206 protein-coding genes, 1 tRNA gene and 5 pseudogenes (2 of these 212 only partly in view) are annotated in these 224,545 nt (G+C 71.7%); 121 read left to right on the forward strand and 91 right to left on the reverse strand.

Annotated elements, in window-relative coordinates; all coding sequences use genetic code 11:
- The 7 genes in view from ACSUPV_RS30255 to hisF are tightly spaced (each overlapping or abutting the next) and all read left to right on the forward strand, a layout consistent with a single transcriptional unit that may run on beyond the window.
- Window positions 1-239, forward strand: partial view of a histidinol-phosphate transaminase gene (locus ACSUPV_RS30255; protein ID WP_436948926.1) — the end only. The gene continues 883 nt to the left of window position 1, outside the view; the window shows 239 of its 1,122 coding nt (coding positions 884-1,122); the start codon falls outside the window, past its left edge; the stop codon is at window positions 237-239.
- Window positions 236-829, forward strand: coding sequence for an imidazoleglycerol-phosphate dehydratase HisB (hisB, locus tag ACSUPV_RS30260; RefSeq protein WP_030932889.1), 594 nt, complete (start codon window positions 236-238; stop codon window positions 827-829). Before ACSUPV_RS30255 ends, hisB begins: the two co-directional genes overlap by 4 nt.
- Window positions 826-990, forward strand: a complete 165-nt coding sequence (locus ACSUPV_RS30265; protein ID WP_031115716.1) for a hypothetical protein — start codon at window positions 826-828, stop codon at window positions 988-990. The genes hisB and ACSUPV_RS30265 overlap by 4 nt, the downstream gene beginning before the upstream one ends.
- Window positions 987-1,631, forward strand: coding sequence for an imidazole glycerol phosphate synthase subunit HisH (hisH, locus tag ACSUPV_RS30270; RefSeq protein ID WP_031115715.1), 645 nt, complete (start codon window positions 987-989; stop codon window positions 1,629-1,631). The genes ACSUPV_RS30265 and hisH overlap by 4 nt, the downstream gene beginning before the upstream one ends.
- A complete protein-coding gene (priA, locus tag ACSUPV_RS30275; protein WP_031115714.1) occupies window positions 1,628-2,353 on the forward strand; it encodes a bifunctional 1-(5-phosphoribosyl)-5-((5-phosphoribosylamino)methylideneamino)imidazole-4-carboxamide isomerase/phosphoribosylanthranilate isomerase PriA in 726 nt (241 codons plus the stop codon). Before hisH ends, priA begins: the two co-directional genes overlap by 4 nt.
- Window positions 2,350-2,751, forward strand: a complete 402-nt coding sequence (locus ACSUPV_RS30280; RefSeq protein WP_359792264.1) for a RidA family protein — start codon at window positions 2,350-2,352, stop codon at window positions 2,749-2,751. Before priA ends, ACSUPV_RS30280 begins: the two co-directional genes overlap by 4 nt.
- Window positions 2,751-3,506, forward strand: coding sequence for an imidazole glycerol phosphate synthase subunit HisF (gene hisF, locus ACSUPV_RS30285; protein WP_031115712.1), 756 nt, complete (start codon window positions 2,751-2,753; stop codon window positions 3,504-3,506). The genes ACSUPV_RS30280 and hisF overlap by 1 nt, the downstream gene beginning before the upstream one ends.
- Window positions 3,507-3,591: 85 nt before the next feature.
- Here hisF and ACSUPV_RS30290 read toward each other — a convergent pair whose 3' ends face one another.
- Window positions 3,592-4,227, reverse strand: a complete 636-nt coding sequence (locus ACSUPV_RS30290) for a TIGR03085 family metal-binding protein (RefSeq protein ID WP_436948927.1) — start codon at window positions 4,225-4,227, stop codon at window positions 3,592-3,594.
- A gap of 120 nt (window positions 4,228-4,347) precedes the next feature.
- Here ACSUPV_RS30290 and hisI point away from each other — a divergent pair, with 120 nt between their 5' ends.
- The 11 genes from hisI (at window position 4,348) to lgt (ending at window position 13,063) form a co-directional block, all read left to right on the forward strand.
- Window positions 4,348-4,746: a phosphoribosyl-AMP cyclohydrolase gene (hisI, locus tag ACSUPV_RS30295; RefSeq protein ID WP_436948928.1), complete on the forward strand. Its 399-nt coding sequence runs from the start codon at window positions 4,348-4,350 to the stop codon at window positions 4,744-4,746.
- 11 nt (window positions 4,747-4,757) lie between these two features.
- Window positions 4,758-6,239 carry an anthranilate synthase component I gene (locus ACSUPV_RS30300; protein ID WP_436948929.1) on the forward strand — a complete coding sequence of 494 codons (1,482 nt, stop codon included), beginning with the start codon at window positions 4,758-4,760 and terminating at the stop codon, window positions 6,237-6,239.
- 41 nt (window positions 6,240-6,280) lie between these two features.
- Complete coding sequence (locus ACSUPV_RS30305; protein ID WP_031115707.1) at window positions 6,281-6,922, forward strand: TIGR02234 family membrane protein; 642 nt, start codon at window positions 6,281-6,283, stop codon at window positions 6,920-6,922.
- 153 nt (window positions 6,923-7,075) lie between these two features.
- A complete protein-coding gene (locus ACSUPV_RS30310; RefSeq protein ID WP_037757173.1) occupies window positions 7,076-7,327 on the forward strand; it encodes an HGxxPAAW family protein in 252 nt (83 codons plus the stop codon).
- 84 nt (window positions 7,328-7,411) lie between these two features.
- The gene (locus ACSUPV_RS30315) at window positions 7,412-7,846 is read left to right on the forward strand and encodes a DUF2752 domain-containing protein (RefSeq protein WP_031115705.1); all 435 of its coding nucleotides are present in this window, start codon (window positions 7,412-7,414) and stop codon (window positions 7,844-7,846) included.
- Window positions 7,847-7,985: 139 nt separating this feature from the next.
- Complete coding sequence (trpC, locus tag ACSUPV_RS30320) at window positions 7,986-8,795, forward strand: indole-3-glycerol phosphate synthase TrpC (protein ID WP_031115704.1); 810 nt, start codon at window positions 7,986-7,988, stop codon at window positions 8,793-8,795.
- 21 nt (window positions 8,796-8,816) lie between these two features.
- Window positions 8,817-9,017 carry a tryptophan biosynthesis modulator TrpM gene (gene trpM, locus ACSUPV_RS30325; RefSeq protein WP_037757172.1) on the forward strand — a complete coding sequence of 67 codons (201 nt, stop codon included), beginning with the start codon at window positions 8,817-8,819 and terminating at the stop codon, window positions 9,015-9,017.
- A 65-nt stretch (window positions 9,018-9,082) separates the two neighbouring features.
- The gene (trpB, locus tag ACSUPV_RS30330) at window positions 9,083-10,369 is read left to right on the forward strand and encodes a tryptophan synthase subunit beta (protein WP_037757170.1); all 1,287 of its coding nucleotides are present in this window, start codon (window positions 9,083-9,085) and stop codon (window positions 10,367-10,369) included.
- Window positions 10,366-11,184, forward strand: coding sequence for a tryptophan synthase subunit alpha (gene trpA, locus ACSUPV_RS30335; RefSeq protein WP_031115701.1), 819 nt, complete (start codon window positions 10,366-10,368; stop codon window positions 11,182-11,184). Before trpB ends, trpA begins: the two co-directional genes overlap by 4 nt.
- Before the next feature lie 85 nt (window positions 11,185-11,269).
- Window positions 11,270-12,046, forward strand: a complete 777-nt coding sequence (locus tag ACSUPV_RS30340) for a DsbA family protein (protein WP_037757167.1) — start codon at window positions 11,270-11,272, stop codon at window positions 12,044-12,046.
- A gap of 84 nt (window positions 12,047-12,130) precedes the next feature.
- Window positions 12,131-13,063: a prolipoprotein diacylglyceryl transferase gene (gene lgt, locus ACSUPV_RS30345; protein WP_436948930.1), complete on the forward strand. Its 933-nt coding sequence runs from the start codon at window positions 12,131-12,133 to the stop codon at window positions 13,061-13,063.
- 72 nt (window positions 13,064-13,135) lie between these two features.
- On the opposite strand, the gene ACSUPV_RS30350 is transcribed toward lgt, so the two are convergent.
- From ACSUPV_RS30350 to ACSUPV_RS30375, 6 genes are read right to left on the reverse strand one after another with little or no spacing between them, the layout of a single operon-like run.
- A complete protein-coding gene (locus ACSUPV_RS30350; protein WP_037757161.1) occupies window positions 13,136-13,948 on the reverse strand; it encodes an HpcH/HpaI aldolase/citrate lyase family protein in 813 nt (270 codons plus the stop codon).
- Window positions 13,945-15,144 (reverse strand): CaiB/BaiF CoA transferase family protein, encoded by a 1,200-nt coding sequence (locus ACSUPV_RS30355; protein ID WP_031115695.1) that lies wholly within the window; start codon window positions 15,142-15,144, stop codon window positions 13,945-13,947. The genes ACSUPV_RS30350 and ACSUPV_RS30355 overlap by 4 nt, the downstream gene beginning before the upstream one ends.
- Window positions 15,141-16,502, reverse strand: a complete 1,362-nt coding sequence (locus tag ACSUPV_RS30360) for an ADP-ribosylglycohydrolase family protein (RefSeq protein WP_037757159.1) — start codon at window positions 16,500-16,502, stop codon at window positions 15,141-15,143. The genes ACSUPV_RS30355 and ACSUPV_RS30360 overlap by 4 nt, the downstream gene beginning before the upstream one ends.
- The gene (locus tag ACSUPV_RS30365) at window positions 16,490-17,659 is read right to left on the reverse strand and encodes an ADP-ribosylglycohydrolase family protein (RefSeq protein WP_037757157.1); all 1,170 of its coding nucleotides are present in this window, start codon (window positions 17,657-17,659) and stop codon (window positions 16,490-16,492) included. The genes ACSUPV_RS30360 and ACSUPV_RS30365 overlap by 13 nt, the downstream gene beginning before the upstream one ends.
- A 7-nt stretch (window positions 17,660-17,666) precedes the next feature.
- The gene (locus tag ACSUPV_RS30370) at window positions 17,667-18,875 is read right to left on the reverse strand and encodes an ADP-ribosylglycohydrolase family protein (RefSeq protein ID WP_382611039.1); all 1,209 of its coding nucleotides are present in this window, start codon (window positions 18,873-18,875) and stop codon (window positions 17,667-17,669) included.
- Window positions 18,872-19,936 carry an ADP-ribosylglycohydrolase family protein gene (locus ACSUPV_RS30375; protein ID WP_031115690.1) on the reverse strand — a complete coding sequence of 355 codons (1,065 nt, stop codon included), beginning with the start codon at window positions 19,934-19,936 and terminating at the stop codon, window positions 18,872-18,874. The genes ACSUPV_RS30370 and ACSUPV_RS30375 overlap by 4 nt, the downstream gene beginning before the upstream one ends.
- A gap of 215 nt (window positions 19,937-20,151) precedes the next feature.
- On the opposite strand from ACSUPV_RS30375, the gene ACSUPV_RS30380 reads away from it, so the two are divergent.
- From ACSUPV_RS30380 to ACSUPV_RS30390, 3 genes are all read left to right on the forward strand, one after another.
- Entirely contained in the window at window positions 20,152-20,883 is a 732-nt protein-coding gene (locus ACSUPV_RS30380) for a VIT1/CCC1 transporter family protein (RefSeq protein WP_031115689.1), read from the forward strand.
- A gap of 382 nt (window positions 20,884-21,265) precedes the next feature.
- Window positions 21,266-25,870 (forward strand): glutamate synthase large subunit, encoded by a 4,605-nt coding sequence (gene gltB / locus ACSUPV_RS30385; RefSeq protein WP_436948931.1) that lies wholly within the window; start codon window positions 21,266-21,268, stop codon window positions 25,868-25,870.
- On the forward strand, window positions 25,863-27,326 hold the full coding sequence (locus ACSUPV_RS30390; RefSeq protein ID WP_031115686.1) for a glutamate synthase subunit beta: 1,464 nt from the start codon (window positions 25,863-25,865) through the stop codon (window positions 27,324-27,326). Before gltB ends, ACSUPV_RS30390 begins: the two co-directional genes overlap by 8 nt.
- A gap of 120 nt (window positions 27,327-27,446) precedes the next feature.
- On the opposite strand, the gene ACSUPV_RS30395 is transcribed toward ACSUPV_RS30390, so the two are convergent.
- The 3 genes from ACSUPV_RS30395 to ACSUPV_RS30405 are packed head-to-tail and all read right to left on the reverse strand — an operon-like array spanning window position 27,447 to window position 34,507.
- Window positions 27,447-28,433, reverse strand: coding sequence for an ABC transporter ATP-binding protein (locus ACSUPV_RS30395; RefSeq protein WP_436948932.1), 987 nt, complete (start codon window positions 28,431-28,433; stop codon window positions 27,447-27,449).
- Complete coding sequence (locus ACSUPV_RS30400) at window positions 28,430-31,162, reverse strand: ABC transporter permease (protein ID WP_436948933.1); 2,733 nt, start codon at window positions 31,160-31,162, stop codon at window positions 28,430-28,432. Before ACSUPV_RS30400 ends, ACSUPV_RS30395 begins: the two co-directional genes overlap by 4 nt.
- A gap of 21 nt (window positions 31,163-31,183) precedes the next feature.
- Window positions 31,184-34,507 (reverse strand): FtsX-like permease family protein, encoded by a 3,324-nt coding sequence (locus tag ACSUPV_RS30405; RefSeq protein WP_436948934.1) that lies wholly within the window; start codon window positions 34,505-34,507, stop codon window positions 31,184-31,186.
- Between the two features lie 138 nt (window positions 34,508-34,645).
- Between ACSUPV_RS30405 and ACSUPV_RS30410 the strand changes: the two genes are divergently transcribed.
- The 3 genes from ACSUPV_RS30410 to qcrB all read left to right on the forward strand — a co-directional run bounded on the left by ACSUPV_RS30410 (window position 34,646) and on the right by qcrB (window position 37,950).
- Window positions 34,646-35,377 (forward strand): ABC transporter ATP-binding protein, encoded by a 732-nt coding sequence (locus ACSUPV_RS30410; RefSeq protein WP_031115679.1) that lies wholly within the window; start codon window positions 34,646-34,648, stop codon window positions 35,375-35,377.
- Between the two features lie 12 nt (window positions 35,378-35,389).
- Window positions 35,390-36,106 carry a vWA domain-containing protein gene (locus ACSUPV_RS30415; protein ID WP_037757150.1) on the forward strand — a complete coding sequence of 239 codons (717 nt, stop codon included), beginning with the start codon at window positions 35,390-35,392 and terminating at the stop codon, window positions 36,104-36,106.
- 188 nt (window positions 36,107-36,294) lie between these two features.
- Window positions 36,295-37,950, forward strand: coding sequence for a cytochrome bc1 complex cytochrome b subunit (gene qcrB, locus ACSUPV_RS30420; protein ID WP_436948935.1), 1,656 nt, complete (start codon window positions 36,295-36,297; stop codon window positions 37,948-37,950).
- On the opposite strand, the pseudogene ACSUPV_RS30425 reads toward qcrB, so the two are convergent.
- The 3 genes and pseudogenes from ACSUPV_RS30425 to ACSUPV_RS30435 form a co-directional block, all read right to left on the reverse strand.
- Window positions 37,925-38,512: pseudogene (locus tag ACSUPV_RS30425) on the reverse strand (acyl-CoA dehydrogenase family protein); the annotation flags it as partial. The gene qcrB and the pseudogene ACSUPV_RS30425 sit on opposite strands and share 26 nt — an antisense overlap.
- A gap of 347 nt (window positions 38,513-38,859) precedes the next feature.
- Window positions 38,860-39,241: pseudogene (locus ACSUPV_RS30430) on the reverse strand (acyl-CoA dehydrogenase family protein); the annotation flags it as partial.
- 101 nt (window positions 39,242-39,342) lie between these two features.
- Entirely contained in the window at window positions 39,343-40,482 is a 1,140-nt protein-coding gene (locus ACSUPV_RS30435) for an acyl-CoA dehydrogenase family protein (RefSeq protein WP_436948936.1), read from the reverse strand.
- A 49-nt stretch (window positions 40,483-40,531) separates the two neighbouring features.
- Here ACSUPV_RS30435 and ACSUPV_RS30440 point away from each other — a divergent pair, with 49 nt between their 5' ends.
- The 3 genes from ACSUPV_RS30440 to ACSUPV_RS30450 are packed head-to-tail and all read left to right on the forward strand — an operon-like array spanning window position 40,532 to window position 43,155.
- On the forward strand, window positions 40,532-41,320 hold the full coding sequence (locus ACSUPV_RS30440; RefSeq protein ID WP_031115673.1) for an SDR family oxidoreductase: 789 nt from the start codon (window positions 40,532-40,534) through the stop codon (window positions 41,318-41,320).
- A gap of 15 nt (window positions 41,321-41,335) precedes the next feature.
- Window positions 41,336-41,974 carry a TetR/AcrR family transcriptional regulator gene (locus ACSUPV_RS30445; protein ID WP_031115672.1) on the forward strand — a complete coding sequence of 213 codons (639 nt, stop codon included), beginning with the start codon at window positions 41,336-41,338 and terminating at the stop codon, window positions 41,972-41,974.
- Between the two features lie 23 nt (window positions 41,975-41,997).
- Entirely contained in the window at window positions 41,998-43,155 is a 1,158-nt protein-coding gene (locus ACSUPV_RS30450) for an acetyl-CoA C-acetyltransferase (protein ID WP_037757144.1), read from the forward strand.
- On the opposite strand, the gene ACSUPV_RS30455 is transcribed toward ACSUPV_RS30450, so the two are convergent.
- Genes ACSUPV_RS30455 through ACSUPV_RS30470 form a run of 4 tightly spaced genes read right to left on the reverse strand, consistent with a single transcriptional unit; the run spans window position 43,139 to window position 46,483 of the window.
- Window positions 43,139-44,191, reverse strand: a complete 1,053-nt coding sequence (locus tag ACSUPV_RS30455; protein ID WP_436948937.1) for an NAD(P)H-dependent flavin oxidoreductase — start codon at window positions 44,189-44,191, stop codon at window positions 43,139-43,141. The genes ACSUPV_RS30450 and ACSUPV_RS30455 overlap by 17 nt on opposite strands.
- Window positions 44,188-44,907: a CoA-transferase subunit beta gene (locus tag ACSUPV_RS30460; protein ID WP_359791043.1), complete on the reverse strand. Its 720-nt coding sequence runs from the start codon at window positions 44,905-44,907 to the stop codon at window positions 44,188-44,190. Before ACSUPV_RS30460 ends, ACSUPV_RS30455 begins: the two co-directional genes overlap by 4 nt.
- A complete protein-coding gene (locus tag ACSUPV_RS30465) occupies window positions 44,904-45,740 on the reverse strand; it encodes a CoA transferase subunit A (RefSeq protein WP_037757140.1) in 837 nt (278 codons plus the stop codon). Before ACSUPV_RS30465 ends, ACSUPV_RS30460 begins: the two co-directional genes overlap by 4 nt.
- Window positions 45,737-46,483, reverse strand: coding sequence for an enoyl-CoA hydratase family protein (locus ACSUPV_RS30470; protein WP_037757139.1), 747 nt, complete (start codon window positions 46,481-46,483; stop codon window positions 45,737-45,739). Before ACSUPV_RS30470 ends, ACSUPV_RS30465 begins: the two co-directional genes overlap by 4 nt.
- 54 nt (window positions 46,484-46,537) lie before the next feature.
- On the opposite strand from ACSUPV_RS30470, the gene ACSUPV_RS30475 reads away from it, so the two are divergent.
- Both ACSUPV_RS30475 and ACSUPV_RS30480 read left to right on the forward strand, forming a co-directional pair.
- Window positions 46,538-47,314, forward strand: coding sequence for an SDR family oxidoreductase (locus ACSUPV_RS30475; RefSeq protein WP_382611013.1), 777 nt, complete (start codon window positions 46,538-46,540; stop codon window positions 47,312-47,314).
- Window positions 47,298-48,203, forward strand: coding sequence for an SDR family oxidoreductase (locus tag ACSUPV_RS30480; protein ID WP_436948938.1), 906 nt, complete (start codon window positions 47,298-47,300; stop codon window positions 48,201-48,203). The genes ACSUPV_RS30475 and ACSUPV_RS30480 overlap by 17 nt, the downstream gene beginning before the upstream one ends.
- Window positions 48,204-48,216: 13 nt before the next feature.
- On the opposite strand, the gene ACSUPV_RS30485 is transcribed toward ACSUPV_RS30480, so the two are convergent.
- Window positions 48,217-49,104 (reverse strand): hypothetical protein, encoded by an 888-nt coding sequence (locus ACSUPV_RS30485; protein ID WP_037757135.1) that lies wholly within the window; start codon window positions 49,102-49,104, stop codon window positions 48,217-48,219.
- Window positions 49,105-49,228: 124 nt separating this feature from the next.
- On the opposite strand from ACSUPV_RS30485, the gene ACSUPV_RS30490 reads away from it, so the two are divergent.
- The 6 genes from ACSUPV_RS30490 (at window position 49,229) to ACSUPV_RS30515 (ending at window position 56,386) form a co-directional block, all read left to right on the forward strand.
- Window positions 49,229-49,681 carry a GNAT family N-acetyltransferase gene (locus tag ACSUPV_RS30490; RefSeq protein WP_436948939.1) on the forward strand — a complete coding sequence of 151 codons (453 nt, stop codon included), beginning with the start codon at window positions 49,229-49,231 and terminating at the stop codon, window positions 49,679-49,681.
- 45 nt (window positions 49,682-49,726) lie between these two features.
- A complete protein-coding gene (locus ACSUPV_RS30495) occupies window positions 49,727-50,077 on the forward strand; it encodes a chorismate mutase (protein WP_031115660.1) in 351 nt (116 codons plus the stop codon).
- A gap of 127 nt (window positions 50,078-50,204) precedes the next feature.
- The gene (locus ACSUPV_RS30500; RefSeq protein WP_031115659.1) at window positions 50,205-50,756 is read left to right on the forward strand and encodes a response regulator; all 552 of its coding nucleotides are present in this window, start codon (window positions 50,205-50,207) and stop codon (window positions 50,754-50,756) included.
- Between the two features lie 67 nt (window positions 50,757-50,823).
- Window positions 50,824-53,337, forward strand: a complete 2,514-nt coding sequence (pepN, locus tag ACSUPV_RS30505) for an aminopeptidase N (protein ID WP_436948940.1) — start codon at window positions 50,824-50,826, stop codon at window positions 53,335-53,337.
- Between the two features lie 209 nt (window positions 53,338-53,546).
- Window positions 53,547-54,947, forward strand: a complete 1,401-nt coding sequence (locus tag ACSUPV_RS30510; RefSeq protein WP_382611007.1) for a pyridoxal phosphate-dependent decarboxylase family protein — start codon at window positions 53,547-53,549, stop codon at window positions 54,945-54,947.
- Entirely contained in the window at window positions 54,944-56,386 is a 1,443-nt protein-coding gene (locus tag ACSUPV_RS30515; RefSeq protein WP_436948941.1) for a lysine N(6)-hydroxylase/L-ornithine N(5)-oxygenase family protein, read from the forward strand. The genes ACSUPV_RS30510 and ACSUPV_RS30515 overlap by 4 nt, the downstream gene beginning before the upstream one ends.
- A 30-nt stretch (window positions 56,387-56,416) precedes the next feature.
- Here ACSUPV_RS30515 and ACSUPV_RS30520 read toward each other — a convergent pair whose 3' ends face one another.
- A complete protein-coding gene (locus tag ACSUPV_RS30520; RefSeq protein WP_031115655.1) occupies window positions 56,417-58,225 on the reverse strand; it encodes a bifunctional metallophosphatase/5'-nucleotidase in 1,809 nt (602 codons plus the stop codon).
- A gap of 164 nt (window positions 58,226-58,389) precedes the next feature.
- Between ACSUPV_RS30520 and ACSUPV_RS30525 the strand changes: the two genes are divergently transcribed.
- Window positions 58,390-59,109, forward strand: a complete 720-nt coding sequence (locus tag ACSUPV_RS30525) for an SIMPL domain-containing protein (protein ID WP_031115654.1) — start codon at window positions 58,390-58,392, stop codon at window positions 59,107-59,109.
- 166 nt (window positions 59,110-59,275) lie between these two features.
- On the forward strand, window positions 59,276-60,712 hold the full coding sequence (gene pyk / locus ACSUPV_RS30530; protein ID WP_382610999.1) for a pyruvate kinase: 1,437 nt from the start codon (window positions 59,276-59,278) through the stop codon (window positions 60,710-60,712).
- Between the two features lie 4 nt (window positions 60,713-60,716).
- Here the strand turns inward: pyk and ACSUPV_RS30535 are convergent, their stop codons facing one another.
- Window positions 60,717-61,475 (reverse strand): transcriptional regulator, encoded by a 759-nt coding sequence (locus tag ACSUPV_RS30535; RefSeq protein ID WP_436948942.1) that lies wholly within the window; start codon window positions 61,473-61,475, stop codon window positions 60,717-60,719.
- Window positions 61,476-61,581: 106 nt separating this feature from the next.
- Window positions 61,582-61,656 (reverse strand) — tRNA-Leu (locus tag ACSUPV_RS30540).
- Window positions 61,657-61,759: 103 nt separating this feature from the next.
- On the opposite strand from ACSUPV_RS30540, the gene ACSUPV_RS30545 reads away from it, so the two are divergent.
- Complete coding sequence (locus tag ACSUPV_RS30545) at window positions 61,760-62,416, forward strand: ANTAR domain-containing response regulator (protein ID WP_031115650.1); 657 nt, start codon at window positions 61,760-61,762, stop codon at window positions 62,414-62,416.
- 71 nt (window positions 62,417-62,487) lie between these two features.
- Here ACSUPV_RS30545 and ACSUPV_RS30550 read toward each other — a convergent pair whose 3' ends face one another.
- The 9 genes from ACSUPV_RS30550 to ACSUPV_RS30590 all read right to left on the reverse strand — a co-directional run bounded on the left by ACSUPV_RS30550 (window position 62,488) and on the right by ACSUPV_RS30590 (window position 72,606).
- The gene (locus ACSUPV_RS30550) at window positions 62,488-63,204 is read right to left on the reverse strand and encodes an ABC transporter ATP-binding protein (RefSeq protein ID WP_037757117.1); all 717 of its coding nucleotides are present in this window, start codon (window positions 63,202-63,204) and stop codon (window positions 62,488-62,490) included.
- Entirely contained in the window at window positions 63,201-64,064 is an 864-nt protein-coding gene (locus ACSUPV_RS30555; protein ID WP_037757116.1) for an ABC transporter ATP-binding protein, read from the reverse strand. Before ACSUPV_RS30555 ends, ACSUPV_RS30550 begins: the two co-directional genes overlap by 4 nt.
- 5 nt (window positions 64,065-64,069) lie before the next feature.
- Window positions 64,070-65,881 (reverse strand): branched-chain amino acid ABC transporter permease, encoded by a 1,812-nt coding sequence (locus ACSUPV_RS30560; RefSeq protein ID WP_037757115.1) that lies wholly within the window; start codon window positions 65,879-65,881, stop codon window positions 64,070-64,072.
- Between the two features lie 4 nt (window positions 65,882-65,885).
- A complete protein-coding gene (locus ACSUPV_RS30565; RefSeq protein WP_031115646.1) occupies window positions 65,886-66,815 on the reverse strand; it encodes a branched-chain amino acid ABC transporter permease in 930 nt (309 codons plus the stop codon).
- Window positions 66,816-66,952: 137 nt separating this feature from the next.
- Window positions 66,953-68,182, reverse strand: a complete 1,230-nt coding sequence (locus tag ACSUPV_RS30570; RefSeq protein ID WP_031115645.1) for a branched-chain amino acid ABC transporter substrate-binding protein — start codon at window positions 68,180-68,182, stop codon at window positions 66,953-66,955.
- Window positions 68,183-68,792: 610 nt separating this feature from the next.
- Window positions 68,793-69,044 carry a hypothetical protein gene (locus tag ACSUPV_RS30575; protein ID WP_436948944.1) on the reverse strand — a complete coding sequence of 84 codons (252 nt, stop codon included), beginning with the start codon at window positions 69,042-69,044 and terminating at the stop codon, window positions 68,793-68,795.
- Window positions 69,041-69,664 carry a trypsin-like serine protease gene (locus ACSUPV_RS30580; RefSeq protein WP_436948945.1) on the reverse strand — a complete coding sequence of 208 codons (624 nt, stop codon included), beginning with the start codon at window positions 69,662-69,664 and terminating at the stop codon, window positions 69,041-69,043. The genes ACSUPV_RS30575 and ACSUPV_RS30580 overlap by 4 nt, the downstream gene beginning before the upstream one ends.
- Window positions 69,665-69,783: 119 nt before the next feature.
- Window positions 69,784-70,272 (reverse strand): PaaI family thioesterase, encoded by a 489-nt coding sequence (locus ACSUPV_RS30585; RefSeq protein ID WP_037757114.1) that lies wholly within the window; start codon window positions 70,270-70,272, stop codon window positions 69,784-69,786.
- Between the two features lie 54 nt (window positions 70,273-70,326).
- Window positions 70,327-72,606, reverse strand: coding sequence for an FdhF/YdeP family oxidoreductase (locus ACSUPV_RS30590; RefSeq protein ID WP_436948946.1), 2,280 nt, complete (start codon window positions 72,604-72,606; stop codon window positions 70,327-70,329).
- 169 nt (window positions 72,607-72,775) lie between these two features.
- On the opposite strand from ACSUPV_RS30590, the gene polA reads away from it, so the two are divergent.
- On the forward strand, window positions 72,776-75,502 hold the full coding sequence (gene polA, locus ACSUPV_RS30595) for a DNA polymerase I (protein WP_436948947.1): 2,727 nt from the start codon (window positions 72,776-72,778) through the stop codon (window positions 75,500-75,502).
- Window positions 75,503-75,671: 169 nt separating this feature from the next.
- Window positions 75,672-76,250: a hypothetical protein gene (locus ACSUPV_RS30600; RefSeq protein WP_359791015.1), complete on the forward strand. Its 579-nt coding sequence runs from the start codon at window positions 75,672-75,674 to the stop codon at window positions 76,248-76,250.
- Here ACSUPV_RS30600 and ACSUPV_RS30605 read toward each other — a convergent pair.
- The gene (locus ACSUPV_RS30605; RefSeq protein ID WP_037757111.1) at window positions 76,168-77,025 is read right to left on the reverse strand and encodes a DUF4184 family protein; all 858 of its coding nucleotides are present in this window, start codon (window positions 77,023-77,025) and stop codon (window positions 76,168-76,170) included. The two genes, ACSUPV_RS30600 and ACSUPV_RS30605, sit on opposite strands and share 83 nt — an antisense overlap.
- A 327-nt stretch (window positions 77,026-77,352) precedes the next feature.
- Here ACSUPV_RS30605 and ACSUPV_RS30610 point away from each other — a divergent pair, with 327 nt between their 5' ends.
- The 3 genes from ACSUPV_RS30610 (at window position 77,353) to ACSUPV_RS30620 (ending at window position 80,383) form a co-directional block, all read left to right on the forward strand.
- Entirely contained in the window at window positions 77,353-79,092 is a 1,740-nt protein-coding gene (locus ACSUPV_RS30610) for a lytic murein transglycosylase (protein WP_436948948.1), read from the forward strand.
- Between the two features lie 138 nt (window positions 79,093-79,230).
- Window positions 79,231-79,365 carry an SPW_0924 family protein gene (locus ACSUPV_RS30615; protein WP_106975450.1) on the forward strand — a complete coding sequence of 45 codons (135 nt, stop codon included), beginning with the start codon at window positions 79,231-79,233 and terminating at the stop codon, window positions 79,363-79,365.
- Window positions 79,366-79,390: 25 nt separating this feature from the next.
- A complete protein-coding gene (locus ACSUPV_RS30620) occupies window positions 79,391-80,383 on the forward strand; it encodes a DUF3068 domain-containing protein (protein WP_037757107.1) in 993 nt (330 codons plus the stop codon).
- On the opposite strand, the gene hrpB is transcribed toward ACSUPV_RS30620, so the two are convergent.
- The gene (hrpB, locus tag ACSUPV_RS30625; RefSeq protein ID WP_436949957.1) at window positions 80,373-82,913 is read right to left on the reverse strand and encodes an ATP-dependent helicase HrpB; all 2,541 of its coding nucleotides are present in this window, start codon (window positions 82,911-82,913) and stop codon (window positions 80,373-80,375) included. The two genes, ACSUPV_RS30620 and hrpB, sit on opposite strands and share 11 nt — an antisense overlap.
- Before the next feature lie 28 nt (window positions 82,914-82,941).
- The gene (locus ACSUPV_RS30630; protein ID WP_051648205.1) at window positions 82,942-83,802 is read right to left on the reverse strand and encodes a class I SAM-dependent methyltransferase; all 861 of its coding nucleotides are present in this window, start codon (window positions 83,800-83,802) and stop codon (window positions 82,942-82,944) included.
- Between the two features lie 314 nt (window positions 83,803-84,116).
- On the opposite strand from ACSUPV_RS30630, the gene rpsA reads away from it, so the two are divergent.
- From rpsA to ACSUPV_RS30650, 4 genes are all read left to right on the forward strand, one after another.
- Window positions 84,117-85,610 carry a 30S ribosomal protein S1 gene (gene rpsA / locus ACSUPV_RS30635; protein ID WP_031115633.1) on the forward strand — a complete coding sequence of 498 codons (1,494 nt, stop codon included), beginning with the start codon at window positions 84,117-84,119 and terminating at the stop codon, window positions 85,608-85,610.
- Between the two features lie 168 nt (window positions 85,611-85,778).
- Window positions 85,779-86,717, forward strand: a complete 939-nt coding sequence (locus ACSUPV_RS30640; RefSeq protein WP_037757105.1) for a PAC2 family protein — start codon at window positions 85,779-85,781, stop codon at window positions 86,715-86,717.
- A 120-nt stretch (window positions 86,718-86,837) separates the two neighbouring features.
- Window positions 86,838-87,458 carry a dephospho-CoA kinase gene (gene coaE, locus ACSUPV_RS30645; RefSeq protein WP_436948949.1) on the forward strand — a complete coding sequence of 207 codons (621 nt, stop codon included), beginning with the start codon at window positions 86,838-86,840 and terminating at the stop codon, window positions 87,456-87,458.
- Window positions 87,459-87,508: 50 nt separating this feature from the next.
- Window positions 87,509-87,889, forward strand: a complete 381-nt coding sequence (locus ACSUPV_RS30650) for a tetratricopeptide repeat protein (RefSeq protein WP_436948950.1) — start codon at window positions 87,509-87,511, stop codon at window positions 87,887-87,889.
- A gap of 16 nt (window positions 87,890-87,905) precedes the next feature.
- Here the strand turns inward: ACSUPV_RS30650 and ACSUPV_RS30655 are convergent, their stop codons facing one another.
- A complete protein-coding gene (locus tag ACSUPV_RS30655) occupies window positions 87,906-88,169 on the reverse strand; it encodes a DUF6343 family protein (RefSeq protein ID WP_436948952.1) in 264 nt (87 codons plus the stop codon).
- A gap of 401 nt (window positions 88,170-88,570) precedes the next feature.
- On the opposite strand from ACSUPV_RS30655, the gene ACSUPV_RS30660 reads away from it, so the two are divergent.
- Window positions 88,571-89,272: a class I SAM-dependent methyltransferase gene (locus ACSUPV_RS30660; RefSeq protein ID WP_037757101.1), complete on the forward strand. Its 702-nt coding sequence runs from the start codon at window positions 88,571-88,573 to the stop codon at window positions 89,270-89,272.
- A 132-nt stretch (window positions 89,273-89,404) separates the two neighbouring features.
- Window positions 89,405-89,887 (forward strand): DoxX family protein, encoded by a 483-nt coding sequence (locus tag ACSUPV_RS30665; protein WP_436948953.1) that lies wholly within the window; start codon window positions 89,405-89,407, stop codon window positions 89,885-89,887.
- Between the two features lie 65 nt (window positions 89,888-89,952).
- On the opposite strand, the gene ACSUPV_RS30670 is transcribed toward ACSUPV_RS30665, so the two are convergent.
- Window positions 89,953-90,645 (reverse strand): RNA-binding S4 domain-containing protein, encoded by a 693-nt coding sequence (locus tag ACSUPV_RS30670; RefSeq protein ID WP_051648203.1) that lies wholly within the window; start codon window positions 90,643-90,645, stop codon window positions 89,953-89,955.
- Window positions 90,646-90,768: 123 nt separating this feature from the next.
- Between ACSUPV_RS30670 and ACSUPV_RS30675 the strand changes: the two genes are divergently transcribed.
- Genes ACSUPV_RS30675 through ACSUPV_RS30685 form a run of 3 tightly spaced genes read left to right on the forward strand, consistent with a single transcriptional unit; the run spans window position 90,769 to window position 93,511 of the window.
- A complete protein-coding gene (locus tag ACSUPV_RS30675; protein WP_436948954.1) occupies window positions 90,769-91,443 on the forward strand; it encodes an ArsR/SmtB family transcription factor in 675 nt (224 codons plus the stop codon).
- 20 nt (window positions 91,444-91,463) lie between these two features.
- Window positions 91,464-92,807, forward strand: coding sequence for an MFS transporter (locus tag ACSUPV_RS30680; protein ID WP_436949958.1), 1,344 nt, complete (start codon window positions 91,464-91,466; stop codon window positions 92,805-92,807).
- A complete protein-coding gene (locus tag ACSUPV_RS30685) occupies window positions 92,807-93,511 on the forward strand; it encodes a uracil-DNA glycosylase (protein ID WP_436948955.1) in 705 nt (234 codons plus the stop codon). Before ACSUPV_RS30680 ends, ACSUPV_RS30685 begins: the two co-directional genes overlap by 1 nt.
- Here ACSUPV_RS30685 and ACSUPV_RS30690 read toward each other — a convergent pair.
- The gene (locus tag ACSUPV_RS30690) at window positions 93,508-94,161 is read right to left on the reverse strand and encodes a GntR family transcriptional regulator (RefSeq protein ID WP_436948956.1); all 654 of its coding nucleotides are present in this window, start codon (window positions 94,159-94,161) and stop codon (window positions 93,508-93,510) included. The two genes, ACSUPV_RS30685 and ACSUPV_RS30690, sit on opposite strands and share 4 nt — an antisense overlap.
- Before the next feature lie 176 nt (window positions 94,162-94,337).
- Between ACSUPV_RS30690 and ACSUPV_RS30695 the strand changes: the two genes are divergently transcribed.
- Both ACSUPV_RS30695 and ACSUPV_RS30700 read left to right on the forward strand, forming a co-directional pair.
- Complete coding sequence (locus ACSUPV_RS30695) at window positions 94,338-95,789, forward strand: NCS1 family nucleobase:cation symporter-1 (protein ID WP_031115619.1); 1,452 nt, start codon at window positions 94,338-94,340, stop codon at window positions 95,787-95,789.
- A 5-nt stretch (window positions 95,790-95,794) separates the two neighbouring features.
- The gene (locus ACSUPV_RS30700) at window positions 95,795-96,523 is read left to right on the forward strand and encodes an aspartate/glutamate racemase family protein (RefSeq protein WP_037757096.1); all 729 of its coding nucleotides are present in this window, start codon (window positions 95,795-95,797) and stop codon (window positions 96,521-96,523) included.
- Here the strand turns inward: ACSUPV_RS30700 and ACSUPV_RS30705 are convergent.
- Both ACSUPV_RS30705 and ACSUPV_RS30710 read right to left on the reverse strand, forming a co-directional pair.
- Window positions 96,518-97,123, reverse strand: coding sequence for a gamma carbonic anhydrase family protein (locus ACSUPV_RS30705; RefSeq protein ID WP_436948957.1), 606 nt, complete (start codon window positions 97,121-97,123; stop codon window positions 96,518-96,520). The genes ACSUPV_RS30700 and ACSUPV_RS30705 overlap by 6 nt on opposite strands.
- A gap of 49 nt (window positions 97,124-97,172) precedes the next feature.
- Window positions 97,173-97,574: a RidA family protein gene (locus tag ACSUPV_RS30710; RefSeq protein ID WP_031115616.1), complete on the reverse strand. Its 402-nt coding sequence runs from the start codon at window positions 97,572-97,574 to the stop codon at window positions 97,173-97,175.
- 138 nt (window positions 97,575-97,712) lie between these two features.
- On the opposite strand from ACSUPV_RS30710, the gene ACSUPV_RS30715 reads away from it, so the two are divergent.
- The gene (locus ACSUPV_RS30715; protein WP_436948958.1) at window positions 97,713-98,489 is read left to right on the forward strand and encodes a nucleotidyltransferase domain-containing protein; all 777 of its coding nucleotides are present in this window, start codon (window positions 97,713-97,715) and stop codon (window positions 98,487-98,489) included.
- Between the two features lie 10 nt (window positions 98,490-98,499).
- On the opposite strand, the gene ACSUPV_RS30720 is transcribed toward ACSUPV_RS30715, so the two are convergent.
- The 4 genes and pseudogenes from ACSUPV_RS30720 to ACSUPV_RS30735 form a co-directional block, all read right to left on the reverse strand.
- A complete protein-coding gene (locus ACSUPV_RS30720; RefSeq protein WP_436948959.1) occupies window positions 98,500-99,468 on the reverse strand; it encodes an expansin EXLX1 family cellulose-binding protein in 969 nt (322 codons plus the stop codon).
- A 111-nt stretch (window positions 99,469-99,579) separates the two neighbouring features.
- Entirely contained in the window at window positions 99,580-99,771 is a 192-nt protein-coding gene (locus ACSUPV_RS30725) for a DUF397 domain-containing protein (RefSeq protein WP_436948960.1), read from the reverse strand.
- Window positions 99,768-100,669 (reverse strand): annotated as a pseudogene (locus tag ACSUPV_RS30730) (helix-turn-helix domain-containing protein). The gene ACSUPV_RS30725 and the pseudogene ACSUPV_RS30730 overlap by 4 nt, the downstream one beginning before the upstream one ends.
- Before the next feature lie 193 nt (window positions 100,670-100,862).
- Complete coding sequence (locus tag ACSUPV_RS30735; RefSeq protein ID WP_436948961.1) at window positions 100,863-101,303, reverse strand: DUF6228 family protein; 441 nt, start codon at window positions 101,301-101,303, stop codon at window positions 100,863-100,865.
- A gap of 169 nt (window positions 101,304-101,472) precedes the next feature.
- On the opposite strand from ACSUPV_RS30735, the gene ACSUPV_RS30740 reads away from it, so the two are divergent.
- A complete protein-coding gene (locus ACSUPV_RS30740; protein ID WP_359790990.1) occupies window positions 101,473-101,841 on the forward strand; it encodes a toxin-antitoxin system YwqK family antitoxin in 369 nt (122 codons plus the stop codon).
- A gap of 82 nt (window positions 101,842-101,923) precedes the next feature.
- On the opposite strand, the gene ACSUPV_RS30745 is transcribed toward ACSUPV_RS30740, so the two are convergent.
- From ACSUPV_RS30745 to ACSUPV_RS30760, 4 genes are read right to left on the reverse strand one after another with little or no spacing between them, the layout of a single operon-like run.
- Complete coding sequence (locus ACSUPV_RS30745; protein ID WP_359790988.1) at window positions 101,924-103,357, reverse strand: DUF6177 family protein; 1,434 nt, start codon at window positions 103,355-103,357, stop codon at window positions 101,924-101,926.
- Window positions 103,358-103,413: 56 nt separating this feature from the next.
- Window positions 103,414-104,427, reverse strand: coding sequence for a hypothetical protein (locus tag ACSUPV_RS30750; RefSeq protein ID WP_051648200.1), 1,014 nt, complete (start codon window positions 104,425-104,427; stop codon window positions 103,414-103,416).
- Window positions 104,424-106,721: a hypothetical protein gene (locus ACSUPV_RS30755; protein ID WP_436948962.1), complete on the reverse strand. Its 2,298-nt coding sequence runs from the start codon at window positions 106,719-106,721 to the stop codon at window positions 104,424-104,426. The genes ACSUPV_RS30750 and ACSUPV_RS30755 overlap by 4 nt, the downstream gene beginning before the upstream one ends.
- Window positions 106,718-107,128 carry a DUF6507 family protein gene (locus tag ACSUPV_RS30760; RefSeq protein WP_037757090.1) on the reverse strand — a complete coding sequence of 137 codons (411 nt, stop codon included), beginning with the start codon at window positions 107,126-107,128 and terminating at the stop codon, window positions 106,718-106,720. Before ACSUPV_RS30760 ends, ACSUPV_RS30755 begins: the two co-directional genes overlap by 4 nt.
- Window positions 107,129-107,427: 299 nt before the next feature.
- Here ACSUPV_RS30760 and ACSUPV_RS30765 point away from each other — a divergent pair, with 299 nt between their 5' ends.
- On the forward strand, window positions 107,428-109,464 hold the full coding sequence (locus ACSUPV_RS30765) for an FUSC family protein (protein ID WP_436948964.1): 2,037 nt from the start codon (window positions 107,428-107,430) through the stop codon (window positions 109,462-109,464).
- Here the strand turns inward: ACSUPV_RS30765 and ACSUPV_RS30770 are convergent.
- Window positions 109,432-109,986 carry a class I SAM-dependent methyltransferase gene (locus ACSUPV_RS30770; protein WP_051648196.1) on the reverse strand — a complete coding sequence of 185 codons (555 nt, stop codon included), beginning with the start codon at window positions 109,984-109,986 and terminating at the stop codon, window positions 109,432-109,434. The genes ACSUPV_RS30765 and ACSUPV_RS30770 overlap by 33 nt on opposite strands.
- On the reverse strand, window positions 109,965-110,942 hold the full coding sequence (locus tag ACSUPV_RS30775; RefSeq protein WP_436948966.1) for an endonuclease/exonuclease/phosphatase family protein: 978 nt from the start codon (window positions 110,940-110,942) through the stop codon (window positions 109,965-109,967). The genes ACSUPV_RS30770 and ACSUPV_RS30775 overlap by 22 nt, the downstream gene beginning before the upstream one ends.
- A gap of 134 nt (window positions 110,943-111,076) precedes the next feature.
- Between ACSUPV_RS30775 and ACSUPV_RS30780 the strand changes: the two genes are divergently transcribed.
- From ACSUPV_RS30780 to ACSUPV_RS30790, 3 genes are all read left to right on the forward strand, one after another.
- The gene (locus ACSUPV_RS30780) at window positions 111,077-112,441 is read left to right on the forward strand and encodes an amidohydrolase (RefSeq protein WP_436948967.1); all 1,365 of its coding nucleotides are present in this window, start codon (window positions 111,077-111,079) and stop codon (window positions 112,439-112,441) included.
- 100 nt (window positions 112,442-112,541) lie between these two features.
- A complete protein-coding gene (locus ACSUPV_RS30785) occupies window positions 112,542-113,231 on the forward strand; it encodes a DUF899 domain-containing protein (protein WP_031115603.1) in 690 nt (229 codons plus the stop codon).
- Between the two features lie 155 nt (window positions 113,232-113,386).
- Window positions 113,387-113,569 carry a hypothetical protein gene (locus tag ACSUPV_RS30790; RefSeq protein ID WP_003989511.1) on the forward strand — a complete coding sequence of 61 codons (183 nt, stop codon included), beginning with the start codon at window positions 113,387-113,389 and terminating at the stop codon, window positions 113,567-113,569.
- Between the two features lie 9 nt (window positions 113,570-113,578).
- Here ACSUPV_RS30790 and ACSUPV_RS30795 read toward each other — a convergent pair whose 3' ends face one another.
- The 3 genes from ACSUPV_RS30795 to ACSUPV_RS30805 form a co-directional block, all read right to left on the reverse strand.
- Window positions 113,579-115,552, reverse strand: a complete 1,974-nt coding sequence (locus ACSUPV_RS30795) for an ABC transporter ATP-binding protein (RefSeq protein ID WP_382615301.1) — start codon at window positions 115,550-115,552, stop codon at window positions 113,579-113,581.
- Window positions 115,553-116,015: 463 nt separating this feature from the next.
- Window positions 116,016-116,450: a hypothetical protein gene (locus tag ACSUPV_RS30800; protein ID WP_382615300.1), complete on the reverse strand. Its 435-nt coding sequence runs from the start codon at window positions 116,448-116,450 to the stop codon at window positions 116,016-116,018.
- Window positions 116,447-117,100 carry an ATP-binding protein gene (locus ACSUPV_RS30805; protein ID WP_436948968.1) on the reverse strand — a complete coding sequence of 218 codons (654 nt, stop codon included), beginning with the start codon at window positions 117,098-117,100 and terminating at the stop codon, window positions 116,447-116,449. The genes ACSUPV_RS30800 and ACSUPV_RS30805 overlap by 4 nt, the downstream gene beginning before the upstream one ends.
- A 244-nt stretch (window positions 117,101-117,344) precedes the next feature.
- Between ACSUPV_RS30805 and ACSUPV_RS30810 the strand changes: the two genes are divergently transcribed.
- The 3 genes from ACSUPV_RS30810 to ACSUPV_RS30820 all read left to right on the forward strand — a co-directional run bounded on the left by ACSUPV_RS30810 (window position 117,345) and on the right by ACSUPV_RS30820 (window position 119,395).
- On the forward strand, window positions 117,345-118,205 hold the full coding sequence (locus tag ACSUPV_RS30810; protein WP_037757080.1) for a helix-turn-helix domain-containing protein: 861 nt from the start codon (window positions 117,345-117,347) through the stop codon (window positions 118,203-118,205).
- Window positions 118,206-118,460, forward strand: coding sequence for a DUF397 domain-containing protein (locus ACSUPV_RS30815; protein WP_030246665.1), 255 nt, complete (start codon window positions 118,206-118,208; stop codon window positions 118,458-118,460).
- 119 nt (window positions 118,461-118,579) lie between these two features.
- On the forward strand, window positions 118,580-119,395 hold the full coding sequence (locus ACSUPV_RS30820; RefSeq protein WP_436948969.1) for an SAM-dependent methyltransferase: 816 nt from the start codon (window positions 118,580-118,582) through the stop codon (window positions 119,393-119,395).
- 51 nt (window positions 119,396-119,446) lie between these two features.
- On the opposite strand, the gene ACSUPV_RS30825 is transcribed toward ACSUPV_RS30820, so the two are convergent.
- Window positions 119,447-120,883 carry a PLP-dependent aminotransferase family protein gene (locus ACSUPV_RS30825; protein ID WP_436948970.1) on the reverse strand — a complete coding sequence of 479 codons (1,437 nt, stop codon included), beginning with the start codon at window positions 120,881-120,883 and terminating at the stop codon, window positions 119,447-119,449.
- A gap of 47 nt (window positions 120,884-120,930) precedes the next feature.
- Between ACSUPV_RS30825 and ACSUPV_RS30830 the strand changes: the two genes are divergently transcribed.
- Window positions 120,931-121,440, forward strand: a complete 510-nt coding sequence (locus ACSUPV_RS30830) for a carboxymuconolactone decarboxylase family protein (protein ID WP_436948971.1) — start codon at window positions 120,931-120,933, stop codon at window positions 121,438-121,440.
- A gap of 48 nt (window positions 121,441-121,488) precedes the next feature.
- On the opposite strand, the gene ACSUPV_RS30835 is transcribed toward ACSUPV_RS30830, so the two are convergent.
- From ACSUPV_RS30835 to ACSUPV_RS30845, 3 genes are all read right to left on the reverse strand, one after another.
- A complete protein-coding gene (locus ACSUPV_RS30835; RefSeq protein ID WP_359790745.1) occupies window positions 121,489-122,979 on the reverse strand; it encodes a glutamate synthase subunit beta in 1,491 nt (496 codons plus the stop codon).
- A 179-nt stretch (window positions 122,980-123,158) separates the two neighbouring features.
- Window positions 123,159-123,638 carry an anthrone oxygenase family protein gene (locus ACSUPV_RS30840; RefSeq protein WP_031115594.1) on the reverse strand — a complete coding sequence of 160 codons (480 nt, stop codon included), beginning with the start codon at window positions 123,636-123,638 and terminating at the stop codon, window positions 123,159-123,161.
- 166 nt (window positions 123,639-123,804) lie between these two features.
- Window positions 123,805-124,503, reverse strand: a complete 699-nt coding sequence (locus tag ACSUPV_RS30845) for a DUF2293 domain-containing protein (protein WP_037757070.1) — start codon at window positions 124,501-124,503, stop codon at window positions 123,805-123,807.
- Window positions 124,504-124,596: 93 nt separating this feature from the next.
- Here ACSUPV_RS30845 and ACSUPV_RS30850 point away from each other — a divergent pair, with 93 nt between their 5' ends.
- Window positions 124,597-125,238: a uridine kinase gene (locus ACSUPV_RS30850; protein WP_359790749.1), complete on the forward strand. Its 642-nt coding sequence runs from the start codon at window positions 124,597-124,599 to the stop codon at window positions 125,236-125,238.
- A gap of 212 nt (window positions 125,239-125,450) precedes the next feature.
- Window positions 125,451-125,876, forward strand: a complete 426-nt coding sequence (locus tag ACSUPV_RS30855) for a CBS domain-containing protein (RefSeq protein WP_037757068.1) — start codon at window positions 125,451-125,453, stop codon at window positions 125,874-125,876.
- A gap of 40 nt (window positions 125,877-125,916) precedes the next feature.
- On the opposite strand, the gene ACSUPV_RS30860 is transcribed toward ACSUPV_RS30855, so the two are convergent.
- A complete protein-coding gene (locus ACSUPV_RS30860) occupies window positions 125,917-127,044 on the reverse strand; it encodes a magnesium and cobalt transport protein CorA (RefSeq protein WP_037757067.1) in 1,128 nt (375 codons plus the stop codon).
- 228 nt (window positions 127,045-127,272) lie between these two features.
- Here ACSUPV_RS30860 and ACSUPV_RS30865 point away from each other — a divergent pair, with 228 nt between their 5' ends.
- The gene (locus ACSUPV_RS30865; protein ID WP_382615290.1) at window positions 127,273-128,076 is read left to right on the forward strand and encodes a methyltransferase; all 804 of its coding nucleotides are present in this window, start codon (window positions 127,273-127,275) and stop codon (window positions 128,074-128,076) included.
- A gap of 76 nt (window positions 128,077-128,152) precedes the next feature.
- Here ACSUPV_RS30865 and ACSUPV_RS30870 read toward each other — a convergent pair whose 3' ends face one another.
- Together ACSUPV_RS30870 and ACSUPV_RS30875 are read right to left on the reverse strand one after the other, a co-directional pair.
- Entirely contained in the window at window positions 128,153-129,148 is a 996-nt protein-coding gene (locus tag ACSUPV_RS30870) for a carbohydrate kinase family protein (RefSeq protein WP_436949959.1), read from the reverse strand.
- Between the two features lie 53 nt (window positions 129,149-129,201).
- The gene (locus ACSUPV_RS30875) at window positions 129,202-130,110 is read right to left on the reverse strand and encodes a pseudouridine-5'-phosphate glycosidase (RefSeq protein ID WP_359790752.1); all 909 of its coding nucleotides are present in this window, start codon (window positions 130,108-130,110) and stop codon (window positions 129,202-129,204) included.
- A gap of 106 nt (window positions 130,111-130,216) precedes the next feature.
- Between ACSUPV_RS30875 and ACSUPV_RS30880 the strand changes: the two genes are divergently transcribed.
- The gene (locus ACSUPV_RS30880) at window positions 130,217-130,645 is read left to right on the forward strand and encodes a VOC family protein (RefSeq protein WP_031115587.1); all 429 of its coding nucleotides are present in this window, start codon (window positions 130,217-130,219) and stop codon (window positions 130,643-130,645) included.
- 28 nt (window positions 130,646-130,673) lie between these two features.
- Here the strand turns inward: ACSUPV_RS30880 and ACSUPV_RS30885 are convergent, their stop codons facing one another.
- Together ACSUPV_RS30885 and ACSUPV_RS30890 are read right to left on the reverse strand one after the other, a co-directional pair.
- Window positions 130,674-131,228: a methylated-DNA--[protein]-cysteine S-methyltransferase gene (locus ACSUPV_RS30885; RefSeq protein ID WP_436948972.1), complete on the reverse strand. Its 555-nt coding sequence runs from the start codon at window positions 131,226-131,228 to the stop codon at window positions 130,674-130,676.
- A gap of 52 nt (window positions 131,229-131,280) precedes the next feature.
- Window positions 131,281-132,153, reverse strand: coding sequence for a glycerophosphodiester phosphodiesterase (locus tag ACSUPV_RS30890; protein WP_436948973.1), 873 nt, complete (start codon window positions 132,151-132,153; stop codon window positions 131,281-131,283).
- A 287-nt stretch (window positions 132,154-132,440) separates the two neighbouring features.
- On the opposite strand from ACSUPV_RS30890, the gene ACSUPV_RS30895 reads away from it, so the two are divergent.
- From ACSUPV_RS30895 to ACSUPV_RS30925, 7 genes and pseudogenes are all read left to right on the forward strand, one after another.
- Window positions 132,441-133,313, forward strand: a complete 873-nt coding sequence (locus tag ACSUPV_RS30895) for an MHYT domain-containing protein (protein ID WP_031115584.1) — start codon at window positions 132,441-132,443, stop codon at window positions 133,311-133,313.
- 40 nt (window positions 133,314-133,353) lie between these two features.
- The gene (gene uvrB / locus ACSUPV_RS30900; RefSeq protein WP_436948974.1) at window positions 133,354-135,504 is read left to right on the forward strand and encodes an excinuclease ABC subunit UvrB; all 2,151 of its coding nucleotides are present in this window, start codon (window positions 133,354-133,356) and stop codon (window positions 135,502-135,504) included.
- 139 nt (window positions 135,505-135,643) lie between these two features.
- Complete coding sequence (locus tag ACSUPV_RS30905; protein ID WP_031115582.1) at window positions 135,644-136,222, forward strand: TerD family protein; 579 nt, start codon at window positions 135,644-135,646, stop codon at window positions 136,220-136,222.
- A 76-nt stretch (window positions 136,223-136,298) separates the two neighbouring features.
- Entirely contained in the window at window positions 136,299-138,323 is a 2,025-nt protein-coding gene (locus tag ACSUPV_RS30910; RefSeq protein WP_436948975.1) for a TerD family protein, read from the forward strand.
- Between the two features lie 231 nt (window positions 138,324-138,554).
- Window positions 138,555-139,556 carry a TerC/Alx family metal homeostasis membrane protein gene (locus ACSUPV_RS30915; RefSeq protein WP_063740735.1) on the forward strand — a complete coding sequence of 334 codons (1,002 nt, stop codon included), beginning with the start codon at window positions 138,555-138,557 and terminating at the stop codon, window positions 139,554-139,556.
- A gap of 129 nt (window positions 139,557-139,685) precedes the next feature.
- Window positions 139,686-139,987 (forward strand): annotated as a pseudogene (locus ACSUPV_RS30920) (hypothetical protein).
- 24 nt (window positions 139,988-140,011) lie between these two features.
- Window positions 140,012-140,989: pseudogene (locus ACSUPV_RS30925) on the forward strand (calcium:proton antiporter); the annotation flags it as partial.
- A gap of 8 nt (window positions 140,990-140,997) precedes the next feature.
- On the opposite strand, the gene ACSUPV_RS30930 reads toward ACSUPV_RS30925, so the two are convergent.
- Both ACSUPV_RS30930 and ACSUPV_RS30935 read right to left on the reverse strand, forming a co-directional pair.
- Window positions 140,998-142,272: an MFS transporter gene (locus ACSUPV_RS30930; RefSeq protein ID WP_037757056.1), complete on the reverse strand. Its 1,275-nt coding sequence runs from the start codon at window positions 142,270-142,272 to the stop codon at window positions 140,998-141,000.
- Window positions 142,273-142,366: 94 nt separating this feature from the next.
- The gene (locus ACSUPV_RS30935; RefSeq protein WP_436948976.1) at window positions 142,367-143,413 is read right to left on the reverse strand and encodes a S66 family peptidase; all 1,047 of its coding nucleotides are present in this window, start codon (window positions 143,411-143,413) and stop codon (window positions 142,367-142,369) included.
- Between the two features lie 103 nt (window positions 143,414-143,516).
- On the opposite strand from ACSUPV_RS30935, the gene aroQ reads away from it, so the two are divergent.
- The gene (aroQ, locus tag ACSUPV_RS30940) at window positions 143,517-143,990 is read left to right on the forward strand and encodes a type II 3-dehydroquinate dehydratase (RefSeq protein ID WP_031121218.1); all 474 of its coding nucleotides are present in this window, start codon (window positions 143,517-143,519) and stop codon (window positions 143,988-143,990) included.
- Between the two features lie 79 nt (window positions 143,991-144,069).
- Here the strand turns inward: aroQ and ACSUPV_RS30945 are convergent, their stop codons facing one another.
- The 5 genes from ACSUPV_RS30945 to ACSUPV_RS30965 form a co-directional block, all read right to left on the reverse strand.
- Window positions 144,070-144,822 carry an amino acid ABC transporter ATP-binding protein gene (locus ACSUPV_RS30945; protein WP_382615280.1) on the reverse strand — a complete coding sequence of 251 codons (753 nt, stop codon included), beginning with the start codon at window positions 144,820-144,822 and terminating at the stop codon, window positions 144,070-144,072.
- The gene (locus ACSUPV_RS30950; protein ID WP_436948977.1) at window positions 144,819-145,712 is read right to left on the reverse strand and encodes an amino acid ABC transporter permease; all 894 of its coding nucleotides are present in this window, start codon (window positions 145,710-145,712) and stop codon (window positions 144,819-144,821) included. Before ACSUPV_RS30950 ends, ACSUPV_RS30945 begins: the two co-directional genes overlap by 4 nt.
- A complete protein-coding gene (locus ACSUPV_RS30955; RefSeq protein ID WP_031121216.1) occupies window positions 145,709-146,584 on the reverse strand; it encodes an ABC transporter substrate-binding protein in 876 nt (291 codons plus the stop codon). The genes ACSUPV_RS30950 and ACSUPV_RS30955 overlap by 4 nt, the downstream gene beginning before the upstream one ends.
- A 322-nt stretch (window positions 146,585-146,906) precedes the next feature.
- Window positions 146,907-147,563, reverse strand: coding sequence for an MBL fold metallo-hydrolase (locus tag ACSUPV_RS30960; RefSeq protein WP_031121215.1), 657 nt, complete (start codon window positions 147,561-147,563; stop codon window positions 146,907-146,909).
- 35 nt (window positions 147,564-147,598) lie between these two features.
- On the reverse strand, window positions 147,599-148,288 hold the full coding sequence (locus tag ACSUPV_RS30965) for a maleylpyruvate isomerase family mycothiol-dependent enzyme (protein WP_436948978.1): 690 nt from the start codon (window positions 148,286-148,288) through the stop codon (window positions 147,599-147,601).
- A 222-nt stretch (window positions 148,289-148,510) separates the two neighbouring features.
- Between ACSUPV_RS30965 and uvrA the strand changes: the two genes are divergently transcribed.
- On the forward strand, window positions 148,511-151,534 hold the full coding sequence (uvrA, locus tag ACSUPV_RS30970) for an excinuclease ABC subunit UvrA (RefSeq protein ID WP_436948979.1): 3,024 nt from the start codon (window positions 148,511-148,513) through the stop codon (window positions 151,532-151,534).
- 67 nt (window positions 151,535-151,601) lie between these two features.
- Here the strand turns inward: uvrA and ACSUPV_RS30975 are convergent, their stop codons facing one another.
- A complete protein-coding gene (locus ACSUPV_RS30975) occupies window positions 151,602-152,159 on the reverse strand; it encodes a YceI family protein (protein WP_031121212.1) in 558 nt (185 codons plus the stop codon).
- Between the two features lie 101 nt (window positions 152,160-152,260).
- Between ACSUPV_RS30975 and ACSUPV_RS30980 the strand changes: the two genes are divergently transcribed.
- A complete protein-coding gene (locus ACSUPV_RS30980; protein ID WP_359790765.1) occupies window positions 152,261-153,124 on the forward strand; it encodes a helix-turn-helix domain-containing protein in 864 nt (287 codons plus the stop codon).
- 64 nt (window positions 153,125-153,188) lie between these two features.
- On the opposite strand, the gene ACSUPV_RS30985 is transcribed toward ACSUPV_RS30980, so the two are convergent.
- The 4 genes from ACSUPV_RS30985 to ACSUPV_RS31000 form a co-directional block, all read right to left on the reverse strand.
- Window positions 153,189-154,097, reverse strand: a complete 909-nt coding sequence (locus tag ACSUPV_RS30985) for a carbohydrate kinase family protein (RefSeq protein ID WP_436948980.1) — start codon at window positions 154,095-154,097, stop codon at window positions 153,189-153,191.
- A complete protein-coding gene (locus ACSUPV_RS30990) occupies window positions 154,094-155,137 on the reverse strand; it encodes a LacI family DNA-binding transcriptional regulator (RefSeq protein ID WP_436948981.1) in 1,044 nt (347 codons plus the stop codon). Before ACSUPV_RS30990 ends, ACSUPV_RS30985 begins: the two co-directional genes overlap by 4 nt.
- Before the next feature lie 144 nt (window positions 155,138-155,281).
- Entirely contained in the window at window positions 155,282-156,232 is a 951-nt protein-coding gene (locus ACSUPV_RS30995; RefSeq protein ID WP_031121208.1) for a hypothetical protein, read from the reverse strand.
- 257 nt (window positions 156,233-156,489) lie between these two features.
- Window positions 156,490-156,639: a hypothetical protein gene (locus ACSUPV_RS31000; RefSeq protein ID WP_359790769.1), complete on the reverse strand. Its 150-nt coding sequence runs from the start codon at window positions 156,637-156,639 to the stop codon at window positions 156,490-156,492.
- 263 nt (window positions 156,640-156,902) lie between these two features.
- Between ACSUPV_RS31000 and uvrC the strand changes: the two genes are divergently transcribed.
- From uvrC to pgi, 12 genes are all read left to right on the forward strand, one after another.
- On the forward strand, window positions 156,903-158,978 hold the full coding sequence (uvrC, locus tag ACSUPV_RS31005; RefSeq protein ID WP_436948982.1) for an excinuclease ABC subunit UvrC: 2,076 nt from the start codon (window positions 156,903-156,905) through the stop codon (window positions 158,976-158,978).
- Window positions 158,975-159,934: an RNase adapter RapZ gene (gene rapZ, locus ACSUPV_RS31010; RefSeq protein ID WP_037757037.1), complete on the forward strand. Its 960-nt coding sequence runs from the start codon at window positions 158,975-158,977 to the stop codon at window positions 159,932-159,934. Before uvrC ends, rapZ begins: the two co-directional genes overlap by 4 nt.
- On the forward strand, window positions 159,931-161,010 hold the full coding sequence (locus ACSUPV_RS31015; protein WP_031121204.1) for a gluconeogenesis factor YvcK family protein: 1,080 nt from the start codon (window positions 159,931-159,933) through the stop codon (window positions 161,008-161,010). The genes rapZ and ACSUPV_RS31015 overlap by 4 nt, the downstream gene beginning before the upstream one ends.
- Entirely contained in the window at window positions 161,001-161,990 is a 990-nt protein-coding gene (gene whiA, locus ACSUPV_RS31020) for a DNA-binding protein WhiA (protein ID WP_031121203.1), read from the forward strand. The genes ACSUPV_RS31015 and whiA overlap by 10 nt, the downstream gene beginning before the upstream one ends.
- 150 nt (window positions 161,991-162,140) lie before the next feature.
- Entirely contained in the window at window positions 162,141-165,095 is a 2,955-nt protein-coding gene (locus ACSUPV_RS31025) for a M14 family zinc carboxypeptidase (protein WP_436948983.1), read from the forward strand.
- A gap of 256 nt (window positions 165,096-165,351) precedes the next feature.
- Window positions 165,352-166,359 (forward strand): type I glyceraldehyde-3-phosphate dehydrogenase, encoded by a 1,008-nt coding sequence (gene gap, locus ACSUPV_RS31030; RefSeq protein ID WP_031121201.1) that lies wholly within the window; start codon window positions 165,352-165,354, stop codon window positions 166,357-166,359.
- 140 nt (window positions 166,360-166,499) lie between these two features.
- The gene (locus tag ACSUPV_RS31035; protein ID WP_031121200.1) at window positions 166,500-167,711 is read left to right on the forward strand and encodes a phosphoglycerate kinase; all 1,212 of its coding nucleotides are present in this window, start codon (window positions 166,500-166,502) and stop codon (window positions 167,709-167,711) included.
- A gap of 41 nt (window positions 167,712-167,752) precedes the next feature.
- On the forward strand, window positions 167,753-168,508 hold the full coding sequence (tpiA, locus tag ACSUPV_RS31040) for a triose-phosphate isomerase (RefSeq protein WP_436949960.1): 756 nt from the start codon (window positions 167,753-167,755) through the stop codon (window positions 168,506-168,508).
- 95 nt (window positions 168,509-168,603) lie between these two features.
- Window positions 168,604-168,840 (forward strand): preprotein translocase subunit SecG, encoded by a 237-nt coding sequence (secG, locus tag ACSUPV_RS31045; RefSeq protein ID WP_031121198.1) that lies wholly within the window; start codon window positions 168,604-168,606, stop codon window positions 168,838-168,840.
- A gap of 208 nt (window positions 168,841-169,048) precedes the next feature.
- On the forward strand, window positions 169,049-169,384 hold the full coding sequence (locus ACSUPV_RS31050; protein WP_078066843.1) for an RNA polymerase-binding protein RbpA: 336 nt from the start codon (window positions 169,049-169,051) through the stop codon (window positions 169,382-169,384).
- A 134-nt stretch (window positions 169,385-169,518) separates the two neighbouring features.
- Window positions 169,519-170,787: an MFS transporter gene (locus ACSUPV_RS31055; RefSeq protein WP_037757033.1), complete on the forward strand. Its 1,269-nt coding sequence runs from the start codon at window positions 169,519-169,521 to the stop codon at window positions 170,785-170,787.
- 76 nt (window positions 170,788-170,863) lie between these two features.
- Window positions 170,864-172,516, forward strand: a complete 1,653-nt coding sequence (gene pgi, locus ACSUPV_RS31060; RefSeq protein ID WP_436948984.1) for a glucose-6-phosphate isomerase — start codon at window positions 170,864-170,866, stop codon at window positions 172,514-172,516.
- A gap of 124 nt (window positions 172,517-172,640) precedes the next feature.
- On the opposite strand, the gene ACSUPV_RS31065 is transcribed toward pgi, so the two are convergent.
- From ACSUPV_RS31065 to ACSUPV_RS31075, 3 genes are read right to left on the reverse strand one after another with little or no spacing between them, the layout of a single operon-like run.
- Window positions 172,641-174,923 (reverse strand): ABC transporter permease, encoded by a 2,283-nt coding sequence (locus ACSUPV_RS31065; RefSeq protein WP_436948985.1) that lies wholly within the window; start codon window positions 174,921-174,923, stop codon window positions 172,641-172,643.
- 39 nt (window positions 174,924-174,962) lie between these two features.
- Window positions 174,963-175,718, reverse strand: coding sequence for an ABC transporter ATP-binding protein (locus ACSUPV_RS31070; protein ID WP_037757027.1), 756 nt, complete (start codon window positions 175,716-175,718; stop codon window positions 174,963-174,965).
- The gene (locus ACSUPV_RS31075; RefSeq protein WP_031117406.1) at window positions 175,715-176,230 is read right to left on the reverse strand and encodes a PadR family transcriptional regulator; all 516 of its coding nucleotides are present in this window, start codon (window positions 176,228-176,230) and stop codon (window positions 175,715-175,717) included. Before ACSUPV_RS31075 ends, ACSUPV_RS31070 begins: the two co-directional genes overlap by 4 nt.
- Window positions 176,231-176,351: 121 nt before the next feature.
- Between ACSUPV_RS31075 and ACSUPV_RS31080 the strand changes: the two genes are divergently transcribed.
- The 5 genes from ACSUPV_RS31080 to ACSUPV_RS31100 all read left to right on the forward strand — a co-directional run bounded on the left by ACSUPV_RS31080 (window position 176,352) and on the right by ACSUPV_RS31100 (window position 182,954).
- Window positions 176,352-177,623, forward strand: a complete 1,272-nt coding sequence (locus ACSUPV_RS31080) for an ABC transporter substrate-binding protein (protein WP_436948986.1) — start codon at window positions 176,352-176,354, stop codon at window positions 177,621-177,623.
- A 135-nt stretch (window positions 177,624-177,758) separates the two neighbouring features.
- Window positions 177,759-179,381 carry a glycoside hydrolase family 13 protein gene (locus tag ACSUPV_RS31085; protein WP_436948987.1) on the forward strand — a complete coding sequence of 541 codons (1,623 nt, stop codon included), beginning with the start codon at window positions 177,759-177,761 and terminating at the stop codon, window positions 179,379-179,381.
- Window positions 179,382-179,418: 37 nt separating this feature from the next.
- Complete coding sequence (locus ACSUPV_RS31090) at window positions 179,419-180,744, forward strand: ABC transporter substrate-binding protein (protein WP_436948988.1); 1,326 nt, start codon at window positions 179,419-179,421, stop codon at window positions 180,742-180,744.
- A gap of 6 nt (window positions 180,745-180,750) precedes the next feature.
- Window positions 180,751-182,118, forward strand: a complete 1,368-nt coding sequence (locus ACSUPV_RS31095; protein ID WP_031117401.1) for a carbohydrate ABC transporter permease — start codon at window positions 180,751-180,753, stop codon at window positions 182,116-182,118.
- On the forward strand, window positions 182,115-182,954 hold the full coding sequence (locus ACSUPV_RS31100; protein WP_031117400.1) for a carbohydrate ABC transporter permease: 840 nt from the start codon (window positions 182,115-182,117) through the stop codon (window positions 182,952-182,954). Before ACSUPV_RS31095 ends, ACSUPV_RS31100 begins: the two co-directional genes overlap by 4 nt.
- A gap of 168 nt (window positions 182,955-183,122) precedes the next feature.
- On the opposite strand, the gene pgl is transcribed toward ACSUPV_RS31100, so the two are convergent.
- Genes pgl through tkt form a run of 5 tightly spaced genes read right to left on the reverse strand, consistent with a single transcriptional unit; the run spans window position 183,123 to window position 189,776 of the window.
- Complete coding sequence (gene pgl / locus ACSUPV_RS31105; protein ID WP_031117399.1) at window positions 183,123-183,908, reverse strand: 6-phosphogluconolactonase; 786 nt, start codon at window positions 183,906-183,908, stop codon at window positions 183,123-183,125.
- Entirely contained in the window at window positions 183,905-185,011 is a 1,107-nt protein-coding gene (gene opcA, locus ACSUPV_RS31110; protein ID WP_037757020.1) for a glucose-6-phosphate dehydrogenase assembly protein OpcA, read from the reverse strand. Before opcA ends, pgl begins: the two co-directional genes overlap by 4 nt.
- Window positions 185,008-186,531 carry a glucose-6-phosphate dehydrogenase gene (gene zwf, locus ACSUPV_RS31115; protein WP_037757018.1) on the reverse strand — a complete coding sequence of 508 codons (1,524 nt, stop codon included), beginning with the start codon at window positions 186,529-186,531 and terminating at the stop codon, window positions 185,008-185,010. The genes opcA and zwf overlap by 4 nt, the downstream gene beginning before the upstream one ends.
- 4 nt (window positions 186,532-186,535) lie before the next feature.
- Window positions 186,536-187,654: a transaldolase gene (gene tal / locus ACSUPV_RS31120; protein ID WP_031117394.1), complete on the reverse strand. Its 1,119-nt coding sequence runs from the start codon at window positions 187,652-187,654 to the stop codon at window positions 186,536-186,538.
- A gap of 34 nt (window positions 187,655-187,688) precedes the next feature.
- Window positions 187,689-189,776 carry a transketolase gene (tkt, locus tag ACSUPV_RS31125; RefSeq protein ID WP_037757017.1) on the reverse strand — a complete coding sequence of 696 codons (2,088 nt, stop codon included), beginning with the start codon at window positions 189,774-189,776 and terminating at the stop codon, window positions 187,689-187,691.
- A gap of 347 nt (window positions 189,777-190,123) precedes the next feature.
- Between tkt and ACSUPV_RS31130 the strand changes: the two genes are divergently transcribed.
- The 3 genes from ACSUPV_RS31130 (at window position 190,124) to ACSUPV_RS31140 (ending at window position 192,779) form a co-directional block, all read left to right on the forward strand.
- Window positions 190,124-191,110, forward strand: a complete 987-nt coding sequence (locus ACSUPV_RS31130) for a heme o synthase (protein ID WP_031117390.1) — start codon at window positions 190,124-190,126, stop codon at window positions 191,108-191,110.
- 58 nt (window positions 191,111-191,168) lie between these two features.
- Window positions 191,169-191,501: a hypothetical protein gene (locus ACSUPV_RS31135; RefSeq protein ID WP_031117389.1), complete on the forward strand. Its 333-nt coding sequence runs from the start codon at window positions 191,169-191,171 to the stop codon at window positions 191,499-191,501.
- Window positions 191,502-191,672: 171 nt separating this feature from the next.
- A complete protein-coding gene (locus ACSUPV_RS31140) occupies window positions 191,673-192,779 on the forward strand; it encodes an amidohydrolase family protein (RefSeq protein WP_031117388.1) in 1,107 nt (368 codons plus the stop codon).
- 9 nt (window positions 192,780-192,788) lie between these two features.
- On the opposite strand, the gene ACSUPV_RS31145 is transcribed toward ACSUPV_RS31140, so the two are convergent.
- Genes ACSUPV_RS31145 through ACSUPV_RS31155 form a run of 3 tightly spaced genes read right to left on the reverse strand, consistent with a single transcriptional unit; the run spans window position 192,789 to window position 195,547 of the window.
- Window positions 192,789-193,796, reverse strand: coding sequence for a COX15/CtaA family protein (locus tag ACSUPV_RS31145; protein ID WP_359790789.1), 1,008 nt, complete (start codon window positions 193,794-193,796; stop codon window positions 192,789-192,791).
- Between the two features lie 54 nt (window positions 193,797-193,850).
- Complete coding sequence (locus ACSUPV_RS31150) at window positions 193,851-194,627, reverse strand: ABC transporter permease (RefSeq protein ID WP_382615244.1); 777 nt, start codon at window positions 194,625-194,627, stop codon at window positions 193,851-193,853.
- Window positions 194,624-195,547 carry an ABC transporter ATP-binding protein gene (locus tag ACSUPV_RS31155; protein ID WP_436948989.1) on the reverse strand — a complete coding sequence of 308 codons (924 nt, stop codon included), beginning with the start codon at window positions 195,545-195,547 and terminating at the stop codon, window positions 194,624-194,626. Before ACSUPV_RS31155 ends, ACSUPV_RS31150 begins: the two co-directional genes overlap by 4 nt.
- Here ACSUPV_RS31155 and ACSUPV_RS31160 point away from each other — a divergent pair.
- Together ACSUPV_RS31160 and ACSUPV_RS31165 are read left to right on the forward strand one after the other, a co-directional pair.
- Window positions 195,546-196,346, forward strand: coding sequence for a GAP family protein (locus ACSUPV_RS31160; protein ID WP_382615240.1), 801 nt, complete (start codon window positions 195,546-195,548; stop codon window positions 196,344-196,346). The two genes, ACSUPV_RS31155 and ACSUPV_RS31160, sit on opposite strands and share 2 nt — an antisense overlap.
- 225 nt (window positions 196,347-196,571) lie before the next feature.
- Window positions 196,572-197,486 carry a glycoside hydrolase family 16 protein gene (locus tag ACSUPV_RS31165; RefSeq protein WP_436948990.1) on the forward strand — a complete coding sequence of 305 codons (915 nt, stop codon included), beginning with the start codon at window positions 196,572-196,574 and terminating at the stop codon, window positions 197,484-197,486.
- 25 nt (window positions 197,487-197,511) lie between these two features.
- Here ACSUPV_RS31165 and ACSUPV_RS31170 read toward each other — a convergent pair whose 3' ends face one another.
- The 5 genes from ACSUPV_RS31170 to ACSUPV_RS31190 are packed head-to-tail and all read right to left on the reverse strand — an operon-like array spanning window position 197,512 to window position 202,982.
- The gene (locus ACSUPV_RS31170; protein ID WP_436948991.1) at window positions 197,512-199,611 is read right to left on the reverse strand and encodes an ATP-binding protein; all 2,100 of its coding nucleotides are present in this window, start codon (window positions 199,609-199,611) and stop codon (window positions 197,512-197,514) included.
- Complete coding sequence (locus tag ACSUPV_RS31175; protein ID WP_436948992.1) at window positions 199,608-201,107, reverse strand: glycosyltransferase family 2 protein; 1,500 nt, start codon at window positions 201,105-201,107, stop codon at window positions 199,608-199,610. The genes ACSUPV_RS31170 and ACSUPV_RS31175 overlap by 4 nt, the downstream gene beginning before the upstream one ends.
- Window positions 201,108-201,127: 20 nt before the next feature.
- Window positions 201,128-202,225, reverse strand: a complete 1,098-nt coding sequence (locus tag ACSUPV_RS31180; protein WP_436948993.1) for a HEAT repeat domain-containing protein — start codon at window positions 202,223-202,225, stop codon at window positions 201,128-201,130.
- Window positions 202,222-202,596, reverse strand: coding sequence for a response regulator transcription factor (locus ACSUPV_RS31185; RefSeq protein WP_031117379.1), 375 nt, complete (start codon window positions 202,594-202,596; stop codon window positions 202,222-202,224). Before ACSUPV_RS31185 ends, ACSUPV_RS31180 begins: the two co-directional genes overlap by 4 nt.
- Window positions 202,596-202,982 (reverse strand): response regulator, encoded by a 387-nt coding sequence (locus tag ACSUPV_RS31190; RefSeq protein WP_051851402.1) that lies wholly within the window; start codon window positions 202,980-202,982, stop codon window positions 202,596-202,598. Before ACSUPV_RS31190 ends, ACSUPV_RS31185 begins: the two co-directional genes overlap by 1 nt.
- Before the next feature lie 217 nt (window positions 202,983-203,199).
- On the opposite strand from ACSUPV_RS31190, the gene ACSUPV_RS31195 reads away from it, so the two are divergent.
- Genes ACSUPV_RS31195 through ACSUPV_RS31230 form a run of 8 tightly spaced genes read left to right on the forward strand, consistent with a single transcriptional unit; the run spans window position 203,200 to window position 209,760 of the window.
- On the forward strand, window positions 203,200-203,943 hold the full coding sequence (locus ACSUPV_RS31195) for a helix-turn-helix transcriptional regulator (protein ID WP_031117377.1): 744 nt from the start codon (window positions 203,200-203,202) through the stop codon (window positions 203,941-203,943).
- Complete coding sequence (gene sufB / locus ACSUPV_RS31200; RefSeq protein ID WP_031117376.1) at window positions 203,940-205,361, forward strand: Fe-S cluster assembly protein SufB; 1,422 nt, start codon at window positions 203,940-203,942, stop codon at window positions 205,359-205,361. Before ACSUPV_RS31195 ends, sufB begins: the two co-directional genes overlap by 4 nt.
- Before the next feature lie 57 nt (window positions 205,362-205,418).
- Window positions 205,419-206,603, forward strand: a complete 1,185-nt coding sequence (gene sufD, locus ACSUPV_RS31205; RefSeq protein WP_436948994.1) for a Fe-S cluster assembly protein SufD — start codon at window positions 205,419-205,421, stop codon at window positions 206,601-206,603.
- Window positions 206,600-206,917 carry a non-heme iron oxygenase ferredoxin subunit gene (locus ACSUPV_RS31210; protein ID WP_031117374.1) on the forward strand — a complete coding sequence of 106 codons (318 nt, stop codon included), beginning with the start codon at window positions 206,600-206,602 and terminating at the stop codon, window positions 206,915-206,917. The genes sufD and ACSUPV_RS31210 overlap by 4 nt, the downstream gene beginning before the upstream one ends.
- A gap of 7 nt (window positions 206,918-206,924) precedes the next feature.
- Window positions 206,925-207,689, forward strand: a complete 765-nt coding sequence (sufC, locus tag ACSUPV_RS31215) for a Fe-S cluster assembly ATPase SufC (RefSeq protein ID WP_031117373.1) — start codon at window positions 206,925-206,927, stop codon at window positions 207,687-207,689.
- Window positions 207,686-208,942, forward strand: coding sequence for a cysteine desulfurase (locus ACSUPV_RS31220; RefSeq protein ID WP_031117372.1), 1,257 nt, complete (start codon window positions 207,686-207,688; stop codon window positions 208,940-208,942). The genes sufC and ACSUPV_RS31220 overlap by 4 nt, the downstream gene beginning before the upstream one ends.
- An 18-nt stretch (window positions 208,943-208,960) precedes the next feature.
- Window positions 208,961-209,431 (forward strand): Fe-S cluster assembly sulfur transfer protein SufU, encoded by a 471-nt coding sequence (gene sufU / locus ACSUPV_RS31225; RefSeq protein WP_031117371.1) that lies wholly within the window; start codon window positions 208,961-208,963, stop codon window positions 209,429-209,431.
- Complete coding sequence (locus ACSUPV_RS31230; RefSeq protein WP_031117370.1) at window positions 209,428-209,760, forward strand: metal-sulfur cluster assembly factor; 333 nt, start codon at window positions 209,428-209,430, stop codon at window positions 209,758-209,760. Before sufU ends, ACSUPV_RS31230 begins: the two co-directional genes overlap by 4 nt.
- Before the next feature lie 55 nt (window positions 209,761-209,815).
- Here ACSUPV_RS31230 and ACSUPV_RS31235 read toward each other — a convergent pair whose 3' ends face one another.
- Window positions 209,816-210,649: an AbfB domain-containing protein gene (locus ACSUPV_RS31235; RefSeq protein WP_037757013.1), complete on the reverse strand. Its 834-nt coding sequence runs from the start codon at window positions 210,647-210,649 to the stop codon at window positions 209,816-209,818.
- Between the two features lie 180 nt (window positions 210,650-210,829).
- Between ACSUPV_RS31235 and ACSUPV_RS31240 the strand changes: the two genes are divergently transcribed.
- From ACSUPV_RS31240 to ACSUPV_RS31265, 6 genes are all read left to right on the forward strand, one after another.
- Window positions 210,830-211,150, forward strand: a complete 321-nt coding sequence (locus tag ACSUPV_RS31240) for a DMT family transporter (protein WP_031117368.1) — start codon at window positions 210,830-210,832, stop codon at window positions 211,148-211,150.
- Window positions 211,150-211,698, forward strand: a complete 549-nt coding sequence (locus ACSUPV_RS31245) for a TetR/AcrR family transcriptional regulator (protein WP_031117367.1) — start codon at window positions 211,150-211,152, stop codon at window positions 211,696-211,698. Before ACSUPV_RS31240 ends, ACSUPV_RS31245 begins: the two co-directional genes overlap by 1 nt.
- Window positions 211,699-211,969: 271 nt before the next feature.
- Window positions 211,970-212,959: a 2,3,4,5-tetrahydropyridine-2,6-dicarboxylate N-succinyltransferase gene (gene dapD, locus ACSUPV_RS31250; protein ID WP_031117366.1), complete on the forward strand. Its 990-nt coding sequence runs from the start codon at window positions 211,970-211,972 to the stop codon at window positions 212,957-212,959.
- Window positions 212,960-213,326: 367 nt separating this feature from the next.
- Window positions 213,327-213,551: a hypothetical protein gene (locus ACSUPV_RS31255; RefSeq protein WP_031117365.1), complete on the forward strand. Its 225-nt coding sequence runs from the start codon at window positions 213,327-213,329 to the stop codon at window positions 213,549-213,551.
- Between the two features lie 169 nt (window positions 213,552-213,720).
- A complete protein-coding gene (locus tag ACSUPV_RS31260; protein ID WP_037757258.1) occupies window positions 213,721-214,278 on the forward strand; it encodes a SigE family RNA polymerase sigma factor in 558 nt (185 codons plus the stop codon).
- Entirely contained in the window at window positions 214,275-215,486 is a 1,212-nt protein-coding gene (locus ACSUPV_RS31265; RefSeq protein ID WP_037757011.1) for a hypothetical protein, read from the forward strand. Before ACSUPV_RS31260 ends, ACSUPV_RS31265 begins: the two co-directional genes overlap by 4 nt.
- A 52-nt stretch (window positions 215,487-215,538) precedes the next feature.
- Here ACSUPV_RS31265 and dapA read toward each other — a convergent pair whose 3' ends face one another.
- A complete protein-coding gene (dapA, locus tag ACSUPV_RS31270) occupies window positions 215,539-216,423 on the reverse strand; it encodes a 4-hydroxy-tetrahydrodipicolinate synthase (protein ID WP_436948995.1) in 885 nt (294 codons plus the stop codon).
- A gap of 154 nt (window positions 216,424-216,577) precedes the next feature.
- Between dapA and ACSUPV_RS31275 the strand changes: the two genes are divergently transcribed.
- From ACSUPV_RS31275 to ACSUPV_RS31295, 5 genes are all read left to right on the forward strand, one after another.
- On the forward strand, window positions 216,578-216,718 hold the full coding sequence (locus tag ACSUPV_RS31275) for a hypothetical protein (protein WP_359795027.1): 141 nt from the start codon (window positions 216,578-216,580) through the stop codon (window positions 216,716-216,718).
- Window positions 216,715-217,440 carry a hypothetical protein gene (locus tag ACSUPV_RS31280; RefSeq protein ID WP_436948996.1) on the forward strand — a complete coding sequence of 242 codons (726 nt, stop codon included), beginning with the start codon at window positions 216,715-216,717 and terminating at the stop codon, window positions 217,438-217,440. The genes ACSUPV_RS31275 and ACSUPV_RS31280 overlap by 4 nt, the downstream gene beginning before the upstream one ends.
- 117 nt (window positions 217,441-217,557) lie before the next feature.
- Window positions 217,558-217,977: a phage holin family protein gene (locus ACSUPV_RS31285; RefSeq protein ID WP_031117360.1), complete on the forward strand. Its 420-nt coding sequence runs from the start codon at window positions 217,558-217,560 to the stop codon at window positions 217,975-217,977.
- On the forward strand, window positions 217,974-218,339 hold the full coding sequence (locus tag ACSUPV_RS31290) for a DUF3618 domain-containing protein (protein WP_031117359.1): 366 nt from the start codon (window positions 217,974-217,976) through the stop codon (window positions 218,337-218,339). The genes ACSUPV_RS31285 and ACSUPV_RS31290 overlap by 4 nt, the downstream gene beginning before the upstream one ends.
- A gap of 450 nt (window positions 218,340-218,789) precedes the next feature.
- Complete coding sequence (locus ACSUPV_RS31295; RefSeq protein WP_031117358.1) at window positions 218,790-219,494, forward strand: antibiotic biosynthesis monooxygenase; 705 nt, start codon at window positions 218,790-218,792, stop codon at window positions 219,492-219,494.
- Between the two features lie 41 nt (window positions 219,495-219,535).
- On the opposite strand, the gene ACSUPV_RS31300 is transcribed toward ACSUPV_RS31295, so the two are convergent.
- Window positions 219,536-221,365, reverse strand: coding sequence for an endonuclease/exonuclease/phosphatase (locus ACSUPV_RS31300; RefSeq protein WP_436948997.1), 1,830 nt, complete (start codon window positions 221,363-221,365; stop codon window positions 219,536-219,538).
- A gap of 306 nt (window positions 221,366-221,671) precedes the next feature.
- Between ACSUPV_RS31300 and ACSUPV_RS31305 the strand changes: the two genes are divergently transcribed.
- Both ACSUPV_RS31305 and ACSUPV_RS31310 read left to right on the forward strand, forming a co-directional pair.
- The gene (locus ACSUPV_RS31305; RefSeq protein WP_359792657.1) at window positions 221,672-223,090 is read left to right on the forward strand and encodes a hypothetical protein; all 1,419 of its coding nucleotides are present in this window, start codon (window positions 221,672-221,674) and stop codon (window positions 223,088-223,090) included.
- A gap of 153 nt (window positions 223,091-223,243) precedes the next feature.
- Window positions 223,244-224,545 carry the 5' portion of an alkaline phosphatase PhoX gene (locus tag ACSUPV_RS31310; protein ID WP_436948998.1) on the forward strand. The gene runs 147 nt beyond the window's last position, so only the first 1,302 of its 1,449 coding nucleotides appear in the window; its start codon is at window positions 223,244-223,246; the stop codon falls past the right edge of the window.

The raw sequence follows: 224,545 nt of genomic DNA on the forward strand, positions 1-224,545 counted from the left end.
TCACCGAACTGCGCGCGACCGGCTACGAGGTCGTCGAGTCCGACGCCAACTTCGTGCAGTTCGGGCGATTCGACGGCGAGGGCGGCGCGCACGCGGCCTGGCAGAAGATCCTCGACCGGGGCGTGCTGGTCCGGGACAACGGCATTCCGGGGTGGCTGCGTGTGTCGGCCGGAACCCCCGAAGAGAACGACGCGTTCCTCGACGCGGTCCGTGAACTGAAGAAGGAGCAGAGCACATGAGCCGCGTGGGACGCGTGGAGCGAGTCACCAAGGAGACGTCGGTGCTCGTCGAGATCGACCTCGACGGGTCCGGCAAGGTCGACGTGTCGACAGGCGTCGGCTTCTACGACCACATGCTCGACCAGCTCGGCCGCCACGGTCTGTTCGACCTCACGGTGAAGACCGAGGGCGACCTGCACATCGACTCGCACCACACCATCGAGGACACCGCCCTCGCGCTGGGCGCCGCCTTCAAGCAGGCCCTCGGCGACAAGGTCGGCATCTACCGCTTCGGCAACTGCACGGTCCCGCTGGACGAGTCCCTCGCCCAGGTCACCGTCGACCTGTCGGGCCGCCCCTACCTCGTGCACACCGAGCCCGAGAACATGGCGCCGATGATCGGCGAGTACGACACCACCATGACCCGGCACATCCTGGAGTCCTTCGTGGCCCAGGCCCAGATCGCGCTGCACGTGCACGTGCCCTACGGGCGCAACGCGCACCACATCGTGGAGTGCCAGTTCAAGGCGCTCGCCCGCGCCCTGCGCTACGCCTCCGAGCGCGACCCGCGCGCGGCCGGCATCCTCCCCTCCACGAAGGGCGCCCTGTGAACGGCATCTCGACCCTGCTGATCGTCGTCGGCCTGTTCCTCGTCGGCGGGATCTACTCCTTCGTCAAGCAGAAGATGCCCAAGGGCCTGATCGTCCTGCTGTCCATCGGCGCCGCGATGTGCCTGGCGGCCGGTGTCCTGAGGCTGGAGGTGTGGAATTGAGCGCCCCCCGCAAGAGCGTCGTCGTCTTCGACTACGGCTTCGGCAACGTCCGCTCCGCCGAGCGTGCCCTCGCCCGCGCGGGAGCCGACGTCGAGATAACCCGTGACTACGACAAGGCCATGAACGCCGACGGGCTGCTCGTGCCCGGCGTCGGCGCCTTCGCCTCCTGCATGACGGGCCTGCGCGAGGCACGCGGCGACTGGATCGTGGACCGCCGGCTCTCCGGCGGCCGCCCGGTCATGGGCATCTGCGTCGGCATGCAGATCCTCTTCGCACGCGGCATCGAGCACGGCGTGGAGAGCGAGGGCCTCGACGAGTGGCCCGGCTCCGTCGAGCCGCTCCAGGCCGAGATCGTGCCCCACATGGGCTGGAACACCGTGGACGCGGCACCCGGCTCACGGCTCTTCGCCGGCCTGGACGCCGACGCGCGCTTCTACTTCGTGCACTCCTACGCCGTCCACGACTGGTCGCTGGAGACCCGCAACCCGGCGATCGAGGCCCCCAAGGTCACCTGGTCCACCCACGGCAAGCCGTTCGTCGCGGCCGTCGAGAACGGCGCCCTGTGGGCCACGCAGTTCCACCCCGAGAAGTCCGGCGACGCCGGAGCCCAGCTCCTCACCAACTGGATCGGAACACTGTGAGCAAGCTCGAACTCCTCCCCGCCGTCGACGTCCGCGACGGCCAGGCCGTCCGCCTGGTGCACGGCGAGTCCGGCACGGAGACCTCCTACGGCTCCCCCCTGGAGGCCGCCCTCGCCTGGCAGCGCTCCGGCGCCGAGTGGCTGCACCTGGTCGACCTGGACGCCGCGTTCGGCACCGGGAACAACCGCGAGCTGATCGCCGAGGTCGCCCAGGCGATGGACATCAAGGTCGAGCTGTCCGGCGGCATCCGCGACGACGACACCCTCGCCGCCGCCCTCGCCACCGGCTGCACCCGCGTCAACCTCGGCACGGCCGCCCTGGAGACCCCCGAGTGGGTCGCCAAGGTCATCGCCGAGCACGGCGACAAGATCGCCGTCGGCCTGGACGTGCGGGGCACCACCCTGCGCGGCCGCGGCTGGACCCGCGACGGCGGCGACCTCTACGAGACGCTGGAGCGCCTGAACAAGGAGGGCTGCGCCCGCTACGTCGTCACCGACATCGCCAAGGACGGCACGCTCCAGGGCCCGAACCTGGAGCTGCTGAAGAACGTCTGCGCGGCCACCGACCGCCCCGTCGTGGCCTCCGGCGGCGTCTCCTCGCTGGACGACCTCCGGGCCCTCGCCGGCCTCGTGCCCCTCGGTGTCGAGGGCGCGATCGTAGGGAAGGCGCTGTACGCGAAGGCGTTCACTCTTGAAGAGGCCCTGGAGGCAGTGTCGTCATGACGTCCGAAGCCGTGCGGCGGGTGCAGAGCGGAAGTCCTTGGGAAGAGTCCTTCGGTTTTGCACGTGCCGTCGCGGCGGGCGACCACGTGCTGGTGGCGGGCACCACGTCCTTCAAGGGCGACGTGCTGTACGGGGAGGGCGACCCGTACGAGCAGGCAAAGGTGGCCTTCACCAGCGCGCTCGACGCGATCGCCGAGTTCGGGCTCGGCGCCGGGTCGGTGATCCGCACGCGCGTGTACCTGGCGCACTCACGGGATCTCGACGAGGTGGGCCGCGCCCACAAGGAGCTGTTCGACACCGTGCGCCCGGTCGCGACCTTCCTGGTCGTGGAGGGGTTCGTCGACCCCCGCGTGCTGGTGTCCGTGGAAATCGAAGCATTCAGAGGAGCCGTGACCTGATGACCCTGGCGGTCCGAGTCATCCCCTGCCTGGACGTGGACAACGGCCGGGTCGTCAAGGGCGTCAACTTCCAGAACCTGCGCGACGCGGGCGACCCCGTCGAGATGGCCAAGGTGTACGACACCGAGGGCGCCGACGAGCTGACGTTCCTGGACATCACCGCCTCGTCGGGCAACCGCGAGACGACGTACGACGTGGTGCGCCGCACGGCCGAGCAGGTGTTCATCCCGCTCACGGTCGGCGGCGGCGTCCGCACCGCCGAGGACGTCGACAAGCTGCTGCGGGCGGGCGCGGACAAGGTCGGCGTCAACACCGCCGCCATCGCCCGCCCCGACCTCATCCGCGAGATCGCGGAACGCTTCGGCCGCCAGGTCCTGGTCCTCTCGGTCGACGCCCGCCGCACCGAGTCGGGCTCCTTCGAGGTCACCACCCACGGCGGCCGCCGCGGCACCGGCATCGACGCCGTCGAGTGGGCGCACCGGGCCGCCGAACTGGGCGCCGGCGAGATCCTGCTCAACTCCATGGACGCCGACGGGACCAAGGACGGCTACGACCTGGAGATGATCCGGGCCGTACGCAAGCACGTCACCGTCCCCGTCATCGCCTCGGGCGGCGCGGGCCGGCTGACGGACTTCCCGCCGGCCATCGAGGCGGGCGCGGACGCGGTGCTGGCCGCGTCGGTGTTCCACTTCGGGGACCTGCGGATCGGCCAGGTGAAGGAGACCCTGCGTCAGGCGGGCCACCCCGTGCGGTGACACCCGCGCGGTGGAGCCCCGGCCGCCCGCCGCGGCCGGGGCTGCTTCATGTCCGCCTCAGATCCGGAGCCGCTGCGTATCCGCCTCAGATCCCGAGCTGCTTCGTCTCGTGCAGCTTCGCGATCGCGTTCTCGTCGCCGTCCAGGTCGACCTTGGCGGCGCTCTGGCGGCCGTAGGAGAACAGGACCAGCTCCGACGGCTCGCCGGTGACCGTGACCACCGGTGTGCCGCGCTGGGCGACCGCCGTCTGGCCGTCGGGGCGGCGCAGCACCAGGCCCGTCGGGACGCCGCGGCCCATCAGACGGGCGCTCCGCTCCAGGCGGGACCACAGGGCGTCCTGGAAGACCGGGTCGAGCTCGCGCGGAGACCAGTCGGGCTGGGCGCGCCGGACGTCCTCCGTGTGGACGTAGAACTCGATGATGTTCGACATCTCGTCGACCGGCTTGAGCGAGAAGGGTGAGAAACGCGGCGGGCCCGTACGGATCAGCTGGATCAGCTCCTCGTACGGCTTGTCCGTGTACTCCGCCATCACCCGGTCCAGGCGCGGCGCGAGCTGCTTGATCAGTATTCCGCCGGCGGCGTCGGGGCGGCGCTCGCGCACCACCACGTGGGCGGCGAGGTCCCGGGTCGTCCAGCCCTCGCACAGGGTGGGCGCGTCCGGGCCCGCGGTCTCCAACAGGTCGGCGAGGAGAAGTCGTTCACGCTTGGCATGGGTCGACATGGAGTCAGCCTACGACCGGCCCCCCGGTCCGCCCAGCGGACCTGCCGTTCCCGGTCCGCGCCGGTCCGCCCAGTGGACACGGCACCTGCGCTGTCCGTGGCGCGCGGCACAATGGTCGGCATGACCAGCACGCCCGCCCGGCCCAGCCGCCTCGACCCGGAGATCGCCGCCCGCCTCAAGCGCAGCGCCGACGGCCTCCTGCCCGCCGTCGCCCAGCAGTACGACACCGGAGAGGTGCTCATGCTCGGCTGGATGGACGACGAGGCCCTGCACCGCACCCTCACCACCGGCCGGTGCACGTACTGGTCGCGCAGCCGCCAGGAGTACTGGGTCAAGGGCGACACCTCCGGCCACTTCCAGTGGGTGAAGTCCGTCGCCCTGGACTGCGACGCCGACACGGTGCTCGTCAAGGTCGACCAGGTCGGCGCCGCCTGCCACACCGGCGCCCGCACCTGCTTCGACGAGGACGTCCTCCTCAAGGACGACGGCGGCTCCGACGTCTCCGCCCCGGATCAGTAAGGTCAGCCGCCATGGACCTCGAGACGTTCCGCAAGCTCGCCACCGACCGGCGGGTCATCCCGGTCACCCGCAAGCTCCTCGCCGACGGCGACACGCCGGTGGCGCTCTACCGCAAGCTCGCCGCCGAGCGCCCCGGCACGTTCCTGCTGGAGTCCGCGGAGAACGGCCGCTCGTGGTCCCGGTACTCGTTCTTGGGAGTCCGCAGCGCGGCCACGCTCACCGCGCGCGACGGGCAGGCCCACTGGCTCGGCACCCCGCCGGTCGGCGTCCCCACCGAGGGCGACCCCCTCGCCGCCCTGCGGGCCACCATCGAGGCGCTGCACACCCCCCACCAGGAGGGCATGCCGCCCTTCACCGGCGGCATGGTCGGCTACCTCGGCTACGACATCGTCCGCCGCCTGGAGAAGATCGGCCCCGGCGAGCGCGACGACCTGAAGCTGCCCGAGCTCACCATGCTCCTCACCAGCGACCTCGCCGTCATGGACCACTGGGAGGGCTCGGTCCTGCTGATCGCCAACGCGATCAACCACAACGACCTGGAGACCGGCGTCGACGAGGCCCACGCCGACGCCGTCGCCCGGCTCGACGCCATGCAGGCCGACCTCTCCCGCCCGGTCGCCCAGCCCCCGGCCGTCCTCCCGCCCTCCGAGCTGCCCGAGTACACGGCGCTGTGGGGCGGCCCCGACTTCCAGGAGGCCGTCGAGGACATCAAGGAGCGCATCCGGGCCGGGGAGGCCTTCCAGGTGGTCCCTTCCCAGCGCTTCGAGACGCCGTGCACGGCGAGCGCGCTGGACGTCTACCGGGTGCTGCGGGCCACCAACCCGTCGCCGTACATGTACCTGTTCCGCTTCGACGGGTTCGACGTCGTCGGCTCCTCCCCGGAGGCGCTCGTCAAGGTCGAGGACGGCAGGGCCATGGTCCACCCCATCGCCGGCACGCGCTGGCGCGGCGCCACCCCGCAGGAGGACCAGGCCCTCGCCGACGAGCTGCTCGCCGACCCCAAGGAACGCGCCGAGCACCTCATGCTCGTCGACCTGGGGCGCAACGACCTGGGGCGGGTCTGCGAACCCGGCTCCGTCGAGGTCGTCGACTTCATGTCCATCGAGCGGTACTCGCACGTGATGCACATCGTCTCGACGGTGACCGGCCGCGTGGCCGCCGGGCGCACGGCCTTCGACGTCCTCACCGCCTGTTTCCCGGCCGGCACCCTCTCCGGCGCCCCCAAGCCCCGCGCCATGCAGATCATCGACGAGCTGGAGCCGTCCCGGCGCGGCCTGTACGGCGGCTGCGTCGGCTACCTCGACTTCGCCGGCGACTCCGACACGGCCATCGCCATCCGCACCGCCCTCCTCCGCGACGGCACCGCGTACGTGCAGGCCGGGGCGGGCATCGTCGCCGACTCCGACCCGGTCGCCGAGGACACCGAGTGCCGCAACAAGGCGGCCGCCGTCCTGCGCGCCGTGCACACGGCGAACCGGCTGGGAAAGGCCTGAGATGACCCCCGGGTGACGGTTCGCCCGGGGTTCAGGCGATAGTGGGGTGCGTGACTGCTGTACCTCACCCCCGTTCCCAAGCCGCCGGATCCGCCCGGGCCGGCCGCCTGAGCCTCGCCGCCGCGCTGCTGTGCGGCGCGCTCGGCGCGGCCGTGGCGCTCCTCGCCACCCGGCAGCAGTGGTCGGAGGGCACCGCGACGGTGGCCGGCGGCGCCTTCCCGCTGACCGCCAACGGCAGCGACGTCACGGGCGTCCCCGCGGCGCTCGCCATAGTGGGCCTCGCCGCGCTCGTCGCCGTCTTCGCCGTCCGCCGCGCCGGCCGGGTCGTCGTGGCCGCGCTGCTGGCGCTCTCCGGCGCGGGCACCGTCGCCGCCGCCCTGCTCGGCGCCTCCGACAGCTCCGCCCTCGACGAGAAGGCCGCCCAGGCGTCCGGCGACACCTCCGCCTCGGTGGCCGCACTCAGCCACACCGCCTGGCCGTACGTCGCGGCCGTCGGCGGCGCGCTGCTCCTGCTGGCCGGGCTGCTCGCCCTGCGCTACGGCCGGCTGTGGCCCGCGATGTCCGGCCGCTACGAGCGCGGCGGCGCGCCCCAGCCCCGCCGCAAGGCCCCCGCCGTCGACCCCGACCGGCCCGAGGATCTGTGGAAGGCACTCGACCGGGGCGAGGACCCGACCGGGGCCTGAGCCACTCGGGGACCGGGGCCTGAGCCACCCGGGCCGGGGCCTGAGCCACCCGGGGGAGCGCCGGACCACCCCCGCTCACCGCCCACGCGCGCGTGCGGGACAATGGGCCCGAGCGTCCTGCTCAGACACGCACACAGCAACGAGGAGCAAGCAATGGCGGGCAGCAGCCACGGTCACACCCCGGCCGCCTGGACCGGTGTCACGATCGCCTTCATCGGTTTCTGCGTCGCGGGCGCGTTCATGGTGATGGACCAGCCGGCGGGCTTCTGGGCCGGCATGGTCGTCGTGCTGCTCGGCGGTGTCGTCGGCGGCATCATGCGGATGATGGGCCTGGGCCAGCCCAAGGACCTGCACGCACCGCACAAGATGACGGGCGACCGCGAGCCGGCCCGCGTCGAGGGCTGATCCCGGCGGAACGACGCGCATCCCGCATGAGGGGCGGCCGACACCAGGGTGCCGGGACCGCCCCTCACGCGTGTGCGGGGCACAATGCCTACCGTGAACGCCGACAGCCGAAGGGTGACGCACGGTCCGGCGCGACGCCTGGCCGTACCCGCGGGGCTCCTGGCGGGAGCCGTCGCCGCCTTCGCCTACGTGGGCGCGGTGGACCCCAACGAACCCGGCCACTACCCCGTCTGCCCGCTGCTGCACTACACGGGCCTGTACTGCCCCGGCTGCGGCGGACTGCGCAGCGCCCACGCCTTCGTCCACGGCGACCTCCCGGCGGCGCTGCACGCCAACGCGCTCGCCGTCCTCGGCTATCTGGCCTTCGCCGTGCTGTGGACCGTATGGGTGGTCCACGCGGTGCGTGGACGCCCGCTGCGGATCGACCCCCGCCCGGGGCTGGTGTGGGGCCTCGGCGCGTTGCTGCTGGTCTTCACGGTTGTCCGGAACCTGCCCTTCGGTGGCTGGCTCCATCCTTGATCATCTTGTGTATGTCCAGGTAGTGGGACCGGCGTCAACCGGATGCGAGTCCTACGCCTCGCTGCGGATACCATCGCAGTGACCATCGGTTTCCGATCGGTCGCTGGAACTGTCAAGAGTCTGGAAGGGGGCCGCTCGCGTGAGTGTGCTCGACGAGATCATCGACGGAGTCCGTGCCGACCTCGCGGAGCGGCAGGCGCGCGTCAGCCTCGACGAGCTCAAGGAGCGCGCGGCGAAGGCTCCCGCGGCCAAGGACGGCGCGGCGGCCCTGCGCGGCGACGGCGTCAAGGTCATCTGCGAGGTCAAGCGCTCCAGCCCCTCCAAGGGCGCGCTGGCCGCGATCGCCGACCCGGCCGGGCTCGCCGCGGACTACGAGGCGGGCGGCGCGGCCGTCATCTCCGTGCTGACGGAACAGCGGCGCTTCGGCGGCTCGCTCGCCGACCTGGAGGCGGTCCGCGCCCGGGTGGACATCCCCGTCCTGCGCAAGGACTTCATCGTCACCTCGTACCAGCTGTGGGAGGCTCGCGCCTACGGCGCCGACCTCGCCCTGCTGATCGTCGCCGCCCTCGACCAGCCCGCCCTGGAGTCCCTCATCGAGCGCGCCGAGTCCATCGGGCTCACGCCGCTGGTCGAGGTCCACGACGAGGACGAGGTCGAGCGCGCGGTCGACGCCGGCGCCCGCGTGATCGGCGTCAACGCCCGCAACCTCAAGACGCTCGAGGTCGACCGCGGCACCTTCGAGCGGGTGGCACCGGAGATCCCCGCCCACCTCATCAAGGTCGCCGAGTCCGGCGTCCGCGGCCCGCACGACCTCATCGCCTACGCCAACGCCGGTGCGGACGCGGTCCTGGTCGGCGAGTCCCTCGTCACCGGCAAGGACCCCAAGACGGCGGTCTCGGACCTGGTGGCGGCGGGCGAGCACCCCGCACTCCGGCACGGCCGGAGCTGATCACCCGCTAGGCTTGCCCCGATGACTCTCACCATGACGACCGTGGACCGGTACGCCCGCCTCGCGCGCGGCTGCCGCCCCCGCGGCTGCCGAGCCCCGGCCCGCCGGGTCCACGGCCGCCGCGTCCGGTACGTCATCGGTGATGAGCCCGGGCAGGTCAACGGCATGCGATGGCCCACCCAGGGGCGCGGGGAACGGCGCGACCAGCCACCCACGGCCTGAGGTCGTCCGACTACCCGGCCCCCACGGCGATCGGTTTTCCACAACACTCACCGTGAGGTTTCCGCATGCCCAGCCAGTTCTTCATCCCCGACCCCGAGGGACAAACGCCCAACCCCGAAGGCTACTTCGGGGCCTTCGGCGGCAAGTTCATCCCCGAGGCCCTCGTCGCCGCCGTCGACGAGGTCGCCGTCGAGTACGACAAGGCCAAGCACGACCCCGAGTTCGCCAAGGAACTCGACGACCTCCTGGTCAACTACACCGGCCGGCCGTCCGCGCTCACGGAGGTGCCCCGGTTCGCCGAGCACGCCGGCGGCGCCCGGATCTTCCTGAAGCGGGAAGACCTCAACCACACCGGCTCCCACAAGATCAACAACGTGCTCGGGCAGGCCCTGCTCACCAAGCGCATGGGCAAGACCCGCGTCATCGCCGAGACCGGCGCCGGCCAGCACGGCGTCGCCACCGCCACCGCCTGCGCCCTCTTCGGCCTCGAGTGCACCATCTACATGGGCGAGATCGACACGCAGCGCCAGGCCCTCAACGTCGCCCGCATGCGCATGCTCGGCGCCGAGGTCATCGCCGTGAAGTCCGGCAGCCGCACGCTGAAGGACGCCATCAACGAGGCGTTCCGCGACTGGGTCGCCAACGTCGACCACACCCACTACCTCTTCGGCACCGTCGCCGGCCCGCACCCCTTCCCGGCCATGGTCCGCGACTTCCACCGGGTCATCGGCGTCGAGGCCCGCCGCCAGCTCCTGGAGCGCGCCGGCCGCCTCCCCGACGCCGCGATCGCCTGCGTCGGCGGCGGCTCCAACGCCATCGGCCTCTTCCACGCCTTCATCCCCGACGAGGGCGTCCGCCTCATCGGCTGCGAGCCGGCCGGCCACGGCGTCGACACCGGCGAGCACGCCGCGACCCTGACCGCCGGCGAGCCCGGCATCCTGCACGGCTCCCGCTCCTACGTCCTCCAGGACGACGAGGGCCAGATCACCGAGCCCTACTCGATCTCGGCCGGCCTGGACTACCCGGGCATCGGCCCCGAGCACTCCTACCTCAAGGACAGCGGCCGCGGCGAGTACCGCGCGGTCACCGACGACGCGGCCATGCAGGCCCTGCGCCTGCTGTCCCGCACCGAGGGCATCATCCCGGCCATCGAGAGCGCCCACGCCCTGGCCGGCGCTTTGGAGGTCGGCGAGGAGCTCGGCAAGGACGGGCTGATCGTGGTCAACCTGTCCGGCCGCGGCGACAAGGACATGGACACCGCCGCCCGCTACTTCGGCCTCTACGACACCGACGCCGAGGTCGCCGCCGACGCGGACACCGACACCGCCGAGATCGAGGGGGACGCCAAGTGAGCGGCAACCTGCAGCTGTTGAGCGACACCCTCGCCGCGGCGAAGTCCGAAGGACGTTCGGCCCTCATCGCCTACCTCCCGGCCGGGTTCCCGACCGTGGACGGCGGCATCGAGGCGATCAAGGCCGTCCTCGACGGCGGTGCCGACGTCGTCGAGGTGGGCCTGCCGCACAGCGACCCCGTCCTCGACGGCCCCGTCATCCAGACCGCCGACGACATCGCCCTGCGCGGCGGCGTCAAGATCGCCGACGTGATGCGCACGGTCCGCGAGGCCCACGAGGCCACCGGCAAGCCCGTCCTCGTCATGACGTACTGGAACCCCATCGACCGCTACGGCGTCGAGCGGTTCACGGCGGAGCTGGCCGAGGCGGGCGGCGCGGGCTGCATCCTGCCCGACCTGCCCGTGCAGGAGTCGGCGCTGTGGCGGGAGCACGCCGAGAAGCACGGTCTCGCGACCGTCTTCGTCGTCGCCCCCAGCAGCAAGGACGAGCGGCTCGCGCAGATCACCGCGGCGGGCAGCGGCTTCGTCTACGCCGCGTCCCTCATGGGCGTCACCGGCACCCGCGCCACCGTCAGCTCGCAGGCCCAGGACCTGGTGGAACGCACCCGGGCCACCGGGACCGACCTGCCGGTCTGCGTCGGGCTCGGCGTCTCGAACGCCACCCAGGCCGCCGAGGTCGCCGGCTTCGCCGACGGCGTGATCGTCGGCTCGGCCTTCGTCAAGGCGATGCTCGACGCCCCGGACGACGCGGCCGGTGTCGAGGCCGTGCGCGCGCTCGCCGGCGACCTCGCCCAGGGCGTGCGCCGACAGGCGTAGAAAGCCGCACGTCATACGGGTCCCTCGTACGGGTGGACCTGAGGCCGGGGAGGCGCGGTGCGCCTCCCCGGTTCGTTTCCGGGGTGTGAGCGAGAAGAACCGTGAGGGAAAGCGCACCGCCCGGGAGAAGCTGGCGGTCGAGCGCGAGAAGCAGAAGTCCGCGGAGAAGCGCCGACGCGCGCTGCTCGTGGGCGGCGCCGTCGTCGCTGTCCTGGGACTCGCGGCGGTGATCGGCGTCGTCGCGGCCAACGCAGGCAAGGACGACGGCGGCGAGGCCTCGGGCCCGGTCGTGGCCCCCTCGGGCGCCCAGGGCAAGGACGGCCTGGCGATCCCGGTCGGCAAGGACAGCGCCAAGTCCACGCTCACGGTGTGGGAGGACTTCCGCTGCCCGGCCTGCAAGTCCTTCGAGACGGGGTACCGGCCGGTGATCCACGAGCTGACGAACGCCGGCCAGCTGAAGGTCGAGTACCACCTGGTCACGCTCATCGACGGCAACATGCGCGGCAGCGGCTCCCGCAACGCGGCCAACGCCGCCGCCTGCGCCCAGGACGCCGGGAAGTTCCCCGCGTACCACGACGTGCTCTTCGACAACCAGCCCCCGGAGATCGACGACGCGTACGCGAGCACCGACAAGCTGATCGAGCTGGCCGGCAAGGTCGACGGCCTGGACACCCCGGCCTTCCGCGCCTGCGTCAAGGACGGTACGCACAACGCCTGGGTCGACAAGTCCCACCAGGCCTTCGACAAGGGAGGCTTCTCGGGCACGCCGACCGTCCTGTTCGACGGCAAGAACATCTACCAGGACCGGACGATGACCCCGGCCAAGCTGAAGCAGATGGTGCAGGAGGCGAACAAGGCGTAAGGCGTTTTCTCACGCCCCTGTTATGGACCCGTAGCCGGGCCCCCTGCCCGGGGCCCGGTCCCGCACGGTAGCGTCGACCTTGCCATGGAACTTGCCTTCATTCCCAGCCCGTCGCGCGGGGTGCTGTACCTCGGCCCCATTCCGCTGCGCGGCTACGCGTTCTGCATCATCATCGGCGTCTTCGTCGCGGTCTGGCTCGGCAACAAGCGCTGGATCGCCCGGGGCGGGCGGGCCGGCACGGTGGCCGACATCGCTGTCTGGGCCGTCCCCTTCGGCCTGGTCGGCGGCCGCCTCTACCACGTGATCACGGACTATGAGCTGTACTTCAGCGAGGGCCGTGACTGGGTGGACGCCTTCAAGATCTGGGAGGGCGGCCTCGGCATCTGGGGCGCGATCGCGCTCGGCGCGCTGGGCGCGTGGATCGGCTGCCGCCGCCGCGGCATCCCGATGCCCGCCTACGCCGACGCCGTCGCGCCGGGCATCGCCCTCGCGCAGGCGATCGGCCGCTGGGGCAACTGGTTCAACCAGGAGCTGTACGGCAAGCCCACCGACCTGCCGTGGGCCCTGGAGATCACCTCCTCGGCGGACGGGCGGGTGCCGGGCACCTACCACCCGACGTTCCTGTACGAGTCGCTGTGGTGCATCGGCGTCGCGGTCCTGGTGATCTGGGCGGACCGCCGCTTCCGGCTCGGGCACGGGCGGGCGTTCGCGCTGTACGTCGCCGCGTACTGCGCCGGGCGCGGGTGGATCGAGTACATGCGCGTCGACGACGCCCACCACATCCTGGGCGTCCGGCTGAACGTGTGGACCGCGATCCTCGTGTTCCTGCTCGCCGTGACGTACCTGGTGGTGTCGGCGAAGAAGCGGCCCGGCCGGGAAGAAGTGGTGGAGCCGGGCGCGGAGGCCACCGGCGGTGAGACCGGCGAGGACGCCGCGACCGAGGACGAGGCGGAGTCCGGCAAGGACGGGGCCAAGAGCGAGGTCGATGACGAGGCCGGGTCGGCGAAGAAGATCTGATGGTCTGCCGTACGTGACCGAGGGCGCCCGGAGCTTGTCGGGCGCCCTCGGCGTTTTTCCGGTGGGGGATGGTCAGCGGCGGCGGGCCAGGGACAGAGTGCGCTGGGCCGCCGTCACCACCGCCGCGTCGACGAAGCGGCCGTCCGGCAGGGCCTGGGCGCCCTGCTGCGTGGCGGCCGCCTTGAGGACCGTCTCGGCCCGCTCGATCTCCTCCTCGGTGGGCAGATAGGCCCGCTCGATCACCGGGAGCTGGCGGGGGTGGATCGCTGCGCGGCCCAGGAAGCCCAGGGCCCGGCCGTGCGCGCAGGAGGCGGCCAGGCCCTCCAGGTCGCGGGTGTCCGGGTGGACCGACTGCGGCGGCGGGGGCAGGCCCGCCGCCCGCGCCGCCACGATCACCCGGGAGCGGGACCAGTCGAGGCCCGTGTCGTCGCGCACGCCCAGGTCGGCCCGGAGATCCGCCTCGCCGAGCGCGATGCCGCGCAGGTTCGGGTGGGCGGTGGCGACGGCGTACGCCTGTTCCACGGCGAGGGCCGTCTCCAGCAGGGCGTACAGCCCGGCCGTGGCCCGGGGCGCGACGCGGGTGATCTCGGCCGGGGAGGTCACCTTGGGCAGGCGCAGTCCGGACAGGCCGGGGGCCTCCGCGAGGGCGGTGATGTCCCGCTCGGCCCAGGGGCCGTCCAGGGAGTTGACGCGGACGTGCACCGGGACCGGCGGCGGGTCGGCGAGCAGGTCGGCGGTGGCGGCGCGGGCGTACTCCTTGCGGTCGGGGGCGACCGCGTCCTCCAGGTCGACGACGACGATGTCGGCGCCGCAGGTGAGGGCCTTCGTCACCAGGTCCGGGCGGTCGCCCGGGGCGTAGAGCCAGGTGAGGGGGAACGCCGTCACAGGGCGCCCTCCGCGCGCAGTGCCGTGAGGTCGTCCGGGGACAGGCCCAGTTCGGTGAGGACCTCGTCGGTGTCGGCGCCGTGCGGGCGGCCGGCCCAGCGGATCGCGCCGGGCGTGGCGGAGAGGCGGAACAGGACGTTCTGCATGCGCAGCGGGCCGAGTTCCGGGTCGTCGACGGTGGTGATGGTGTTCAGGGCCTGGTACTGCGGGTCGGCCATCACGTCCCGGATGTCCTGGACCGGGGCCACGGCCGCCTCCGCCTTCTCGAAGGCCGCGAGGACGTCGGTGCGGGTGCGCGCGGCGATCCAGCCGCCGACCGCCTCGTCCAGGACGTCGGCGTGGCGGGCGCGGTCGGCGCCCGTGGCGAACCACGGCTCGTCGATCAGGTCCGGGCGGCCGACCAGGTGCATCACACGTTCCGCGACCGACTGGGCCGAGGTGGAGACGGCGACCCAGGTGTCGTCGGCGGTGCGGTAGACACCGCGCGGGGCGTTGTTGGGGGAGCGGTTGCCGGTGCGGGGCTGGACGTGGCCGAGCTGGTCGTACCAGAGGGGCTGGGGGCCGAGGACGGCCAGGATCGGCTCGATCAGGGCCATGTCGACGACCTGGCCCTCGCCCGTCCGGTCCCGGGCGGCCAGCGCCGTCATCACCGCGTACGCCGTGGTCAGGCCGGCGATCGCGTCGGCGAGCCCGAAGGGAGGCAGAGTAGGGGGTGCGTCCGGCTCGCCGGTGATCGCGGCGAAGCCGCTCATCGCCTCCGCGAGGGTGCCGAAGCCGGGGCGGTGCGCGGAGGGGCCGAACTGGCCGAAGCCGGTGACGCGGGCCAGCACCAGGCGGGGGTTGGCGGCCGACAGCTCCGGCCAGCCCAGGTCCCACTTCTCCAGGGTGCCGGGGCGGAAGTTCTCGACGATCACGTCGGCGGTGGCGGCGAGGCGCAGGAGGGTGGCGCGGCCCCCGGGCCGGGACAGGTCGAGGGTCATGGTCCGCTTGTTGCGGCCGAGCATCTTCCACCACAGGCCCACGCCGTCCTTCGAGGGGCCGTGGCCGCGGGAGGGATCGGGTTTCGTGGGGTGCTCGACCTTGATGACCTCCGCGCCGAAATCGCCGAGCAGGGTGGCGGCCATCGGGCCGGCGAAGAGGGTGGCGAGATCGAGGACGCGCAGGCCGGTGAGGGGCGCGGGCTGGGGAGCGGTCATGGGCGGTGGGTCTCCCGGTGGGTGAGGTGGGCGAGGGTGTCGAAGCCGACGCCGTTGAAGTCGCCGATGGAGGTGGACAGGCGGTTCTTCAGCGGGGCCGTCCAGCGATCGGGGAGCGCCGCGGGGTCTTCGGCGAGCAGGCCGGCGATGCTGCCGGCCGTGGCGCCGTTGGAGTCGGTGTCCCAACCGCCGCCTACCGCACGGCAGATGGAGCCGGTGAAGTCGCCGTCCGCGTGGGTGAGGGCGGCGGCGATCAGCGCGGTGTTGGGGACGGCGTGCACCCAGTGGTGGGTGGTGGCGTGGGTGGTGTGGAGGGCGTCGACGACCGTGTCGAAGTCGGCGTGCTCGTGGGCCAGTTCGATGGCCTGGCGGACCGCTCGGGCGAGGCGGGAGCGTGGCGGGACGACCGTGAGGCCGGTGCGCAGGCAGGTGTGGACGTCGGCGGTGCCGGTCGCGGCCGTCGCGATGGTGGCCGCCGTGAACATCGCCGCGTAGACGCCGTTGGCGGTGTGGGTGAGGGTGGCGTCGCGGTGGGCCTGTTCGGCCGCGGCGGCCGGGTCGCCGGGGTTGGTCCAGCCGTGGACGTCGGCGCGGATCAGGGCGCCGATCCATTCGCGGAACGGGTTGCGGTGGCGGGCGGTGCGCGGGGGTTCCAGACCGCTGAGGAGGTTGCGGTAGGCCACGCGTTCGGCGGTGAAGGTGCGGCCGGCGGGGAGTTCGTCGAGCCAGGTGCGGGCCACGTCCGTGGTGGTGAAGGTCCTGCCGTGCCGTTGGAGGAGGACCAGGTTGAGGAGGGGGTAGTTGAGGTCGTCGTCCTCGGGCATGCCGTCGATGTTCTCGGCGAGGGAGGTTTGTGCCGAGCGGCGGTTCCAGGGGTACGCGGTGAGGAGTTCGTCCGGGACGCCTCGTGCCGTGAACCAGGTGGACAAGGGCCAGTTGCCGGTGGACTTGGCCAGGCGGCGGATGCCTTCCAGGGGGAGTTTCTCCACTGGTTTGCCCAGGAGGCAGCCGATGGCCCGGCCCAGCCAGGCGGCTTCGAGGGGCTGGTGGGGCGGGGCCGGGGTGGGCGCGGGCGCTGGCCAATCGACGCAAACCGTCCTGATCTTCTCCAGGTCCGTCGGTTCGTCGTCCGCCAACGCGCTGGGCAGGTCCGCCAGTTCGTCCAGGAGGTCTTCCGCCAGTTGGCGGAGGTAGCGGGACGTGGGGGTGGGGGAGGCGCCCGCGGTGGCCGGTGCCTCGGGGCCGCCTGCCGCCCGCCAGCGTGCCGCGATGGCCTTGGGCTCGCGGCCGTCCTGGGTCGCCTGGCGGAGTTCGTGGCCGAGCAGGTCCTCCGGCTGGACCCAGGTCAGTCGGAGCATTCCCGGCCTCCGAGCGACGCGAAGGCCCGTTCGTGGGTGCGGCGGCGGGAGACGTCCCGGGCGAAGATCTCGCGGGTCACCTCCGTGAGGGTGGCCGCCGGTTCCCACAGGTCCAGGCGGCTGGCCTCCGCGACCGTCTTGGCCCAGTCCTCCGGGACCGGTGCGCCCAGGGCTCCCGCCAGGGCGCCCGCCATCGTGGCGATGGAGTCGCAGTCCCGGCCGTAGTTCACGGCGCCCAGCACCGCGTGGCGGTAGTCGCCCCGGGCGACGAGCAGCATGCCCAGGGCGACGGGGAGTTCCTCGATCGCGTGGAGGCGGGACGGGCGGCGGGCGCCCAGGGACGGGGCGCGGTAGTCGGGGCCCACGGTGTCGTAGGGGGCCACCGCCTCGCGCAGGGGGCGCAGCGCCGACTCGAAGTCCGTGTGGCGGGAGGCCTCCTCGCAGACCCGCTCGATCGCCGTGCGCGTACCGTCCTTCGCCAGGGACAGGCACGTCGAGACGACCGAGTCCGGGGTCGCTCCGGGGGTGCAGGCCGCAGCCACCGCCGCGGCCAGGACGCCCGCCGCCTCACGGCCGTACGACGACTGGTGCGCTCCGGCGACGTCCAGGGCCTCGGTGTAGGCGGCTCGCGGGTCGGCCGCGTTGACCAGGCCGACCGGCGCCATGTACATCGCCGCACCGCAGTTGACGATGTTGCCGGTGCCGGCCTCGCGCGGGTCGGCGTGGCCGTAGTGGAGGCGTGTCACGAGCCATTTCTCCGCGAGGAAGATCCGCTGGAGGGGGAGGGTCTCGGTCTCCAGTTCCGGGATCCAGCGGGGCTCGGTCATCAGGTCGGGGACCAGGTGGTCGGCGATCGCGTAGGCGTCGAGGTGGTCGCGGACGCGGGCGTAGACGCGGACCAGGGCGTGCGTCATCAAGGTGTCGTCGGTGACGTGGCCGTCGCCCTTGTGGTACGGGGCGAGAGGGCGGGCGGTGCGCCAGTCGTCGCCGTGCCAGGGGCCGACGACGCCGTGGACCCGGCCGCCGTGGCGTTCGAGGATCTGCTCCGGCGAGTAGCCCTCGACGGGGCCGCCGAGGGCGTCGCCGACGGCCGCTCCGACCAGCGCTCCGGTGATCCTCTCGTCCAGTGGGGCGTTTTGGTGTGGTTTGGGCTGCATGGCCGCATCATCCACCCGGGCGGGCCGGTTGTGCGGCTTCCAGGAGTCCGGCGAGTTCCACGAGGTCCGTGCCGGTGAGGCGGGGCAGGACGCAGCCGGAGAGCGTGCGGCAGGTCTCCCGCCAGGACGCCGGGATCGACACGCCGCCGCCGAGCGCGCCGGTGAGGGCGCCCGCCAGCGCCGGGGCGGAGTCCGCGACGCGGGACAGGCACGCCGCCGCCGGGACCGCCTCGGTGATGCGGCCGCGGGCCGCGGTGGCCAGGGCGAGGGCGACCGGGACGGTTTCGGCGGCGGCGATGCCGTAGCTGTAGACGTGGTCGACGATCTGGTGCTCCAGGGGCGGGACCAGGGCGAAGGCGCTGTCCGCGGCGGCGGCGAGCTTCAGGGCGTGCCGGGCGTTGCGGCCGATCTCCGTCTCCTCGGGGAGTTCGGCGAGGGCGGCGGTGACGCAGGCGTCGACGTGCGCGCCGGCCAGGGCGAGGGAGAGCGCCGCGGCCATCGCGCGGGCGCCGTGGACGCCGTCGCCGTCCTGGGTGTAGCGGGCGTCGAACTCGGCGAGGTCGGCGGCGCGGCGGGGGTCGCCCGGGTGGGCCACGGCCAGGACGCAGGCGCGGACGCAGGCGGCGTCGTCGAAGTAGTGCGGGTTGTCGTGGCCGGTGGCGGGCGGGCGCAGGCCCGTGGCGAGGTTGCCGAGGCCCGCGCGGACGGAGATGCGGGCGCGCAGGGGGAGGACCGCGGACTCGATCTCGGGCGCGCGGTCCGCCGCCGCGGCGACCTCGCCGGCGATGGCGTTCCAGGTGAGGTCGATCGCGGCTCGGGTGCGGCGGTCTCGGCTGAGGTCGTTCAGGACGGTGTCGTCGCCGGCGCGGAGGAGGGCTTCCGCGGCGAAGGCCGCCCATTCGGCGTCGTCGGAGGGGCCGAGACGGAGGGGCTCGGGGGGTTGGTTGAGGGCGATGGGGACGGGGAGGGTGGTCGTCGCGTTGTGTTCGGCGAAGGTGTCGAGTTCGCGGGTGAGGCGGCGGGTCCAGTCGGGCATGCGGGCGGCCCGGTGGCGGGCCGCGGGCCAGCCGGCGGCGTCGCCGGCCGCCAGGCCGAGCAGGAGGCCTTCGGCCCTCTTGTCTCCCACCCGCGCACCGCCCGTGACCGTCACCCGAGGGGTCCTGGTCTCCCGTGGGGCGATCTCGCCGTCGGCGGCCGCGGACTCGTGCGTTCTCATGAAACGGCCTCCGTTCCCTCGCCCGCCGCCAGGACGAAGTCCGTCGGTTCCGGTTCCGTCTCGGGCGGTGCCGGTGTCAGCAGGTCCGCCACGTCCAGGACGTGGTGGCCCGCCATCGCCGGGAGGCAGGAGCCCCGGGCGGGGGTGATGGCCGACGCCCAGGCGGTCGGGATCGCCGACACCGTGCGGGTCGCGCCGGCCAGCGCGCCCGCCACCGCCGCCGTCGTGTCCGCGTCGCGGCCCATGTTCACCGCGGTCAGGACCGACTGCTCGAAGTCGCCGTCGGCCGCCGCGTACGCGCCGAAGGCGAGGGCGACCGCCTCGGGGGCCAGGTCGGTCCAGGGGTAGCCGCCGATGACGACCGCCGAGCGGACCGCGCGTTCGCCGCGGTGGGCCACCGTCACCGCGCGGCGCAGGCTGCGGGCCGTCCAGGAGTCGTCGGGCACGACCGCGAGAGCCGCGGCCACGACCGCGATCGGCGGGGCCCCGGCCATCGCCGCCGCCACCCCGGCCGCCACCGCCTGGCCGCCGTAGATGCCCTCGCCGTCGTGGCTCACCGAACCGTCGATCGCGACCAGCCGGGCCGCCTCCGCGGGGCGCCCCGCCGCGAACACCCCGAAGGGCGCCGCGCGCATGGCCAGGCCGTCGCTCCAGGCGTGTCGGTGCTGGGCGGAGATGGGAGCGGCCAGGCCCCGGCGCAGGTTCTCCAGCGTGCCGCGCTCGCTGAACCCGGCGCCCCGGAAGGGGCCCTCGTCGCGGTCGGCGATCAGCTCGTGCCAGGCCGCCTCCACGTGGGCCGGGGTGAGGGCGGAGCCGTGCCGGGCCAGGAGGAGGCCGGAGAAGATCGCGTACTCGGTGTCGTCCGTGCCGGACGGCTTCTCGGCCACGTAGCCCGTGATGCGGCCCCACCGCGCGCGGATCTCGGACGGCTTCATGTTCTCGGCGGGTGCCCCGAGGGCGTCACCGACGGCCAGGCCCAGCAGTGCGCCCCGGGCCCGTGCGCGGAGTCCGGCGGCGTCCCCGGGCGCCGGGACGGAGGGGATGCAGGCGATCGATGCCATACGGCATGTGTCCCACTGCGACGAACCTGGCGAGCCTCAGGAGCCCCAGCATCACCCGGTCGACATCTGCGCGGGCCCATGATCAAGTGAGCGGAAAGCGGTAAACCCGCAGGTTAGCCCAGCCTTTCCTTGCTGGCGGGAACGGAATTCCGGGCGTAGTTTTGGTGTTGTAAAACTCTGGAACTTGTCCAAAGTAGGGGAGCGGGGTTCTTTCCATGGCCATCATCGAGACCGAGGCGGCGCTGCACGAGGCGCACCGGGACAACCACACCCACCGGGACGTGAACGGCGGCTGGCTGCGTCCCGCGGTGTTCGGTGCGATGGACGGCCTCGTCTCCAACCTCGCCCTGATGACGGGTGTCGCGGGCGGGGCGGTCGGTCAGCACACCGTCGTCCTCAGCGGGCTCGCGGGCCTGGCCGCCGGTGCCTTCTCCATGGCCGCCGGCGAGTACACCTCCGTCGCCTCGCAGCGCGAGCTCGTCGAGGCCGAACTGGATGTGGAGCGGCGCGAGCTGAGGAAGCACCCGAAGTGCGAGGAGGCCGAGCTCGCCGCGCTCTACCGTGCGAGAGGGGTCGAGCCGCAGCTGGCCGACGAGGTCGCCCGGCAGCTGTCGAAGGATCCCGAGCAGGCGCTGGAGATCCACGCCCGGGAGGAGCTGGGCATCGACCCCGCCGATCTGCCCTCGCCCACCGTGGCCGCCGTGTCGAGCTTCGGCTCCTTCGCGCTGGGCGCGCTGATCCCCGTGCTGCCCTATCTGCTGGGGGCGAGCAGCCTGTGGCCGGCCGTGCTGCTGGCGCTGCTGGGGCTCTTCCTGTGCGGTGCGGTGGTGGCCAAGGTGACCGCCCGGACCTGGTGGTACAGCGGGTTGCGCCAGTTGCTCCTGGGGGGTGCCGCGGCCGGTGTGACGTACGCCCTGGGCACGCTGTTCGGAACGGCCGTAGGATAGCGCGGCTCCGACTTATGCGATGGGCCGCATAAGTAGCCGTTACTCGCTGGTTTCGAACCTGCAACCACGGGGCATGAGCCGTAAGCGCTGCGGGCAATGACGCCCGCCGCGCATCCCAGTGGAGTGGGCGAAGACGCCCTTACCACCTGTCGGGCCCGACGGGCATCGATCTCACCCGGTCGTTCCGTGCTGGCCCCCCATAGCTTCCACCGCGGGCGCGGTACCCCCGCCGCGAGCCAGCGGTGTCCGCATGTTGGAACGGGTTATCCCGGTTCCCGAGAACCGCTCCATCATGTAACCTGCACGAAATTTTGCGATCACGCGAGGGCCAACGTCGTCCCTCGGCACTTGCACATGCCACCTGACGACGACGGGAGAGCCGATGCGTACGCCGCGCCAGCCGTCCCAGCATTCCGCGAATGGCCAGAACTGGTCGTTCATGGATGCTCGCCCTGCTGCGCAGGGTATGTACGACCCCCGCAACGAGCACGACGCCTGCGGCGTCGGCTTCGTCGCCACCCTCACCGGCGAGGCGTCCCACACCCTGGTCGAGCAGGCTCTGACCGTCCTGCGCAACCTCGAACACCGCGGTGCCACCGGCTCCGAGCCCGACTCGGGCGACGGCGCCGGCATCCTGTCGCAGGTCCCGGACGCCTTCTTCCGTGAGGTGGCCGGATTCGAACTCCCCGAGGCCGGTGCCTACGCCGTCGGCATCGCCTTCCTGCCGGAGGACTCCGCCGACGAGGCCGTCTCGCAGATCGAGACGATCGCCGCCGACGAGGGCCTGACCGTCCTCGGCTGGCGCGAGGTGCCGGTCGCTCCGCAGCTGCTGGGCGCCACCGCCCGGTCGACCATGCCGGTCTTCCGGCAGATCTTCGTCAGCGACGGCACCGCCGTGCCCGCTACGGGTATCGCCCTCGACCGCAAGGCCTTCGTGCTGCGCAAGCGCGCCGAGCGCGAGGCCGGCGTGTACTTCCCGTCGCTGTCCGCGCGGACCATCGTCTACAAGGGCATGCTGACCACCGGCCAGCTGGAGCCCTTCTTCCCGGACCTGTCCGACCGCCGCTTCGCCTCCGCGATCGCACTCGTGCACTCCCGGTTCTCGACGAACACGTTCCCGTCGTGGCCGCTGGCCCACCCGTACCGCTTCGTCGCGCACAACGGCGAGATCAACACCGTCAAGGGCAACCGCAACTGGATGGTGGCCCGCGAGTCGCAGCTCGTCTCCGACCTCTTCGGCGGCCGCGACGACCTGGAGCGGATCTTCCCGATCTGCACCCCGGACGCCTCCGACTCCGCCTCCTTCGACGAGGTCCTGGAGCTGCTGCACCTGGGCGGCCGTTCGCTGCCGCACTCCGTGCTGATGATGATCCCGGAGGCGTGGGAGAACCACGACTCCATGGACCCGGCCCGGCGCGCCTTCTACCAGTACCACTCCACGATGATGGAGCCCTGGGACGGCCCGGCCTGTGTCACCTTCACCGACGGCACCCAGGTCGGCGCGGTCCTCGACCGCAACGGCCTGCGCCCCGGCCGCTACTGGGTCACCGACGACGGCCTGGTCGTCCTCGGCTCCGAGGTCGGCGTCCTGGACATCGACCCCGCCAAGGTCGTCCGCAAGGGCCGCCTGCAGCCCGGCCGCATGTTCCTCGTCGACACCGCCGAGCACCGCATCATCGAGGACGACGAGATCAAGGCCGAGCTCGCCGCCGAGAACCCGTACGCGGAGTGGCTGGAGGCCGGCGAGATCGAGCTGGGCGACCTGCCCGAGCGCGAGCACATCGTCCACACCCACGCCTCGGTCACCCGCCGCCAGCAGACCTTCGGCTACACCGAGGAGGAGCTGCGCGTCATCCTCGCGCCGATGGCCAAGGCCGGTGCCGAGCCGATCGGCTCGATGGGCACGGACTCGCCGATCGCCGCGCTGTCGGACCGCCCGCGGCTGCTCTTCGACTACTTCACGCAGCTGTTCGCGCAGGTCACCAACCCGCCGCTGGACGCCATCCGCGAGGAGCTGGTCACCTCCCTGCGCTCGTCACTGGGTCCGCAGGGCAACCTGCTGGAGCCGAACGCGGCCTCCTGCCGCAGCGTCGTGCTGCCCTTCCCGGTCATCGACAACGACGAGCTGGCCAAGCTCATCCACATCAACGCCGACGGCGACATGCCCGGCTTCAAGGCCGCGACCCTGTCCGGCCTGTACCGGGTGCACGGCGGCGGTGACGCGCTGGCCGCGCGGATCGAGGAGATCTGCGCCGAGGCCGACGCCGCCATCGACAACGGCGCCCGCCTGATCGTCCTGTCGGACCGCCACTCCGACGCCGAGCACGCGCCGATCCCGTCGCTGCTGCTCACCGCGGCCGTCCACCACCACCTCATCCGCACCAAGCAGCGCACCCAGGTGGGCCTGCTGGTCGAGGCCGGCGACGTCCGCGAGGTCCACCACGTCGCCCTGCTCATCGGCTACGGCGCCGCCGCCGTCAACCCGTACCTGGCGATGGAGTCCGTCGAGGACCTGGTCCGCGCCGGCACGTTCCTGCCCGGCGTCGAGCCCGAGAAGGCCATCCGCAACCTCATCTACGCCCTCGGCAAGGGCGTGCTGAAGGTCATGTCCAAGATGGGCATCTCGACCGTCGCCTCCTACCGCGGCGCCCAGGTCTTCGAGGCCGTCGGTCTCGACGAGGCCTTCGTCGAGAAGTACTTCAACGGCACGGCCACCAAGATCGGCGGCGTCGGCATCGACGTCATCGCCAAGGAGGTCGCCGCCCGGCACGCCAAGGCCTACCCGGCCTCCGGCATCGCCCCGGCGCACCGCGCGCTGGAGATAGGCGGCGAGTACCAGTGGCGCCGCGAGGGCGAGCCGCACCTGTTCGACCCGGAGACGGTCTTCCGCCTCCAGCACTCCACGCGCTCCGGCCGCTACGACATCTTCAAGAAGTACACCGAGCGCGTGAACGAGCAGTCCGAGCGCCTGATGACGCTGCGCGGCCTGTTCGGCTTCAAGTCCGACCGGAAGCCCATCCCGATCGACGAGGTCGAGCCGGTCTCCGAGATCGTCAAGCGCTTCTCCACCGGCGCCATGTCGTACGGCTCCATCTCGCAGGAGGCGCACGAGACGCTCGCCATCGCCATGAACCAGCTGGGCGGCAAGTCCAACACCGGTGAGGGCGGCGAGGACCCGGAGCGCCTGTACGACCCGGCCCGCCGGTCGTCCATCAAGCAGGTCGCCTCCGGCCGCTTCGGCGTGACCTCCGAGTACCTCGTCAACTCCGACGACATCCAGATCAAGATGGCCCAGGGCGCCAAGCCCGGCGAGGGCGGCCAGCTGCCCGGCCACAAGGTCTACCCGTGGGTCGCCAAGACGCGGCACTCGACGCCGGGCGTCGGCCTCATCTCGCCGCCCCCGCACCACGACATCTACTCCATCGAGGACCTGGCCCAGCTGATCCACGACCTGAAGAACGCGAACCCGCAGGCGCGGATTCACGTCAAGCTGGTCTCCGAGGTCGGCGTCGGCACGGTCGCGGCCGGTGTGTCCAAGGCGCACGCGGACGTCGTCCTGATCTCGGGTCACGACGGTGGTACGGGTGCCTCCCCGCTGACGTCCCTGAAGCACGCGGGCGGTCCCTGGGAGCTCGGCCTCGCCGAGACCCAGCAGACGCTGCTGCTCAACGGCCTGCGCGACCGGATCGTCGTGCAGACCGACGGCCAGCTGAAGACCGGCCGCGACGTGGTCATCGCCGCGCTGCTCGGCGCCGAGGAGTTCGGTTTCGCGACCGCGCCGCTCGTCGTCTCCGGCTGCGTCATGATGCGCGTCTGCCACCTGGACACCTGCCCGGTCGGCATCGCCACGCAGAACCCGGTGCTGCGCGAGCGGTACAACGGCAAGGCCGAGTACGTCGTGAACTTCTTCCAGTACATCGCCGAAGAGGTCCGCGAGATCCTCGCCGAGCTGGGCTTCCGCTCCATCGAGGAGGCCGTCGGCCACGCCGAGGCCCTCGACGTCACCCGCGCGGTGAACCACTGGAAGGCGCAGGGCCTGGACCTGGAGCCGCTGTTCCACGTGCCCGAGCTGCCCGAGGGCGCGGTGCGCCACCAGCTGATCGCACAGGACCACGGCCTGGAGAAGGCGCTCGACAACCAGCTGATCAAGCTGGCGGCGGACGCCCTGGCCGCCTCGGACGCCACCGAGGCCCAGCCGGTCCGCGCCCAGGTGCAGATCCGCAACATCAACCGCACGGTCGGCACCATGCTCGGCCACGAGGTGACGAAGAAGTTCGGCGGCGCGGGCCTGCCCGACGACACCATCGACATCACCTTCACCGGCTCGGCCGGCCAGTCCTTCGGCGCGTTCGTGCCGCGCGGCGTCACGCTGCGCCTGGAGGGCGACGCCAACGACTACGTGGGCAAGGGCCTCTCCGGCGGCCGGATCATCGTCCGCCCGGACCGCGCGGCCGACCACCTCGCCGAGTACAGCGTCATCGCCGGCAACACCATCGGCTACGGCGCCACCGGCGGCGAGATGTTCCTGCGCGGCAAGACCGGTGAGCGGTTCTGCGTCCGCAACTCCGGCGCGACGGTCGTCTCCGAGGGCGTGGGCGACCACGGCTGCGAGTACATGACCGGCGGTCACGCGGTGGTGCTCGGCGAGACCGGCCGCAACTTCGCGGCCGGCATGTCCGGCGGCATCGCCTACGTGATCGACCTCGACCGGGACAACGTCAACGCGGGCAACCTCGACGCGATCGAGGCGCTGGACGACACCGACAAGCAGTGGCTGCACGACGTGGTCCGCCGCCACCAGGAGGAGACGGGATCCACCGTCGCCGAGAAGCTCCTGGCCGAGTGGGACACCGCCGTCGAGCGCTTCAGCAAGATCATCCCCAGCACGTACAAGGCAGTGCTCGCCGCCAAGGACGCCGCCGAGCGAGCCGGTCTCTCCGAGACCGAGACCCACGAGAAGATGATGGAGGCGGCGATCAATGGCTGACCCGAAGGGCTTCCTGAACCACGGGCGCGAGGTCGCCAAGTCCCGCCCCGTCGAGGAGCGCGTCAAGGACTGGAACGAGGTCTACGTCCCCGGCTCCCTGCTGCCCATCATCAGCAAGCAGGCCAGCCGCTGCATGGACTGCGGCATCCCGTTCTGCCACAACGGCTGCCCGCTGGGGAACCTCATCCCCGAGTGGAACGACTACGCGTACCGCGAGGACTGGGGCGCGGCGTCGGAGCGGCTGCACGCGACGAACAACTTCCCGGAGTTCACGGGCCGCCTGTGCCCGGCCCCGTGCGAGTCGGCGTGTGTGCTCGGCATCAACCAGCCGCCGGTCACCATCAAGAACGTCGAGGTCTCGATCATCGACAAGGCGTGGGAGACCGGGGACGTCGCCCCGCAGATCCCGGAGCGCCTGTCCGGCAAGACGGTCGCGGTCATCGGCTCGGGCCCGGCCGGCCTCGCCGCCGCCCAGCAGCTGACCCGCGCCGGCCACACCGTCGCCGTCTACGAGCGCGCGGACCGCATCGGAGGCCTCCTCCGGTACGGCATCCCCGAGTTCAAGATGGAGAAGCGGCACATCAACCGCCGCATCGAGCAGATGCGCGCGGAGGGCACCCGCTTCCGCACGGGCATCGAGATCGGCCGCGACCTGAAGGCCACGGACCTGAAGAAGCGCTACGACGCGGTCGTCCTGGCCGTCGGCGCGACCACGGCCCGCGACCTGCCGGTGCCCGGCCGCGAGCTCAAGGGCATCTACCAGGCCATGGAGTACCTGCCCCTGGCCAACAAGGTCCAGGAGGGCGACTTCGTGGCGCCCCCCATCTCGGCCGAGGGCAAGCACGTCGTGGTCATCGGCGGCGGCGACACCGGCGCGGACTGCGTGGGCACCGCCCACCGCCAGGGCGCGGCCTCCGTCACGCAGCTGGAGATCATGCCCCGCCCGAACGACGAGCGGCACCCGATCAACCAGCCCTGGCCGACCTTCCCCATGCTGTACAAGGTCACCTCGGCCCACGAGGAGGGCGGCGAGCGCGTCTACTCCGTCTCGACGACCCACTTCGAGGGCGACGAGGACGGCAACGTCCAGTGGCTGCACCTCACCGAGGTGGAGTTCATCGACGGCAGGCTGACCCCGAAGCCGGGCACCGAGCGCAAGATCCCCGCCCAGCTGGTCACCCTCGCCATGGGCTTCACCGGCACCGACCGGGAGAACGGCCTGGTCGAGCAGTTCGGCCTGGAGCTCGACGAGCGCGGCAACATCGCCCGCGACGCCGACTTCCAGACCAACGTGCCGGGCGTGTTCGTCGCCGGTGACGCCGGCCGCGGCCAGTCGCTCATCGTGTGGGCGATCGCCGAGGGCCGCTCGGCGGCGCGCGGGGTGGACCGCCACCTCACGGGCGCCAGCGAGCTGCCGGCGCCGATCCGTCCGACGGACCGGGCCCTGATGGTCTGACAGGCCCTGATGGTCTGACAGGCCCTCGAAAAGACGTCCCGTACAACGGCGTACGGAACACCAGACGGCGCCTGCCCCTTGTCCCCGACCGGACGAACGGGCAGGCGCCGTCGCATGCCCTCAGCCGGGCCCGTTCCCGCTCCTGTTCCCGGGCCCGTTCCCGTCCGGCCACACCTGGACGTGGTCCTCCTCCAGCTCCAGCAGCACCCGGTCCCGCATGCCCAGGGCCGCCGTGTACTCGGCCGGCAGCTGCAGGCGGCCCGCGCGGTCCAGCATCGCGTACTCGCGTGCCACCAGGGACTCCCGGCCCGCCTCGTCGACCTCCGTGCGGCGCAGCACCTCCGTGGAGGTGCGGCCGTCGCGGATCGCGACCGTGCGCCGGACCTCGCCGGACACCGCCTGGTCGTGCGTGACGATGACGATCGTCGTGCCCAGCTCCTCGTTGGCCCGGCGGAACGCCGCGAAGACCTGCTGCCCGGTCGCCGAGTCCAGCTCGCCGGTCGGCTCGTCGGCGAGCAGGACGGCGGGGGCGTTGGCGAGGGCGACGGCGATCGCGACACGCTGCTGCTGGCCACCGGACATCTGCTGCGGACGCCGGTCCCGGCAGTCGGCGACGCCCAGCAGGGCGAGCAACTCCTCCGCCCGTCCGGCCCGTTCCCTCCGGGAGCGCCCCGCCAGCTGCATGGGCAGCGCCACGTTCTGCGCCGCCGTCAGATACGGCAGCAGATTGCGGGCCGTCTGCTGCCAGACGAAGCCGACCACCTCGCGCCGGTACCGCAGCCGCGCCTTGGCGTCCATCGCCAGCAGATCGTGGCCCGCGACCTTCGCGGCGCCCGCGGTGGGCACGTCCAGGCCCGCGAGGATGCTCATCAGGGTCGACTTGCCGCTGCCGGACGCCCCCACCAGCGCCATCAACTCGCCCTCGCGCACCAGCAGATCGAGCCCCTGGAGCGCCTGCACCTCCACGGCGTCACCGCCGCCGCGCTTGGCGAAGATCCGCACCAGCCGGTCGCAGGCGATCAGGGCGTCGTGCCCGTACGCCGGCCGGTCGCGGTGGTGCGCCGCCCGCCGCTCCAGTTCCGCGAGCGACTCCGTCGTACCGCTCATCGCATGTCTCCTGCCCTGAGGTGAGTGATCGGTGTCCGGCGCCCCGCCCACCAGGCCTGTGCGACGGCCACCGCCGCCGCCAGCAGTACCGTGACCCCGGCCGGGACGGCCAGCGACCACACGTCCGCCCGCAGCACGGCACCGCCCGGCACCTCGCCGCCGGACGCGTCGGCCAGGGCGAGCCGGTCCAGGTCGACGCCGGGGGCGAGCAGCCGTACCGTGGCCCAGCCGACGGCCATGCCCCCGCCGGCCGCGAGGAGCGCCTGGGGCAGCGCCTCCAGGCCGAGCAGCCGGCGCCCCTGGCGGGTCGTCAGACCCAGGGTGCGCAGCCGGGCCAGCAGCGCGGCCCGTTCCGGCGCCGACCGCAGCAGGCCGAGCACCAGGGCGAGCACGGCGTACCCGGCGCCCGCGACGACGGCCCAGACGTAGATCCGTTCGGCGCCCGTCTGCAACGGCGAGTCGGACAGCGCCGCCCGTTCCTCGCCGCGCAGGGTCACGGAGAGGGCGGACCCGGTGCCGCGCACGGCCGCCCGCAGCGCGTGCGCGTCGAGCCCGGCACCGGCGGCCAGCAGGGTCGTGGGACCGCCGGGGCCCTTCAGTCCCGCCGCGTCGACCAGCAGGAACTCGCCCGCGGGGACGGCCGGGGTGCGGGGGCGGACGGCGGTGATCCGTACCGTGACGGGCCCGTCGTCCGTGACGATCCGGCGCGGTGCCCGCCCGAGCCGCTCGGCGACCCCGGGGGAGGCGACGGCGTCCAGGACCCCGCCCCCGGCGCCCAGCCGGCCGGCCGGGAAACCCCCGAGCCCCATCCGCCGGGCCACGTCCGCGTAGGCCCCCGGCTCGACCCCGACCACGGTCAGCGACCGCGTCTCGTCGGAGGGGCGCTCCCCGGCGAACGTGAACCGCACGGCCGTGACCTGCCGCACGCCCGCAACACCCCGTACCGCTCGCGCCAGTTCCGCGGGGAGCGGGCCGCCGTCGGTGGTGTCGATCCGCGCGTCCGCGCCCGTCTCCAGCAGCGCGGCCCGGTCCCGGGCGTCCGCCACGCCGGTCAGCACGGACCCTCCGAACGCAGCCATCGTCAGGGCGGTCAGCAGGGCGAGCAGGGGCAGCACGGCGACCGCCGCCGGGGAGCGGCCCGCACGGGCCAGCGACAGGAACCCGACCAGGCCGCGCAGCCGCCCGGCCGGACCGGCGGCCCACCGCAGCGGCAGCGGGTACAGCCGCACCAGGACCAGCGCGGCGACCACCCCGACGAGCACCGGAGCGGCGCTCACCAGCACATCGCCCGACCCCTCGGTACCGCGGCGGCGCAGCGCCGCCACCGAGCCGACGGCCAGCACCAGCGCGGTCAGTTCGGCGACCGTGCGGCGCGCGCCGGGCCGGGCGTGGGCGAGGTCGTCGCGCTCCCGGTGCGCCCGCGGCCTGCGGTGCGCCACGACCGCGCGCACCGGCAGCGCGGCACAGGCGAGCAGGGCCACGGCGCCCGCCCCGAGCACGGCGGGCAGCGGCGGGCCCTCGTCCACCACCAGCAGGGCGAGCAGCAGGCCGCAGGCCGCCGCGGGCACCGCCGCCACCGCGGTCTCGGCCAGCAGCCGCCCGCCGATGCCGCGCAGGGAGCCGCCCCGGGCCCGCAGCAGGGCGAGTTCGGCGTCGCGGCGGGCGGCGGCGAGGCCACCGGCCATGACCAGGACGACGACGGCGACCGCGGCGATCCCGAAGGCCGCGACGGCGACCACGGGCGTGATCGCCTCCCGGGTCTCGGCGTAGGCGCCGATCACCTGCTCCAGACCGGTGGACAGCTGCGCCGTCGGACCGGCGGCCCCGCGCATCCGCACCAGCCCGGGCCCGTCCTCCAGGGACGCGACCGCCGCGACGAGCGCCGAGGTGTCCGCCCCGGTGAGCCGCCCGGTCGCGGGCGCGATGCGCCAGTACTTCTCCGGCTCGCCCTGGCCGCCGAGCAGCGCCGGCGCGGCCCCGGGCGCCAGCAGGACACCCGCCTCCCAGTAGAACTGCGGCGGCCGGCCGGAGGTGGTGGCCAGGGCCGGGGTGCGCAGGACCGGTTCGGCGGACCAGTAACTCCGCTGCGGGTGGCGGGGTTCGAGGACGCCGGTGATCCGCACGGTCAGCGGCCCGTCCGGGAAGCCGGCCAGGCTGAGCGTGGAGCCGGCCCGCAGCCGCAGCGTGCGGGCGGTCTCGCTGGTCACGGCGCCCTCCACCGACCTGGTGTCCCCGGTCACCGCGCCGGCGGTGGGCAGCCGCCCCTCCCGCACGGTGGCGTGGCCGGCCGCTCCCGACTGCGCGAGCAGAGTGAACCGCGGCGGCAGCCCGTCCGGCCGGGGCAGCGAGGCGTCCAGGGCCTCCAGGCTCTTCCCGGTCCGCACCCCGTACGCCGACTCGGCCGGGTCCGCCCGCAGCGGCCCGGGCAGCAGCGCCTTCGCCTGGGCGTCGACCGCCGCGAGGGCCTCCGGCCGGACCGCGTCCGCCCGGGCCGCCTCCGGCCGTTCGAGACCGGGTGGCGGCGCCTTCAGCTCCAGCACGGTGGACTCGGGGGAGGCCTCGGCGACGGCCTCGCGCAGCCCCTCCGTCTCGTACGCCTCGACGGCCCGGGGCAGGACGGCCGCGAGGAACGCCGTGACCAGCACCAGCACACCGAAGGCGACGGCGGCCCAGGGCGCGGTCCGCAGCCGGGTCCGCACCCACGGCGCGCCCTGCGCGTTCGGCGGCATCTCAGTCCTTCCCCTGATGGCTCAGTCCTCTCCCTGATGGCGGAGCGCGACCGCCGGCTCGGCGCGGCGCAGCGCCGACGCGACGGTGATCAGCAGCAGCGGGGCGGCCACCCCCGCGAGGAGCAGGGCCACCCGCGCCACCGGGAGTTCGACGAGGACGGGCGGGGCCGGCCGCGCGGCCGAGGAACTCAGCACGATCAGCGGCACGACGGCCCGGGTCAGGACGGTGCCCAGACCCAGCCCGGCGAGCAGACCGGCGCCGATGAGCAGGCTCTGCTCCGTCGCGACGAGCCGGGCGAGATCCCGGCGGGGCGTGCCCAGGGCACGCAGCACCGCGAACTCCGCGGCCCGCTCCCTGCGCGCCCCGGCGGCGCTCACCGCGAACCCGCCGGCGGCCAGGGCCACGGCGGCCACCGCCACCGCCGTCAGCGCCGAACGTGGCCCGGCGCCGAGCGGATCCCGCAGCAGCTCGGCCGCGGTCTCGTCCCGCACCAGCACCTGCTGCGGTTCGAGGTCGGGGCGCGCCCGCAGCGCCGCCACGACCTCGGCGGCCTTGCCGGGAGCGGCGCTCACCCACCACTCGGTGGGGACGAGCGGCGCACCGGCCCGCTGCGCCAGCACGGCGTCGACGGCCCGCAGATCGAGCAGCAGCGCCCCGCCGTCCAGGGCCTCCCCGTCCAGGCCCGCGGCGGTGGTCGGCAACTCCGCGACCGACCGCACGATCCGCACCCGCAGCTGCTCCCCGGACAGCGGTACGTCGATGGTGTCGCCCGGCCCGGCCCCCGCCGCCCGCAGGAAGTCCCGGGTGGCGACGGCCGAGAGGTCGCGCGGTGCCCCGGCCCCGGTGGTGGCGACGCGGAGGGTGTAGATCCGCGAGGCTCCCTCGTTCCCGTCGGGGTCGGCGCCGGTGCCGTACGCCACGGTCAGCGGCGCGGTGCCCGACACGGCCGGCTCGGTGGCCGAACGGGTGACGACCTCGCCGTTCTCCGTGACGGACCGGTCGCCCCGCCAGCGGGTCCCGGCGGGCGCCGGGACGGTCCGCGCGGCGCCGTCGCGGCCGGTGGCGAGCAGCCGTTCGACGGTGAACCGGTGGTGTTCGGGACGGACGGTGGGGGAGGTGTCGTCGAGTTGCAGCCCGGTCAGCCGCAGCGGTCCGGCCGGGGCGGCACGGCGGCCCGTCGCCGTCACGTCCAGGTCGAGCGTGGCCCGGTGGACCCGGCCGTCCACCGGGACGCTCCCGGCGCCCAGCCGGTACGCGATGCCGTACCGGTCCTCGACGACCACCGTGATCAGGGGCGCGCGGCCGGAGGGGGAGCGCCCCGTGCGGGAGCGCTCGTCGGCGATCCGCACGTCGAGGGCGATCCGCCGGGTGCCGTCGGGGAGCCGCACCGCCCGGTCGTCGTCCCGCGCGGGCGGCGCCAGTGCCCGCAGCAGCGCGGCCGGGGGCTCGTCGGCGAGATCGCCGCGCATCAGCATGTCGTCCCGGGCGTGGGCCGTGTCCAGGGCGAGGACCGTCGCCTCGCGGTCGCCGGAGAGGGCCAGGGTGGTGCGGTGCGCGGGGGCGGCGTCCCGGGCCCCGGGCAGCGCGGCGTACAGACCTGTCTGGCCGGGGCTGCCCGGCCGGTGGTCGAGGACCCGGACGGCGGCGCCCGTCCGGAAGTCGGCCTGGTCGTCCTGCGACCGGTCCCAGGAGGCGCCGTGCCCGATCGCCAGCATCCCCGTCGCCACGGCGATGACCAGCAGCAGCACCGGGCCCGCCCCGCGCAGCGGGCGCCGGCTGAACTGCCAGCCCGCCAGCGCCGCCGGCAGCCCGCGCCCCCTCGCCGACCGCCGCTCGGCGAGCCGGGCCAGCAGCGGCAGCAGACGCAGCGTCAGCACCGTGCCGGCCAGCAGCGCCAGCGCGGGCGCCGCGACCAGCAGCGGATCGATGCCGAGCTCCCCGGCCCGGTCCCGGCTGAGCACCCCGCCGCCGGTCGCGTCGGTCTGCCGTTCCAGCTGCCAGTACGCCACACCCGCGATCAGCAGCAGCCCGACATCGGCTCCGGCGCGCACGGGCGCGGCCGACGTGGCGGCGCGCACGCGCCGCAGCCGTACCGTCGTACCGGCCGTCGCCGCCAGCGCGGGCGCCACGACCGCCACGGCGCACGCCGCCGCCACCCCGGCCGCGGCCAGCCAGACCCCGCCCGACGGGGCGGTGTCCAGCCGCAGCCCGATCCGGTCGAGCGAGGACCACCGGGCCAGCAGCCGGGCCAGCGGCCCGGACAGCAGCGCGGCACAGACCGCGGCGGGGACCGCCAGCAGCAGCGCCTCCAGCGCGGCGAGACCGGTGATCCGGCCGCGCGACGCGCCCCTGGCCCGCAGCAGCTCGGTCTCGCCCGCCCGTTCACTGCCCAGCAGCCGCGCCACCAGCAGCAGCGCGTACCCGGCGAGCAGCACCAGCTGCACGGAGACGATCAGCAGCGTAGACCGGGACACCAGCAGGGTCCGCCCGGTCCGGTCGAGCACCTCGGGCAGCCCGGTGCGCACATCCGCGTCACCGCCGAGCGCCGGGTCCTCGCGCAGCGCCCCGGCCGCGCGGACGGCCGCCGCGCGGAGCGCGCCCATGCCGTCGGTGGTGAACGTCCGGTAGTCGGCCGTCGCCACCCAGCCCGTACTGTCCTCGGAGGCGAGCACGGACGTGTCGGCCAGCAGCGGCCCGTACGTGGTGAAGGCGACGGTGCGCACCCCCTGGCCGCCGAGCGTGTCCGCCTGCCAGTAGGGATCGGAGCTGTCGGCCGCCCGGTACACGCCGGTCACCCGCACCCGGAGGGGCTCGCCGCCCAGCCGGTCGGTGAGCGTGACCTGCGCCCCGGGCCGCAGCCGCAGCTTCTCGGCGGCCGCCTCGGGCAGCGCGACGGGCACGGCGGCCGTGCGGGCGGCGGGGGCCGGGCCCGGCAGGGCGCCGGAGACCAGCCTGATCCGTGACCGGTCCAGGGCGGCCAGGTGCGTGAGATCGGGTTCCCCGGCGCGGGCGTCGGCGCTCTGCAGCGACCGGGGCAGCGCGTACGGCCCGGACCGCTCCAGCCTCCGCACGGTCACCGGCAGCCCGCCGAACGCCTCCCGCGCCCCGCGCACCACGGCCCGCTGGGCCGCGTCCCGCCGCTCCCGGGGCACGTCCGCCTCGACGACGAGGGAGGCCGAGGCCGCGGCCCGGCCGCTCAGGGTGCCGCGCAGCGCCGCGTCCCCGACGGAGCCGGAGAAGGCCGTCAGAGCGGCGAGCACCGAGGTGGTCAGCAGGACGGCGAGCAGGGCGGCCGTGAGCAGCAGCCGGTGCGCGCGCAGGCGCAGCAGCAGTAAGCCCGTCACTCTTCCCCCACCCGATGGCCGAGCCACTGTTCTCCCAACTCGGCATGCATATCACGTACTTACCGGCACGGCACATGCGTTCGAACCCGGGTTGTTCAGCTCTTGACCGTCCGGACCGGTTCCGTATGGGATGCGATGATGACCGAGAACACCAGTCCGGGGTCCGGTGCCGCCCTCGCCGACGACGCGTCCGACGAGCCGATGCTGCGCGTGGAGGACCTGCACCATTCCTACGGCACGGGAGCCGCGGCCGTGCACGCGCTGCGCGGGGCCACCTTCGCCGTCCGGCGCGGTGAACTGGTCGCCCTCAAGGGCCGCTCGGGCTCCGGCAAGTCGACGCTGCTGCAGCTGATCGGCGGCCTCGACTCCCCGCAGCGCGGCCGGGTCGTCGTGGACGGCACGGACCTGTCGGCGCTGGGCGAGAGCGAACTGCTGGAACTGCGCCGCGACCGGATCGGTTTCGTCTTCCAGTCCTTCGGGCTGATCCCCATCCTCACCGCCGCCGAGAACGTGGGCGTGCCGCTGCGGCTGCGCCGGGCCGAGCCCCGCGAACGCGAGGAGCGGGTGGCGCTGCTGCTGGCCCTGGTGGGCCTCGCCGGCCATGAGGCGCAGCGGCCCGCCGAACTCTCCGGCGGACAGCAGCAGCGCGTCGCCATCGCCCGGGCGCTCGCCAACCGCCCGTCCCTGCTGCTCGCCGACGAGCCGACCGGCCAGCTCGACGCCGCCACCGGTCTGGCGGTGATGGAGCTGCTGCGGGCCGTCGTCCGCAGCGAGGGCGTCACCGCCCTCGTCGCCACCCACGACCCCCAACTCCTCGGCCTGGCCGACCGGGTGCTGGAACTGAGCGACGGAGTGGTCGTCGAAGGGTGAGAGAGTGAGGCCATGGCCGCGATCAGTCTCACCAAGGTCCAGGAGACCGCTCCCGCGCTGGTGAACCTCTACAAGAGCGCCGGGGTGTCCCTCACCAAGCACGGGCTGGACGGGCTGCGCGCCGCGGTCTACCTGGTCGTCGACTACTCCGGCTCCATGAAGCCGTACTACAAGGACGGCAGCGTGCAGGCCCTGGCCGACCGGGTGCTCGGACTGTCGGCGCACCTCGACGACGACGGCACGGTACCGGTCGTGTTCTTCTCCACCGACGTCGACGCCGAGACCGAGATCGCCCTGGCCGATCACCAGGGGCGGATCGACCGGATCGTGGCCGGGCTCGGGCACATGGGGAAGACCAGCTACCACCTGGCGATGGACGCCGTCATCGACCACTACCTCGACAGCGGCACGACCGAGCCCGCCCTGGTCGTGTTCCAGACCGACGGCGGGCCCCTCAACAAGCTCGCCGCCGAACGGTATCTGTGCAAGGCGGCGAAGCTCCCGCTGTTCTGGCAGTTCATCGGCTTCGGCGACCCGAGCGGCAAGCAGTTCGACTTCCTGCGCAAGCTGGACGAGCTGGCCGTGCCGGACAAGCGGGTCGTCGACAACGCCGGGTTCTTCCACGCGGGCGAGGACCCGCGCGAGGTCTCGGACGCCGAGCTGTACGACCGGCTGGTGGGGGAGTTCCCGAAGTGGCTCGTGGCCGCGCGGGCCCGGGGGATCGTGTGAATCAGGCGCTTGAGCCGGCCCTCCGTGAGGGGTACGGGGCCGCGCCCAGTCCGGCTGCCGCGCCCCTACAAGGAACAGGGACTCCTCGACGCCTGCTCGCCCCCTTGGCCTAGCCGCTCCCTCGCCCCGTTGGCGTGGTCCTGGAGCCGTGCCACGCTGGGAAGGATCCGACGGGGAGGCGACGACGTATGGGCGACGACGGCGCACGACGGGTATACGGGACGGCCTCCGCTCGCAGGAAACCTCCCGCGGGCAAGGGCGAGAAGCTCGCCGACTGGGCGGACGGGCGGCTCGGTCTCTACGCGCTGGCCAAGGCCAACATGCGCAAGGTCTTCCCGGACCACTGGTCCTTCATGCTGGGCGAGGTCTCCCTCTACAGCTTCATCGTTCTGATCCTCACCGGCGTCTACCTCACCCTGTTCTTCGAGCCGAGCATGCAGGAGGTCGTCTACCACGGCTCCTACACGGAGCTGAACGGCGTGCTCATGTCCAGGGCGTTCGAGTCCACGCTGGACATCAGCTTCGACGTGCGGGGCGGGCTGCTGATCCGGCAGATCCACCACTGGGCGGCGCTGGTCTTCATCACCGGCATGATGGTGCACATGATGCGGGTGTTCTTCACGGGCGCCTTCCGCAAGCCCCGCGAACTCAACTGGGTCTTCGGCTGGACCCTGCTGATGCTCGGCATCATCACGGGCCTGACCGGCTACTCCCTCCCCGACGACCTGCTGTCCGGCACCGGCCTGCGCTTCGCGCACGGCGCGATCCTGTCGATCCCCATCGTCGGGACGTACGTGGCGTTCTTCCTGTTCGGCGGGGAGTTCCCGGGCGACGACATCATCTCGCGCCTCTTCCCCGTCCATGTGCTGCTGCTGCCCGGGATCATGCTGGGCCTGGTGACGGCCCATCTGATCCTGGTCTTCTACCACAAGCACACCCAGTTCCCGGGGCCCGGACGCAAGGAGCGGTCGGTGGTCGGGATGCCCTTCCTGCCGGTCTACATGGCGAAGGCGGGCGGCTTCTTCTTCCTCGTCTTCGGCGTGCTGACGGTGACGGGCGCGATCGCCCAGATCAACCCCGTGTGGGCCTTCGGCCCCTACCGCCCGGACCTGGTCACCACCGGCGCCCAACCCGACTGGTACCTCGGCTTCTCCGAGGGCCTGATCCGGGTGATGCCGGGATGGGAGATCAACCTCTGGGGCCACACGCTGGTCCTGGGCGTGTTCATCCCCTTCGCGCTCTTCCCGCTGGTCATGCTCGCCCTCGGCGCCTACCCCTTCATCGAGGCGTGGATCACCGGCGACAAGCGCGAGCACCACATCCTGGACCGGCCGCGCAACGTGCCCGTGCGCACCGGCCTCGGCGTGGCCTGGCTGACCCTGTACGTGGTGCTGCTGATCGGCGGCGGCAACGACATCGTCGCCACCCATCTGCACCTGTCCATCAACGTGATCACCTGGTTCGTGCGGATCGGCGTGTTCGTGCTGCCGGTCGTCGCCTTCATCGTCACGAAGAAGATCTGCATGGGGCTCCAGCGCCGCGACCGCGCCAAGGTCCTGCACGGCAGGGAGACCGGCACCATCAAACGGCTGCCGACCGGCGAGTACATCGAGGTGCACGAGCCCCTGGCGCAGGCCGAGCTGTTCACCCTCACCCAGCACGAGCAGAACCCGCCGTACGAGGTCGGGCCCGAGGTCGACGCGGGCGGGGTACGCCGCAAGGTCAAGTGGTCCGAGCGGCTGCGCGCCCGGCTCGCGCACGCCATGTTCGGGCCCGACGCGCGGATCGAGAAGCCGACGGTGGAGGAGTACCGGGAGATCACCAGCGGAGATCACCGGCACTGACGACCAGGGCCCGGCACTCCTCGGGAGTACCCCAGGCGGTGCGCAGGGCCCGGGCCTTGGTCAGCCACAGCGACAGGTCGAACTCCGCGGTGTAGCCGATCGCGCCGTGCAGGCGCAGCGCCGTCAGGGCGGTGGTGTACGCGGCCTCGCACGCGGTGACCTTGGCGGCGGCGACGTCGGCCGGGTCCAGGGTCAGCGCGGCGCCGAAGACCAGGGGGCGCGCGAACTCCAGGGCGATCTTCGCGTCGGCCAGTCGGTGCTTGACGGCCTGGAACGAGCCGACGGGCACGCCGAACTGGTGACGCCGCTTGACGTGATCGGCGGTCCGGTCGAGGAGCGCCAGGCCCACGCCGAGGGCCTGCGCGGCGGTGGCGAGGCGGGCCCAGGAGAGGGCGGCGTGCGAGGGGGCGGCGAGGAGTTCACCACCGGGGGTGAGGGGCGTCAGGCGACGGGCTGGGTCCAGCGAGGCCCGGGCGGGGCCGTGGCCGGGAGAGAGGCGGACACCGTCGGGTTCCCAGGAGAGCCGGAGGGTGGCGGCGTCGCCGTCGAGGGCATAGGAGCCCTGAGGAAGACCCGGGGCGCGCGTGCCGACCGGTGGCTGAGCCGGCACGGCTTCGGTCGGCTCCGGTGGTTGTTCGGGCAGGGTCGTGGCCGGGCCGGGTGGTTGTTCGGGCAGGGTCTCTGCCGGCCCCGGTGGTTGTTCGGGCACGGTCGCCGGGCCGGGTGGCTGTTCCGGCACGGTCTCGGTCGGCCCCGGTGGTTGTTCGGGCAGGGTCCCGGTCGGCCCCGGTGGATGTTCGGGCACGGTCCCTGCCGGGCCAGGTGGTTGTTCCGGCAGGGTCTCTGCCAGGCCGGGTGGTTGTTCCGGCACCGTCCCGGTCGGCCCTGGTGGTTGTTCCGTTACGGATGCGGCCGGACCCGGTGGTGTCACCGTCGCCACCGTCTCCCCGCTCGCCAGCCCCGGCAGCAGCCGCTTCGCGGTGCCCGGGTCGGAGCCCGTCAGCAGCACCGCCGCCGTGACCGTCTCGACCAGGGGCCCGGGTACCGCGTGACGGCCCAGCTCCACGAAGGCGACGGCCAGGTCCACGGGCCGCGGCCCCAGCCCTTCGTACGCCTCCGGCACCGCCAGCGCGAACACGCCCGCCTCCGCGAGCCGGGACCACAGCGCCCGCCCGCTCGCGTGGTCGCCCCGGCTCCACTCCCGCACCACGGCCGGTGTGTCCGCCGCCGTCAGCAGGGCGTCCAGCGACGCGGCGAAGGCGCGCTGCTCGGCATCGAGGAGGAAGCGCATCAGCGGTGCTCCTTCGGTGTGAGCCGGGTCAGCCGCTCGGGGTGAGACCTGCGGCGCCCCAGGCGGCAGCGAGATCCCCGGCCCCCGCAGAGCCCCCGGCATCAGCGGCGCCCTTTCGGCAGGCCGAGCAGCCGTTCGGCGATGATGTCGCGCTGGATCTCGTTCGTCCCCGCGTAAAGGGGACCGGCCAGCGCGAAGACGTACCGCTCCGCCCAGTCCGTGCCGGCCAGTTCGCCCTCCGGGCCGAGGAGGTCGAGGGCCGTCTCGTGCAGCGCCAGGTCCAGTTCGGACCAGAAGACCTTGTTCAGGCTCGACTCCGGGCCGACGGCCTCGCCGTCCAGGAAGCGGGAGGCCGCCGCGTACGTGAACAGCTGGTAGGCGCGGGCACCGATCAACGCGTCGGCCACCCGGTCCCGCGCGGTCACCGGGCCGCCCCGCTCCCGCCACAACCCGGCCAGCCGCCGCGCGGAGGCGAGGAAACGGCCGGGGGAGCGGAGCATCAGCCCGCGTTCGTTCCCCGCTGTCGACATCGCGATCCGCCAGCCCTGGCCCGGTGCGCCGATCACGTCCTCGTCGGGCACGAAGACCTCGTCCAGGAACAGCTCGGCGAACGCCGGCTTGCCGTCGAGCCGGGCGATCGGGCGGACCGTGACACCAGGATCCCGCAGCCCGAACATCAGGTACGTCAGGCCCTGGTGGGGCTTCGGCGCGTCCGGATCGCTGCGGAACAGGCCGAACGCGCGGTCGGCGAACGCGGCCCGCGAGGACCAGGTCTTCTGCCCGCTCAGGCGCCAGCCCCCGTCCACGCGCACGGCCCTCGCCCGCAGCGACGCCAGGTCCGAACCGGCTTCCGGCTCCGACCAGGCCTGCGCCCACACCACCTCACCGCAGGCCATCGGAGGGAGCACCCGGGCCCGCTGTTCCTCGGTGCCGTGCGCGAAGAGGGTCGGGGCGAGCAGATGGATGCCGTTCTGACCGACCCGGCCCGGCGCGCCCGCCGCGTAGTACTCCTCCTCGAAGAGCAGCCAATGCACGAGCCCCGCGTCCCGCCCGCCGTACTCGGACGGCCAGTCGACCACCGACCAGCGGTCCGCGGCCAGCACCGCCTCCCAGGCGCGGTGCGCGGCGAAGCCCTCCTCGGTCTCCAGGGAGGGCAGCGGTTCACGCGGCACGTGCGCGTGCAGCCACACGCGCACCTCGGTGCGGAACGCCTCGTCCGCCGGGGAGAACGCCAGGTCCACGACCGCCCCCTCCTTCCCTAACAAGTGTTTGGTAGGTTAGCGTGAGCCCATGACAGACGTCGAGAGTCCGTCGTACGTGCCCGGTCACGGCCTGCTGGAAGGGCGGACCGCCGTCGTCACCGCGGCGGCCGGCGCGGGCATCGGCGGGGCCACGGCGCGGCGCCTCCTGGAGGAGGGCGCCCGCGTGCTGATCAGCGACGCGCACGTGCGGCGGCTCAAGGAGTACGAGGCGGAGCTGGCCGGTGAGTTCGGCACCGGCCCGGTCTCCGCCGTGCCCTGCGACGTCACCGACGAGACGCAGGTCGGCGCCCTCTTCGACACTGCCGTGCGGGACCACGGACGCCTTGACGTCGTCGTCAACAACGCCGGCCTCGGCGGCACCGCCGAACTGGTCGACATGACCGACGACCAGTGGTCCCGCGTCCTGGACGTGACGCTGAACGGCACGTTCCGGTGCACCCGCGCCGCCCTGCGCCGCATGCGGGACACCGGCGGCGGCGTGATCGTGAACAACGCCTCGGTCGTCGGCTGGCGCGCCCAGGCCGGACAGGCCCACTACGCCGCCGCGAAGGCGGGCGTGATGGCGCTGACCCGGTGCGCGGCGGTCGAGGCCGCCGCCTACGGGGTGCGGGTCAACGCCGTGGCACCCAGCCTCGCCCTGCACCCGCACCTGGTGAAGGTGACGACCCCGGAGCTGCTCACCGAGCTGACCGCCCGCGAGGCCTACGGGCGCCACGCCGAACCCTGGGAGGTGGCGAACGTGATCGTGTTCCTCGCCTCCGGCTACTCCTCCTACATGACCGGAGAAGTGGTCTCCGTCAGCAGCAGGCACCCCTAGGACGACAATGGACGCGTGCCTCCAACGAAGAAGAACCCCCAGGTGACCGCGACCGAGCCCGCCGCGACCGCCACCCCCGGCGATCGCCGCGGCGAACTCCTCTCCACCGCCGCCGAGGTCTTCGCCGAGCAGGGCTACAACGCCACCACCGTCCGCAAGATCGCGGACCACGCGGGGATGCTCGCCGGCAGCCTCTACTACCACTTCGACTCCAAGGAGTCGATGCTGGAGGAGATCCTGCGCACCTTCCTCGATGAGCTGTGGGACGGCTACGACACCGTCCTGGGCGCGGGGCTGGGGCCGCGCGAGACGCTTCAGGCCCTGGTCACCGAGTCGTTCCGGGAGATCGACCGGCATCGGGCGGCCGTCGCGATCTACCAGAAGGAGAGCAGGCAGCTGGTGGCGCAGGAGCGGTTCGCGTTCCTCGCCGAGTCGCAGCGCAGGTTCGAGGAGGCCTGGCTGTCCACGCTGGAGCGCGGCGTCGCCGAGCGGGCCTTCCGCGCCGACCTGGACGTCCGGCTCACCTACCGGTTCGTGCGCGACACGGTGTGGGTCGCCGCCTCCTGGTACCGGCCGGGCGGACAGCACAGCCCGGACGAGATCGCCCGGCAGTACCTGTCGATGGTGCTGGACGGGATCGCCGTACGCGAATAACCCCCAGACAGCAGGGAGTTGCCATGGCCGAGGCCTACATCGTCGAAGCGGTGCGGACGCCCGTCGGGCGGCGCGGGGGAGGGCTGAGCGCGGTCCACCCGGCCGACCTCGGCGCGCACGTCCTCAAGGAGCTGATGAGCCGCACGGGCGCCGATCCGGCCGCCGTGGAGGACGTCATCCTCGGCTGTCTGGACACCGTGGGGCCGCAGGCCGGGGACATCGCGCGGACCTGCTGGCTGGCGGCGGGGCTGCCCGAGGAGGTGCCGGGCGTCACCGTCGACCGGCAGTGCGGCTCCTCGCAACAGGCCGTGCACTTCGCCGCGCAGGCCGTCCTGTCCGGCACGCAGGACCTGGTGGTCGCCGGCGGGGTGCAGAACATGTCGATGATCCCCATCGCCTTCGCCACCCGGCAGGCCGCCGAGCCGCTCGGGCTGACGCAGGGCCCGTTCGCGGGCAGCGTCGGCTGGCGCGCCCGCTACGGGGACAAGCCCGTCAACCAGTTCGTGGGCGCGGAGATGATCGCCGCGAAGTGGGGGATCGGCCGAACGGACCAGGAGGAGTTCGCCCTGCGCTCCCACCGGCGGGCGCTGCGGGCGATCGACGAGGGCCGCTTCGTCCGCGAGACCGTGCCCTACGGCGAGGTCACGGCCGACGAGGGCCCGCGCCGGGACACCTCCCTGGAGAAGATGGCCGCGCTCAAGCCGGTCCTCGACGGCGGCACGATCACCGCCGCCTGCTCCTCGCAGGTCTCCGACGGGGCGGCGGCGATGCTGCTGGCCTCCGAGCGGGCCGTGCGCGACCACGGCCTCACGCCACGCGCGCGCGTCCACCACCTCTCGGTGCGCGGCGAGGACCCGATCCGCATGCTCACCGCCCCGATCCCGGCCACCGCCCACGCCCTGAAGAAGACCGGCCTGACCATCGACGACATCGACCTCGTCGAGATCAACGAGGCGTTCGCCCCGGTCGTCCTGGCCTGGCTGAAGGAGACCGGCGCCGACCCGGAGCGGGTCAACGTCAACGGCGGGGCCATCGCCCTGGGCCACCCCCTCGGCGCCACGGGCGTGAAGCTGATGACCACGCTGTTGCACGAGCTGGAGCGCACCGGCGGCCGGTTCGGCCTGCAGACCATGTGCGAGGGCGGCGGCCAGGCCAATGTGACGATCATCGAACGGCTCTGAGCCGGGCCAGCGTCTCGTCGGCCTCCCGCATGATCCGCTCCACCAGCTCCGCGCACGACGGCAGGTCGTCGATCACCCCGGCGACCTGCCCGGACGCCATCACGCCCAGGTCCGTACGGCCGTCCACCATCGCGGCCTTCAGCAGCATCGGCGTGTTCGCGGCGAGCAGCACCTGAGACCAGGAGAGGTCCTTGCCGTGCTTGAGGGCGAGCCCGTCGCGGACCATCCGCCGCCAGGTCAGCCCCGAGAGCCCGCGGAAACCGGAGGCGTGCCGCAACGCCCGCACCAGCGCCCGTCCCCGCCCGGACCGCTCCAGCGCGTCCACCAGCTCCGTGCGGAGCATGCGGTGCGGCAGCCCGTCCACCGCCCTGGTCACCGTCACGTCCCGCACGCTCGCCGCCAGATACCGCGCCTTCACCGCGTCCGGCACGGTCGAGTCCGACGTCAGCAGGAACCGCGTGCCCATCGCCACGCCCGCCGCCCCGTAGGCCAGAGCCGCGACCAGTCCCCGCCCGTCGCAGAACCCGCCCGCCGCGACGACCGGGATCCGCACCGCGTCCACCACCTGCGGCAGCAGTACGGTCGTGGCCACCTCGCCTGTGTGCCCGCCGCCCTCCGCGCCCTGCACGACCACCGCGTCCGCACCCCACGCCGCGACCTTCTCCGCATGCCGCCGCGCCCCCACCGTCGGCATGACGACCACGCCCGCCTCCTTGAGCTCGCCGATCAGCTCCCGGGACGGGGCCAGGGCGAAAGAAGCGACCCGGACGCCCTCCTCGACGAGGATCCGCACCCGGTCACCCGCGTCGGCGGCGTCGGCGCGCAGGTTCACCCCGAACGGCTGGTCGGTGCGCCCCCGGACCTCCCGTACGGCGGCGCGCAACTGGTCGAGCGTCATCGTCGCGGAGGCCAGGATGCCGAGGGCGCCCGCGTTCGCCGTGGCGGAGACCAGGCGGGGGCCGGCCACCCAGCCCATCCCGGTCTGCACGATCGGATGGCGGACGCCGATGAGCCGGGTCAGCGGCGTCTCCCTCACGCGGCGACCTCCCCGGCCCGGGTGCCGGCCGGGTCCAGGACCTCCCGGATCAGCCGGAGCTCCCGCGCGGTCGGCTCGCGGGTCGGCGGCACCTCCTCCGGGACGGCCAGCTCGAATCCCGTCGCCTCCCTGACCTGCTCCACCGTGACCCCCGGGTGCAGCGACGCCAGCCGCATCGACCGGTCGGACGTGGCGAAGTCGAAGACGCCCAGGTCGGAGACGACCCGCGGGACGCGGTGGTACCGCGCCCCGGCCGCACGGTCGTACCCGACGCCGCAGACCAGGTCGACCCGCTCCACGAAGACCCGCCGGGAGTGCCTCGGGATCCAGTAACTGGTCGGGTTGTTGAGGGTGTTGACGGGGGCGCCGCGCACCCCGAGCAGCTGCCGCCGCGGCCGCTCCCAGGCGCCGATGCACGAGATGTTCTGGTTGCCGAACCGGTCGATCTGGCTCGCGCCCATCATCACGTGCCGCCGCCCGCCGGTGACCAGGGCCAGGTGCTGCCGGTACGGCAGCCAGCCCTCCGGTGTCCCGTCCGGGCGGACGAGCATCGCCTCGCCGTCGGTCAGCAGCAGGTCCGGCGCGAAGGTGAGCCGGGCCAGCCGGGCGCCGAGGGAGGGGATCAGGCCCATGGGGCTGGCCAGCACCTCCCCGTCGCCCCGCCAGGCCTCGGCGCAGGCGATCACGCAGTACTCGGCGCGGGTGGCCCCGGTCATGTCCCCTCCCGGACGGCCGACTGGTACGCCTGCTCGTCCCCGGCGAGGAACCGGGCCGCGAACTCCGGCCAGGGCGTGGTCGCGTACGTCTTCTGGAAGGCCTCGTCCCGGCCGTAGTCGGGCGCGCAGGACGTGAAGTGCGCGCCGTTCGGGGCCTCGACGACACCGGTGACCGTGTGCCGCTTGATCAGCAGGGTCTGCGGCGGGGCCGCCTTCGTCAGCTCGGCCGTGTCGACGATCCGCTCGCAGCTCAGGTACGCCGTGTCGGCCGCCGCGCAGAACAGGTCGTCGAAGTACGGGTCGGGGCCCAGGTACTGCCCGTTGCCCGACCGGTCGGCGCGGTTGACGTGCACCAGGGCGGCGTCGAGCCGCAGGGCGGGCATCGCCACGAACGTCTCCCCGTCCTCGTACGGCGAGGTGACCGTGCGCAGGCCGGGGTTGACCCGCATCACGTCCGAGCCGAGCCCGGCCCGCACCGGCAGGAACGGCAGCCGGTTCGCCGCCGCGTGCAGCCCCCACATGAACATCGCCTCGTCGACCTCCCTCAGCGCGAAGGCGCCCCGCTCGCGGGCCGCGCGGTAGTGCGGCTCCAGGGGGATCGAGTCGAGGGTGACGAAGGCCGTGACCAGTTCCCGGATCCGCCCGGCGGCGGCCAGCAGACCCACGTCCGGACCGCCGTAGGAGACCACCGTGAGATCGGTGAGCCCCGACCGGAGCACCGCTCTCACCAGGGCCATCGGCTTGCGGCGCGAGCCCCAGCCGCCGATGCCGAGGGTCATGCCGCTGCGCAGCCGGGAGACGACCTCGTCGGCGGTCATCGTCTTGTCGCTCATTCACGCCCCTCCTTCCCGAAGCCGGCCCGCACCCGCTCGCCCACTCCGCTCAGGCCCGCCTCGAAGGTGAAGCCCTGCTCGAAGCGGTAGCTGCGGCGCACGTCGACCGGGTCGATGCCGTTGAGCGCGGCCTTCGCCAGACGGAGCAGCCGGCCGTCCTTGGCGGCGATCTCCCGGGCCAGTTCCAGGGCCGCCGCGCGCAGTTCCCCGCGCGGCACCACCCGCCACACCGAGCCGTGCGCGTGCAACTCGGCCGCGCTCGCCGTGCGCGCCGTGTAGTACAGGGCCCGCATCAGGTGCTGCGGGACCAGCCGGGCCAGGTGCGTGGCCGCGCCCAGGGCGCCCCGGTCCAGCTCCGGCAGCCCGAACGCCGCGTCCTCGCTCGCCACGATCGCGTCCGCGTTCCCCACCAGGCCGACGCCGCCGCCCAGACAGAAACCCTGCACCGCCGCCACGACCGGCACCTCGCACTCGTACACCGCCGCGAAGGCCTCCGCGCAGGCCTGGTTGACGCCGATCAGCGCGCTGTTCCCGTCCCTCTGGAGCTCCTTGATGTCCACGCCCGCGTTGAACCCGCGCCCCTGCGCCGCCAGCACCACGCAGCGGACCTCCGGGTCGCGCCCCGCCGCGCGCACCGCGTCGGCCAGGGCGAACCAGCCGGCCACCGGCAGGGCGTTCACCGGCGGGAAGTCGACCGTGACGACGGCGATGCCCTTTTCCCCGCACGAGGTGGAGACACCCATGGCCGCATCAGCTACCTTTCCACCAAACGTTTGTTAGGTGGAAGGTAGCAGCGGATGGAGCTGGACGGGAAGGTCGCCGTCGTCACGGGCGGGACCCGGGGCGTCGGCGCCGGCATCGCGCGTGCCCTCGCCCGGGCCGGCGCCCGCGTCGTCGTCTGCGCCCGCCACCCCCCGGACGTCCCGGACCCCGCAACCGAGTTCATGCCGCTGGACGTCCGGGACACCGAGGCCGTCCGGCGCTTCTTCGCCGCCCTGCCCCGGCTGGACGTCCTCGTCAACAACGCGGGCGGCGCACCCCCACGGCTGCTCACCGAGGCCGGCCCGGACCGGCACGCGCGCGTGGTCGAACTCAACCTCCTCGCCCCGCTCACCGTGTCCCTCGCCGCCTACGAGCATCTCCGGCACACCCAGGGGGCCATCGTCATGATCGGCAGCGTCAGCGGCAGCCGCCCCTCACCCGGTACCGCCGCCTACGGCGCAGCCAAGGCGGGCCTGGAGCACCTCGCCCGCTCCATGGCCGTGGAGTGGGCGCCCCACATCCGGGTCAACACCCTCGTCGTGGGCATGGTCCGCACCGAACTGTCCCACCTCCACTACGGAGACCGGGACGGCATCGCCGCCGTCTCCCGCACGGTCCCGCTGGGCCGTCTCGCCGAGCCGTCCGACGTGGGCGCGGCGGCGGTGTTCCTGGCGTCCGACGCCGCCGCGTACATCAGCGGGGCGAGCCTGCTCGTGCACGGGGGCGGAGAGCGGCCGGCGTTCCTGGACGCGGCGCACCCCGGCCCCGGGCCTGTCGCCGACAAGGAGAGCCGACATGAGCGGAATCTGTGAGGGGCGGGTCGTCGTCGTCACGGGCGCGGGCCGCGGGCTCGGCCGGGCCCACGCCCTGGCGTTCGCGGCCGAGGGGGCGCTGGTGGTCGTCAACGACCTCGGCGTGGGCCTCGACGGCACCCCCGAACCCGACGGCCCCGCCGCCCGGGTCGCCGCGGAGATCCGCGCGCGGGGCGGCGAGGCCGTGCCGCACGGCGGCGACATCGCCACGACCGAGGGCGCCGCCTCGCTCGTCGCCACGGCCCTGGAGACGTACGGCCGGCTCGACACCCTCGTCAACAACGCGGGCTTCCTGCGCGACCGGATGCTCGTCAACCTCGACGAGGACGACTTCGACGCCGTCGTGCGCGTCCACCTCAAGGGCCACTTCCTGCCCCTGAAGCACGCCGCCGCCCACTGGCGGGCCGAGGCCAAGGCGGGCCGCAGGCGCGACGCCCGGATCGTCAACACCAGCAGCGGAGCCGGCCTGCTCGGCTCGGTCGGGCAGGGCAACTACAGCGCCGCCAAGGCCGGGATCGTCGCCCTGACCCTGGTCGCCGCGGCCGAACTGCGCCGCTACGGCGTCCAGGCCAACGCCATCGCCCCCGCCGCCCGGACCCGCATGACGGAACACACCTTCGCCGACACCATGGCGGCCCCCGCCGACGGCTTCGACGCGATGGCCCCCGACAACGTCTCCCCCCTGGTGGTCTGGCTGGGCTCGGCCGCGAGCGCCGGGGTGACGGGCCGGGTCTTCGAAGCGGAGGGGGGCCGGATCACGGTCATGGAGGGGTGGCGGCGGGGGCCGAGCGCCGACAAGGGCGCGCGGTGGTGCCCGGCGGAGGCGGGGGAGCGGACCCGCAGGCTCCTGGCGCAAGCGGAACCGCCGGGGGCCGTCTACGGGGCATGAGAGCGCGCACCGATCACGTGTCGCACTCCAGCACACTCCGGCACAACGCACACCGCGCCCGCACACGCCCCCGCACCGGCACCCTGATCCGCTGATGACACGTGGGACAGGGAAACGACACCCGCAACCGGCCGCCCCCGTCAGGGGAGAACGCGTACCGCACCCCCGGCTGCGGCGGCCCCGCCGACGCGTGCCGCCGGTCCCTGGCGTACCTCCGCCGCCCCGCCCACCCCGCCGCGGTCAACGGCGGCTGCTGCCCGTCACGCCGGGCCAGCTCCCTGCCCTTCACGTACGCCGTGTACGCCTGCGGACTGGTGAACCACACCGACGGGTCCTCCCCGAACACCAGCGCCCGCTTGGCCAGCACGTACCCGAACTCCTCCGGCGTGAGATACCCCAGCTTCTGCGACGACGCCCCGTCCTCCCGGTACGCGTCCAGCAGCAGCCACCCCGCACCCAGGTACGTCGTCGCCGTGTCCGTCAGGATCTCGTTGTCCCGGACACCCGGGAAGGACAGGTCCAGGCGGTGCAGGTACACGTGCATCACCTCGTGCGCGAGGGCCGCCCCGATGTCCCGCCGATGCGTACGGAACCGGTCGTTCAACTCCACGAAGTACTCCGGCCCGGCCGCCAGCTCGACGTTCGCCGCGTGCCGCATCTCCCGGAAGCTCACGATCAGCCGGGCGTCCGGCAACCGGTAGTGCCGCACCAGCTCGCGCGCCACCCGCTGCGCCCCCAGATACAGGTCGTCGGTGTCGGCGAACGCCACGTCGGCGGGGAGCACACTCGTCGCGAACGTCTGGATCGTGTCGTACGACAGCCGCCTGTACAGCGCCGTGATCGCGGCCCGCACCGTCTCCAGATGCGGGTAGCCGTGCTCGACCGGCCCGTCGTTGGCCACGCCTCACCCCCAAGACGCCCCTGGAACCCGGTTCCACTGTACGAGGGCGCGCCGCGCCGCGGACGGGCCCCGCCGCGGCGAAAACCGGTCGTCCGCCCCCGGGACCGCCGGCAGAATCCGGACCGTGACCAGTGAACAGCGCTCCGTGGACACCGCGCTCCAGGTGGGCGGCCAGGACGACGACCTCGAGAAGTGGCTCGACGAGGAACTCACCGCCTTCAACACCGCCGCCACCGACGGCGCCCCCACCGAATCCCTCTCCGTCCGCGCCACCGACACGACCGGCGACCTGGTCGGCGGCCTCACCGCCTGGACCTGGGGCAGCCTGTGCTCGGTGGACATGCTCTGGGTGCGCGAGGACCAGCGGCACGCCGGCTGGGGCAGCCGCCTGATGCGCGCCGCGGAGACCGAGGCCGCCCGGCGCGGCTGCACGGACATGATCGTCTCCACGTACAGCTTCCAGGCCCCCGGCTTCTACCCGCGGCTCGGCTACCGGGAACGGGCCCGCATCGAAGGCGTGCCCGGCGGCCACGAGGACGTCTACTTCCACAAGCGGCTCGGCCCGGCCGATGCGTGAGACACCCCGCGGCCGCCCGGCCTCCGCCCTCTACGCTGAACCCCCATGACCACCAGCAACACCGCCACCGGTGACGTCGACCCCGCCGTCCGCGAGGAACTCGCACGGCTGCGCGACAGCATCGACAACATCGACGCGGCCGTCGTCCACATGCTCGCCGAGCGCTTCAAGTGCACCCAGCAGGTCGGCCACCTCAAGGCACGCCACCAGCTGCCGCCCGCCGACCCCGCGCGCGAGGCCCGCCAGATCGCCCGGCTGCGCGCCCTCGCCGAGAACGCCAAACTGGACCCGGCCTTCGCGGAGAAGTTCCTCAACTTCATCGTCGCCGAGGTGATCCGCCACCACGAACGCATCGCCGACGAGGCACTCAACGGCTCCGCGACCGCCGGTAACTGACCTCGGGGGTGGTGACACGGCGGCCCGGGCGGTGCATGCTGCGCTGTGCACAGCATGTCAGCTGACGAGCACTGCGCGTCAGTGTCCCGGACTACTCTGGTCCTCCACGAGGGAGGGGCGTCGGGCCATGCCGTCGGATACCAGGATCCTCATCGTCGACGACCACGAGGACACGCTTTACGCGCTGGAGAGCGCCCTGGCCCCGCTGGGCTACCAGCTCGGCCGGGCCACCAGCGGCGACGAGGCGCTCAAGCAGGTCCTCCGCGGCCAGGTCGGCCTGCTCCTGCTCGACGTGCGCATGCCGGGCGTCAGCGGCCTCGAGGTCGTGCGCTACATGCGGCGCGTCGAACAGACCCAGCACATCCCCGTCATCCTGCTCACCGGCTTCGGCGCCGACCACGAACTGACCACCGCCGCCTTCGGACTCGGCGTCGCCGACCTCGTCCTCAAACCCGTGGACCCCTGGGCCCTGCGCACCAAGGTCCGCTACCTCTACGACACCCACCGGCGCCACCTCGCCCTGGAGCGCGAGGTGCGCCGGCTGCGCTCCGTCGTCCGGGAGCACACCGAGATCACCGCGCACCCCCCGCGCCCCGCCCTGCCGCACCCGGACGCCCGCGTACCGACCCAGCGACCCATGGGGGCGCACGCCGGGGAGCTCGAAAAAGACCGCACATAGACCGGACATTGGGCACGTACCGATCCGCCTCTGTGCCTTGCCCGTGCCATCAGGCAGCATGTCCTGCATGTCCGTACTGACGCGCGACGAAGCGCAGACCCGAGCAGAGCTCCTCGACGTCCACCGCTACACGATCGAACTCGACCTGACCAGCGGCGACGACACCTTCGGCTCCCGCACCGCGATCAGGTTCAGCGCCCGCTCGGACGGGGACACCTTCGTCGAGGTCAAGCCCGCCGAGCTGCGCTCCGTCACCCTCGACGGACAACCCCTGGACCCGGAAACCCTGGACGGCAACCGGCTGCCCCTGAAGAACCTCACCGCCGGCGAGCACGAACTGCGCGTGCACGCGGACATGCGCTACTCCCGCACCGGCGAGGGCATGCACCGCTTCACCGACCCCACCGACGGCGAGACCTACGTCTACACGCAGCTCTTCCTGGACGACGTCCAGCGCGTCTTCGCCGCCTTCGACCAGCCCGACCTGAAGGCCGTCTTCGAGCTGTCCGTGCAGGCCCCGGAGGACTGGACCGTCCTCGCGAACGGCATCACCCGGCACACCGGGAACGGCCTCTGGCAGGCCGCCCCCACCCCGCTCATCTCCACCTACCTCGTCGCCGTCGCCGCCGGCCCCTGGCACTCCGTGCGCACCGAGCACCGCGGCCTGCCCTTCGGCCTGCACTGCCGCCGCTCCCTCGCCCCCTACCTGGACGCCGACGCCGACGAACTCCTCGACGTCACGCGAGCCTGCTTCGACCGCTACCACGAGAAGTTCGACGAGCCCTACCCCTTCGACTCCTACGACCAGGCGTTCGTCCCCGAGTTCAACGCCGGAGCCATGGAGAACCCCGGACTGGTCACCTTCCGCGACGAGTTCGTCTACCGCTCCGCCGTCACCGACACCGAGCGCCAGACCCGCGCCATGGTCGTCGCCCACGAGATGGCCCACATGTGGTTCGGCGACCTCGTCACCCTCAAGTGGTGGGACGACATCTGGCTCAACGAGTCCTTCGCCGAGTACATGGGCTACCAGACCCTCACCGAGGCGACCCGCTTCACGGACACCTGGACCGACTTCGGCGTCACCCGTAAGTCCTGGGGCTACGACGCCGACCAGCGCCCCTCCACCCACCCCGTCGCCCCCGAAGCCGTCGACGACACCGCCTCAGCGCTGCTCAACTTCGACGGCATCTCCTACGCCAAGGGCGCCAGTGCCCTGCGGCAACTCGTCGCCTGGCTCGGCGAGAAGGACTTCCTCGCCGGCATCAACAACCACTTCGCCCGGCACAAGTTCGCCAACGCCACCCTCGCCGACTTCATCGACAACCTCGCGAGCGCCACCGAACGCGACGTCCACGCCTGGGCCGACGCCTGGCTGCGCACCACCGGCGTCGACACCCTCACCCCGCGCGTCGCCCCCGGAGACAACGGCACCTGCGCCCTCACCGTCGACCGCGCCGGCAGCCGCCCGCACCGCATCGCCGTCGGCCTGTACGACCGGGACCTCGGCGACGACGGCGGCCACCTCGCGCTGCGCGAACGCCTCCACCTGGACCTCCCGCAGGACGGCGCCCACCCCATCGGCAAGCGCCCGGCCCTGCTCCTCCTCAACGACGGCGACCTCAGCTACGCAAAGGTCCGCTTCGACCCCGAGTCCTTCGAGACCGTCCGCAAGGACCTGTCCGGCCTGCCCACCCCGCTCACCCGCGCGGTCGTCTGGAACGCCCTGCGCGACGCCGTCCGCGACGGCGAACTCGCCCCCACCGCCTACCTGGAGACCGCGCGCACCCACCTCCCCCTGGAGACGGACCTCGCCATCGTCCAGGGCGTGCTGGCCTTCGCCGCCACGCACATCGCCGACCGCTACCTCACCCCCGAGGAGCGGCCCGCCGCCCTCGCCACCCTGTCCGAGCTGTGCCGGGACCTCATCCGCCGCACCGAGGACGGCGACAACCCCGGCCTGCGCCTGATCGCCGTACGCCACCGCATCGACGTCGCCGCCCACCCCGACACCATCGCCGCCTGGCTCGCCGACGGCACCGTCCCCGGCGGCCCGGAGCTGGACCCCGAGCTGCGCTGGCGCGTCCTCGCCCGGCTCGCCGTGCTCGGCGCGACCGACGAGGCCGCCATCGCCGCCGAGCTCGAGCGCGACCCGAGCGCCACCGGCCAGGAAGGCGCCGCCCGCTGCCGGGCCGCGCTGCCCGACCCGGAGGCCAAATCCCGCGCCTGGGATGCCATGTTCGCCTCCGACGATCTTTCCAACTACCTCTTCACCGCCACCGCCGCCGGCTTCTGGCAGCCGGAACAGGCCGACCTGGTGCGGGAGTACGTGCCGCGCTACTACGCCGACGCGGTCGCCGTCGCCGACCGCCGCGGCCCCGCCATCGCCGAAGCCGCCGGCCGCTGGGCCTTCCCCGCCCACGCCGTCGACGCGGACACCCTCCGCCTCGGCGAGGAGTGCCTGCGCAACGCGAACCCTGTCCCGGCCCTGCACCGCAAACTCGTCGACCAACTGGACGACCTGGCACGGGCACTGCGGGTCCAGCGAAACCGGAGCGACCAGGAGACGCAGGACGTCTAGGGGGTGAGGGCGCTGGTGGGCGGGCCCTGAGGGATTCGTCCGGGCCCCGGCCGTGTCCGGGCTCCCGGCCCCGCCCCCCGCGACCGGGCCGCGTCCGGGAGCGCCGAGCCGGGCGGCTTCACAGCCTTTTTCCCGTGCGGAAGTACCTCCTCCCGGGTCCCGTCGTTGGGCTATTCGGGCGTGCCGCCCCGCGCCCCGGAGGACAGCCCATGAGCACGCCGCCCCTCGCCTCAGGCCCCGAAGGCCCGTACGCCCTGCGCCCGTTGCTCGACGCCGTGCTCGACGCGCTGGACGCCGGCGCCCGGGCACGGGGCGGGCCGCTGCCGGCGGGCGGGCCTGAGGCCGTCGCCGCGCGTCTTCGGCAGGCGGTGGGCGAGGTCCTGCCCGACCAGGGCGACCCACACGCCCTGCGCACCCTGGTCCACGCGTTCGCCGAGGGCGCCGCCGACCCGGCACACCCCCGGTGCGCCGCCCACCTCCACTGCCCGCCCCTCGCCGTCGCCACCGCCGCCGACCTCGCCGCCTCCGCCCTCAACCCGTCCCTCGACTCCTGGGACCAGGCCCCGGCCGCGTCGGAACTGGAGGCGAGGGTCACCGCGGCACTGGCCACGGAGATCTACGGCCCCGGACAGAGCCGAACCCCCGACTCCGTCATCACCACCGGCGGCACCGAGTCCAACCAACTCGCCCTGCTCCTCGCCCGGGAAGCGTGCGGCGGCACCGTACGGCTCGTGGTCGGCGCGAACGCCCACCACTCGCTCCCACGCGCCGCCTGGCTCCTCGGACTGCCCGAACCCGTCGTCGTACCCGCCCCGACCGGCACACTCGACCCCACCGCGCTCGACGCGGCCCTCACCCGTCTGCCCGGCCCCCTCCTCGTCACCGCCACCGCCGGCACCACCGACGCCGGACACATCGACCCGCTGCCCGAGATCGCCGCCCGCTGCACCACCCACGGCGCCCGCCTGCACATCGACGCCGCCTACGGCGGAGCCCTCCTCTTCAGCGACCGGCACCGGCACCGCCTCACCGGCCTCGACACCGCCGACACCGTCACCCTCGACCTGCACAAACTCGGCTGGCAGCCCGTCGCCGCAGGCCTCCTCGCCGTCAAGGACGCACACGACCTGACCGCGCTGCGGCAGCACGCCGACTACCTGAACGCCACCGACGACACCGAGGCAGGCCTGCCCGACCTCCTCGGCCGCTCCCTGCGTACCACCCGCCGCCCCGACGTCCTCAAGCTCGCCGTCACCCTCAAGACCCTCGGCCGCCGCGGCCTCGGCACACTCGTCGACCAGGTGTGCGCCCGCGCCCGCGAGTTCGCCGCCCTCGTCCAGGCACACCCCGGCTTCGACCTCCACGCCCGGCCCGTCATCAGCACCGTGCTGTTCCGACCCGCCGGCGCCACCGATGCCACCGTGGCCGCCGTACGCCGCGCCCTCCTCACCGACGGCCGCGCCGTCCTCGGCCGGGCCCGCCTCGACGGCCGGCTCTGGCTCAAGGCCACCCTCCTCAACCCCGCCACCGGGCCCGACGACCTGGCCGCCCTGCTGCACCTCGTGGCAGCGCGCCGAGCGACACTCGCGGAAGGACACACCCCCCGATGAACCCCCCACCGACCCCAGACCCCACCCCGACACCCCACCCGCACCACGAGCCCGACGCCCCCCGCGACCTCGTCGGCATCGGCATCGGCCCCGCCAACCTCTCCCTCGCCGCGCTCGCCCACCCGCTCGGGGACCTCGACACCGCCTTCTACGACCAGCGCCCCGCCTTCGCCTGGCACCCCGGCCTGCTCATCGAGGGCGCCACCATCCAGGTTCCCTTCCTCGCCGACCTGGTGACCCTCGCCGACCCCACCAGCCCCTGGACCTTCCTCAACTGGCTCCGGTCCCGCGAGCGGCTCTTCCCCTTCTACTTCGCCGAGCGCTTCCACATCCAGCGCGCCGAGTACGACGCCTACTGCCGCTGGGTCTCGGAGAACCTCCCCGGCCTGCACTTCGGCCACCAGGTCGACGCCGTCCGCTGGAACCCCGAACGCGACCTGTTCGAGGTCGACTTCACGCAGCTCGACACCGACGGCGAAGCGGAGGCCCTCGGCCGGACCTACACCCGCAACGTCGTCCTCGGCATCGGCACCGAGCCCTACGTCCCCGAACCCCTCAAGCCCCTCGTCGAGGCCCCCGGCGTGCCCGTCCTGCACGCCGCCGACTACCTCGACCACCGCGCCGTCCTGCTCGCCGCCGAGCACGTCACCGTCGTCGGCCTCGGACAGTCCGGCGCCGAGATCTTCCTCGACCTGCTCCGCAACCGGCCCGCCGGCCGCGAGAAACTGCACTGGCTGGGCCGCACCGAGGCCTTCGCACCCATGGAGTACTCCAAGCTCGGCCTGGAGCACTTCACCCCCGACCACACCCGCTACTTCCACGCCCTGCCCGAGTCCGCCCGCGACCGGCTCGTCACCGGACAGTGGCAACTCCACAAGGGCATCGACGCCGGCACCATCGCCGCCCTCCACGACGAGCTCTACCGCCGCACACTGCACGGCGGCTGGCCCGACGCCGTCCTCACCCCCGGCGTCCGCGTCCGCACCGCCGGCCGCGTCGCCACGACCAAGGTCGAACTGCACCTGGAACACGCCACACAGGACAGCCGCTCCCGCCTCACCACCGACGCCGTCGTCCTCGCCACCGGCTACCGCGAACGCCCCCTCGACCGCGTCCTGGCCGGCCTCGACCCCTACATGCGCCGCGACAGCCAGGAACGGCCACGCGTCGACGAGGACTACCGGCTCGTCCTCGACCCCTCCGTCACCGGCACCGTGTACGTCCAGAACGCCGAGACCCACACCCACGGCATCGGCGCCCCCGACCTCGGCCTCGCCGCCTGGCGCGGCGCGATCATCCTCAACTCCCTGACCGGCAGAGAGGCCTACCGACTCCCGCGCCGCACCGCCTTCACCACCTTCGGCCTCACCCAGCGGCAGCAGGTTCCGTCGCCCCGCGAGGCACCGGCCCTGACCCCGCTCGTCGACGACCGAAGGTGACGAAGGACGCGGCTCCAGGCGGCACGCGGCTCAGAAGACGGGCGTGCCCTCCCGCGTGAGCCTCCAGTCCACCGCGGCGAACTCGGCCGGGTCGATCGACCCCTTCGCCTTCACCCAGGCGATCATGGTGTTGCGGATCTCGTCCGAGTTCGACCACAGCAGCGGCGCCGCGGCGACATGCGGGAAGTTCCCGCCGCCGTTGGCCCGGTAGTTGTTCACCGCGAACACGAACCGCGCGTCGTCCGCGAGCGGCTGCCCCTCGAACCGCACGTTCGTCACCCGCGACCCGGCCGGCTTCGCGATGTCGATCTCGTACGACAGACCGCTCACCACGTCGTAGTTGTAGTCCGGCGTGCCGTTCGCGTTCGTCAGCTTCGCCGGATCCACCGCGGCGCCCGGCGCCGTCCGCACGAAGTAGTTCGCCGAGAACTCCAGGTACGCCTTCATCTGCGCACCCGTCATCAGCCGCGCCTCCAGCGTGTTCTCGAAGACGTACAGGCCCGCCACGTCCCGGATCGTCACCTCGCCCGCCGGGATCCGGGCACTGCGCGAGAAGCACGCCGCCTGCGACAGCACCGGCAGCGCCGCGTGCTCCGTGCCCGCCAGCGCCTGCCTCACCGTGTCGGCCTGGATGTGGTTGATCAGGTCGATGATCGGCACGTCCTTGTACGGCGCCTCCGCCGACGTCATCTCCGCCGCGTTCGTGCCGATGACCTGGTTGACGTACGCCACGACCTTCTCGTGCTCGTCGAGAAGCAGCCGCACGATCTCCGGGTCCTCCTCCACGGTGTTGGAGTTCAGGACCTGCGCCCCCACCTTCTCGACCTTCCAGCAGCCCTTCTCCCACACCAGCTCGAAGTCGAACAGCGTCAGCCGCTGCCCCCACTTCAGCGGCTCCGACAGCACGACCTGCTTGCCCGTCTCCTTGTTCGTCACGAAGTACTCGGGGATCTCCGTGTGCGCGTGCCCGACCAGGATCGCGTCGATGCCCGGCACCTGCTCGGCCACCAGCCCGGCCGCGTTCTCGATGTACGGCAACTGGTCACCGTAGGACGACGTCCCCGACGAGCCGCTGTGCGCCGAGACGATGACGACGTCCGCGCCCATCGACCGCAGCTTCGGCACCCACTTCGCCGCCTGCTCCTCCAGACCCGGGAACGTCATCTTCCCCTGCACGTTCGCCTTGTCCCAGATCGCGATGCCCGGGTTCGTCAGCCCCAGCACCGCCACCTTCACGTCCCGCCCGAACGGCGTGCGCAGCCGGTGCATGCTGTACGGCGGGAACGCCGGGCGCAGCGTCTTCGCGTCCAGCGCGTTGGCGCCCAGCAGCGGGAAGCGGCACTGCTGCTCGAACTTCCGCAGCACCGGGATGCCGTAGTTGAACTCGTGGTTGCCGAGCGCCGCCGCGTCGTAGTCCATGGCGTTCATCGCCTGCGCCATCGGGTGCACCGGGCCGCCCTCGGCGGTGATCGGGTCGACCTTGGCGTAGTAGTACGACAGCTGCGTGCCCTGGATGGTGTCGCCCGCGTCGATGAGCAGCGTGTTGCGGCGGCCCTTCTCCTCACGGACCTGGTTCACCAGGGTCGAGACCTTCGCGAGGCCGACGTCGTTGTGGGCCTTGTCGTCGAACTCGGCGTCCGTGAAGTAGTCCCAGTTGAAGACGTTGCCGTGCAGGTCCGTCGTCCCCATCACCGTGAACGCGTACCGCTTCGCGCGCCGCCCGGCAGCACCCGATGTCTCGGCCGCCTGCGCAGCCGGCGCCGCGACCGCACCCGTCAGCGCCACCCCCGCCCCGGTCACGGCGGACTTCTCCAGGAACTTCCGGCGGTTCAGCGGCATGGCTGGCACTCCTCGGGGACACGGTGAACAACGCGCGTAGATAACGCGCGTAGATTCTGACCCGTTCATGACCGGCAGCAACAGCCCCGGCAGGTTGCGATTAGATGACTCGGGATCGCCGACTCCAGGCCTCCGGCCAGCCAAGACATGACAGAGTGGGGCGTATGACCACGCCCGCCGGAGATGCCAGCCAGCCCGCCGTCCCCTACGGCACACCCGACGCCCCGCGCATCGCCGTCCGCGGCGAGGCCCGCCTCGAAGTCGACCCCGAGATCGCCCGCATCGGCATCACCGTCGCCGCCCGCGGCCGCGACCGCCGCTCCGCCCTCGACGACCTCACCCGCCGCAACGCCGGCGTCCTCGACCTCGTCAAGTCCTACGGCGACGCCGTCGAACGCCTGGAGACCGGCGCCTTCTCCATCACCCCCGAACTCACCAAGCACGGCCGCGGCGAACGCGTCCGCACCTACCACGGCAGCGTCCACGTCACCGCCGAACTCACCGACTTCACCGCCCTCGGCGAACTCACCACCCGCCTCGCCGACCTCGACCTCACCCGCGTCGACGGCCCCTGGTGGGCCCTGCGCCCCGACTCACCCGCCCACCGCGAAGCCCGCAAGAAGGCCGTGACGGAAGCCGTCCAACGCGCCCGCGAATACGCCGAAGCCCTCGGCACCACCCTCTCCGCCCTCGTCGAACTCGCCGACATCGGCGCGGAGAGCAGCCCGCCCGCCTACCCCCAGGCACCCGGCCGCATGCGCTCCGCGGCCTACGGCGCCGCCGCCGAAAGCGCCCCCGCCGCCCCCCTCGACCTCGAACCCCAACGCCAGCGCGTCCACGCCCAGATCAACGCCCGCTTCACGATGGTGCCGCCGCGGCTGTAAGCCCCCCGGAGCGAATTCCGAAAACACGACCGAATTCCCCTCGGGGTGCTCATCGGAGCGCCCCACTGCACAATTCAACACTTGTCAATAACGCTTCACGCAAAGTCTGTTGAGTAGTCACGCTCGACCAATTCTCTACCCACCGGTAACTCATAGGCTCGGACCTATGCGCCGAGCAAAGATCGTCTGTACCCTTGGGCCCGCCACCGACTCCTACGACCAGATCAAAGGCCTGGTCGACGCCGGAATGGACGTGGCCCGCTTCAACCTCAGCCACGGCGAACACGCCGAGCACGAGGAGCGCTACCACCGGGTGCGCAAGGCCGCCGACGAGACCGGCCGCAGCGTCGGCATCCTCGCCGACCTTCAAGGCCCGAAAATCCGGCTCGGCCGCTTCACCGAAGGCCCCGTACTCCTTGAACGCGGCGACACCTTCACCATCACCGTCGAAGACGGCGCCGAAGGCGACGGCCACATGTGCGGCACCACCTACGCCGGCCTCGCCGACGACGTCACCCCCGGTGAACGCATCCTCGTCGACGACGGCAAAGTCTGCCTCGAAGTCACCCGGGTCGACGGCCCCCGCGTCCGCACCACCGTCGTCGAGGGCGGCGTCATCTCCGACCACAAGGGCCTCAACCTCCCCGGCGTCGCCGTCTCCGTCCCCGCCCTCTCCAAAAAAGACGAGGACGACCTCCGCTGGGCCCTGCGCACCGGCTTCGACGTCATCGCCCTCTCCTTCGTCCGCAGCGGCCGCGACATCCAGGACGTCCACCGCATCATGGACGAGGAAGGCCGCCGCCTCCCCGTCATCGCCAAGGTCGAAAAACCCCAGGCCGTCGAGAACATCGACGACATCGTCGCCGCCTTCGACGGCATCATGGTCGCCCGCGGAGACCTCGGCGTCGAAATGCCACTGGAACAGGTCCCGATCGTCCAGAAGCGCGCGATCAAACTGGCCAAGCGCAACGCCAAACCGGTCATCGTCGCCACCCAGATGCTCGACTCGATGATCGACAACGCCCGCCCCACCCGCGCCGAGGCCTCCGACGTCGCCAACGCCGTCATCGACGGCACCGACGCGGTGATGCTCTCCGGCGAAACCAGCGTCGGCAAACACGCCGTCGAAACCGTCCGCACGATGGCCCGCATCGTCGAAGCGGCGGAGGAAGACATCCTGGCCAAGGGCCTGCCGCCCCTGACGGAGCGCAACAAACCCCGCACCCAGGGCGGCGCGGTCGCCCGAGCGGCCGCGGAGATGGGCGACTTCCTCGGCGCGAAGTTCCTGGTCGCCTTCACCCAGTCCGGCGACACGGCCCGCCGCCTCTCCCGCTACCGCTCACCCATCCCCCTTCTGGCCTTCACCCCCGACCAGGCGACCCGCTCCCAGCTCAGCCTCACCTGGGGCGTGGAAACCTTCCTCGGACCGTGCGTCGACTCCACGGACGCGATGGTCGACCAGGTCGACGAACTCCTCCTCCGCTACGGCCGCTGCGCCAAGGGCGACACGGTGGTCATCACGGCCGGCTCCCCGCCCGGGGTCTCGGGCTCGACGAACATGGTCCGCGTTCACCACATCGGCGAGGACGACGCCCCGAAGTAGGACGTCAGTACTTGGGCCCGACGTGGGCGTCCATGAGGGCGACGGAGTCTCTGCGGGCGACGGAGATGTTGAACGGGTTGCCGTTGCGGGTGCAGTGCGTCCACTCGACACCGAGCTTGTCGAGGGTGTCGGTGTAGAGCCGCCGGATGTCCTCGGAGACGTTGGTGAAGAAGTACCGGGGATACTCGTAGCGCTTACGCTCGCCGGCGACCATGCGGGTCGTCCAGTTGGTGATCCGACAGCCGTCGGAGTGGATGAGCCCCCGGATGAACTCCCAGGGGTGCGCGTCGACGATGGCTTGCTGCCAGGGTTCCAGGGCGATACGGCGTTCGTGCTTCTTGCCGGGGCCGTGCTGGGGGAAGAGGTGCGGCCAGTGCCTGCTGTAGCTGACCACTGAGACGTATCCCTGCGCCTGAGTGCGAGAGGCGCACCCGCTCGGGTTGATGGCGCGCATGGCAATCTCGCATGCTTCGATCAGACCGGGCCAAGAGTTTGCGCACGCGATTCTCAGGTAATAGCCGGTGCCGCGAGGATGGCAGCTGATGCAACCATCGCCGAGATAAAGGCCCAGTAGGTAGGCGTACTGGCACTCGTCGGCGGGCGGTTCGGGCTCCGGAGGCGCCATACGGGGCAGCGGTTCAAGGCGGTCCCGCCAGGAGCGGATCGCAGCCCGAGAGATGCCTGTCTCCCGGCTCACCGAGTTCAGACTGCGGCCTTGAGCCACCAGTGCGAGCGCTCGCTTGCGTGTGCTGAGGTCGTACATGTGGCCACTGTGGAACTGTGATCATGTCGACACGCAGCAAAAAGCGGATGTTCACGAGAATGTGGACATCCGCTTCGAATGGGTGACCTTGGAAACCAAGGAAAAGTGCCCCGGGTCGGACTCGAACCGACACTGTATGGGTTTTGAATCCATTGCCTGCTGCCAATTGGGCTACCGGGGCCCAGTGAATCGAAGGTTGACCACGACCCACTGCCTGACCACCATACCGCAGCTAGGTACGCTCTTGGGAGCAGTACCGGCCTGCCCCGTACCAAGGAGCCCACGTGAGCGCCCCCGAGTCGCCCCAGCCTGTTGACGTGCCTGATGAGGACAAGTCGCACGTGCCTCCGATGACGACGCGGGTCGTCATCGCCGAGGACGAGGCGCTGATCCGGCTCGATCTCAAAGAGATGCTGGAGGAGGAGGGGTACACCGTCGTCGGTGAGGCCGGTGACGGTGAGCAGGCCGTGGAGCTGGCCCGTGAGCACCGCCCCGACCTGGTGATCCTGGACGTGAAGATGCCGAAGCTGGACGGCATCTCCGCGGCGGAGAAGATCGCCGAGGAGAGCATCGCGCCGGTGTTGATGCTGACCGCCTTCTCGCAGCGCGACCTGGTGGAGCGCGCCCGGGACGCCGGTGCCATGGCGTACCTCGTGAAGCCGTTCAGCAAGACCGACGTCGTGCCGGCGATCGAGATGGCCGTGTCGCGGTTCACGGAGCTGAAGGAGCTGGAGAAGGAGGTCGCGGACCTCACGCTCCGGCTGGAGACGCGCAAGCTGGTGGACCGGGCGAAGTCGATCCTCCAGACGGAGTACGGGCTGACCGAGCCGGCCGCGTTCCGGTGGATCCAGAAGACGTCGATGGACCGCCGCATGTCGATGCAGCAGGTCGCGGAGGCGGTCATCCAGGACGCCGAGGAGAAGAAGGCCAACAAGGGCTGAGCGGCACGAAAGGGCCCGCCCACCTTTCCTGCGGAAGGTGGGCGGGCCCTTTTTCGTATACGTCAGGGACCTCAGTCCTCGCCGAGGTACGCCTTGCGTACCGACTCGTCGTGCAGCAGGTCCTGCCCCGTCCCGGACAGGACGACGTTGCCGACCTCCATGACGTGTCCCTGGTCCGCCAGGGACAGTGCCGCCTGGGCGTTCTGTTCGACGAGGAGGATCGTCGTGCCCTGGGACTTCAGCTCGGAGATCGTCGCCATGATCTTCTGCATCATGATCGGGGAGAGGCCCATGGAGGGCTCGTCGAGCATGAGCAGCTTGGGCTGGGACATCAGGGCGCGGCCCATCGCGAGCATCTGCTGCTCACCGCCGGAGAGGGTGCCCGCGGCCTGGTTGCGGCGTTCTCCGAGGATGGGGAACAGGTCGTACGCCTTCTGGATGTCCTTTTCGATGCCGTCCTTGTCCTTGCGCAGGAAGGCACCGAGCTGGAGGTTTTCGAAGATGGTGAGGCGGGGGAAGATGTGCCGGCCTTCGGGGGAGTGGGCGAGTCCGAGGGCGACGATCTTGTGGGCGGGGACCCCGTTGAGGGGCTTGCCGTCGAAGAGGATCTTCCCGGACGTCGGCTTGAGCAGGCCGGACAGGGTGCGCAGGGTGGTGGTCTTGCCGGCGCCGTTGGTGCCGATGAGGGTGACGACCTGGCCGGCTTCGACGCTGAAGGAGATGCCCTTGACGGCTTCGATCTTGCCGTAGGAGACCCGGAGGTCCTCGACCTCGAGGAGTGCGGTCACTTGGCTTCTCCCTTGGTGCTGCTGGTGGTGCTGGTCGCGTCGGCGGCGGCTTCGGCGGCCTCGACCTCGGCGGCTTCGGCCTCGCCGGGGTCGCCTTCGAAGGGTTCGCCGAGGTAGGCGGCGATGACGCGTTCGTCGGCCTGGACGACTTCGGAGGTGCCTTCGACGAGTTTCTCGCCCTGGACGAGGACGGCGACGCGGTCGGAGAGGTTGAAGACGAAGCGCATGTCGTGCTCGATGAGGAGGACGGCGATGCCCTTGTCGCGGATGGCGAAGACGAGTTCCTCGGTGGCGCGGGTCTCCTGGGGGTTCATGCCGGCGGTGGGCTCGTCGAGGAGGAGCAGGCCGGGCTCGCTCGCCAGGGCGCGGGCGATTTCCAGCTTGCGCTGTTCGCCGTAGGGGAGGTTGCGGGCGAGGTGGTCGCGCTTGTGGGCGAGGCCGATGAACTCGAGGAGTTCCATGGCCCGTTCCTCGCTGGCCTTTTCCGCCTTCTTGAAGCCGGGGCCGCGCAGGAGGGCGGACCAGAGGCCTTCCTTGGTGCGGGTGTGGCGGCCGACGAGGACGTTTTCCAGGACCGTCATGTTGGCGAACAGGCGGATGTTCTGGAAGGTGCGGGCGATGCCGGCCTGGGTGACCAGGTGGGGCTTGGGCGGGAGGACGGTGCCCTTGTAGGAGACGGTGCCCTCGGTGGGGACGTACAGGCCGGTCAGGCAGTTGAAGAAGGTGGTCTTGCCGGCGCCGTTGGGGCCGATCAGGCCGACGATCTCGCCGGCGTTGACCGTGAAGTCGACGGAGCGTACGGCGGTGAGGCCGCCGAAGCGCATCGTGACGTCGCGTGCTTCGAGTACAGGTGTGGTCATGGTGATTACGCCCCCGCCTTGGTGACGGCCGGTTCGTCGGTCAGCGTGGTCTGTTTGGGTACGTCGAGTTGGCCGGTCTCGTGGAATTCGAGTTGGCGGCGGCGGTTGGCGATGATGCCTTCGGGGCGGAAGCGCATCAGGAGGATGAGCGCGATGCCGAAGGCGAGGAGCGACTTGTCCTGGAGGAAGACGAGCTTCTCGGGCAGCAGGTAGAGCAGGGCCGCGCCGAGGAGCGGTCCGGCGACGGTGCCCATGCCGCCGAGGACGACCGCGGCCAGGAGGAACGCGGAGTTGGGCGGGGTGGATCCGGCGAACTGGTACGGGGTGGGCACGACGCTGTAGGTGACGTGGGCGCTGACGGTGCCGGCGAGGCCGGCGAGGGCGGCGCCGAGGGCGAAGGCGATGAGCTTGACGCGGAAGCCGTTGATGCCCATGGCGGTGGCGGCGGTCTCGTCCTCGCGGATGGCGATCCAGGAGCGGCCGATGCGGGAGTCGGCGGCGCGGGTGTAGACGAGGACGACGATGGCCATGATGAGGACCATCAGCAGGTAGTAGTTGGCGAAGCGGCCCAGGGTGAATCCGCCGATGTCGTGGGCCTGGCCGAAGTTGAAGCCGAACAGGTTCAGGTCGGGGATGTTGGAGATGCCGTTGGGGCCGTTGGTGACGTCGGGTCCGGAGTCGCCGTCCATGTTGTTGACGGCGATGCGGAAGATCTCTCCGAAGCCGAGGGTGACGATGGCGAGGTAGTCGCCGCGCAGTCGCAGGGTGGGGGCGCCGATGAGGACGCCGAAGACGAGGGAGGCGGCTGCGCCGGTGAGGGCGGAGGCCCAGAAGGGGAAGTGGACGCCGGAGATGGTGGAGAACTCGGAGCCGGAGACGAGGGCGGCGGTGTAGGCGCCGACGCCGAGGAAGGCGACGTATCCGAGGTCGAGGAGTCCGGCGAGGCCGACGACGATGTTCAGGCCGAGGGCGACGGTTCCGAAGATGAGGATGTTGACGCCGATGTTGGCGTAGTGGTCGTCGGTCTGGGTGAAGGGGAAGGCGATGGCCGCGGCGAAGCCCATGGCGAGGGTGAAGCTGCGGTTGGCGGCGACCTGCGCGGAGAACCGGTCGAGGAGGCCGGCGGTGTGCAGGGCCCACATGGCGAAGGTGACGACGAAGAGGTAGCCGACGAAGAGTTCGCCGTACTCGGTGTCGATGCCGTAGGTGAAGACGCCCAGGCCGATGATCGTCACGACGGTGATGACGGCCCGCTGGACCCAGGGCGCGGTGGCCTGGGGGGCGGGGATGCGGTCGGGCTTGGCGATGTAGGCCTTGAGGGCTTCCTTGATGCCGTCGGTGCCGGTGCGCTCCTGGGGGAGGGCGAAGGCGCCGATGAGGGGCAGGAGGGAGGCGATGGCCGCGATCCAGCCGCCGGGTTCGAGGTTGACGACGCCGCCGAGTTCGACGCTGATGGCGATGACGGTGAACCAGGTGACGGTGAAGCCGCCGAGCGCGGTGAGGACGAGCGGGGCGTTGTTGCGGGCGGGCAGCAGCCAGCCGAGTCCGCGGATGCCGTAGGAGGCGAGGGCGAACAGGGCGGTGAGGACGCCGGCGGTGAAGGTGAGCCACTGCAGGCCGCCGGGGTAGCCGTTGATCGTGAGGTCGCCGGGGAATTCGGCGGTCCAGGTCCAGGCGAGGAAGGCGGAGGCCGCGGTGGCGATGCCGCCGGCGAGGAGCAGGGCGCGGGCGGCCGCCGCGGGCAGCGGTATGAGGCCGCGCAGGGCGGGCGGCGTGGGCGTGGCGTCCGGGGCGGGGGTCTTGGTCGTCTCGGTCATGTGATCACGCCCTGTCCGCGACGCGCTCGCCGAGCAGGCCCTGGGGCCTGAAGAGGAGCACGAGGATGAGGAGGCAGAAGGCCCACACGTTGGCCCAGCTCTGGCCGCCGAGCTGCTGCATGCCGGGGATCTCGTCGATGTAGGCGGAGGCGAGGGTCTCGGCGATGCCGAGGACGACGCCGCCGAGCATGGCGCCGTAGATGTTGCCGATGCCGCCGAGGACGGCCGCGGTGAAGGCCTTGAGGCCCATCAGGAAGCCCATGCGGTAGTCGACGTTGCCGTACTTGAGTCCGTAGGCGACGGCGGCGACGGCGGCGAAGAAGCCGCCGATGGCGAAGGCGATGACGATGATGCGGTTGGTGTCGATGCCCATCAGCTGCGCGGTGTCGGGGTCCTGCGCGGTGGCCTGCATGGCGCGGCCGGTGCGGCTGCGGCGCACGAAGAAGGCGAGGGCGGCCATGCAGACGACGGCGGCGAGGATGAGGAAGATGTCGGCGTCCTTGATGGTGATGGAGCCGATGTCGTGGGTGGCGTCGAGGCCGGGGAAGGCGCGGGCGCGGTCGGCGCCGGGGTAGAAGTTGCGCACGACCTCCTGGAGGGCCAGGGACAGACCGATGGCCGTGATGAGGGGTGCCAGGCGTGGTGCTCCGCGCAGGGGGCGGTAGGCGAACCGTTCCGCTCCGACGGCGATGAGGATGGCCACGAGGGCGCCGCCGAGGAGCATCAGCGGTACGGCGAGGGCCATCGAGGTGCCGTCGGGCAGGATGTAGAAGTAGACCGTGAGGGCGCCGAACGCCCCGGTCATGAAGATCTCGCCGTGCGCGAAGTTGATGAGCTGGACGATGCCGTACACCATCGTGTAGCCGATGGCGATCAGCCCGTACATCGAGCCGAGAAGCAGCCCGTTGGCCAGCTGCTGCGGCAGGGTGTTCACCGCGTGGCCTCCATGTCGCTGGTGGTCGTGTGCACTGGATGCGTGCGTGGTCGCGTGATGTGTGGGGGTGTGAAAACGGGCCGCGCGGTCGGGGTCGTCCTCCGCGCGGCCCGTGGTGCGGCTACTGGGGGGCCGGACTACTGGAGGTCGGCGGTGCCGGTCTCCACGGCCTTCCAGGCACCCTTCTCGACCTGGTACACCGTCAGCTGCTTGTTGGTGGTGTCGCCGTACTCGTCGAAGGACACCTTGCCGGTGAGGCCTTCGAAGTCGGACTTCTGGACTCCGTCGACGACCTTGGAGCGCAGGTCGTTGATGTCGGAGGGCACCTTGCCGCCGTTGGCGTCGGCCGCGGCCTTGACGGCCTTGATGATGGCGGTGGCGGCGTCGTAGGCGTAGGCGCCGTAGGCGCCGTAGTCGCCCTTGTAGCCCTTGTCCTTGTAGGTCTGGATGAACTGCTTGGCGGCGGGCAGGGTGTCGGCGGGGACACCGATGGCGGTCACGAGGTCGCCCTCGGAGGACTTGCCGGCGGCCTCGATGTAGGTGGAGGCGAACATGCCGTCGCCGCCGAACAGCGGGATCTTGACGCCGGCGTCCTTGAGCTGCTTGGTGATCAGTGCGGACTCGTCGTACTGGCCGCCGTAGTAGAGCAGGTCGGCACCGGAGTTCTTGATCTTGGTGACGAGGGAGCCGAAGTCCTTGTCGCCGGTGTTGACGTGGTCGGTCGCGACGACCTGGCCGCCGAGCTTCTTGAACTGCTCGTTGAAGATCTTGGCGAGGCCGGCGCCGTAGGTCTGCTTGTCGTCGACGACGAAGGCCTTCTTCTTCTTGAGGCCGTTGTAGGCGTAGCCGGCCGCGAAGCTGCCCTGCAGTTCGTCGGTGGTGGCGGTGCGGAAGTACGTCTTGAACGGGCGCTTCTTGTCCGTCTGCCAGTTCTTGCCCTGGGTCAGCTCGGGCGCGGTGTTCGCGGGGGAGATCTGGACCATGTTGGCCGAGGCGAAGACCTGCTGCATCGTCTGGGCGACGCCGGAGTTCAGCGGGCCGACGGCTCCGACGACGGTCTTGTCGCCGACGAGGCTGGTCGCGTTGGACTGGCCGGTGGCGGGCTGCGCCTTGTCGTCGAGGGCCTTGAGCTTGAATTTCACGCCCGGGACCCAGTTGTTCTTGTTGGCGTCGTCGATGGCTATCTGAGCGCCGTACTGGATGCCGAGGCCGGTGGTGGAGTTCTCACCGGAGAGGGGGGCGTCGACGCCGATGGTCAGCGTCGTGCTGCTCCCGCTGTCTCCGCTCTTGTCACCGCTGTCGTCTCGGGAGCCGCAGGCGGTGAGAGTCAGAGCTCCGGTCGTGAGAACGGAGGTAAGAATCACCAAGGAACGCTGTCGCACAATCAGTCCTTTCACAGGCAGGCCCCGCCCTGGTCGGGGGGTGAGTGCCGCGCTGGTACCGAACTCCCGATGGAGCGGTGACTGGCCGTGACTCTAAGCCCGGGGTAAGGGCAGGGTCAGCGGCGTGGGCTGGCTTGTGACTTTCTTGTTATGACGGGGTGGATGTCTGATCTCGGCGGCGGCCGCTCTCGGCGGGTTTGGTGGATTTTCGCCGCAGTCCGCATTCTGAGAACGCGCACTTCCGGTTGGCAGTGGCTGAGATCATGCGGTTGCCGGGGCGCGGGCGGCGCGGACGGGATCGGAAAGGTTCCGGGGGTGGGCGCGGCCGGGGATGGAAGTGTTGCGTTGTATTGCGCGTGTGTTACGGAGCGTTACGGAGAGAAAGGAAGGGTGGCGCGTCGGGGGGTGTTCCGGGGTGCCGGAATCCCGGATTTCCCCGGGCGGGTGAGTTCGACGGGATCGGCGCGGCCGGTGAAGGCGTAACTCTGTTTTTGCGCAGCTGACTTGCTGGGTTCCTACAGGCCGGCGCCCCGCCGCTCCCGGGGGTGGTGCCGGGTGCGGCGGGGCGGTCGGTGTGCGTCGGTGCGGAGGCCCCCTAGGGCAGGCGCGTGAACGGCGACAGGAAGGCGCGGGCGCCGGGGGTGTCCAGGCGGTACGTCACGTTGGTCGCGTAGCAGGGGGTGTCGCCGGTGATGGTGGTGGCGGCGAGGATGCGCTTGCCGCCGATCATGGCGAAGTTGGGGCCGCCCGAGTCGCCGTAGCAGGCGCCTCCGTTGCCCTGCGGCGCGGTCATCGCCAGTCGGGCCCAGGAGTCGTTGAGGGCGTCGAAGGTGACGGGTGCCTTCATGCGGACGCCGCCGCCGGGGTGGGTCTGGCCGCCGGGCCGTTGACGGCCTCCTGGGTGCCGTAGCCGGCGACGACCCAGTCGGTGCTGTTCAGCCCGCGCGGGCCGAGTCTGCCGAGCTGGTCGGCCGTGGGCAGGGTGGCCGGGGTGAAGCTCCAGCGGGCCTTGACCTGGGCGGCGGGCAGCTGGACCACGGCGATGTCGTGGGTGTCGGAGGCGGGGCCCGGGTAGTCGGGGTGCGAGTGGGCGGTGCCCTGGACGGCGACCGCGGCGGCCTGTGCGGCGGGGTCGCCCGGGTACTTCTTCGCCGCCGCGTCGAGGCCGGACTGCACGTCCTGGTCGAGGGACACGTAGAACCGCACGTTGTCGGGCCAGTCGGTGGTGCAGTGCGCGGCGGTCAGGAAGGTGTCCGCGTCGATCATGGTGCCGGAGCAGACCCAGTCGACCCGGTCGGGGGTCGCGGGGTCGCCGTCGTTGTCCCAGGTGGCCACGAGTGCGCCGACCTCGGTGCGTTCGGGGGCGGGGGTGGCGTTGTAGGAGTTGATGGCGGAGGACGGCAGCGCGGTGGCGAGCACGGCGGCGCCGGCCGCGGCGGTGACGGCGAGGGCACGTACGGAGGTCAAGAGAAACCCTTCTGGGGGTGGGACGGGTCTTCTCCTGTGGGGGTGGAGCGTCAGTGAAGCGCGACGGGGCGGCCGCGACAAGAGCGCGCCCGCCCCTCCAGGGTTTTCCCTACGTCGGGTCAGCTCGCGGCGCGGATGAACTCCTCGTCGCCCGGCTTCACGTCCCGCAGCAGGCAGGTCAGCCGGGCAGTGCACACCCTTTTTCCGTTTTCGTCCGTTATGACGATTTCGTACGTGGCGGTGGAGCGCCCCTGGTGCACGGGGGTGGCCACACCGGTGACCAGGCCGGAGCGCACCCCGCGGTGGTGGGTGCAGTTCAGGTCGACCCCCACGGCGATCTTGGAGCTGCCGCCGTGCAGCATCGAGCCGACCGAGCCCAGTGTCTCGGCGAGCACCGCGGAGGCCCCGCCGTGCAGCAGTCCGTAGGGCTGGGTGTTGCCCTCCACCGGCATCGTCCCGACGACCCGGTCCGCCGACGCCTCGCTGATCTGGACGCCCATCCGGGTCCCGAGGTGGCCCGCGGAGAACAGGGCCGGGAGGTCCACCCCGAGCGAGGCGTACTCGTCGATGACCTCTTGCGGGAACTTCACATGCTGCTGCTCACCCATGGGGCCCGGCTCCGTTCGTCCTCGTCACTCGACCGCTGGCGACTGAGCAAACGCTCAGTCGGCCGCCGATTGTTCCAGACGCACCACGACGGACTTGCTGGCCGGGGTGTTACTGGTGTCCGCGGTGGCATCCAGCGGCACCAGCACGTTGGTCTCCGGGTAGTACGCGGCGGCACAGCCCCGGGCCGTCGGGTAGTGCACGACCCGGAAACCGGGCGCCCTGCGCTCCACGCCGTCCTTCCACTCGCTGACCAGGTCGACGTAAGCGCCGTCCGCCAGCTCCAGGGCCCGCGCGTCCTCGGGGTTGACCAGCACCACCCGGCGGCCGCCCCGGATGCCGCGGTAGCGGTCGTCCAGGCCGTAGATCGTGGTGTTGTACTGGTCGTGCGAGCGCAGCGTCTGCAGCAGCAGGCGGCCCTCGGGCAGCTCCGGGTACTCCACCGGGGCGGCGGTGAAGTTGGCCTTGCCGGTCGCCGTCGGGAAGCGGCGCTCGTCGCGCGGGGCGTGGGGGAGCGTGAAGCCGCCGGGGCGGGCCACGCGCGCGTTGAAGTCCTCGAAACCGGGGATCACGCGCGCGATGCGGTCCCGGATCGTCGCGTAGTCCTTCTCGAACTCCTCCCACGGCGTACGGCTGTTCTCGCCCAGCACGCGGCGGGCCAGGCGGCACACGATGGCCGGCTCCGACAGCAGGTGCGCGCTCGCGGGCTCCAGGCGGCCCCGGGAGGCGTGCACCATGCCCATGGAGTCCTCGACCGTGACGAACTGCTCGCCGCTGCCCTGCAGATCGCGCTCGGTGCGGCCGAGCGTCGGCAGGATCAGGGCACGCGCGCCGGTGACCGCGTGCGAGCGGTTCAGCTTCGTCGACACGTGCACGGTCAGGCGGGCCCGCCGCATGGCCGCCTCCGTGACCTCCGTGTCGGGGGAGGCCGAGACGAAGTTGCCGCCCATGGCGAAGAACACCTTCGCCTCGCCGTCGCGCAGGGCGCGGATTGCCCGGACGACGTCGTAGCCGTGCTCCCGGGGCGGCGCGAAGCCGAACTCCTTCTCCAGGGCGTCCAGGAACGCCGGGGCGGGGCGCTCGAAGATGCCCATCGTGCGGTCGCCCTGCACGTTCGAATGCCCGCGCACCGGGCACACGCCCGCGCCCGGGCGGCCGATGTTGCCGCGCAGGAGGAGGAAGTTGACCACTTCCCTGATCGTGGGCACGGAGTGCTTGTGCTGGGTGAGACCCATCGCCCAGCAGACGACGGTCCGCTCGGAGGCCAGGACCATGCGCAGGGCCTTCTCGATGTCCTCCTGGGTCAGACCGGTCGCCTTCAGCGTCTCGTCCCAGTCGGCGGCGCGGGCGGCCTCGGCGAACTCCTCGAAGCCGTGCGTGTGCTCCCGCACGAACGCCTCGTCGACCGCGCCCTCCCGCTCCAGGATCAGCTTGTTGAGGAGGCGGAAGAGCGCCTGGTCGCCGCCGATGCGGATCTGCAGGAACAGGTCCGTGAGCGCCGCGCCCCTGAGCATGCCCTGCGGGGTCTGCGGGTTCTTGAAGCGCTCCAGGCCCGCCTCGGGCAGCGGGTTGACGCTGATGATCCGCGCCCCGTTGTCCTTGGCCTTCTCCAGGGCGGAGAGCATGCGCGGGTGGTTCGTCCCCGGGTTCTGGCCGGCGACGATGATCAGGTCCGCCTTGTACAGGTCCTCCAGCAGGACGCTGCCCTTGCCGATGCCGATCGTCTCCGACAGGGCCGAGCCGGACGACTCGTGGCACATGTTCGAGCAGTCGGGGAGGTTGTTCGTGCCGAGCTCGCGGGCGAAGAGCTGGTAGAGGAACGCGGCCTCGTTGCTGGTGCGGCCCGAGGTGTAGAAGACGGCCTCGTCCGGGGAGCCGAGCGCGGTGATCTCCTCCGCGATGATGTCGAAGGCGCGCTCCCAGGTGACCGGCTCGTAGTGCGTGCCCCCCTCCGGCAGGTACACGGGGTGGGTGAGGCGGCCCTGCTGGCCCAGCCAGTAGCCACTGCGGCCGGCGAGGTCGGCGACCGGGTGCGCCGCGAAGAACTCGGGCGTCACCCGGCGCAGGGTGGCCTCCTCGGCGACGGCCTTCGCGCCGTTCTCGCAGAACTCCGCCTTGTGCCGGTGCTCCGGCTCCGGCCAGGCGCAGCCCGGGCAGTCGAAGCCGTCCTTCTGGTTCACGCTCAGCAGCGTCAGCGCGGTGCGCTTCACGCCCATCTGCCGCTGGGCGACGCGCAGCGTGTGCCCGATCGCGGGGAGACCCGCTGCCGCGTGCTTCGGCCCGGCGACCTGCGGCGCGTCCTGGACCGGATCACTCTTGGGCGGTTTCGACGCCATCGCACGCTCCCCTTCCCCTGCACTGTGAGGTACGTCTCCGATCCTCGCACGCGGTGGTGACATCGGGTGAGGGCGGGCCGGGCGGTCCGTGCCGGGCGGCGGCCCGCCCCGGTGTGCGCGCGGACGGGGTCGGGGCCGAGTGTCAGTGGGGCGTGGCAGGATCGGGGGCGTGGCAGAGACAGCATCGAAGACGACCGACACGACCTCCGGCGGCAGCCGTCCGCGACTGATGCTCATGGACGGGCACTCGCTGGCCTACCGCGCGTTCTTCGCGCTGCCCGCGGAGAACTTCACCACCGCGACGGGCCAGCCGACGAACGCGATCTACGGCTTCGCGTCGATGCTGGCCAACACGCTGCGCGACGAGGCGCCCACGCACTTCGCGGTCGCCTTCGACGTCTCCCGCAAGACCTGGCGCTCCCAGGAGTTCACGGAGTACAAGGCGAACCGCTCCAAGACCCCCGACGAGTTCAAGGGCCAGGTCGAGCTGATCTGCGAGCTCCTCGACGCGATGGGCGCCGCCCGCTTCGCGGTGGACGGCTTCGAGGCGGACGACGTCATCGCCACGCTCGCCACGCAGGCCGAGGCCGAGGGCTTCGAGGTGCTGATCGTCACCGGCGACCGGGACTCGTTCCAGCTGGTCAGCGAGCACACCACGGTGCTGTACCCGACCAAGGGCGTCTCCGAGCTGACCCGCTTCACCCCGGAGAAGGTATTCGAGAAGTACGGGTTGACGCCCGCGCAGTACCCCGACTTCGCGGCCCTGCGCGGCGACCCCTCCGACAACCTCCCCGGCATCCCCGGCGTCGGCGAGAAGACCGCCGCGAAGTGGATCAACCAGTTCGGTTCCTTCGCCGAGCTCGTCGAGCGCGTCGACGAGGTCAAGGGCAAGGCCGGACAGAACCTCCGCGACCACCTGGAAGCGGTCAAGCTCAACCGCCGCCTCACCGAGCTGGAGCGCCGCGTCGAGCTCCCCAAGGGCGTCACCGAACTGGAGCGGACCCCGTACGACCGCAAGGCCGTCGCGATGGTCCTGGACACCCTGGAGATCCGCAACCCCTCCCTGCGCGAGCGGCTCTTCGCCGTCGACCCCGGCGCGGAGGAGGCCGAGACCACCCCGATCAGCGCCGAAGGCGTGGAGCTGGACGGCACGGTGCTCTCCACCGGCGAGCTGACCGCCTGGCTCACCGAGTACGCCACCGGGCCCCTCGGCGTCGCCACGGTCGACACGTGGGCGCTCGGCACCGGCTCCGTCGCCGAGGTCGCCCTCGCCGCGCCCGGAGGGGCAGCCGCCTGGTTCGATCCCTCCCAGTTGGACGAGGCCGACGAGACGGCGTTCGCGGCCTGGCTCGCCGACGCCGCCCGGCCCAAGGTCTTCCACAACGCCAAGGGCGCCATGCGCGTCTTCGCCGAGCACGGCTGGAGCGTCGAGGGCGTCACCATGGACACCGCGCTCGCCGCCTACCTGGTCAAGCCGGGCCGCCGCTCCTTCGACCTGGACGCGCTCTCCCTGGAGTACCTGCACCGCGAGCTGGCCCCCGCCGCCGCGGCCGACGGCCAGCTCGCCTTCGGCGCGGACGAGGGCGCCGAGGCCGAGGCCCTGATGATCCAGGCCCGCGCCGTCCTCGACCTGGGCGAGGCCTTCGAGGGCCGCCTGGAGGAGGTCGGCGCCGCCGATCTGCTGCGTGACATGGAGCTGCCCACGTCCGCGCTGCTCGCCCGCATGGAGCGGCACGGCATCGCGGCCGACCGGCCCCACCTGGAGGCCATGGAGCAGATGTTCGCCGGCGCCGTCCAGCAGGCGGTGAAGGAGGCCCACGCGGCAGCCGGGCACGAGTTCAACCTCGGCTCGCCCAAGCAGCTCCAGGAGGTCCTCTTCGGCGAGCTGGCCCTGCCCAAGACCAAGCGGACCAAGACCGGCTACACCACGGATGCCGACGCGCTGGCCTGGCTCGCCACGCAGACGGACAACGAGCTTCCGGTGATCATGCTCCGCCACCGCGAGCAGGCCAAGCTCCGCGTCACCGTCGAGGGCCTGATCAAGACGATCGCCGCGGACGGCCGGATCCACACCACGTTCAACCAGACGGTCGCCGCCACCGGCCGCCTCTCCTCCACCGACCCGAACCTGCAGAACATCCCGGTCCGCACGGACGAGGGCCGCGCGATCCGCCGCGGCTTCGTGGTCGGCGAGGGCTTCGAGTCCCTCATGACGGCCGACTACAGCCAGATCGAGCTGCGCGTCATGGCCCACCTCTCCGAGGACGAGGGCCTGATCGAGGCGTTCACCTCCGGCGAGGACCTGCACACCACCGCCGCCTCCCAGGTCTTCGCGGTCGAGCCGACCGCGGTGGACGCCGAGATGCGCCGCAAGATCAAGGCCATGTCGTACGGCCTGGCCTACGGACTGTCCGCCTTCGGCCTCTCCCAGCAGCTGAACATCGAGGCGGCGGAGGCCCGCGCCCTGATGGACGCGTACTTCGAGCGGTTCGGCGGCGTACGCGACTATCTGCGCCGGGCGGTCGACGAGGCCCGGGCCACGGGCTACACGGCGACGCTCTTCGGCCGCCGCCGCTACCTGCCCGACCTCAACAGCGACAACCGGCAGCGCCGGGAGGCCGCCGAGCGGATGGCCCTCAACGCGCCCATCCAGGGCACGGCCGCCGACATCGTGAAGATCGCCATGCTCAAGGTGGACGACGCCCTGCGGGCGGCGGGCCTGTCCTCCCGCATGCTCCTCCAGGTCCACGACGAAATCGTGCTGGAGATCGCCCCCGGAGAGCGGGAGACCGCCGAGGAACTCGTCCGCCGCGAGATGGCGAACGCCGTGCACCTCCGCGTCCCGCTGGGCGTCTCGGTGGGCGCGGGACCCGACTGGGAGTCGGCGGCCCACTAGGCCGCCGCGCCGGCCGGACCGGGCAGGGGGTTCCCTGCCCGGGGACCGCAGGGCATGGGGCCTCGCATGGGGCAGGGGGCGGTGTTGCGGGTGGGCAGGGGCGGGCGTGCATCACCCACGTGGCCCTCGAGAAGGCGCCCCACCCCCCGCCGGTCGTAAGGATGCGGGCATGGGCATACGCACGCTCCTCAGCCGCTCGGCGCCAGGCGTGGGACTCGCGCCGGCCGCGCCGATCACGTCGGTTCCGGTGTTCGCGGCAACCGCAAGCACCGTCCGCGTCCCCACCGGCCTCGCGGCGGCCCTGCACCAGGCGACGGCGGGCCTCCGGCAACACCTGACCCAGGGATGGCGGCCGACCGGACCCACCGGCACGGCTGCGGGGCCCTTCGGCGCGGGTCCCACCGGAGCCGCTGCGGGGCCCTTCGGCACGGGTCCCACCGGCACCGCCGCCTTGCGGCCCGGCATCGACCCGTCCGCCACGCCCGGCCTCACCGGCCGCACCCCCGCCGCCCCACGCCCCGGCACCCCCGCCGCACCCGGCCGGACACCCCACCCCTGGGCCGAGCTGGCCCGCGGCTACCTGACCCTCGTTCTCGCGCTGCTCCCGCGGCCCCGCCCGGCGCACACCACCATCACCGTGTTCCTCGCGACGACCGACGGCTTCCTCAGCGAGCGGCCGGACTGCTCGGCTCCGTCTCGCCGACGCGGCCGGAACCGCCGGGGGCCGGAACCGGACGCCACACCCTGACCCCGACCGCGTACAGCAGCAGCGCCGGGACGAGCCCCGCACCCGCGCCGAAGCACACCGTCGGAATGATCTCCCACGGTTTCGCGGCCGAGCCCCAGTAGGCCCACCACCGCGACGCCCGCTGCACCGCACCCACGAACGCGAAACCGCCGATCACGGCAGCGGCCCCCCACCGGTCCCGCACCGACAGCACCGGAACACCCACCGGTTCGCCCCCGGGCATCCGCCGCACCGCGCGCGCCACGAACACCGCGATCACGACCGCCGCCACCGCCGAACCCCCGTACTGCAGATACCAGTACAGCGGCGAGCCCGCCACCTCCCGGCCCAGTACGGGAAACAGCCGCATTCCCCACCGGTCGAGATGCGTGAACGCGTCCCACACGACGTGCGTCAGCGCGCCCAGCACCGCGGACACGTACCACCACACCACCAGCGACGGCCGCACGCGCGCGCGTGGCGCCCCGCACCGCACCAGGGCGGCCACCCGCCCCTGCCGGCCCCGCGGCAGCAGCGCCACCAGCGGCTCGCGCACCAGCAGCCACAGCCCCACGAGCGCCCAGGCGACCAGCACATCGACCGTGAAGACGCCCGGCAACGAGTGCGTGACGTCACCGAACTCCATCGCCCCGGACAGCACACTCGCCGCGTAGTAGGTCATGTCGGGCGCGAAGGAACCCGCCACGAGCGCGGCGGGCACCAGTCGGCCCCGGCCGCTCCCGTCGGTGCGCACGGCGGGCAGTACGGCCGCCGCGTGGCTCAGCGTGAACGGCAACTCGGCTCCTCACGACGGTCGTTACCAGGCAGTTCGGAAGGCCCCAGTATGCGGGATGCCGCACACGGGCAGTCCGTCGCGCTCTCCGCATGACCAACTGGTGAAAAACGGGCACGAACGGGTGCCCGAGCAAAGGAAGTTGTCGTAGGGTCGCCAGGGTCACCGTCCCGGGGGCAGGAGACAGGCCGCCGGAGGGCAACCACTCGGGCCGGTCGATCGTCACAACAAAGCGAAACTGAGCGAACGCAACAGCAGTACGCGAACGCACCACACGGAGCGCGAGAGACAGAGACGGGCGCTCGGGCGTCCACGGGAGGGGTTCACTCTATGGCGGCGCAATTCGGCAGGAGGCTGCGCAAAGGGGCGGCAACCACCGCCGTGGCCGCGGTAGCGGTCGCGGCCCTGTCCGCCTCCCAGGCTCCGGGCGTGAACGACCACGGCAGACAGACTGCCGCGGACGCCGGCCCCTCGCCCGAAGCCGGCGCCTCCGACGGCAGCGCCACCGGCAACTCGCCGTACTACACGGACCTGCCGCCGCTCAAGAGCCCCAACCCCTCCCCGTCCGCCGGGCCGGCCCCGGGCGGCCAGGGCGAGACCGAGGCGGGCATCCCCGCGACCGTCCTCGACGCGTACAAGAAGGCCGAGGCCTCGCTGCGCGAGTCCAAGCCCGGTTGCAACCTGCCCTGGCAACTCCTCGCCGCCATCGGCCGGGTGGAGTCGGGCCAGGCCCGCGGAGGCCGGGTCGACGCCGAGGGCACCACGATCGGGAAGATCCTCGGCCCGCAGCTCGACGGCAACGGCTTCGCCCTCATCAGGGACACCGACAACGGCGCGTACGACGGCAACAGCACGTACGACCAGGCCGTCGGCCCCATGCAGTTCATCCCGTCCACCTGGGCGTGGGCGGGCCGCGACGGCAACGCCGACGGCAAGAAGGACCCCAACAACATCTACGACGCCGCCCTCGCCGCCGGCCACTACCTCTGCCGCAACAACTGGGACCTGTCCGACCAGGACGACCTCGACCGCGCGATCCTCAGCTACAACAACTCGCGCGAGTACCTGAACCTCGTCATGAGGTGGCTGGAGTACTACCGCAAGGGCACGCACGAGGTCCCGGACGGCACGGGCACGCTGCCGGACAACCGCAGCGACGACGGCGCCGGCGCGCGCCCGAGTCCCTCCGCCCCGGGCACGCCGTCCTCCGGCGCCTCCGAACCGAAGCCCAGCCCGCGGCCCGAGAAGCCCGGCGGCGGCACGACCACCCCGAAGCCGCCGCCCACCTCGCCCGGTACTCCGAGCGCGCCGCCCTCGACGTCCCCCACGCCCACCCCCACCCCCACCGACACGGTGCACCACCTGGAGGACGCCGGAACGGCGAAGCTCACCGCCATGGCCGGCGACACGTTCGCCCAGCGCATCAGCACCCGTGCCGAGACGAAGGCCGGCAAGGCCGTCGCCAAGGTCCGCATCCGCTTCACCATCCTCGGCGACACGGACACCACCTTCACCGGCGGCGAGAGCGTGGCCACGGTCGCCACCAACAGCTCCGGCGTGGCCGTCGCCCCCGCCCTGCGCGCGGGCGAGAAGACGGGCGGCGTCACCGTCCGGGCCACCGTCGTGGCCCGTACCGTTCCCGGCCTCGACTACACGGCCACCGTCACCGAACGCGCCGCCGACACCCTCGCCCGCACCGGCGACGCAGCGCTGACCTGCACCCCCGGCGGCGAGTTCGCCAACCAGGTCGAGGTGAAGGCCACCTACAAGGGCGCCGTGGCGGACGGCGTCGCGGCCACCGCCACGCTCATCAAGTCGGCGGACGACCCGACCGCCAACGACAAGGGCCCCTACTTCAAGGACGCCGACGGCAAGACCGTGCGCACCCTGTCGGGCCTGAAGACGGACGGCAACGGCCTGCTGAAGCTGCCGAAGCTCTACGCGGACGACACCACCGGCACGTTCCTGCTCCGCATCAGCACCGCGGGCGGCGCGACCCTCACCGTCGAACTGACCGTGGCGGCCGCCGAGACGTCCTCGCCGAGCCCGTCGGCGAGCCCGAGCGCGTAGTTCTCAGGTAGGACATACGACGCCCCTCTGTTGAAGAGGGGCGTCGTTGTGTGTGCAACGTGTTCTCATCTCCGCCGCCCGTTGCTACGGTGCCGAGAAACCTGACGGTGTATCAGCTCAACCGTGGGGAGGCCCCGTATGCGCGCACTCGTCGCCGCCGCCACCGGTCTCGCCGTCGCGTTCGCCGTGGTCCTGACGCTGACCGCCCTCGGCACGCCCTCGGGCGGGACATCCCCGAAGCCGCTGCTGACGACGGTGCCCGCACACCCCTGACCGCCCGCCCGGGAGGGAGACCGAGATGCGCCGCAAGGCCGGCCTGGTCCTGCTCGCCCTCGCCGTGTTCTTCGCGGCACTGTCCCCCCTGCTGCGCTGGTACGCCTTCCCGCGCCTCGCCAAGGTCCCCGCGCACCAGTACCAGGACATGGTCCTTCAGGCGAAGGACGCCACCCTCCTCGACTACGCCACCATGCGGGCGAAGAAGGTCCCAGAGGTCACCATCGTGCAGACCCTCAAGGGCAACGTGGAGGCCTCCGAGCGGATCGAGGAGTCGGCGGGCCGGGACGTCGTCGTCTGGGACGGCCTGTCCTACGTCGTCGGCCCCGACGGCAAGATGGTGTCCAAGATCCCCGAGCGCTACATCTTCGACGCCCACACCCAGGAACCCGTCCACGCCACCGGCGAGATGGTCGACGGCGACCCCGTGCGCCGCGAGGGCATCGAGTTCAAGTGGCCCTTCCTCACCGAGAAGCGGGACTACGCGTACTTCGACGCCCAGGCCCGCGTCACGGCCCCCATCCACTACAAGGGCACCCGTGACTTCCGCGGCCTGGAGGTCTACTACTTCGAGCAGACCATCCCCTGGACCAAGGTGAAGATCCCGAAGGTCCTGCCCGTGGAGGGCCTCACCCCCGAGTCGGTCGCCCAGACCGGCACGACCCGCTGGTACACCACGGTCCGCAAGTTCTGGGTCGAACCCCTCACCGGCGCCCCCGTCTACGGCGAGGAACTCCACCAGGAGGAACTGCGCGGCGGCACCCTCCTCGGCGACCGCGACAAGGTCACCGCGTTCGCCGGCCACGTGAAGATGCGCGAGGACTACATCACGCACACCGTCGACCTGGTGAAGTCCCAGCGGCAGCTCATCCTGCTGATGACGTCCTGGCTGCCCTGGGGCTCCCTGACCCTCGGCGTCCTCCTGCTGGCCCTCGCGCTCTACGTGGAGGCCCGCGGCCGCCGCCGCTCCGGCCAGGCCCCCACGGCGGCCGAGGAACCGTCCCCCGTCAGCGCCTGAGCCGCGCGTTGGTGTGCCGGGTCGGCTCGGCCCCGGCCGGGTCCTCGGGCCACGGATGCTTCGGATACCGCCCGCGCAACTCCGCCCGCACACCCTTGTAGCCGTCCCGCCAGAAGGAGGCGAGATCGGCGGTGACGGCGGCCGGCCGCCCGGCCGGGGACAGCAGGTGCACCAGCAGCGGCACCCCGGCGACCCGGGGCGACTCCTGGAGCCCGAACATCTCCTGCAGCTTCACCGCGAGCACGGGCTGCTCGGGCCGCGCGTAGTCGATCCGGATGCTCGACCCGCTCGGCACGGTCATCCGCTCCGGGGCCAGCTCGTCGAGCCGCCCGGCCTCCCCGGACGCCCAGGGCAGCAGCCGCGCCAACGCCTCCCCGGCATCGATCCGCGCCAGATCCGCCCGCCGCCGCGCCCGGCCCAGCTCCGGCTCCAGCCACTCCTCCACGCGCGCGTGCAGCGCGTCGTCGCAGACGTCGGGCCAGGGCTCCCCGAGATGCAACCGCAGGAACGCCAGCCGCTGCCGCAGCACCACGGCCTCCGGCGACCACCGCAGCAGCCCGAACCCCTCCCGCCGCAGCCCGTCCAGCAGCGCCCCGCGCACCAGTCCCGGATCGGCGTCCCGCAACGCCCGCACGGCCAGCTCCACGGCCCCCAGCCGCTCCACCCGCCGCGCCACGACGTCCCCGCCGTCCCAGCGCACCTCGTCCCGCTCCTGGAGCAGCGCCCCGGCCGCGAGCCGCGCCACGTCCTCGTCGACGACGGCCCCGAGCTGCACGCGCGCGTGCCCCTTGCCGACGGGCCGGTCGGCGACGGCGACGGCGAGCCACGGAACGCCCCGCAGCGCGCTCCCGTCACCGACCTCGGCACGGGTCCCGGAGACCATGAGGTACGACCCGCCGTCGCTCCTGGCGACCCGCTCGGGAAAGGCGAGAGCGGCAACGAACCCGACCTGCCGCTCTTCCGGGGAGTCCGCCAAGGCTCCGACACCGGCATCTTGCGGGCGGTTACGCGTGGGTGGGTGGGAAATCTCCGAAACAACGGCCCGCAGCCGCCGCACCTCACTCCGCCACCGCGAGGAGTAGGCGTCACCCCCACGCCGAGCCCGCCGCAAGGCACCCGCCAGATCATCCCCGTACTCCCGAGGCGCCTCCTCACTCAACAGGGCGACGACCTCCGCGGCCGTCTCAGCCCCCACGAGCGGAACGGAATCCACCAAGGCCCGCCCCAACCGCGGATGAAGCCCCGACCGAGCCAGAACAACACCCCGCTCAGTGGCCCGCCCGACGGCGTCGACCGCCCCCACGGCGGCCAAGACGTCCCGAGCCGCCGCCATGGCCCCACCCGGTGGCATATCGAGCAGCGCCAGCCCGGACGCGTCCGGATCCCCCCAGCACGCCACCTGCAACGCGAACGCCGTCAGATCGGCCACCTTGATCTCCGGCGACGGATACCGCGGCAGACGCGCGTCCTCGGCCTCCGCCCAGCACCGGTACACCGCCCCCGGCGCCTCGCGCCCGGCCCGCCCCGCCCGCTGCCGCCCGGCCGCCTGCGACGCCCGTACCGTCGTCAGCGCGCTCAGACCGCGCGCGTGGTCCACCCGCGGCTCCCGCGCCAGCCCCGAGTCCACGACGACCCGCACGCCCGGCACCGTCAACGACGACTCCGCCACGGACGTGGCCAGCACCACCCGCCGCCGCTCCCCGGGCGCCAGCACCGCGTCCTGCACGGCCGCGGGCGCCCGCCCGTGCGCCTGGAGCACCTCCACACCGTCGAGCCCCCCGAGCTGCCCGGCGACCCGGGCGATCTCCCCGACGCCCGGCAGGAAACACAGCACGTCCCCGTCCCGCTCGGCCAGTGCCCGCCGCACCACCGACGCCACGTGCGCCAGCAGCGCCGGGTCGACCCGCATCCCGTGCGGCGGCCGCACGGGACGCACCGGCGGCGCCCACACCACGTCGACCGGATGAGCCGCCCCCCGCGCCTCCACCACCGGCGCGCCGCCCAGCAAGCCCGCCCACCCCTGGGCGTCCGTCGTCGCCGACGCCGCCACCAGTCGCAGCTCGGGCCGCAGCGTCTCCCGTACGTCCCACAGGAACGCCGCCACGGTGTCGGCGTCCAGGTGCCGCTCGTGGCACTCGTCGAGCACCACCACGTCCACCCCGGCCAGCTCCTGGTCCCGTTGCAGCCGCTGGAGCAGCACACCGGTCGTGACGACCTCCACGCGCGTGTGCCGCCCGACGACCCGTTCCCCGCGCACGGTGTAGCCGACGCTCTCGCCGGTCTTCTCGCCCAGCAGCCACGCCATCCGCCGCGCTGCCGCCCGGGCCGCGATCCGCCGCGGTTCGGCGACGACGACCCGCCGCCCGGGCCGGTCGCCCAGCAGCCCCGACAGCGCGAGCGGAACGAGCGTTGTCTTGCCGGTGCCGGGCGGCGCCACCAGCACGGCGGTGCCGTGTCCCTCCAGGGCGTCGTCCAGACCGGGCAGGGCACTGCGGACGGGCAGCGCGTCCAGGGCGTCGTAACGGATCACGCCGTCAGTCTCGTAACGGATCACGCGGTCAGTCTCGTACGCATACGAAGATCGCCGTGCCCGGGATCAGGTTCCCGCGCAGCGGCGACCAGCCGCCCCACTCGGACGTGTTCCAGGACGGCCACTCCGGCTCCACCAGGTCCACCAGCCGGAAGCCCGACGCCACGACGTCCCGGACCCGGTCGCCGAGCGTGCGGTGGTGCTCCACGTAGACCGCGCGGCCCTCCTCGTCCTGCTCGACGTAGGGCGTGCGGTCGAAGTAGGAGCCCGACACCGACAGGCCCTCCGGTCCCGGCTCGTCCGGGAAGGCCCAGCGGATCGGATGCGTCACCGAGAAGACCAGGCGGCCTCCGGGACGCAGCACCCGGCGCACCTCGCGCAGCACCTGGCGCGGGTCGGCGACGAAGGGCAGCGCCCCGTACGCCGAGCAGGCCAGGTCGAAGGAGCCGTCGGCGAAGGGCAGCGCACCGGCGTCGGCGCACACCAGGGGGAACGATCCGCCGATGCGCAGCGCGTGCTGCAACTGCCGGTGCGAGATGTCCAGGGCGACCGGGCGGGCCCCCTGGGCGGCCAGCCAGCGCGAGCACTGGGCGGCGCCGGCGCCGATCTCCAGGACGTCCAGGCCCTTCAGCTCCTCCGGCGGGCCGAGCAGCTCGGCCTCCACCTCGTCCAGCCCCTCGGGGCCCCACACGAAGCGGTCGTCGCCGAGGAACGTGCCGTGCTCGACCTGGTACTCGTCCGCGTTGCGGTCCCACCAGCCACGGTTGGCGCGGGAGCTCTCCGTGACCCCGGCGGCACGCCGGGTGGCCTCGGGTTCGGACGCTTCGGACTCTTGGATGATCGGCTCCCTCGTCGTACTCTTCCGTCCAGCCGGTCCCGGCGGCGTCACGAAGGGCGTGTCATACGGCCCACGTGGCCTCGGACGATATGACTTGTGCCGGGTATGCGGCGTTCCGTCCCGCGTGGGCGGCTTCGCGCATTGACCCTGCCCGGCTGCCCCCGTATGCTACAAGTTGCGCTGCGGGCCTGCGCACCTCAGACGTAGCAGGCTGCGCTCGCATCTGTATGTATGTCCCCTCGGTTGTCGAGGCGCCACCGTTCTTGTGTGGCGCTTCCTTGGCTGTCCGGCTTCTGCAGAGCGAAACGGGCTCCCGGCGTAGCAGTACCTACGACTTCAATGTCCGTACCGGAGCCCTTTCCCACATGACGAGCAGCACCGAGACCACCGCCACCACCCCGCAGGTAGCGGTCAACGACATCGGTAACGAGGAAGCATTCCTCGCAGCGATCGACGAGACGATCAAGTACTTCAACGACGGCGACATCGTCGACGGCGTCATCGTGAAGGTCGACCGGGACGAGGTCCTGCTCGACATCGGTTACAAGACCGAAGGTGTCATCCCGAGCCGCGAGCTCTCGATCAAGCACGACGTCGACCCGAACGAGGTCGTCGCCGTCGGCGACGAGATCGAGGCCCTGGTCCTCCAGAAGGAGGACAAGGAAGGCCGCCTGATCCTCTCGAAGAAGCGCGCCCAGTACGAGCGTGCCTGGGGCACCATCGAGAAGATCAAGGAAGAGGACGGCATCGTCACCGGTACCGTCATCGAGGTCGTCAAGGGTGGTCTCATCCTCGACATCGGCCTCCGCGGCTTCCTCCCGGCCTCCCTGGTCGAGATGCGCCGCGTCCGCGACCTCCAGCCCTACGTGGGCAAGGAGCTCGAGGCGAAGATCATCGAGCTGGACAAGAACCGCAACAACGTGGTCCTGTCCCGCCGTGCCTGGCTGGAGCAGACCCAGTCCGAGGTCCGCCAGACGTTCCTCACGACCCTCCAGAAGGGTCAGGTCCGTTCCGGCGTCGTCTCCTCGATCGTCAACTTCGGTGCCTTCGTGGACCTGGGTGGCGTCGACGGTCTGGTCCACGTCTCCGAGCTGTCCTGGAAGCACATCGACCACCCCTCCGAGGTCGTCGAGGTCGGCCAGGAGGTCACGGTCGAGGTCCTCGACGTCGACATGGACCGCGAGCGCGTCTCCCTGTCGCTGAAGGCGACCCAGGAAGACCCGTGGCAGCAGTTCGCCCGCACCCACCAGATCGGCCAGGTCGTGCCCGGCAAGGTCACGAAGCTGGTTCCGTTCGGTGCGTTCGTCCGCGTGGACGAGGGCATCGAGGGTCTGGTCCACATCTCCGAGCTGGCCGAGCGCCACGTGGAGATCCCGGAGCAGGTCGTCCAGGTCAACGACGAGATCTTCGTCAAGGTCATCGACATCGACCTCGAGCGCCGTCGCATCAGCCTCTCGCTGAAGCAGGCCAACGAGTCCTTCGGTGCCGACCCGGCCGCGGTCGAGTTCGACCCGACCCTGTACGGCATGGCCGCGTCCTACGACGACCAGGGCAACTACATCTACCCCGAGGGCTTCGACCCCGAGACCAACGACTGGCTCGAGGGCTACGAGAAGCAGCGCGAGGAGTGGGAGCGCCAGTACGCCGAGGCGCAGCAGCGCTTCGAGCAGCACCAGGCGCAGGTCATCAAGTCCCGCGAGGCGGACGCCCAGGCCGCTGCCGAGGGTGGCGAGGCCGCCGCTCCGGCCGCGTCCGGTGGCGGTTCGTACTCCTCCGAGGGCCCGGACAACTCCGGTGCGCTGGCCTCGGACGAGGCGCTCGCCGCGCTTCGCGAGAAGCTGGCCGGTGGGCAGAGCTGACGCTCGCTGACCAGTAGCTGTTCCTGACCGAGGGCTCGCACCTTTCGAGGTGCGGGCCCTCGGTGCGTGCCGGGCCCGGCTCCAGCCAAGATCGGAATTCTCCTCTTCCGGGAATGCCCATGCCCGCAACGGCGTTGTGGAGTATGAACACGAGGAGGAGCGGTCACTGTGCTTGATCCGCAGGGTTTGTACGCATGGGAGCCGAAGGGCCTGGCCGTCGTCGACATGGCGCTGGCGCAGGAGTCGGCCGGTCTTGTCATGCTCTACCACTTCGACGGATACATCGACGCGGGCGAGGCCGGCGACCAGATCGTCGACCGGGTCCTCGACTCGCTGCCCCACCAGGTCGTCGCCCGCTTCGACCACGACCGGCTCGTGGACTACCGTGCCCGCCGCCCGCTGCTGACGTTCAAGCGCGACCGCTGGAGCGACTACGAGGACCCCGCCATCGAGGTGCGCCTCGTGCAGGACGCCACCGGAGCGCCGTTCCTGCTGCTGTCCGGCCCCGAGCCGGACGTGGAATGGGAGCGCTTCGCCGCGGCCGTGAAGCAGATCGTGGAGCGGCTCGGCGTCCGCCTGTCCGTGAACTTCCACGGCATCCCCATGGGCGTCCCGCACACCCGGCCGGTCGGCCTCACGCCGCACGGCAACCGCACGGACCTCGTCCCGGGCCACCGCAGCCCGTTCGACGAGGCGCAGGTGCCCGGCAGCGCCGAGTCGCTCATCGAGTACCGCCTGCTCCAGGCCGGGCACGACGTGCTCGGCGTCGCCGCCCACGTCCCGCACTACATCGCCCGCTCCCCGTACCCGGACGCGGCCCTGACGGTCCTGGAGGCCATCACGGCGGCGACCGGACTGGTGCTGCCCGGCATCGCCCACGCCCTGCGCTCGGACGCCCACCGCACCCAGACGGAGATCGACCGGCAGATCCGCGAGGGCGACGAGGACCTCACCGCCCTCGTCGAGGGCCTGGAGCACCAGTACGACGCCGTGGCCGGCGCGGAAACCCGCGGCAACATGCTCGCCGAGCCCGTCGACATCCCGTCGGCGGACGAAATCGGCCGTGAGTTCGAAAAGTTCCTGGCGGAGAGAGAAGGCGACGGCTGACGCGCCCCGCCCGGGGCGTGGGCCTGTGCCGAGACGCGGCTGCACCGCGGGGCGCTCCCGGCCCCCACGGGTGCGCACCTGCCGTACGGCCTCCCCGGCGGAGCGTCTACGCTGCGGCACATGCTGAAGGTGGGCCTGACCGGTGGTATCGGCGCCGGCAAGAGTGAGGTGTCACGGCTGCTCGTCGAGTGCGGCGCCGTGCTGATCGACGCGGACCGCATCGCCCGGGAGGTCGTCGCACCCGGTACCCCGGGCCTCGCCTCGGTCGTGGAGGCCTTCGGCGATGAGGTCCTCACCGCCAACGGCAGCCTGGACCGGCCCAAGCTCGGCTCCATCGTCTTCTCCGACCCGGCCAAGCTCGCCACCCTCAACTCGATCGTGCACCCCCTGGTGGGCGCCCGCTCCCGCGAACTGGAGGAGGCCGCCGCCGAGGACGCTGTCGTCGTCCACGACGTCCCGCTCCTCACGGAGAACGGCCTGGCGCCGCTCTACGACGTCGTGATCGTCGTCGACGCGAGCCCCGAGACCCAGCTCGACCGGCTCCTGACGCGGCGCGGCATGACCGAGAAGGACGCCCGCGCGCGGATGGCCGCCCAGGCGACACGCGAGCAGCGCCGGGAGATCGCGGACGTCGTCATCGACAACGACGTGCCGCTGGAGGAGCTGGAGCGCCGGGTGCGGGAGGTGTGGACGGAGCTGCTGCGCAGGTCCCGGGCGTCCCGGCCGTCCCCTCAGGAATAGCGGCCCCCCGAGGGGGCGTTGAACCTGCGCAGTGAGGGAAGGACTCTGCCGTGCCCGAGACCAGCGGTTCGACCGGACGTACCCCGGAGACGAACGTCATCGACTTCCGCGCCGCCGAACAACTGCTCGCGGCGCGGGACCCGCGGGGCGCGGTGAAGCTGCTCGACTCGGTCATCGCCGCGCACCCGGAGAACACCGCCGCGCGGCTGCTGCGCGCGCGTGCCTTCTTCGCCGCGGCACAGCTGAGGCCGGCCGAGCTGGAGTTCTCCATCGTGCTGGAGCGCGAGCCGGACAACGCGTTCGCGCACTTCGCACTCGCCCGCACCTATGAGCGGCAGGGCCGCCCCGACCAGGCGAAACGCCATTTCCGCCTGGCGGCCGCGCTGGATCCGAACCCGGAGTTCCTGAAGGCGGCGCGCTTCGAGTCCTGAGCCCGGCCCCGCCCCCTCAGGTGCGGTCGTCCGGTGGCCGGTAGGGCGGGATGTCGGGGCCCGGCTGGTAGTGCGGGCCCTGGCGGATGTGCCGGAGGACGACGGCGAGGTCGACCGTGACCACCAGGAGCAGCACGCCGCAGGCGATGGCCCAGCCGGGCCGCCCGGCGAGCGCGAACGCGACCGTCCCGACGAGCGCCCAGAGCAGCCCCCACAGGCTCAGCCAGAAGCGCGCCCGCAGCGCACTGCGCGCGGTCCTCGGTTCACTGCCGGTACGCATCGTCCGATCACCACTCCTTCTTTGCAACGTACTCTTCCCGGCAAGGGTCCACCAAAGGCCGACAGGGGGAGTCGTGCTGCCGGGCGCCGACGCCTTGCCCGAGATCCTTCGAGATTCGGCTCGCCGAGGGCCTCGCCGAGCGGCTCGCCGAGGCCCCGGCGGCCCTGGGCCCGTACTTCTCCGTGTACGTGTTCCACTGGGCCGGCTCCAGTTCGAGCGGGCGCGGCTCGGGGAGCGGGCCGTCGGGGACCACCTGCGGGCCGACGGCCACTGGTACGGGGCACGGCTGGTTCCTGCTGTAGTCGCTGGAGCTTCCCCCTGGAGCTGTCTGCCGGTTCACTCGGTCGGGTGAAGGCGGGCGGGAGGGGAACGGCTGTGCGGGGGCGGCCCGTTGGACGGGCATGGAGCTGAAAATGCGTGAGGGGTACGAGGGGACGGGACCCGGGGCCATCACCCCGGACGGCTGCGCGGTGGAGCTCTACTCACGGCTCCCCGTCGGGGAGGAACCGGCCATCATCGCCGCCGCGGTGCCCGAGGGCGCCCGCATCCTGGAACTGGGCAGCGGCGTCGGGCGCATGACGCATGGACTGCTGGAGCGCGGGTTCACGGTCACAGCGGTGGACGAGTCCGCCGACATGCTGGAGCGCGTACGCGGCGCGCGGACGATATGCAGCCCGATCGAGGAACTGGACCTGGGCGAGACGTTCGACGTGGTGCTGCTCGCGTCGTTCCTCGTGCACACGGGAAACCCTGAGGTGCGGCGGGGCCTGCTGCGCACCTGTACGCGTCATGTCACCGAAGACGGCTGCGTGCTGATCCAGCGGGAGGGAGAGGACTACCACTCGAACGTACCGCGCGAGCGGGTGGACCCCAGCGGCTTCACCGTGCGCATCGTCTCCTCGGAGCCGGTCGGCGACGGGGTCAACTCGGTCCGCGCGGAGTACGAGTTCCCGGACGCGGTCTGGACGCAGACGTTCCGAGCCCGGCCGCTGACCAAGGAGCAGTTCGAGGAAGCACTGGAGGAGGCGGGGCTGAGGGTCGACCGGTATCTGACGGAGGATCGCATATGGGTGAGGGCGGTGCCGACGGGCAAGGCCGCCTAGGCGCGCCCGGCCGGCGGCCGTCCACGAGGCGAGCAAGTCAGGGGCCTATTCCGCCGGGCGGCGATGAGTTCCAGGGCGAGGGGCGGTCTACCTCTGCGACATCAGCACGGACCGCTTCCCCAGGAGACCTCCATGTCCGAGAACACCGCTTCCGTCAGCGCCGTTCCTTCCACCTCCTCCGCCCCCGCCGCCCCGGCCGGCGTCGTCATCGCCGAGTCCGCGACCGCCCGCGGGCGGCGTGCCCGGATCGCGCTGCGAGGTCTGCAGATCCTGCTCGCCCTCTTCTACGCGGTCGCGAGCGCCCTGCCCAAGCTGATCGGGCACGCCTCGGCTGCCGAGTCCTTCGACGAGCTGGGGTGGGGCAGCGCGGGGATGTACACCATCGGAGCACTCGAACTGGCCGGTGCGGTCGCCCTGTTGATCCCGGTGCTGCAGTCGGTGGCGGCGATGGCGCTGGGCGCATTGATGGTGGGCGCGTTCATCGTGCAGATAGCCGTCTTCGACGGGCAGTACGCGGCGACACCGCTCATCCTGCTCGTGCCGCTCGCCCTCATCGCCTGGGCGCGGCGGGGGCACAACGCCGATCTGCTGCGGCTGCTGCGGCGAGCGGCGTGAGCGTGCCGCGTGCGACGGGGTGGTGCCGTGTTCCGCCGCCCCGCCTGCCCGTCGGGACGCTCCGCTCAGGGCCGCGGTTTGCCCGAGCCGCTGCCGAAGCCGCCGGGACCGAAGCCTCCAGGGCCGGGGCCGCCGCCGAGGTTGCCGCCGGGGCCTGCCAGTCCGCGGAGGCGTTCCAGTTCGCGGCGGTCCCGCTTCGTCGGGCGGCCCGCGCCGCGGTCGCGGATCCCGGCCGGGGCGACGGCCTCGCGGGGCGGGGGCGGCGGGGAGTTGTCGATGTAGCACTGGGCGGCCACGGGAGCGCCGACCCGCTTGCGGATCAGCCGCTTGACGACGACGACCCGCTCCCGGCCCTCGTGCCGCAGGCGCACCTCGTCACCGACGCGCACGGCGTGGGCGGGCTTCACGCGCTCGCCGTTGACGCGCACGTGCCCGCCCCGGCAGGCCGTGGCGCCCAGGGAACGGGTCTTGACGAGGCGTACGGACCAGATCCAGCTGTCGACGCGGACGGTCTCGCCGCGCTGCGGCCCGGCGGCCTCCGCGGCGGCGATGGCGGCGGCGATCTTCGGATCCAGCGTCTTCGCCAGCCCGGTGCCGCTCGCCTCCCCGGTGCCGCTCGCCTCCCCGGCGCTGCCCTCGGAGCCGCTCGCCTCGGCCGGCGAGGCGTTCGCGGGCGACGTGTCGGCGGGCGGCGGGGCACCGGCCGCCGTGTCGTCGCTCCCGCCCGTCCTGTCGTACTCCGCACCTCGTGAAGCCATGTCCCCGACCTTAGCCTTCCCCGTGCCCGGGACGGGCGGGCATTTCGGGCTCCGTCCAAATCCGCCAAACAACTTTTGCAAAAATAGTTTTGCCATGGGAGGGATGCGGCTTACTCTCCCCGCATGGACAGCGACGAGCACGGACGCGTACTGGATCCCGAGCGCGACACCGCCGCACTGAAGGCTCTCACCCACCCCCTGCGCATCCAGCTGCTCGGGCTGCTGCGGCAGGACGGGCCGGCCACGGCCAGCGAGCTCGCCGCGCGGACGGGGGAGTCGTCGGCGTCGACCAGTTACCACCTGCGAGTGCTGGCGAAGTACGCGTTCATCGCGGAGGCCGAGCACCGGGACGGGCGGGAGCGGCGCTGGCGGGCGCTGCACACCGTGACCTCCTGGAGCAACGAGACGATGGAGTCCTCGGCGGCGGGCCGGGCCTTCGTCAGCCTGGCGCGGCGGCGGCAGATCGAGCACCTGGAGTCGGCCCTCGTCCGGCACGAGACGGACATGGCCGCCGGGCGGCTCGGTCAGGAGTGGGTGGAGCCGTCCGGGATCAGCGACCTGATGCCGCGGCTGACGGCCGGGTCGCTCACGGAACTCTGGGAGACGATCGCCCGGAAGCTGGAGGAACTGACCGCCCGGGACGCGGAGGACCCGCGCGCCGCACAGGTCGTGCTCCTCACCGCCGGCCTGCCGCTCGCCCCGCGTGAACGGGATGACAGCACGCGTGAACGGGATGACAGCACGCGCGAACAGGACGCCGCCACGGCGGAGGACACGGCCCACGAGGGCACGTCGTGACCGACCGCGTGACCGACCCCATGACCGGCCTCGTGACCGAGTCGACCGTAATCCGGACCGCTCGCCGCCGTTACGTCACCGTCTGCGCGCTCCTCTGGCTGCCGCCGGGCCTGGGCCTGGCCTCGATGGTGCTGCTGTTCGGCGAGCGCGGCATGTCCCTGGCCGCCGTGGCGGGGCTCTTCGCGGCCCACTCCCTGACCGTGGCCGCGCTGGAACTGCCCACGGGCGGGCTCTCCGACGTCCTCGGGCGCCGGCCGGTCCTGGCCATGTCGGGTGCGCTCAACGTGGTCGCCTGCGTCCTGGTCGGACTCGGCACCACCGCCTGGGTGCTCACCGTCGGCATGGTGCTGATGGGCGTGGCCCGTGCCCTGGCCAGTGGTACCGCGGAGGCCTGGTACGTCGACACGGTCCAGGCATGCTCCGGCCCCGACGCCGAACTGCGCACGGGCCTGGCCCGGGGCGGCTCCGCGACCTCCGCGGCGCTCGCGGCCGGCCTCCTGCTCGGCGGGGCCCTGCCCTGGCTGCTCGGTCTGGGCCCCGACCTCGGCGCGAGGCTGAGCGAGGCGACATCCGGGTCGGTGCTGCCGCTGTCCGTCCCGATGCTGCTGGGAGCCGCGGTCCGGGTCGTCTTCGTCTGCTACGTCCTGGCCGCCCTGCGCGAGCCGGCGCGACCGCCCGCCACCCTGCGCTCCGTACTGCGCGGTGTCCCCGTCACGGTCCTGGGCGGGCTGCGGCTGGGCGGACGGGACGCGCTGGTCCGCCGGGTCCTGCTCACCGCCGCGGCCGTCGGCAGTGCCCTGGCCACCGTCGAACTGCTGATACCGGGCCGTACCGTCGCGCTGACCGGCGCGACCGGCTCCGGGGCGATGGTCTACGCCGTACTCGCCTGCGGCGGCTTCGTCTGCTTCGGCGTCGGCAGCCACCTCGCGCCTTTCGCCGCCCGGGTCGCGGGCGGTGGCGAGCGGGCCGTGCTGGTCTGCCTCGCGGCCGGGGCGGGCGGGCTGCTGCTGCTCGGCGTCACCGCCTCCGCCACGCATCCCGTGACCACGGCCCTCGCGGTCGCCGGCTTCGGCCTGGTCTACCTCGGTCTCGGTGCGGCGTCCCCGAACGAGAACGACCTGCTGCACCGACGCGTCCCCAGCGCGGGCCGCGCCACCGCCCTGTCCGTCCAGTCCCTCGCCCAGCAGCTGGTCGGCGCGCTCGTCGGCCTGCTCGTCGGGGCGCTCCGGCCGGGCCCGCTGCCCTGGCTGCTGACGAGCGTCGGGCTGCTCGCCGGAGCCGTGCTCTGGCGCCGGGGCCGCGAGGAACGGACGACGTCGTCCGCACCGACGACCACGTCCGCACCTGCGCCTACGGTGGAGTGATGAACGCCAGCGGTCTCCCCCTCCTCGACCGGCGCATCGCGGACTGCCGGGCCTGCCCCCGACTGGTCGCCTGGCGTGAGGAGGTGGCCCGTGCCAAGCGGGCCGCCTTCGCGGACTGGACGTACTGGGGCCGGCCGGTGCCCGGCTTCGGACCGGCGGACGCCCGGCTGCTGATCGTGGGGCTGGCGCCCGCGGCCCACGGCGGGAACCGCACGGGCCGGATGTTCACCGGCGACCGCTCGGGGGACGTGCTGTACGAGGCGCTGTACGACGTGGGCCTCGCCTCCCAGCCGACCGCCGTGCACGCCCACGACGGTCTGGAGCTGTACGGCGTGCGCGTCACCTCGCCCGTGCACTGCGCCCCGCCCGCCAACAAGCCCACCTCCGAGGAGCGGGACACCTGCCGCCCCTGGCTCGTGCAGGAACTGCGGCTGCTGCGCCCGACGCTGCGCGCCGTGGTGGTGCTCGGCGGCTTCGGCTGGCAGGCCGCGCTGCCCGCGTTCGCCGAGGCGGGCTGGCCCGTGCCCCGGCCCCGGCCCGCCTTCGCCCACGGGGCCCGCTACCTCCTGGGCGACCTGGAGCTCTTCGGCTGCTTCCACGTCAGCCAACGGAACACCTTCACCGGCCGGCTCACCCCCGCGATGCTGCGCGACGTGCTGCGGACGGCTGGGCGAGCGGCGGGCCTGCCCACCGGCACTGCCTAGGGGGCCTCCTCGCCGAACAGGTGGCGGACCGTGGAGCGGTAGTTGGTCCGCACGTGCGTGAGCGCGTGCGCGCGGGCCCGGTCCGGGTCGCCCGAGGCGATCGCCTCGTACAGTTCGCGGTGCTCCACCAGGAGCTGGGGCCACTCCTCGTTGCGCCGGGTCATCCAGCGCAGCCGGCCGGCGACCGGTTCCAGGGCCTCGGTCAGCAGGCTGTTGCCGGCCGTCGCCACGATGCGGTCGTGCAGGCGGCTGTTGACGTCCGTGATGGTCTCGGCGTCCCCGGCCTCGGTGGCGGCCGCCGCGCGGTCGAGGAGTTCCCGGACCTCGGCCAGGTCCTGCGGGGTCGCGCGGGTGGCGGCGAGTCCGGCGGCGTAGACCTCCAGGGCTTCTCGCAGTTCGAACAGTTCCTTGACGTCGGTCGGGGTGAGACGGCGTACCACCGTGCGGCGGGGTGTCTCGAAGTGGACGAAACCCTCGGCCACGAGGGCCCGGATCGCCTCCCGTACGGGCACGCGCGAGACACCGAAACGCTCCGCCAGCTCCCGTTCGACCAGGCGGTCGCCGGGACGGAGGCTGCCCGCGATGATCTCCTGGCGCAGATCGGCCGTGACGCGCTCGCGCATCGCTCCGAGGGGTTCGATCTTCGTCATGCAGCCCATCTTCGTCGACGCGAGGTGTCTTTTACGCAGCGTTAACAAGAGCGACATCGGTCAGAACGGTTGACGAGGAGACCATGGCGCAGTTTGGTATACCAAACACATCGCAGGGCGCCCCCCCCAACCCTGCGGAGCAGTCCTCCGTCGTCCCCTTGCTCATGGAGGCCCCCGTGTCCCTGGCCGACCGTGCCGCAGCCACCGGCACCCCAGCGTTCGTCCCCGATCCCCGGCTCACCAACGAAGACCTCGCCCCCGCGAAGAAGCGCAACTGGAAGGTCTTCGACCTCTTCGCCATGTGGATGTCCGACGTCCACAACCTCGGCAACTACACCTTCGCCGCCGGACTGCTCTTCCTGGGTATGAACGTCTGGCAGATCTTCACGTCCCTGCTCGTCGGCTTCGTGATCATCTACATCGGAATGAACTGGATGGGGAAGATCGGCCAGCGCCACGGCGTGCCCTTCCCGGTGGTCAGCCGGATCGCCTTCGGCATCTGGGGCGCCAACATCCCGGCGCTGATCAGGGCCGTGATCGCCATCATGTGGTACGGCATCCAGACCTACCTCGCCTCCGTCGCCGTCAACGTGATGCTGCTCGCCGCCTGGCCGGGCCTGGAGTCGTGGACGCACAACTCCTTCCTCGGGCTGGACGCGCTCGGCTGGATCTCCTTCATCGCCCTGTGGCTGGTCCAGGCGGCGATCATCAGCCGGGGCATGGAATCGGTCCGCAAGTTCCAGGACTTCTGCGGCCCGGCGATCTGGCTCGTGATGATCGCGCTGGCCGTGTGGATCCTCGCCAAGGCCGGCTGGACGATCTCGCTGACCTCGACCCCGCACCCGGTCTCCGTCGGTGAGCAGTGGCGCCAGTGGTTCGGCGCGATCGGCCTGGTCCTCGCCACCTACGGCACCCTGATGCTGAACTTCTGCGACTTCTCCCGCTTCTCGCCCGACTACCGGACGGTCAAGCGCGGCAACTTCTGGGGCCTGCCCATCAACTCCACGGCCTTCGTGATCGTGTCGGTCATCGTCACCGCGGGCGCCTTCGAGGTCTTCGGCAAGGAGATCACCGACCCGGCCTACCTGGTCGCCGAGATCGGCAACACCTGGGTGCTCGTGCTGGGCGCGCTGACCTTCGCCATCGCCACCATGGGCGTCAACATCGTCGCCAACTTCGTCTCGCCGGCGTACGACCTCGCCAACGTCTGGCCGCAGAAGATCACGTTCAAGGTCGGCGGCATGATCAGCACCGTCGCGGCGCTGCTCGTCACCCCCTGGAACCTCTTCTCCAACCCGACCGTCGTGAACTACTTCCTCGGCGGCCTCGGCGCCTTCCTCGGCCCGCTGTTCGGCGTGATCATGGTCGACTACTACTGGGTCAAGCGTGGCCGCGTGAACGTCGACGAACTGTTCGACGCCACGCCCGGCTCCCGCTACCACTACCGCAAGGGCTTCAACCCCAAGGCGCTGTGGGCGTTCCTGCCTGCGGCCGGCGTCGCGGCGGTGCTCGCCCTGGTGAAGACCTTCAGCGACGTCGCCCCGTACTCCTGGTTCATCGGCACGGCGCTCGCCGCCGGGCTGTACGCGGCGCTGTGCCGCCCCGAGCGCGCCACCGCGGAGGTCTGAGAGACGTGCGGATCGTCGTCACCAACTGCAACACCACGCAGGAGATGACCGAGGAGATCGTACGAGGTGCCCGGGCCGCCGCAGGCCCGGGCACCACCGTGACCGGACTGACCCCCGCCTGGGGGCCCGAGTCCGCCGAGGGCTGGCTCGACAGCTACCTGTCCGCCGCGGCCGTCCTCGACACGCTGCGGACCTACGACGGACCGCCGTACGACGCCGTGGTCATGGCCGGTTTCGGGGAGCACGGGCGCGAAGGCGTACGGGAACTGGTCGACGTCCCGGTCGTCGACATCACGGAGGCCGCGGCCCACCTCGCCTGCCTGCTGGGCCGCCGCTACGGCGTCGTCACCACGCTGGAGCGGTCCCGCGGGCAGATCGAGGACAGCCTGGAGACGGCGGGCGTGGCGCGCAACTGCGCCGCGGTCGTCGGCACGGGCCTGAACGTCCTCGACCTCGGGGACGACGAGCGCACCGAGACGGCCTTCCTGGCCGCCGCCGAACGGGCGTGCGCGGCCGGCGCCGAGGTGCTCGTGCTGGGCTGCGCCGGCATGACCGGCCTGCAACGGGTGGTCGGCGAGAAACTGGGCCTGCCCGTCGTCGACGGGGTCGCCGCGGCGGTCAGACTGGCGGAGTCGCTGGTGGCGCTGGGGCTGACGACCAGCCGGGTGGGGAGCTACGCCGAGCCGCTGCCGAAACGCAGGGTGTGGGGGAGGCCGGACGGCAGTGGCTCATGACGGTCCGTCGAGCGTTACGTCGTCGCGATGGGCCCCGTAGAGGTCCACCTGGCGGGCCATGACCTCGCGCATCGAGGTGCCGCGCGGGATGCCGTACACGGTCCCGGGGAAGTCCAGCGCCTCCTGGATCTGCCACAGCTCGTCGTGCTCGCCGGGGGCGAAGAGGCGGGCCCGGGGCGCTCCCGCGGCGATCCAGCCGATGGGCAGGACGGTGCCGGGCGGCAGCACGGAGTTGACGTGCAGCACACTGTGGATCCGCAGCTCCGCGCCGGCGCCCGCGACGGCCCCCGGGAAGACGCAGGCGCCGGTCGCCACGAAGACCTCGTCCTCCAGGGTTCCCCCGTTGACATGGGCGTGCGGCCCGACGAGCACGGCGTCACCGATCACGGCCGGATGCCGGGCCCGCCCCCGCACCAGGGCGTTCTCCATGACGACGACGTCCGAGCCGACCCGCACCTCCCCGTCCTCGGCGGTGAGCACGGCCCCGTGCAGCACGCGACTGCGCTCACCGAGGACGACGGCCCCGCACAGCACGGCCGTGGGAGCGACGTACGCGGACTCGGGGACGACGGGGCGCCGCCCGCGGTGCTCGATCAACATGGGCGGACTCCTGCGGCGGGGCGGCTGGTCGGGAACGACGGGCCGGGCGCTAGTCGGGAACGACGGCTGTCGCCGTAATCTCCACCAGTTGCCCCGTGTACCCGAGGCACGCCACGCCGATCAGCGTCGAGGAGTGCGGTCCGGTGCTGAGTCCGGACGACTCGACGACAGCCCAGACGGCGGAGAGCACGGCCGGCTCGTCGGCCACGACGTACACGTCGGTCGACACGACGTGCGCCAGGTCGCTGCCGACGGCGTCGAGCTGCTCCCGCAGATTGGCGATCACCTGCTCGGCCTGCCGTACGGGATCCCCCGGGCCGACGAGTTCGCCGCGGGCGTCAAGCGGCACGGACCCGGCGAGGAAGGCCAGCCTGGTGCCCGCCTCGACGACGGAGGCGTGGGAGTAGGTGGGGGGCGGGAAGAGGCTCGGGACGGTGACGCGCTGGATCACGGGATCTCCGATCGGGGCGGCGACAGGGCAACCCACCGATCATGCGGAGCGCCGGCCCCGAACGCACCCGTATTTCGTTTCGCGCCGACCGGGCGATCCCCCTACGCTTTCCGGACCCCGACCGCCGAGGAGCCCGCCGTGCCCACCCTGCCGGACCAGACCTTCCTCGACACCACCGCCGACCGCCTCGCCGCCCTCCCCACCGTCCGGGCCGTCACCCTGGGCGGCTCCCGGGCCCAGGGCACCGAACGACCCGACAGCGACTGGGACCTGGCGATCTACTACCGGGGCGCCTTCGACCCCGACGACCTCCGGGCGGTCGGCTGGGAGGGCGAGGTCTCCGAGCTCGGCGCGTGGGGCGGCGGCGTCTTCAACGGAGGTGCCTGGCTGACGATCGACGGCCGGCGCGTGGACGTCCACTACCGGGACCTCGACGTCGTGGACCACGAGTGGGCGGAGGCCGAGGAGGGCCGTTTCCGCGTCGAGCCCCTGATGTTCCACCTGGCGGGCATCCCGACGTACCTCCTCGTCGCCGAACTCGCCGTCAACAAGGTGCTGCGGGGCGCCCTGCGACGCCCCACGACCTACCCGCCGAAACTGCGCGAGACGGCCCCGTCCCACTGGCACGGCATGGCCGCGGCCACCCTCGCGTACGCGAAGGCGGGCCACGCCCCCAAGGGCGCGGTCACCCAGGTCGCGGGCGCGATCGCCCTCGCGGCGACCCAGACCGCGCACGCGGTGCTGGCGGCGCGCGGCGAGTGGGTCACCAACGAGAAGGGACTCGTGGCCCGGGCCGGTCTGGGCGAGGTGGACGCCCTCGTCGCGAGCCTGACGGCGACACCTGACGCCCTCGTCCGGGCGGTCGCCGACGCGGAGGCGCTGTTCCGCGCCGCAGGAGCCGGCGCAGCTCCCTGAGGGCGGCCCCTCAGTGCCGGGCGAACTGGACGCGGGTCGCCTGCACGGCGTCCGGGCGCACGGTGACGCCCTCGACGGTGAGTTGTTCGCCGTAGATGTCGGTGAGCCTGAGGGAGCCGCCGCAGCCGGTGCCGTCGGGGGAGAGGAAGTAGTTGTACTCGGTGCGGGTCAGGCGGTGCCAGCCGCTGCCGGTGGCGACCTCCAGCCGGGCCAGCGGATTGCGGTGGCCGAGGGCCTGGACGGCGCACCAGTGGCGGCTGGAGCCGGTCTTGTAGCGGATCGAGACCGTCTCGGACGTGCTCGGGCTCAGCAGGCTCCAGGTGATCGGTATCCGGCCCGCGGACAGACCGGCGAGCTTCGCGAAGGCCTCCTTACTGAGGTCGAGCTGCCCGGGGGCGCAGGGCAGCGGGCACTCGTTGGTGATCCGGACCGTGACGGAGGCGCCGTTCGCCGCGCGAACGAGGACGTACGCCCCGCACGCCTTGGACGTCTCGTAGTCGGTGTGGTTCATCGCCGCGACCATGAGGTCGGGGCTCGGGCCGTACAGACACGCGCCGTTACCGTCCGCGGCGTCGTAGTGGGTGGCGACGCCCTGGTAGGTGGTCCCGGGCTTGATCCGGCCGGCGAGCGGCGCGCTGCCGGACACCGGCCGGGGCGTGGGCTGGGCAGCGCGTGTGGGTGACGAGCGCTCCGACGGGGCGGCCATGGCGGGCTTCGGGGACGGAGAGGCCGTTGACGGCTTGGGCTTGGCCTTGGGCGTGGACTTGGACTTCGGCTCGGGCGTCGGCGCCGTCGGGGAGGCGCTTCCCTGCGCGCCGGCGACGGGCGTGACCGTGGCCGACGCGGAATCGGCATCCCGGTCCGGGCGGAGAGCCACCACCAGCGATACGACGAGCACGGCAGCCGCCACGACGACAGCGGAGACGAGGGCGGTGTGTCGCCGCGTGCGGGGCGGGCGGCGGTGGGAACGGGATGCCACGGACAGGTCCTTACGTCGTTCGGGAGAACACGACTTCCGACTCATCAGTGGCCGCCGGGGCCGCAAAGGTTGCCGACGGCTTCTGGAACGGGGCGCGATCCCTGCTTGACGTCAGCCCCGGGCGGCGTACGACAAGAAGTCGGCCCAAGCCGCCGGGGACAGGGCGAGTCGCGGACTCTGCTGGTCCTTGGAGTCCCGGACGTGGATCGTGGCGGGAGTGAGAGCTACTTCGACACAGTCGTCGCCCTGCGAGCCGCTGTAGCTGCTCTTGAACCAGGCCAGTTCGGACGTCCTGCTGCTCATAGCGCTCCTCGCGTTCGCTCCAGCAGACTCCTGGAGTCCTCGGGGATGAGAGCCTGCGAGCGCAGTTTCGCATACCGGTGGTGGAGCAGGCTGATCTCTTTCCGGTCCGAGATGAGACGGCCGTTTTGCTGCCCTTCCGAGTACGCGAACCACTGATTGTCCGGAGTTTCCAGAAGCCGGACTGGCCCATCCAACCCGGCATGCAGGGCTGCCGCAGCGGCATGACCTGCACCTCCACGTTCCAGTGCCGGTCGATGACGTCGATCAAACGGTCCAACTGCCCCCGCATGACGTCCGTCCCTCCCGTACCCCGCGCCAGCACCGCCTCCTCGACGATGAAACTGAACGCGCACGCCGGCTTCCGCCTCGTCGACAGCAACTCCTGCCGCGCCAGGCGCGCAGCGGTCCGCTCGTTCAGCTCCTCCTCGTCGGGAATCGGCGGCACGCTCAGGGACACCGCCCGCATGTACGCCTCGGTCTGCAACAACCCCGGCACGACCCGGCACTCGTACGTGTACAGGCTGATCGCCGTCGCCTCGAGCCTCGCCCACTGCCGGAACCACGCCGCCAGCCCCGGTTGCCGCGCCAGGCACCCCGCCGCCCTCCGCAACGCGCCGAGGTTGCCCAGCGCCTCCTCCGCCCGTTCCACGAACGCCGGATCCGGCATCCGCCGCCCCTGCTCCACCGACGCCACGGTGTGTTTGGAGTAGCGGACCAGATCGCCCAACTCCGCCCGGCTCAGCCCCGCGTGTTCCCGCAGGGCCTGGACCACCGCCCCGAACGTCCGCAGACTGTCGGATGACTCCGGCTCGCCCCCGGTCCCCGTCCCCGTCCCCGTCCCCGTCATGCTGTCCGCCACCATCGGCAACCTCCCGAGCACCCGCCCCGTCGCCCACATCGAGCCCGTCCATGGTTACGGACCGTCACATGTACTGTCCAGTCGGTGACCGCGTACGCTGCCGCGGCGTACGCGGTGGATCGCTGGCGAAGTGGCGCTCAGGGCCGCTGGATCGGGGCATTACCGCAGTTCCAGCCTCACGACGCCCTAAGGCGTCGTCTCACGTGGTGGCTGTGTATCCGGGCTTGTTCAGCTACTCCGCCACGCTCGCGATGAACATGTGGATCTCGGCGGTGAGGTTGCGCATGTCCTCCCCTGCCGCGTGCACCGTGGTGGTCTCGAACTGCCATTCCTCGGAGGGTGCCCTGTCGCGGATTCCCCAGCTCAGTCGGACGTGGCCGCCAGGGTGGTGTTCCGCTGAGAGGGTCAGGTCGTAGCAGAGGGAGTGCCAGGTGCGCGCTCCTTCCCAGCCCCGGAAGTCTTCGGCAAGTGAGGTGAGGAAGGTGTCGAGACCGTCGCCGCCCCAGGTCTCCACCGAGGTCTCGACACTTCCCCAGGGTCCGCGGGCCCTGACGAGGAAGTCGAGTGTTGGCTCGTCCTCGTACCGCCGGGACGGCTCCGAGAGCAGTAGGCGTGCGGGCCCGGAGTCCCCCACCTGGACCACAGGGCGGCCGAAATCGTCGTAGTCGATCATGTGGTCAGGTTAGAAGGCCGGGCTGGGCAGCCGTCGCGATCTCGGACGGGCCGACATCGGGCGGGCCGCTTCGAGGCATGATCGCCAGCTATGGCGGTGGAACGACGCCGCAGACCCGTCAACCTCCGTGCAGACAAAGGGTGTGGGGAAACGCGGCACGATTCCCCTTATGACAGCCGTGCAGCGCATTGACATCGACGACCCCGAAGTCGACATGGACGGCTCGGAGCGCTTGTACTACAGCGGCCGGCCGTTCACCGGCGAGGTGACCGAACACCTCGGCGAGAGCCTGGTCAGCCTCGACAGCTACGTCGACGGGTACAAGAACGGGCCGTCCCGCGAGTGGTACCAGGACGGCACTCTTCGCTCGGAGGGAACACTGCGGGCAGGGCTGGCCGTAGGTGAATTCAGGGAATGGCATTCCAATGGCGTGCTCGCTGCGAGACAAGTGTTCGCCGAGAACGGGATGACGCTCCTGGAGGAGCACACGTGGGACGAGCACGGCCGCCCGACTCGGACCTGGCGGAAGGGCGCGTGAACGTCCACCGACGGAACAGGTCGATGAAGCCCTCGACCGAGTCCGAGCGGACGCTCAGCGGTTGCCTCCTTTCCGTATCCGGTCATGCCATGGCGCTGGTCAGGTGCTCGTTGAGCTGTGCGAGGCGATGCAGGGCTGCGAGGTCGGTGCCGTCGCCGAGGGTGTAGTGCAGGGCGGGGCGGGCCTTAGGGCCGAGAAGGGCCGGGCGCGTTCCCGGCATGGACTGGGCGTGAGTGCGGCCGATGGTGGTCACGGCGTCGGGGCCCAAGGTGAAGGAGAGCGGGATCGGGGGCGGCTCGTGGTGGGGCGGGGTGGTCAGGTCGGCCCGGGCGGGGCGCAGGTGGGTGAGCATGGAGGTCAGGTGGTGCCGCGTGGCGAGCGTCTCGGCCAGTTCGGGCAGGGAGTCGACGGGTGGGTGCCGGCCGGCTGCGTAGCCGAGGGCGAGGGTGATGTGCTCCTCGACTCCGGCTCGGGTGTGGGTGACACGGAAGGTCGCGATCGCCGGGCGGTCAGGGGCGCCGACGGCGATCAGCCAGGTGGGGGCCGACCTCTGGGCACGGGAGCGGGCCAACTCGGTCAACTGCCTTGGTGACCACGGCAGGTTGACGGGCTCGGCGGTTGACCAGCCGGCCGGCGGGTTGCCGGTGAGGCTCTGCCAGCAGGCTTCCAGTGCTCCGCCGAGGAGAAGCTGTTCGGTGGCCGGGTGGGTGGTACGGACGGTCAGAATCAGTTGCTGCTCGCCGTCGGTGCGGGCGGCCGGAGTCGACGTGAAGGTGTCCGCGAGCTGGAAACCACCGCCTTCGGCCGGGGCGGGGGCGAAGCGGCCCTCATGCCAGTGCAGTACGGCGCCGGAGAGCCCGTCGTAGTAGCCGCCCTTGGGGCCCCGGACGACCCAGCGGGCGGGCAGGCCGGTGAGCAGAGCGCGCGTGGGCAGGGTCAGGCGAGAACTGGGAGGCGTGACGACCTGCAGTTCGCGGTCCGATGTGACGGCGCGGTGCAGGAGGTCGCTGAACCAGGTGGTCGCGGCGACGACTGGGCGGTCCTGGAACACCACGGCCGCCCTGTCGGTGAGCACATCGACGTCGAGTGGGTCGTCGCCTGCTGCGGAGGAGGCCTGCCCTTCCGCGGCGTCCGCGAAAGGGACGGGCACGACGCCCGTACGGGCGGCACCGGGCGGCCATGTACTGCCACCCAGCACGGCGGTCAGGCGTCCTGCCACCGACCCGGCCAGCCGCTGTGCCTCTTCCACGGCAGCTGTGGCCCGCACCTCGGTCCACCACATCGGCGTCTCCTCCGGCACGCTCCCGCCGAACAAACGACCGATCTCGCCCGGGACTTGAAGGAAGAGCGGCACCTCCACGGTCACCAGGGGCCGCCCGTCCGGCGCGTGGAGCCGGACCGCGGCGCCCTCGGAAGCACTGTCCACCCGCAGATCGGGGCCGCCCGCATACAACGCCGCGAGCAGGGTGCGGGTGTCGGGCATCTTCGGTGTGAGGGCGATGACGTCTTGTGTCACGGGATTCCTGGGCTAGATCGGCGTGGGTGTGAAGGTGAGGGCATCCTGTGCCCTCATCACTCTCTCCCCGAGAGGTCCTGCAGAGCCTCCAGTGAGGGGAACTTCCGCAGCGAGCCCGGCACAACGGCCCCCGACTGTGCGTTTCCCGGCGATGACGAGAGCGTGTGCAGTGCCCCGGAGGGAGACAAGCCGCGCTGCTTTGCCTCGCTCAGCCGTGTCAGCCACTCCTTTCCGGCGTCGAGGGCGAGATCCCCTGCTGGGGTACGCGGCTCATATCCTGCTGCGTCATCATTGTCGGATGCCCAGATGTACCCGACAATTTTGTCATTCACCGCCACTTCCGCGAACGTGACCGGCGATTCGGTCTGCGCCTCGAAATGCACCGACTCTGATGGCAGTTGCTGCAATAGCCATCTCGTTCTGCGCGGCACTTCGAGCATGTACCAAAAGTCGAGCAGGTCCGGGTCGTCGTCCGGGAAGTCTTCGAAGCCGTCTGCGGTCGGAATGCCGTATGTGCGAGGGTCTGAGGGAACGGTCTGAGATTGCGTCAGTCTGCTGATCTCGGCGAGCGCCGCCGTCAAACGGGGAGCGTTCTCGCGCTGCACCTCGACCTGCTTGTGTCCGCGTAGGTCATGGGACAGCCAAGCATCGGAGAAGGTGTGAAGCGTCACCGTTCCCGCACCGCCTGACCACGACTCGACGGAAATCACGAACATTTTCTGGACATGGTGGGTCTCGCCCCCGCGGAGGCAGATTCCCGGCGTGGCCAGATCGATCGTCACGACCTCGACCCGTGCAGGATCCACCGAGCGCAGTTCGCGTGAGAGCTCGCTGTCCGAGGCGGCGCGATTCGCCTCAACGTGCACCCTCTTGCGGTCAACCAGGAGCGAGCCCTGGCTTACGCCCTGTGCGGTGATGTCGGCTCGGGCGTCGCCTTCGGCCAGACCCAGACCCCGCAGGGCAGCCCACAAGTCGAGCACCAGCTGAACGCACCGTGTGACCGGATTGTCGTCCGGACGCCGCGTCACGGTCTCCCAGGACCAGCTGCCAACCGGCATCGTCGTAATCACAGAACACCTCGCGGATCAACCTTGGCGCCCGGCGGAATCACAAGCGTTCCGTCCTCGAGCCTGATCACGAACAGGATGCCACGACCCTTCTTGCTCTTCACCGGATGCTCGCCATGATGTACCTGGAGTAGCTCCTCCGGCACCCCTTTCGCCTGCCATTCCGCGACGGTGCCCTGCCCGTCGACGAGCATGATCTTATGGTCGGCTTCCGATTTGGAGAGCTGGCCGAGATGGTGCGACTTCGCAATCTCGTTGATAGGTTCCTTCGGATTATCCAGACGCTTGAGTTGATACCCGTAACTTTGCCCTGAATCATCAGTAACCCGCACGTCGAGATCCGCCTTGAGTGCCGCGTCCTTTACTTCGAATTCGATGTTCCGCAAGCCGCTTCTGTAGAGCTGATCGCCGAGCCGGATCTGATCAATGGCCCGTGGAACTTGGTGCGGGTTGGATGATCCCACCATGGAGACCGTATCCAGGAACCCTTGCGACTGGGAAAGGTGGCCGGAGCTGATGATCTCGGCAATTTCGCGGCCGGATGGGTCCTCGCCCAATCTGCTGACAATCCTCTCCAGCACTTTGGGCTTCATGGTGTTTCTGGGAATGCCGCGGATTCCTTCGCGCAGTCGATGCTCGGCCTCACCCCCCAGCTCCAGTGGACCCGGAGTGGTTTCGGTTGCCTGACCACCGTGGTTGTCCTCCGGATGCCGTACGCCGCCACTCCCATGGCCATCAGGTGGGATGTCCCCAGGCTCCGAGTGATCCGGGACAGAGGTCCAGTTGTCGGCTCCGCTCCGAGAATGGGTCTCCGTCCTGCCCGTGTGATTTCCTTGCTCGCCGCTCTCGGTGGCGTGGCTCGTATGAGTCGAGGCGGCATCGCGGGGACCTGACCCACCGGGTACGTCATGGCTGGCTCCGGGCGGCAGGCTGTCGCCGGTGTGGGCAGTGGCCTCAGGAGCGCGTGCACCTACGCCGATCAGTTCATGCTGTCGGGGGAGGTCTCCAGACGAAGTCCGCTCGGTAGCTGGGGGTTCGTGACGGGCACGGGTGTTGTCGACAACACCACCCTTGCCGGGAATGAACTCCCCGTCCGCAATGCGGAGTTCAGAGCCGTCGGCAAGCCGTAGCACGCTGTGGGTGCTGTCTGCGGCGGCGGCCGCCTCGGTGGCGGCGCGGACCCCGGCGGTCAGGTCCGCGACACGGGGCAGGGCGCGGGCCGCGGCTCCGGCTGTCCTGGCGGCGGCGCCGATGGGATCGAGGACCTCGCCCACCTTGGCCAGGGTGCCGGCCACGCGGGCTCCGGCCCCCGCCTTGCCGGCGGCGGACGCGCCCTTGGCCGCGGCGCCCAGCGGGCCGGCCCCGAGGGTGAGGCCGTTGAACAGCACGGTGCCGAACGCCTTGCCCGGGTTGGTCTGCCAGTCGTCCCAGCCGACCAGCCCCTTGGCGAACTCCTTCGCGAACGGCCGGCTCTCCTGCGCGAACGGCAGGTTCCACGGCCCGGAGCCCTCGCGGTCGCCGTGCGGGTCGAGCAGATACGACTCCATCCCGACGATCGCCCGGACCAGCCCCTCACGGGTGGCGTCGCCCTCCTCCCCAGGGCTGAACAGGTCGATGAAGCCCTCGACCGAGCCCGCGGCGTTGTCCCACAGGGAGACTCCGACCTCCCGCAGGTGGTAGTCGATGCCGAACGGCAGCGCCTCGTGGTGGGCAGGGGTGCCCCAGGGCAGTTCGTCCGCCTGGCCGAGCTGTTCGGCACTGAAACCGTACGGGTTGTCCTGCTTGGGGCTGCCGTCGTTGATGTGCCACTGGGTGCCGCCGACGAGTGCGGTGATCTTGTCGGCGCAGTCGACCTCGGCCTGCTGGAAGGCCGCGACCGCCGCGTTCACGCCGTCCCAGATGGCCTGGTGCTCATCCACCTTGTCCTGGTCCTGCTGCCAGCTGCGCAGCAGGCCGTCATCGCCCTTGACGGACTCGACGAACACCATGGCCTGGCCGCGCAGGGTCTCCAGCCGTTTGACGATCTCGGCGACTTCGATGACGTGCGCGGTGAGCGCCGCGGCCACCGTCTCCAGGTCGTCCGCGAACGAGGACGACCTCGACTCGACCGGCTGCGTGGTGGCGAGAAGCTGCTCGGCCTCGGGTGCCGTGTAGGAGGGGGCCAGGCGCTGGAAGCGGGTATGGACCTCGCCGCCGTTGTCCCGGATCGCCTTCGCCGCCCGACGCAATGAGGAGATGTGCTGCTGCAGTGCGACCAGGTCGCCGGTGAACGTCGGTATGTTGTCCGGGCTGATCAACCCTTGTCACCCGCCTGCTTGCGGGCGGCCTCCAGGAAGGCGGTCACGTCCGGTGCCAGGGCGGCCTGACGCTGTGCGTTCCACGCCTGTTCCAGGTCGCCGGCCACGTAGGCGTTGGTCGCCTCGATCGCGCCGTTCGCGGAGTTGCTCGCGCGCAGTGGCAGGAACGCCACATCCCGTTCGGTGCCGGCGACGAACTCCGCCAGTGCCACCGCGACGAGACCGGCGGCCCGGCCGCCACCGGCTGCCGCGCCCCCGTCACCGAACGACAGCGTGCCCACCGACTCCATCGCCCCCTGCACGGATCGTCCGTACAGCGTGATGCCCTCGTTCATGGCGTCGGCCGCCTCCCGCACCGTGGAGACCACCGACCCCACACCGGAAGGCGAGATGTCCCATCCTGTCACACCAACCCCCGTGAATCCCCGGCGAACACATTCCCTCAGTCGTCCCTCAGCATCACAAAAGCCACTGACAACGAGATCTTCATCTGTATCAGCCGCCTGTGCGGAACAGTGCGGATCTGGCCACACGCCCGCCACCCCAGTGCTCGGAGTTGCGTTCATAAAGAACGCCGACTTTCGCGGCCTCCGTCACGTTCCGGAAACCTTTCCTCCAGGAACCCCGCCTACCGTGGGCCCCAACACCGCCCGGCCACCGTCGCCCGAAGGCCCACCCCTGCCTCCGACGAGACGACTGGAGCTCCGTGCCCCGCCTCCCCGCCGCTCTGCATCTTCCGCCCTGGCTCGCGCACGCCCTGCGCTCCCAGCGAGGGCCGGTGCCCTGGAGCGCGGTGACGCGGGGAGCCCTGTCCGCCGGGCCGTTGCTGCTCGTGGCCGTGGGGACCGGGCACACCTCGCTCGGCGTCGTCGCCGCCATCGCCGCCATGCTCGCCGGGATCAACGACCGGCCGGGGAGCCGTCGGGCCTCCGTCAAGCGGATCGGGATGCCCGCGCTGGGCGGTGCCCTGGGAATGGTGATCGGGACGTACGCCGGGCAGGGGACGGGCGCGGTCGTGCTCACCGTGATCCTCACGGTCGTCGGGCTCGTCGCCGGGGCGGTCAGCGCGATCGGGCCCGTCGCGTCCGCCGTCGGGACGCAGGTGCTCGTCGGTTCCGCGGTCGGGGCCGGGATGCCCCTGCCGGAGCCGGGATGGGGCCGTGCGCTCGCCTTCCTCGCGGGGGCCGGGTGGCTGATCGTGCTGCGGCTCGTCCTGCCCACGCCCGGCTCCCTCACCGGCGACTTCCGGTTCGACGGGGAGCGGCAGGCCGTGGCCGGCGTGTACGACGCCGTCGCCGAGCTCCTCGACGCCGTCGGCGGGCCCGAGGCCATCCGCCGCCGGGCCGCGCTCACCGCCGCCCTCGACCACGCGCAGGACGCCCTCGCCGGGCCCCGGCTGCGGCGGTACGCCTCCTCCTCCGCCGAGCGGCGGCTGCACGCCCAGTACGCCGCCGCGCTGCCCCTCGCCGAGGCCGCCACGGCCCTCGCCTGGGCCGGAGAGGCCGTCTCCGAGCGGGCCTCCGAAGGACCCCGGCGGCTCGCCGCCGCCGTCCGCGGCAACGCGCACACCGGTCCACTGCCCGCCCCCTCCCGCTCGGCACCCGCTCTGCGCGCCCTCGACGACGCCCTGCTGCACGCCGCCGAGGTGTTCGACCAGGGCGGGGGAGGCGACCTGCACACCCGGCCCCGTACCGCCCGGGATCGACTGCGCGCCGTTTTCGGCAGCGCCGGACGCGAGTACGGGCTGCGCGTCGCCCTCTGCTTCGGGGCCAGCGCGGCGGTCGCCCAGGCCCTGCACCGGACCCAGTGGTACGGGCAGCACGAGCACTGGTACTGGCTGCCCGCCACCGCCGTCTTCCTCGTCAAGCCCGACCTGGGCCCCCTGGCCTCCCGCGTGCTCAACCGGGCCGCCGGCACCGTACTCGGCGCTCTCCTCTTCGCCGGGTTCGCCGCCGTCCTGCCCCGGCCGGAAGGGCTCATCGCGCTCGTCGCCCTCAGCGGTGCGCTCATCCCCGTCGCCACCCGGCACTTCGCCGCCCAGACCGCCGTCGTCACCGTCCTCGTCCTCGCCCTCGTCATGGTCGGCGGGGAGCCGCAGGCGTCCGCGGGCCGGATCGGCGAGACGCTGCTGGCCTGCGCGATCGTCCTGATCGTCGGGCACCTGCCGATGCCGGGACAGCGGGGCGGCGGCGTGCGCGCCCGGCTGGCGGCGGCGAACGAGGCCGCGCACGCCTACCTCACCCACGTCCTCGACGAGGCCGACGCCCCGCGCATCGGAACCTCCGGAGCCCCCGGGACCCCCGGCGCCCCGCGCATCGGAACCTCCGGCACCCCCGAAGCCCGGAGGGTCGAGACCTCCGGCGCCCCCGATGCCCCGCGCGTCGGAACTTCGGGCATCCCCGACACCCCACGCATAGGAACCCCCGGTACCCCCTCCGACCACCGCGCCACCCGCTGGACCCTGCGCCGCGAGGCCTACCGCACCCTCGCCGAGGCCCGCACGGCCATCTCCCTCGCCGCGCACGAACTGCCCGCCCTCGCCCGGCACACCGAGGGCGCGGACGAGGTGGCCGACATCCTCGAACGCCTCGTCGACACCACCACGGCCTGCGCCGTGCACCTCGACGACACGGGACAGATCGGCCCACGCCACCGGGAACGCCTCGCCGCCGTCCTCGCCGAACTCGCCGGGCCGGTGGAGCGGGTGGGCCTACGGCTGCCCCGGACGCCCCTCGCCGGCTAGCACGCCCAGCACCGCGACCAGCCCGCCGTCCCGCACGGTCCTCGTCGCGAACCCGTGCGCCGCGACCACCCGCTCCACCACCCCGGCGATCTCCCCGGCCCGCCTCCCGTCCGGCGGTTCCCAGCACAGGCAGAGCACGCCTCCCGGTGCCAGCCAGCGTCGCAGCGCCGTCACTTCCGCGTCCGCCGGGCGCGTCCAGAACAGGTTCACGTTCACCGCCAGGACCTTGTCGAAGGATTCAGGGGCGAAGTCGGCGTCCTCCAGGGAGAGAACGTGCAAGGCGGCCCTCCCGGCCGCGACCGCCTCGCGGTTGCGGCGCCGGGCCGCCGCCACGGCCGTGGCGGAGCGGTCGACGGCGGTGACGGTGCCCGTGGTGAGGCGGTCGCGGAGCAGCGCGACCGCGACGCCGCGGCCGCAGCCGATCTCCAGCACGCGGTCGTCGGGGGCGGGGTCGAGGATCCGCACCGCCCACCTCAGCCGCTCCGGGATGTCGATGGCCCTCAGCCGCCGATCCGCACCCACACCGGCGCGTGGTCCGACCCGGGCGCGCCCCGCCGCTCCGCCGGGTCGGGGCCGACCGACGGCAGGTCGGGCGGGCCCTCGCCGGGCAGGCCCGTGCCCGCCGCCGTCACCCGCCGCACCAGCCGGTGGCTGAGCAGGATGTGGTCGATCAGCTCGCGCCGCCCGGAGGTGACGCGGGACCAGCGCTGTCCGGCGGGGACGAGCGGGGCCACGTCCCACAGCCGCGTCGCGTCCCCGTGATCGGGCCTGTCGTACCCCGGCGTGCCGATCTCCGAGCCGGGCGGGCCGAGCAGGATCTGTGTGGTCGCCGCCTGCGTCTCGTCGTTCAGGTCGCCCAGGACCGCCACGTCCCGGGCCCGCCCGTCGCCCTCCAGCAACTCGTCGGCGAGGGCGCGCAGGGCCGTCGCCTCCGCGGCCCGCCGGTACAGGGCGTAGGCGCCGTAGCGGGCCCGTTCGCCCTCGTCGCGCGGCTGGAACCGGCCGTCCGGGTACGACAGTAGTTTCGACTTGAGGTGACAGACGGCCACCCGCAGCGGCTCGTCGGGCGAAGACCCGTCCCCCGGCGGCCCGTCCCTGACCTCCACGGCCAGCAGGGTCCGCCCCGCCCCCGCCACCGTCAGCCCCGAGTCGTCCGCCTGCACGGGCCGCAGCTCCGTCGGGAACGCCACCGTGTCCGCCACCACCGTCAAGGGCGCACGGCTCAGGAACCCGACCCGTATGCCCCGGCTGTCCGCGTGCTCGGACAGGGCGACATGCCAGTCGTCGCCGAGCATCCCGGCCAGGTCCTTCAGCGCCTCGGGGTCGCCGACCTCCTGCACGCCCAGCAGCGCCGGGTCGAGTTCCGTGATCACGGCGGCCAGCGCGGCGAGCTTCCTCCCGTACGCGGCGTCGTCCTCCGGGCCGTACGGGCCGCCGGGCCGGTAGAGGTTCTCCAGGTTCCAGGTGCCGAGGAGCATGCCGGGCTCCTTTCCGAAGCCGACAGGCGGGGTGGTCAGGCCAGGGTGCCTGCCCGGCCGGCCCCGCGACAGAGCCGCGACGGGATGTGCGGTTCGGCTCATGCCGCCCTACGACGTCGTCGTACGTTGGCGTGATGACGCCTTCTGCCGCGGACAGTCCCGCCGAGCTCATCATCAGCGCATGTACCGTCCTCGTGCACGACGATCAAGAGCGGATCGGGTTCGCGGAGGACGCCGCGATCGTCGTACGGAACGGGGTCGTCGAGGCGGTCACCACCACCGCCGCGGTCGCCGGCCTGCCCGCCGCCGAGCGGATCGAGGCCCGTGGCCAGGTCGCCCTGCCCGGCCTGATCAACTGCCACACCCACGCCCCGATGGTCGCGTTGCGCGGCCTCGCCGAGGACCTGCCCACGGAGGAGTGGTTCAACGACGTCGTCTGGCCCGTCGAGTCCAACCTCACGGCCGAGCACGTCGAGTTGGGGGCGAGGCTCGCCTGTGCCGAGATGATCCGCGGCGGCGTCACCTGCTTCGCCGACCACTACTTCGCGATGGACGCGGTGGCGCGCGTCGTCGCGGAGAGCGGCATGCGGGCCCTGCTCGGGGAGGCCTTCTTCTCCTCGCAAGGACCCGAAGGCCGGGAGCGGTCACTGGAATTCGCGCTGCGCCACCGCGGCACGGCCGACGGCCGCATCACCACCGCCCTGGCACCGCACGCCCCCTACACCGTCGTCGACGACGACCTCTCCGCCACCGCCGAACTCGCCCGTACGCACGGCCTGCCGGTGCACCTCCACGCCGCCGAGAACCGGGACCAGACCGACACCAGCCTCACCCGCCACGGCGTCACCCCGATCGAGGTCCTCGACCGTACGACGATCCTCCACACGGACCTGCTCCTCGCCCACGGCACCGGCATCACCGACCGCGACCTGCCCCTCCTGGAGCGGGCGGACGGTCGTACGGCCGTGGCCACCGCGCCCCGCGGCTACCTCAAGTTCGCCTGGCCCGACACCACGCCCGTCCGCGCCCTGCGCGCCATCGGCGTCGACGTCGGGCTCGCCACCGACGGGGCCGCCTCCAACAACTCCCTCGACGTGTGGGAGTCGATGGCCCTCACCTCGCTGGTCCAGAAGTCGGCCGAGGGCGACCCGCGCTGGCTGACCTCCCGTGAGGCCCTGCACCACGCCACGCTGCAGAGCGCCCGGGCCGTGGGTCTGGGGGACAGTGTCGGCACCATCGCGCCGGGCCGCCGGGCCGACATCGTCCTGGTCGACCTCAGCGGCCCGCACACCCAGCCCGTCCACGACCTCGCCGCCACCCTCGTGCACAGCGCCCGCTCCGCCGACGTCCGCACCACGATCGTGGACGGACGGGTCCTCATGCGGGACCGGGAACTGCTGACGATCGACGTGCCGACGGTGGTGGCGGAGCTCCGGGAGCGCCTGCCCGCGCTCGTCGACCGCAGCCACGGCCGCCGCGTCCAGGAGTACGACACCTGACGCCCCGGAAACCGCTCGCGAGGAATCTTCCCGGGCAGCGATGAGTTCCGCGCCTCCCGCCGGTCACCACCCCGGACGGACCGTTGTCACAGGAGGGCCCATGTCGCTTCCGGAGATCGTCTCGCGCGAGCAGTGGCGCGCGGCGCGCGCGGAACTGCTGGTCAAGGAGAAGACCGTCACCCGCGCGCGGGACGCGCTCAATGCCGAGCGGCGCGGACTGCCCATGGTGGAGGTCGAGGAGGAGTACGTCTTCGAGGGCGGGGACGGCAAGGCCACCCTGCTCGATCTGTTCGACGGCCGGCTCCAGCTGGTCGTCTACCACTTCATGTTCGCGCCGGAGTGGGACGCGGGCTGCCGCAGCTGCTCCGGATTCCTGGATCAAATCGGGCATCTCGCCCATCTCGCGGCGCGGAGCACGTCGTTCGCGGCCGTGTCCCGGGCCCCGTATCCGAAGATCCTGCCGTTCAAGGCCCGGATGGGCTGGACGGTTCCCTGGTACTCCTCGTACGGCGGCGACTTCAACCGCGACTTCGAGGTGACGCTCGAACGCGACGGCGAGCTCGTCGAGCGGCCCGGCCTCAGCTGCTTCCTGCGGGACCGCGACCGTATCTTCCACACGTACTCGACGTACGAGCGCGGCCTCGACGGCCTCGGCTCGACCACCAGCCTGCTCGACCTCACCGCACTGGGCCGCCAGGAGGAGTGGGAAGAGCCCAAGGGGCGCGCGTCGGCTCTTGGGGCGCCTGCGGGAAGTGAGCGCATCCGCTATCACGACGAGTACGATGACTGACACGCAAAGTGAGGAAATAAGCCAAGCGGCTGAGAGTTTGCTCACACTTGACGGTGAACGCGTGTCAACTACGTCTCAGAACCGTCACTTCGCGAGCCGTTCACCCCATGGTTGGCGTTTAACTCTACGAGTACAGCGCTACATGGAGGTGCAGGGTGAACGGGCGAACGGTGCTCGAGCGCTTTCCCGCCGGTGGGCCACGTGGCTCCTGGCCGGCGGAGGAGTTCGCGCAGGCGCGGCGTCTGGAGGGCCTGCCTGCCGAGGTCGTCATGGATCTCGCGACGGACATGTTCCTGGTGATCGTGCGCAGCGGGGACGGTGCCGACGCCACGGCGTGACGTGCCGGCTCAGCCCGCCTTCGGCGCCGGCACCTTCGGGACCGGCGCGGCCGGCGTGACCGGCGTGGGGGCCTTGGCGAACTGCTCCGCCTGGAGCGCGTACAGCTCGGCGTAGAGCCCGCCGGTGGCGAGCAGCTCCTCCGGCGTCCCGGACTCCACGAGCCGCCCCTGGTCCAGGACGTGCACCAGGTCCGCGTGGCGCACGGACGCCAGCCGGTGCGTGATCAGCACGACCGTCTGGCCGCTGTCGGCCAGGGCGCGGATCCGCTCGAAGACCTCCAGCTCGGCCCGGGCGTCCAGGGCCGCCGTCGGCTCGTCCACGATCAGGATGCGGCCCCTGCGGTAGGCCGCCCGGGCGATGCCGAGCCGCTGCCACTGGCCGCCCGACAGTTCGTGACCGCCGCTGAAGTTGCGGGCCAGCAGCGTGTCCAGCCCGCGCGGCAGGTCGGCGACCACCGTCTCCGCCCCGGCCTCGGCGATCGACGCGGCCAGCCGCTCCTCGCACACGGGCGCCGACGTACGCCCCAGGGCGACGTTCACCCGGGCCGTGAACGGCCACCTCTTGAAGTCCTGCGCCACCATCGCGATCCGCTCGGCCAGCAGGTGCCGGTCGGCGGTCGCCGCGTCCACGTCGTCCCACAGGATCCGCCCCTTCTCCGGGGTGTAGAGCCCGGCGAGCAGCTTGACCAGGGTCGTCTTGCCGGAGCCGTTCTCCCCGACCAGCGCCACGATCCGGCCCAGCGGGAGGGTGAGGGTCACGTCGTCGAGGGCGGGGCGCGCGGCGTCGCCCGGGTAGCGGAACGTGACGTTCTCGAAGCGGATCTCCCGCGGGTTCTCCGGCAGGGGCCGGCCGCCCTCGGGGATCGCCCGCTGTGCCGCCTCCGAGTACAGCCGGTGCAGGTCGCCGACGAACAGCGCCTCCTCGTGCAGCGCGTTGACCTCCACCACGAGCGTGTCGAGGCTCTGCGAACCGGTCCGGATCGCGATCACGGCCGTACCCGCCACCGACAGGGCCATCGCCCCCGCCAGCAGCAGCCCGCCGAGCGTCGCGTACGTCGCCACCGTCGCCAGGCCCGTCCACGCCGCCGCGATCAGACCGGTGCGGGCGGCCAGCCGGGCGAGGCGGGCCTGCTCGGCCTCCGCCGTCTCCGACATCGCGCGGAAGTGCCGCAGCAGGAACGATCCCACCCCGTGCACCCGGATCTCGGGGGCCGCCTCGGGCTCGATGAGCAGGTTGCCGAGCAGCCGTCCGGCGCGCGCGTGCTGTACCCAGGCGTGGAAGGACTCGTAGCGCCGCCGGGCGACGGTCAGCGCGCTCCAGGCGCTCGGCAGCGTCATCGTGACCAGCAGCGGCAGCAGGGCGGGGTGCAGTACGGTCAGCACGCCGGCGGCCGCGACCAGCGAGATCATCGCGTTGATCACACGTGTGCCGTACGCGATCATGCGGCGGGCGGAGGCGGCGCCGTACTGCGCGGTGTCCAGCAGCTTGTGAAAGGCGTGGTCCTCGATCGCGGCCAGCTCCACGGCCGCGGCCCGCTCCAGGTACTGCTCGGTCGCGACCCGCTCCACCTTCGGCTCCAGGCGGCCGGTGGCATACGTGCTCGCGGCCCGCAGCAGGGCCGCGAGCAGCATGACGACGGCCACCGTCACCAGCGCGGGGACGGCTCCGCGCAGCCGGTCCTCGAGGGGGCCGCCGCCCATCAGCCGGGCCAGCACGCTGTTCACCGCGAGCAGGCTCACCGCCTGCGCCACGCCCCGGCCCGCCTCGGCGGCCAGGACGACCCGAGCGGCGCCCCGGTCGGCCTGCCGGGCGAGCCGGAGGCTGGACGCCAGCAGGGACGGCAGCCGCGTGATCATGGCACGGAAGTTCAGCTCCAGGAACGCGTCGGCGTGCTGGTTCCAGCCCATGTCGTAGCGCAGCGGCCCGCCGAAGAGCAGCCGCTCCGACTCGGACACCTCCGGCGCGGTCCGCTTCTTCGCCACCGTCGACCGACCTCCGCTCGTGGCCCGTTCTTGGATGAACGGTCACTATTGCGGTGCGGTGCCCGCCCGGGCAGGGCGCAGCCCAGGGCGCCGGATGCGCGCGGGCGCACGACCCGGCCGAAGGCCACACGGAACGGCGCGGAGTCGTGGGGTGGTGGTGCGGGGGAGCGGCGTCCATGCCCCGCCGGGTCCGGCTGCGGCGTCGTGCGCGGGGGTGCGCGCCGGAGTGCGTGCAGGGGGCGGCCTGGAGCGCGGTGCGGCCGCTGCCGCTTGCGTTACCGCTGCCGCTGCCGCTGCCGCTTGCGTTACCGCTGCCGCTGCCGCTGCCGCTGTTGGTGCCGCTGTTGGTGCTGACGTGCTGCTCAGGTCTCGCGTACCGGCCGGTCGGCCCATGCCCTTACGTCGTTCCAGGCCGCTCCGCGTACGTCGTGCCGGGCCCCTACGCGCACGTCGCTCCGGGCCCCTACGCGCTGACCGACCGCGACCAGGCCGGAGACGTCCCGGTCACCCGGCACAGGGCCAGGTACAGGGGGATCGGCGGGGTGTACGGAAGCCCCCCGTCAGGGCGGTGGATCAGGTCGGGGAGCTCCGGGGCGTCCGGGACGACCGCGCCGGTGGCGTAGCGCGCGGGGGTCGGCCACTCCAGGGCGTGGTCGGAGTCCGACGGCACCAGCCACCACCAGGTCGTCCCGTCGGCGTAGACACAGCCGACACGGGGCAGCCGAGGCATGACCAGCGGGCCGAAACGGGCGGGCACTGCGACCGCGTCGCAGCCGAGCGGGGCGGTCATGCCCTCGGGCACCGGCAGGCGCAGGGCAGGGCCCGGCGTGCGCAGCCCGCGCCGGAGGCGGGCCAGGGTGTCCAGGTTCAGCACGCGGCCACCGGGGCCGGGCCTCACGCCGGCCCCCGCTCTCGGCGTCGCTCCTGAGCCGGGACCTCCGAGGCGGCCCGCGCCTCGCGCCCCCGGTTCCGGTCCGGGTCGCCCGAGTCGTCGGACGGACCAGGCTTCGGGCGGGTGCCCCAGCCCAGGTCGTTCCGGGGCTCGGCGGGATCCTGCGGAGCGTCCGCCGTGCGCGGCAGCTCGGCCCAGACCAGCAGCCCGGGGCCGTGTTCGTGAACCCCCCAGGCATGGCAGAGGGCGTCGACGAGAAGCAGTCCCCTCCCGTGCTCCTCCTCGGGCCGGGTCCGGGCGGCGGCGTGCGGCTGGTCCGGGGCGCAGCCCTCGTCGCGCACGGCTATCCGCACCAGGTCGTCGCCGTCGTGCAGTTCGCACACTATGTGCGTGCTCGCCGTGTGCACGATGGCGTTGGTGACCAGTTCCGACACCACCAGGGCCGCGCTGTCGCAGGTGTCCTCGCACACCGACCAGCCGGTCAGCCGGGCCCGCGTCAGCCGTCTGGCCTGTGCGGGGGAACCCGGATGTGCGGCCAGCTCGAAACGGAACCGGCGCTCGGCGGCGGCCCCGAGGGGACCGTCTCCGGCACCGAGGCCGGAAAGGCCTGCGGCGGCGTCTGTTCCTAAGGGCGCGGACGGAATCACGCTTGCCACTATCGCCCCGCCGAGAACACTTGGCAAGTGTCACTCTGAAAATTGCAGAGTGCTGTGTGACGGTCTGGAAGGCCGTGGCACACTGCTCGCAACAGCACCCCGCGCGGCGCCAGTTGAGATCGTCGAAGATTCGTTCGAAAACCTCTGTTCGGATCGACTCTTCGAAAAGGTCTTCGAATGGCGCCGCAGGGCTGTCAGCGTTCTTTTGTGGCCGGCTCGTCAGAACTCTTGGTGGAGGTGGAGCGTGAGCGAACCGCGGTCCGCGCCGACTGTCGGGCAGGTCGTCCTCGGTCGGCGCCTGCTGGACCTGCGGGAACGCGCCGGGATGAAGCGCGAGGAGGCCGCCCGCATCCTCCGCGTCGCCCCCGCCACGGTCCGCCGTATGGAGATGGCCGAGGTCGCGTTCAAAATCCCGTACCTGCAGCTGCTTTTGAAGGCCTACGGAATCTGCGACGAGGAGGCCGACGCCTTCGTCCAGCTGGCCGAGGAAGCGAACAAACCCGGCTGGTGGCAGCGCTTCCACGACATCCTGCCCGGCTGGTTCTCGATGTACGTGAGCCTCGAGGGCGCGGCCAGCGTCATCCGCAGCTACGAACCGCACTTCGTCCCCGGCCTGTTGCAGACCGAGGAGTACGCGCGCGGAGTGCTCCGCTCCGGCGCCATCGGCCAGACCAGCCCCGAGGACATCGAGCGCCATGTCGCCCTGCGCATGCGGCGCCAGGACCTGCTCACCCGCGAGGACGCCCCCCGGCTGTGGGTCGTGATGGACGAGACCGCGCTGCGGCGGCCGGTCGGCGGGCCGGAGGTGATGCGCGCCCAGATCGACAAGCTGCTCGAGGCCACGAAGCTGCCCAACGTCACGCTGCAGGTCGCGCCGTTCGCCAACGGGCCGCACCCGGGCACGTACGGGCCGTTCGTGCTGTTCCGATTCGCCATGCCCGAACTGCCGGACATGGTCTACAGCGAGTACCTGACCGGCGCGGTCTACCTCGACGCGCGCGCCGAGGTGGCGACCCACCTCGAGGTCATGGACCGCATGGCGGCACAGGCCGCTACGGCACATCGCACGAAGGAGATCCTCGGGGATCTCCGCAAGGAGCTGTGAATGGATCGCATCAAGCCGCGCAAACACGTCTACAACGGCATGCCCGCGCGTGACTTGGGCAGTGAAGGCTGGCACAAGCCGTGGAGCGGCGGGAACGGAGGCAACTGCCTGGAGGCGATGAAGCTCGCCGACGGCCGGATCGCCGTCCGTCAGTCCACCGACCCGGACGGTCCGGCGCTGATCTACACCACCGCCGAGATGACCGCCTTCATCGAAGGGGCGAAGGCGGGGGAGGCGGACTTCCTGCTGTCCTGACGTGCTCGCCGTTGCTCTCGCTCGACCTCTATGGCTCGACCTCCATGGCTCGACCTCTATCGCTCGTACTGAATCGCTGGTGCTGAATTGACCACCTTTTGTGTCTTACGGAGTGCCTCATGACCGGGCAGGACGACCCCACGTCGGCCGTCAGGATCGACACGACCAGACCCCATCCCGCGCGCATGTACGACTGGTACCTCGGCGGGAAGGACAACTACCCGGTCGACGAGGAAATGGGCCGTCAGATGCTCGGCCTCGACCCCAGGGTGCCGGTGATGGCCCGCGTCAACCGCGCGTTCATGCACCGGGCCACGCGCTGGCTGGCCCGCAACGGCGTACGGCAGTTCCTGGACATCGGCACGGGCATCCCGACCGAGCCCAACCTCCACCAGGTCGCCCAGGAGATCGCCCCCGACGCCCGAGTCGTCTACTGCGACAACGACCCCATCGTGCTGGCCCACGCGGCGGCCCTGCTGCGCGGCACGGACGAGGGCGCGACCGAGTACCTCCAGGCCGACGTCCGCGACCCGGACGCCATCCTGGAGGGCGCCAGGAAGGTCCTGGACTTCACCCGGCCCGTCGCGCTGTCGCTGATCGCGCTGCTGCACTTCGTCCCCGACGAGGACGGCGCGCACGAACTGGTCGGCCGGCTGCTCGCCGAACTGCCCTCCGGCAGCCACCTGGTGATCACCCACGCGACGGCCGACTTCACCCCGGAGGAGTCGAAGGCGGCCACGGAGAAGCTCCGTGCCGCCGGCGTCACCCTGGCCCTGCGCTCCCGCGCGGAGTTCACCCGCTTCTTCGACGGCCTCGACCTCGTCGAGCCCGGCGTCGAGGTGCCCCACCGCTGGCACCCGGAGCTGGGCGAGCCCGTGCCCGGGCAGGACGACGGGGTGATCCCCGGGTACGGGGCGGTGGGGCGCAAGCCGTAGCCCCCCGTAGCTCCCCGTAGCCTCCCGTAGCCCCGTTGTTTCATGGGCCGGTCACGGCGGCGGCAATGCACCGCACAGCGCCTCCAAGGCCGGCCCGTAGGCGTGCTCGGAGGGCGTCGCGTACCCGACGACGAGGCCGTCGACCGCCGGCATGTCGGTCTCCGGGTGCCGGAACGCGGCCAGGCCGTCGAGGGCGATGCCCTGCCACGCCGCGGCCTTGACCGCCGACGACTCGGTGCCGGGCGGCAGCCGCAGTACCGCGTGCAGCCCGGCCGCGACCCCGGTGACCTCGATATGCGGCGCGTGCTCGGCGAGCGCCGTGACGAGCCGGTCCCGGCGGCCCCGGTACCGCTGCCGCATCCGCCGTACGTGCCGGTCGTACGACCCCGACGTGAGGAAGTCCGCCAGGCACAGCTGGTCGAGCACGCTCGACCACGCCTCCCGTTCCCCCTTGGTGGCCCGCACGGCGTCGACGTACCGCTCCGGGAGGACCATCCAGCCCAGCCGCACCGCCGGCGACAGGCTCTTGCTGACCGAGCCGATGTGGATCACGCGCTCGGGGTCGAGCCCCTGGACGGCGCCGACGGGCTTGCGGTCGTAGCGGAACTCCCCGTCGTAGTCGTCCTCCAGGACCAGCCCGTCCCGCGCGCGTGCCCAGTCGACGACGGCGGCCCGGCGTGCGGGGTGCAGCGGGCCGCCGGTCGGGAACTGGTGCGCCGGCGTGAGCAGCACGGACCGCTCTCGCCCCAACCGGTCGACCCGGGCGCCGTGTTCGTCGAGGGGCAGCGGCACGGTCCGCACACCGGCGGCGGCGAGGACCTCCCGGTGGAACCCGAGCCCGTACGCCTCCACCGCGAGGGGCCCGCGCAGGACGCCCCCGCCGAACAGCAGCCGCAGCGCGTGCGCGAAGCCCGAGCAGATCACGATCCTGCCGGGCTCGGTCCGCACGCCCCGCGCGCGGGCCAGGTACTCGGTGAGCGCCTCCCGCAGCTCGACCCGGCCGGCGGGGTCGCCCGGCCCGAACACCTCGTTGGGCGCCTGCTGCAGCGCCCTGCGGTAGGAGGCCAGCCAGGCGGCGCGCGGGAACGCCGAGGTGTCCGGGGTGCCCTGCATCAGGTCGTGCCGGGGGCCACGCGCGCGTGGAGGTGACTTCTTGGGCACGCGGGCGGCGGGCCGCAGCGGTTCCGCCCGCTCCGCGACCCGCGTGCCCGAGCCCTGCCGGGCGGTCAGCCAGCCCTCCGCGACGAGTTCGGCGTACGCGTCGGCGACGGTGTTGCGCGCCACGCCGAGGTCGGCGGCGAGCGAGCGGTACGGCGGCAGCCGCGTGCCCGGGGCGAGCCGCCCGCTGCGCACGGCCTCGCGCAGGGCCCGGATCAGCGCCGCGCGCCGACCGCCCGGACCGGTCAGCTCCAGATGCAGGTCGGACCCGATCCGCTCCGCCGAGTCGACCCACGAGTTGACCCACGAATTGACCCATGAATCCGCCATGGAAATGCACCCTACAGGGGGTCTTTCCGGCCCGTAGGTTGAAGGGCATGACGACGAAAACGAGCACGAACACGAGCACGAACACGAGCACGAACACCACCCCCGTGAAGGCGCCCCGGCTGGAGTTCGCGAAGTCCGCCCCGAAGGCCTTCCGGGCCCTCATCGCCTTCGACGCCGCCGCCCGGGAGGGCCTCGACCCGGCCCTCGTCGAACTGATCCAGATCCGCGCCTCGCACCTCAACCACTGCGCGTACTGCCTCCACATGCACACCAACGACGCCCGCAAGGCCGGCGAGAGCGAGGACCGGCTGCACATGGTCGCCGTGTGGCGCGAGGCCCGCCACTTCTTCACCGAGCGGGAACAGGCGGCTCTCGCCCTCACGGAGGCGGTGACCCTGGTCGCCGACGCCGGCGTCCCGGACGACGTCTACGCCGAGGCCGCCGCACAGTTCGACGAGCGGGAACTGGCGCAGGTGCTCGCCCTGATCTTCACGATCAACACGTGGAACCGGGTGGCGCTGTCCACGGGGAAGGTGGCGGGGACGGACGAGAGGTGACCCGGGGCGGCTACACGGTCATGGACGGTCGTACGGGCCGGTCGGCGGCTAAACCGCCATGGGCCGGTCGTACGGGCCGATCGGGGCCGGCAGCGTGGAACTGCCCGTCAGATGACGGTCGACTGCTGCCGCCACCGCCCGCCCCTCGGCGATCGCCCAGACGATGAGCGACTGGCCCCGGGCGGCGTCCCCCGCCGCGAACACGCCGGGCACGTTGGTGGCGAAAGCGGCGTCCCGCGCGATGGTGCCGCGGGGCTCCAGCTCCAGCCCCAGCTGGTCGACGAGCCCGTCCTGCCGGTCGGGACCGGTGAAGCCGAGGGCGAGCAGCACGAGGTCGGCGGGGAGCGTCCGCCCGGTGCCGTCCACCGGGCGGCGCCGCGCGTCCACCTCGACCAGGTGCAGCGACCGGACATGCCCCTCCGCGTCGCCGTCGAAGCGCAGTGTGGACGCCGCGAACAGTCGCGCGTCCGCGTCGGCCACCGGAGCGGTCCGCAGGTCACGCGCCTCCTCGTGCGCGGCGGACAGCCGGTAGAGCCGCACCGGATACGTCGGCCAGGGCTCGGTGTCCTCGTCGCGTTCGGCGCCCGGCAGCGCGTAGATGTCCAGCTGGGTCACGGACGCGGCGCCCTCCCGTACGGCCGTGCCCAGGCAGTCCGCCCCGGTGTCGCCGCCGCCGACGATGACGACGTGCTTCCCGGCGGCCGACAGCGGGGACGTCTCCAGGTCGCCCTCGCAGACCCGGTTGGCCAGCGGCAGGTACTCCATCGCCTGGTGAACCCCCGTCAACCCCCGTCCTGACACGGGAAGTTCCCGCCAGGCCGTCGCCCCGGTCGCGATCACCACGGCGTCGTAGCGAGTCCGCAGCTCATCGGCCCCGATGTCCCGCCCGACCGCCGTCGACGTACGGAACTTGGTCCCCTCGGCCCGCATCTGCTCCAGCCGCCGCTCCAGATGGTGCTTCTCCATCTTGAACGCGGGAATGCCGTACCGCATCAGCCCGCCGAGCCGGTCGTCCCGCTCGTACACCGCGACCGTGTGCCCGGCCCGGGTCAGCTGCTGGGCCGCTGCCAGTCCGGTGGGGCCCGAGCCGATCACCGCGACCGTCTTGCCGGAGAGCCGTTCCGGCGGGCGCGGCGGCGCGAAGCCCTCCTCCCACGCCCGGTCGGCGATCGCGCACTCGACGTTCTTGATCGTGACGGCCGGCTGGTTGATCGCCAGCACGCATCCCGCCTCGCACGGCGCCGGGCACAACCGGCCGGTGAACTCCGGGAAGTTGTTCGTGGCGTGCAGCCGGTCGGCGGCGGCCCGCCAGTCCTCCCGCGACACCAGGTCGTTCCACTCGGGGATCAGATTGCCCAGCGGACAGGCTTCGTGGCAGAAGGGGATGCCGCAGTCCATGCAGCGATCGGCCTGCTTGCCGATGATCGGCAGCAGCGCGCCGGGGACATACACCTCGTTCCAGTCCCGCACCCGCTCCTCGACCGGCCTGCGCGGCCAGTCCTGGCGGGGCGTGGTCATGAAACCCTTGGGATCGGCCATGGCCGTCTTCCTTGCGTGCGCGTATGACAGGCCGTGCCTCGTCGGGCGGCACTCCTTTCGCCACGATACGTCCGCCTCCGGGCCGGTGCCTGTCGCCGTGTGGCCCGGGCGTCGGGTGGATGGGGGCGTCGGGTGAGTGCGGACGTCGGGTGGGTGCGGGCGTCGGGTGGGTGCGGGCGTCAGGTGAGAGCCAGCACGTACGCCAGGGCCGCCCCGGCCGAGGCGACCGCGCGGACGTGGTTCCACATCGTCCACTCGCGCACGTACGCCGGCCAGTACGCGGCCGCCTCCGACGTGCCCGGCTCCAGCTTGGCCAGCGCCTCGTTGCGCGGCACGTTCGCGACCATCGTCAGTCCGAAGGAGCCGAACAGGTACAGCGCACTGCCCACCAGCAGTTCCACCGTCCCCTCCTCCGGCCACAGCACGAACGTCACCACGGCGATCACCGCGCACAGCACGGCCGAGCCGAGGAACACGGCCATGAAGGGCGGTGTCACCGCGGCCACGTTGATCGCCTTCATCGCGGCGACCCCCTGCGCCGGCGGCAGCGCGGCCAGGCCCCGCATGACGAACGTCGAGAAGCCGCAGAACACCCCGGCCACCAGGCCCGTCCCGAGCACACCCAGCACCGTCAGCACGAAGTACGGTCCGTCGATCATGTCAGCCTCTCCCGCCCGTCGAGCCGGGATCCTGCCCGGCGCCCTGCCTCACCACAAGTGAAATCCCGCACGATCACAGAGACCATGGCCGAGCGGCGCGGGGGCATACGAGAACGTCCACGACCGCCGCATGTCCACGGCCCTCGAACCAGGCGCGCCTCTCACATCACCCCGCGGAACCGAGCCCCGCCTCGGTCCACCCCCTCAGCACCGTTTCCACCGCCGCCGAGATCCGCCGCCGTGCCTCGTGCCGCGGCACGCCGCTCATCAGCAGCCGGTCGTACGGCGTGTCCAGATGCCGTACCGACGCCACCACCGCCGAGGTCACCGCCCCCTCGGTCAGCGCCCGCCCCGCCGCGCTGCGGCCCACGCGGCCGCTGCCCCGCTCCGAGGCGTGCGCGGCGATGGCCCGCGCCCGGTCGGGCGGGCATCCCGGGAACAGCCGCCGTATCTCCGTCGCGAACGCATGGGCGAACAGTTCGTCCTGGGCCTCCCGCCGCCGCGCGTCCCGCATCCGGCGCCGCCGTCGCGCCTCTGCGTCCGCGAGGCACCGCTGCTCGGCCCTGGCGAGCGCCTCCTCCTCGACCAGGACGCCCTGCCGCTCGTAACGGCTCTGGCGCCGGTTGAACCGCACGACCACCGCCGACAGCGCGCTCTCCTCCCGTGCTCTGCGCGTCAGCGCCGTGTCGCCGCGCGGCAGGAACACCAGATGCCCGAGGTCCGCGCAGTCGAGGCAGCGCGGGGCGCTGTCCTCCAGGACGAGCAGCGGCAGCGGCCCCCGTCGGCACTCGGCGCAGTGCCGCCGCTTCAGGGGCTGGAAGACGAGCGGTCCGGGGTGGGGCGGGAGCGTCGCGCGAGGGGCCATACGGGGTTCATTCCCCCTGACGACAGCACGCACCACGTGCGCCGCCGGAGACGACGGCGGCCTCCGGGACGCCCCGCCGCGGCCTGACGCATCATGGGCCGTGTGCGACTCGAAGCGATCACCTGGGACCGGCTCGGCGACCTGCTCGCCGAGCGCCTGCTCGACCTGGAGCCCGCCGACGGCAGTCCCTGGCCGCGCATCGCCTTCGACGGCGCCCCGGCCGCCCGCCCGGGCGACCTCGCCCAGCGGGTCTCGGAAGCGCTGCGCGTGCGCGGCCGCTCCTCGCTCGTGGTGGGAACCGAGGGATTCCTGCGCCCCGCCTCCGTGCGTCTGGAGTACGGCCACCGGGACGTCGAGGCCTACTACAGCGGCTGGTACGACACCGGCGCCCTGTGGCGCGAGGTGTTCGGTCCCCTCGACGCCGACGGCGACGGCCGCGTCCTGCCCGACCTGTGGGACCCGGCCGCCGACCGGGCGACCCGCAGCCCCTACGTCCAACTCCCGCGCGGTGGCGTGCTGTTGCTGCACGGACCCTTCCTCCTCCGACACTGGTTCCCCCTCGATCTGAGCGTCCACGTCCTGCTCTCCCCGGGCGCCCTGCGCCGCCGCACGCCCGAGGCCGAGCACTGGACCCTGCCGGCCTTCGAGCGCTACGAACAGGAGACCGACCCGGCGGGCACGGCCGACGTCCTGGTACGGGCCGACGATCCTCGCCACCCTGCGTGGGGTGGCTGAGCGGCTGTCCGGTCGGGCGGCCGGGCGGCCGGGGAGCCACTGTGCGGCCGGGTGCGGTGCGTCGGCATGGTGCCGTCTGGGCCACTCGGCGCGGACGCCGTCCCCGTGTGCGGGCATCCGGCGGCACGGCGAGAATGAAGGGCGAACGAAGGGCGCCGGGACTCGCGGTGCGTCCGGCGCCGCGCCGGCCGTCCGGCACCGGGAGGTACCCCATGACCACCGCCGGAGACATCATGCACCGCGGCGCCCAGTGGATCCCCGCCCACGAAACCCTCGACCGCGCCGCCCAGCTCATGCGCGAACTGAACGTCGGAGCCCTGCCCATCAGCGACGAGAACGAGCGGCTCTGCGGCATCCTCACCGACCGCGACATCGTCGTCGGCTGCGTCGCCATGGGCCACGACCCGGCCAGGGTCACCGCGGGCGAGATGGCCCAGGGCACCCCCCGCTGGATCGACGCGGACGCCGATGTCAGCGAGGTGCTCCGCGAGATGCAGGAGCACCAGATCCGCCGGCTGCCCGTCATCCGGGACAAGCGCCTGGTCGGCATGATCAGCGAGGCCGACCTCGCCCGGCACCTGGCGAGCGACCAGATCGCGTCCTGGGCCGGGAGCGTCTACGCCAGGACCACTTCGTAGGTCACCCCGGTGAGGCTCTCGCGCGGGTCACCCGCCCTGGTCAGAGCCACCCGCTGCGCCGGAACGCCCGGTACAGCGCCAGGCACGCGACGGATATGACGCCGATGACCATGCCGTAGCCGTACTTCCAGTGCAGCTCCGGCATGTGGTCGAAGTTCATGCCGTACACCCCGCACACCATCGTCGGCACGGCGATGATCGCGGCCCACGCCGTGATCTTCCGCATGTCCTCGTTCTGTGCGACCGTGACCTGCGCCAGGTGTGCCTGCAGGATGGAGTTGAGGAGTTCGTCGAAGGCGGCGATCTGCTCCTTCGCCCGCAGCAGGTGGTCCGAGACATCGCGGAAGTACGCCTGTATCTCGGGGTCGACCACGCGGATCGGCCGGGTGGCGAGGTCCTCCAGCGGTCGGCTGAGCGGCACCACCGCCCGCTTCAGCTCCAGCAGTTCACGCTTGAGCTGGTAGATGCGCCCCGGGTCCGCCCGCGCGCCGTTCTCCGCGAACACGTCCGTCTCGACCTGGTCGATGTCCTCGTGCACCGAGTCCGTGACGGTCAGATAGTCGTCGACCACATGGTCCGCGATGGCGTGCAGCACCGCGGACGGGCCCTTGGCCAGCTGCTGGGGGTCGGACTCCAGCTCCTCGCGCAGCGGGCCCAGCGAGCCGTGCCGCCCGTGCCGCACCGTGATCACGAAGTCCTCGCCGACGAACACCATGATCTCGCCGGTGTTCACCACCTCGCTGGTGGCCGTGAGTTCCTCGTGCTCCACGTAGCAGACGGTCTTGAACACCGCGAAGAGCGTTTCGCCGTAGCGCTCCAGCTTGGGGCGCTGGTGGGCCTCGACGGCGTCCTCCACCGCCAGTGGGTGGAGGTCGAAGAGCTCGGCGATGCCCGCGAACTCCTGGTCGTTCGGCTCGTGCAGACCGAGCCAGACGAAGCCGTCCCGGCTCTTGCGCACCCGCTCCACGACGTCCACCAGATCGCCGCGCGCCGGGGTGCGGACGCCGTCCCGGTACGTCACGCAGTTCACCACCGAGGAGCCCAGCGGGGACCGGGCCGGGTGGCTCAGGTCGACGCGCGGGCGCCGCCGGGCCAGCCGAGCCACTCTGCGCAGGCCGCCGACCCCGCCGAGGTTCGTGACCTTCCGCAGATTCCCTGCCATGGACATCCGGATCTCCTTGCGTGGAACTCCTCGCGCCGTTCCTGCGCCTTGGCGCGTCAGTCTGCCAGGCCGACGTGAGCTGCGGGTAAGCCTGTGGAAACGCCTCGTTCCGCTTGGTTCCCGGCTGTGGACGAACGACGCGCCACGAGCTCTCCGTGCCGGAGCGTCGACGCGGTTCTTCATACCGGTGCGTCGACCATTACCGACAAGTGGGGCAACTGGGATGATCGCGGCATGACGCGAACCGATGGGCACCTCCTCGACAACCGGCGGCCCGAGGCGGCAGAGCACTTCAGCGCCTTCGCCGCCCTCTTCGACCCCACGACGTTCCGGCATCTCGAAGCGCTCGGCATCGGATCCGGCTGGCGGTGCTGGGAGGTCGGTGCCGGCACCTCCGTGGTGTCCTGGCTGGCGAAGAAGGTCGGACCGACCGGACGCGTCGTCGCGACCGACACCGACACCGCACGGCTCGCCCCGGCCGCCCGGCCGCCCGTCGAGGTGCGCGTCCACGACCTCGGCGCGCAGGACCCGCCGGGGGAGGGCTTCGACCTGGTGCACGCCCGCCTCGCCCTCGTCCACGTCACCGACCGGGAGCAGGCTCTGCGGTCCATGGTCACGGCCCTGCGCCCCGGCGGGCGGCTTCTCGTCGAGGACGCCGACCCCGGCCTTCAGCCCCTGCTCTGCCCCGACGAGTACGGTCCCGAGCAACAGCTCGCGAACCGGCTGCGGCAGGGCTTCCGCAAGCTGCTCGCCGACCGCGGGACCGAGCTCCCCTGCGGCCGCACCCTGCCGCGCCTGCTCAGGGAGGCCGGTCTGACCCGTGTCCACGCGGACGCCTACTTCCCCCTCGCCTCGCCGGCCTGCGCGGCCCTGGAGTCCGTCACGATCCGCCAGATCCGGGACCAACTGGTGACCGCGGGCCTCGCCACGGACCAGGAGATCGACCGGCATCTCGTGAACGTCACCTCCGGAGTGCTCGATCTGACGACGGCACCGATGATCTCGGCGTGGGGGCGCAAGCAGCGCGAGGCGCCGTGAACCGGACCGCGTCGCCCGGTCGGATACGCGCCGTCCGTCCTTCGACCTGGGACGAGCCGTCGGGTGAGCGCCGCCGTCAGCCCTGCGAGGGCGGCCTGCCCCCCACCTGCTCCACCGCCCGCGCTCCCGCCCGGCAGCCCTCCCGCGCCGCCTCCTCCGGCCCCGCCCCCGAGAGGAGCGCGGCGAGGAACGCCCCCGTGAAGGCATCCCCGGCACCCGTGGTGTCCCGTGCCGTGGCCGGTACGGCCGGGACGCGGGCGCACACCTTCCCCGAGCGGGCCACGAGCGCTCCCTCATGGCCCTGCTTCGCGACGACCAGTGGGATGCGCAGACTCAGTTCCGCAGCCGCCGCGGCCGCGTCGGTCAGCCCTGTCAGCAGGCACGCCTCGTCCCGGCTGGGCAGCAGCACGTCCACGCCCTCGACGAGCGCCAGGAACCGCTCGACGCCGAGCTCCCCGAGGAAGCCGGCCGACGCCGGGTCCAGACTCACCGGCACGCCACGCGCGCGTGCGGCGTTCAGGGCCAGCGTCACCAGGGCGCGACTCGAGTCGGAGAACAGCAGGTAGCCCGACAGATGAAGCCGGGCGACCCCGTCGAGCAGGGTGTCCGACCAGTCGGCCGGTTCGAGCCGCAGCGACGCGCCGCTGTCGGTGAGGAACGTCCGCTCCGCCGAAGCGCCCCCGTCCACCAGGCAGATCACCGTTCCGGTCGGCGCCTGCGGGTCGACGACGAGCCGGGGACGCACGCCCCGGGCCGTCAGCTCACGCTCATGCCAGGCGGCTGCCTCCGCCCCCACACGCCCGAGCAGCCGCACCTCCGCAACGCCCCCGTGCGCGGCCCAGCACGCGACGTTGGCGCCCGCCCCGCCCGGCACCGTGCGGATGGAGGCAACCGTGTCCGTGCCGACCGCGAGCGGACCCCGGTGACGCGCGACGACATCGGTGATGACGTCCCCCACGACGAGCAACGCCCGGCCTCCCACCGAACCGGCGCCGCGCCCCGCCGACCCCGCCGAGGCTTCGGCCGATCCCACCCCGGCCTCACCCGGCACCTCTCGGCCCTCGCCCGGCATCGCTCTGCCCTCGACCGATCCCAGCCCGACCCCGCCCCCGACCCCCGCCTCGTTCATCCCCGGGCCCAGGCCGCCGCGATCCGTGCGGCCAGGCGGACGTTGCCGCGGACCGCCGCCAGGTTGGCGCTCAGGGAGGCGCCGTCGGTGTGCCGGACCAGGTAGTCGAGGAGGAACGGGGTGACCGCCTGGCCGGTGATCCCTTCCTCCTCGCACGCGTGCAGCGCGTCCGCGAGCACGCGTGCGTGCAGCTCCGGATCGAGCTGCTCCTCCTCGGGGACGGGGTTGGCGACGATCAGCGCCGACTCGGGGCCGTCGAGCGTGTCCTGGGCCCGCATGACGCCCGCCACCTGCTCCGGCGTCCGCAGCGTCCAGTCCACCGGATGCCCCGAGTCCGACAGATAGAAGCCCGGGAACCTGTCGGTGCCGTAACCGGCCACCGCGACACCCAGCGTCTCCAGCCGCTGCAGGGTCGCCGGCACGTCCAGGATCGACTTCACCCCGGCGCACACCACCGTGATCCGCGTCCGCGCCAGCAGCCCCAGGTCGGCCGACTCGTCCTGCGTCACCGTCCACTCCCGGTGCACCCCGCCGAGCCCACCCGTGGCGAACACCCGTACGCCCGCCCGCGCGGCCAGCAGCGCCGTCGCCGACACCGTGGTCGCCCCGCTCACCCCGGACGCCACCGCGAGCGGCAGGTCGCGATGGCCCAGCTTGCGGATCCCGTCCTCGTTCGCGACCCGCTCCAGCTGCTCCTTGTCCAGCCCGACATGGGGCCGCCCGTCGAGGACGGCGATGGTCGCGGGCACCGCGCCCTCCCGCCGCACGGCCGTCTCCAGCTCCAGCGCCACCTGCAGGTTGCGGGGCCGGGGCAGCCCATGGGCGATGATCGTGGACTCCAGGGCCACCACGGGCCGGCGCGCGTCGATCGCCTCCCGCACTTCTTCGGACACCACCAGCACCACGCGCCCGCCTCCTGTCAGTCGGTCAGTCGGTCTTCCTCATCTCTGGCGGGCGGCGCGCCGGGCCAAACCCTTGCGGGCTGTCGCGGACCTCACGAGCCTGGGGTGCATGACGGACCACACCGCACGTCTCGACCACGTCGTCCTCTGGGTGCGCGACCCGCTCGCCGCCGCCGACTTCTACGAGAAGGCCGTCGGCCTGGAGGCGCTCAGGCTCACCGAGTTCGCCGCCGGCGAGGTGCCGTTCCCCTCCGTCCGCGTCAACGACGCGACCATCCTCGACCTCATGCCGCTGACCTTCGCGGCACGCATGACGATGCTCCCCGGCGCCGCCGACAGCGCGGGACACCCCGTCAACCACGTCTGCCTGTCGCTGCCCCGCGGCGACTTCGACGCCCTCCTCGGCCGCCTGGAGGAACGCTCCGTACCGGTGTCCGACCTCTCGTACGACTCCTTCGGAGCCCGGGGCAAGGCCACGCGCAGCTTCTACTTCCGCGACCCGGACGGCAACGTCTTCGAGGCGCGGCACTACGACTGACCAGGCCCGTGCCTCCCCGGCCCGGGCCTCAGAACAGAGGCTCGGGCAGCACTCCTTCCAGGGCGAGCAGCTTCCGCTTGGTCTCCAGCCCGCCCCCGAAGCCGCCGATGCCGCCACCGCTCTCGACGACCCGGTGACAGGGCACCACCACCGGCAGCGGATTGGCGCCCATCGCCATGCCCACGGCCTGGGCGGCGCCGGGCTGACCGACCCGCCCGGCCAGATCGCCGTACCCGACGACCGTGCCGTACGGCACGCCTGAGGCGAGCTCGCGCAGGACCTCCCGGTTGAAGCCGGAGATCAGCGACCAGTCCAGCGGGAGGTCGAAGTCGCGTCGCTCACCCGCGAAGTACGCCTCGAACTGCCGTATCGCCTCGGCCAGCAGCGGGGAGCCGGGTGCCTCGACGGGCTCGGTGCCGAGCCGCGCCGCCAGCCGCTCGACCGCCCGGTCCCGCACCTCGTCCGTGGCGTGGAACACGACGTTGACCAGGCCGCCTGGGCCGGCGGCCAGCAGCAACGGCCCGATCGCGCTCTCCACGACCGCCCACACGACCCGCGGCTCGACCCGCTCCTGACTGTCCATGCGCCCACGGTACGACCCGCCACTGACAACGCCGTCCCGACGGGACGACGGATCACCCGCGCACGGCCTTGCGCACCACATCCGGCTTGTTCGTGATGATGCCGTCGACGCCGTAACCGGCGACCCGCTGGGCCGTCGCCGCGTCGTCGACCGTCCAGGTGAAGACCTCCATCGGCCTGCCGTGCGGCCCGTCGAACGCCTGCACCGAGGCCACGTAGGCGGGGGAGAGCGAGCCGTGCGACGGGTTGATCTGGTCGGCGAAGCCGGCGTAGTCCAGCAGGTCCGACACGGGCGGCGTCCCCAGGAAACCGGTCTTCACGCCGGGCTTCAGCTCGTGCACCGTCCGCACGCTGTCCGCGCTGAAGCTCTGCACGATCAGCCGGCCCGCCAGATGGCGCCGGTCGAGCCAACCCTCGTTGCTGAGGACCTTCAGCGTCTGCCGCTCGATGCCCGGGTACAGCTCCGGGTTCTTGATCTCCAGGAGAAGCTTCTGGTGATGGTGCTCGACGCGGTGCACGAACTGCTCCAGCGTCGGCACGCGCGCGCCCGCGTACGCGGGTCCGAACCAGCTGCCCGCGTCGAGACGGGCGATCTCGGCGGCCGTGAAGTCCCTCACCTTCCAGGGAGCCCGGTCGGGGAAGACCTCCTCGACGTCGGTGGTGCGCCGCAGGTTGTCGTCGTGGAGGACGACCAGCTCGCCGTCCCGGGTCCGCTGGACGTCGTTCTCCACCCATCGGATACCCAGCTCCGCCGCCTTGTCCACGGCGGCCAGCGTGTTCTCGGGCGCGTACGCCGAGGCCCCCCGGTGCGCGATGACCAGCGGCGACACACCACCTCCGGCCGCCCGCGCGGGGGAGGCGGGAAAGAGGAGGGCGGCGGTGCCCAGGAGTGCGGTGGTCGAGGCGGCAACAGCGCGCGCGTGCATGCGTACTCCTCGCGTCGAGCGATCACTACGTCACAGACAGCACCACTGTGACAGCAGAGGGTCAACGCGAGAGGGGTGCAGGATGGCCACACGTTGAACGGAGATGACCCAACTCCGCTCACTGGTGCCGCACAACTGCGGCAAGGGCGTGTTTCTTTGCCGGAAAGTCGTTCGACCATTCCGGTGGGGGTCATACTCTCTGCGTCAACCCTGACCGCTCGTGCGGTCCTGGGAGGGGGCGCACATCAGGAATTCCGGGACGCAAAGGGCGGGAAGGGCAGCCGCGCATGCAGGGCACGGTCGACGGATTCAGCTACGGCCTGGTCACACCCCTGGTGGCCTACCTCATGGCCTGCCTGGGCGGGGCCCTGGGCCTGCGTTGCACCACGAGATCCATGCTCGTCGCCCAGTCCTGGCGCCCCGGCTGGCTCGCCCTCGGCTCGGCCGCCATCGGTTCCGGCATCTGGACCATGCACTTCATCGCGATGATGGGGTTCACGGTGCATGGCACCCCGATCCACTACGACAAGTCGATGACCTTCGCGAGCCTGGCCGTCGCGATCGTGATGGTGGGCATCGGGATCTTCATCGTCGGATACCGGGGAGCCCGCGGGACGGCCCTCTTCACCGGGGGCACGATCACCGGCCTGGGCATCGCGTCGATGCACTACCTCGGCATGGCCAGCATGCGCCTGGACGGGAAGCTGGAGTACAACACGTTCACCGTCGGCGTCTCCGTCGTGATCGCCATGGGCGCCGCCACCGCCGCCCTGTGGGCGGCCGGCCAGGTCAGGGGATTCCTGTGGAGCGTGGGCGCCAGCCTCGTCATGGGCCTCGCCGTCAGCGGCATGCACTACACCGGGATGGCCGCACTCAGCGTCCACCTCCACGGCACGGCCGAACCCACCACGGGAGAGTCGCCCGCGGCCCTGCTCGCCCCCATGCTGGTCGGTCCGCTCGCCTTCCTGCTGCTCGCGGGCGTCGTGGTGATGTTCGACCCGTTGATGGTCATGGGCAAGCCCACCGTCGCCCCCGTCGAGCACCGGCCCGGCATCCCCGCCCACACCCACACCGCCGTCCCGCACTCCGCGCACCGCCTGCGGTTCCGCCCCCGCCGCGCCGTGGAGCACCGAGGAGCCCGCACCCCGCAGAACCGCTGATCGGAGCGCGTTGTCAGTGCGGGGTCGTACGGTGGATTCCATGCGGCCCGTTTCCCAGATCGAACGCACGGTGGCGCCCTTCGAGGTCGTCAGCCCCTACCAGCCGAACGGCGACCAGCCGACGGCCATCGCCGAGCTCGCCCGGCGCATCGAGGCAGGCGAGAAGGACGTCGTCCTCCTCGGCGCCACCGGCACCGGCAAGTCCGCCACCACCGCGTGGATGATCGAGAAGCTCCAGCGCCCCACGCTCGTGATGGCGCCGAACAAGACCCTGGCCGCCCAGCTGGCGAACGAGTTCCGCGAGCTGCTGCCGAACAACGCCGTCGAGTACTTCGTCTCGTACTACGACTACTACCAGCCCGAGGCCTACGTCCCGCAGTCGGACACCTACATCGAGAAGGACTCCTCGATCAACGAGGAGGTCGAGCGCCTGCGCCACTCCGCGACGAACTCGCTCCTCACCCGCCGCGACGTCGTCGTGGTCGCCTCGGTCTCCTGCATCTACGGCCTCGGCACCCCGCAGGAGTACGTGGACCGCATGGTCCCCCTCCGCGTCGGCGAGGAGATCGACCGCGACGAGCTGCTGCGCCGCTTCGTCGACATCCAGTACACGCGCAACGACATGGCCTTCACCCGCGGCACCTTCCGCGTCCGCGGCGACACCATCGAGATCTTCCCGGTCTACGAGGAGCTCGCCGTCCGCATCGAGATGTTCGGCGACGAGATCGAGGCGCTCTCCACCCTGCACCCGCTCACCGGCGAGATCATCAGCGACGACCAGCAGCTCTACGTCTTCCCGGCCTCCCACTACGTCGCCGGCCCCGAGCGCATGGAGCGGGCCGTCAACGACATCGAGAAGGAGCTGACCGAGCGCCTCGCGGAGCTGGAGAAGCAGGGCAAGCTCCTGGAGGCCCAGCGCCTGCGGATGCGCACCACGTACGACATCGAGATGCTCCGCCAGATCGGCACCTGCTCCGGCGTGGAGAACTACTCGATGCACTTCGACGGCCGCCTGCCCGGCTCCCCGCCCAACACCCTCCTGGACTACTTCCCGGACGACTTCCTCCTCGTCATCGACGAGTCGCACGTCACGGTCCCGCAGATCGGCGCCATGTACGAAGGCGACGCCTCCCGCAAGCGCACCCTCGTCGACCACGGCTTCCGGCTGCCCTCCGCCCTGGACAACCGCCCGCTGAAGTGGGAGGAGTTCCAGGAGCGCATCGGCCAGACGGTCTACCTGTCGGCGACCCCGGGGAACTACGAGCTCTCCCGCTCCGACGGCGTCGTCGAGCAGATCATCCGCCCCACCGGCCTCGTCGACCCGGAAGTGGTCGTCAAGCCCACCGAGGGCCAGATCGACGACCTGGTGCACGAGATCCGGCAGCGCACCGAGAAGGACGAGCGCGTCCTGGTCACCACGCTCACGAAGAAGATGGCCGAGGACCTCACGGACTACTTTCTGGAGCTGGGCATCCAGGTGCGCTACCTGCACAGCGACGTCGACACCCTGCGCCGTGTCGAACTGCTGCGTGAGCTGCGCTCCGGCGAGTTCGACGTGCTCGTCGGCATCAACCTGCTGCGCGAGGGCCTCGACCTGCCCGAGGTGTCCCTGGTGGCGATCCTGGACGCCGACAAGGAGGGCTTCCTGCGCTCCGGCACGTCCCTGATCCAGACCATCGGCCGCGCCGCGCGCAACGTCTCCGGCCAGGTCCACATGTACGCCGACAAGATCACCCCGGCGATGGCGAAGGCCATCGACGAGACCAACCGCCGCCGGGAGAAGCAGATCGCGTACAACAAGGAGAAGGGCATCGACCCCCAGCCCCTCCGCAAGAAGATCAACGACATCGTCGCCCAGATCGCCCGCGAGGACATCGACACCGAGCAGCTGCTCGGCTCGGGCTACCGCAAGTCCAGGAAGGACGGCGGCGGCACCAAGGCGCCCGTGCCCTCCCTCGGCAAGGCGGCCGAGATGGCCAAGCCCGCCAAGGGCAAGGGCAGGGGCAAGGCCAAGGAGACGGTACCGACCGACCGCCCCGCGGCCGAACTCGCCGAGCAGATCGAGGAGCTCACCACGCGCATGCGGGCCGCCGCCGCGGACCTCCAGTTCGAGATCGCGGCCCGGCTGCGCGACGAGGTCTCCGAGATGAAGAAGGAACTGCGCCAGATGAAGGAGGCGGGATTGGCCTGACAGCGGACGGCGTACGCGCAGTGTTGCAAGACCGACACAAAGTGCGGACCGGGCTACGTCGCTGTCAGTGCCCCTGCGTAGTGTTCAGGTCAACCGCGACTGCGCGGCAACAGGGGACGTTCGAGAGGGGAATCAGCGCGTGACCGTCAACATGACCAAGGGTCAGGCCATCAGTCTGCAGAAGAACGACGGCGGCAGCCTGACCGCGGTGCGCATGGGTCTCGGCTGGCAGGCGGCTCCCCGGCGCGGCCTGTTCGGCTCGCGCACGCGAGAGATCGACCTCGACGCCTCCGCCGTCCTGTTCGCGGACAAGCAGCCGGTCGACGTCGTCTTCTTCCGCCACCTGGTGAGCGACGACGGCTCGGTGCGCCACACCGGGGACAACCTGGTCGGCGGTGTCGGCCAGGGCGGCGACGACGAGGCGATCCTCGTCGACCTCGCGCGCATCCCGGTCCACATCGACCAGATCGTCTTCACCGTGAACTCCTTCACGGGCCAGACGTTCCAGGAGGTGCAGAACGCGTTCTGCCGCCTCGTCGACGAGACCAACGGGCAGGAGCTCGCCCGCTACACGCTCGCCGGCGGCGGCCAGTACACGGCCCAGATCATGGCGAAGGTGCACCGCTCGGGTTCGGGCTGGACGATGACGGCCCTGGGCAACCCGGCCAACGGCCGTACCTTCCAGGACCTGATGCCGTCCATCCTGCCGCTTCTCTGAGAACGGGCGGGACCCGGACCGCAGGGGCCGGCGAGCGGCACACGACACCACACAACGACACAGGGGGACGAAGGCGATGACGGCCGAGCTGGTGCGGGGGCAGAATCACCCGCTCTCCCAGGTCCGTCTCGAGATCCGGGTCTCGGCCGGCACGCCGATCGTGGCAGCGGCCGCGCTCAGCGACGAGACCGGCAGGATCCACGGCGTGGAGTGGGTGGCCCACCCGGGCGCGCCCACCCAGCCGGGTCTCGAAGTGTCCCGGCAGGCCGCCGCCGACCACCGCCTCGCGGTGGACCTGGACGCCATGCCGGAGACCGTCCACCGCGTCAGCGTGCTGCTCGCCCTGCCCGCCGGCGGGGCGGGCCCGGTCCGTTTCGGCGCCTTGGCCGCCCCGTTCGTCGCCGTCACCGGCCTCGACGGCGCCGAGGTCGCCAGCTACACCATCACGGGCCTGGACGCCGAGTCGGCCGTCGTCGCCCTGGAGCTGTACCGCCGGCAAGGCGCCTGGAAGGTGCGCGCCGTCGGCCAGGGCTACGCGGGCGGCCTCGCCGAACTCCTCACCGACCAAGGGCTGCCGCAGGCCCGGCAGCTCGCCGGCAGCATCAACGACGCGGTGGCCCAAGGGCTGGCCCGCTCGGTGCAGGCGCCCCCGCCGCGCACGGCGGACGGCGACCGCTCCCGGCAGGCGGCGGCCCCCGCCCTCGGCCCGGACCAGGGCGGCACGGCGCCCCAACCCGGGCCGGTACCACCGGTGTCCCCGTACGGCGGGCAGACGACCGGCGGACAGACGACCGGCGGACAGGGGCAGCCGCCCGGGTACCCGGGCGCCGCGCCGGACCCCTCGGCCGTCAGCCAGCCCGCCGCCCCCACCCCGGGCGGCGGCCCGATCGACTACAGCCATCCGCGCCGCCGGAACGCCGCGCCGCCCCCGCCTCCGCCCACCGCGCCCCCGGCCGCCCCCGGACAGCCCGCGCAGCCCGTCGCGGGCGACGCGACCGGCTGGTCCATGGAGGAGCGGCTGTACAACCAGGTGTGGGGCATGTTCGAGGACCTCGCCCGTACCACCGCCGCCTACCGCAGCGCCGTCGACTTCGCCGAGTCGCGCATGGACAAGGAGCTCGAACAGGTCCTGTCCGACCCGCGCAGCCGGATCGGCGGGCAGGGCGACGCCGCCCGCGAGGCGGCCCGCGCCCGGCACGCCCAGCTCGTCGACCAGGCCAGGGAGGCCCTCGACCGGGACCTCGCCCAGCTCAAGGCCGAGGTCGACGTCGTCGAACCAGCCCTGCCGCCGGCCTACGCCCGTTGGGACAACCCCGTGTGGCACGCCTACCGGGTGCCGATGGAGTTCCCCATGGCCCTGCGCCTGGGCGACCTGCATCTCCCCGAGGCCGACCGGATCCGCATCCCGATGCTGGTCCGGCTGCCGCTGGAGCGGGGCCTGTGGATCGACAGCGGACGGACCGAGTCGACCGAGGGGCTGTTCACCGACGCGCACACATCGGGACGTCTCGCCATGGAGACGGCGGTCGCGCACGCGGCCCGGCTGCTCGCCGTCCACCCGGCGGGCGAGTTCACCGTCCATGTCATCGACCCGGCCGGCTCTGGAGCACAACCCCTGGCGCCCCTCGTGCAGAGCGGTGTGCTCGCGGCCCCGCCCGCGCTCGGCGCCGCCGGGGTGACGGACGTGCTGACCCGGCTCACCCAGCGGGTCGACCTGGTGCAGATGGCGGTCCGGGGAGGCGCCGCCGACTCGCTCCCGCCCGGCTTCGACACCTCACAGCAGCTGCTGATCGTCAACGACTTCCCGCACGGCTTCGACGACCGGGCCGTGAACCAGCTGCGCTACCTCGCCGACGAGGGGCCCGCCTTCGGCGTCCACCTGATGATGGTGGCCGACCGCGAGGAGTCCTCCGGCTACGGTCCTTTGCTCGACCCGCTGTGGCGTTCGCTGCTGCGACTGACCCCGGTGCCCGACGACCACCTCGCCGACCCCTGGGTCGGCCATGCCTGGACGTACGAGCCGACGCTCGTGCCGCCCGGCAGCCAGGTCCTCCAGCAGGTGCTCACCCAGGTCGCGGCCGCCCGTACCAAGTACTCGTAAAGCCCTCTGACCAGGGATTTTGGTCTTTCTTTTGCCAAGCGCTTTACCTGTTCTTGGTAATTGGGTACTGTTGTCGGCACGGAGGGGAGTACTCCCTGTCTGCTGCGGCGTACCCGTCAATACGGATCAGGTCGATACGGCCTGGTCCCGGGGCGTCGGCCCATCGTTGGGTGGAAGAGACCTCCGGCAGCTACGACGCTGACATTTGCCGTGACGACTGCCGGAGGCGCAGTGGATGTTTCCGTGACCCTGTGGGTCCTGACGATCGTGGGCCTGGCGGCCCTCATCGCCGTCGACTTCTTCATCGGCCGCAAGCCGCACGACGTATCGATCAAGGAAGCCGGAATCTGGACGGTCGTCTGGATCGTCCTGGCCGTGCTCTTCGGGCTCGGCCTGCTGGTCTTCGGCGGCGGCCAGCCGGCCGGTGAGTTCTTCGCCGGCTTCATCACCGAGAAGTCGCTGAGTGTCGACAATCTCTTCGTCTTCGTCCTGATCATGGCGAAGTTCGCGGTGCCCTCGCAGTACCAGCAGCGCGTGCTGCTGATCGGCGTGCTCATAGCCCTGGTCCTGCGCGCGATCTTCATCGCCGCCGGTGCTGCGATCCTCGCCAGCTTCTCGTGGGTGTTCTACCTCTTCGGCGCCTTCCTCATCTGGACCGCCTGGAAGCTCATCCAGGAGGCCCGTGCGGACGAGGAGGACGAGGAGTGGGAGGAGAACAAGCTCCTCAAGGCCGCAGAGCGCCGCTTCGGCGTCGCCGACCGCTACCACGGCACCAAGCTGTGGATCCAGCAGAACGGCAAGCGGGTCATGACCCCGATGCTGGTCGTGATGCTCGCGATCGGCATGACGGACGTGCTGTTCGCCCTCGACTCCATCCCCGCGATCTTCGGCCTGACGCAGGACCCGTACATCGTCTTCACGGCCAACGCGTTCGCCCTGATGGGTCTGCGGCAGCTGTACTTCCTCATCGGCGGCCTGCTGAAGAAGCTGGTCCACCTCTCCTACGGCCTGTCGATCATCCTCGGCTTCATCGGCGTGAAGCTGGTGCTGCACGCCCTGCACGAGTCCGGGGTGCACGTCCCCGAGATCAGCATCCCGGTCTCGCTCGGCGTCATCTGCTCCGTCCTGATCGTCACCACGATCACCAGCCTGCGGGCTTCCAAGAAGCAGGCGGCGGCCGAGGCGGCGCAGGCGCAGAGCGGAAGCGCTCCGAAGGACAGCATCGACGTCTGACCACGCCGGACGTAGGAACAACCATCACCGGGACCGGTGCTCGGCGAATTGCCGACCACCGGTCCCGGTGCTTGCTTGTTCCTTGAACGGTTCCCCCGCCCGGGGGCGCCGTGGCCGGCTGGAGGTGCCATGAAGTTCGTGCAGATCATCGACTTCGAGACGAGCGCTTGGACGAGATGGAGCAGCTCCTCGAGGAGGCCGGGCAACATCTCGCCGGCCGGACGGGCGGCCCCACGCACCGCATGCTCCTGAAGGACCGCGACAATCCGCGCCGCTACCTGGCGCTGATCGAGTTCGAGTCGTACGACGAAGCCATGCGCAACAGCGACGACCCCGAGACCAGCAGGATGGCGGAGCAACTGGGCGCGCTCTGCCTCGGGGAGCGGGTGTACACCAACTGCGACCTCCTGGACGCACGCGACCCCAAGTAGCCCGGCAGCACACGCCATGGGGCCACGCTTGCGGCGGGAGCCGTCCTGGCCGCCGTGCACCACGCCGAAGTGGTGGCCCACCGGGTCGGCGAACCGTTCGGCTCCCTCGTGCTCGCCGTCGCCGTCACGATCATCGAGGTCGCCCTCATCGTCACCCTGATGGCCGATGGCGGGGACAAGAGCTCGACGCTGGCACGCGACACGGTCTTCGCGGCCGTGATGATCACCTGCAACGGCATCGTCGGCCTCTCCCTCCTGGTCGCCTCACTGCGGCACGTCACGGCGGTCTTCAACCCCGAGGGCACCGGCGCCGCGCTCGCGACCGTCGCCACCCTGGCCACGCTCAGCCTGGTCCTGCCGACGTTCACCACGAGCAAGCCGGGCCCCGAGTTCTCCACGGTCCAGCTGACCTTCGCGGCGCTCTCCTCGCTGATCCTGTACGGCCTGTTCGTCGCGACGCAGACCGTGCGGCACCGGGACTACTTCCTGCCGATCACCCGGCAGGGCGAGGTGATCACCGCGGAGGAGCACGCCGCGGCCCCCTCCGCCCGTGCCGCCCTGATCAGCCTGGGGCTGCTGGGCCTGGCCCTGATCGGCGTGGTCGGCCTGGCCAAGGGGGTGTCGCCCACCATCGAGTCCGGTGTGGCGGCCGCCGGGCTGCACCACGCCGTCGTCGGCGTGATCATCGCGCTGCTGGTGCTGCTCCCGGAGAGCATCGCCGCGCTGCGCTCCGCCCGCCGCGACCGGGTGCAGACCAGTCTGAACCTCGCCCTCGGCTCGGCGATGGCGAGCATCGGCCTGACCATCCCCGCCGTGGCGCTCGCGTCCGTCTGGCTCTCCGGGCCGCTGGTCCTCGGCCTGGGCGCCACCCACATGGTGCTGCTCGCCCTGACGGTGGTGGTGGCCTCGCTGACCGTGGTCCCGGGCCGGGCCACGCCGCTCCAGGGCGGGGTCCACCTGGTGCTGTTCGCGGCGTATCTGGAGCTGGCGATCAATCCCTAGGCCGGCGGTCAGCCGGAAGCAGCCTCCGCAGTCGCCCCCACCGGCACCGGACGCGTCTCCGGCAGCAGGGTGAAGCAGCCCAGGCTGAGCAGCGCGATCGCCGTCAGGTACGCGGCCACGCCCCACGGCACCCGCCCGCCCTGCTCGGCGAGGGCCGTCGCCACGATCGGCGTGAGGGCACCGCCGACGACCCCGCCGAGGTTGTAGCCGACGGCGGCGCCGGTGCAGCGCACCCGCGGTTCGTACAGCTCCGGCAGATACGCGGCGATCACGGCGAACATCGTGATGAACGAGAGCATCGCCCCGAGGAAGCCCAGGAACATCGGCAGCGGCGCGCCGGTGGCGAGGAGCGCGACCATGGGGAACATCCACAGGGCGGCGGCCGCGCAGCCGGCCAGGCACAGGGGGCGGCGGCCGTAACGGTCCCCGAGCAGCGCCACCAGCGGTGTGAGCGCGCCCTTCACGAGGACGGCGCCCATGATGCAGGTCAGCATGACGGTGCGGCTCACCCCGAGCCGTTCCGTGCCGTAGGAGAGGGACCAGGTCGTCACGGCGTAGAAGATGGCGTAGCCGATCGCGAGGGCGCCGCCGGTCAGCAGGAGGAGACGCCAGTGGTGGCGCACGACCTCGACGAGCGGCACGCGCGCGTGGTCGTCGATCTCCAGGAAACGAGGGCTTTCGGCGAGCGACGAACGCAGCCACAGCCCCACCACGGCCAGCACGCCCGCCGCCCAGAACGGCACCCGCCACCCCCACGCGGCGAACTGCGCCTCGGACAAGGTCGCCGACAGGCCCAGCACCACACCGTTGGCGAGCAGGAACCCCACCGCGGGCCCGACCTGGGGGAAACTCGACCACAGCACGCGCCGCTCGGCGGGCGCGTGCTCCACGGTCAGCAGTACCGCACCGCCCCACTCCCCGCCCAGCCCAAGCCCCTGCAGGAACCGCAGGACCAGAAGCAGCAGGGGAGCGACCACGCCGATCGTGTCGTACGTCGGCACGCAGCCGACCGCGACCGTGGAGGCACCGGTGAGCAGCAGGGAGGCGACGAGGACCGGCCGTCGCCCGTGCCGGTCCCCGATGTGCCCGAACAGCACCGACCCCAGCGGCCGGGCCACGAAACCCACGCCGAAGGTGGCGAAGGCGGCCAGCGTCCCCGCCACCGGCGAGAAGGTCGGGAAGAACAGCGGCCCCAGGATCAGGGCCGCCGCGGTGCCGTAGACGAAGAAGTCGTAGAACTCGATGGCCGTGCCGGCGAGTGAGGCGGCCGCGAGGCGCGGCATGGAAGGTGCCCTTACGGTGCGTACGTCGTGCATGCCGCGTCAACTACCTACGGTGACGGGCGGTTACGGGGGCGCGCGGAGGGCTCGGGGGTGTTCAGTACGTGACCGTGATGCGCCGGGCCGGTCCGTCCACGCGCACGGTGCCCCCGTATGGGATCACCAGCTGCGGATCGGTGTGCCCGAAGTCCACGTCGAAGACGATCATGGTGTCGGGGGCGTAGTCCCGCATGGCGCGCAGGACGGCCTCACGCTGGTCCGAGGCGTAACGGGCGGCCTCTTCGGGAGTGTTGGGGCGGGTGAAGAACCAGGTCTTCGGGCGCCCCATCAGCAGCGCCGGGAAGCGCTGGAGCAGTCCGCGCTCGCCCATGTTCCGCAGGGTGTAGTAGACCTCCGTGGCGCTGGGCATGTCCTCCGAGGTTTCCAGGAGCAGCACACCCCCCTCGTACTCGGACAGGTCGCGTGCGATCTCCCGGTCGGCCATCAGCAGCCAGGCGACGATCTCCAGGCAGCCGCCCCAGGTACGGCCCTCGACCACCCGGTCGGGGTTCACCCAGGTCCAGCCGGTCCCGGGCCGGGTCTCCGGCTCCGCCTCGAAGGTCGCCGGGTCGGCCCAGTCCCGGTCGATGTCACGCCACCGCTCGGCGGGCCGCAGCTCGTACGGGCCGGAGGTGAACAGGGCCGCGCGCAGGGACTCGGCGGTCTGCGGGTGCATGGCCCCGGGGCGGCCCAGCTCGCCCATGACACTGCCGCCGTGGAAGGCGACGATGCCGCTGTTGCGCAGGAACGCGAGCAGGTTGGTGTTGTCGCTCATCCCGAAGAACGGCTTCGGGTTCGCGCGGATCAACTCACGGTCCAGGTACGGCAGCACGGTGATCTGGTCGTCCCCGCCGATGGACGCGATGACCGCCTTGATGGCCGGGTCGGCGAAGGCGGCGTGGATGTCGGCGGCCCGTTCCTGGGGCGTCGAGCCCATCCTGCGGGTCGCCGGGTACTCGACCGGCTCCAGCTCGTACTCCTTGCGCAGCCGCTCCAGGCCCAGTTCGTAGGGGAGCGGTAAGAGTTCCGGCAGGCCTCCGGAGGCCGAGATCACGGCGATGCGGTCCCCGGGGGACGGCTTGGGCGGGTACAGGAGGCTCGTCATGCCCGGAGGTTACGACCCGGCAGGCGGTCGGCGCACCGTGATAAACCGGCTGTGAGCAGCGGTCCGCGACGGGCCGCCCGACCCTGACCGGACCGGAGGAACCGTGCCCCGCACCCTGGCCAACGCCCCGATCATGATCCTCAACGGCCCCAATCTGAACCTGCTCGGCCAGCGCCAGCCGGAGATCTACGGCTCCGACACTCTCGCCGACGTCGAGGCCCTGTGCGCCAAGGCGGCGGCCGCGCACGGCGGCACGGTCGACTTCCGCCAGTCCAACCACGAGGGCGAGCTGGTCGACTGGATCCACGAGGCGCGTCTGAACCACTGCGGCATCGTGATCAACCCGGGCGCCTACTCGCACACCTCCGTCGCCCTCCTCGATGCCCTCAACACCTGCGACGGCATGCCGGTGGTGGAGGTCCACATCTCCAACATCCACCAGCGTGAGGCGTTCCGGCACCACTCCTACGTCTCGCTGCGCGCCGACGGCGTCATCGCGGGCTGCGGGGTGCAGGGGTACGTGTTCGGCGTCGAGCGGGTCGCGGCGCTGGCGGGGGCGGGGCAGGCGGACACCTGAGCCGCCGCACGTAAGCCCCGCGGACCATGGCGGTCGCCCCTTACAGCCGCCCCTTACCGCCGTCCCTTGCAGACGCCTCTTACAAGCGCCCCGCCTCCACGATCCGCCGCAGGAAGCGCCGTGTGCGCTCCTGCCGCGGCTCCCCGAAGACCTGCTCCGCGGTACCGCGTTCCAGCACCACGCCGCCCTCCAGGAAGCACACCTGGTCGGCGACCTCCCGCGCGAAGCCCATCTCGTGCGTGGCCAGCACCATGGTCATGCCCTCGTCCTTGAGGTCGCGCACGACTGTGAGGACCTCGCCCACCAGCTCGGGATCGAGGGCGGCCGTGATCTCGTCGAGCAGCAGCAGCCGGGGGCGCACGGCCAGGGCGCGGACGATCGCCACGCGCTGCTGCTGGCCGCCGCTCAACCGGTCCGGGTACTCGCCCGCCCTGCCGCCGAGCCCGAGCCGCTCCAGCAGTTCACGCGCGCGTGCCTCGGCCTCGGCCCGGGGCACGCCGTGCACCCGGCGCGGAGCGAGCGTGATGTTCTCCAGGACGGTCATGTGCGGAAACAGGTTGTACGCCTGGAAGACCACGCCGATCCGCCGGCGCACGGCGTCCTGGTCGGCGCGCGGGTCGGTGATCTCCTCGCCGTCCAGCCAGATCGCCCCGTCGTCGATCTCCTCCAGCAGGTTCGCGCACCGCAGCAGCGTGGACTTGCCGGAGCCGGAGGCGCCGATCAGCGCGGTGACCGTGTGCGGGGCGACCTCCAGATCGACGTCCCGCAGGACGACCGAGCCGCCGAAGCTCTTGCGGACGGACTCCATCCGCAGCACGGGCGTCTCGCTCATGTAACTCCTCCCTGGGCCCGCCGCCGGTCCATGCGTGCCGTCACCCAGTCCGTGAAACGGGTCATGGGGATGGTCAGCGCGACGAAGACCAGACCCGCGACGATGTACGGCGTGTAGTTGAGGCTGCGGCCGACGATGATGTCGGCGGCCCGTACGGCGTCCACCGCACCCCCGATCGAGACGAGCCCGGTGTCCTTCTGCAGCGACACCAGGTCGTTCAGCAGCGGCGGCACCTGGCGGCGCACCGCCTGGGGCAGCACCACGTACCGCAGCGCCTGCCGGTTGCTGAGCCCGAGCGACCGGGCCGCGGCGCGCTGCGAGGGATGCACGGACTCGATGCCGGCGCGGAACACCTCGGCGACGTACGCCGAGTAGGTCAGGGTCAGCGCGGTGCCGCCGAGGAGCACCGGATCGACGGTCACTCCCTGGAGCCGCAGCGCCGGGACGCCGAGGACGACGATCATCAGGTTGATGATGAGCGGCAGCCCCCGGAAGAAGTCCGTGTACGCGGCGGCCAGGACGCGCAGCGGGAAGAACACGGGACCGCGCAGCGTCCGGGCGACGGCGATCAGCATGCCGAGGACGAGGACCGCGGCTCCGCAGACCAGCAGCAGCCGGACGTTCAGCCACAGCCCTTCGAGCACCTTGGGGAACGCCTCGCGCGCGTACCCCCAGTCGAAGAAGGTCTCCTTGGTGCGCGGCCAGCCCGGGGCGTTGACGACGACCAGGTAGAGGACGGCTCCGGTGACGAGTGTGGACAGCGCGCCGATCGCGGTGGCGCGCCGGGCGCGGGCGCGCCGGTAGCGCTCACGGTCCAGGCGCCGCTGGGACGGGACGTAGTCGTCGGGCTCGCCCGAGCTCTCGGCGAGTTGCCCCTTGTCCAGCGTCACTTGAGCACCGGAGCGTCGACGGCGTCGGACAGCCACTGCTGTTCGATCTTCTGCAGCGTGCCGTCGTCGCGCAGCGCGTCCACGGCCCGCGAGACGCAGGAGGTGAGCGCGCTGCCCTTGTCGAGCACGAGCCCGAACTGCTCCGGCGTGCCGCCCTGGTTCTCGAACTGACCGACGATCACCGCGTCGGTGATCTCGGCCCCGGTGATGTAGAAGGCGGTGGGCAGGTCGACGACGATCGCGTCGACCTGGCCGTTCTTCAGGGCGGACTTGGCCTGGTCGTTCTTGGCGTACACGGCGGCCTTCCGCGTGGGCCGCACCACGTCGTCGATGTAGTCGAGGCTGGTGGTGCCCACCTGGGCGCCGAGCTTCACGCCCTTCAGGTCGGCGATGCTCTTCGCCTTCGCGGCCCTGGAGCCCTTCAGCGCGACGACGGCCTGCCGCACGTCGTAGTAGCCGGAGGAGAAGTCGACGGCCTTCTTCCGCTCCTCGCTGATGGACACCTGGTTGATGTCGAAGTCGAACGTCTTCTCGCCCGGCGCGAAGGCCTTGTTGAAGGGGACGGTCTGCCAGACGACCTTTTCCTTGCCGTACCCGAGCTCCTCGGCGACGGCGTACGCGACCGCCGACTCGAAGCCCTTCCCGTTCGCGGGGTCGTCGTCCTGGAACCAGGGCTCGTAGGCGGGTTCGTCGGTGGCGACCGTGAGCCTGCCCGGGGTCTCGGTGGCCAACTTGCCCCGGGCGCAGGTGTTTCCGGCCGATGCCGAGGGCTTGTCCGAGGACGCCTCGGGCTGCGGGGCACAGCTCACGGCGGTGGCGAGGAGGGCGACGGCGGCGGCAGCGCGGCGCAGGGCACGCGGAGCAGGATGCATGGCGGGAGACTGGCAGCCGACGCTCCCGTTTGTCGAGGTCACGGCAACAGATGTCCGGATGATGGGAACGGGTGTTGCGGTCATGTGAACGGGCCCCGTGTGCCCGCGAGTTCGGCGGACGCCGGGGCCGCCGGCCGAGGGCGGGGATCGACAGGCCGGCGGCCCATCCGCCCAGGAGCCGTCATCCTGCGCGGGGCTCCTACCAGTTGACTGCGCAACTACGCGCAAGGGGAGCGTATGTACGACGCCGACGTGTGCGAATGATTCACACGGGGCGCGTGCGCGGCCTACCGCTCCCCACGCGTGCGCCCCGCGCAGTGGTTCACCACCCGCGCGCGTGCCACTCCGGCAGCTGCGGTCGTTCCGCGCCCAGGGTCGTGTCGTTGCCGTGTCCCGGATAGACCCAGGTCTCGTCCGGGAGGACGTCGAAGATCTTCGTTTCGACGTCGTGGAGGAGACTGGCGAACGCCTTCGGATCCTTGTGGGTGTTGCCCACACCGCCGGGGAAGAGACAGTCCCCGGTGAACACATGGGGATGCCCGTGCGGGTCGTCGTAGACGAGGGCGATCGAGCCGGGCGTGTGCCCGACCAGGTGGCGCGCGGTGAGGTCCACGTGCCCGACCCGGATGGTGTCGCCGTCGTCGACCAGCACATCGGTCCGGACGGGGATGCCCTCGGCGTCCTCCCGGCCCGCGTAGGTGCGGGCGCCGGTGGCCGCCACGACCTCGGCGAGCGCCTGCCAGTGGTCGCCGTGCCGGTGGGTCGTGACGACCGACGCGATGCCGTCGTCACCGATCATGCCGAGCAGCGTGGCCGCCTCGTTCGCGGCGTCGATCAGCAACTGCTCGTCGGTGGCGCGGCAGCGCAGCAGATAGGCGTTGTTGTTCATCGGACCCACCGCGATCTTGGTGATCATCAGGTCCTTGAGCTCGTGCACGTCGGCAGGTCCGCCGACCGTCACCTGTCCGCTGTACGTCATGTCCGCCAGCCTATAGCGGGGGAGCGGCCCGGGTCCTACAGCGGGGGCAGCGCCGGGAGCGGGCCGCCGGCCACGGTCAGAGCGGCTCCGGTGCGCCGGCCCGCGAGCCAGCCCAGCAGGTCCGCCGGGTGGCCGGTGACGGTCACCTCGGGCCCGTCGTCCGCCTCCCGCCCCGTGCTCCACGCGCGCGTGCCGTCCGTGAGGCGCGTGGACGGCACGTCGGGGTGCCCGGAGAACCGGTCGGCGAGGAAGGCGATCTCCCGCTCCGTGAACTCCGCCGGGAGGTCCTCCAGCTCGTACCCCATGCCCAGGTCCACGTGGTGCAGCTCCACCTCCACCCACCGCCGGAACGGCACCCGGGCCGCGGAGTCCGTGACGCCGCCCCGCAGCTCCACCGTGCGCGACCAGTCCGCCGGGGCGTCCCCGGCCTCCTGGAAGCGGGCCGCGCTCTCCCGAAGGTCGGCGAGGTGGACATCGAGCGCGCGCGGGGCGTCCCGCTCGATGTCGGCGTCGCGGGCCTCGCCGGAGACGTACATGGGGCGGCCCTCCAGGACGTTCACGAGGGCGTCCGCGTTGCGGGCGAGGTGGGCCAGGACGTGGCCGCGGCTCCAGCCGGGCAGCCGTGACGGCTCCGTCACAGCCGCGTTGTCCAGTTTGCCGACTGCGGTCAGCAGCCGCTCCGTCGCGTCACGTACAGACGCCAGGTCATGAGCGTGATCAATCATGATGCTGACCCTAGCTCCGCCACACCTTCGGGTGAAGGTGGTGAAGGAGTGCCGTAAATCGAAAGCACGTGCTATATGGTCGGACGTGGCGTCGGGCATGCTGGAGAGCCGGGGTTTGTTGGCAACCCGTGAATCCGACCGGCGTTGTCAGTGGCTCCCCCTAGTCTGAGAAGGACGGGGGCCCCGCCCCTGTCTCTTCTCTCAAGAAAGGTGCGGACCGGCGTGGCCGACCGTCTCATCGTTCGTGGAGCGCGCGAGCACAACCTCAAGAACGTCTCGCTCGACCTCCCGCGCGACTCGCTCATCGTCTTCACGGGCCTGTCGGGGTCGGGCAAGTCCTCGCTGGCCTTCGACACCATCTTCGCCGAGGGGCAGCGGCGCTACGTGGAGTCGCTCTCCTCGTACGCCCGGCAGTTCCTCGGGCAGATGGACAAGCCGGACGTCGACTTCATCGAGGGCCTCTCCCCGGCGGTCTCCATCGACCAGAAGTCGACCTCGCGCAACCCGCGCTCCACGGTCGGCACCATCACCGAGGTCTACGACTACCTGCGCCTGCTCTTCGCCCGCATCGGCAAGCCGCACTGCCCCGAGTGCCGCCGCCCGATCTCCCGCCAGTCGCCGCAGGCCATCGTCGACCGTGTCCTGGAGCTGCCCGAGGGCAGCCGCTTCCAGGTGCTGTCGCCGCTGGTGCGCGAGCGCAAGGGCGAGTTCGTCGACCTCTTCGCCGACCTCCAGACCAAGGGCTACTCCCGCGCGCGCGTGGACGGCGAGACGATCCAGCTGTCCAACCCGCCGACGCTGAAGAAGCAGGAGAAGCACACCATCGAGGTGGTCGTCGACCGCCTCACGGTCAAGGACGGCGCCAAGCGTCGCCTCACCGACTCCGTGGAGACCGCCCTCGGCCTCTCCGGCGGCATGGTCGTGCTCGACTTCGTCGACCTCCCCGAGGACGACCCCGAGCGCGAGCGCATGTTCTCGGAGCACCTGTACTGCCCGTACGACGACCTGTCCTTCGAGGAGCTGGAGCCCCGCTCCTTCTCCTTCAACTCGCCCTTCGGCGCCTGCCCGGACTGCACCGGCATCGGCACGCGCATGGAGGTCGACCCGGAGCTGATCGTCCCGGACGAGGAGAAGAGCCTCGACGAGGGCGCCATCCACCCCTGGTCGCACGGCCACACCAAGGACTACTTCGGCCGCCTCATCGGCGCCCTCGCCGACGCGCTGGGCTTCCGTACGGACATCCCCTTCGCCGGCCTGCCGCAGCGCGCCAAGAAGGCGCTGCTGCACGGCCACAAGACCCAGGTCGAGGTCCGCTACCGCAACCGCTACGGCCGTGAGCGCCGGTACACCACGGCCTTCGAGGGCGCCGTCCCCTTCGTCAAGCGCCGGCACAGCGAGGCCGAGTCCGACGCCAGCCGCGAGCGCTTCGAGGGCTACATGCGCGAGGTGCCCTGCCCCACCTGTGAGGGCACGCGCCTGAAGCCGGTCGTCCTCGCGGTCACGATCATGGGCAAGTCCATCGCCGAGGTCTCCGCGATGTCCATCAGCGACTGCGCGGACTTCCTGGGCGAGCTGAAGCTCACCGCCCGCGACAAGAAGATCGCCGAGCGCGTGCTGAAGGAGGTCAACGAACGGCTGCGGTTCCTGGTCGACGTCGGCCTGGACTACCTCTCGCTCAACCGCGCGGCCGGCACGCTCTCCGGCGGCGAGGCCCAGCGCATCCGCCTGGCCACGCAGATCGGCTCCGGCCTCGTCGGCGTCCTGTACGTCCTGGACGAGCCGTCCATCGGCCTGCACCAGCGGGACAACCACCGGCTGATCGAGACCCTGGTCCGGCTGCGCGACATGGGCAACACGCTCATCGTCGTCGAGCACGACGAGGACACCATCAAGACCGCCGACTGGGTCGTCGACATCGGCCCCGGCGCCGGTGAGCACGGCGGCAAGGTCGTGCACAGCGGCTCCCTGAAGGAACTCCTCGCCAACGAGGAGTCCCAGACCGGCCAGTACCTGTCCGGCAAGAAGGCCATCCCGCTGCCCGACATCCGGCGTCCGCTGGACCCGTCCCGGCAGCTCACGGTGCACGGCGCCCGGGAGAACAACCTCCAGGACATCGACGTCTCCTTCCCGCTGGGCGTGTTCACCGCCGTCACCGGCGTCTCCGGCTCCGGCAAGTCGACGCTGGTCAACGACATCCTGTACACGCACCTGGCCCGCGAGCTGAACGGCGCGAGGAACGTGCCCGGGCGGCACACGCGCGTGGACGGCGACGACCTCGTCGACAAGGTCGTGCACGTGGACCAGTCGCCCATCGGCCGCACGCCCCGCTCCAACCCGGCCACGTACACCGGCGTCTTCGACCACATCCGCAAGCTGTTCGCCGAGACCACCGAGGCGAAGGTCCGCGGCTACCAGCCCGGCCGCTTCTCCTTCAACGTCAAGGGCGGCCGCTGCGAGAACTGCGCGGGCGACGGCACCATCAAGATCGAGATGAACTTCCTCCCGGACGTCTACGTCCCGTGCGAGGTCTGCCACGGCGCCCGGTACAACCGGGAGACCCTGGAGGTCCACTACAAGGGCAAGTCCATCGCCGACGTCCTGAACATGCCGATCGAGGAGGCCACCGAGTTCTTCGAGGCCGTTCCCGCGATCGCCCGGCACATGAAGACCCTGAAGGACGTCGGCCTCGGCTACGTCCGCCTGGGCCAGGCCGCGACCACCCTGTCCGGCGGCGAGGCGCAGCGCGTGAAGCTCGCCAGCGAACTGCAGAAGCGCTCCACCGGCCGCACGGTCTACGTCCTGGACGAGCCGACCACCGGTCTGCACTTCGAGGACATCAGCAAGCTGCTGAAGGTCCTGTCCGGCCTGGTCGACAAGGGCAACACGGTCATCGTCATCGAGCACAACCTCGACGTGATCAAGACCGCCGACTGGATCGTCGACATGGGCCCCGAGGGCGGAGCCGGCGGCGGCCTGGTCGTCGCCGAGGGCACGCCCGAGCAGGTCGCCGGGGTCCCCGCCAGCCACACCGGCAAGTTCCTCCGGGAGATCCTCGGCGCCGACCGCATCAGCGACGCCTCCTCGGTGAAGGCACCGCGCAGGACGGCGAAGAAGACGGTCCCCGCGCAGGCCACCAGGACGGGGAGGACCGCCACCAAGACGGTCGACAGCACCACCGCCAGGAAGACAGCCACCAAGACCACGAAGGCCGCCGCGAAGAAGACCACGCGGACGACCAAGGGCTGACGCCTCTCGCCGAACGCGCCGCGCCCCCACAGGGCTCCCTGTGGGGGCGCGGCGCGTCGCTACGCGGTCAGGCGCCCTTCGGCTCCACGAACTGCATGTCGAGCTGGATCTTCACCACGTCTCCGAGCAGTCCGGGGGCGAAGTCCAGCCCGAAGTCGCTGCGCCGGATCTCGCCCGTCGCCTCGAACCCGGCGTGCCGGCTGCCGTCCATGGGCACGTCGACCAGCCCGCCGAACTCCACGGCGAGCGTCACGGGGCGGGTCACGTCGCCGATCGTCAGCTCGCCCTCCATGGTCCAGTCCTCGCCCTGGCCCGACACCCGCGTCGAGCGGTACGTCATCGTCGGGCGCTTGTCGACGTCGAGCAGGTCGGCGGCGCGCACGTGCGCGTCCCGGTCGGCGTTGCCGGTGTTCACCGAGGCCAGGTCCACCGTCGCGGAGACCCGCACGTCCTCGAGCCGCTCCCCGACGAACAGCCCGGCCTCCAGGCGCTCGAACCGCCCCCGCACCTTGGCGATGCCCAGGTGACGGATGGTGAAGTTCACGGAGGAGTGGAACGGGTCGAGGGACCAGTGGCCCGGAGCGAGCGGCAGGGGAGTGGTGGCGGTGGCGGTGTCATTCGTCATGCCCTCCACCCTGAGGGCCGCGCGGCCCGGGAGGGAGACCGGCCGGAGCCTGGTAGTGACGGGGCCACCCTCCGCGCCCGCGGGCGCTGTACGTTCGGCGGGTGAGCGACAACGAGTTGGGCACGTACCTGCGCACCTGGCGCGAAGCCGTCACCCCCGCGGAGGCCGGCCTTCCTGCGGGCCCGCGACGGCGCACACCTGGCCTGCGGCGCGCCGAGCTGGCCACGCTGGCCGGCATCAGCGTCGAGTACCTCACCCGGCTGGAACAGGGCCGCGACCGCAACCCGTCCGCCCAGGTGCTCGGCGCCCTCGCCGACGCCCTGAACCTGTCCCTGGCCGACCGGATGCTGCTCCGCCGTCTGACCAAGGAGGGGGACGGCGGTGACCCGCTGGTCTGCGCGGCGGCCCCGACGCTCAGCCGCACGGCGCGCCCGACCGTACGGGCCGTCCTCGACCACCTGGAACCGGCCCCCGCCGTGGTGGTCAACTGGATCGGCGACGTCCTCGCCCACACCGCCGGGTACGCGCGGCTGGTCGGCCCCATCGGTCTGTTCGACGACGAGCGGCCCAACCTGCTCCGGCACCTGTTCACCGACGAGCGGGCACGCAGTGCCTACCGCGACTGGGACCGGGTGGCCGACGACCTCGTCGCCCGGCTCCGGCACGGCGTCCCTCTCCGCGACCCGCACCTCGCCGAGCTGGCCGAGGAGCTGACGGTGACGGCCGGGGCGGACTTCGCCGACCGGTTCGCCGACCTCACCACGACACCGCGGCGCACCGGCTCCCAGCACCTCGATCACCCGGAGGCCGGCTCGCTGCGACTGCTGCACGAGACGCTGGCGCTCTCCGACGTGGGCCAGCGCCTCATCGTCCATCTGCCCGCGGACCAGGCCACGGCCGCCGCGCTGGACCGCCTCAACGGGCGCCGTCCCGGCGCGCTGCGAGCGGTGGGGGAGACCGGCTGAGGTACCTCGGCACCACGGACCGCTGGAAACCCGGTCCCGTCAGAGCCCGGCTCGTGCGCGCCCGTCAGCCGTCCAGCTCGTGCGCGTACGGCGGCTCGGCTCCCGCGCGCGAGCACGTGACGGCTGCCGCACGGGCCGCGAAGCCCAGCAACTCCGTCCAGCCGTCCGGCCCCAGCGCGGCCAGCGCCCGCCCGCTGAGCGCGTCGCGCACCGCGAGCCCGTGCAGCAGGGCCGCGTTGACCGTGTCGCCCGCGCCGATCGTGTCCACGACGTCCACCCGCTCGCCCGGCACGGCGTACGTGCCGCCGTCGGCGGTGTAGGCGGTCAGCCCGTCGCCGCCCCGGGTGATCACGACCGCCGCCGGTCCGGCCGCCAGCCACTCCTGGGGCGTGCCGCCGAGCCACCGGGCGTCCTCCTCGGACAGCTTCAGCAGCGTCACCGATGGCAGCCAGCTCTTGAACCGCGCCCGGTAGGCGTCCGCGTCCGGGATCAGCCCGGCCCTGATGTTCGGGTCCAGCGCGGAGAACACGCCCCGCGCGGACGCCGAGCGCATCAGCTCCTCATACGCGCTCGCTCCCGGCTCCAGCACCAGCGAGCACGTGCCGAAGGAGACCGCGCGGGTGCCGGAGGGCAGCGCGGACGGCGCCTGGAACAGCCGGTCCGCCGTCCCGTCGACGTAGAAGGAGTACGCGGCCGAGCCGTCCTCGTCGACCGTGGCGACGGCGAGCGTCGTCGGCTCGGTGCCGCGCTGTACGGACGCCACGTCCACGCCGGTCTCCCGCAGCCGGTCGAGCAGGGCCTCCCCGAAGGCGTCGTACGACACCCGTGAGCAGAAGGCGGCGGGGGAGCCGAGGCGGCCCAGCGCCACCGCCGTGTTGTAGGGGCCGCCGCCGAGCGCCGGCTGCAGGGCCGACAGGGCGCCGGCGCCCTGCGGTACCAGGTCGATCAGTGCCTCACCGGCGACGACGATCACGACGGGGTTCCTCTCTCGGACGGGTCGGGGCAGCCGCACGACGTGCGGTGGACGAAGGCGCAGGGCAACCGCACGGTCCGGGCGGGCCGGTCCGGCTCGGCGAGACGCTCCAGGAGCACCTGTACGGCCCGGGCACCGATGTCCTTGCTGGGCTGGGCGATCGCGGTGAGCCGGGGCGAGAACAGGTCCGCCCAGGCGAAGTCGTCGAAGCTGCACAGCGCGAGGTCGCCCGGCACGGACAGGCCCCGGTCGCGCAGGGCACGCAGCGCCCCGATGGTCATGGCGTTGTTGCCGGTGACGAGTGCGGTGGGCGGCACGGCGAGGGACAGCAGGGCCGCGGTGGCCGCTTCGCCACCGGCCGACTCCGAGTCGCCGTGCACCAGGAGCCGCTCGTCGTACGGCAGGCCCGCGAAGGCGAGGCCGCTGCGGTAGCCCATGATCCGCTCGCTCGTGGTGCTGAGCCCCGGCAACCCCGCCACCAGCCCGATCCGCCGATGGCCGAGCCCGGCGAGATGGGTGACCAGCCGGGACGTCGGTGCGGCGTTGTCGGAGCAGACCTGGTCGAAGCGCGGACCGCCGTCCGCCCCCGGCGCGTCCACCAGCCGGTCCAGGAACACGGCCGGTACGGCGTGCCGCCTCAGGTACGCGAGCAGCCCCCGGGGGTCCGCGGAGGGCGCGACGATCATGCCGTCCACCCGGCGCTCGTGCAGCAGCTGCACGACCTTGCGCTCGTGCTCGGGGTCGTCGTGCGGATCGGCGATGAGCAGGCTGTATCCGGCCTCCAGCGCCGCGGCCTCGACACCCTGGAGGATCTCCGTGAAGTACGGGTTGCTGATCGCCGACACCGCCAGTCCGATGGACCGGGTGCGGGACGTCACCAGGGAGCGGGCCAGCGTGTTCGTGGTGTAGCCGAGCTCCTCCACGGCGTCCAGGACCGCCTGGCGGGTGTGCGGCAGCACCGGCCGGGTGCCGTTCAGCACGTGCGAGACGGTCGCCACGGAGACACCGGCGCTCCGTGCGACGTCGGCCATGGTCGGCATGCCGCTCCCTCCTCCGCTGCGCGCCCAGGTCGGGAACGTATCGCATCCCGGGCCGGACGTAAACGCTTGCGCAAGCGTTTACGTCCTGCGGCGACGCAGGGCGCGTCCGGCGCCGACGCCCGGTCCCCTGCGCCCGCCCGACCCCTACTCCCAGTCCCAGCCGATCCCCAGGAACCCGGCCCGCACCCGCGGCTCCACCAGATGCACCGACCGGTGCCGCCCGCTCATCGCGAGCTCCTGGCAGCCGCTCCGGGGCGCGGCCACCGAGTGCTGGGCGAACCGGTGGCAGCGCACGGGGAGGGCCGCCGCGTCGAAGCACACCTGGAGCGCGTACTGGCCGCCGGCGGAGTCGAAGCCGCGGACGTACTCGCGTGAGACGCCCGCCGTGCCGTCCTCGACGCCGTACCGGAAGAGGAACGTGTCCCCGGCCCGCAGCCGCGTGTCGAAGAGCAGCTCGGCCGCGAGCACCCCTGTGTCGCTGTGCCAACGGACGCGTCCGACACGGCAGTTCTCCAGGGCGTGCACCGCCATGCGCTCCGGCACGGCGCCCCGGTCACCGTGGTGGACGGCCACGAAACGGTCGACCCCGTCCCGGTGGGCGCGCACGATGTGGTGCGCCTCCCGCTCGGCCAGCTCGCGCCGCGCCCCGATGCGGAGCCGCTCGTGGTGCGCGAGGGTGTGCAGGCCCCCGTCCGGCGGGCAGCCCAGCTCGGCCAGCAGCTGGTCCAGGACCCCGGAGGCCTCGACCAGGGAGCGGTAGGACCGGGACCCGGACCGCTGCCCGCCGGACAGACTGTCGCCGGACTCGGCGAGCAGCCGGATCAGCGACTCCTCGGGCAGCTCCAGGATCTCCTCCAGGGCGCGCACGGCCCGCAGCGACTCGGGCCGCTGCGGGCGCCTGGCCCCCTGCTGCCAGTAACTCAGACTGGTGACGCCGACCTTCACGCCATGGCGGGACAGATGGTGCTGCACGCGCTGCAGCGGCAGCCCGCGGGCGGCGATCGCGGCCCGCAGGGCGACGTGGAAGGGGCCGCCTCGCAGGGCCGAGTCCAGTTCCGCGGTGGCGACGTCCGCGTGCTGTGGGGCGTGCGGCATGCAGGGGCCTCTCTGTGAGTCGGCGACGGCTGGTCAGACCGTTCGCGCGGGGCGCCCGGGGCCGTCCCGTCGGCGCAGGGGAGGTCTTCACATCCGTACGCCGTCGTTCAGGGTCCCGAGCTCCTCCGCATTGAAGCGTGTTGACCTGGTCCCGACAACACCTGATGCCGGACAGTGATGTACTCCGGGCCGGGGCGCCCAGGGCATGCGAACGCCCGGGGCGCGCGCCCCGGGCGTTCGCAGCCGATAGTGAGCTTCTACGAGCGCTCGCTCGAGCCCTCCTCGAGGGCCAGGCGCTTGGCCCGCACTATGTCGGGGTCGCGCGGGTCCAGGACGTCGCGCAGCCCGAACGCCTCGTCCGCGTACCGGCGGGCCCGGACCGTCCGCCGGGTTTTCTCGATCCGCATCCGCTTCATCTGCGCAGCCCTCCGACCCGTGGCCCGCCCGCTCCGCAGCCGGAGCGGCCGGTCCGCACTGACAACCTGTGTCTGCACGACACGGCCTCCGTCCGCCGGACGTCGCCGTGTCCCCCGTGGGAAGCCTGCATTCCCGCTCCCGGCCCGCCGTAACCCCGGCGCGGGACATGCCGTTGGAAACTGCCTCCCGCCGAGCCGTTGATCGTGCCCGCGCTCCCGCCGGACTGTCGGTGCTCGCCAGTAGGGTGTGAGACATGGCCGACCCCTCCAGCTACCGCCCCAAGCCGGGTGAGATCCCCGACTCGCCGGGGGTCTACAGGTTCCGTGACGAGCACCGCCGGGTGATCTACGTCGGAAAGGCGAAGAGCCTGCGCCAGCGCCTGGCGAACTACTTCCAGGACCTGGCGGGCCTGCACCCGCGCACCCGCTCCATGGTCACCACGGCCGCGTCCGTGGAGTGGACGGTGGTGTCCACGGAGGTCGAGGCACTCCAGCTGGAGTACTCCTGGATCAAGGAGTACGACCCCCGGTTCAACGTCAAGTACCGCGACGACAAGAGCTACCCGTACCTCGCGGTGACGATGAACGAGGAGTACCCGCGCGTGCAGGTGATGCGCGGTCACAAGAAGAAGGGCGTGCGCTACTTCGGGCCGTACGCGCACGCGTGGGCGATCCGCGACACGGTCGACCTGCTCCTGCGCGTCTTCCCGGTGCGCACGTGCTCGGCGGGCGTGTTCAAGAACGCCGCCCGTACGGGCCGCCCCTGCCTCCTCGGCTACATCGGCAAGTGCTCGGCCCCCTGCGTGGACCGCGTCTCCGCCGAGGAACACCGCGAACTGGCCGACGAGTTCTGCGACTTCATGACCGGCCGCACGAACACGTACATCCGCCGCCTGGAGAAGCAGATGGGCGAGGCGGCCGAGGAGATGGAGTACGAGCGGGCGGCCCGCCTGCGCGACGACATCGAGGCCCTGAAGAAGGCCATGGAGAAGAACGCGGTCGTGCTCGCCGACGCGACCGACGCCGACCTCATCGCGGTCGCCGAGGACGAGTTGGAGGCCGCCGTCCAGATCTTCCACGTGCGCGGCGGCCGCGTCCGCGGCCAGCGCGGCTGGGTCACCGACAAGGTCGAGGAGATCACCACCGGCGCCCTGGTGGAGCACGCCCTGCAGCAGCTGTACGGCGAGGAGACCGGGGACGCCGTCCCCAAGGAGGTCCTCGTCCCCGCCCTGCCCGACCCCGTCGAGCCCGTCCAGGAGTGGCTCGCCGGGCGGCGCGGCTCCGGCGTCTCCCTGCGCATCCCGCAGCGCGGCGACAAGAAGGCCCTCATGGAGACCGTGCAGCGCAACGCCCAGCAGGCGCTCGTGCTGCACAAGACCAAGCGCGCCTCCGACCTCACCACGCGCTCGCGCGCCCTGGAGGAGATCGCCGACGCCCTCGACCTGGACAGCGCCCCGCTGCGGATCGAGTGCTACGACATCTCCCACCTCCAGGGCGACGACGTCGTCGCGTCCATGGTCGTCTTCGAGGACGGCCTGGCCCGCAAGAGCGAGTACCGGCGCTTCCAGATCAAGGGCTTCGCCGGGCAGGACGACGTCCGCTCGATGCACGAGGTGATCACCCGCCGCTTCCGGCGCTACCTCGCCGAGAAGGAGAAGACGGGCGAGTGGACCGACGGGGAGAACGCCGAGGCCCCTGAGATCGACAGGAACGGCGAGATCGTCGGGACCGGCCTCACCGAGGACGACGGCCGCCCCAAGAAGTTCGCCTACCCACCCCAGCTCGTGGTCGTCGACGGCGGCGCCCCGCAGGTCGCGGCCGCCCGGCGGGCCCTGGACGAACTGGGCATCGACGACATCGCCGTGTGCGGCCTGGCCAAGCGCCTGGAGGAGGTCTGGCTGCCCGGCGACGACGACCCGGTGGTCCTGCCCCGCACCAGCGAGGGCCTGTACCTGCTCCAGCGGGTCCGTGACGAGGCCCACCGCTTCGCGATCACCTACCAGCGCACCAAGCGGTCCAAGCGCTTCCGCTCCAGCCCCCTGGACGACGTCCCCGGCCTCGGGGAGACGCGCAAGCAGGCACTTCTGAAGCACTTCGGTTCGTTGAAGAAACTGCGATCCGCCACCATCGACCAGATCTGCGAGGTCCCGGGCATAGGCCGCAAGACCGCCGAGGCGATCGCGGCGGCCCTCGCCCAGGCGGCCCCGGCCGCACCCGCCGTCAACACGGCGACTGGAGAGATCATGGAGGAGGAACCCGGCACCATGGGTTCCAGTTGGGAGCCCGTGACGATGGGCGCCCCGGACGAACGACGGGGGCAGGAGACATGAATGTGAACGAGCACGACGGGCAACACGAGCAAGCCGGAGACGGAGCACAGGTGAGTACGGGCACGCCCAACGACAAGGCCCCCGTCCCGGAGGCGGCCATCCCCGAGCTGGTGATCATCTCCGGCATGTCCGGGGCCGGCCGCTCGACGGCCGCGAAATGCCTGGAGGACCTCGGCTGGTTCGTCGTCGACAACCTGCCGCCCGCGCTGATCCCCACCATGGTGGAGCTCGGCGCCCGCTCCCAGGGCAACGTGGCCCGGATCGCCGTCGTCGTCGACGTCCGCGGCCGCCGATTTTTCGACAACCTCCGCGAGTCCCTCGCCGACCTGGAGGCGAAGAACGTCACCCGGAGGATCGTCTTCCTGGAGTCCTCCGACGAGGCCCTGGTGCGACGCTTCGAATCGGTGCGCCGCCCGCACCCCCTCCAGGGCGACGGCCGCATCGTCGACGGCATCGACGCCGAGCGCGAGCTGCTGCGCGAGTTGCGCGGCGACGCCGACCTGGTGATCGACACCTCCAGCCTGAACGTGCACGAGCTGCGCGCCAAGATGGACGCCCAGTTCGCGGGCGAGGAGGAGCCGGAGCTGCGGGCCACGGTGATGTCCTTCGGCTACAAGTACGGCCTGCCGGTCGACGCCGACCTCGTCGTCGACTGCCGCTTCCTGCCGAATCCGCACTGGGTCCCGGAGCTGCGCCCGTACACGGGCCTCAACGAGGAGGTGTCGGGTTACGTCTTCAACCAGCCCGGCGCCAAGGAGTTCCTCGACCGCTACACCGAGCTGCTCCAGCTCGTCGCCACCGGCTACCGCCGCGAGGGCAAGCGCTACGTGACCATCGCCGTGGGCTGCACGGGCGGCAAGCACCGCTCGGTCGCCATGTCGGAGAAGCTCGCCGCCCGGCTCGCCGCCGAGGGCGTGGAGACGGTGGTCGTACACCGGGACATGGGACGCGAATGACACGACGTACTCCGCGGCTGAGCCGGCTGCGCCGGGTGGTGCCCGAGGGCAACACCGGCGGAAAGGGCGGCCGGCCCGCCGAGGCCCGGGGCGCGAGGCCGCGCCGCCGGGGCGCCCAGCCCAAGGTCGTCGCCCTCGGCGGCGGCATGGGCCTGTCCGCCTCGCTCGCCGCCCTGCGCCGGATCACCGGCGACCTCACCGCCGTCGTCACCGTGGCCGACGACGGCGGCTCCAGCGGCCGGCTGCGCGACGAGCTGGGCGTGCTGCCGCCCGGCGACCTGCGCAAGGCGCTGGCCGCGCTCTGCGGTGACGACGACTGGGGCCAGACCTGGGCCCGCGTCATCCAGCACCGCTTCCAGTCCAAGGGCGACCTGCACGAGCACGCGGTCGGCAACCTGCTGATCGTCGCCCTGTGGGAGCAGCTCGGCGACCACGTCCAGGCGCTCGACCTGGTCGGGCGGCTGCTGGGCGCCCAGGGACGCGTGCTGCCCATGTCCGCGGTCCCGCTGGAGCTCCAGGCCCTCGTCAAGGGCCACGACCCGGATCGCCCGGACGAGGTCGACACGGTCCGCGGCCAGGCCACGGTCGCCCTCACCCCGGGCGAGGTCCAGTCCGTGCACCTCGTGCCGAACGACCCGCCGGCCGTGCCCGAGGCGGTCGAGGCCGTCCTGGACGCGGACTGGGTGGTGCTCGGCCCCGGCTCCTGGTTCTCCTCGGTCATCCCGCACCTGCTGGTGCCCGAGCTGCTGGACGCGCTCACGCAGACGAAGGCCCGCCGGGTACTCTCCCTGAACCTCGCCCCGCAGCCCGGAGAAACCGAGGGCTTCTCCCCGCAGCGTCATTTGGAGGTTTTGGGACGACACGCCCCTAAACTCGCCCTGGACGTGGTGCTGGCCGACGAGGCCGCCGTGCCCGACCGTGACTCCCTGACCGAGGCCGCCAAGCGGTTCGGGGCCGCGGTCGAGCTGGCGCCGGTGGCCCGGCCCGACGGGACCCCGAGGCACGACCCGGAGCTGTTGGCCGCCGCGTACGACCGTATTTTTCGGATGCATGGAAGGATCGGCCCATGGCGATGACGGCAGCGGTGAAGGACGAGATCTCCCGGCTCCCCGTCACCCGGACCTGCTGCAGAAAGGCGGAGGTCTCCGCCATCCTGCGGTTCGCCGGCGGCCTCCACCTGGTGAGCGGTCGGATCGTGATCGAGGCGGAGCTGGACACCGCGATGGCGGCCCGCCGCCTCAAGCGGGACATCCTGGAGATCTTCGGCCACAGCTCCGAACTGATCGTGATGGCACCGGGCGGGCTGCGCCGCGGCTCGCGCTACGTGGTGCGGGTCGTCGCGGGCGGTGATCAGCTGGCCCGCCAGACCGGCCTGGTCGACGGGCGGGGCCGCCCGATCCGCGGCCTGCCCCCGCAGGTGGTCTCGGGGGCCACCTGCGACGCCGAGGCCGCCTGGCGTGGCGCGTTCCTGGCGCACGGCTCGCTCACCGAGCCCGGCCGCTCCTCCTCCCTGGAGGTGACCTGCCCGGGTCCCGAGGCCGCGCTCGCCCTGGTCGGCGCCGCCCGCCGCCTGTCGATCGCCGCCAAGGCCCGCGAGGTGCGCGGCGTGGACCGGGTCGTCGTCCGTGACGGCGACGCGATCGGCGCCCTGCTCACCCGTCTCGGCGCCCACGAGTCGGTGCTGGCCTGGGAGGAGCGCCGGATGCGCCGCGAGGTGCGGGCCACGGCGAACCGGCTCGCCAACTTCGACGACGCGAACCTGCGCCGCTCGGCCCGCGCGGCCGTCGCCGCGGGCGCCCGGGTGCAGCGCGCCCTGGAGATCCTCGGCGACGACGTCCCCGAGCACCTCGCCGCGGCCGGCCGGCTGCGCATGGAGCACAAGCAGGCCTCCCTGGAGGAGCTGGGCGCGCTCGCCGACCCGCCGCTGACCAAGGACGCCGTCGCCGGCCGCATCCGCCGCCTGCTCGCCATGGCCGACAAGCGCGCCTCCGACCTCGGCATTCCGGGCACGGAGGCGAACCTCACCGAGGAGCTGGCCGACAACCTTGTCGGCTGACCGACAGGTCGTCAGGAAGCCGGTGCCGGAGCCCACTTGGGTGACAGGTACCGGCTTTCGCGTGTCGCTGAGGCACCCTTGACTCGATCATGGACTGTCATGAGCCTGGCATCTGTTCGCTGCTGTGGCGAACCCACGCTAGGGGGGTTCATGAGACGAAGAGCGAGATCGATCCTCGCTGTCGGCGCGCTCCTGATCGGCGGAGCAAGCATCGCACCCATCGCCCAGGCACAACCGGAACGCACACCCCCGTCCGACCCGGACGAAGTCAAGGTCTTCCGCGCCGACGTCACCCAGCGGCAGGTCCCCCTGCTGCTGGCCGCCGGCCAGGACGGCCATGAACTCAGCGAGCGCGTACCCGAGAAGGGCACCGCCACTGTCGAGGTCTACCTCACCGACCGGCAGGCGAAGCAGCTGGAGAAGCAGGGCGTCGACCTCACCGAGCACGACCTCTCCACCCGGGCGGAGGCCCGTGTCGAGAACGCCGCCGAGGGCGTGTTCCGCCCGTACAGCGGCGAGAACGGCCTGAAGCAGGAGATCCTCCGGACGGCCCAGCAGCACCCGGACCTCACCAAGGTCGTCTCCATCGGCAAGACCGTCCGGGGCCAGGACATCCTCGCGCTGAAGCTCACCAAGGGCGCGAAGAAGACGAAGGACGGCTCGAAGCCCTCGGTCCTCTACCTGTCCAACCAGCACGCGCGCGAGTGGATCACGCCGGAGATGACCCGGCGCCTGATGCACCACTACCTGGACAACTACAAGAAGGACCGGCGCGTCAAGAAGATCGTCGATTCCACCGAACTGTGGTTCGTCCTCTCGGCCAACCCCGACGGCTACGACCACACCTTCACCGCCGACACCAACCGCATGTGGCGCAAGAACCTGCGGGACGTCAACGGCGACGGCACCATCACCACCGGCGACGGCGTCGACCTCAACCGCAACTTCGCCTACAAGTGGGGCTACGACAACGAGGGCTCGTCCCCCAACCCCAGCAGCGAGACCTACCGCGGCGCGGGCCCGAACTCCGAGCCGGAGACCCAGGCCCTGGACGCCTTCCAGAAGCGGATCGGCTTCACGTACGGCATCAACTACCACTCCGCCGCCGAGCTGATCCTCTACGGCGTCGGCTGGCAGGTGGCCACGTCCACCCCCGACGACGTCCTGTACAAGGCGCTCGCCGGCACACCCGAGAACCCCGCGATCCCCGGCTACCGCCCGCAGGTCTCCTCCGAGCTGTACACGACCAACGGCGAGGCGGACGGCCACGCGGCGAACGTCAACGGCATGGCGATGTTCACCCCCGAGATGTCGACCTGCCAGGCCGCCTCCAACCTCGACCCGAACGACGAGTGGAAGGCAGCCGACTGCCGGTCGGTCTTCACCTTCCCCGACGACGAGAAGCTGATCCAGCAGGAGTTCGCCAAGAACATCCCGTTCGCGCTCTCCGTCGCCGAATCCGCCGCGCACCCCGACCGGCCGTCCTCGTCGGTCGGACTGAACGCGGCCGACTTCACCCCGGCGGCGTTCCCGACGTCCTACTCGCGCGGCGCCGACCAGGAGGTCTCCGTCGTCGCACGGAAGTCGCTGCGCGACAAGGAGCTGAAGTACCGCGTCAACGGCGGTCGCACCGAGGACATGGCGCTCAAGCCCTGGAAGGGCGGCGAGACCTACGGCGGCGAGGACAACCTCTACTTCGACGAGTACCGGGCGAAGGTCAAGGACGGCGACCCGGGCGACAAGGTCGAGGTGTGGTTCACCGGGGAGACGAGGAACGGCAAGAAGGTCTCCAGCGAGCGCTTCACCTACACCGTCGCCGAACGGCCCCGGGCGAACACCCTCGTCGTCGCCGAGGAGGGCGCGGCCGCCACGCAGGCGCAGAAGTACGTCGACGCGCTCAAGGCCAACGGCCGCAGGGCGACCGTCTGGGATGTCGCCGAGCGGGGCGCGCCCGACGCGCTGGGCGTGTTGAGCCACTTCGACACCGTCGTCCACTACACGGGCGCGGGCGTCCCCGGCAACGCCACCCAGTTGCAACTGCGCGCCTTCCTCAACGAGGGCGGCCGGCTGATCGAGGCCGGCGAGCAGGCCGGCGGCAGCGTCGACCTCGGCGACGGCACCCCGTCCGACGACTTCAGCCAGTACTACCTCGGCGCCTACAGCCGGACCTCGGCGGCCGGGGCCACCGGCTTCACCGGCTCCGGAGAGCTGGGCGGCTTCACGGGACCGCTCGCCGCCGCGCCCGGCAACCCGCTGGACAAGGCCGGCCGGTACGGCGTCACCTCCGACGAACTGCCCGCCGACACATTCCCGCAGTTCGCGAGCGAGGGCGCCGGGCAGTTCGCCGGGGCGGCCAACCCCTTCGGTCCCTACGCGGGCTCCTCGATGGCCGCCGCCGTCCACACCGACGACGCCTACAAGCGCCTCACCCGCACCGTGGACCTCACCGGCGTCACGGCGGCCGACCGGCCCACCCTGCGCAGCCGGCTGATGTGGGACACCGAACCCGGCTACGACAACGTCCTGGTCGAGGCCCACACCGCGGGCGCCGACGACTGGACGACCCTGCCCGAGGCGGGCGGCGCCACCAGGACCACCGTGCCGACGGAGTGCGAGGGCGGCTTCTACATCGGCGAGCACCCCTGGCTGAAGCACTACCTGACCCAGTCGGCCGAGGGCTGCACCGCCACCGGCAGCACCGGATCGTGGAACAGCCTCACCGGCACCTCCGGCGGCTGGCAGCAGGTGGACTTCGACCTGAGCGCCTACGCCGGCCGGACCGTCGAGATCTCGATCAGCTACGTCACCGACCCGGGCACCGGCGGTTACGGCGTCCTGGCCGACGAGACCTCGCTCGTCGTCGGCGGCACGGCGAAGGAGACCGAGGGCTTCGAGACCTCCCTCGGCGCCTGGAAGGTCGCCGGACCGCCCGCGGGCAGCCCGGCCGTCACCAAGGACTGGACCCGCACCGGCGCCCTGCTCGAGACGTACGGCGCGGTCACCACGGACGACACCGTGCTGCTGGGCTTCGGCCTGGAGCACGTCGCCGCGCCCGCCGACCGGGCGGCACTGATGAGGAAGGCGCTCGCCTCCCTGGACGTGTGACCTGACGTGTGACCTGCTCCGAGGGGGGAACCCCCCGGTCAACTGGCACCACTCCGAGTAGCGAAAACGAGTGATCTCGCTCTCGGAGGCGGGCGGTCCGTACCCCTACTGGCCGGTACGGACCGCCCTGCCGTGTATGGGGCATCTGGATGTCACCACCCGGGCCTCAGGGAGGTAGGGTCGGAGTCGGTCGGGGACATCCCAAACAGAGCTCGCCGGCACCTCATGGCCGGCGTACCAACGAGGAGATCGGTTCGTGACGATCCGCGTAGGCATCAACGGCTTCGGCCGCATCGGTCGTAACTACTTCCGCGCGCTGCTGGAGCAGGGTGCAGACATCGAGATCGTGGCTGTCAACGACCTGGGTGACACCGCGACCACCGCTCACCTGCTGAAGTACGACACCATCCTGGGCCGCCTCAAGCAGGAGGTCTCGCACACCGCCGACACGATCACCGTCGACGGCAAGACCATCAAGGTCCTCTCCGAGCGCAACCCCGCCGACATCCCGTGGGGCGAGCTGGGCGTCGACATCGTCATCGAGTCGACCGGCATCTTCACCAAGAAGGAAGACGCCGCGAAGCACCTGGCCGGCGGCGCCAAGAAGGTCCTCATCTCGGCTCCGGCCAAGGACGAGGACATCACCATCGTGATGGGCGTCAACCAGGACAAGTACGACCCGGCGAACCACCACGTCATCTCCAACGCCTCCTGCACCACCAACTGCGTGGCGCCGATGGCCAAGGTCCTCGACGAGAACTTCGGCATCGTCAAGGGCCTGATGACGACGGTGCACGCGTACACGAACGACCAGCGCATCCTGGACTTCCCGCACAAGGACCTGCGCCGCGCCCGTGCCGCCGCCGAGAACATCATCCCGACCACGACCGGTGCCGCCAAGGCCACCGCGCTGGTCCTGCCGCAGCTCAAGGGCAAGCTGGACGGCATCGCGATGCGCGTCCCGGTCCCGACCGGCTCGGTCACCGACCTGGTCGTCGAGCTCGGCCGCGAGGTCACCAAGGAAGAGGTCAACGCCGCCTTCCAGAAGGCCGCCGAGGGCGAGCTCAAGGGCCTCCTCGAGTACACCGAGGACCCGATCGTCTCCTCCGACATCGTCAACGCCCCGGCGTCCTGCACCTTCGACTCCTCCCTGACCATGGTCCAGGAGGGCAAGAACGTGAAGGTCATCGGCTGGTACGACAACGAGTGGGGCTACTCCAACCGCCTCGTCGACCTCACGGTCTTCGTCGGCGACCAGCTCTGATATCCAGAGCAGGCACCTCGATGTGAGAGCAGGGCTCGGGCGGCGCAGGGACGCGCCGCCCGAGCCCTGACGCACGTCCTGATCATGTTGGATCCCGAGCGCTTCCGAGCGATCACGAGCCCTCCCCAGGAGTCCCCTTCATGAAGACGATCGACGAACTTCTCTCCGAAGGCGTCGCCGGCAAGCGGGTCTTCGTCCGCGCCGACCTGAACGTGCCGCTGGACGGCACCACCATCACCGACGACGGCCGCATCCGCGCCGTGCTGCCCACCGTCAAGGCGCTGGCCGAGGCGGGCGCCCGCGTGGTCGTCGCCTCCCACCTGGGCCGCCCCAAGGGTGCTCCGGACCCGGTCTTCTCCCTCGCCCCGGCCGCCGCGCGCCTCGGTGAGCTGCTCGGCGCCGACGTGGCGTTCGCGACCGACACGGTCGGCGAGTCCGCCGAGGCCACCGTCGCCGGCCTCGCCGACGGCAGGGTCGCCGTCATCGAGAACCTCCGCTTCAACGCCGGCGAGACCAGCAAGGACGACGCCGAGCGCGGCGCCTTCGCGGACCGGCTCGCCGCCCTCGCGGACGTCTACGTCGGCGACGGCTTCGGCGCCGTGCACCGCAAGCACGCGTCCGTGTACGACCTCCCGGCGCGGCTGCCGCACTACGCCGGCTACCTGATCGCCAACGAGGTCGGCGTCCTCAGGAAGCTCACCGACGACGTCAAGCGGCCCTACGTCGTCGCTCTCGGCGGCGCCAAGGTCTCCGACAAGCTCGCCGTCATCGACCAGCTGCTCGGCAAGGCCGACCGGATCCTCATCGGCGGCGGCATGGCCTACACCTTCCTCAAGGCCAAGGGCCACGAGGTCGGCAAGTCCCTCCTGCAGGAGGACCAGGTCCCGGCCGTGCAGGAGTACATCGAGCGGGCCGAGAAGACCGGCGTCGAGCTGGTCCTGCCCGTCGACGCCCTGGTCGCGCCCGAGTTCCCGGACCTGAAGACGAAGGCCCCGGCCAACCCGACGACCGTCGCCGCGGACGCCATCCCGGCCGACCAGGAGGGCCTCGACATCGGGCCCGAGACCCGCAAGCTGTACGCGTCCAAGCTCGCCGACGCCGCCACCGTCTTCTGGAACGGTCCCATGGGCGTCTTCGAGCACCCCGACTACGCCGAGGGCACCAAGGCGGTCGCCCAGGCCCTCGTCGACTCCAAGGGCTTCACCGTGGTCGGCGGCGGAGACTCCGCCGCCGCCGTGCGCACCCTGGGCTTCGACGAGACGGCATTCGGCCACATCTCGACCGGTGGCGGCGCCTCCCTCGAATACCTCGAGGGCAAGACGCTCCCCGGCCTCGCCGCACTGGAGGACTGACCCACATGGCTGCATCTAATCTTTCTGGGCGCACGCCGCTGATGGCGGGCAACTGGAAGATGAACCTCAACCACCTCGAGGCCATCGCGCACGTCCAGAAGCTCGCCTTCGCCCTGGCCGACAAGGACTACGAGGCCGTCGAGGTCGCCGTCCTGCCGCCCTTCACCGACCTGCGCTCCGTGCAGACCCTGGTCGACGGCGACAAGCTCAAGATCAAGTACGGCGCCCAGGACATCTCGGCGCACGACGGCGGTGCCTTCACCGGCGAGATCTCCGGCCCGATGCTGGCCAAGCTGAAGTGCACGTACGTCGCCATCGGCCACAGCGAGCGCCGCCAGTACCACGGCGAGACCGACGAACTGGTGAACGCCAAGGTCAAGGCCGCCTACAAGCACGGCCTGACCCCCATCCTGTGCGTCGGCGAGGAGCTGGAGGTCCGCGAGGCGGGCAACCACGTCGCCCACACCCTCGCCCAGGTCGAGGGCGGTCTGAAGGACCTCCCCGCCGAGCAGGCCGAGACCGTCGTGGTCGCCTACGAGCCCGTCTGGGCCATCGGCACCGGCAAGGTCTGCGGCGCCGAGGACGCCCAGGAGGTCTGCGCGGCGATCCGCGGCAAGCTCGCCGAGCTGTACACCCAGGACGTGGCCGACAAGATCCGCATCCAGTACGGCGGCTCCGTGAAGTCCGGCAACGTCGCCGAGATCATGGCCCAGGCCGACATCGACGGCGCCCTGGTCGGCGGCGCCTCCCTGGACGCCGACGAGTTCGTCAAGATCGTGCGCTTCCGCGACCAGTGAGTAGGCCGTAGCGGCGATCCGTCGTACCCTTGCGGGGTCCAGCGCTGTGCTGGGCCCCGCGTCGTCCATCCGCATCCGAGGAAGTTGGTCCAGCCGTGGTTCTGGGGTTCTCCATCGCCCTGATCGTCTTCAGCCTGCTGCTGATGCTGCTGGTGCTGATGCACAAGGGGAAGGGCGGCGGCCTCTCCGACATGTTCGGTGGCGGCATGCAGTCCTCCGTCGGCGGCTCCTCGGTCGCCGAGCGCAACCTCGACCGGATCACCGTCGTGGTCGGTCTGTTGTGGTTCGCGTGCATTGTCGTGCTCGGCATCCTGATGAAGGTGAACAACTGACCGAGCCGCAATCCGCACGGAACTCGTACGTAGGGCCCCATGTTCGGTACGCGCAGCTGAGCGCGGCCTATCATGGGGCTTGCGTCTAGGTGTGAGGGTTGTAACTCCAATCACTGGACGCGCGTTGGGCCTTACGTAGACTGAGGCGCTCGCAGCGAAGCGGAACGCCGACTCGCTTCGCGGCACCATCACGCAGGGAGTTACGACCGTGGCAAGTGGCAACGCGATCCGGGGAAGCCGGGTCGGGGCGGGGCCGATGGGCGAGGCCGAGCGCGGCGAGTCCGCGCCCCGGCTGCGCGTCTCCTTCTGGTGCTCCAACGGACACGAGACCCAGCCGAGCTTCGCCAGCGACGCGCAGGTGCCCGACACCTGGGACTGTCCCCGCTGCGGCTTTCCGGCCGGCCAGGACCGGGACAACCCCCCGGACCCGCCGCGCACCGAGCCCTACAAGACGCACCTGGCGTATGTGCGGGAGCGGCGCAGCGACGCGGACGGCGAGGCGATCCTCGCCGAGGCGCTCGCCAAACTGCGGGGCGAGATCTAGGAGTTGAGACCGGCCGGGCACCAGCGGGTGCCCGGCCGGAGCCGCTTTCCGCACCGGCGGACGGCTGCTCGCCGACCGATTGTCAGTGGTGCCCTCTACGGTTTGTGCATCGGGCGGAACCGTGAGGGGGAGCAGTGACGACGGTCGAGGTGGAGAGCGTGCGCGCGCCCGCGTGGCGCGGGGGCTTCGGGCGGCTGTGGACCGCCGCCGTGCTGTCCAGCTTCGGTGACGCACTGCGCACGGCCGCGCTGCCCCTGCTGGCCGTCACGCTCACCGACGAGCCGCTGCTCATCGCCTCCGTCACGGCCTGCGGCTATCTGCCCTGGCTCGTCTTCGGCCTGCTCGGCGGGGCCGTCGCCGACCGCGTGGACCAGCGGCGCGCCATGTGGCTCGTGGACGCGTTACGCGGGCTGCTGGTCGCCGCCTTCGCGGTGGCCGTCGCCCTCGGCCACGCCTCGATCGGCCTGCTCATCGCGCTGGCCTTCGCGCTCACCACCCTGCAGACCCTCTTCGACAACGCGGCCACGGCGCTGCTGCCCGCCTTGGTCGACCGGGACGCGCTGGGCAGCGCCAACGCCCGGCTGATGACCGGCCAGCGCATCGCGGGCGGCCTGCTGGGCGGGCCCGTGGTGCCGCTGCTGCTGGCGGCCGGGGCGGCCGTGCCGTTCGCGGCCGACGCCGTGACCTTCCTGGTGGCCGCCGCGCTGATCGCCTCGCTGCCGGCCGCCGCGCCCGACCGGAAGCCCGGACCGGCGGGCAGCACCCTGCGCCGGGAGATCGCCGAAGGGCTGCGCACGCTGGCGCGGGACCGGGCCCTGCGCGGGCTGTGCGCCGCCACCGCCCTGTGCAACATCGGCATGGGTGCCCTCGTCGCCACCCTCGTGGTCCTGGTGACCGGCTGGCTCGACGCCGGCAACGCGGGATACGCGGCGGCCATGACCGCGTACACGGTGGGCAGTCTGGCCGGGGGAGCCCTCGGCGGCCGGCTCGTCGCCCGGTTCGGACGGATGCGCATGGTGCTCGTCGCCGGGACGGCACAGACCGCCGCGCTCCTCGTCATGGGCTCGGTGCGCAGCATGGTCGCGCTGGTGGCGGCCCTGGCCGTCTTCGGGTTCATGGGGATGCTGTGGAACGTCAACACCACGACGCTGATGCAGCAGCGCAGCCCCGCCGAGCTGCTGGGCCGCGTGAGTTCCGCCTACCGGACGCTCGCGATCGCGGGCGCCCCCCTCGGCGCCCTGCTGGGCGGAGCCGCCGCCACCACCTGGGGTGAGAACACCCCGGCGCTGCTCGCGGCCGCCTTCTTCGTCCTGTCCGTCACCGCGCTGATACCCGCGCGCCGTCCGGACGTACCTGTTGGTGCGCCGCAGGACAGCGCGACCACAGGCCACGGCAACCGCTGATCAACTAGGTTGGGACCGGCAGCGGGGCGGTTACGCAGCAGCACAGGCAGGACAGGAAAGAAGGCTGAAGTCCGAGATGAACGCAGACGGCCGTACCAGGCTCAACCAGACGCCCGGGTGGACGGCACTGGCCAAGCACCGCGAGGAGCTGGGCGATGTCCGGCTGCGCGAGCTGTTCGCCGCCGACGCCGGCCGCGGCACCGCGTACACCCTCCGGGTCGGCGACCTGTACGTCGACTACTCCAAGCACCTGGTCACCGACGACACGCTGCGGCTGCTGCGCGAACTGGCCTCCGCCACCGACGTGTTCGGGCTCAGGGACGCCATGTTCCGCGGCGAGAAGATCAACACCACCGAGAACCGGGCCGTGCTGCACACCGCGCTGCGCGCGCCGCGGGACGCGGTCATCGAGGTCGACGGCGAGAACGTGGTGCCCGGTGTGCACGCCGTGCTCGACAAGATGGCCGACTTCGCGAACCGGGTGCGTTCGGGCGAGTGGACCGGCCACACCGGCAAGCGGATCCGGAACGTCGTCAACGTCGGCATCGGCGGCTCCGACCTCGGGCCCGCGATGGCCTACGAGGTGCTGCGCGCCTTCACGGACCGCTCCCTGACCCTGCGGTTCGTGTCGAACGTGGACGGCGCCGACCTGCACGAGGCGATCCGGGACCTGGACCCGGCGGAGACGCTGTTCATCATCGCCTCCAAGACCTTCACCACGATCGAGACGGTCACCAACGCGACGTCCGCGCGCTCGTGGCTGCTGGCCGCGCTCGGTGACGAGGCCGCCGTCGCCCGGCACTTCGTCGCCCTGTCGACGAACGCCGAGAAGGTCGCCGAGTTCGGCATCGACACGGCCAACATGTTCGAGTTCTGGGACTGGGTCGGCGGCCGCTACTCCTACGACTCCGCGATCGGCCTGTCCCTGATGATCGCGATCGGCCCGGACCGCTTCCGGGAGATGCTCGACGGCTTCCGCATCGTCGACGAGCACTTCCGGACCGCGCCCGCCGAGTCCAACGTGCCGCTGCTGCTGGGCCTGCTCGGCATCTGGTACGGCAACTTCCACGACGCCCAGTCGCACGCGGTGCTGCCGTACAGCCACTACCTGTCCAAGTTCACGGCCTATCTCCAGCAGCTCGACATGGAGTCCAACGGCAAGTACGTCGGCCGGGACGGGCGAGAGGTGGAGTGGCAGACCGGGCCGGTGGTGTGGGGCACCCCGGGCACCAACGGGCAGCACGCCTACTACCAGCTCATCCACCAGGGCACGAAGCTGATTCCGGCGGACTTCATCGGCTTCGCCCGTCCGGTCGCCGAGTTGAGCGACGAGCTGAAGGCGCAACACGACCTGCTGATGGCCAACTTCTTCGCCCAGACGCAGGCGCTCGCCTTCGGCAAGACGCCCGAGGAGGTGAGGGCCGAGGGTGTGCCGGAGGAGCTGGTGCCGCACAAGACGTTCCGGGGCAACCACCCGACGACCACCATCCTGGCGCCCGAGCTGACGCCGTCCGTCCTGGGGCAGCTGGTCGCCCTCTACGAGCACAAGGTGTTCGTGCAGGGCGCGGTGTGGAACATCGACTCCTTCGACCAGTGGGGCGTGGAGCTGGGCAAGGTCCTCGCCAAGCGCGTCGAGCCCGCGCTGACGGAGGGCGCCGAGGTCGAGGGCCTGGACGCCTCCACGAAGGCCCTGGTCGCCACGTACCGGGAGCTGCGCGGCCGGCAGTGACGACCGCGGGGCGGGAGACCGCGGGGTGGGAGGCACGTCGTCCGCTTCCCGCCCGGCCGCGGGGAGCCGTGTCCGTCTCCCCTTGCGCGGTCGGCCGTCGGGGACGCCGTCGGGGACCGGCCGGTCAGGCCACCGCGCTCAGTGTGTCCGCCAGTCGTCGCCGTGCCGCCCGGGCGGCGGGTACGGCGGCCAGGGCGGCCGCGCAGAGGACCGCCGCCGCGCCGAGCAGCAGCATGAGCGGGGCGGACGGGCCCTGGGCGATGCCGGCGCCGATGCCGCTGGACCTGCCCTGAGCGTCGATCAGCCAGTAGGCGAGTGGGAGGCCCAGGGCGGTGGCGGCGAGCACGGCCGCGAGAGCGGTGAGACCGGTGGCCGTGACGGTGATCGCGGTGATCTGCCGGGGCGACAGGCCGATGGCCTTGAGCGCGAGCAGGTCCCGTTCGCTCTCGCGGACGGTGCCGCCGATCGCGGTCAGCAGTTCGATCAGGCCGATCAGCGCCAGGACGGCGATCAGCCCGGCGACGACCGCGCGCAGCGGGGAGAGCCCGTCGGCGGGGTTGGTCACGGTGTGCACGTCCAGGTGGCCGCGTCCGGCCGTGGCGAGCCGGTCGGCGACCTCGCTCGGGTCGGCACCGGGGTCGAGGCGCAGTTCGTAGAGGGTCGGGCGGAGTCCGGGGTCGTTGGCGCGGAGGGTGTCCAGGGACGTGGAGATGACCCGGCCGGCGTTCTCCGGCTCGATGCTGCGGCCCACGATGTGCAGGATCTGCGGCTGGTCGCCGACGGTCATCCGCACCCAGTCGCCGACGCGCACGTTCAGCAGGTCGAGCAGCCCCTGCCCGGCCACGGCCTCGTCGGCGCCGCGGGCGGGGCGGCCCTCGGCGAGCGTGTACGGGTAGGGGGCCTGGTGGGTGCCGAGGCCGCGCAGGGCGATGGTCGCCGTCTGGCCCGGGACCAGGGCGGCCGTCTCGACGCCCGGGTAGGCGGCGGCCACCTGCGGGTCGCGTTCCAGCAGAGCGCGGGCCTCCCGGTCGGTGAGGCCGGTGTCGGCGCGGACGCTGAGCGTGGTGGGCAGGCCGATCTGCTCGGGCCTGCTGTGGAAGCGGTCGAGGGTGGTCCAGGCGCTCATCGCCACGACGATCAGCAGCAGCGGCAGCGTGAGTCGGGCGACCGTGGCCAGGGACCGGGGACGGCGGGTGAACGCCTTGTGCCAGCCCAGCACCAGCGCGGGCGGGATCCGCACGCCCAGGGCCCGGCGGGCCACGCCGGACAGCCGCCCGCCGGGGGTCGCGGCGGGCCTCGGTACCGGCACCGGCGGCACGCGCCCCGCCCGCCAGGCGGCCAGCCAGGTGGTCGCGCCGATGAACAGCACCGCACCCGCCGGGATCACGAGCAGCGCCACCGTGTGTCCGGGCAGCCCCTGCCACACCCCGACCGCGTCCCCGAGCCGCCCCGGGATCCGGCTGCCGAGGGCTTCGGCGAGCGCGGCGGCGGCCACGGCGCCCAGCAGGGCGTAGGCGAGGTGCTGGAGGAGGAAGACGCGGACGACCTGCCCGGGGGTGAAGCCGATCGCCTTCAGCACGGAGAGGTCGCGGAGGTGGCCGCGGATGCGGGTGCCGATGGCGCCGTGCACGGCGAGTCCGGCGGCGACCAGCGCACCCAGCCCGAACAGGCCGAGCACCTGCCCGAGGAGCCGGTTGTCGCCCTGCGCCTCGGCCCGGGCCTGCTGCCACGTCGACACCTCGCCGATCGCCCCGGCGCCCAGCACGGTCACGGCGCGCTGGACGGCGTAGGACGTGTCGCCCGGATCCGTCAGCCGCAGCCCGATCACCTGGCCGCCGGGATCCGGCACGGCCGACGGCAGCGCCCACACCAGTCCGGGCTGTTCACCGGGCCGGTAGCGCGGCTCGGCGCTGTCGGCGAGGCCGACGACGGTCAGCTCGCGGGCGGTGCCGGGCACGGTGAGGGTGTCGCCGGGCTCGGCGAGCAAGGCACGGGCCAGGCGGCTCTCCAGGACCACGCCGTTCGGGGTCGCGGGGTCCAGCCAGTGGCCGGAGACGATCGGGGGGCGGCCGACGGAGGGCCGTTCCGGGGTGCCGCGCAGTTCGACGGAGGCCCGGCTGCCGCGTGCGGAGACGGTGGTGGAGGCGGTGGGGTAGGGGCCGGCGACGGCGTCGACGCCGTCCAGCTCGGCCAGCCTGCCGGTGTCGGCGGCGGTGTCGGTGTGCAGCCACACGTGGGCGCCGTGCGACTGCGTGAACACCCGCTGCCAGGGGTTGGTGGCGTACCCGAACAGGGCCGTCGCCAGCAGCAGCGAGGCGACGATGCCCGCGGTGGCGAGGACGAGGAACAGCGCCTCGCCGCGGTGCGTGCGCAGATCGGAGTGCGCCCAGCGCAGGGTGGCTCGCATACGGGTCAGCCCTTCCGGGGATCGTCGTACACGCGCATGTCAGTCCCTGAGCTCCAGCACGCCGGATATGCCGGCACGGCGCGGCGGGGTGCCGCCGTCGAGGGTCGCGTCGTCGGCGATCCGGCCGTCGAAGAAGCTGATCACGCGGTCCGCGGCGCTCGCCAGTCGCGCGTCATGGGTGACCAGCAGGATCGTCTGGCCGCGCTGGTGGAAGCGGGACAGCAGCCGCATCACCTCGCGGGTGCCCTTGCTGTCGAGGCTGCCCGCGGGCTCGTCGGCCAGCAGCAGCGGAGGGTGGTTGACCAGGGCCCGGGCCAGGGCGACCCGCTGCTGCTCGCCGCCGGACAGCTCGCCCGGCATGCTGCGCTCCTTGCCGGTCAGCCCCAGCTCGGCCAGCAGCTGCTCCCGCTCGGCCCGCGCCTGCTTCGGCGGGGTCCCGGCGAGCAGCGCCGGCAGCTCCACGTTGTCGGCGACGGACAGGTTCGACACGAGGTTGAAGAACTGGAAGACGATCCCGATCCGCTTCCTGCGCTCCACCGCCCAGCGGGCCTCGCTGTAGGAGTCGGTCGGCTCGCCGTCGAGCCAGATGCTGCCCGCGTCCGGCCGCTGGAGCCCGCCGAGCAGGTGCAGCAGCGTCGACTTGCCCGCGCCGGACGGGCCGGTGATCGCCACGAACTCGCCCTGCCGGACGCACAGGTCGACCCCGCGCACGGCGTGGGCGGGCGCGCCCTCGCCGTGGTGGGTCTTCACCAGCCCCTCGGCGCGCAGCACAGGAGCGGGACGGTCGTCGCTCACTCCAGCTCCTCCAGCTCTTCCTGGCACCGCTCCAGCCAGTCGAGGTCGGCCTGCAGGTGCAGCATCGCGCCCTCGATCAGCAGATGGGCGATGCGGTTGTCGCGGTCTTCGGCGGCGGCCAGCTTCGACAGCTGCCGCATCGTGTTCAGGTACTGGCGCCGCTGCTGGTTGATCAGGGCGATCTGGTCGGCGAGGCCGGTCTGCGGGGCGAGCGCCAGCTTCATGAAGAACTCGTCCCGTACCCGCGGCTCGTCCTCGGGCTCCTCGAACCAGGCGCGCAGCGCCTCCCGCCCGGCGTCGGTGAGGTGGTAGACCTTCTTGTTGGGCCGGCTGGACTGCGCCACGTCCTCGCCCTCGATCAGTCCCGACTTCTCGAGGCGGCCGAGGGTCACATAGATCTGGCCGACGTTCGGCTGAGGGTACGCGGAGCCCAGCAGTTGCTCAAGGTCCTGCTTGAGCTCGTAGCCGTGGGCGGGTCCGCGGGCGAGGAGTGCCAGGAGGGGCAGGCGCACGCGTGCAGTCCTCCTGTCCGGTCCAATGTGCTCCAGGCCCTAGTATCGCCCATACCTAACAGGTATACATGGCCTCTGTTCCGGGCAAGGGTGCCCGTCGCCGGTGTACAGGGAGGAACCTATGCGGTGGATCCATGCCGCGGGTAGGGGCCTTCTCGTTCTCGTCGTGGTCCTGACCGGTTACGTCGCCGCCGGAGCGCAGGCCGGGGAGCCGTCGGAGGGCGGTCGCGGACCGCTCACCCTGGCCACCGCCGGGGACCTCACCGGCTACCTCGGCCCTCTGCTGGAGGGCTGGAACCGCACCCACCCAGGCGAGAAGGTCACCCTCGTCGAGCTGCCCGACTCGGCCGACGAGACCCAGGCGCAGATGGTCACCGACCTGCGCGACCGCGACCGCAGCCGGTTCGACGTGCTCAACATCGACGTCAACTGGACCTCGGAGTTCGCCGCCGCCGGGTGGATCCGGCCCCTGCCCCGCGACCGCTTCCCGCTGAACACCTTCCTCCAGCCCGTTGTGGACACGGCGACCTACGACGGACAGCTCTACGCCGTCCCGTACGTCACCAACGCGGGTCTGCTGCTGTACCGCAAGGACGTCCTCGCGAAGGAGGGCGTCGAGCCGCCGCGCACCTGGGCCGAGCTGGAGCGGTACGCGAAGACCATCGCCCCGAAACACGGCCTCGACGGGTACGCCGGGCAGTTCCTGCCCTACGAGGGCCTCACCGTCAACGCGGCCGAGGCCGTCTACTCGGCGGGCGGCTCGATCCTCGGCGACGAGGGCGAGCGCGTCACGGTCGACTCGGCGGCGGCCCGCGAAGGCATCGGCTTCCTGGCGCGCGGGGTGCGCGAGGGCTGGATCCCGAGAGAGGCGCTGACGTACAAGGAGGAGGAGTCCAAGCAGGCCTTCCTGGACGGCCGGCTGCTCTTCCTGCGGAACTGGCCGTACGCCTACGTCGGCGCCTCCGCCCCCGGCTCGAAGGTCGCCGGCGAGGTCGGCGCCGTACCGCTGCCGGGACCGGACGGGCCGGGGACCAGTGTGCTCGGCGGGTCCAACCTGGCCGTGAGCGCGCACGCCCGGCACCCCGACTCGGCCGCCCGGCTGATCGCGTACCTCACCAGTGAGCGCGTCCAGCGCCAGGTCCTCACGCGCGGCGCGCTGCCGCCTGTGCGGGCCGATCTCTACGAGGACCCGGAGCTGATCCGCCGGTTCCCCTATCTGCCGACCCTGCGCCAGAGCGTGCTCGCTGCCGCCCCGCGCCCCAAGAGCCCGCGCTATGACCAGGTCAGCCTGGCCGTGCAGGCGGTCGTGCACGACGCGCTGGCCGGGCGGGAGACACCCGAGGCGGCGGTTCGGCGTCTGGCGCGGGAGCTGGCGGCCATCTCCAGCCGCTAGTTACTTGTTAAGTAACGGCGACGTCTCATCTGTCGTGCGATTGACCCAGTAAGTCCGCATTTGGTCGCCCAACCTGGCAGTAACCGCTGTTCTTTTCATTGACACCCCTGCGACACGCCTACCTAACATGCATGCATGCTGAGTAAGTACCACTGGTGGCGCGACGCCGTGATCTATCAGGTGTATGTCCGCAGCTTCCTGGACAGCACCGGTGACGGCATCGGCGATCTCGCCGGGGTCCGGGCCGGGTTGCCGTACCTGAAGAAGCTCGGCGTCGACGGGATCTGGCTGAGCCCCTTCTATCCCTCGCCGCAGCACGACCACGGCTACGACGTGGCCGACTACTGCGACGTCGACCCGCTCTTCGGCGACCTCGGCGAGTTCGACCTGCTGGTGGGCTCCGCGCGGCGGCTCGGCATCAAGGTGCTGCTCGACATCGTCCCGAACCACTGCTCCAGCGAGCACCCCTGGTTCCGCCAGGCCCTCGCCGCCGCCCCCGGCAGCCCGGCCCGGGCCCGCTTCCACTTCGCCGACGGCCGCGGCCCCGACGGCTCCGAGCCGCCCAACAACTGGCACTCCATGTTCGGCGGACCCGCCTGGACCCGGGTCACCGAACCCGACGGCCGGCCCGGCCAGTGGTACCTGCACATGTTCGCCCCCGAGCAGCCCGACTGGAACTGGCGCAACCCCGAGATCGCCGCCGAGTTCGACCGGATCCTGCGCTTCTGGCTGGACCGCGGCATCGACGGCTTCCGCATCGACGTCGCCGCCGGCCTCTACAAGCACCCCGAGCTGCCCGACTCCGACGACCCGGAGGCCGACGCCCGCACCCGCGACTCGGTCAACCCGCTCGCCTGGAACCAGCCCGAGGTCCACGACGTGTGGCGCCGCTGGCGCTCCGTCTGCGAGGAGTACACCGAGCGCGACGGCCGCGAGCGCCTCCTCGTCGGCGAGGTCTCCGTCCCCACCGCCCGCGAGCACGCCCAGTACGTCCGCCCCGACGAACTCCACCAGGCCTTCTTCTTCGACCTGCTCAGCGCCCCCTGGGACCCGGACGCCTTCCGCAAGGTCATCTCCGAGGCCATGGACGACATCGCCGGGACGGGCTCGACCGTCACCTGGGTCCTCAACAACCACGACCAGGTCCGCACCGTCACCCGCTACGGCGAACCCGCCACCGAGGGCAGCGGACTCGGCGCCGCCCGGGCCCGCGCCGCCGCCCTGCTGATGCTGGCGCTGCCCGGCGCCGCCTACATCTACCAGGGCGAGGAACTCGGCCTGCCCGAGGTCGTGGACCTGCCCGACGACGTGCTCACCGACCCGATCTTCCGCCGCACCGGAAGCAGGGCCCGCATCCGCGACGGCTGCCGCGTGCCGCTGCCCTGGTCGGGCCAGGCCTCGCCGTTCGGCTTCACCCCGGGCGCGGAGAGCGCCAAGCCGTGGCTGCCGCAGCCCGAGTACTTCGCCGAGTACGCCACCGACCGCGCCCTCGCCGACACCCGCTCCTTCTGGCACCTGTACCGCGACGGCCTCCAACTGCGCGCCGCGCTGCCCCAGTTGGGCGAGGGCACGCTGCGCTGGCTGGACACCCCGCCCGGAGTCCTGGCCTTCGAACGCGGCGACGACCTCGTATGCGCCGTCAACTTCGGCACCGCCCCCACGCCCGCGCCGGTCTCCGGCACCCCGCTGCTCGCCAGCGGCCCCTGCCCGCCCGGAGTGCTCTCCGGCTCGACGGCCGCCTGGTGGATCCGTTCCTGACCGCCCCGCAAGTCAACTCCCCGAAGGGACATCAACGATGATGCGACGACGTACCACCCTGCTCACCGGCTGCACCGCCCTCGCCCTGGCACTCGGCGCGACCGCCTGCGGCGGCGGCCCGGTCACGGCCGGCGGCGGCGACAAGGCCCTCGACGGCCAGACCGTCACCGTGGCCGGCGTCTGGTCCGGCACCGAGCAGAAGAACTTCCAGAAGGTGCTGGACGCCTTCACCGAGAAGACCGGCGCCAAGACGCAGTTCACGTCCACCGGCGACAACGTCTCCACCGTCGTCGGCAGCAAGATCGAGGGCGGCAACGCCCCCGACGTCGTGATGGTCCCGCAGGTCGGCGTGCTCAAGCAGTTCGCGCAGAAGGGCTGGCTCAAGCCGCTGTCGAAGAAGACCGAGCAGGCCGTCGACGCTGGCTACGCCCCCGTGTGGAAGGAGTACGGCAGCGTCGACGGCACCCTGTACGGCCTCTACTTCAAGGCCGCCCACAAGTCGACCGTCTGGTACAGCCCCGACGCCCTCGCCCAGGCCGGCGTGAAGCCCCCGAAGACCTACGACGAGATGCTCAAGGCCGGGCAGACCGTCTCCGACTCCGGGCTCGCCGCGTTCTCCGTCGCCGGTCAGGACGGCTGGACCCTCACCGACTGGTTCGAGAACATCTACCTCTCCCAGGCCGGACCCGAGAAGTACGACGCCCTCGCCGCCCACGAGCTGAAGTGGACCGACTCCTCCGTCGTCGACGCCCTCACCACCCTCGGCAAGCTCTTCAAGGACAAGCAGCTCATCGCCGGCGGCCAGAAGGGCGCCCTGAACACCGACTTCCCCGGCTCGGTGGAGAAGGTGTTCGGGCCGGAACCCGAGGCGGGCATGGTCTACGAGGGCGACTTCGTCGCCGGTATCGCCAAGGACCAGTTCGGCAAGAAGGTCGGCGAGGACGCGAACTTCTTCCCGTTCCCGGCGGTCGGCAGCGGCGAGGCCCCCGTCGTCAGTGGCGGTGACGCCGCCGTCGTCCTCAAGGACGGCAAGAACCAGAAGGCCGCCCAGGCCCTCCTGGAGTACCTGGCGACCCCCGAGGCCTCCGCGGTGTGGGCCGAGGCCGGCGGCTTCCTCTCCCCGAACAAGAAGCTCGACCTCGCCTCCTACGGCGACGACGTCACCCGCGCCACCGCCAAGTCCCTCGTCGAGGCCGGCGACTCGGTCCGCTTCGACATGTCCGACCAGGCCCCCGCGGCCTTCGGTGGCACCAAGGGCGCCGGCGAGTGGAAGCTGCTCCAGGACTTCCTGCGCGACCCGTCCGACCCGAAGGGCACCGCGGCGAAGCTGGAGGCCGCGGCGGCCAAGGCGTACCAGGACTGATCCGCCATGACAGCCACCCTCGTGAAAGAGACGAGCCCCCCGGCGCCGCCGCCCGGCCCGGTCGCCGACCGTACCCGGCGGCTGCGGCGGCGCGGGAAGATCGTCGCCCTGCTGTTCGTCTTCCCGGCGCTGCTCCTGCTCGGCGCGCTCGTCGTCTACCCCGTCCTCTTCAGCGTCGGCCGCAGCTTCTTCGACGCCTCCGGCACGACCTTCGTCGGCGGCGACAACTACACCGAGATGTTCCGCGACCCGGCGACCCTCAAGGCCGTGCGCAACACGGCCATCTGGGTCGTCGTGGCCCCGGCCCTGCTCACCGGGCTCGGCCTGATCCTGGCCGTCCTGGTGGAGAAGGTCCGCTGGGCCACCGCCTTCAAACTGCTCCTCTTCATGCCGATGGCGGTCTCCTTCCTCGCCGCCGGCATCATCTTCCGCCTCGCCTACGACGAGGACCCCGACAAGGGCGTGCTGAACGCGGCGGTCGTCTCCGTCCACGACGCGTTCAAGGAGCAGTCCTCCTACCCGACGGCCCGGGCACGTGACGGGCAGGGCCTGACGAAGGAGAAGGACGGCTCCTACCGCACGAGCGCGTCCGTCTCGCCCGGGGACGCGGTGACGCTGGGCCTGGTCGGCGTGCAGCCCGGCGACCTGCCCGGCGACGCCCGGCCCGCCTCCGGGGCGGCGGGACAGCAGGCCGCCTCCGACGAACTGCGCGGTGTCGTCTACCTGGACTTCACCCCCGGCGGGGGAGGAGAGCAGGGCAAGGTCGACGCCCGGGAGAGCGGACTGCCCGGAATGAAGGTCGAGGCGGTCCGCGACGGCAAGCCGGTCGCCACGGCCACGACCGCCGCCGACGGCTCCTTCCGCTTCGAGGGCCTGGAGTCGGGCTCCTACGCGGTGAAGCTGCCGTCGTCCAACTTCGCCCCGCCCTACGAGGGCGTCTCCTGGCTCGGCCCGGCGCTGGTCACCCCGGCGATCATCGGTGCCTACCTGTGGATCTGGACCGGCTTCGCGATGGTCCTCATCGGTGCGGGCCTGTCGACGCTGCCCCGGGACGCCCTGGAGGCGGCCCGGATGGACGGCGCCAACGAGTGGCAGATCTTCCGCCGCATCACGGTGCCGCTGCTCGCCCCGGTCCTCACGGTCGTCTTCGTCACCCTCGTCATCAACGTGATGAAGGTCTTCGACCTCGTCTACATCATCGCGCCCGGGCCCGTGCAGGAGGACGCGACCGTCCTCGCGACGCAGATGTGGCTGGTGTCGTTCGGCGGCGGCAACAACCAGGGCCTCGGCAGCGCGCTGGGCGTACTGCTCCTGCTGCTGGTCGTCCCGGCCATGGTGTTCAACGTCCGGCGTTTCCGAAGGAGTCAGCGATGAACGCGGTGCGGCGCGGGCTGGGCAACGGAGTCGTCCAGGCCTTCCTCGTGGTGGTGGGGCTGGTGTGGATGACCCCGCTGGCCGGACTGTTCCTGTCCTCGCTGCGGTCCGCCGAGGACACGGCGAAGGGCGGCTGGTGGACGGTGTTCACCAGCCCCGGGCAGCTGTCCTTCGACAACTACTCCTCGCTGCTGGGGAACGCCGGCATCACGCAGGCGTTCTGGAACACGGTGCTGATCTCGGTGCCGACGACGGCGCTGGTCGTGGTCGTCGCGGCGCTCGCCGGGTACGCCTTCGCGTGGCTGGACTTCCCCGGGCGGGAGGCGATCTTCCTGGTCGTCGTCGCGCTGCTGGTGGTGCCCGTGCAGATCGGTCTGCTGCCGGTGGCCAAACTCTTCGGACAGCTGGGCCTGTTCGGCACGATTCCCGGAGTCGTGCTCTTCCATGTGGCCTACGGCCTGCCGTTCGCGGTGTTCCTGCTGCGGAACTACTTCGCCGAGATGCCGAAGGAGATGCTGGAGGCCGCCCGGATGGACGGCGGCAGCGAGTGGCGCATCTTCACGCGGCTCGTCCTGCCCGTGGGGCGGCCGGCCATCGCCTCCCTGGCCATCTTCCAGTTCCTGTGGGTGTGGAACGACATGCTGGTGGCGCTGCTGTTCGCGGACAGCGCGTCGCAGCCGCTGACCGTGGAACTGCAGTCCCAGATACGGCAGTTCGGCAGCAACATCGACGTCCTGGCGCCCGGGGCGTTCGTGTCCCTGGTCGTCCCTGTCGTCGTGTTCTTCGCGTTCCAGAAGCACTTTGTGCAGGGCGTGATGGCCGGGTCGGTCAAGTAGCCGCTGTACCAAGGGGCTCCGCCCCCTGGACCCCCGCCTATGCCCATCCGCCACCTGGAACTGCCCTTGAAGGAGAGCAACTCGCGAGTCCAGCCTCCTGGCTGACCGCTTGGGGCGGTGGGTGGGCATAGGCCCGGGGGTACCAGGGGGCGGAGCCCCCTGGTGTGCCTAAGCCGAAGCCGGTGGATACAGCGAACGGGGCAGCTCCGACGCTGCGGCGGCGTCCAGCAGCCACAACGTCCTGCTGCGGCCATAGGCTCCCGCCGCAGGAGCCTGGATCTCGCCCGCGCCCGAGAGGGCGATCGCCGCCGCCTGTGCCTTGTCCTCCCCGGCCGCCAGGAGCCACACCTCACGGGCGGCCCGGATCGCCGGCAGTGTCAGCGTCACCCGTGTCGGCGGCGGCTTGGGCGCGCCGTGCACGCCGACGACCGTACGCTCCGTCTCCCGGACCGCCGGCAACTCCGGGAACAGCGACGCCACATGCGTGTCCGGGCCGACGCCCAGCATCAGCACGTCGAACGTGGGGACGGGGCCGTGGTTCTCCGGGCCCGCCGCCCCCGCCAGTTCCTCCGCGTACGCGGCCGCCGCCGCGTCCACGTCGCCGCCGTGGGGGCCGTCCGACGCGGGCATCGCGTGCACCCGCTTCGGATCGAGCGGCACGGAGTCGAGCAGTGCCTCCCGTGCCTGCGTGACGTTGCGCTCCGGGTCACCCTCGGGCAGGAACCGCTCGTCGCCCCACCACAGGTCGATCCGGCTCCAGTCGACGGCGTCCCGGGCGGGCGCCGCGGCCAGCGCGGCCAGCAGGCCGTTGCCGTTGCGGCCGCCCGTCAGGACCACGGACGCCGAGCCCCGGGAGGCCTGCGCGTCCACGATCCTGGTGATCAGCCGGGCCGCCGCGGCCTGCGCCATCAGTTCCTTGTCCCGGTGGACGACCAGTTGCGGTGCCGTACTCACTTCGTCGTCGCCTTCCGTACCGGTTCCAGCCTCGGCGGCTCCTGCTGCACCGGCTCCTGCTTCACCGGTGCCTGCGCCGTCGCCTCCGCAGCGGGAGCTTTCGCAGCCGCTTCAACGGGAGCGGGGAGGGCGAGTCGTGCCCGCCCGTCACTTTTGGGCACCGACGGCACCGACGACGAGGCCTTCAGCCGGTCCACCCCGTACCGCAGCGCCGAGGCGTACGTGTCGTCCGGATCCAGCCGCCGCAGCTCCTCCGCGATCAGCTCGGCCGTGTCGCGGCGCTTGAGCGCCACCGCACGGTCCGGCTGGCCCTCGATGGAGAGGGTGGCCAGGGAGCCGTCGGCCCGGTCCAGGGTGATCGGGCCGCAGTTGGTGTCCATGCGGACCGCTGTCAGACCGGGTCCGCCGGACAGCGAGCGCTGCACGGGCACGTCCAGCCGGTCCGCGAGCCACATCGCCAGCAGCTCGCAGCTCGGGTTGAACTCCTCGCCCTCCACCTCGACGGCCCTGACCTCGCACGCGACCTGGTCGAGCGCGGCGGCCAGCATCGAACGCCAGGGCGTGATGCGGGTCCAGGACAGGTCCGTGTCGCCGGGGGTGTAGGTCCCGGACCGGGTGGCCAGGTCCCGGACGGGCTGCTCGGAGGCGTACGTGTCGGTGACGCGGCGCTGCCCGAGGGCCCCCAGGGGGTCCTTCGCCGGGTCGAGCGGCGCGTTCACCGGCCACCACACCACCACCGGGGCGTCCGGCAGCAGCAGCGGGAGCACCACCGACTGGGCGTGGTCGACGACCTCGCCGTACAGCCGGAGCACCACCGTCTCGCCGGTGCCGGCCTCCGCGCCCACCCGGACCTCCGCGTCCAGGCGGGACTGCGTACGGTCGCGGGGCGAGCGGGAGACGCGCTTGATGACCACCAGCGTGCGTGAGGGGTGCTCGCGCGAGGCGTCGCTCGCCGCCTTCAGGGCGTCGTAGGCGTTCTCCTCGTCCGTCACGATGACCAGCGTGAGCACCATGCCGACCGCCGGGGTGCCGATCGCCCGGCGGCCCTGCACCAGCGCCTTGTTGACCTTGCTGGCCGTGGTGTCCGTGAGGTCTATCTTCATGGCCGGCGCCAGCTCCGTCCGTGTCGCTCGAGCATTTCGTCCGCCTCGACGGGCCCCCAGGTACCGGCCGGGTACTGCGCGGGCTTGCCGTTCTTGTCCCAGTACTCCTCGATCGGGTCGAGGATCTTCCAGGACAGCTCGACCTCCTCGGTGCGCGGGAAGAGGTTCGAGTCACCGAGCAGGACGTCCAGGATGAGCCGCTCGTACGCCTCCGGGCTGGACTCCGTGAAGGACTCGCCGTACGCGAAGTCCATCGACACGTCCCGGATCTCCATCGACGTGCCGGGCACCTTCGAGCCGAAGCGGACCGTCACGCCCTCGTCCGGCTGGACGCGGATGACGATCGCGTTGGAGCCCAGCTCCTCGGTGGCCGTCGTGTCGAAGGGGGAGTGCGGCGCCCGCTGGAACACGACCGCGATCTCCGTCACGCGGCGGCCCAGGCGCTTGCCGGTGCGCAGGTAGAAGGGGACACCCGCCCAGCGGCGGTTGTCGATCTCCAGCTTGATCGCCGCGTACGTGTCGGTCTTCGACGAGGCGTCGATGCCGTCCTCGTCCAGGTAGCCGATCACCTTCGCGCCGCCCTGCCAGCCCGCCGAGTACTGCCCGCGGACGGTGTCCCGGCCCATGTCCTTCGGCAGCTTCACCGCGCCGAGCACCTTGGTCTTCTCGGCGGCCAGCGCGTCCGCGTCGAAGGAGGCGGGCTCCTCCATCGCCGTCAGCGCCATCAGCTGGAGCAGGTGGTTCTGGATGACGTCCCGGGCGGCGCCGATGCCGTCGTAGTAGCCGGCCCGGCCGCCGATGCCGATGTCCTCGGCCATGGTGATCTGCACATGGTCCACGAAGGACCGGTTCCAGATCGGCTCGAACATCGTGTTGGCGAAGCGCAGCGCCAGGATGTTCTGGACGGTCTCCTTGCCCAGGTAGTGGTCGATGCGGAAGACCTGGTCCGGGGCGAAGACCTCGTGGACGACCTTGTTGAGTTCCTCGGCCGACTTCAGGTTGTGGCCGAACGGCTTCTCGATGACCGCGCGCCGCCAGGAACCGCCGGTCTGGTCCGCCAGCCCGTGCTTCTTCAGCTGCTGGATGACCACCGGGAAGGACTTCGGCGGCACGGAGAGGTAGAAGGCGAAGTTGCCGCCCGTGCCCTGCGCCTTGTCGAGCTCCTCGATCGTGGAGCGCAGCCGCTCGAACGCGTCGTCGTCGTCGAACGTGCCCTGCACGAAGCGCATGCCCTGGATGAGCTGCTGCCAGACCTCCTCGCGGAAGGGCGTGCGGGCGTGCTCCTTGACCGCGTCGTGGACCTCCTGCGCGAAGTCCTCGTGCGCCCACTCGCGGCGGGCGAAGCCCACCAGCGAGAAGCCCGGCGGCAGCAGACCCCGGTTGGCGAGGTCGTACACGGCGGGCATGAGCTTCTTGCGTGACAGGTCGCCCGTGACGCCGAAGATGACCAGGCCCGACGGCCCCGCGATACGCGGGAGCCGTCGGTCCGCGGGGTCACGCAGCGGGTTGCTGCTCGACACCGGTTCAGCCCTCCGAGGGCGCGAGGCGCCGAAGCTCGGCCTCGGTCGACTTCAGCAGGTCGGTCCAGGACGCCTCGAACTTCTCGACGCCCTCCTCCTCCAGCAGCCGCACCACGTCGTCGTACTTGATCCCGAGCTTCTCGACGGCGTCGAGGTCGGCGCGGGCCTGCTCGTAGGTGCCGGCGACGGTGTTGCCGGTGATCTCGCCGTGGTCCTCGGTGGCCAGCAGGGTGGCCTCCGGCATGGTGTTCACCGTGTTCGGGGCGACCAGCTCGGTGACGTACATGGTGTCCTTGTACGCCTTGTCCTTCACGCCGGTCGACGCCCACAGCGGACGCTGCTTGTTGGCGCCGGCCTTCTCCAGCGCGTTCCAGCGGTCCGAGGAGAAGACCTCCTCGTACGCCTGGTAGGCGAGCCGGGCGTTGGCGATGGCGGCCTTGCCGCGCAGCGCCTTGGCCTCGTCGGTGCCGAGCGCGTCGATGCGCTTGTCGATCTCGGTGTCCACACGGGAGACGAAGAACGACGCCACGGAGTGGATCTGCGAGAGGTCCAGGCCGCGCTCCTTGGCCTTCTCCAGGCCGGTCAGGAACGCGTCCATGACCAGGCGGTAGCGCTCCAGCGAGAAGATCAGCGTGACGTTGACGCTGATGCCCAGGCCGATGGTCTCGGCGATGGCCGGGATGCCCGCCTCGGTCGCCGGGATCTTGATGAGGGTGTTGGGCCGGTCCACCAGCCAGGCGAGCTGCTTGGCCTCGGCGACCGTGGCCCGCGTGTTGTGCGCCAGGCGCGGGTCGACCTCGATCGAGACCCGGCCGTCCTGGCCGCCGGTGGCGTCGAAGACCGGGCGCAGGATGTCGGCGGCGTCACGGACGTCCGCCGTCGTGATCATGCGGATGGCCTCTTCGACGGTGACCTTGCGGGCGGCGAGGTCGGTCAGCTGCGTGTCGTAGCCGTCGCCCTCGGAGATCGCCTTCTGGAAGATCGTCGGGTTGGTCGTGACGCCCACGACGTGCTGCTGGTCGAGCAGCTCGGCGAGGTTGCCGGACGTGATCCGCTTGCGGGACAGGTCGTCCAGCCAGATCGCGACGCCTTCCTCGGAGAGGCGCTTGAGTGCGTCTGTCATGGAAATTCCATCTCCTACGTGTCGTATATGAGCGTCAGCGCTGAGCTGCGGCGATCGATTCCCGGGCGGCGGCGGCCACGTTCTCGGCAGTGAAGCCGAACTCGCGGAAAAGGACCTTGCCGTCGGCGGAAGCACCGAAGTGCTCCAGGGAAACGATGCGGCCGGCGTCCCCGACGTACTTGTGCCAGGTCAGACCCACCCCGGCCTCCACCGCGACACGCGCGCGGACGGACGGCGGCAGGACGCTGTCCCGGTACCCCTGGTCCTGCTGCTCGAACCACTCCACCGACGGCATGGACACCACGCGCGTGGGCACGCCGGCGCCCTGGAGCTGCTCGCGCGCCTCGACGGCGACGTGCACCTCGGAACCGGTGGCGATCAGAATGACCTCGGGCTCGCCGCCGTCGGCCTCGAACAGGACGTAACCACCGCGCGCGGCATCGTCGTTGGGCTCGTAGGTCGGCACACCCTGACGGGTGAGCGCCAGACCGTGCGGCTGGCCCTTGCCGAACTCCTTCGTCCAGCGGCGCAGGATCTCCCGCCAGGCGATCGCGGTCTCGTTGGCGTCCGCCGGGCGCACGATGTTCAGGCCCGGGATGGCGCGCAGCGAGGCGAGGTGCTCGACGGGCTGGTGGGTCGGGCCGTCCTCACCGAGGCCGATGGAGTCGTGCGTCCACACGTACGTCACCGGCAGGTGCATCAGCGCCGACAGCCGCACCGCGTTGCGCATGTAGTCGGAGAACACCAGGAACGTGCCGCCGTAGATCCGCGTGTTGCCGTGCAGCGCGATGCCGTTCATCTCGGCGGCCATCGCGTGCTCGCGGATACCGAAGTGGATCGTGCGCCCGTACGGATTCGCCTCCGGCAGCGGGTTGTCCGCCGGGAGGAACGACGACGTCTTGTCGATCGTGGTGTTGTTGGAGCCGGCCAGGTCGGCCGAGCCGCCCCACAGCTCGGGGATCACCGCGCCGAGCGCCTGGAGCACCTTGCCGGAGGCGGCACGCGTGGCCACGCCCTTGCCGACCTCGAAGACCGGGATCTTCTCCTCCCAGCCGGCCGGCAGCTCGCCCTTGGCGATCCGGTCGTACTCGGCGGCGCGCTCGGGGTTGTTGTCCCGCCACTGCTGGAAGGACTTCTCCCACACCGCCCGGGCCGCCTGGCCCCGCTCGATCGCCTTGCGCGTGTGGGTGATGACCTCGTCGGTGACCTCGAAGCTCTGCTCCGGGTCGAAGCCGAGGACCCGCTTGGTCGCGGCGACCTCGTCGTCGCCCAGCGCCGAGCCGTGCGCGGCCTCGGTGTTCTGCGCGTTGGGCGCCGGCCAGGCGATGATCGAACGCATCGCGATGAACGACGGCCGGTCCGTGACGGCCTTGGCCTTCTGGACCGCCTCGAAGATCGCCGCCGGGTCCAGGTCGCCGTCGGCCTTCGGCTCCACCCGCTGCACGTGCCAGCCGTAGGCCTCGTACCGCTTGACGGTGTCCTCGGAGACGGCCGTCTCGGTGTCGCCCTCGATCGAGATGTGGTTGTCGTCCCACAGCAGGATCAGGTTGCCGAGCTTCTGGTGGCCCGCCAGCGAGGAGGCCTCGGCGGAGATGCCCTCCTGGAGGCAGCCGTCACCGGCGATGCAGTAGATGAAGTGGTCGAAGGGGGACTCGCCCTCGGGCGCCTCCGGGTCGAACAGGCCGCGCTCGTAGCGGGCGGCCATCGCCATGCCCACCGCGTTCGCGACACCCTGCCCGAGCGGGCCGGTCGTCGTCTCCACACCGGTCGTGTGCCCGTACTCGGGGTGACCCGGGGTCTTCGAACCCCAGGTGCGGAAGGACTTCAGATCGTCCAGCTCCAGGCCGAAGCCGGCCAGGTACAGCTGGGTGTAGAGGGTCAGGGACGAGTGGCCGGCGGACAGCACGAAACGGTCCCGCCCGACCCAGTCGGCGTCCGCCGGGTCGTGCCGCATCACCTTCTGGAAGAGGGTGTAGGCGGCAGGCGCCAGGCTCATCGCCGTACCCGGATGGCCGTTACCGACCTTCTGTACGGCATCGGCGGCCAGGACACGCGCGGTGTCGACGGCCCGCTGGTCCAACTCGGTCCACTCGAGGTCTGTGGTGGTCGGCTTGGTGCTCACCCTGGGTCAGGGCTCCTCTCCACATGTCGGATGCCGGTGTATCGGGGCGCCCACCGGCCGCAGTCGAGCCTACCCCTGCGGGACGTGCGTTCTTTCGAGTCACTCCAGAGTGCCGGGGCCGATCCCGATCCGCCTCCTGACTGGGCCGTACCGCATTCGACAGGTGAATACGGAGCCGCTCATCCGGGTGCTCAATCGAGCTTCCGCGCGCCCTTCGGAAGCCGCCTCCCAACACGACCCGACCCCCGCGAATGTCCGACTCTGGGCAACGTCTAAAGTGGCGTGGTACGCGCGAGCCTTTACCGGGACTTCACACGGGTGAGGCTTGCTGGGATGTCTCTGTAGGGGTGTGCGTGACGGCCGTTGAATCCCGTCCAGCGGGTGGGGGCACCACCCATGCCCTTGAGGCCATGGGGGAGATCGGGACGGACCAGAGCCCGGCCCACCGGCCGTTCGGGGCCCGTGTCAAGGCGTTCGTGGCTCTCACCAAGCCGCGGATCATCGAGCTGCTGCTGATCACCACGGTGCCGGTGATGTTCCTGGCGCAGCAGGGCGTGCCCGACCTGACGCTGGTGCTGCTGACCTGCGTCGGCGGTTACATGTCCGCGGGCGGCGCCAACGCGCTCAACATGTACATCGACCGCGACATCGACGCGCTGATGGACCGCACCTCGCAGCGCCCGCTGGTCACCGGCATGGTCAGCCCGCGCGAGTGCCTGGCCTTCGGCATCACGCTGGCCATCGCCTCGACGCTGCTGTTCGGCCTCACCGTGAACTGGCTGAGTGCCTGGCTCTCCCTCGGCGCGCTCCTCTTCTACGTCGTCGTCTACACGATGATCCTCAAGCGCCGTACCTCGCAGAACATCGTGTGGGGCGGCATCGCCGGCTGCCTGCCGGTGCTGATCGGCTGGTCCTCGGTCACGAACTCGATGTCGTGGGCGCCGATCATCCTCTTCCTCGTCATGTTCTTCTGGACGCCGCCGCACTACTGGCCGCTGTCCATGAAGGTCAAGGAGGACTACGCGCGCGTGGGCGTGCCCATGCTGCCCGTGGTCGCCTCCAACAAGGTCGTCGCCAAGCAGATCGTGATCTACAGCTGGGTGATGGTCGCCGTCTCGCTCCTGCTGCAGCCGCTCGGCTACACCGGCTGGTTCTACACGTCGGTCGCGCTGCTGACGGGCGGCTTCTGGCTCTGGGAGGCGCACGGCCTGCAGAACCGCGCGAAGGCGGAGATCACGGGCGCGAAGCTCAAGGAGATGCGCCTGTTCCACTGGTCGATCACCTACGTCTCGCTGCTCTTCGTTGCGGTCGCGGTCGACCCGTTCCTGCGCTGACGTACGTCACAGGGCCCTGCCCTCGCCAGTCGATCTACCCGTGAGTAGCATCCTGGTCATGGCAGAGACGCAGCAGGCAGACCCCAAGGCCGAGCGCAAGGCGGCCCGGCTGGCCCAGCAGATCACCTCCTTCTCCAAGGCCCACGGCGGCGCCGAGGGCCAGGTCGCCTACCTCGGCGAGCGCGGCGCCCGCATCGTCCTGGTCGGCGAGGACGGCAACTGGGGCGACCTGGTCGCCCCGTCCTTCGAGATCGCCGAGAAGGCGGTGGAGAAGTCGGGCATCACCCGCCACGAGTCCTTCGACGGCGAATTCGCCGCGAAGGTGAAGACGGGCCGCTACGAGTGGTCCCGCATGGCCGGTATCCAGGTAGGCGGCCCCAAGAACAACTGACTTCTTGGGGCGCGGGGCTGTAGCGATATGCGGCTCCGCCGCGTGGGCGCGACCAGCCACAACCGCCCCGCATCCGCCAAACGCACCGGTACCCACACGGCGGCCCCGCGACCTCAAACCCGCTTCACCCGTTAGGACCCGTAGAACAACACGGTCCACGGGGAGGCCCGGATGATCGAAACGCCGTCACTGGTGGACCAGTACTGCCACGGAGTGCTCCGCACGGAGCTGGGCCTCGGCACCTTCGAGGCCCACCTCTCCCGCACCGAGGGCCCACCCGCCCCCGGCACCACCCTCTTCGACACCCAGACCGGCTTCGCCGTGCGGCGCTGGTGCCCACCCCTGCTCGGCCTCGAACCGCACTGCCCGCCCGCCCGCTACCTCGCACGCCGCCGCGAACTGGGCGTCCTGGAGTCCGGCCGCCGGCTGCTGCGCGGCAGCGGCATCACGACCTACCTCGTCGACACCGGCCTGCCCGGTGATCTGACCGGCCCCGGAGAGCTGGCCTCCGCCGGGTCGGCCAAGGCCCACGAGATCGTCCGCCTGGAACTGCTCGCCGAGCAGGTCGCCGACACCTCCGGAACCGTCGAGTCCTTCCTCGCCAACCTCGCCGAGTCCGTCCACGCCGCCGCCGCGAACGCCGTCGCCTTCACCTCCGTCGCGGGCGTACGGCACGGCCTCGCGCTGGCGCCCGAGCCGCCCGGGCCGGGGGAGGTGCGGGGCGCCGTCGGCCGCTGGCTCGCCGGGCGCGGCGTCGGCGGGGAGCTGAGCGACTCCGTGCTGCTGCGGCACCTGCTGTGGAGCGCGGTCGCCTCGGGGCTGCCGCTGCAGTTGCACGCGGGGCTCGGCGCGCCGGGCCTGCGCATCGACCGGACGGACCCGGTGCTCCTGACGGACTTCGTGCGGGCCACAGCCGGGCTCGGCACGGACCTGGTGCTGCTGCACGGCTACCCGTACCACCGGCACGCCGCCCATCTCGCCGGCGTCTTCCCGCACGTCTACGTCGACTCCGGCGCCGCGCTGGTCCGCACCGGCGCCCGGGCCGCGTCCGTCCTCGCGGAGATCCTGGAGCTGGCCCCGTTCGGCAAGATCCTGTTCTCCACCGGCGCCCAGGGGCTGCCCGAACTGCACGTGGTGGGCGCCCGGCTGTTCCGTGAGGCCCTAGGCCGGGTGCTCGGCACCTGGGTGGCCGAGGGCGCCTGGTCCCTGGCCGACGCGCAGCGCGTGGCGGGGATGCTCGCGTCGGGGAACGCGCGGCGGGTGTACGGGCTCGACTAGAGCCCTGGATCAGGCCTTGGTCAGGGTCGCCTCGGTCGCCGGGCCGGGTACGTCGGCCACGACCTCCGGCCGCTCCCGCAGCGACAGCACCACCCGCAGCACCCAGATCCACATCACGGCCGAGCCGAGCATGTGCAGGCCGACCAGGACCTCGGGCAGGTCGGTGAAGTACTGGACGTAGCCGATGACGCCCTGCGCCAGCAGGATCAGGAACAGTTCGCGGGTGCGGTGCAGCGGGCCCTTGGGCGCGTCGACCGCCTTGAGGACGAACCACAGGGCGAACGTCAGCGTGACCACGATCCACGCCAGCACGGCGTGCAGCTTGCTCACCGTCTCCCAGTCGACCGGCATCCGCTCGACCTCGCTGGAGTCGCCCGCGTGGGGACCCGCGCCGGTGACCACCGTGCCCACCAGGATGAGCAGCACGGCCGCCGCGACCAGGAACCACACCAGCTGCTGCACGGCCTTGCCGACCAGCGGGCGCGGCGGCCCGTCGCCCTCACGGGTGCGCTGCCACATCACCGTGGCCACCGCGATGAGCGCGGACGTCGCCACGAAGTGCGCCGCGACCGTGTACGGGTTGAGGCCGACCAGCACCACGATGCCGCCGAGCACCGCGTTGCTCATCACGATCCAGAACTGGGCCCAGCCCAGCCGGGTCAGACCGCGCCGGTACGGCTTGCGGGAGCGCGCGGCGATGATCGCCCAGCCGACGGCGGCGCACAGCACGTACGTCAGCATGCGGTTGCCGAACTCGATGGCGCCGTGGAAGCCCATCGCGCTGGTGGCGGTGAGCGAGTCGTCGGTGCACTTGGGCCAGGTCGGGCAGCCCAGACCCGAGCCGGTCAGCCGTACGGCACCGCCGGTGACCACGATGAGCACCGACATCAGGACGGCGGAGAGGGCCGCGCGCTGGACCGTCCGGGGTTGCGGGGTCCAGCGCTCGGCGATGAAGGCGAGCGGGTTGCGCAGGGCCGCCCTGGTGTCGGCGGGGGTCACTTTTGGCACGCGACCCATCGTAGGACGCCGCTTGTGCACGCTTTCACGAGGGTCCGTCACAGGACACCTTCCCTACTCCCAGCGGAAGAACTTCCCGGCCGCCGCCAGCCCCGCGACCGCCCACACGCCCAGGATCCCCAGGTCGCCCCAGGGCATCCCGGCCCCGTGCTGGAGCACGTCCCGCAGCCCGTCGGACAGCGCCGAGATGGGCAGCAGGCCGAGCACGTCCTGCGCGCCGGGCGGGAACTTGTCCAGCGGGACGACGACCCCGCCGCCGACGAGCAGCAGCAGGAACACCAGGTTGGCGGCGGCGAGCGTCGCCTCGGCCTTCAGCGTCCCGGCCATCAGCAGGCCGAGGCCGGAGAAGGCCGCCGTACCGAGGACCAGGAGCAGCAGGACGGCGAACGGGTTGCCGTGCGGCGACCAGCCGAGCGCGAAGGCGATCACCGTCAGCAGGACCACCTGGAGCACCTCGGTGACCAGCACGGACAGCGTCTTCGCCGTCATCAGGCCCCAGCGGGGCAGGGGCGAGGAGGCGAGCCGCTTCAGGACGCCGTAGCGGCGCTCGAAACCGGTCGCGATCGCCTGCCCCGTGAACGCGGTCGACATCACCGCGAGCGCGAGAATGCCGGGCGCGAGGAAGTCGACCGCCTTTCCGGAACCCGTGTCGACGATGTCCACGGTGCTGAAGAGCACCAGGAGCAGGGTCGGGATGACGACGGTCAGCAGCAGCTGCTCGCCGTTGCGCAGCAGCATCTTCGTCTCGAGCAGGGCCTGGGCCGCGATCATGCGGGGGAGGGGGGCCGCGCCGGGCCTCGGCGTGTACGTCCCGGTGCCGGTGGCGGTCATGAGCGCAGCTCCTTGCCGGTGAGCTCCAAGAAGACGTCCTCCAGGGTGTGCCGCTCGACCGAGATCTTCTCCGGCATCACGCCGTGCTGGGCGCACCAGGAGGTGACCGTCGCGAGCAGCTGCGGGTCGACCTTGCCGGTGACCCGGTAGGAACCCGGTGTCAGTTCGGCGGCCGAGCAGTCGGCGGGCAGGGCCTTCAGCAGCGACCCCACGTCCAGGCCGGGCCGGCCGGTGAAGCGGAGGGTGTTCTCGGCGCCGCCCCGGCACAGCTCCTCCGGGGAGCCCTGCGCGATGACCCGCCCGGCGTCGATGATCGCCACGTCGTCGGCGAGCTGCTCGGCCTCGTCCATGTAGTGCGTGGTGAGGATCACCGAGACGCCGTCGGCGCGCAGGTCCCGGACCAGGTCCCAGGTGGCGCGGCGGGCCTGCGGGTCGAGCCCGGCGGTCGGCTCGTCCAGGAACACCAGCTCGGGGCGCCCGACCACGGCCATGGCAAGGGCGAGCCGCTGCTGCTGCCCGCCCGACAGCCGCCGGTACGTCGTACGGCCGCACGAGCCGAGCCCGAGGCGTTCGATGAGCGCGTCCACGTCCAGGGGGTGGGCGTGCAGCTTGGCGACATGGCGGAGCATCTCGTCGGCGCGCGAGCCCGAGTAGACACCGCCGGACTGGAGCATCACGCCGACCCGGGGCCGCAGCGCACGGGAGTCTCTCACCGGGTCGAGGTCCAGAACGCGCACCGTGCCGGAGTCCGGCTTCCGGTACCCCTCGCAGGTCTCGACCGTGGTCGTCTTGCCCGCCCCGTTGGGGCCGAGCACGGCGGTCACACCCTCCCGGGCCACCAGGTCGAGCCCGTCCACCGCGGTCTTCGGGCCGTACCGCTTCACCAGGGCCTGGACCTGGACCACGGGCTCACTTCGCATGGCCCCGAGTCTAGGTACGTGCCCGCCGCCCGGAACGGGCGGGTTGGTGATCCCCTTCCCGGGGCCTTGTGTGAGAGTGACGCCGCCGCCGGGCCAGGCGTGTTGGCACTGGCGTGACTCCGGAGCGTCGTTGACTGGCTCTGTGACGACACTGCTGGCCAAGGTACTGCCACTTGCCCTGGGAGCCGCCGTGAGCCCGACTCTCTTCGTGGCCGCCGTCGTGCTCCTGTCCGATCCGGTCCGACCGCGCCGACGGGCGGGTTCGTTCGCCGTGGGAGCGGCGGTTCCGCTGGCCGTCATCGGGGCTGCCGGGCTCGTCCTCTTCCGCGGCGCCCGCGCACAGGCCCCCTTCAGGGTCTCGCCGGTCGTGGACATCGTCTTCGGCGTACTCCTGCTCCTGCTGGCCGTACGCGCGGCGCTCAGACCGGCGCGCGGCACATCGCACCACCGCAGGCACCGCGCCGTCACGAGCCTCAGAGCCTGCGCCCTGCTCGGGGCGGGCCTCATGGCGGTGAACTTCTCCAGCCTGGCGCTGTTCGTTCCGGCGGTGAAGGAGATCGCCCTCGCCGCCTCCGTTTCGGCGGCCGAGCAGACCGTCGTCCTGGCGATCGCCGTGGTACTGGCGCTCCTGGCCGTGCTCGTGCCGCTCGTGCTGTACCTGATCGCCCCCGCTCAGGCGCAGTCGGTGCTCACCCCGCTGCTGACCGCGGCGAAACGGCACAGTCGCACCATCGGCGTGGTCATCTGCCTGGTCTTCGGCATCTACCTGACCGTCAAGGGCGCCGTTCGGCTGAGCTGAGTGGTCCGCGCCGCAGCGCTGGGCCGAGACGGTCACGGCGGCCGGCGGGGCCGGGTAAATCCCCGCCGCGGGTCCTGGGGACCCCACCCACCGGCGGGCTTTGGGCTGTTCGGGTGAACCGGCACTATTCGCCCCATACCGATCTTCTGACGATGTTTCACTGACCGTGGTCCGCCAGGTCGGGCAGCGGACGCCTTCTGACGTCCCAGGAAAGGCAGTTGACTCATGCTCAGACACCTTCTGCTCTCACGGGTGAGGGCCGCTGCCGGCCTCGTCGCCTTCGGGCTGCTGTGCGCGGCCCTCGTCGTCCTCCCGGCCCCGCGCGCGGCCGCCCAGCCCGTCGTCGGCCCGGCGCTGTTCGACGACTTCAACTACACGGGCCACACGGATCCGCTGCTCACCCAGCACGGCTGGACCCCGCGGTCCGGTCAGGGCGGGCCGGGCGTGCCCGGTGCCACGTGGAGGCCCCAGAACATCACCTTCGCCACCGCGTCCGGGAACTCCGTGATGACGATGCGCTCCGGTACCAACGGCACGGCGGCCGGCACCGAGCACACCGAGATCTACCAGCAGCGCAAGTTCCTGTACGGCACCTACGCCGCGCGGGTCCACTTCACCGACGTGCCGAGCTACGGCCCGGACGGCGACCGCATGGTGCAGACGTTCTTCACCATCTCGCCGCTGAACTACTCCATGGACCCGAACTACAGCGAACTCGACTTCGAGTACCTGCCCAACGGCGGATGGGGCATCCCCGGCAGCGCCCTGCTCGCCTCTTCCTGGGAGACGTACTCGGAGGACCCGCCCCAGGAGGACCACGTCACCACCCAGGAGCGCGCGAGCTTCGCGGGGTGGCACGACCTGGTCATCACGGTCGACAGCACCGCCATCACCTACTACATCGACGGCCGGCACTTCGCCACGCACAGTGAGCCGTACCTGCCCGAGTCGGCGATGAGCATCCGCTTCAACCACTGGCTGATCAACCTGACGGGGATCAGCAGCCGGAAGACGCGCGCGTACGAGGAGAAGGTCGACTACGTGTACTTCGCCCAGGACCAGGTGCTCAGCCCGTCCGAGGTGCAGGCCGCCGTCGCCGACTACCGGACGCGGGGGGTGACCTTCGAGGACACCGTCTGACTCACCGCGTACCCGCCGGGGCGGCTCAGGACGCGGCGGCCGCCCCGTGCGGGGTGGCGATCGGCAGCCGTGCGGTGAAGGTGGTGCCGCGGCCCTCCGCGGAGCTCACGTACACCTCGCCGCCATGGTTCGCCACGATGGTGCGGACGATGGTCAGTCCGAGGCCAGTGCCCGGAATGGCCGCGTCGGTGGCGTTCGACGCACGGAAGAACCGCTGGAAGAGCTTCTCCTGCTCGGCGGCGGGAATGCCGATACCCGTGTCGCTGACGCTCAGCACCGCCTCGCCGTCCCGGGCCTCGGCGCGTACGGTGACCTTCCCGCCCTCCGGGGTGAACTTCACGGCGTTGGACAGCAGGTTCATCAGGACCCGGTCGAGCTGGTCGCTGTCCGCCTCCAGCACCAGGGGCCGGGAGGGACAGTGCGTCTCCAGGACGACGGAGGCGGCCGCGGCGGCCGGCCGGATGGCGTCGGTCGCCGACACCACCAGACTGCACAGGTCGACCGGTCCCTTCTTGGAGCCGAACGCGCCCGACTCGATGCGTGAGAGGGTCAGCAGATCCTCGATGAGCGCCCGCAGGCGGTTGGCGTTGCGGTCGACCACGTCCAGCATGCGCAGCTGCGGAGGCGTGAGCGGACCGGTCTCCTCGTCCTTCAGCAACTCGATGTATCCCACGATGCTGGTCAGCGGGGTGCGCAGCTCATGGGAGACGGTGGACAGGAAGTCGCTCTTGGCCTTGTCCAGGGCGCGCAGCTTCTCCACCAGACTCGCCTCCTGCTCGTAGAGCAGGGCGGTGTGCAGTGCCCGGCCGATGCCGCTGGCCATGGACTCGACGATTTCGATGTCCATCTCACGCCAGGGGCGGTCGGCGCTGGTACGGGCCACGGCCACGGCACCGATCGGTTCCTCTCCCACGCCGATGGGCGTGATCACCACGGAGTCCAGACCGAGCGCCGCCGCGGCGGCGCGGTTCTCGGCGGGCATACCGGTCTTCCCGAAGGATCCGGGGGCGCCCGGCATCGGTGTGGTGTCGGCCACGTACCGGGGCATGTCGGTGATCAGCCAGACCGTGCCCCGTCGGTAGTGGTCGCGGACCACATCCGCCGGGAGTGTCGGTATGTTCCTCCCCTCCTCCTTTGGCAGCAGGCCTCGTTCCGCGGACCACACCCGGGCCACGGGAAACGCCGAGCCGTCGTTCTCGGCGAGCAGGATGAAGACGTAGTCGGCAGCCAGGACCTCGCTCATCCCCGTGCACGCCGCGTCGAGGACGTAGTCGACGTCGAGTCGGTCCCTGATCCGCCGGCCGGTGTCCCGTGCGGCCTGTGACAGTGCGCGGCGCTCCGCCTCGTCCGCGCGCAGCCGGTCACTCTCGTCCGCGAGTGCGTTCACCGACCGTGCCACCGCGCGGATCTCCTCCGGTCCTGTCTCCTGCGCGCGCGCCGAGTGCTCGCCCGAGGCGAGCCGGTCCAGCGTCGCCGCGGTGCTCTGCAGCGGCCTGGTGAGTGCGCGGGTGGTGCGCACCGCCGCGAACACGGACAGTGCCCCGCCCGCCGCCAGTAGGACGCCGATGGCCACGTTGCTGCCGTCGAGGAACGTGTCGGCTCCGTCCTCCAGACGCTGCATTTCGCTGGTGAGCCGCGTCTCGAGCCGCTGGTTGGTGATGTCGAAGGCCGTGAACCGCCGGCTGGCCTCGTCGGTCAGACGGCGGGCGTCGGCGCTTCCGGGAGCCGCCTGAGCCTGCTGGTCGGCGAGCCGCACATAGGCACGCAGTTGCCGGTCCTGCGCCGCGAGGTTGGAGCGGGCCCACGCCGGGGCGACCCGCCGGGCCTCGGCCAGGGTGGCGACGGGCTCGTCACGCAACTGGCGGTAGCTGCTGCGCGCGGCCGTGTCACCGGTGAGCAGGTAGGTGCGCACGGCACGGCTCATGCGGGTCACCTGCTCGCGCATGTGCATGTTCTCTCGCAGTGCGGGCTGCAACCGGTAGCTCTGATCATGCATCGCGTCCGCCACCCGGGACACCGTGAGCGCCCCTGCCCCCACGAGCAGGAGCAGAGCGATCAGCAGGCCGAAGGCCATGGCGAGCCGTCGTGCCACGCGTACGCCGCGTCGTTCGCTGGTGATTCTCACAGTCGATCGCCGCCCTTCCGGCCCCCCTGGGGCGGGCCGAATCCACTGCGTGTCATCGAGCCCCACACCTGGGGTGCCCGATGCAGCGCGTCCCACATGCCGCGCAACCGCCACCACCCCGTGATCTGGCGGTAGCCGACGTTCTCGACAACCGCGCCGACGAGGACGCCCCACACGTCCCGCCACCGTGAGAAGCGGTGGTAGGCGTACTCCTCGACCGCGACCGACAAGAGTCCGACGATCACCGCGTAGGCGTAGGCGGCGAGCAGGAAGCGCCACAGGAAGCCTGGGTCGACCGCGCCGATCAGCACGCCCAGCGGCACCAGCACCAGACCGGCGAGTTCCACCAGCGGGGCCAGCAGTTCGAAGAGCACGTAGAACGGCAGGGCCACCAGCCCGACGCGGCCATAGCGAGGGTTGCCGATCATGCGGCGGTGCTTGAGCAGGATCTCCGTCAGGCCGCGCTGCCACCGGCGCCGCTGGCGTGCGAGGACCCGCAACGTGGAGGGCGCCTCACTCCAGGAGATCGGCTCGGTGACGAAGACGATGCGGTAGTCGCGATGACGGCGGCCCTGCTCACGCAGATGACGGTGGAGGCGGACGACGAGTTCCGCGTCCTCACCGATGCAGTCCGGGTCCATGCCGCCGACCGCCACCACCACGTCCCGCCGGAACAGGCCGAAGGCGCCGGCGATGATCAGCAGCCCGCCCACCTTGGACCAGCCGGTGCGGCCCAGGAAGAAGCCGCGCAGATACTCGACGACCTGTGCGCGTCCGAGCAGGTCCGTGGGGACGTGCACATCGACCACGCGTCCGGCCTCCACGGTGCAGCCGTTGGCGATGCCGACGACGCCCCCCGCCGCCACCACCCGCAGCGGGTCGTCGCTGAACGGTTTGGCGACGGCGAGCAGGGACTGGGAGTCCAGGATGGAGTCGGCGTCCACCATGCACACCAGCGGGTAACGGGCCAGGTTGATCCCGACGTTGAGCGCGTCGGCCTTGCCGCCGTTCTCCTTGCGGGCGACCACCAGGGGCACGGGACCTCCCCTCGGCAGATGCAGGGACGTGACCTCGCCCCGCATGGGGACGTCCTCGGGGACGACGTGCTCCACCTCGGCGAGGTCGAAGGCGTCGGTGAGGGCGTCGAGCGTGCCGTCGGTGGAGCCGTCGTCGACGACGATGACCTCGAACACCGGGTAGTGCAGCAGCAGCATGGCCCGCACGGCCTCCGTGATGCCCGCCGCCTCGTTGTACGCGGGCATGATCACCGAGATGGGAGGAGTGAACGGGCTGGCGGCGGCGTCCTCGTAGCCGGCGAAGGAGACCCGGCGCAGCCTCCTGACGAGCTCGGCGAGGGCGAGGAGGATCAGCACCAGATAGCCGCTGTTGATGGCCAGGAAGTAGAAGATGATCGCGGTGTCGCACACCGCGATCAGCCCGTGCAGGGTGCCCAGCACTCCGTCCCATACCTCGGCGTGCGCCGCGTGCACAAGCACAGGGCCGTCCTCACCAGGACTCACAGAACCACCTCCACCGGGACGCGGCGCGTGCTGCCGACGGCCGCCTCCGCGAGGGCGGCCCTGGCCTGGGCGGCGGCCCGCGGGTCCGAGCGGCCGACGGCGGCCTCGCGCAGCGCCGCCTCACCCGCCGGGCCGAGCCGCAGCAACGCCCGCGCCGCGGCGCCCGCCACGTGCGGGTCGGCGTCACCGAGCACCTCCTTCAGCGGGCCTGTCGCCGCCACGGCTCCCAGATTGCCGAGCGCCCCGGCGGCCACCGTGCGCAGGGTGACCGGCTGACCGGGCCGGAGAACCGCCAGCAGCGGTTCCAGGCCGTCGGGCATGCCCAGCCTGCCCAGGGCGCGTGCCGCCCGGATCCGGACCTCGGTCTCGGGACCCTCCCACAGCGCACGGACGATGTCGGGGGTGCGGGTGATCGCGCCGGTCACCCCCAGCACTTCGATGGCCACGGCCCTGACGAGGGGCGCCGGGTCCCCGAGCCCCGCCGCGACGCGGGGCACCGCGTCAGGGCCGAGGGAGGTCAGCGCGGCGGTGACCACCGCGGGGGGCACCGTGCGCTTCCCGCGCAGGCTCTCCAGCAGGTGCGGTACGGCCACGGGGTCACCGATGTGGCCCAGCGCCCGTGCCGCGGTCAGCCGCACCTCCCGGTCCCGGTCGTCGAGAAGACGGCACAGTGACTCGGTCGCCGGGCGGTGGCGCAGCCGGCCGAGCACCTGCGCGGCACGCCCCCGCCGGGCCGCGCTGCGGCTGCGCAGCCGGGCGACCGCGTCCGCCGGGGACCCACGCCGCTCGTACAGCAGCACCAGCGCCGTGCGCGCTCGTCCGGAGACCTTGCCCAGCATCGCCGCGACGGTCGGCTCCAGCGCCTTCCAGGTCCGCTTGTCGGCGGGCGCGATGCGGTCAAGCAACTCGCTCTGCTCGTCCTCCGGTGCGCACAGCAGTTCCAGGAGCACAGCGCGCACCGGCGCCGCGAGGCGCCGGCGTCTGCCCTGCCGGTAGGTACGCACGAGGCGGGTGCCCGTGATCAGCAGACTCAGCACGAGCCCGAGGCCCGGCAGGAACAGCAGCGCCTGGGTGACGAATCCCAGGTGGATCACCGCTCTACCCGGCTGAGCATCGCGGCGACGCGGCTGGACAGCTCCCGCGGGCTGAACGGCTTCACGATGTAGTCGTCGGCACCCGCCGCGAAGCCGAGTTCGACGTCTCCCTCCTGGGATCTCGCCGTGATCAGGATGACAGGGAGCGAGGCCGTCTCCGGGGCCGCGCGCACCGAGCGGCAGACGTCCAGTCCCGACATCCCCGGCATCCGGATGTCGAGGAGAACGAGATCGAAAGGCTGCTCACGCGCCGCTCGCAGCGCGGCCATGCCGTCTTCCACTGCCGTGATCTGGTGACCGTTCTGCGTCAACTTGAACGCCACAAGATCCCGGATGTCGGGGTCGTCGTCGGCTATCAGGACACGAGCCATTACTCCTCCTGCGATGCGGAGTTCCGGTAGGAGGCGAGCAGCCGTGCCACCGCCCCCTGCCGGAACGGCTTGGCCAGCAGTTCGTCCGTCGCGAGTTCGACCAGGTCCTCCGCATCGAGCACGGACGAGACGACCAGATGGCAGTGCTGCGTCCGTTCGTCCGCCCGCAGTCTGCGAATGACTTCCCGCCCGTCGATTCCGGGCAGCAGTACGTCGACAATCGCCATGTCGGGGGGATCCGCGAGCGCCAGATCCAGCCCCTCCTCGCCCGTGTCGGCGACGGTCACGCGGCAGCCGAGTCCCGCCAGATGCCGCTTCAGCAGGGCGCTGACATCGTGGTCGTCCTCGACCACCAAGACGTGTACAAGTCCGTGCTGTGTGTTCATCGGCATCCAGATGAAGAGAGCGTTTATCTCGAAAGTAGGATCAAATGGGCACTCTCGCCACAGTTGGCGCATTGGCCCCACCTGATGTGCACGGTGTCGGCCGATGGGCAAAGATCGTTTCCGCAGGTCATTTTAGGTATGCCTAAGTGACGCACGGCACCGTCGCGTGGTCCGGCGCGGCTTGCCCGCCCATGACGAATTACGCAACAATGGCGTTGTGAAAAACGTCGGTGAGGCTCGGGAGGCCCCCACAGGGCCCCCGAAGGAGGAGTTCGCGACCGGGGAGCGGTCCACCCGCAACCGGGTCGCGCGATCCATCCTGGACCACGGCCCCTCGACCGTCGCGGAACTCGCCGAGCGGCTTGGCCTCACCCAGGCGGCCGTACGCCGGCACCTCGACGCCCTCGCGGGCGACGGTGTCGTGGAGCCCCGCGAGCAGCGGGTCTACGGCACGCGCACCCGCGGCCGTCCTGCCAAGGTCTTCGCCCTGACGGACTGCGGCCGGGACGCCTTCGACCAGTCCTACGACAAGCTCGCCGCGGACGCCCTGCGCTGGATCGCCGACCGCGAGGGCGGCAGCGAGGCGATCGCCGCCTTCGCCCGCGCCCGGATCGCCGCACAGGCGAGCGCGTACCGCGAGGCGGTCGAGGCCGCCCCGCCCGAGCGGCGGACCGAAGCGCTGGCCAAGGCGCTCACCATGGACGGGTACGCTGCTACGGCGCGCAGCGCCCCCCACCCGCAGAAGGGTGAACAGCTCTGCCAGCACCACTGCCCGGTCGCCCACGTCGCCGAGCAGTTCCCCCAGCTGTGCGAGGCGGAGACGGAATTTTTCGCCGAGCTGCTCGGTACGCACGTACAGCGGCTCGCCACCATCGCGCACGGCGACGGCGTCTGCACGACGTTCATCCCCAAGATTTCCCACAACGCATCTGCAAGCACGGCCGGGAGGAACCCCGCATGACTCTCCCCACGGAGACTGCCCACCCTGAGCTCGAGGGCCTGGGCAAGTACGAATACGGCTGGGCCGACCGGGACGATGCCGGTGCGTCGGCGCGTCGCGGCCTGGGCGAGGACGTCGTCCGGGACATCTCTTCCAAGAAGAGCGAGCCGGAGTGGATGACCAAGCTCCGTCTCAAGGGCCTGCGCCTGTTCGAGAAGAAGCCCATGCCGAACTGGGGCTCGGACCTCTCCGGCATCGACTTCGACAACATCAAGTACTTCGTGCGCTCCACGGAGAAGCAGGCGGAGTCCTGGGAGGACCTGCCCGAGGACATCAAGAACACGTACGACAAGCTCGGCATCCCCGAGGCGGAGAAGCAGCGCCTCGTCGCCGGTGTCGCCGCGCAGTACGAGTCGGAGGTCGTCTACCACCAGATCCGCGAGGACCTGGAGGAGCAGGGCGTCATCTTCCTCGACACCGACACCGCGCTGAAGGAGCACCCGGAGCTCTTCAAGGAGTACTTCGGCACGGTCATCCCCGCCGGTGACAACAAGTTCGCCGCGCTGAACACCGCCGTGTGGTCGGGCGGCTCCTTCATCTACGTGCCGCCGGGCGTCCACGTGGAGATCCCGCTCCAGGCCTACTTCCGCATCAACACGGAGAACATGGGCCAGTTCGAGCGGACCCTGATCATCGTCGACGAGGGTGCCTACGTGCACTACGTCGAGGGCTGCACCGCCCCGATCTACAAGTCGGACTCGCTGCACTCCGCGGTCGTCGAGATCATCGTCAAGAAGAACGCCCGCTGCCGCTACACGACCATCCAGAACTGGTCGAACAACGTCTACAACCTGGTCACCAAGCGCGCCGTCGCCTACGAGGGCGCGACCATGGAGTGGATCGACGGCAACATCGGCTCCAAGGTGACGATGAAGTACCCGGCCGTCTACCTGATGGGCGAGCACGCCAAGGGCGAGACCCTGTCCATCGCCTTCGCGGGCGAGGGCCAGCACCAGGACGCGGGCGCCAAGATGGTCCACATGGCCCCGAACACCTCGTCTAACATCGTCTCCAAGTCGGTGGCGCGCGGTGGCGGCCGCACCTCCTACCGCGGTCTCATCGAGATCGGCGAGGGCGCCCCGGGCTCCAAGTCGAACGTGCTCTGCGACGCGCTGCTCGTCGACACCATCTCCCGCTCGGACACCTACCCCTATGTGGACGTCCGCGAGGACGACGTGTCCATGGGCCACGAGGCGACCGTCTCCAAGGTCTCCGAGGACCAGCTCTTCTACCTGATGAGCCGCGGCCTGAGCGAGGACGAGGCCATGGCGATGATCGTGCGCGGCTTCGTCGAGCCCATCGCCAAGGAGCTCCCCATGGAGTACGCGCTGGAGCTCAACCGGCTGATCGAGCTGCAGATGGAAGGCGCGGTCGGTTAATCCGTCCGCAGCCCCATCAAGCCCCTTACGCAACGGAAAGCGAGCACTACGACAGCCATGGCTGAGGCCCAGAACATCCCCGTGGGATCCACCACCGCGGGCTCGATCGCGGTCGCCGCGGAGTCGACCGTCGCCACGCGCATGAGCGCGCCCCCGTCCTTCGACGTGGCGGACTTCCCCGTCCCGCACGGCCGGGAGGAGGAGTGGCGGTTCACCCCGCTGGAGCGCCTGCGCGGCCTGCACGACGGCACCGCCGTCGCGAACGGCGACGGCGTGAAGGTCGAGGTCCAGGCCCCCGAGGGCGTCACCGTCGAGACCGTCGGCCGTGGCGACGCGCGGCTCGGCAAGGCCGGCACCCCGGTGGACCGGATCGCCGCCCAGGCCTACTCGGCCTTCGAGAAGGCCTCGGTCGTGACCGTCCCGAAGGAGACCGTCCTCACCGAGCCCGTCCGCATCGCGGTGCACGGCGAGGGCGGCACCGCCTTCGGCCACCAGGTGATCGAGCTGGGCGCCTTCGCCGAGGCCGTCGTGGTCATCGACCACACCGGTGACGCGGTGCTCGCCGCCAACGTCGACTACCTCCTGGGCGACGGCGCCAAGCTCACCGTCGTCTCCGTCCAGGACTGGGACGAGAAGGCCGTCCACGTCGCGCAGCACAACGCGCTCGTCGGCCGCGACGCCTCCTTCAAGTCTGTCGTCGTCACCTTCGGCGGCGACGTCGTCCGGCTGCACCCGCGCGTGCAGTACGCAGGCCCCGGCGGCGAGGCCGAGCTGTTCGGCCTCTACTTCACCGACCAGGGCCAGCACCAGGAGCACCGCCTCCTCGTCGACCACAACGTCCCGCACTGCAAGTCGAACGTCGTCTACAAGGGCGCCCTCCAGGGCGACGACGCCCACGCCGTGTGGATCGGTGACGTGCTCATCGAGGCCAAGGCCGAGGGCACCGACACGTACGAGATGAACCGCAACCTGGTCCTCACGGACGGGGCGCGCGTCGACTCCGTACCGAACCTCGAGATCGAGACCGGCGAGATCGTCGGCGCCGGCCACGCCTCGGCGACCGGCCGCTTCGACGACGAGCAGCTCTTCTACCTCATGGCCCGCGGCATCCCGGAGCACGAGGCCCGCCGCTTGGTGGTCCGCGGCTTCTTCGCCGAACTGGTCCAGCAGATCGGCCTCCCCGACATCGAGGAGCGCCTGATCGCCAAGATCGAGGAGGAGCTGGAGGCGGCCGTCGCATGACCTTCGTACGCGCCTGCGGACTGGGCGAGCTGGAGGACGACACCCCGAAGCGGGTGGAACTCGACGGCACGCCCGTGTCCATCGTGCAGACCGAGGGCGAGGTGTTCGCGATCCACGACATCTGCTCGCACGCGAACGTCTCCCTGTCGGAGGGCGAGGTCGACGACTGCCACATCGAGTGCTGGCTGCACGGCTCGCGCTTCGACCTCCGCTCCGGCAAGCCCGACGCCCTTCCGGCGACGCGCCCCGTCCCCGTATACCCCGTAAAGATCGAAGGGGACGACGTGCTCGTCTCCCTCACCCAGGAGTCCTGAGGCACCCATGGCAACGCTTGAAATCCGAGACCTGCACGTCACCGTCGAGGCCGACAACGCCACGAAGGAGATCCTCAAGGGCGTCGACCTCACCGTGAAGCAGGGCGAGACGCACGCCATCATGGGCCCCAACGGCTCGGGCAAGTCGACCCTCGCCTACTCCCTCGCGGGTCACCCCAAGTACACGATCACCGGCGGCACCGTCACCCTCGACGGCGAGGACGTCCTGGAGATGTCCGTCGACGAGCGCGCCCGCGCCGGCCTGTTCCTCGCCATGCAGTACCCGGTCGAGGTCCCGGGCGTGTCGGTGAGCAACTTCCTGCGCACCTCCGCCACCGCCATCCGCGGCGAGGCCCCCAAGCTGCGCACCTGGGTGAAGGAGGTCAAGGAGGCCATGGAGCGCCTCAACATCGACCCGTCCTTCGCCGAGCGCAACGTCAACGAGGGCTTCTCCGGCGGTGAGAAGAAGCGCCACGAGATCCTCCAGCTGGAGCTGCTCAAGCCGAAGGTCGCGGTCCTCGACGAGACCGACTCCGGCCTCGACGTCGACGCCCTGCGCGTCGTCTCCGAGGGCGTGAACCGCGTCCGCGAGACGGGCGAGGTCGGCACCCTGCTGATCACGCACTACACGCGCATCCTGCGCTACATCAAGCCCGACCACGTGCACGTCTTCTCCGGCGGCCGGATCGTCGAGTCCGGCGGCGCCGAGCTCGCCGACAAGCTGGAGGAAGAGGGCTACGAGGCATACACGAAGGGTGGCGCATCCGCGTGACACAGCTGCCGGGCCTCCTCGACACCGAGGCGATCCGCAAGGACTTCCCGATCCTGGACCGCCAGGTCCACGACGGTCAGAAGCTCGTGTACCTGGACAACGCGGCGACCAGCCAGAAGCCGCGTCAGGTGCTGGACGCACTCAGTGAGTACTACGAGCGCTACAACGCCAACGTCCACCGCGGTGTGCATGTGCTCGCCGAGGAGGCCACGGCGCTGTACGAGGGCGCGCGCGACAAGGTCGCGGACTTCATCAACGCGCCCTCGCGCGACGAGGTGATCTTCACCAAGAACGCCTCCGAGTCGCTCAACCTCGTGGCGAACATGCTGGGCTGGGCCGACGAGCCCTACCGCGTGGACTCCGAGACCGAGATCGTCATCACGGAGATGGAGCACCACTCCAACATCGTGCCGTGGCAGCTGCTCGCGCAGCGCACGGGCGCGAAGCTGAAGTGGTTCGGCCTGACCGACGACGGCCGCCTGGACCTGTCGAACATCGACGAGGTCATCACCGAGAAGACGAAGATCGTCTCCTTCGTGCTGGTCTCCAACATCCTCGGCACCCAGAACCCGGTCGAGGCGATCGTGCGCCGCGCCCAGGAGGTCGGCGCCCTGGTCTGCGTCGACGCCTCCCAGGCCGCCCCGCACATGCCGCTGGACGTGCAGGCCCTCCAGGCCGACTTCGTGGCCTTCACCGGCCACAAGATGTGCGGCCCGACCGGCATCGGCGTCCTGTGGGGCCGCCAGGAGCTGCTGGAGGACCTGCCTCCGTTCCTCGGCGGCGGCGAGATGATCGAGACGGTGTCGATGCACTCGTCGACGTACGCCCCGGCCCCGCACAAGTTCGAGGCGGGCACCCCGCCGGTCGCCCAGGCGGTCGGTCTCGGCGCGGCGATCGACTACCTCAACTCGATCGGCATGGACAAGATCCTCGCCCACGAGCACGCGCTCACCGAGTACGCCGTGAAGCGGCTGCTGGAGGTCCCGGACCTGCGCATCATCGGCCCGACCACGGCCGAGGAGCGGGGCGCGGCGATCTCCTTCACCCTCGGGGACATCCACCCGCACGACGTGGGCCAGGTCCTCGACGAACAGGGCATCGCCGTCCGGGTCGGCCACCACTGCGCCCGACCGGTCTGCCTGCGCTACGGAATTCCTGCGACCACGCGAGCGTCGTTCTATCTGTACTCCACGCCGGCCGAGATCGACGCGCTGGTCGACGGCCTGGAGCACGTTCGGAACTTCTTCGGCTGAAGGGCGTGAGCTGAGACCGTGAAGCTGGACTCCATGTACCAGGAAGTCATCCTGGACCACTACAAGAACCCGCACGGGCGGGGCTTGCGGGATGGCGACGCCGAGGTGCACCACGTCAACCCGACGTGCGGTGACGAGATCACGCTGCGCGTGAAGTACGACGGCACGAGGATCGAGGACGTCTCGTACGAGGGCCAGGGCTGCTCGATCAGCCAGGCGAGCGCGTCCGTACTGAACGACCTGCTCGTCGGCAAGGACCTCGCGGACGCGCGGAAGATCCAGGAGACCTTCCTGGAGCTGATGCAGTCCAAGGGGAAGCTCGAGCCCGACGACGCGATGGAGGACATCCTGGAGGACGCGGTCGCGTTCGCCGGGGTGTCCAAGTACCCGGCCCGGGTCAAGTGCGCCCTGCTGAGCTGGATGGCCTGGAAGGACGCTACGGCCCAGGTGCTGGGCGGAGCCGACGCCGAGAAGGAGACGACGGCATGAGCGAGACCGTGGAGATGAAGCCGGCCTCGGAGGAGGAACTCCGTGAGGCCCTGATGGACGTCGTCGACCCCGAGCTGGGCATCGACGTCGTCAACCTGGGCCTGATCTACGGCATCCACATCGACGACGCGAACATCGCGACCGTCGACATGACCCTGACGTCGGCGGCCTGCCCGCTGACGGACGTCATCGAGGACCAGGCCAAGTCCGCCACGGACGGCCTGGTGAACGAGCTGCGCATCAACTGGGTCTGGATGCCGCCGTGGGGCCCGGACAAGATCACGGACGATGGGCGGGAGCAGCTTCGGGCGCTCGGGTTCAACGTCTGAGATCCACCGACTGACGTGAGGGCGGCACCTTCCGGGGTGCCGCCCTCACGCATGCTCAGGCCAGTCCGCCCACCAGCCGGAACGCCGTGTCCGCGCGGTACAGGGCGCTGTGCTCGTACGGCTCCAGGCGGAGCTGGAAGTTGCGGTGGCGCAGGAAGCGGCCCGGGTGGTTCACCGACTCCAGCATGACCGCGCCGGGGTGGGAGGCGGGGCGGGGGCAGAAGGTGGCGTCCTTGTGGAACAGGGACGAACCGTCGTTGCCCTCCTTGACCAGGACGAAGCTGCGGTGGCGGAGGTAGCGGCCGTCCGCCGTGGCGAAGGAGTAGCAGGAGGAGTCGGCGAGACCGGCGACGCGCCGGAAGGTGGCGTCCTCCCGCTGCTCGGGTCCGGAGCCGATCTGGTCCAGGCGCACATAGCCGTCGCGCACGCGCCAGTAGCGGTCCGGGTAGTTGACCGAGCGTATGGAGGTGCCGTCGGGGGCCGGCGGCTTCGCGGGCTTGGACGGCTTGCCGGACGCCGGTGGCTTGGGCGCCTTCTCCTGCGGCTTCGGGGAGGGGGCGGCGCTGGTGGGCGCGCTCGTGGCGGGGGTGGGGGACGGGCGGCCGCGGTCCGCGCCCGGTGCGTCGGAGGCGCTCTTGGAGGGCGTCGCGAAGGAGATCAGGCCGCCCGGGGCCGAGCTGCTGAGGGTGGTCGGCTCCGCCGCCTCGTGGGCCGGCTCGGCGGATTCGTTCTCCATCACGGTGATGGCGGTGACGCACGCGGTGACCGTGGCCAGGGCGAGGGCGCCCGCCAGCCACAGGCGTCGCGTTCCCGGTGCCCTGGTGGTGTCCGGGGCCCAGCCGCTCTCCCAGGGGCGGTCCTGCGGCGGCCGGGACTTCTCTTCTGACATGCGCTGTTCCTCCGGCGGGGCACCCTTGACGGCGGCGCGGTTGTGGGGGCCCGGTGTGTGATCGGGTGGACACCGTAGTGGACGCGTGGGACTCGTGTGGCGCGTTTTGTGAGAGCGGTTTCTCATCGGTATCCGGTCTCGTTGTGTACGGGCGTACATATCATGTGTACGCTCGCACACATGGGTTATCTGCTGCTGGCCGGAGCCATCGCCGCCGAAGTGGGCGCGACCACCGCCATGAAGTACAGCGACGGGTTCAGCAGGCTCGGGCCCTCGCTGCTCACGCTCCTCGGCTACCTGCTCTCCTTCGGGCTGCTCGCGCAGACGCTGAAGACCGTCTCCGTCGGCACCGCCTACGCCATCTGGGCCGGGGTGGGCACGGCCGCCATCGCCACGATCGGCATCGCCTTCCTGGGAGAGGGGATGACGGTCGCCAAGGCCGCCGGGATCGGGCTGATCATCGTCGGCGTCGTGGTGCTGAACCTGGGAGGTGCCCACTGATGCCCCGGCGCCACGACCCCGAGCGACGGCAGCGGATCATCGACGCGGCGATCCGGGTCGTCGGCTCGAAGGGCATCGCGGGCCTGAGCCACCGCACCGCCGCCGCCGAGGCCGACGTGCCGCTCGGCTCCACGACGTACCACTTCAGGACCCTCGACGAGCTGCTGGTCGCCGCGCTGCGGCAGACCAACGAGGGCTTCGCCAAGGTGATCGCCTCGTGCGGTGGCCTGGACGACCCCCGGACCGACCTGGCCGCCGAACTCGCCGGCTGGATCGGGCAGTGGCTCTCCGGTGACCGCACGGGGGTCGAGCTGGAGTACGAGCTCTACCTGGCCGCCCTGCGCCGACCCGCCCTGCGGCCCGTCGCCGCCGAGTGGGCCGAGGACGTCGCCGAGCAGCTGTCCCGGCGAACGGATCCCGTCACCGCGCGGGCCCTGGTGGCGGTCGTCGACGGCATCTGCCTGCAGGTGCTGCTGACCGGGGTGCCGTATGACGAGGCGTATGCGCGGGAGGTGCTAGGGCGGGTGTTGGCGGGGGCCGAGGGGTGATGCCGGTGGGGGTTGTCCGAGGGCGAGGCACCCTGGCCGGGGCACCCTGGCCGGGGCACCGTGGCCGGGGGCCTGGGTGGGGTGGCCGCGGGCAGAGGGGGTGCGGCCGGGGAGTCACCGGTGGGATGGTCTCGGACTCGGTGTGCGCGGATGTCGTGACGTCGGTGTCCGTGCTGTTGAGGGGTGCTGTGCCGCGGTGGATACCGCCCGTCCCGTGAGACGCCCCCACACCGGTTCGCATCGACCGCCGTCCGCCGGTTAGGTTGCCCTCATGACCGACACGACTGCTCCTCGCACCACCGGCGCCGTGGCCGCCGGCCTCGCCACGATCGCCGCCGACGGCACCGTCCTCGACACCTGGTTCCCCGCGCCCGAGCTCGTCGCAGAGCCCGGCCCGTCCGGCACCGAGCGGCTGTCCGCCGAGCGGGCCGCGGAGCTGCTCGGCGGTGGCGCGACCGCGGCGATCGGCCCGGACGCCCGCCGGGGCGTCGAGGTGGTCGCGGTCCGCACGGTCATCGCCTCGCTCGACGAGAAGCCGATCGACGCGCACGACACGTACCTGCGTCTGCACCTGCTCTCCCACCGCCTGGTCAAGCCGCACGGCCAGAGCCTGGACGGCATCTTCGGCTTCCTCGCCAACGTCGCCTGGACCTCGCTCGGCCCGGTCGCCGTCGACGACCTGGAGAAGGTCCGGCTGAACGCCCGTGCCGAGGGCCTGCACCTCCAGGTCACCTCCGTCGACAAGTTCCCCCGCATGACCGACTACGTGGCCCCCAAGGGCGTCCGCATCGCCGACGCCGACCGGGTCCGCCTCGGCGCCCACCTCGCGGAGGGCACCACCGTCATGCACGAGGGCTTCGTCAACTTCAACGCCGGCACGCTCGGCACGTCGATGGTCGAGGGCCGCATCTCCGCCGGTGTCGTCATCGGCGACGGCTCGGACATCGGCGGCGGCGCCTCCACGATGGGCACCCTGTCCGGCGGCGGCAACGTCATCATCTCCATCGGCGAGCGCTGCCTGATCGGCGCCGAGGCGGGCGTCGGCATCGCCCTCGGCGACGAGTGCGTCGTCGAGGCCGGCCTCTACGTCACCGCCGGCACCCGCGTCACCATGCCCGACGGCCAGATCGTCAAGGCCCGCGAGCTGTCCGGCGCCTCCAACATCCTCTTCCGCCGCAACTCGGTCACCGGCACGGTGGAGGCCCGGCCGAACAACGCGGTGTGGGGCGGGCTGAACGAGATCCTGCACAGCCACAACTGATCATCGGCGGCCGTGAGCTGCGGTCGCCAGACCGAGCACTGACCCGCTGCTGAGCAGTTGTCGACGTGGTCACCGATGAGCGCCCTTCCGCGGCCCGAGGACGGCCCGGGAGGGCGCACTTTGTTGAGCACGGTGCATGCAGCTCTGGTGTCTGCTTCTGTTACAGCAGCGCCCAGACACTCAAGAGGCCGCCGCTGATCGCCAACTTGCAGCATCGGCGGAGGGTTTGGCCGACGGCCGGCCCGGGAGCGGGACGGCCGACGATCCCGTACGGATGACCGGGCGTGACCTCGGGGTGGGCTTGGCAGATGAACGGGTGGACGCAGTGTCCGATCATTCGCCGAAACGACGAAACGAGGACCGGAGCATGAGGAACGAGCGGGGACGGGGCGCGGCGCGCTTGCTGGCGGGGGCCGTCGCGGTGGTGGCGGTGTGCTGGCTGCCGGCGGGGGTCGCGCACGCCGACGAGAGCAACACGGGCTCGCACAACGGTCACCGGGTCGGGCTGGTCAACGTCGGTCAGGTCGACGACCCGGCTGAGGACGTGCTGGAGCACACGCTGTTGTTCGGGGACGGGTACGCCTGGAACTGAACGGGGGAGCGTACCCGTACCTCGGCGGACGGTCCGTGTTGCAGGTGGCTGTGACGCGGGCCGTTCCTTTTTTGTACCGGTGGGTGGCATAGCGGGGGGTGCCCGCGCGCGTCACAAGGGGTACGGGGAGCGGGCACAGGGTCCGCCCCGGGGGAGAGCGAAGGTGACGATGGATGCCGAAGCGCAGGAGAGCTTCCGGGAGTTCGTGGCGAACCGGTCGTCCGCGCTGCTGAAGACGGCGGTCCTGCTGAGCGGCGGCGACCGGCACGCGGGTGAGGATCTGCTGCAGAACGCGCTGATCAAGGCGGCGGGCCGCTGGCACCGCATCGACGAACCCGAGGCCTACGTCCGGCAGGTCCTCTACCGGCAGCAGGTCAGCCGCTGGCGGCTGAAGTGGCCGAGGCGCGAGCTGAGCGTCGCCGAACCGCCGGAGACCGGCACCGCCCCGGACGCCTCCGGCGCGGCCGAACTGCGCCTGCTGATGCGCGGCGCGCTGGCCCGGCTGACCGCGCGGCAGCGCACCGTGCTGGTGCTGCGCTACTTCGAGGACCTGCCCGAGAGCGAAGTGGCCCGCATCCTGGGCTGCTCCGTCGGCACCGTACGGTCCGCCACCCATCGCTCCCTCGCCCGGCTGCGCGCCCTCGCGCCCGAGCTGGCCGCCCTCGGTCCGGCCGCCGCCGAGCAGCGGCCCTCCCCTGACTACTCGCCCGTGGAGGTGCGTCAGTGAACGTCGACGAACTCGTGCGTGACGCACTGCGCGACCAGGCCGACGGGCAGCAGCCCGCCCCGGCCGGCTTCGCCGACCGCGTGCTCGCGGTCCGCCGGCGCCGTCGCGGTCGGCGCATCGCGTCCGCCGCGGCCGCCGCCGCGGCCGTGATCGCCGTGGCCGTGGCCGTGCCCGTGCTGGACTCCGGCAAGGAGGACGTCCGCCCCTCGGGCGGGGTGGAGCAGAACGGCATCACCGCTCACCCGGACCAGTCGCCGCCGCGCGACATGATCGTGGCCGGGCGGGTCGCGCTGGCCGCCTACTTCACCAGGGCGACCGTCGAGCAGTCCGCCGACCGTGCCGTGTCGCAGCGTACGTACTGGCTGCTGAACCCGCGGACGAAGAAGTACGTGAAGGACGAGCGCTGGTCCTACGTCGCGGTCGCCCCGGGGACGACCACCGCCGCCGTCCTGGAGCGGGACCTGCCCGTGCCGCGCATCGGGCTGCTCGACCTGGCGAGCGGCCAGGTCAAGCGGTGGATCCCGGTCGACCGGCCGGTGGCGGGCGTGGAGTTCTCGTCCGACGGCAGGAAGCTCGTCGCGACGACGTACAGCGAGAACCCCGACCGGCGGGTGAAGATCGAGGGCTCGGAGGGCTGGGACGCCCCGTTCGGGCAGTCGGACCGGACCGGGTTCCACGTCATCGACGTGGCCTCCGGGAGCAGCTCCTGGGCCGGGGTGGAAATCGGCGGCGGCGCGCACAACCCCGACGTGTTCATCAACTCCCGCCAGGACTTCGCCTTCACGCGCGACGGCCGTCTCGTCTGGTCCGGGATGCCCACCGAACCCGGTGAGAAGTTCTACGACTTCACCGGCAAGGAGGTCCCCGGGCCCGCGCCGGACCGGTACCTGGACTGGTCCGTCGACGCGCGGGTGTCGCCGGACGGGCAGTTCGTCGCCGGTCCGTTCGCGGGGCAGAAGTGGAAGACGTCCTCCTTCGTCCTCGACGCGCGCACCGGCAAGCAGCGCGAGGTGCGCGGGCAGCAGCTGCTGGCCTGGGCCGACGGGAACTCGCTCGTCGCCTGGGACATCGGGCCGGACGGGAACGAGTACCACCAGCGGCTGGTGCTGGTGACCATCGGCGGCGAGAAGACGACCCCGCTCAGTGACTTCCGGTCGCCCAAGGACAACACCAAGGGGCGGTGGGAGCCGGTGTTCGCGGAGCGGTGATCACGCACGGAGCGGTTATCGCGTGGAGTGGTGATCACGTGCTGAGCGCTGATCACGTGCTGATCAGGTTTCTGTGGAGTGCGAGCAGTCCGTCGGCCGTCCCAGGGTCGGCGGGCCGCAGCGGTGCGCGGACCCGGCCCCCGGGCAGGTGCAGCGCGCCGAGGAGCGCCTTGGCGGTGACGGCGCCCGGCAGGCCCGCCGACATGATCGCCTCGATGAGGGGCGTGGCCCGCTGCTGGAGCCGGGCGGCCCGGGAGGTGTCGCCCGCGTCGAAGGCGTCCAGGACGGCCCGCAGGTGGTCCGGGATCACGTTCGCGACCGTGCTGACGTAACCCGCGCCGCCCACGGCGTACAGCGCGAGATTGTGCTCGTCGCAGCCCGCGTAGTACGCCAGGTCCGTGCGGGCCAGGACCTTCTGGGCGGCCAGGAAGTCGTTGGAGCAGTCCTTGACCGCGACGATCCCGGGGTGGTCGGCGAGGCGGAGGAGCGTCTCCGGTTCGACGCGGGTGCCGGTGCGGGCCGGGATGTCGTAGAGCATGAGCGGGAGTCCGGTGCTGTCGGCGATCTCGCGGAAGTGGGCCTCGAGCGCGTCCTGCGGGGGCCTGCTGTAGTACGGCGCCACCACCAGCAGGCCGTCCGCGCCCGCCTTTTCGGCCTCCCTGGCGAGTTCGGCGGTGTGGCGGGTGTCGGGGGTGCCGACGCCCGCGACGATCGAGGCCCGGTCGGCCACGGCCTCGCGGACCGCTGCGATCAGGGCCGACTTCTCGGCGTCCGTGGTGGTCGGGGACTCACCCGTCGTGCCGGAGAGGACGAGGCCGTCGCAGCCGTTCCCGACCAGGTGGGCGGCGAGGCGCTGGGCGCCGTCCAGGTCCAGGGCGCCGGAGTCGGAGAACGGGGTGACCATGGCGCACAGCGTGCGGCCGAAGAGAGGTGTCATGCGCTTAGTGTCGACGGCTTGATTGTGTAGTTCTACTTAATTTTCCTAAGGGGTGTTTTTAAGGGGTGCTTCAGGGTTGGGTGTTCTTCCCAGCGGGGGCGCGATGAGTCACCATGGCCAGGACGGTCGCGGACGGGAAGTCATGGGAGGCGTCATGAAGCTCGGCAAGGCACTGGCGATCGGGGTCGCGGAGGAGCAGCCGCAGGTTCGGGACGAGGAGGTCGAGCTCACTGACCTCCCTGACCTCCAGGACGTCGAGGAGACCGCGCCCGAAGAGGTTCCGGTCGCCCGATGAGGCTGCGGCTTCCGGCGGAGCGTCCGACGGAGCCGCCGACCGGATACAAGATCGCCCACCCGGTGCTGTCCCAGGACGGCACCCGGGCCGGGTTCACCGGTGTGTCGCTGGGCGGCGCGCTGCCGTACGGCGTCGTGGCCGACGCGTCCTGTGTGTACGGGCTGCGGCACCGGCCGCCGCATCGCCGCTGTGACTGCGGCTTCCACTGCGTGCACGACCGGGCGGCGGCGGAGGCGCTGCTCTGCGCGGACGACCATCGGACCGCCGTACTGCTGGAGGTCTCCGTCCTCGGGGCCTACATCCGCTTCGAGCGCGGGTTCCGGTATGCGCGGCAGCGGGTGCGGGTGGTGACGGTGGGGCCCTGTGCCTGCGGCGCCCGGGCGAGTGCGCTGGTCGACGCCGGGTGGGGGCTTGTCGGGTGGCGGGCGCTCGCGCCCTGCTGCGGGGGGTGTCTGCGGGGGCGGACGTCGCTGTCGCCGGCCGGGTTCGCGCGGTTGGCGGGGGACGGGGTGCGGGTGTGTGTGCGGGCTGTGGGTGGTGGGGGTGGGGCGTCGGCGGGGTCTGGCGGGGTGACGGCGGTGGGCGCGGCCGACGGGATGGGCGTGCCGGAACTCGTGGCCGAGGCGGCGTTGTTGCAGGCGCGGCTCGACTGGTTCCAGGCGCAGCTGGCGCGGCTTCGGGAGCGGGGGAGTGGGAGTGCGAGCGGGGAGCGGAACAGCTAGGACGCAGCCGGGTCGCAACCGGGTCGGGCCGTAGAGGCGGCCGGGTTCGGCCGCAGGGGTAGCCGGGGGGGCGTCCGGGTACTCGGGGGTTCCTACTTCGAGAGGAGGCGGAACACCGTGACCGGGACCATGGATCATCGGGCCGTGCACGACGAGCACCACTCCGTGGGTGAGCTCGTCGGACAGGCCGCGGAACAGCTCTCCCGTCTCGTGCGGCAGGAAGTGGCTCTCGCCAAGGAAGAGCTGGCCGAGAAGGGCCGGCGGGCGGGGCGTGGCGGTGGGCTGCTCGGCGCGGCGGGTGCTGTCGCGTACGCCGGGCTGCTCGCGCTGGCCGGTACGGGTGTCGCCGCTCTCTCGCTGGTACTGCCCGTGTGGGCCGCGGCACTGATCGTGACGGGGGTGCTGTTCCTGATCGCGGCGGTGCTGGCCGCGGTGGGGCGGGGGCAGCTGCGGCGGGCCGCGCCGCCGACGCCTGAGCAGGCGATCGGCAGTGTGAAGGCGGACGTCGAGGAGATCAGGGAAAGGGCGCATCGATGACGGAGCCGACGGGTGGGGCGAAAGGGCCCGACGAGTTGCGGCGTCAGATCGAGCGGACGCGTGGTGAACTCGGGAACACGGTGGAGGAGTTGGCCGGGAAGGCCGATGTGAAGGGGCGTGCGCGGGCGCGGGCCGCCGACCTTCGGGACAAGGCCGGGGCCATGACGGTGCAGTTGCGCAGCAGCGCGGCGCAGGCGGGGCACTCCGTGCAGGACCGTGCTGCTCATGTCGGGCCGCGGCCGGTGCGGACCGTGGTGCAGGCCGGGATGCGGCATCCGAAGCCGGTGCTGGTGGCCGGGGCGGCGGGGGCCGTGGTGGCTGTCGGGGTCGTGCGGTGGAGGCATGCGCACGGGCATCGGTGAGGTGCGGTGACGCGTGGCGCGGTGCCTGCGGCGGCCTGTGCGGCTGTGTGGGGGCTTGTGTCGCGCCTACTCGCCGGTGGGTGGGTCGGGGCCGCGCCGGGGGGTGTCCGTCCTCGGAACGGCGCGATCGACTTGGGTGCCGACCGACTGTTCGTTGACGCGCCAACCGCTGCGGGCGGACACCCCCCGACACGGCCCCTTGCGTACGACGGCGGGTGCGGGCGCGTCGTGGCTGCCGCCGCAGGCCCGCCGCCGCGGGGACCCGCCCCGCCCGGCTGCGGGCGTGCTCTGCGAAGCCGAGAGTTTGGGGGAGGCACCCCGCTCCGCCGGGTTGCGGGCCCACCCGGCTCCAGCAGCAACGCCGAGTCGCCGAACCCCACTTGACCTCAAGTTCGGTCGAGGTTGAAAGGTGAGGGGCGTGGCAATCGGCGTACACGACTGGAGTGTTCAATGACCCGGCGGACCGAACAGCACCCCGATCTCACCGACCCCCGCATCGGTGCTCCCTTCTTCAGTACCTGGCGGGTCGGCACCCCCGAGCGGCAGCGGCAGGCCGTGGAGGCGATCGCGCGGGCCTGGGAGCGTCGGCCCTGGCCGACCGGAGACCTGCTGGGGTACCACGTGTACGCGGGGCACGACGGGGACACCCTGCTGCACTACTCGCAGTGGAGAACCGAGCAGGCCTACGAGGCGTTCGCGAAGACCCACCGGCAGGAGCGCGTCGACGAGATCGACACGGCCGTGCCGGGGATCGAGCGGGTGGAGCTCGTGCCGTACCGGCGCTATCGCAGCGGCGGCGGGCGTGAGGGCGCGGCGCCGGTTCCGGGGTGTGTCGTGATCGTCGACGTCCGGTTCGACGGGCCCGACGAGGAGCGGCAGCGTGCCTGGGTCGACGCGGTCTTCGAGGCCCTGGCGAGCGAGTCGGAGCCGCGTCCCGGTGGTATCTCCGCCCACTTCCACCTCAGTACGGACGGCACCCGGGTGCTCAACTACGCCGAGTGGGAGAGTGCCCAGGCGCACATCGACGCCCTGGCGGCGCCGGGCGACGGTGTCGGCTCGGCGACCGAGCAGTGGAAGCGGGTGCAGAACTGGCCCGGACTGCTGGAGAGCGGCTCCGTCAAGCGGTACGACCACGTCCTCGGGCTGGTGCCCTGAGGGGCGGGGCCGGACGGCGCGTCCGGCCCCGCCCCGCCGTGCTAGGGGCGGAACCGCAGGACCTGCGGGTCGTGGTCGCTGATCTGGTCGTTGAACTCCGCGTTGACGTGCACGCTGTCGTACTCGAAGTCGCAGTCGCGGCGGATCGACGGGCTGATCAGGATCTGGTCGAGGACCTGGCTGTTGCCCTGGTAGACGTACGAGTAACGCTCGTTGCGGGGGAGCGACTTGATGGCGGACCACAGTTCGCCGCGGCCCTCCAGGATCTCGGTGGTCTGCGAGAACTCGAAGTCGTTGATGTCGCCGAGCGTGATGACGTCCGCGTTCTTCTGGGTGTCCAGGATGTCCTTGACGAAGGCGTTCACCAGGGTGGCCTGCTGGTGGCGCTGCGTCTCGGAGCTGCGGGACGGCGGCTGGTACTGGGAGGTCAGGCCCTGGTCGCCGCCCTTGGAGTTGAAGTGGTTGGCGATCACGAAGACCGTGCGGCCGCGGAAGGCGAACTCGCCGGCCAGCGGCTTGCGGCTGTTCTTCCAGGCCTCGTCGGCGGGGGCGATACGGCCGGGGCTGTGCGTCAGGTGCGCCTTGCCGCGGATCTTCGTCACGCCGGTGGCCGTCGTGGCGTCGCCGCCCGGGGTGTCCGTGAAGGAGACCCGCTCCGGGTTGAACAGGAACGCCTGGCGGATGTTGCCGCCCGGCTCTCCGCCGTCCGTGTTGTCGACCGGGTCGATCGAGCGCCAGTCGTAGCGCGGGCCGCCGACGGCGACGATCGCGTCGATCAGCTTCGTCAGGGTCTGGTCGGCGGCGACCGTGCCGTCGTTCTTCGCGCCGTTGTTGTCCTGGATCTCCTCCAGGGACACGACGTCCGGCGACCGCAGGTTGTTCACGATCGCGGCGGCGTGGGCGGCGAACGTGTCGTCCGTCGGGTCGAGGTTCTCGACGTTGTACGTCGCGACGGCCAGTTCCGAGGAGCGCTGCTTGCGCGTGGTCTCGCGCTCCAGGCCCGCGCTCTTCAGCGTGCCGAGCTCGCTCGCGACCAGGGTGTAGCCGCCGAACTGGTTGTAGTCCAGCGGGCCCGTGGTGCTGCCCGCGAGCGTGTCGCCGACGTTCGCCTTCGGGAAGTCCGCCGTCGAGCCGAGGAACTGGATCTGGAGGCGGCCCGTGTTCTGGGCGTCGTAGGAGCCGTAGACCGTGCCGCCGCGGCGGTTGCGGTTCTCGTACGGCTTCACCGTCACCCACAGCTCGGTGTACGGGTCGGTGGCGCCGACCACGCGCGCGTCGGAGACCCGGACGGTCATGCCCTCCAGGGACTCGTAGCGGTCGAGGGCGTACTTCGACGGCTGGAGCGGCAGGGCGTTGACCGAGCCGTTCGCGGCGGTGTCGCCGGCCGGGGCGTAGGCGGCCGGGACGGACTTCGCGTCGACGACGGTCGCGGCCGGGAGCGGGTTGCCGCTGGAGACGACCGTGGTCGTCGGCTTGGTGATCTCGGTCAGGGACTGGTTGCCGGAGGTGGTGCCGCCGGGGACGTACTCCGCGACCGTGCCGCTGACCTTGACGGAGTCACCGACGGCCACGCCCTTCGGGGTGGAGCCGGTGAAGACGAAGACGCCCTCGCTGGTCGCCGGGTCGGCGTCCGGGGTCGGGTCCTGGATCCAGAAGCCGCGGGACGAGCCGTAGGTGCGGATGCCGGTGACGATTCCGGTCACGTCCGTGACCTGCTTGCCGGCGTACGGGGATATCCGGGTGCTGCCCTGGATGTCGTGGACACGGACCGATTCCGCGTGCGCGGGGGTGGTGAGGACGATCGTGGATGCCGCGGAGCACGCGGCGGCGACGGTGAGCGCGGCGAGGCGCGCGGACGACTTGCTCGGCAACGGGATTCCCTCCGGGGACGTGACAGGGCGCCGGGACGAGGGTGGTGCTCGGACTGTCTGCCGCTACCTGTGGGGCGGGCGGTGTGACGCGCGTAGAGGGCTGCGGACGGGGCACGTGGTGGGGCAGGCCCGGTGAACAAGTGTCCGCCGACTTCTACGCGCGTCAATCTCCAGCCTGGTCACATCACTTGTCAAGGTTTCGGCCATGTACGGTGGCTGACGGGGAGATGAAGTGGGCGGCATGGGTGGAAATCCGTCTAGGCTGAGCGGCTGAGTCGTATGAGGCGCCGCTAGGAGAAACAGCCGATGTCAGACAGCTCCCCCTTGCCGCCGGTGCGGCTGCACCCCGAAGCGGAGCTGGCGCGCGACGCGCTGTCCACGCCGTTGCTGTCCCGGGCCGCCCGGCTCGCCCGCTGGGCCGGGCCGGACACCCGGGTCGACGCCGGGGGCGGGCTCGTCGACGAGCAGGTGCCGGCCGCCGCCGAGGTGCTCGGGCTGAGCGGGGACGACGCCGCCGCCGACGCCAGTGAGGCCTGGCGGGTGGCCGTGGACGCCGGTCTCGTCGAGGTCGTCGACGAGGAGGAGGGCACCGTCCGGGCGGGCGAGGACCTCGCGCTGCTCACCGGCGGCTCCCCGCAGGACGTGCTCGCCGTGTGGCTCGCGGCCCTGGAGACCGTGCTCGCCGACGCGAGCGTGCCCGACCTGGACGGGCTCCTGGACGAGGACGGCGAGGTCGACGTCTCCGCCCTCGACTGGGACCCCGAGGCCGAGGCCGAGTTCCTCGACGGCGTGCTGGGCAACCTCTACCTGCTGACCGCAGGCGAGGACACACCCGGCGACGCCCCGGTGCCGCTGCCCGCGCTGGCCGCCTCGGTGATCGTGCCCAGCGACATGGGCGAGCCCACCAACGACGTCCTGGAGCAGGTCTCCGACGCGATGATGCGCCTGGACGACCAGTTCCGGATGCTGGAGCCGGTCGGGCTCGTGGCCTACCGGCCCGTGGACGAGGCGCTCATGGCCGATGCCGACGAGGAGCCCGCGGCGCCCGTCGACGACACCGACGTCTCCCGCTACGGCATGGTCCGGCTCACGCCCCTCGGCCTGTACGGCATGCGCGCCCGGCTGCTGGAGGCCGGGTTCGAGGCGCCGGCCGTCGGGGACCTCGCGGACAAGGGGGCCGACGCGCTGCTCGACGGCACGGCCGCGTACCCGCCGGGTGCGGCGCAGGCCGAGACCGAGCAGTGGCTCCAGCGGCGCGAACCCCTGGCGGCGGCACGGGAGTTGCTGGCGGCGGCACGGGGCTCCGACACCGGGGCGCCGCTGCGTCGGCTGCGGTGCCAGCAGGCCTTGTCGCTGGTGGGGGCTTCGGCCGAGCCGGCGCTGCGGGAGGTGCTCGACGACGCCGAGCTGGGTGGGCTCGCCCGGGTGTGGCTGACCGAGCACGGAGCGGCGGACGTGCCCGCGCCGTCCGAGGCGATGGTGTACTGGCTGACCATCGACACGGTGGCCGCGCAGCTGGCGGCGGAGGGCAACTCCGAGGAACTGCGGGCGCTGGTGGAGGGGCTGGCGCGGCAGCACGGTGGGTTTTTCGAGGCCGTGTGGCGGGTTGATCACCCTGCGACCGCGGATGTGCTGGAAGCGATGGGGCGGTTGCATCCCGACAAGAAGGTGGCGAAGGAAGCGCGGAAGGCTGCGTTCAAGGCGCGATCGCAACAGGGTGGTTGATCCGAGTTCAGCGGGTGCGGCGTCGTCGCGGCTTGTCGCGCCGTTCCCCGCGCCCCTGAGGTGTTGTTCAACCGGCGTTCATGGATGAGCGCGACGGTGTCGCCGAACGAGGTTCGCCACCCTCCACGGCATCCCCCGTCACAGGAGACACCCATGTCGCTCACCCGCAGGGACTTCGCCAGAACCTCCGCGATCACCGGTGCCGGTGTCGCGCTGGCGGGCAGTGTCGGCGCCCTCGCCACCGCACCGAACGCCCTCGCGTCCTACGACACCGACACCGACAGCGCGGAGGACGCGGCGGACGGCGGGAACGGGGTCGGCTACGGGCCGCTCGTCCCGGACCCCGACGGGATCCTGGCCCTGCCCGCCGGGTTCACCTACAAGATCATCACCTACAGCGGCAGGACCAGGCTGGAGTCGGGCGAGTTCACGCCGTCCAACCACGACGGCACCGCCGCCTTCGACGGCCCGCGCGGCACCACCCTGCTCGTCAACAACCACGAGCTGAAGGGCCCCCGCGCCAACTGGAAGCACCCGGTGCCGCTCACCGAGGGCCTCGTCTACGACCCGGCCGCGTCCGGCGGCTGCACCGTCGTCGAGGTGCGCCCCGACGGGCGGGTCGCCGAGTGGGTGGGCATCGCCGGCACCTCCACCAACTGCGCGGGCGGCGCCACTCCCTGGGGCACCTGGCTCACCTGCGAGGAGAACTCCGACCGGGCCGGCACCAACGGCATGACCAAGGACCACGGCTACGTCTTCGAGGTCGACCCCGTCGACCGGCGCGCCAACCGCGATCCCAAGCCGCTGAAGTTCTTCGGCCGCTACGACCACGAGGCCGTGGTCATCGACCCCAAGCGCGGCCACGCCTACCTCACCGAGGACGACGACGAACCCAACGGCCTCTTCTACCGCTGGACCCCGCCCAAGGGCTTCACGTACGGCCCCGGGAAGTTCCGCGAGCTCGCCGACGACGCAGGAGTCCTCCAGGCACCCAAGTGCTTCGACGCCGGCGGCCGGTTCGTCGACGACCTGTCCCGCGCGACGAGGACCGGCACCGTCTACGGCGTCGACTGGGTGGACGTGCCCGACCGCGACGCCCGGACCACCCCGGTGCGCGAGCAGTTCGCCGACGGCGAGGTCACCCGCGCCCGCAAACTGGAGGGCATGTGGTGGGGCGACGGCGGCGCCTACATCGTCTCCTCGTACGCCCGTGAGGAGAGCCCGGTCCAGCACGACGGCCAGGTCTGGTTCTACGACCCGAGGCGCCGGACGCTGACGCTGAAGGTGCTGCTCGGAGTGAACCCCGACCCGTCCGAGGACGGCGCGTTCGACGGCCCCGACAACATCACCGTCTCCCCGTACGGCGGCCTCGTCCTCGCGGAGGACGGCGAGGGCGTCTCGCACCTCTTCGGCGCCACCGACAGCGGCCGCACCTACCCGATCGCCCGCAACGAC

This window comes from Streptomyces sp. SudanB52_2052 (assembly GCF_964272415.1).
In the GTDB taxonomy this organism is placed as follows: Bacteria; Actinomycetota; Actinomycetes; order Streptomycetales; family Streptomycetaceae; genus Streptomyces; species Streptomyces olindensis.

Excerpts from the sequence above, each read along its gene's own strand:
- pyk (WP_382610999.1), top strand. The coding sequence starts at position 59,276 with ATGCGCCGAGCAAAGATCGTCTGTACCCTTGGGCCCGCCACCGACTCC.
- ACSUPV_RS30450 (WP_037757144.1), top strand. The coding sequence starts at position 41,998 with ATGGCCGAGGCCTACATCGTCGAAGCGGTGCGGACGCCCGTCGGGCGG.
- ACSUPV_RS30895 (WP_031115584.1), top strand. The coding sequence starts at position 132,441 with ATGCAGGGCACGGTCGACGGATTCAGCTACGGCCTGGTCACACCCCTG.
- rpsA (WP_031115633.1), top strand. The coding sequence starts at position 84,117 with ATGACGAGCAGCACCGAGACCACCGCCACCACCCCGCAGGTAGCGGTC.
- ACSUPV_RS30665 (WP_436948953.1), top strand. The coding sequence starts at position 89,405 with ATGTCCGAGAACACCGCTTCCGTCAGCGCCGTTCCTTCCACCTCCTCC.
- ACSUPV_RS31305 (WP_359792657.1), top strand. The coding sequence starts at position 221,672 with ATGTCAGACAGCTCCCCCTTGCCGCCGGTGCGGCTGCACCCCGAAGCG.
- ACSUPV_RS31065 (WP_436948985.1), bottom strand. The coding sequence starts at position 174,923 with ATGCGAGCCACCCTGCGCTGGGCGCACTCCGATCTGCGCACGCACCGC.
- ACSUPV_RS30575 (WP_436948944.1), bottom strand. The coding sequence starts at position 69,044 with ATGAAGGCACCCGTCACCTTCGACGCCCTCAACGACTCCTGGGCCCGA.
- gltB (WP_436948931.1), top strand. The coding sequence starts at position 21,266 with ATGCGTACGCCGCGCCAGCCGTCCCAGCATTCCGCGAATGGCCAGAAC.
- sufD (WP_436948994.1), top strand. The coding sequence starts at position 205,419 with ATGGCTGAGGCCCAGAACATCCCCGTGGGATCCACCACCGCGGGCTCG.
- ACSUPV_RS30370 (WP_382611039.1), bottom strand. The coding sequence starts at position 18,875 with ATGAGAACGCACGAGTCCGCGGCCGCCGACGGCGAGATCGCCCCACGG.
- pgi (WP_436948984.1), top strand. The coding sequence starts at position 170,864 with ATGAACGCAGACGGCCGTACCAGGCTCAACCAGACGCCCGGGTGGACG.
- ACSUPV_RS30975 (WP_031121212.1), bottom strand. The coding sequence starts at position 152,159 with ATGACGAATGACACCGCCACCGCCACCACTCCCCTGCCGCTCGCTCCG.
- ACSUPV_RS31245 (WP_031117367.1), top strand. The coding sequence starts at position 211,150 with ATGCCCCGGCGCCACGACCCCGAGCGACGGCAGCGGATCATCGACGCG.
- uvrC (WP_436948982.1), top strand. The coding sequence starts at position 156,903 with ATGGCCGACCCCTCCAGCTACCGCCCCAAGCCGGGTGAGATCCCCGAC.
- ACSUPV_RS31080 (WP_436948986.1), top strand. The coding sequence starts at position 176,352 with ATGCGGTGGATCCATGCCGCGGGTAGGGGCCTTCTCGTTCTCGTCGTG.
- ACSUPV_RS30735 (WP_436948961.1), bottom strand. The coding sequence starts at position 101,303 with ATGATCGACTACGACGATTTCGGCCGCCCTGTGGTCCAGGTGGGGGAC.
- opcA (WP_037757020.1), bottom strand. The coding sequence starts at position 185,011 with ATGAAGATAGACCTCACGGACACCACGGCCAGCAAGGTCAACAAGGCG.
- ACSUPV_RS30685 (WP_436948955.1), top strand. The coding sequence starts at position 92,807 with ATGAACGCCAGCGGTCTCCCCCTCCTCGACCGGCGCATCGCGGACTGC.
- ACSUPV_RS30315 (WP_031115705.1), top strand. The coding sequence starts at position 7,412 with ATGCCTACCGTGAACGCCGACAGCCGAAGGGTGACGCACGGTCCGGCG.
- uvrB (WP_436948974.1), top strand. The coding sequence starts at position 133,354 with ATGCGGCCCGTTTCCCAGATCGAACGCACGGTGGCGCCCTTCGAGGTC.
- ACSUPV_RS30840 (WP_031115594.1), bottom strand. The coding sequence starts at position 123,638 with ATGATCGACGGACCGTACTTCGTGCTGACGGTGCTGGGTGTGCTCGGG.
- ACSUPV_RS31185 (WP_031117379.1), bottom strand. The coding sequence starts at position 202,596 with ATGGCTCGTGTCCTGATAGCCGACGACGACCCCGACATCCGGGATCTT.
- pepN (WP_436948940.1), top strand. The coding sequence starts at position 50,824 with ATGTCCGTACTGACGCGCGACGAAGCGCAGACCCGAGCAGAGCTCCTC.
- ACSUPV_RS30380 (WP_031115689.1), top strand. The coding sequence starts at position 20,152 with ATGGCCATCATCGAGACCGAGGCGGCGCTGCACGAGGCGCACCGGGAC.
- coaE (WP_436948949.1), top strand. The coding sequence starts at position 86,838 with ATGCTGAAGGTGGGCCTGACCGGTGGTATCGGCGCCGGCAAGAGTGAG.
- lgt (WP_436948930.1), top strand. The coding sequence starts at position 12,131 with ATGGAACTTGCCTTCATTCCCAGCCCGTCGCGCGGGGTGCTGTACCTC.
- ACSUPV_RS31240 (WP_031117368.1), top strand. The coding sequence starts at position 210,830 with ATGGGTTATCTGCTGCTGGCCGGAGCCATCGCCGCCGAAGTGGGCGCG.
- ACSUPV_RS30930 (WP_037757056.1), bottom strand. The coding sequence starts at position 142,272 with ATGCCGCGCCTCGCGGCCGCCTCACTCGCCGGCACGGCCATCGAGTTC.
- hisI (WP_436948928.1), top strand. The coding sequence starts at position 4,348 with ATGACCAGCACGCCCGCCCGGCCCAGCCGCCTCGACCCGGAGATCGCC.
- ACSUPV_RS31155 (WP_436948989.1), bottom strand. The coding sequence starts at position 195,547 with ATGCGAAGTGAGCCCGTGGTCCAGGTCCAGGCCCTGGTGAAGCGGTAC.
- ACSUPV_RS30395 (WP_436948932.1), bottom strand. The coding sequence starts at position 28,433 with ATGAGCGGTACGACGGAGTCGCTCGCGGAACTGGAGCGGCGGGCGGCG.
- ACSUPV_RS30470 (WP_037757139.1), bottom strand. The coding sequence starts at position 46,483 with ATGGGTGTCTCCACCTCGTGCGGGGAAAAGGGCATCGCCGTCGTCACG.
- ACSUPV_RS30400 (WP_436948933.1), bottom strand. The coding sequence starts at position 31,162 with ATGCCGCCGAACGCGCAGGGCGCGCCGTGGGTGCGGACCCGGCTGCGG.
- whiA (WP_031121203.1), top strand. The coding sequence starts at position 161,001 with ATGGCGATGACGGCAGCGGTGAAGGACGAGATCTCCCGGCTCCCCGTC.
- ACSUPV_RS30690 (WP_436948956.1), bottom strand. The coding sequence starts at position 94,161 with ATGACGAAGATCGAACCCCTCGGAGCGATGCGCGAGCGCGTCACGGCC.
- ACSUPV_RS30830 (WP_436948971.1), top strand. The coding sequence starts at position 120,931 with ATGACGACGAAAACGAGCACGAACACGAGCACGAACACGAGCACGAAC.
- sufB (WP_031117376.1), top strand. The coding sequence starts at position 203,940 with ATGACTCTCCCCACGGAGACTGCCCACCCTGAGCTCGAGGGCCTGGGC.
- ACSUPV_RS31275 (WP_359795027.1), top strand. The coding sequence starts at position 216,578 with ATGAAGCTCGGCAAGGCACTGGCGATCGGGGTCGCGGAGGAGCAGCCG.
- ACSUPV_RS30945 (WP_382615280.1), bottom strand. The coding sequence starts at position 144,822 with ATGAGCGAGACGCCCGTGCTGCGGATGGAGTCCGTCCGCAAGAGCTTC.
- ACSUPV_RS30780 (WP_436948967.1), top strand. The coding sequence starts at position 111,077 with ATGACGCCTTCTGCCGCGGACAGTCCCGCCGAGCTCATCATCAGCGCA.
- ACSUPV_RS30440 (WP_031115673.1), top strand. The coding sequence starts at position 40,532 with ATGACAGACGTCGAGAGTCCGTCGTACGTGCCCGGTCACGGCCTGCTG.
- ACSUPV_RS31230 (WP_031117370.1), top strand. The coding sequence starts at position 209,428 with ATGAGCGAGACCGTGGAGATGAAGCCGGCCTCGGAGGAGGAACTCCGT.
- ACSUPV_RS30515 (WP_436948941.1), top strand. The coding sequence starts at position 54,944 with ATGAACCCCCCACCGACCCCAGACCCCACCCCGACACCCCACCCGCAC.
- ACSUPV_RS30375 (WP_031115690.1), bottom strand. The coding sequence starts at position 19,936 with ATGGCATCGATCGCCTGCATCCCCTCCGTCCCGGCGCCCGGGGACGCC.
- ACSUPV_RS31280 (WP_436948996.1), top strand. The coding sequence starts at position 216,715 with ATGAGGCTGCGGCTTCCGGCGGAGCGTCCGACGGAGCCGCCGACCGGA.
- ACSUPV_RS31190 (WP_051851402.1), bottom strand. The coding sequence starts at position 202,982 with ATGAACACACAGCACGGACTTGTACACGTCTTGGTGGTCGAGGACGAC.
- ACSUPV_RS31295 (WP_031117358.1), top strand. The coding sequence starts at position 218,790 with ATGACCCGGCGGACCGAACAGCACCCCGATCTCACCGACCCCCGCATC.
- ACSUPV_RS30290 (WP_436948927.1), bottom strand. The coding sequence starts at position 4,227 with ATGTCGACCCATGCCAAGCGTGAACGACTTCTCCTCGCCGACCTGTTG.
- qcrB (WP_436948935.1), top strand. The coding sequence starts at position 36,295 with ATGGGCGACGACGGCGCACGACGGGTATACGGGACGGCCTCCGCTCGC.
- ACSUPV_RS31145 (WP_359790789.1), bottom strand. The coding sequence starts at position 193,796 with ATGGGTCGCGTGCCAAAAGTGACCCCCGCCGACACCAGGGCGGCCCTG.
- ACSUPV_RS30820 (WP_436948969.1), top strand. The coding sequence starts at position 118,580 with ATGACCGGGCAGGACGACCCCACGTCGGCCGTCAGGATCGACACGACC.
- ACSUPV_RS30615 (WP_106975450.1), top strand. The coding sequence starts at position 79,231 with ATGCGCGCACTCGTCGCCGCCGCCACCGGTCTCGCCGTCGCGTTCGCC.
- ACSUPV_RS30365 (WP_037757157.1), bottom strand. The coding sequence starts at position 17,659 with ATGCAGCCCAAACCACACCAAAACGCCCCACTGGACGAGAGGATCACC.
- ACSUPV_RS31150 (WP_382615244.1), bottom strand. The coding sequence starts at position 194,627 with ATGACCGCCACCGGCACCGGGACGTACACGCCGAGGCCCGGCGCGGCC.
- ACSUPV_RS30360 (WP_037757159.1), bottom strand. The coding sequence starts at position 16,502 with ATGCTCCGACTGACCTGGGTCCAGCCGGAGGACCTGCTCGGCCACGAA.
- ACSUPV_RS30610 (WP_436948948.1), top strand. The coding sequence starts at position 77,353 with ATGGCGGCGCAATTCGGCAGGAGGCTGCGCAAAGGGGCGGCAACCACC.
- ACSUPV_RS30520 (WP_031115655.1), bottom strand. The coding sequence starts at position 58,225 with ATGCCGCTGAACCGCCGGAAGTTCCTGGAGAAGTCCGCCGTGACCGGG.
- ACSUPV_RS30935 (WP_436948976.1), bottom strand. The coding sequence starts at position 143,413 with ATGACGAGCCTCCTGTACCCGCCCAAGCCGTCCCCCGGGGACCGCATC.
- ACSUPV_RS30680 (WP_436949958.1), top strand. The coding sequence starts at position 91,464 with ATGACCGGCCTCGTGACCGAGTCGACCGTAATCCGGACCGCTCGCCGC.
- ACSUPV_RS30705 (WP_436948957.1), bottom strand. The coding sequence starts at position 97,123 with ATGTTGATCGAGCACCGCGGGCGGCGCCCCGTCGTCCCCGAGTCCGCG.
- ACSUPV_RS30890 (WP_436948973.1), bottom strand. The coding sequence starts at position 132,153 with ATGCACGCGCGCGCTGTTGCCGCCTCGACCACCGCACTCCTGGGCACC.
- ACSUPV_RS30990 (WP_436948981.1), bottom strand. The coding sequence starts at position 155,137 with ATGCCGACCATGGCCGACGTCGCACGGAGCGCCGGTGTCTCCGTGGCG.
- ACSUPV_RS30280 (WP_359792264.1), top strand. The coding sequence starts at position 2,350 with ATGACGTCCGAAGCCGTGCGGCGGGTGCAGAGCGGAAGTCCTTGGGAA.
- ACSUPV_RS31035 (WP_031121200.1), top strand. The coding sequence starts at position 166,500 with ATGAAGACGATCGACGAACTTCTCTCCGAAGGCGTCGCCGGCAAGCGG.
- ACSUPV_RS31140 (WP_031117388.1), top strand. The coding sequence starts at position 191,673 with ATGATCGAAACGCCGTCACTGGTGGACCAGTACTGCCACGGAGTGCTC.
- ACSUPV_RS30880 (WP_031115587.1), top strand. The coding sequence starts at position 130,217 with ATGACGGACCACACCGCACGTCTCGACCACGTCGTCCTCTGGGTGCGC.
- ACSUPV_RS30860 (WP_037757067.1), bottom strand. The coding sequence starts at position 127,044 with ATGTCCATGGCAGGGAATCTGCGGAAGGTCACGAACCTCGGCGGGGTC.
- trpM (WP_037757172.1), top strand. The coding sequence starts at position 8,817 with ATGACTCTCACCATGACGACCGTGGACCGGTACGCCCGCCTCGCGCGC.
- ACSUPV_RS30660 (WP_037757101.1), top strand. The coding sequence starts at position 88,571 with ATGGAGCTGAAAATGCGTGAGGGGTACGAGGGGACGGGACCCGGGGCC.
- ACSUPV_RS30725 (WP_436948960.1), bottom strand. The coding sequence starts at position 99,771 with ATGAGCAGCAGGACGTCCGAACTGGCCTGGTTCAAGAGCAGCTACAGC.
- ACSUPV_RS30870 (WP_436949959.1), bottom strand. The coding sequence starts at position 129,148 with ATGCCGGGCGAGGGCCGAGAGGTGCCGGGTGAGGCCGGGGTGGGATCG.
- ACSUPV_RS30410 (WP_031115679.1), top strand. The coding sequence starts at position 34,646 with ATGACCGAGAACACCAGTCCGGGGTCCGGTGCCGCCCTCGCCGACGAC.
- ACSUPV_RS30355 (WP_031115695.1), bottom strand. The coding sequence starts at position 15,144 with ATGACCGCTCCCCAGCCCGCGCCCCTCACCGGCCTGCGCGTCCTCGAT.
- ACSUPV_RS30995 (WP_031121208.1), bottom strand. The coding sequence starts at position 156,232 with ATGCCGCACGCCCCACAGCACGCGGACGTCGCCACCGCGGAACTGGAC.
- ACSUPV_RS30300 (WP_436948929.1), top strand. The coding sequence starts at position 4,758 with ATGGACCTCGAGACGTTCCGCAAGCTCGCCACCGACCGGCGGGTCATC.
- ACSUPV_RS31255 (WP_031117365.1), top strand. The coding sequence starts at position 213,327 with ATGAGGAACGAGCGGGGACGGGGCGCGGCGCGCTTGCTGGCGGGGGCC.
- trpB (WP_037757170.1), top strand. The coding sequence starts at position 9,083 with ATGCCCAGCCAGTTCTTCATCCCCGACCCCGAGGGACAAACGCCCAAC.
- ACSUPV_RS30310 (WP_037757173.1), top strand. The coding sequence starts at position 7,076 with ATGGCGGGCAGCAGCCACGGTCACACCCCGGCCGCCTGGACCGGTGTC.
- ACSUPV_RS30560 (WP_037757115.1), bottom strand. The coding sequence starts at position 65,881 with ATGACCGAGACGACCAAGACCCCCGCCCCGGACGCCACGCCCACGCCG.
- ACSUPV_RS31015 (WP_031121204.1), top strand. The coding sequence starts at position 159,931 with ATGACACGACGTACTCCGCGGCTGAGCCGGCTGCGCCGGGTGGTGCCC.
- dapA (WP_436948995.1), bottom strand. The coding sequence starts at position 216,423 with ATGACACCTCTCTTCGGCCGCACGCTGTGCGCCATGGTCACCCCGTTC.
- ACSUPV_RS30675 (WP_436948954.1), top strand. The coding sequence starts at position 90,769 with ATGGACAGCGACGAGCACGGACGCGTACTGGATCCCGAGCGCGACACC.
- ACSUPV_RS31235 (WP_037757013.1), bottom strand. The coding sequence starts at position 210,649 with ATGTCAGAAGAGAAGTCCCGGCCGCCGCAGGACCGCCCCTGGGAGAGC.
- ACSUPV_RS31135 (WP_031117389.1), top strand. The coding sequence starts at position 191,169 with ATGGCAGAGACGCAGCAGGCAGACCCCAAGGCCGAGCGCAAGGCGGCC.
- rapZ (WP_037757037.1), top strand. The coding sequence starts at position 158,975 with ATGAATGTGAACGAGCACGACGGGCAACACGAGCAAGCCGGAGACGGA.
- ACSUPV_RS31260 (WP_037757258.1), top strand. The coding sequence starts at position 213,721 with ATGGATGCCGAAGCGCAGGAGAGCTTCCGGGAGTTCGTGGCGAACCGG.
- ACSUPV_RS30850 (WP_359790749.1), top strand. The coding sequence starts at position 124,597 with ATGGGCCGTGTGCGACTCGAAGCGATCACCTGGGACCGGCTCGGCGAC.
- ACSUPV_RS30775 (WP_436948966.1), bottom strand. The coding sequence starts at position 110,942 with ATGCTCCTCGGCACCTGGAACCTGGAGAACCTCTACCGGCCCGGCGGC.
- ACSUPV_RS30620 (WP_037757107.1), top strand. The coding sequence starts at position 79,391 with ATGCGCCGCAAGGCCGGCCTGGTCCTGCTCGCCCTCGCCGTGTTCTTC.
- ACSUPV_RS31095 (WP_031117401.1), top strand. The coding sequence starts at position 180,751 with ATGACAGCCACCCTCGTGAAAGAGACGAGCCCCCCGGCGCCGCCGCCC.
- ACSUPV_RS31160 (WP_382615240.1), top strand. The coding sequence starts at position 195,546 with ATGGCCCCGAGTCTAGGTACGTGCCCGCCGCCCGGAACGGGCGGGTTG.
- ACSUPV_RS31100 (WP_031117400.1), top strand. The coding sequence starts at position 182,115 with ATGAACGCGGTGCGGCGCGGGCTGGGCAACGGAGTCGTCCAGGCCTTC.
- hisB (WP_030932889.1), top strand. The coding sequence starts at position 236 with ATGAGCCGCGTGGGACGCGTGGAGCGAGTCACCAAGGAGACGTCGGTG.
- ACSUPV_RS30525 (WP_031115654.1), top strand. The coding sequence starts at position 58,390 with ATGACCACGCCCGCCGGAGATGCCAGCCAGCCCGCCGTCCCCTACGGC.
- hisF (WP_031115712.1), top strand. The coding sequence starts at position 2,751 with ATGACCCTGGCGGTCCGAGTCATCCCCTGCCTGGACGTGGACAACGGC.
- ACSUPV_RS30655 (WP_436948952.1), bottom strand. The coding sequence starts at position 88,169 with ATGCGTACCGGCAGTGAACCGAGGACCGCGCGCAGTGCGCTGCGGGCG.
- ACSUPV_RS30535 (WP_436948942.1), bottom strand. The coding sequence starts at position 61,475 with ATGTACGACCTCAGCACACGCAAGCGAGCGCTCGCACTGGTGGCTCAA.
- ACSUPV_RS30670 (WP_051648203.1), bottom strand. The coding sequence starts at position 90,645 with ATGGCTTCACGAGGTGCGGAGTACGACAGGACGGGCGGGAGCGACGAC.
- ACSUPV_RS30815 (WP_030246665.1), top strand. The coding sequence starts at position 118,206 with ATGGATCGCATCAAGCCGCGCAAACACGTCTACAACGGCATGCCCGCG.
- ACSUPV_RS30910 (WP_436948975.1), top strand. The coding sequence starts at position 136,299 with ATGACGGCCGAGCTGGTGCGGGGGCAGAATCACCCGCTCTCCCAGGTC.
- ACSUPV_RS31000 (WP_359790769.1), bottom strand. The coding sequence starts at position 156,639 with ATGCGGATCGAGAAAACCCGGCGGACGGTCCGGGCCCGCCGGTACGCG.
- ACSUPV_RS30495 (WP_031115660.1), top strand. The coding sequence starts at position 49,727 with ATGACCACCAGCAACACCGCCACCGGTGACGTCGACCCCGCCGTCCGC.
- tal (WP_031117394.1), bottom strand. The coding sequence starts at position 187,654 with ATGACAGACGCACTCAAGCGCCTCTCCGAGGAAGGCGTCGCGATCTGG.
- sufC (WP_031117373.1), top strand. The coding sequence starts at position 206,925 with ATGGCAACGCTTGAAATCCGAGACCTGCACGTCACCGTCGAGGCCGAC.
- ACSUPV_RS30960 (WP_031121215.1), bottom strand. The coding sequence starts at position 147,563 with ATGACGTACAGCGGACAGGTGACGGTCGGCGGACCTGCCGACGTGCAC.
- ACSUPV_RS30555 (WP_037757116.1), bottom strand. The coding sequence starts at position 64,064 with ATGACCACACCTGTACTCGAAGCACGCGACGTCACGATGCGCTTCGGC.
- ACSUPV_RS30475 (WP_382611013.1), top strand. The coding sequence starts at position 46,538 with ATGGAGCTGGACGGGAAGGTCGCCGTCGTCACGGGCGGGACCCGGGGC.
- ACSUPV_RS30825 (WP_436948970.1), bottom strand. The coding sequence starts at position 120,883 with ATGGCGGATTCATGGGTCAATTCGTGGGTCAACTCGTGGGTCGACTCG.
- ACSUPV_RS30500 (WP_031115659.1), top strand. The coding sequence starts at position 50,205 with ATGCCGTCGGATACCAGGATCCTCATCGTCGACGACCACGAGGACACG.
- ACSUPV_RS30965 (WP_436948978.1), bottom strand. The coding sequence starts at position 148,288 with ATGATTGATCACGCTCATGACCTGGCGTCTGTACGTGACGCGACGGAG.
- ACSUPV_RS30390 (WP_031115686.1), top strand. The coding sequence starts at position 25,863 with ATGGCTGACCCGAAGGGCTTCCTGAACCACGGGCGCGAGGTCGCCAAG.
- ACSUPV_RS30585 (WP_037757114.1), bottom strand. The coding sequence starts at position 70,272 with ATGGGTGAGCAGCAGCATGTGAAGTTCCCGCAAGAGGTCATCGACGAG.
- ACSUPV_RS30415 (WP_037757150.1), top strand. The coding sequence starts at position 35,390 with ATGGCCGCGATCAGTCTCACCAAGGTCCAGGAGACCGCTCCCGCGCTG.
- ACSUPV_RS30590 (WP_436948946.1), bottom strand. The coding sequence starts at position 72,606 with ATGGCGTCGAAACCGCCCAAGAGTGATCCGGTCCAGGACGCGCCGCAG.
- ACSUPV_RS30865 (WP_382615290.1), top strand. The coding sequence starts at position 127,273 with ATGACGCGAACCGATGGGCACCTCCTCGACAACCGGCGGCCCGAGGCG.
- tpiA (WP_436949960.1), top strand. The coding sequence starts at position 167,753 with ATGGCGGGCAACTGGAAGATGAACCTCAACCACCTCGAGGCCATCGCG.
- ACSUPV_RS30600 (WP_359791015.1), top strand. The coding sequence starts at position 75,672 with ATGGGCATACGCACGCTCCTCAGCCGCTCGGCGCCAGGCGTGGGACTC.
- ACSUPV_RS30835 (WP_359790745.1), bottom strand. The coding sequence starts at position 122,979 with ATGGCCGATCCCAAGGGTTTCATGACCACGCCCCGCCAGGACTGGCCG.
- ACSUPV_RS30885 (WP_436948972.1), bottom strand. The coding sequence starts at position 131,228 with ATGGACAGTCAGGAGCGGGTCGAGCCGCGGGTCGTGTGGGCGGTCGTG.
- ACSUPV_RS31090 (WP_436948988.1), top strand. The coding sequence starts at position 179,419 with ATGATGCGACGACGTACCACCCTGCTCACCGGCTGCACCGCCCTCGCC.
- ACSUPV_RS30955 (WP_031121216.1), bottom strand. The coding sequence starts at position 146,584 with ATGCATCCTGCTCCGCGTGCCCTGCGCCGCGCTGCCGCCGCCGTCGCC.
- ACSUPV_RS31025 (WP_436948983.1), top strand. The coding sequence starts at position 162,141 with ATGAGACGAAGAGCGAGATCGATCCTCGCTGTCGGCGCGCTCCTGATC.
- dapD (WP_031117366.1), top strand. The coding sequence starts at position 211,970 with ATGACCGACACGACTGCTCCTCGCACCACCGGCGCCGTGGCCGCCGGC.
- ACSUPV_RS31210 (WP_031117374.1), top strand. The coding sequence starts at position 206,600 with ATGACCTTCGTACGCGCCTGCGGACTGGGCGAGCTGGAGGACGACACC.
- ACSUPV_RS31085 (WP_436948987.1), top strand. The coding sequence starts at position 177,759 with ATGCTGAGTAAGTACCACTGGTGGCGCGACGCCGTGATCTATCAGGTG.
- ACSUPV_RS31290 (WP_031117359.1), top strand. The coding sequence starts at position 217,974 with ATGACGGAGCCGACGGGTGGGGCGAAAGGGCCCGACGAGTTGCGGCGT.
- ACSUPV_RS30480 (WP_436948938.1), top strand. The coding sequence starts at position 47,298 with ATGAGCGGAATCTGTGAGGGGCGGGTCGTCGTCGTCACGGGCGCGGGC.
- ACSUPV_RS30740 (WP_359790990.1), top strand. The coding sequence starts at position 101,473 with ATGACAGCCGTGCAGCGCATTGACATCGACGACCCCGAAGTCGACATG.
- ACSUPV_RS30785 (WP_031115603.1), top strand. The coding sequence starts at position 112,542 with ATGTCGCTTCCGGAGATCGTCTCGCGCGAGCAGTGGCGCGCGGCGCGC.
- ACSUPV_RS30460 (WP_359791043.1), bottom strand. The coding sequence starts at position 44,907 with ATGACCGGGGCCACCCGCGCCGAGTACTGCGTGATCGCCTGCGCCGAG.
- ACSUPV_RS30465 (WP_037757140.1), bottom strand. The coding sequence starts at position 45,740 with ATGAGCGACAAGACGATGACCGCCGACGAGGTCGTCTCCCGGCTGCGC.
- ACSUPV_RS30855 (WP_037757068.1), top strand. The coding sequence starts at position 125,451 with ATGACCACCGCCGGAGACATCATGCACCGCGGCGCCCAGTGGATCCCC.
- ACSUPV_RS30510 (WP_382611007.1), top strand. The coding sequence starts at position 53,547 with ATGAGCACGCCGCCCCTCGCCTCAGGCCCCGAAGGCCCGTACGCCCTG.
- ACSUPV_RS30845 (WP_037757070.1), bottom strand. The coding sequence starts at position 124,503 with ATGGCCCCTCGCGCGACGCTCCCGCCCCACCCCGGACCGCTCGTCTTC.
- ACSUPV_RS31165 (WP_436948990.1), top strand. The coding sequence starts at position 196,572 with ATGCTCAGACACCTTCTGCTCTCACGGGTGAGGGCCGCTGCCGGCCTC.